This window comes from Yersinia sp. SCPM-O-B-9106 (C-191) (assembly GCF_026183365.1).
Taxonomy (GTDB): Bacteria; Pseudomonadota; Gammaproteobacteria; order Enterobacterales; family Enterobacteriaceae; genus Yersinia; species Yersinia rochesterensis.
In genome coordinates this window covers 689,340-920,025 of record NZ_CP110791.1, presented here as the reverse complement: position 1 = coordinate 920,025, position 230,686 = coordinate 689,340, and the positions used below count along the sequence as shown (strand labels likewise).

The window sequence follows — 230,686 nt, the reverse complement described above, 5'->3', positions numbered from 1 at the left end:
AATTAGAAAATGATGCTTATTGGTAAGCCAGCGTGAAGTCAGCTACGCTTGAGAAGCTGCCTGGTTTGATAGCGTCAGCTACAGTGCTGCCCTGCAGGTAAGCAGAGAATGCCAGGGTGTTGTTACCAGCAACCAGAGTCTGCTGTTCAGTCGCAGTACCCAGTTTGATAACAGAACCAGTACCATCAACGATTGCGATACCAGCGCCTTCAGCTACACCAGTGATACCCAACAGGCCAGCTACTGCTGCTGATTCTGCACCGCCGAAAGTGGTGGTTACAGTTTTCAGAGTGGTGGTATCACAGTTTTCCAATTTGATTTTGAAATCATGTGCAGATGACTTGCCGCCATTCTGCAGTGCCACGTTAGAGATTTGGCCCATTTCAACAGTCTGTGCATCTGAACCTGCAGCGATTGAGCAAGGTGCATCAATGATAGAACCATTGAAAGTTACAGTACCTTGACCTTGGTCAGCAGCGTTAGCCACAGAAGCAAAACCCAATACCAAAGCTGCAGCCAAAATCGTTTTATTCATTTTCATTACATAATTCCTTTATACAAAATTGAAAGTTTTGCCCGCTGATTTACCTTAATAAAATCAAGGTAAATACCGCATCGAAGTTGTTTTAAACATAAATTTTCATGTAGTTTCTTGTTGTAAAAATACAAGAAGATAAACCACGAACTGCTTAGAGCTATAAAGTCACAATGCAGACATTGAAGAACGCCTACATCTTAATAAAATATTTAAATAACGATAAAGCCCTTTTTGTTCGACGCAGATAATACAAATATAGCGCTCAAGTTGATAGTTATTTAATTCAATAGTTCAAAATTCAGAGTGTTTATCTTAATTAACTAATTTAAAACAATAATATCGATAACTTTGATCGAAAAACATTGCACTATCGACATATACTACTACAAAAATGAGCAAATCGACACATTAGATCGCTAAAAGTCACTTTTTCAAAATTAATGATTGCTTATTCCATAAGTCAAATTATAATCGACATTAAATCCTTGTAACTTTAATGTAAAAAGCAGAAAAAGCTTAATAACAATACATTTAAACCTTGCCTTTACTTTGTAATCTTCAAAGTAAAGCGAGGTTTTTTTATATATTATTAATTGCAAGCCATTGAAATAAATGAATAATTTAACCAAACACCCCGTCATGTCTTTAGATATAAAGAAAGATATTTAACTAACCGTTTTAATTGAATAAAATAGTTATCCGACTCATTGTTTGGGTGTGATTGTTAAATTTCTGCCAACCCATTTTTAAAGTTAAAATAAGAATTTCAAAAACAATATAAAATAAATAAGAGAGAACACTAATGTCTGTATGAATAGTCTTTTAATTTGTAGGAAACGTCCTACTGATATGTATGAAATACAAACCCGATAGTGAGAATATAAGAAGTTAAAAAAAAGATATTCTTAATAAAATAAATTGCATGAGGAATTAATCAATGAAACCTAAGGATCAACGTAAAGAAGAAGTCATGGGTATATTGGAAGAAAAATGTAATGTTCTAAAGGAACAGTTTACTGAATCACCTCCCCCAGTTATCAATTGGCCAAAAACAAGAGAACTTGCCGATAAAGCACAGCTGGATATTTATACGGCAAGGTTGGTATTAATGAAGTTAGTTGATGAGAATAGAGCCAGAATGTCAGAAACCAAAGTAATGAACTCACTACGCTGGTTTATTGCTCATCCGACTGAAAAATAAATGAAACTACTCTTATTGAGTGTTTATTACTCAATACGCCAAATAATTAGTTAACCCTCTAATCGCCAACACAGCGCATAAAACAACAACATATTGAAAATAATGAAATTATTATTTCTTGCGTCGATAAAAACCACTTTTCCTACACGAAAAGTTAAGCTTATTGTTTTGCTGCTCATGGCCACTATGTTTGGGTACCAGAAAATATGTTGGTACCTATAGCCTCTCCCCCGCCTCAGTGGCGGCGCTGGCTACAAGGCATTATTGTGTTATCCGCATTATGCACCCTGTTCTTTATGGTTACAGGTTCAAAAACTGGCCGGATACTGAGTGAAAGGAGTGGAGTGGAGTGGAGTGGAGTGGTTGATATGCAGCCATTAGATAAGCGGATAAATCCCTATATACAGTGGGAAAGGTATCAATACATTCGGCACATCAATCTGTTACTGCAATTTAACCAAAATCCTGCTCCCGCGTTACTGACTCTATTCCGCGTATGGGCTGAGCAATACATCCAATTGCATAATGATCCGAATGTTTATCAAAGCCTTATCATGATTACCCAATATCAAAATGACCTATCTCAGGCCAACCACCTGCGAGATACAGCTCACGCGCTGTTCCCCCAAAATCCTGCATTCAGGTAGTCTCCACCCAATAAGCTGACAGATCAATGCATAGCCCCGAGTTCAGAGGCTAATCTGCTTTGTTTGCGAGTCGTCTCGAGTTTTTAGCTATGTCAGTTTCCGGGCCGCTGGGCTAGTATATCGGCTGGAAAAAGGACTTAACTAGAAAACATAACCGCATGAATAATACTGATAAGCTAGATTCCCATACCCCAATGATGCAGCAGTATCATCGGCTCAAGGCCCAACATCCTGACATCTTGCTGTTTTATCGGATGGGTGATTTTTATGAACTGTTCTACAGTGATGCCAAACGCGCGTCACAGTTATTGGATATCTCACTGACGAGACGGGGCTCTTCCGCCGGTGAACCTATTCCTATGGCCGGTGTTCCCTATCATTCAATAGAGAACTATCTGGCAAAACTGGTTCAATTGGGTGAATCAGCCGCTATCTGCGAGCAAATCGGCGATCCGGCCACCAGCAAAGGGCCAGTTGAGCGCAAAGTGGTGCGTATTGTTACCCCCGGTACCGTGAGTGATGAAGCCTTGCTGCAAGAACGGCAAGATAATTTGCTGGCAGCTATCTGGCAGGATGCGCGCGGGTTTGGTTATGCAACACTGGATATCAGTTCAGGCCGCTTTAGAGTTGCGGAACCCGCAGACCTTGAGACTATGGCTGCCGAGTTACAACGCACCAATCCCGCAGAGTTACTTTATCCAGAAAATTTCGAGCCCATGTCATTGATAGAAAATCGACATGGCTTACGCCGCCGCCCATTATGGGAGTTTGAGCTGGAAACAGCCAAACAGCAGCTTAATCTGCAATTTGGTACCCGCGATTTAATTGGTTTTGGGGTTGAGCAATCCCATCAAGCACTACGAGCTGCGGGCTGTCTGCTGCAATATGTCAAAGATACCCAGCGCACTTCCCTGCCTCATATCCGTGGTTTGACCATGGAACGCCAGCAAGATGGCATTGTTATGGATGCTGCGACCCGCCGCAATCTCGAACTGACCCAGAATTTATCCGGCGGAACGGAAAATACACTAGCCGCTATTCTTGATTGCAGTGTGACTGCCATGGGTAGCCGCATGCTGAAACGCTGGCTGCATATGCCAATCCGTGACACTAAGGTGTTGACCGATCGCCAACAAGCCATTGGCGGCTTGCAAGATATTACCGCTGAACTGCAAACGCCGTTGCGTCAGGTTGGTGATTTAGAACGTATTTTGGCTCGCCTGGCACTGCGAACCGCACGTCCGAGAGATTTGGCAAGAATGCGCCATGCATTCCAGCAACTACCTGAAATTCATCGTCTATTACAACCGCTGGATGTTCCCCATATACAAAATTTGCTGTCACAAGTCGGTCAATTTGATGAATTACAAAACTTGTTGGAACGCGCGATTGTTGAAGCACCGCCAGTATTAGTGCGTGATGGTGGCGTTATTGCGCCGGGATACAATGCAGAATTAGACGAATGGCGGGCGTTGGCTGATGGTGCGACCGATTATTTGGACCGGTTGGAAATCCGTGAGCGCGAAAAACTGGGTCTGGATACACTAAAAGTAGGTTTTAATGGCGTTCATGGCTACTTCATTCAGGTCAGTCGGGGCCAAAGCCATCTGGTGCCAATCCATTATGTTCGCAGACAAACCCTGAAGAATGCCGAGCGCTACATCATTCCTGAGCTGAAAGAGTATGAAGACAAAGTTCTGACCTCTAAAGGCAAAGCTCTGGCGATTGAAAAAGGTTTGTACGAAGAGATTTTCGATCTGCTGCTGCCACATCTACCCGAATTACAAATCAGCGCCAATGCGCTGGCTGAACTGGATGTGCTCGCAAATCTGGCTGAAAGAGCGGAAACACTCAACTATAACTGCCCTGTTTTGAGTGACAAACCGGGGATCAAGATTATCGGGGGCCGCCATCCAGTGGTGGAACAGGTACTCAGCGAACCTTTCATTTCTAACCCGCTAACCTTGTCACCGCAGCGGCGCATGTTGATCATTACCGGCCCCAATATGGGCGGTAAAAGTACTTATATGCGCCAAACGGCGTTGATCGTGTTGCTGGCGCATATGGGGAGTTACGTTCCGGCGGATCAAGCCACCATTGGGCCGGTTGATCGTATCTTCACCCGCGTCGGCGCCGCTGATGACTTAGCATCTGGCCGTTCTACCTTCATGGTCGAAATGACAGAAACAGCCAATATTCTACATAACGCTACCGAGCAAAGTTTGGTGTTGATGGATGAAATTGGCCGCGGTACATCAACCTATGATGGTTTGTCACTGGCTTGGGCTTGTGCGGAAAATCTGGCTAGCCGGATCAAAGCCATGACCCTATTCGCGACTCATTATTTTGAGCTGACGACCCTACCGGAAAAAATGGAAGGCGTGGTCAATGTTCATCTTGATGCACTGGAACATGGTGAAACCATCGCCTTTATGCACAGTGTGCAAGATGGCGCGGCGAGTAAAAGTTATGGTTTAGCCGTTGCAGCCTTGGCCGGTGTGCCACGAGATGTAATTAAACGCGCGCGGCAAAAACTGAAAGAATTGGAATCATTGTCGAATAATGCAGCAGCAAGCAAGATTGATGGCTCGCAACTCACACTGCTAAATGAAGAAGTCCCACCCGCCGTCGAAGCATTAGAAGCCCTGGACCCGGATTCACTATCGCCACGTCAGGCCCTTGAATGGATTTATCGCCTGAAAAATATGGTGTAACCCCGCCAGCTATTAATTTTAGCCATAAAAAAACGGTGAACATCAGTTCACCGTTTTTATGTTTTCTCAACTGCGCTTATTCGCGGAACAATGCTTCGATGCTCAGGCCCTGTGCTTGCAGAATTTCCCGCAAACGACGTAAACCTTCAACTTGAATCTGGCGCACACGTTCACGTGTTAAACCAATCTCACGACCAACATCTTCTAATGTTGCAGCTTCATACCCTAACAGACCAAAACGACGGGCCAAAACTTCGCGCTGTTTTGCATTCAATTCAAACAGCCATTTAACGATACTTTGCTTCATATCGTCGTCTTGCGTCGTATCTTCTGGGCCGTTTTCATTTTCGTCAGACAGAATATCTAATAAGGCTTTCTCTGAGTCGCCGCCTAAAGGTGTATCAACAGAAGTGATACGTTCATTAAGGCGTAACATACGGCTCACATCGTCGACCGGTCTGTCGAGTTGCTCAGCAATCTCTTCCGCACTCGGTTCATGATCCAACTTATGGGAAAGCTCTCGCGCTGTACGCAAATAAACGTTTAATTCTTTAACGATATGAATAGGCAAACGGATAGTACGGGTTTGGTTCATTATTGCCCGTTCAATCGTCTGGCGTATCCACCAAGTGGCATAAGTGGAGAAACGGAAACCGCGTTCAGGGTCAAATTTTTCCACTGCACGGATTAAGCCAAGGTTACCCTCTTCAATCAAATCCAGCAGCGCTAAACCGCGATTACTGTAACGGCGGGCGATCTTCACCACCAACCGCAAGTTACTTTCGATCATACGCCGGCGTGAAGGCACATCTCCGCGCAATGCACGCCGGGCAAAATAAACCTCTTCTTCTGCGGTCAATAACGGTGAATAACCAATCTCACCAAGATAGAGCTGCGTTGCATCCAGCACTCGCTGGGTAACACCTTGCGCCAACAGCTCATCTTCTGCTAACTCGCTTTCAGTAGGTTCATCTTCTACTGATGCTTTTTCGTCGAAAATTTCAGTTTCCGTACTGTTTTCATCAAAATCAGCATCTTCATGCAACTCGTTAACTTTCAGCGTATTTTGGCTCATATGCTGCTCCTACCCGTGAATCCGGCGAGCAGAATACAGCGTATTCTGCCCAATCTATCGCTGCGGAAGGTAACGCAGCGGGTTTACGGATTTCCCCTTGTAACGAATTTCAAAGTGCAATCTTACTGAACTGGTTCCGGTGCTACCCATGGTTGCTATTTTTTGACCCGCCTTCACTTCTTCTTGTTCCCGGACCAGCATTGTATCGTTATGAGCGTAGGCGCTCAGGTAATCATCATTGTGTTTGATGATAATAAGATTACCGTAACCACGCAGTGCGTTCCCAGCATACACAACTCGCCCATTTGCTGTAGCGAAGATAGGTTGCCCACGGGAACCGGCGATATCAATCCCTTTATTTCCCCCTTCGGAAGCAGAGAAACTATCGATCGTTTTACCTTCAGTTGGCCATTTCCAGTTACTGACTGGACTACCATTGCTGGTAGGGTCACTGATTGGACTGCTCGGCGCGATAACAGGTGCAGTTGTAGCGACAACAGCGCCTGACGCTGGCAACATTTTGCCAACATTCTGTTTACCCGAGTTTTCAGAATACGCGCTAGTTGATTGAGAATCAACCGTTGTAGTTGTGTTCTGAATATTTGCAGGCGGTTTTGCTATTCCACTCGATGTGGCATCAGTCGCGGCTAACATTCCACCACTAGAACCATTACCCAACTGAATAGATTGCCCCACATTCAGGCTATAAGGCTCTGCAATATTGTTTTTTGCCGCCAGATCACGGAAGTCACTCCCCGTTATCCAGGCAATATAAAACAGCGTGTCACCACGCTTAACGGTATAGGTATTACCGCTGTAGCTTCCTTTGGGGATATTGTCGTAACTACGGTTATAAACGATGCGCTCACCAGAACTATTGGTGTCCGAACCACTTAGCATGGTACCAGAGCGATCACCACCGACACTGCTGATTGGCGCGGATGTTGTATTATCATTGCTACAACCAACCAACCATAAACTCATAACCGTACATGCCGCTACCCGGCGTAATGTAATCATTGGGCTTCCCGTGCTCATGCTTCCCCCATGACAGCAATATTAAGCGATATATCCAATATAGATGCGCGCATGCTATCAATAGTGCCGCTGCCATACCATAAAATTTATGTTACTGATTTTTGTCCAATCTTTAGCACAAGAAAACTGTACTTCGACTTTAGTCAAAGGTTAAGACTGAAATAATGATATTTTTTCAAGCCAATTCCCCTTTAACTAAAGGAACAAAACGCACGGCTTCTACCGTCTCAACCTGGAATTCATTATGACGGCGCTGCACATATTTCAAGGTTTGAGCCTGTTCTCCCACAGGCAGGACCAATATCCCACCCTCATCCAATTGCTCAAGTAAAGCATTCGGTATTTCTGGTGGAGCAGCGGTCACAATGATCGCATCAAATGGCCCGCGTGATGCCCAACCTAGCCAGCCATCACCATGGCGAGTAGAGACATTATGCAGATCCAGCTGTTTCAGGCGACGTTTTGCCTGCCACTGTAACCCTTTGATTCGTTCAACTGAGCATACATGTTCGACCAAATGCGCCAAAATAGCCGTTTGATAACCCGAACCGGTGCCTATCTCTAATACGCGCGAAGTGGGTGTCAATTGCAACAACTCCGTCATGCGCGCCACCATATAAGGCTGAGAAATAGTTTGCCCAGAACCTATAGGCAAGGCTGTGTTCTCGTAGGCTTTATGGGCCAGTGCCTCATCAACAAAACGCTCGCGCGGCACTGCTTCGATCGCCTGTAGCAAGCGCTCGTCCCGAATACCTTGCTGACGTAACAGCATCAACAATGTTTGCATGCGCTTATTTACCATTCCCCGTCAACCTCTGCATTGGCTAACCAGTTTTCAACCACGTTTTGAGCCCCATAGGCTGTTAAATCAACCTGCAACGGCGTGATAGACACATAGCCTTGTTCAACCGCTGCAAAATCAGTGTCTTCCGCCACATCAAACTTCTCCCCCGGAGGCCCAATCCAGTAGAGATCTTGCCCGCGCGGGTCTTGTTGACAAAATACCTGCTCTGCTGGATGGCGGCTACCACAACGTGTTACCCGAATCCCTTTAATTTGAGATAAGGGTAAATCAGGTACATTAATATTCAGTATTTTGCCCGTATGCAACGGTTTATGTTGTAACGCGCGCAAGATACGGCAAGTGACGGCTGCCGCCGTTGCATAGTGCTGATGCCCATTAAGTGAGACAGCCAAAGCAGGGAAACCCAAATGTCGCCCTTCCATCGCTGCCGCCACGGTACCTGAGTAGATAACATCGTCCCCCAGATTAGGGCCAGCATTGATGCCGGAAACCACAATATCTGGTCGGGGACGCATTAATGCATTGACCCCCAGATAGACGCAATCGGTCGGCGTACCTTGCTGCACTGCAATGTCGCCATTAGATAAGGTGGTAATACGCAGAGCGCTATCTAGCGTCAAGGCATTGGAGGAGCCGCTTCGATTACGATCGGGCGCTACGATTTGTACCAGCGCAAACTCCCGCAATGCGGCTGCCAACGTCTGTATGCCCGGCGCAGTAATTCCGTCATCGTTACTCAGCAATATCCGCAGCATCGGCATTATCCTGATTCATGATTTCCCGCACCACACTGGTGGCAAAACTACCGGCGGGTAACCAGAAACTGAGTTCCAAAGTGACCTCATCCCACCAGTTCCACTGCATATTTTGCGGTTTGAGTAAGATAGCCCGGCGCGCACCTTCGACACGTTCGCGCTTAATCAGTGCCAATAGCTCGGTTTGATCAGCTAAACATGCTTGTTCGAAAGCTAATGCCGCGCCCTGAGTACCCAGCTCACCATCGCCAGGCAACGGAGCGGTTACATTCAATTCGCCCGCATCGACCCGCTGCTGTAACAAGGCCAATTCATCAGCCCCGGCCACAAACCAACTGCCGCGCCCTGATAGCTGCAAGGCATCACCGTCCAGTACAGTCGTCGCCTGCTGTTGAGCTAAACGGCTACTGCTAATCAGGTTGAACATCGCGCTACGGCTGGCGGATAAGTAAAAGCTGCGTTTACTGCGCTCTTTTACTCGAATTTCATTATTCGCCCACAAACGCGCCTGCACCAGATTATTGCCTCCGCGGCCAAAGCGCTGGCTACCAAAATAGTTCGGCACACCATGAGCGGCAATCTGCTGCAATCGCTGTTCGACGTCCTGATTATCAGTTATGTGGCGCAACACCAAAGTAAAAGCATTGCCTTTCAGTGAGCCAATACGCAGTTTTCTTTTCTGACGCACCGACTCCAACACTTCACAACCTTCCAGTTCGAAAGTAGCAAGATCCGGCGCTTCTTTACCTGGTAAGTGCAAACAGAACCATTGCTCGGTGACGGCGTGACGATCTTTCAAACCGGCATAGCTCACCAGCCGCGGGTGGATCTTGGCGAAACGCGCCAGATAATCCGCAACAAATTGGGTGTTACAGCCATTTTTGCGGATACGAACCAATAAATGCTCGCCTTCACCGTCCGGCTCAAATCCCAAATCTTCGACCACCACAAAGTCTTCTGGATTGGCTTTTAAAATGCCACTTGCCTTGGGTTTGCCGTGCAGCCAAGTTAGATTTTCCATATCCATCAGTTATGCCTTAAACCTGCTCAACTTTAATTAATAGCGCCACGGCTTCACACGCAATTCCCTCACCACGGCCAGTAAAACCAAGCTGTTCAGTGGTGGTGGCTTTTACGTTGATATCATCCATATGACATTGTAGGTCTTCCGCCAAATGAACGCGCATTTGCGGGATATGGGGGGCCATTTTAGGGGCTTGGGCGATAATCGTAATATCCAGATTACCCAGTTTGTACCCCTTAGCCAGAATGCGGCGGTATGCTTCACGCAATAAAGCGCGGCTGTCAGCACCTTTAAAGGCCGGGTCAGTATCGGGGAATAACTTGCCGATATCACCTAATGCGGCGGCCCCCAGTAATGCATCGGTGGCAGCATGCAATGCAACATCGCCATCTGAATGTGCCAATAAACCCTTTTCGTAAGGGATGCGCACCCCACCAATAATCAGTGGGCCGCTGCCATTTTCACCAAATTTATGAACATCGAAACCATGACCAATTCGCATTAATTGCACTCCAATGAATTTGGGGACTGCCGTTGGGTTAAATAAAATTCTGCCAGCGCCAAATCCTCTGGGCGCGTCACTTTGATATTATCCGAACGCCCTGAAATCAGTATCGGATGATAACCGCAATGCTCTAATGCTGAAGCTTCATCAGTGACCAGCGCGCCGTCTTGTAGGGCGCGGGATAAGCACATTTTTAATAACTCAAGCGGGAAAAGTTGCGGTGTCAGCGCATGCCACAGCGCTTGGCGATCAACAGTATGAGCAATGGCTTGCACACCTGGTTCACTGCGCTTCATGGTGTCACGAACCGGCGCTGCCAGAATACCACCGACCTTGCTGTGTTCAATAATTGCCAGCAATTTTTCAAGGTCGCTTTGGTGCAAACACGGGCGAGCCGCATCATGAACCAGCGCCCATTCGGCCTGCCCTGCTTGCTGCAAACCCGCCATCACAGAATCAGCTCGCTGGTCACCGCCGTGAACAATACTGATGCGAGGATCTCCGGCGATAGATAACCTTGAGAATTGCGTGTCTTGCGGATGTATGACAACAACAACCCGCTGAATTCGTGGGTGACTCAGCAAAGAAACAATTGCGTGTTCAATGATTGTCTTGCCCCCCACAATTAAATACTGCTTAGGGCAATCAGCTTGCATGCGGCTGCCAATACCCGCCGCCGGTACTATCGCTATAATTTCAGGCGCTATAATTTCAGGCGCAATAGCTTCGGGTGCAACGACGTCAGAAAGGGAAACTGCGAAATTACTCATTATTTATTGTTGTGCGTTATTTGGCGTCGAAGGGAGACTCGCATTACGTCTGGATTGGTCAGGAACCAGACGATAGAAACTTTCGCCGGGTTTAATCATACCCAGTTCGTTACGTGCGCGTTCTTCGATAGCCTCTTGACCACCGTTTAAATCATCGATTTCAGCAAATAGCTGATCATTTCGGGCTTTAAGTTTGCCGTTATTGCCCTCTTGGAGCGCCACGTCATCCTTAACCCGAACAAAATCATGAACACCATTCTTGCCCAACCACAATGAATACTGTAGCCAGCCAAGTAAAATCAGCAATAGTAGCGTAAGTTTTCCCATTCCCGCCCCCTGAAAAACTGCCTATACCGTAAATAATTCGAGTTGCAGGAAGGCAGCAACTGAGCGACAAATTGGTTGTAAACCAATTTGAACAGCGCCTGCGCTGGCCCGCAGGGTGAGCCTCTAATGAGGCCCATAATCCTCAGGAGCTTACACAAGTAAGTGACTGGGGTGAACGAAGACAGCCAACACACATGCAACTTGAAGTATGACGGGTATAATCATCCCACAACTTTTCGTCGGACTCCACTCTGTGACGGAAATAGGCCACAAGGCGCAGATTAAGGACGATTTCCGGCAAAAATACCACGTAACTCGACAAAATGTCATTAAATGCTAATTTTCAGCATTCTTTCCCCCGCCATTGTCGATTAATCACACAACAACACCACGCAGAGATAAACACTGGAAAAGGTATTTTTTCCATTGGCTTATGCCAGTCAGCAAATTAAATATGCATATTTAATGTCGCCATAAATAAATAACCCCCATTATAGTTGAGTTTACAGTTATAAAAGTTTATTTTTATGCACTCAAACTGCATAAATAAAAAATCATGCTTTCATTCATCTTTACCTTTTAACCGGGAGATTCACATGTTTAAACGTTTAATGTTGGTTGGGACTTGCTTGGCAGCCGTGTTGTCTGCGGGTACGGCTATTGCCGCTGAACCCACTTATGTGGTCGGCTCTGGGGGGACCTATCGCCCATTTGAGTATGAAAACAGCCAAAAACAACTGGAAGGTTTTGATATCGATATCATTAAAGCTATCGGTAAAGCTGAAGGTTTTCAGGTCAAATTAGTGAATACACCGTGGGAAGGTATTTTTGCCACTTTAGGTTCTGGTGATCGCGACATCATTATTTCCGGTATCACGATTACTGATAAACGTAAGCAAATGGTTGATTTCTCTGACCCTTACTTCCCGGCCGAACAAACCATTGTGGTTCCTAAAGGCTCTAAAGTTGATTCTATTGCCGCATTGAAAAACCTGAATGTTGGCGTCGTGAATTCCAGCACTGGGGATATCGTAGTTTCCGATGTTCTGGGCAAAAACAGTACCGCAATCAAGCGCTTTGATAATACGCCGCTGATGCTGCAAGAGTTATATGAAGATGGTATCGCCGCCGCAGTCGGTGATGTGGGTGTTGCCAAGTTCTACCTAAAAACCCACCCAGAAAAAGCTTTTGAACTGGTGGCTGATGATAAATTTGAGCGCCAATACTTCGGCATCGCGGTAGCGAAAGGTAACGAAGAATTACGCAGTAAAATCAACAGCGGCCTGCAAAAAATCGTGGCTGACGGCACTTATGCCAAAATTTATGAAAAATGGTTTGATGCTCAGGTTCCGACGCTGCCTACAAAATAACTTTTTTAATACATTTTTTAATACACTTTTTAGACCCAAAGTCATTGGCGTTACAGCAGTCACCATGCTGTAGCGCCAATGAATAAAGGTATTTGGATTGCTTATGTCGGGATTTCGTTGGGAAATCATTCAGGAATACGCCCCACTGTTTATGGACGGCGCCTGGATGACAATAAAGTGCACCATTATTTGTGTGATTTTAGGGACGACCTGGGGATTAACACTCGGTCTGGGGCGATTAGCGCAAGCACCTCATGGTATCTGGAAGCCAATACTGTATTACTTTGTTCAATGGCCGGTGCGTATCTATATCAGCGCCATTCGCGGGACACCGCTCTTTGTGCAGATAATGGTGGTGCACTTTGCTTTGGTGCCGCTGTTTATCAACCCTCGGGATGGCATTCTGGTCACCAATGGCATTATGTCCTCTGATTTTGCCAGAATGCTACGTTCTGATTACGGCGCGTTTTTATCTTGTATCGTGGCTATCACATTGAACGCCGGAGCTTATGTTTCTGAGATTTTCCGCGCGGGTATTCAATCTATTGATCGCGGCCAGATGGAAGCCTCCCGCTCCCTGGGTATGAGCTACGGCAAAACCATGCGCAAGGTTATCCTACCGCAGGCTTTCCGCCGTATGCTGCCGCCACTGGGCAACAACGCCATTGCTATTGTAAAAGATTCGTCGTTGGCATCTGCCATCGGGCTGGCAGACTTAGCCTATGCCGCGCGCACTGTTTCCGGGGCCTATGCCACTTATTGGGAACCCTACTTGGTCATTTCGGTGGTTTATTGGGTTATTACATTCATACTTTCGCTGTTAGTCCGGCATATGGAAACGAGGTTCGGTAAAAGTGATTCACGTACATAACCTGCAAAAACAATTTGGCGAAACCCATGTGCTGCGGGGGATTTCATGCGAAATTCAGCCAAAAGAAGTCGTCTGCATAATTGGCCCATCTGGCTCCGGAAAAAGTACCTTTTTGCGCTGTATTAATGCGCTAGAAACCTTGTCCGGCGGTGAAATCACCGTGAATGGTTTTGAGATCCATAACCCCAAAACCGATCTCAACCGCATGCGCGAAAGTGTCGGCATGGTGTTCCAGCGCTTTAATCTGTTTCCGCATATGACGGTGCTGGAAAACCTGATCATGGCGCCCATGGATGTCAAAAAACTGTCCCGCGCACAAGCTATTGAACGGGCTGAATTATTGCTGCGCAAAGTCGGTTTACTGGACAAAATTGATGCTTACCCCAGCAGTCTTTCGGGTGGACAACAGCAGCGGGTAGCGATTGCCAGAGCTTTGGCAATGGAGCCGAAAATCATGCTGTTTGACGAGCCAACCTCCGCGCTCGATCCGGAACTGGTGGGCGAAGTGCTGGCGGTGATGAAAGCATTGGCTCTGGAGGGGATGACCATGGTGGTAGTGACCCATGAAATGGGCTTTGCCCGTGATGTTGCCGATCGGGTATTGTTTATTGATCAAGGGGTTATTCAGGAAGAGGGTAAACCGGAAGAGATATTTACTGCCCCTACCAACCCGCGCACCCAAGCATTTCTTAGCAAGGTACTTTCTGCGCAAGGATAAGCAGATTGAACTTGTAGCGGGTTGTCATTGGAGCAAACCAAACAGCCCGCTGATTTAGCCCTCACCAACCGGTGAGGAATGTAAATAACATCCAGAATAAGCACACCACTGCAATCCCAGACCCGCCTACAGTGATAAGCACATTACCGCGCGATAGCATACTCAGCGTAATGCCGATCAGCACTGAAACGGGCATCAAAGCCAAAAAAAACGGCCAGGTGTAGAGCAAGAAAAAGACAGTATTGGGGCCGTAAACAAAGAATGGAATCGCGAACGCCAACCAATAGAAGACAAAGCCAGTAACCCCGCCAAGAAAGGAGTATGACGGTTCCTCCCGTTCCTGCTGTTCGTCGATAATAATTTGGGTGATATTTTGCATACAAATCCTGTGGGCACAGTTTACCGGCACGCTCTCAGGACGTTTTGCCAGCAGCTATATTAGGATTTGATAATAGCTCGACCACGCAGCACGTCTAACAATTGTTCAATCAAATTTGTTACTAATTGTTCACCTTGCAAGCGAGTATCAGGATGCTCAGGAAATTCATAAACAGAGTCGATACCGGTGAAATTTTTCAGCTCTCCGGCACGGGCTTTTTTATACAATCCTTTCGGATCGCGGGCTTCGCAAATCGCCAATGGCGTGTCCACAAACACCTCAATAAACTGGCCGGATGCCAGCATATCTCGCACCATTTGGCGTTCTGCCCGATGAGGGGAAATAAACGCCGTTAACACCACCAGACCGGCATCCACCATTAATTTAGCCACTTCCCCGACCCGGCGGATATTCTCGCGCCGGTCGCTATCAGAAAAGCCCAAATCACGACATAAACCGTGGCGTACATTGTCGCCATCAAGTAAGTAAGTGCTAACACCGCGGGCAAACAGCGCCTGCTCCAATGCCCCCGCCAAAGTAGATTTTCCGGAACCCGATAAGCCGGTAAACCACAGCACCACACCTTGATGCCCGTGCTGTTGTTCACGATCTTCTCGGGTCACGGCATGGGGGTGCCAGACGATATTTTCGTCGGCTGGCGTCACCTGATCAGCATGCACGTTATTTCCCTCCTAACAGGTCACGCGCACCCCAATGTGGGAAGTGGCGGCGAACCAATGCATTCAATTCCAATTCAAACTCACTGAATTCTTTGTTTTCCTGATAGACCGACTCCAGCGTTTCACGGATCAACCCTGCGCCAACAGTGACATTACTCAGCCGGTCAATAAAGATCAGGCCGCCGGTATCGCGATTACGCTGATAGCTGTCCAGCACCAGCGGCTCATCGAACGCCAATTCAACCAAACCAATGCCATTCAGCGGCAAACTTTCGACTACCCGCTGGGTCAATGAGTTGATTTCGACCTGATATTGGATATTTTCAACCCGCGCACGGGTCTTTTTCCCGGCAATCTTAATGTCATAGCTTTGCCCGACCACCAGTGGTTGCTCCGCCATCCACACCACATCCACCAGCGCGTTTTGCGCCGCTTTTAGGGTTTCACTGGCATCAACCAATAAATCACCACGGCTAATATCGACTTCATCTGTCAGCACCAGTGTAATGGCTTCACCGGGCATTGCCTGGGCCAAATCGCCATCAAAAGTGACAATCCGTGCAATGGTGGATTCCACACCAGAGGGCAGCACTTTTATTTTTTGCCCGACCCGCACGATACCGGCAGATAAGGTGCCAGCATAACCTCGGAAATCCAGATTTGGCCGGTTCACATATTGCACCGGGAAACGCAGCGGCTGTTGGCGACTGGCATTCACCACATCAACACTTTCCAGCACTTCAAGCAGCGTCGGGCCGGAATACCAATTCATTTTCTCACTTGGCGAGGCCACATTGTCGCCATCCAGCGCCGATAGCGGGACAAATTTAATATCTAAATCAGTGGGTAACTGCTGAGCAAAACTCAGGTAATCTTCTTTAAACTGCTCGAAGACACTTTCCTGATAATCGACCAAATCCATCTTATTCACTGCCACCACCAAATGGCGGATACCCAATAGCGTGGCAATAAAACTGTGGCGGCGAGTTTGGTCCAATACCCCTTTACGGGCATCGATTAACAAAATCGCCAAATCACAGGTCGAAGCGCCGGTCGCCATATTGCGCGTGTATTGCTCATGCCCAGGGGTATCAGCAATGATAAATTTGCGCTGTTCAGTGGAGAAGTAACGATAAGCTACATCAATAGTAATGCCCTGCTCACGTTCGGCCTGCAAACCATCCACCAACAAAGCCAGATCCAGTTTTTCACCCTGTGTACCAATACGCTTGCTGTCAGTGTGCAGCGTAGTGAGCTGATCTTCGTAAATCTGGCGGGTATCATGCAGTAAACGGCCAATTAACGTACTTTTGCCATCATCCACGCTGCCGCAAGTCAGAAAGCGCAACATGGTTTTGTGCTGCTGGGCATGCAGATAAGCTTCTACCCCGCCTTCATTAGCAATTTGCTGGGCGATAGAAGTATTATTTAAAATCATCGAGTTACTTTCTAAAATCGACTGATTTTCTGTTTTCAATTGGTCTTGAAATACAGATTGATCTTGAAATTTTGTGCTCATCGGGCGCTCCTCAGAAATATCCCTGACGCTTTTTAAGCTCCATGGAGCCGGATTGATCGCGGTCGATCATTCGACCCTGACGTTCACTGGTGGTCGAGATAAGCATCTCTTCGATAATGGCGGGCAAGGTTTCCGCCTCAGACTCTACCGCGCCGGTCAGTGGCCAACAGCCCAAGGTTCGGAAACGCACCATTTTCTGAGTAATCACTTCGCCCGGCTGTAGGTCAATGCGGTCGTCATCCACCATCAGCAGCATCCCGTCGCGCTCCACCACAGGGCGGGGCTTCGCCAGATACAACGGCACAATGTCGATTTTTTCCAGGAAGATATATTGCCAAATATCCAGCTCAGTCCAGTTGGACAGCGGGAAGACGCGGATACTTTCGCCTTTGTTAATCTGGCCGTTATAGTTGTGCCACAGCTCCGGGCGCTGGTTTTTTGGATCCCAACGATGGAAGCGGTCGCGGAATGAATAAATACGCTCTTTGGCGCGGGATTTCTCTTCATCCCGCCGCGCGCCACCGAAAGCGGCATCAAAACCGTATTTGTTCAGCGCTTGCTTCAGCCCCTCGGTTTTCATGATATCAGTGTGTTTGGCGCTACCGTGGACAAAGGGGTTAATGCCCATTGCCACCCCTTCCGGGTTACGATGCACCAATAATTCACAGCCAAATGCCTTGGCGGTGCGGTCACGGAATTCGTACATTTCACGGAATTTCCAACCGGTATCCACATGCAATAACGGGAAAGGTAAATGACCGGGGAAAAATGCTTTACGCGCCAAATGCAGCATCACAGAAGAGTCTTTGCCGATGGAATAGAGCATCACCGGGTTACCGAATTCAGCGGCCACTTCACGGATGATATGGATACTCTCCGCCTCCAATTGCCGCAAATGAGTGAGTCGTTTTTCGTCCATAACAGATCCTTTATGCCAAATTCACGACTGACGGGCTGATGGCCTGTTCAGTCTGCGGTTGTTGCCCAAACCAGGCAATTTGGTGGTGTAAATCCACCACTTCTCCGATGACCAGCAGGGCTGGTGTCGGGGCCTGATGCGCGAGTAATTCAAGCTCTGCCAGTGTGCCGGTCAGAACTTGCTGATCAGCACGGGTGCCCCGGCCAATCACTGCCACTGGCGTAGTGCTGGCTCGGCCATGGGTGATTAATTGCCGGCTGATTTCAGCCGCTTTCACCGTGCCCATGTAGATGGCCAACGTCTGATGACCACGGGCCAGCGCCTGCCAATCCAAATCATCGCCATCGGCGCGGCAATGCCCGGTAATAAATGTCACACTTTGTGCATGGTCACGGTGAGTCAGAGGAATTCCAGCATAAGCTGTCGCCCCGCTCGCCGCCGTCACCCCTGGCACCACCTGAAAGGGTATGCCCGCACGCGCCACAACTTGTAGCTCTTCACCGCCACGACCAAAGATAAAAGGATCGCCGCCTTTTAGCCGCACCACCCGTTTCCCGCGCTGTGCCAATGTGACCAGTAATTGATTGGTTTCTTCCTGAGTGACCGAATGCGCCCCCGCGCGTTTGCCAACACAAATCCGTTCAGCATCACGGCGCACTAAATCCAGCACTTCCGGGCTGACCAAATGGTCAAACAGCACCACATCAGCCTGTTGAATCACTTGCAGACCGCGCAAGGTCAATAAACCAGGATCACCGGGGCCAGCACCCACCAAGGCAACTTCCCCCTGAGAGATGCTCTGCCCCTCCAATGACAATTGCAGTTCCTCTTCAGCTTGGGCTAACTGACCACGACTGACAAAACTGGCAAAGCGGCCACTGAATGCATTTTCCCAAAAACGGCGGCGCTCACCCATTGAAGCGATTTGTAGCTTAACCCGGCCACGCCAGCGCCCGGCGATAGCCGCCATCTCACCTAAACTGCTGGGCAATAAGGCTTCCAATTTCTCGCGCAAGATACGCGCCAAAACCGGTGCCTGACCGGCGGAGGAGATCGCCACCACCAGCGGAGAGCGGTCGACAATCGACGGGAAGATAAACGAACAACGAGGTTGGTCATCCACCACATTCGCCAGCAGATGCCGCTTGTCTGCCGCCGCGAAAACCGCTGCATTCAGCGCAGTATCGTTTGTGGCCGCAATCACCAGAAATACCTCATCCAGCTGCTCGGGCAAGAAATCTAATGCCAGCCAGTGAATGCGGCCATCCTGAGATTGTTGTTCAAGTTCAGATGAGAGAGTCTGTGCCACTACCCGCACCTGTGCGCCCGCGCGGTGGAGTAAGTCAATTTTTCGCGCAGCAACTTCACCGCCGCCAACAACCAATACAGGGCGGCGTTTCAAGTCGGCAAAAAGAGGTAGATAGTCCACAGCATCCTTCAATTACATAATAAGCGTAGGGTGACTATAGGGGGGGGTTATGGCCTTATGAAATGACTAAAAGTAATTACAAGTTCCATAATGATATATAGGCGTGATGACAGGGTTCCCAGCTATGCTGGTTGATCATCACTGTGACTGATTTTCTTATCTGGTGACATAAATATCCGCACTTTAGGAAGTATACAAATTGTCTATTTCCCCGGAGAGTTTCATACTATACCGCGTTGTCCATGCCAGTAGGTGTGGCTCTGACTTTAACAAGGATATTTCAGTATGTTTTCCCGCCGTCGCCTAAAGTGGGCACTCTTTACGCTGAGTTTAACATTTACACTGAGTTTAACTGCCGTCCTGCCACTTCAGGCAGCGACATCGCCAGCCATCGGTCAAATAGCTGAACAACAAGTTCGCCACATCAGCACCTACTTTCCGGGCCGTATGGCGGGCAGCCCAGCGGAATTGCTGGCTGCTGAATATATTAATCACCGTTTTCAGCAGATGGGCTATCAGAGTAATTTGCGGGGGTTTAATACCCGTTATCTCTATACCAGTAAAAATGGTAAACAAAACTGGCGAAATATCAGTGCCACTTCAGTGATTGCTGCCCGAAATATATCAACAGATAAAGAGGATGCGGCCAACAAAGCGGATGATCAAAAACAGATAATCATCATGGCGCACTTTGATACTTACACCCCACAAAGCGATGAAGATTTAGATAAAAATCTGGGTGGTTTAACACTGCAAGGTGTTGATGATAATGCGGCGGGTGTAGGGGTAATGCTGGAACTGGCGGAGCGCCTCAAAAAAACGCCGCTGCGCTATGATTTACGTTTTGTCGCGCTCAGTGCTGAAGAAATTGGTGCGCAAGGAACAGAAAATTATCTGCAACGAATGAGCCCGGCTGAAAAAGCGAACACATTACTGGTGATCAATTTAGATAATTTGATCACCGGCGATCGCCTCTATTTTAATGCCAATAATCAGCCCGCCGCCATTACTGCAAAGGATCTAGCGCTGACACTGGCCCGCCGCTATGGCATTACTGCCACCACAGTAAAAGGTCAAGTGGCCGCCTCATGCAAGGCGGAGAAAAATGCCTTTGATGCCGCTGGAATACCGGTGTTATCCGTAGAAGCCAGTAATTACACATTGGGTCATAAGGATGGTTGCCAACAACGGGCTATCAGTAAACATTTCCCACAAGGAACAACCCGCCATCAAAGCCCACTGGATAACTTAAACTATCTGGACAAGTTCTTGCCCGGCCGAATAACTAAACGCACAGGTGACACGGTGCGGATATTGTTGCCGCTGATACAAACGTTAGCTGGCGCTAAAAAATAATTTCCACCGTGCGAAACATCACGCAAAACGAATAAAAAAGTCAATAAATTCAAAGTGTGGGCGATCATTATGGTCGCCCTTTTTCATGCTTTTCGCGTATAACTTTGAGTGGGTATGATACCCACAAATAATTGACTCAATCTTGCTGGTGGGTATGATACCTACTAGCAGCTCACCAGGAGATCACATGGAGAGTGGCGAATTAATAAAACGCTTACAGGATGCGGGGTGGCAAATCAGAGGTGGAAAAAAAACGAATAGCGGAAGCCATATTACTTTGTGCAAACCAGGCGTCCGTAAAATTATTACACTGCCCCATCCCCGCAAGGAGTTATCCAAAGGCATACTGCGACAAGCTCAGCAGATTTCCGGGATTAAATTGATTTAAACAATGCTTAGGGAGTTAACCATGATCTACCCTATTTTCATCTTCAGTACCTTGGACGGATTCGACGGCTATTTTCCTGATATTGACGGCTGCTTTTTTGCGGGTAATACCTTTGCCGACATTAGCAAAAATGCTGAAGAAGCCTTTGCTGTTCATATTGAAGCATTAATGGATGAAGGTTTTCCATTACCCCTTCCCCCCCAAGATCCTCACCGCTATATTGGCGATCCGCGGTTAAGAGAGGATGGCGGAATTTTAGGGTTTGTTGAGATCGATCCGGCCAAATATGAAAGTAAGGCCATAAAATTTAATCTGACAATGTCGCAAAATCTACTCACTGCGATTGATAAATTTATCGCCACCCACCGTGGTTATAAGAATCGTAGCCAGTTTTTGGCAGAGTTAGCGCGAGAGCGAATTGCCCGCTAATCACCGCAAAAAATGGGCGCTATTTGCGCCCCTATTCTCAATCAGTCGTGCTCAGCTTTCATGCAGACCGCATTCACGTTTTAGGCCAAAGAAGCGCGTTTCTTCTTCACTCATACCCGGCTCCCATTTACGGGTTGTATGGGTATCGCCGACAGATAAATAACCCTGCTCCCACAATGGATGGTAACTCAGACCATTTTGGGTCAAATACTGATAAACTTGGCGGTTATCCCAATCAATGATAGGGAGCAATTTGAAAACACCGCGTGCAATCGCCAGAACCGGTAACTTTGCCCGGCTGCCCGATTGCTCACGGCGCAGGCCCGCAAACCAAGTTTGAGCGCCTAAAGTTTCCAGTGCGCGGTTCATCGGCTCAACTTTATTCAGGTCGTTATAGCGCTCAATCCCCTCAACACCCTGCTCCCACAATTTGCCATAGCGAGCTTCTTGCCAGGCGGGGTTTTGAGGGGCGCGAAACACTTGCAAATTAAGCTGAAGTTTTTCAGTGAGAGAATCAATAAACTGATAAGTTTCCGGGAACAGATAGCCGGTATCCGTGAGGATCACCGGGATATCAGGGCGCTGCCGCGTCACCAAATGCAAACAAACTGCCGCCTGAATACCAAAACTGGAAGAGAGCACAAACTCACCGGGCAGATTTTCTAATGCCCAACTAACGCGCTCTTGCGCGGTTAAATGCTCCAGTTGCCCATTAACTAGCGCCAATGCCGCGGCTTGTTCCGCTTTTGGCAGCGCATTAAGTTCATTGAGATTGAATTGACTCACACCGCCTCCTGAACATCATAAAAGTCGCGGGCTGAATCTATCACCGGAGCAATAACACCGACACGAATAACAAAATCGCCGAACCCCTCATCAGTATGGCGTTCCTTAGCCCAACGCCCGACTAACTGGTCGATAATCGCCAGGATTTCATCTTCAGTAATGTTTTCACGGTACATGCGCGGTATCCGCGTGCCTTCGCGGTTGCCGCCCAGATGCAGGTTATAGCGCCCCATAGCTTTCCCCACCAGCCCAACTTCAGCCAGCAAAGCACGGCCGCAACCATTCGGGCAGCCGGTGACGCGCATCACAATATGTTCATCGGGCAAACCATGTTGCTGCAAAATACCTTCAATGCGGGTGACAAATTCCGGCAAGAAACGTTCAGCTTCAGCCATTGCCAATGGGCAAGTTGGGAACGAAACACAGGCCATCGAATTTTCACGCTGCGGGCTGACATTGTCATCCATCAAGCCGTGTTCACGAGCCAATGCTTCAATGCGCGCTTTGTCTTTTTCCGGTACCCCCGCCACAATGAGGTTCTGATTGGCAGTTAAACGGAAATCGCCCTGATGGATTTTAGCAATTTCCGCCACGCCGGTTTTCAGACTGCGGCCGGGGTAATCCAGCAAACGGCCATTTTCGATAAATAAGGTCAAATGCCATTTTTTGTCGATGCCCTTTACCCAGCCAATACGATCACCGCGGCCAGTAAATTGGTAAGGTTTGATGGCAGAGAAACTCACACCCGCGCGCTTTTCAACTTCGGCCTTAAACACATCAACACCGACGCGCTCTAGCGTATATTTGGTTTTAGCATTCTTACGATCAGTGCGGTTGCCCCAGTCACGTTGGGTGGTCACCACCGCTTCTGCAATAGCCAAAGTATGTTGCAACGGGATATAGCCGAATTCACTGGCTTTACGTGGGTAAGTATTCTTATCACCGTGAGCAATGGATAGCCCACCGCCAACCAACACGTTAAAACCGACCAATTTACCTTTCTCCGCCACCGCAACAAAGTTGAGGTCATTAGCATGGAGATCGACATCATTTTGCGGCGGAATGACGACTGTAGTTTTAAATTTACGTGGCAAATAAGTCGCACCGAGGATCGGTTCTTCATCCGTGGTCGCGACTTTTTCTGCATCCAGCCAAATTTCAGCGTAAGCACGGGTACGTGGTAACAAATGTTCAGAAATCTTCTTCGCCCATTCGTAGGCTTCCTGATGGAGCACTGACTCCACCGGGTTCGAGGTGCAGAGTACGTTACGGTTAACATCGTTTGCCGTCGCCAATGCATCCAAGCCCAATTGATTGAGCAACTGGTGGGCTGGTTTCACATTTCCTTTCAGAATGCCATGAAACTGGAATGTCTGGCGGTTAGTGATACGGATGCTGCCGTATAAAGTGTTATCCGCAGCAAATTTATCAATACCTAGCCACTGTTGCGGGGTAATAATCCCCCCGGGCAAACGGCAGCGCAGCATCATGGCATGACGAGGTTCAAGCTTCTGTTCCGTCCGTTCGGCGCGGATATCGCGGTCATCTTGCTGATACATTCCGTGGAAGCGGATCAGCAGGAAGTTATCGCCGTTGAAGCCGCCGGTCAGCCCGTCATTCAAGTCCTCTGCAATAGTCCCGCGAAGGAAATTGCTCTGTGACTTCATGCGCTCGCCGTCAGAAAGCTTTCCGGTCACGACCTGTTTTCCAGCAATAACTAATGGCCCTGGGTGTTTTTCATTCATCAGTACACATCCCGCTGATAACGGCGCGCCAGGCGCAGCTCACTTAAATATTCATCAGCCTGCTCAGCATCCATCGCGCCGTGCAGAGCCACCACGTCCAGTAAAACTTGCTCAACGTCTTTCGCCATGCGGTTGGCATCGCCACAGACGTAAATGTGGGCACCTTGTTGGATCCAGTCCCACAGTTCTGCACCTTGTTCGCGCAGTTTGTCTTGTACATATATTTTATGGGCTTGATCGCGCGACCAAGCCAGATCAATGCGGGTCAGCAAGCCGTCTTTGACATAGCGCTGCCATTCAACCTGATAGAGAAAATCTTCAGTGAAATGTGGGTTACCGAAAAGTAGCCAATTCTTGCCTGTGGCTCCATCGGCTTCGCGCTGCTGCATAAAGGCGCGGAACGGCGCGATGCCGGTTCCCGGCCCAATCATTATCACTGGCGTTTCTGGGTTAGCCGGTAAACGGAAATTATCGTTATGTTCGATAAAGATGCGAATATCGTCATCCACTGCCAATCTATCCGCCAGATACCCCGAAGCACCGCCAGTACGTGGACGGCCATCAATCTCATAGCGCACCACACCGACGGTAATATGCACTTCATTCTCAGTTTCAGCTTGTGAGGAGGCAATAGAATAGAGGCGGGGAGTTAGTGGCCGCAACAGTGCAACCAATTGATCGGCATTCAGGTCAGAGGGTGCCTGACGCACCATATCCACAATCGGAGTGTTCTTCGCATAGTGTTGCAGCGCCGGTTTATCCGCCAGCAAAGCAATCAATTTCTCATCACGGGACAGTGCGGCGTATTTATCGACAATCACCGTGGTATTTTGCGTCAGTTCAAGATGGCTACGCAGCGCTTGCGACACCAATATATTCTGCCCATCAATACTGACCGGCTCATCACCTTTAAGCCACAATAGCGCCAGCAACTCGTCGACCAATGCAGGGTCATTATCAAACCAGACCCCCAGAGCATCACCCGGCTGATAGCGCAGCCCGGAGTCCCCTAAATCAATTTCAATGTGGCGCACATCTTTTTCAGAATGACGCCCCGTCACTTTTTGCTGTACCGATAACTGCGCGGTAAGTGGCGCGGTTTTGCTATAAGGGCTAGAGGTAATTTCATCGACCACACCACTTTTTGTGGCCGCCGCCGCCGCGGTTGATTGGGCTGGCACTCTGGCTTGCAAGGCCGCAACAACCTGCTGTCGCCACTGTTGTGCTGATTCTTGATATTCCACATCAGCATCCACTCTCTCAACTAACCGCTGCGCCCCCAACTCAGCCAATTTGTTGTCGAAATCTTTACCCGCCTGGCAAAAATGCTCATAGGAAGTATCGCCTAAGCCAAACACCGCAAAGGCGGTTTCTGGCAATTTAGGCGCTTTTTTAGAGAATAAGAACTTATGCAGCGCCACGGCCTCTTCGGCTGGTTCGCCTTCACCTTGGGTGGAAGCAACAATCACCAGCAAACGTTCCTGCGCGATTTGTTTAAACTTATAATCACCGGCATTAACCAGATTGACATTAAGCTTGGCGGCCAAAAGATCGTCACGTAGCTGTTCAGCCAAACGCCGCGCATTGCCGGTTTGGGAAGCAGAAATCAGGGTAATCGCCGTTGCTGGAGCGGCCACAACAGGAGCAATAACCGCGCCAGGTTGTTGGTTAACCATGCCCCAAAAGTAGCCAGATAACCAGGCCATTTGGGTGGGAGAAAACTCACCAACCGCGGCTTGCAAGCGGGCCAACTGCTCCGGCGATAGCGGGAGTAAAGAAGTAGGAGGAACCTGAGTCGTCATTGCAGTACTAATTCCTTTATGCTTAGCCACGGTAGGCACGGACAGCTATCAGTGCGAACAGTTTGCGCTCAAAAGTCTTGATAGTTTGTAAGGTTAACCATCCCGATAATAACAATTAAAGAAGCAATGGAAATAATAAATAACCAAAACGACTAAGTGGTTTTTCAGGTAATAGATATGAGTTAAAGTGTTCAACTTATTAGGAAATTTTCACCCACTGATATCTCATCACAAATTAATTACATCTGTATAAAAATCAGTGGAATACGTGAAGACAAGCAAAATTCATCTAAGCCAATAGGGCACACAGTTACGTGCATTCATAGCCAGTATCCATGCTTTCGGGTACTATGCGGCGGTTTTTGAGTCAATAAGGTCAGAATGATGAGCACCACCCTATTTAAAGATTTTCAGTTTGAAGCCGCCCATTTGTTGCCTCATGTCCCAGAGGGCCACAAATGCGGTCGTTTGCACGGCCATTCATTTATGGTCCGTATTGAGGTCACAGGTGAAGTTGATGCTCACTCCGGCTGGGTGATGGACTTTGCTGATCTCAAGGCTGCATTCAAGCCAATTTGGGAACGTTTGGATCATCACTATCTGAATGACATTCCCGGCCTAGAGAATCCGACCAGTGAAGTGCTGGCCTGTTGGATTTGGCAGCAGCTTAAACCGCAATTACCAGAACTCAGCGCCGTCATGGTAAAAGAGACCTGTTCGGCGGGTTGTGTTTATCGCGGGTAATAAATCGCGGTGAATAAAATTGATCCCCAAAGTCATTGGCGTTACAGCAAGGCCGCAAGTAAATGAACCCCGATGAGCTTACATAAGTCAGTGATTCGGGTAAATGAGCGCCGCAACACAGCTGCAGCGACAAGGACGAAGGGGATTAAGCGATATTTAAATACTTATGTGTCTGCATCGACAGCCGCCAATTCTTGGCGATACAAGTTTCAATACAGAGCTTGGTGGCTTCTTCTTTCTGACTAATCGGCTGCAAAGCAATAATCCGCTTTTTGTCATCCGTCAGTGTTACCAGCAGTGCTTCTAGTGCTTCGATATCCCGTAAACGCCCCACCGGATGCTTAATTTCATCTGCGCGCTGTAATGCCTGTGGCAATACTTTTAGGCCGCCGCGCATATTCACTTTTGGCGAAACCGTCACCCACGTGGTGGTGGAACACTGCACTTCATGAGTACCGCTGGTTTCAATTTGACAACTGTAACCGGCTTGCTCCAACTGTGATGTTAAAGGGAGCAAATCGTAAATAGCAGGCTCACCGCCGGTTATCACCACATGACGAGCGGTATACCCTTGTTGACGGAAGATATCCAGTAGCTGCTGTTCACTGGCCGTTCCCCAAACATCACTTTCCGCCGTTTTTACCATGATGCGCTGCATATCGACTTCCCGATCGGCCGCTTTTTCCCAGGTATGTTTGGTGTCGCACCAGCTACAACCCACTGGGCAACCCTGCAAACGCACGAAAATCGCCGGTACGCCGGTGAAGTAACCCTCGCCCTGCAAGGTCTGGAACATTTCATTAATCGGGTACTGCATTAGCATCTCTATCGTCATTCAAACCAATACGTGATTATCGCAGATTCCCTGGCTGCGACCAAACTGGCAACACCGAGGCTACCAGTTTGTTTGTATCAGGCCGTTACTCGATGACACCACAAGCCATTCGCGCACCACCACCCCCCAAAGGTATGGGATGGTCGGCATAGTTATCACCACCAGCATGAATCATTAGCGCATGCTGTTTCACCTCTGATAACGATTTCAGACGTGGAGCCAATACTTGGTAAGTCGCAGTGCCATCGGCATTGACCACCAACCCCGGCAAGTCACCCAAGTGCCCTTTATCACTATAAGGCCCAAGGTGCGTCCCGGTTTTTTGCGGATCGAAATGGCCGCCCGCAGCCAATGCGGGCACAGCTTTACCGTCTTTCTGCCCCGGAGCACAACTTGGATTCTCATGGAGATGGAAACCATGAATACCCGCAACCAGCCCGGTCAGATTTGGCGTAAACAGTAAACCATAAGGCGTTTCGGTCACAGTAACAGTACCCAGCGCCTTTCCATTGCCAGTTGGCAGAGCTTCATTCAATGTGACGGTAACATCTGCCGCCAATAAACTGCTGGAGAAAAGCATCGCCGGTAACAGTAAATATTTCAATTTCATTGGTTATCTTCCTTTATGCATTGTTATTGAATCATTCAAGTAATCATTAAGGATAACGGCTGATAGGTTATCTGCACGGCAGCAGTGCAAGAGATGTGATTCAGGCGGGGCTTATAAGCGATATTCAGATTATTCTCGGCAAAATAAGCAAGTGATAACAATAGGTTAATCTGTAAAATAGCAGGTCAACCCATCGCTAATTAAATGCTGACGCCGCTCTTCGGGGGTATAAGAGGAGTGCGTCATGCTGACTGGATGCTGCGCTAATATTTCACCGTCGCCCAAGTTGGCTGCACGATAAATGAGCTGAAGCGCGTTCAAAAAAGCGACCCACGCCGCCATGTCGCCTTCCAGTATGGCAATACGGCGCTCCAATAAATATAATGTTGGGTTACTGATTCTTGAGTAAAAAGAACCTTTTTCTGTTCCGGCAAAACAAGCCCCGCCATATTCAGCGCTTGGAAATGTAGCGCTTATATAAACCGGTGGCGGTAATGCGCCTAAATTCTCTGGCAGATTATCACCATAATGTATAGCTCGGGTAGAAAAAGACTTTCTGATTGCATCGATATTAATATATCCTCATAAAAACAGTTTTATGACTTTATGGCGGCGGTATTTTTGTGGCATTAATTCTTTGGCCGATTATCTGTAACGTCCGTAATAATAAGGTAATCCCGACTAGCGTGTCACGATCACGAAATAAAGAGTACAACGAACGATAATTAACAGTTTCTTGATTAAGCCTCAGCTCAGTATTTGCCATTCTTAATGCATTGCCACTTTCCCAACCGACAGAAACAATACCTTCGAATATGCCAGAAAGTTTCTCAACTAAAGCATTATCTGCAATATCAACCACATCAGATAATAATGACAACATATCTACTACATTATTGAACCGTCCTCCCGCTAATAAGGGCTGTAACTTATTGAGCAATTCCGTGAAATCGACCTCAGGCGCTATTGCTTTATCAACATGATTTTCATCTGATTGATGCTCGCTCATATTTTCCCTTATTAAATAAGACCACGGACAGTGGCCCAATATAAGCCACGGTTAAAACCATTACGCAGCATTCCCCCCATCTTGGTCGGTGGTGTTGGCATCACATCATTACGGTAGTCGTACCACAGTGGCATACCCGCATTCAGCCCCATTTGGGCCAGTGCTTGTACTTTTCCATCATAGTAACTGGTGGGATAGCCGATGCGCAGTTCAGAGACAATATTGTCAGCAATAACAGGCGCTTGATTATGACAGGAACCGCCTGCTTTGCTAATCGGCAAGTCAACGGTATCACCAATAACATAGACCCCCGGCTGCCCATAGACTTGCAGAGTTTGATGGTCAGTCGGTAACCAACCCTCCCCGTTATCCCATTCACTCAATCCGGTGTTACGCACAGCATCCACAGCCGTAATCGGCGGAGTACTCATCAATATATCAAAGGGTTGCTCGTCTCCCTCGGCGGAATAGGCAATCTTTTTATCGGGGTCGACTTTTTGCAGCGTAAAACCGCGCTGATGTTTGATATCTTTAGCTGCAAAAATATTGGGTAGAACTTCTCCCGTAGGCCTTTGTAAAAAAAGGCAATTACGCAAAAGCTGAGAAACTGTGGGATAGGTATAAGCAATTTCAATGGCATTACGCACCCCACGACGGCGGAGATAGTCATCCAACATCAGTGTAGTTTCTATCGGAGCAATGCCACATTGATGGGGTACATTAGGTGTTTGCGGGAATGAGACCGTGATAAGAATACGGCCTTTCTCTATTTTAGCTAATTTATCAGCCAATTGACGGGAAGCCGCATATTGATAAAAATGATCGCCCGCTTCAGCCAGGCCTTCAATTCTATTCGGGCGAGGGATACACCCTGTTGCAAACACTAAAAAATCATAATTATATTTTTTCCCACTGCGACATGATATTTCTCTTTTAGATAAATCGAAATCCTCCGCTTTATCGACAATGAAATTGACTTCTGGCCGCAATAAACTTTGTTGTGAACGTTCCAACTCTTGCTTATAAAATAAATTAAAAGCGACATACATAAAAGCGGGTTTATAGTAGTGAACCGGAGAGTCAGAAATAAGTATTAACTCAACTTTATTATCAAGAATATCTCGATGCAATTTAGCTGCTAATAAATTAGCTAAAATAGTACCGCCAGTGCCACCACCGACAATAACAATTCTATTGAGCATGTAATTTTACCCCATTAGACCAAGATAAAAACTCTCCTATATCTATAACGTCCGCACTAATTATAAATAGCAATTATTTGCACGAAAATAAATAAGGAATTTTAATTCTTAAATCCATTAGATATTAATTGTAGTAATAAAAAATTAGACAGCAAACAATATTTAGTGACAAGTATCACACTATCAAAATTAATACATAATAAATATTTATATAACTTAACGGAATTATATAACTTTAAAGTAGTTATAATTAATCAAATGATTATCTCGCTACACACTGAGTATAAAAAAACCCGCCGTAGCGGGTTTTTCAATCAACTTTAATTAAAGCTAAAGCGCAGTAATTACTGGCCTTTTACTTCTTTCAGACCGTTGAATGGTGCGCGGTCGCCCAGCGCTTCTTCAATACGGATCAGTTGGTTGTATTTAGCAACACGGTCAGAACGGCTCATAGAACCCGTTTTGATCTGGCCTGCTGCGGTACCTACTGCCAGATCGGCAATGGTAGCATCTTCGGTTTCGCCTGAACGGTGAGAGATAACCGCGGTGTAACCTGCATCTTTCGCCATCTTGATAGCAGCCAGAGTTTCGGTCAGAGAACCGATCTGGTTGAATTTAATCAGGATAGAGTTAGCAACACCTTTCTCGATACCTTCTTTCAGGATCTTGGTGTTGGTTACGAACAGATCATCACCAACCAACTGGATTTTGTCACCCAGGACTTCGGTCTGGTATTTGAAGCCAGCCCAGTCAGATTCGTCCAGACCGTCTTCGATAGATACGATTGGGTACTGTTTGGTCAGGTCTTCCAGGAAGTGAGTGAACTCTTCAGAAGTGAAAGCTTTGTTGCCTTCGCCAGCCAGAACATATTTGCCATCTTTATAGAACTCAGATGCAGCACAGTCCATCGCCAGAGTGACGTCTTTGCCCAACTCGTAGCCAGCCAGTTTTACCGCTTCAGCGATAACGGCCAGTGCTTCGGCGTTAGAACCCAAGTTCGGTGCATAGCCACCTTCGTCGCCTACTGCAGTGCTCATACCTTTGGATTTCAAAACTTTAGCCAAAGTATGGAACACTTCAGAACCGATGCGAACGGCTTCTTTCAGAGTTTTAGCGCCAACTGGCTGAATCATAAACTCTTGAATATCAACGTTGTTATCAGCATGCTCGCCACCGTTGATGATGTTCATCATAGGCAATGGCATAGAGAACTTGCCTGGGGTGCCATTCAGTTCAGCAATATGCTCGTACAAAGGCATGCCTTTAGATGCTGCTGCTGCTTTAGCCGCTGCCAGAGAAACAGCCAGGATGGCGTTAGCACCAAACTGTGACTTGTTCTCAGTCCCATCCAAATCGATCATGATTTTATCGATGTTAGCCTGGTCTTTAGCATCTTTACCGATAACTGCCTGAGCAATTGGGCCATTTACTGCTGCAACGGCTTTCAGAACGCCTTTGCCCAGGAAACGGGATTTGTCACCGTCACGCAGTTCCAGTGCTTCACGGGAACCGGTAGATGCACCTGATGGTGCCGCAGCCAAACCAACAAAACCGCCTTCCAGATGAACTTCAGCTTCTACAGTTGGGTTACCACGGGAGTCGATGATTTCGCGACCGATGACTTTAACGATTTTGGACATTAGATTTTCCTCAGTACAAGTTAAACTAAAACTCCAGACAGAGGGGGCGACATCGCTGCCGCCCCTTCTACCAAATATTTTATTTCACCTGGCGCTTCTGATACTCACCAGCCGCTTTCACAAAGCCGGCGAACAACGGGTGACCATCACGTGGCGTCGAAGTAAATTCTGGGTGGAACTGACAAGCGACAAACCACGGATGATTTGGCAACTCGATAATTTCCACCAGTTTGTTATCCGCAGAACGCCCTGCTATGCGTAGCCCGGCGGCTTCAATCTGCTTCAACAACATGTTGTTGACTTCATAACGATGACGATGACGCTCAACGATGGTAGGTTCGCCATACATCTGACGTACCAGGCTACCTTCGGTCAGGTGGCACTGTTGCCCACCCACACGCATGGTACCGCCCAAATCGCTCTCTTCCGTGCGTACTTCAACGTTGCCGTCTTCATCACGCCATTCGGTGATTAATGCAACCACCGGATACTTACAGTCTGGCACAAATTCTGTGGAGTTCGCGTTTTCCATTCCCGCTACATTGCGGGCAAACTCCATCAGTGCAACCTGCATACCCAGGCAAATGCCCAGATAAGGAATATTGTGTTCACGAGCATAACGTGCGGCCAGAACTTTGCCTTCCACACCACGGTAGCCGAAGCCGCCAGGAATGAGGATAGCATCTAATCCTTTCAGCATCTCTTCGCCGCGCGTCTCAACATCCTGTGAATCAATTAGCTTGATATTCACTGTCAGACGATTTTTCAGCCCGCCGTGCTTCAAAGCTTCAATCACAGATTTATAGGCATCCGGCAGTTCTACATATTTGCCGATCATCCCAATGGTCACTTCGCCACCTGGATTCGACTCTTCGTATAATACCTGTTCCCATTCTGCGAGATTTGCTTCAGGACAAGTTAAGCTGAATCGTTTACAAATATAATCGTCAAGGCCCTGTGATTTCAATAGCCCTGGGATTTTATAAATGGAATCAACATCTTTTAGTGAGATAACCGCTTTTTCTGGCACATTACAGAATAATGCAATTTTAGCTCGTTCATTAGCAGGAACCGCGCGGTCAGAACGGCAAATCAGCACATCTGGCTGAATACCAATAGAAAGCAGCTCTTTTACCGAATGTTGCGTTGGCTTAGTTTTCACTTCGCCCGCAGCGGCCAGGTAAGGAACCAACGTCAGGTGCATGTAAAGCGTATGCTCGCGACCAACATCAACCGCCATCTGACGAATAGCTTCCAGGAATGGCAAGGATTCGATATCACCTACAGTGCCGCCAATCTCAACCAAGACAACATCGTGGCCTTCGCCGCCTTCGATGATGCGTTCTTTGATAGCATTGGTGATATGAGGAATAACCTGAATAGTGGCACCCAGATAGTCGCCGCGGCGTTCTTTGCGCAGAACTTCAGAGTAAATACGGCCAGTGGTGAAGTTGTTACGGCGAGTCATTTTAGTGCGAATGAAGCGCTCGTAATGTCCTAAATCCAGATCGGTTTCAGCACCATCTTCGGTGACAAAAACTTCCCCGTGTTGAGTCGGGCTCATGGTGCCCGGATCCACGTTGATATACGGGTCCAGTTTCATGATGGTAACGTTGAGGCCACGGGCTTCAAGTATAGCCGCCAGAGAGGCTGCGGCAATGCCTTTACCCAGAGAGGATACGACCCCGCCGGTCACAAAAATATAATTAGTTGTCATGCTGAACCTGAGAGTTTAGGTTTAAAGACGATGGAAGAACCAAGACGGGAAAGTAGTATACCCGAACCTTGGTTTCGCTACAAACACTCTCCGCACGAGTGGCCATTTTTGCCGTTTTTATCGAGCGAATTATCGTCTTGCTATCCGTTATAATTCAATATATTAACGCAATTAAAATTCAACAACCATTCACTAAATGAATTAAAACATCTTACATTTCAGTTTCTTGCTGTTTAACTTGCTGCCAGGCAGATTCCATTTCATCCAGTGTCGCGCTCTCCATGGTTTTACCTGACGCTGTAACTATTTGTTCTACCTGACGAAAACGACGTTCAAACTTGCGATTGGCCGCCTGTAAGGCATTTTCAGCTTTATGCCCTAAATGGCGAGATAAATTAACGGTGGCAAACAGTAAATCGCCAATTTCCTCACCCAACTTTTCTTCATCCACCACAGCTTGCCGAGCTTCGAACATCACTTCATCGATCTCTTCGTAGACTTTATCGAGCACTGGCCCAAGAGTGTCCCAATCGAAACCCACAGATGCACAGCGTTTTTGGATTTTATGTGCTTTCATCAAAGCTGGCAGGGCGTCAGGGATATCATCCAATGCCGAATACAGCGCTTTCTGCGCCCGTTCCTCGGCTTTACGCGACTCCCACCCTGCCAATGCTGTATCACTGCTAATTATAGCGTCTGAATCATTTTGCGGCGCATCAGGGAACACATGTGGATGGCGGCGCACTAATTTATCGCTGATGGCATGACAAACATCATCAAAGGAAAATAGCCCTTGCTCCTGCCCCATCTGCGCATAAAACACCACCTGAAACAGCAAATCACCCAATTCGTCGCGAAGATCGTCGAAATCCTTTCGCTGAATCGCGTCAAGCACTTCATAAGTTTCTTCTAGCGTGTAGGGTGCAATAGTGTCAAAAGTCTGCTTACGATCCCACGGACAGCCGTGCTCGGGGTCACGCAAGGTGCGCATAATATCCAACAAACGTTGTAGAGCTAAAGCTGTGGTACCAGGGGAAGTCACTGATTGGGTCATCTGAATTTATTCACTTTTTTTAAAAAAATTTGAGGCGTAGCGAGCGCAGGCGGATTGATTGCGGCCAGCGCACAGCCCTCCTCATGTACACGTAGTACATGAGGAGGGCGAGCACTGCCCAATATCAATATGCCAAAGCGCAGTAGCCGTTTAGAGATAACTAATTGCCGTGTAGCCGACGGGCGTCAATAACATCCGGCAACTGATTCAGCTTGGCTAATACTCTACCCAGCACCTGCAAGTTGTAGATCTCGATATCCATATCGATGGTCGCTACCATCTTTTTGGTATCGCTACGGCTGGCGACACCCAGCACATTGACTTTTTCGTTTGCCAAAATGGTGGTGATATCACGCAGCAAACCACTGCGATCATTGGCCGTGACTCGCACTACCAGCGAATAGCCACTGGAATAGCTTTCGCCCCAAACCGCATCAACAATCCGCTCAGGCGCATGGGATTGTAATTCAGCTAACTGCTCACAATCAGCACGGTGAATGGATATCCCCCGCCCTTGGGTAATAAAACCGACAATTTCATCACCCGGAATAGGCTGGCAGCAGCGAGCAATATGGTGCATCAGATTACCGACGCCTTCGACCACAATACGCCCGCTGTCTTTGCTGGCATTACGCGGCGCTGGCTGATGTTTATTATTCAGATGGCGTAAAGCCTCTAAATCCGCCTCTTCTGCCGTCGGCTTATTCAATTTTCCTTGTAGGAAATTGACCATCTGATTCAGACGAATATCACCGCCACCAATGGCAGCTAACACTTCATCCATAGAATTCATGTTATAGCGCGGAACCAGCAGCTTCTCAGCCTCTTTCAAGCTGATATCCAGGTGCTCCAGTTCGTCGTCCAACATCTGCCGGCCGGCAAGAATATTCTTGTCTCTATCTTGTTTTCTAAACCAGTTATGAATCTTAGAACGCCCGCGGCTGGTCGTGACATAGCCGAGGTTAGGATTCAGCCAGTCACGGCTTGGGTTAGGCTGCTTCTGAGTGATAATTTCAATCTGATCACCCATCTGTAACTGGTAAGTAAACGGCACTATCCGGCCACTGATTTTGGCCCCAATACAGCGGTGACCGACATCACTGTGGATATGGTAAGCAAAGTCCAGCGGTGTAGAACCGGCTGGTAAATCAATGACATCGCCTTTCGGCGTGAACACATATACCCGATCGTCAAATACCTGACTGCGCACTTCATCCAGCATTTCGCCGGAATCCGCCATTTCTTCCTGCCAGGCAATCAATTTACGCAACCAGGCAATCCGCCCTTCATAACCAGAGCGACCTGCAACTACCGCGCCTTCTTTATACTTCCAGTGCGCAGCAACGCCCAGTTCGGCATCTTCATGCATCTGACGGGTACGAATTTGAATTTCAAGCGTTTTACCACGCGGCCCCAGCACTACCGTATGGATCGATTGATAACCATTGGGTTTAGGGTTGGCAACGTAGTCGTCAAATTCGTCAGGTAAATGACGGAAATGGGTATGAACAATGCCAAGCGCGGCATAGCAATCCTGCAAGCGCTCCACCACCACCCGCACTGCGCGCACATCAAACAGTTCATCGAAAGCCAGCGACTTCTTCTGCATTTTGCGCCAGATGCTATAAATGTGCTTGGGGCGACCATAAATGTCGGCTTTGATACCCTCTGCCGCCATGGCTGCGTGCAATGAAGCTACAAAGTCATCAATGAATTGCTCACGATCAATACGACGCTCGTGGAGTAATTTGGCGATTTGCTTATATTCATCAGGGTGCAGATAGCGGAAGCAGAAGTCTTCCAACTCCCACTTGATCTGGCCAATACCTAGGCGGTTAGCCAGTGGCGCATAAATATTGGAACACTCTTTGGCCGCCAGTACGCGCTCATCTTCCGGCGCATCCTTCACTTCGCGCAGATGCGCAATACGCTCTGCCAACTTGATGACTACACAGCGGAAATCTTCCACCATCGCCAATAACATACGGCGCACATTATCCACTTGCTCAGAGCTCATGGAATCATTGTGGGTGGCTTTTAACTGGCGAATGGCATCCATATCGCGTACGCCATGCACCAAATAAGTAATACTTTTACCGAATTGTTCGGTCAATGTGGCTTCATCCACCACATTGGCATCCACCAGCGGGAACAGCAGCGCTGCGCGCATACTGTCATTATCCATGCTCAGGGTGGAAAGAATCTCAACCATTTCAAGGCCGCGCCACAGCAACAGCGAGGCATTGGGGTGGTTTTGCGTCTGCTGCTCACAGTAGCGCCAAGTCTCGGCTAATCGCTCACCTGATTGCGGATTAGAAAGTCCCAAACTGGCTATCCAATCGTCGAGAGCAAACTCGCCCGCTGGATTCAAATGTGCACTTCGTACCGCAACCATAACTTCTCCCTACTTTGCGACCCCTGGCTCCTGCATCAACAGCGCCATAGATTCAAGATGCCCGGTGTGGGGAAACATATCTAACATTCGCACCGAGCAAGACGGTAACCGGCGGCTAACAACACCTGACTATTTCGGTGGGATGACAGAAAATATACACCACCCGCTTTGACGCCAGTTTAACTATATGTGTTTAACTGTATGTGTTTAACTATTATATATTTAACTAGTATTTAACTATATGTGGCGATCTGGCGTGATCCCGGCAGCACCAGTGCGAGATCTAACAATATATTATCGAATACGTGTGTTGCCCACGGCTGACAATTGATGCCGGACTCCAAATTTTCGTGGAAAAAAGCACATTGGGCAACGCGTTATTCAATGCATTATACTGCCCATTCGCTACTAACGCCGCAACTCCTTCCACACCGGCCATTTCGCGGCAAATTTTGCTAATGACAAGATAAAATCTTCCCTACCGCAGAGCAGATCCAGCATCAGATCATCGGGCTACACATCCAACCATGCTATAGCCTGGCCCAACATTTGCGGGTTAACCGCCTCATTGACTTGAGTAAATTCTCGCGAATGAAACGCTCAATATAGACCCCAAATCAGGTAATAGGGTTCCGCGCCGATGCATTTTCCAGACGATTACTACCGCGAGCCAGATAGGCGACAACCTAATCTCGCTTGCCACCGGTAACACTTTTAACTTGCTCCTCTGGTAAAGCACCGGGGATAAAGATAGCTTTGCCTTGGTGGTACGCCCCTATTGAGCAAAGGGGTCGAGCGAGTTTACTGCCACTGTTAGCGTTTGTTTAGTCGTCACTCGTCGGTTTGGAGAGTAGAATTACGCCATATTGATTGATCAAACATCGGTTTTGTAAGCTGCTGATTCTCCCACATTGGAATACCATGACCAAATACAGTCTTCGCGCGCGCATGATGATTTTAATCTTGGCCCCCACGCTGCTTCTTGGGCTGTTACTTAGCACGTCCTTTATGGTCAATCGTTACAATGAACTGCAAAAACAATTGGTTAATGCTGGCACGAATATTATTGAGCCGCTAGCGGTTGCCAGCGAATATGGAATGACTTTTCGCAACCGCGATACTGTTCGTCAGTTAATTAATCTACTTCATCGCCGTCACTCGAGTATTGTTCGGTCAATTTCTGTTTTTGACGCAGATAACCATCTTTTTGTTACATCTAACTATAATTACAATTCCTCACAATTAAGATTGCCTAAAGGCACCCCTATTCCCACCTCACTGATGCTTTCCTATCGCGGTGATTCTCTGATTTTGCGGATGCCCATTGTGTCAGAATCCAACCTATCCAGTGATCGAACTTCCGATTCCGATATCACCAATCAGCCATTGGGCTATATCGCCATGGATTTGGATTTACAATCAGTTCGCTTGCAGCAATATAAAGAAATCTTTATTTCGACTCTGTTGCTGCTGTTCTGCATGTGTGTGGCGATTTTGTTTGCTTATCGGCTGATGCGTGATGTCACTGGCCCCATCCGTAACATGGTGAATACCGTTGACCGCATTCGCCGCGGGCAATTAGACAGCCGAGTTGAAGGGCAAATGCTCGGGGAGCTAAATATTCTGAAGAATGGCATCAACTCAATGGCCATGTCACTGGCGGCCTATCACGAAGAGATGCAACAAAATATTGATCAAGCCACGTCAGATTTGCGTGAAACGTTGGAACAGATGGAAATCCAAAACGTTGAGTTGGGGCTGGCGAAAAAACGTGCGCAGGAAGCCGCGCGGATTAAATCTGAATTTCTGGCTAATATGTCTCATGAGCTACGAACCCCGCTGAATGGGGTGATTGGCTTTACCCGTCAAACACTGAAAACATCGCTGACACCGACACAAACTGATTATCTACAAACCATCCAGCGCTCAGCCAACAATCTGTTATGCATCATTAATGATGTACTGGACTTCTCTAAGTTGGAAGCCGAAAAATTGGTTCTTGAACATATCCCATTCCCACTGCGTGGTGCGTTGGATGAAGTCATTATTCTGTTGGCACATACCGCCCATGAAAAAGGTCTGGAGCTGACCCTTCATGTTAATAATGATGTTCCGGAGCAAGTGATTGGTGATGCCATGCGTTTACAGCAAATAGTCACCAATTTGCTGGGTAATGCGATTAAATTCACCGAACAGGGCAATATCGATATTCTGGTGGCCATACAGGCAAAAACTCCGCAACAAGTGACCTTGGTGGTAGAAATTCACGATACCGGCATTGGTATTTCTGAATCTCAGCAAACCCAGTTATTCCAGGCTTTTCGTCAGGCTGATGCCAGTATTTCACGTCGGCATGGGGGTACCGGGCTTGGGTTGGTTATCACCGAAAGATTGGTGAAAGAAATGGGTGGCGATATTAGCTTCCACAGCCAGGTTGATCGGGGTTCGACTTTCAGGTTCCATCTCACCCTGGATCTCAATGAAGCCATTCCCTATCGTCATCCCGATATGTCGTATCTGGAAGGGAAAACGCTGGCCTATATTGAACGCAATGCCACTGCGGCAAGAGCAACACTGGATATTCTCAGCATTACGCCTTTGCAGGTCACTCATAGCCAAACATTAGCGCAATTGCCGTTACAGCATTATGATTTCCTGCTAGTTGGTGTGCCCATTCCATTCCGCAATAATATGGCAGTTCATCAGGATAAATTGGTGGCTGCACTGAAAATTGCTGAGCGAGTCATTCTAGCATTGCCAAGTCAGTCACAAGTGGAAGCTGAGCAACTTAAACAAATTGGTGCCAAGGCCTGCCTGATCAAACCATTATCATCTAATCGATTGATTCCTTTATTACTATGCGAAGAACCTCTTAGCGAATTAGCCGTGATAGAACAGCCCAGTAAATTGCCAAAATTGCCATTTAAAGTCATGGCCGTGGACGACAACCCGGCTAACTTGAAATTAATAGGGACCTTACTGGAAGAACTGGTTGAAGAAACCGTGTTATGCGACAGCGGGGCAAAAGCCATAACCTACGCCCGCGAAAATACACTGGACATCATTTTAATGGATATCCAAATGCCGGAAATCGACGGCATTCGAGCCAGTGAAGTGATTCATCAAATGTCACATCACCAAGACACACCGATCATTGCCGTCACTGCTCATGCCGTCCGTGGACAACAAGAACAATTATTAAAATTAGGTATGGCAGATTATCTAGCAAAACCCATTGATGAAGCTCGACTAATACAAACACTTTCGCGCTATCAAGCTGATTGTAAAAAAGAATTTCGGGTAGAAACGGACACTCATTCAATGCAGCTATCTGAGTGTCAGGGGGCAATCGACTGGCCATTAGCTGTGAGACAAGCAGCTAATAAAGAAACGCTGGCCAAAGACCTTTTAACCATGTTGTTAGAGTTCACGCCACAAGTTGCCGAACGCGTACAGGCGATTCTGGCTGGCACTAATGATGATGATATTCTGAATCTGATTCATAAGTTTCATGGCAGCTGCGCATGCAGCGGTGTACCTCGATTGAGGCAATTGTGTATGACGATTGAACAACAATTACGCCAACAAACGAGTTTACAAGATTTGCAGCCTGAGTGGTTTGAATTGTTAGATGAGATAGATAACGTTCGCTACGCCGCCCGAAATTATTTGGGCGTAGCCTAATATCAGCGCAGCATCGGGCATAAATAAAAAGGGCACAGCAATAAACAGCCGCGCCCTTTGTTACGATATTTATACTTTTTCTACATAAACACCGGTTACTGTATCAGTGACGATTACTGCATCAGCAAATAGAGTGAAGTATCACCACGCTGAATGCTCAACGCTAATACCGATGGTTTGGTATCAAGGATTTTCCGCAGCTCAGCCAGGTTCTGAACCGGTTGCTGGTTTATACCCATGATAATATCGCCTTTTTTCAGGCCGATACGCGCAGCAGCAGTGCCAGGTTTCACACTATCAACTTTCACGCCTTTCTTACCATTCACATCAGAGTTGCTCAGTTCCGCCCCTTCAATGCCAGTGTAGAGATTACCGGAATCAACCTGAGTTTGGCTGCTCTGCTCTAATGTGACGTCCACATTGACCGGTTTACCCTCTCGCAGCAGACCCAAGGTCATTTTGCTGCCGACTGGCAGGGTTCCAATTTCAGCACGGAAGCCAGCGAAACTGTTAATGGCTTTGCCGTTCATGCTAACAATCACATCACCCGCCTTGATCCCTGCTTTGGCCGCAGCAGATTTTGGCAGCACCTGGCTGATAAAGGCACCTTTCTGAGCATCAACATTCATAGCTTTCGCCAGCTCAGAATTCAATTCTGTGCCCATGATACCCAACTCACCACGTTTCACCTGACCAAATTCAACCATCTGCGAGGTCAGGTTTTTCACCATGTTACTTGGGATAGCGAAACCGATACCGATGTTGCCACCATCCGGTGCCAGGATAGCCGTGTTGATCCCAATCAGTTCACCGTTCAAGTTGATCAGTGCACCACCAGAATTACCACGGTTAATTGCCGCATCAGTCTGGATAAAGTTTTCATAGTTTTCCACATTCAAACCACTACGACCCAACGCCGACACAATACCAGAAGTGACGGTTTCACCCAGGCCATACGGGTTACCGATAGCGACGGTATAATCCCCGACACGCAGTTGGTCAGAATCGGCAATTTTAATCGCTGTCAGGTTTTTCGCATCTTTCAGCTGTAACAATGCAATATCAGTACGTGGATCTTTACCAATCACTTTCGCATCAAAACTGCGACCGTCGCTCAACTTAACATTGATTTTAGTCGCATTATCAACCACATGGTTATTCGTTACGACATAACCCTTAGCTGCATCAATAATTACACCTGAACCCAGTGCACGGAAATCTTGCTTGTTTGGGGCTCCCCCCTTACTACCAGGCCCCCCCTGACACATCGGCGAACCTTGGAACGGAGAACCGTCCTGGCAGAATGGTGAGTCATCACCAAAGAATTGCTGGAACTGTGGTGGTACGCCGCCAGCACCGGCATTACTGACCAGGGCACTCCCCTCCACATTAATACTCACAACTGAAGGCATTACCTTCTCTAGCATTGGCGCCAGGCTAGGGAGCTGCTGGCTGCTGGAAGCAGCCGTCTCTGCCGCAATGGCGGAAGAAACCGGCCCCATGGCTAAACCGATGCTCAATGCCAATGCACTTAACACTAAAGTTGTTTTTTTCATGTATTCTGGTTCTCGCTATACAATTAATAATGAGTCAATAAATGGTGTATAACAGACTTATCCCATCAATTTTGATATTGCTGCGGGTCATGCTGGCAAACCCGAGAATCTAACTCAATTTAGTGAATCGGGTGAATGCGAACCGCTAACACCACAGCAATTTCAAGTAAGAAGAATATAGTCGTCTTGCATAGTAAGATTAAATATGGGGGATGAAGTTCAGAGAGCCAATAATTGAAAAAGTAAAAAATATTGTCCGTCTTTACAAAACTACAGCTAATTAAACGGACATTTTATTTTTTTGCATACTATTCCGCAGCCATTAAACGTCGATATTCATCATAAGCATAAAGATCTGTCATACCACTGATATAATCTTGAATTAAACGCGCACGATAATAATACTCATATATCTCATGTTGTTCTGGCGATAAATTGCTTAGCCGCTCGACTGACTCCACATAAGCTAAACGATGTTTAGTCGACAATTTATGGAACAAACGGGTCTCAATCGGGTACTGACGATGGCTGTCTTCTGCCACTAATTGTGTAAACGCTGCTTGTGGCATAACTAATAGCGGACTATATATATCAAGCAACCCACTAATAACTCTATACCCTTGTAATTCAAGCTGTTCTACTTCCGGGTAGTTGAATACGTGTTTCACGGCGACTTTTTTAAATATTTGCAGTAATTTACACGCCGCACTGGAATCTTCTAATAAAGCTTGGTTAAACGAGCCTGCAAATACAGCAGGAAGATTATCAATAAAACGCTGTGCTGCATGGGGAACTAATTTCCCTACGGTATTAACCCGTAAATACATAAAGAATTGGTCTTCCGAACTGCGCCGCCCTTGCCCGCGCCCTAATTGGCGAAATGCACCGCCAACCACCTTATCAAACAAATCGCCATGAGCAACATTGCCCCACTCTTGCATCATATGATCATAAAGTTGTTCAACACTGAAGATATTCTTTTCAACCGCGTCTTCCAAGTCGGCAATACAATAAGAAATATCATCCGCAGCTTCCATAATATAGGTCAGCGGAAAACGGTTAAACTCTCCCATATTGAGTTCACGACGTAAATCTTTAACATAATCCTCTTCCGCGAGATAAAACCCTGGTTTCTTCATTAAATAATGATGAGAGGCGGGAATATCACCTGACCAATAAGCCGGTTTGGTATATTTAAGAATGCAACCAACCTGAGCATAGGTGAGGTTCAACTTTAATAAGCTATAAACCAAGCGAATTGCTTGCGCGTTACCCTCAAACTGGCTCAAGTCATGGCGAATTTTACTACGCAAAATATTGAGATCAGTTTCCCCCTCTCGTATCTTTAATACATTAACCCGACATTGATCTTTGCCCCGTGGCTCAGCACCACCGCCATTAGGATCCATTTGTTTAGTAAACCAATTATTGATTGCTGACTCGCCAAAATGCCCAAAAGGCGGGTTACCAATGTCATGCATCAGGCACGCCATTTCTACAATACTTTCAAAAGGATCAAGCAGCTTATCCAGCCCATAGGCACTGATTTTTTTATCTTGCTTAAAGCGATTGAGGATCTCTTTGGCGATATAACGGCCAACCTGCTGAACTTCCAGTGAATGGGTCAAACGGCTGCGAACAGCAGCATTGCGCTCCAAGGGGAAAACTTGTGTTTTTTGTTGTAAACGCCGAATAGCCGCGGAGTTTACAATCCGCCCGCGATCACTTTCAAAAACGCGGATAATCTCATATTCATCTTCAGCCGAACTGGGTTTACCAAATGGCCGCTGAAAACTAATTTTCTGTTTAAAGTCAATCCCGGACATGTTGCCCCCTGAGCATTCATCTAAATACAGTGATACCCACTCTCGGAAGAAGATGCAATTGATTACGTGTGAACTTTGGCTGATTGCGTATGAACTGCGGCACATTACGCATTATCTTGGGTGAACTACCCGACTATCTCACTTACCTGATAAACTGTGCATTGATAATTACAGATTAATCTATTCTTTAAAATCGGCAGGTATCCATATGAAAGTAGGAATTATTGGTGCAATGGAGCAAGAAGTTACGTTGCTGCGTGACAAAATTGAAAATCGCCAAACTTTGGCTCGTGCTGGTTGTGAGATTTACACCGGCCAACTCAATGGCGTAGATGTCGCCCTGCTCAAATCCGGTATCGGTAAAGTGTCTGCGGCAATGGGCACCACTCTATTATTAGAGCATTATCAGCCAGATATTGTTATCAATACGGGTTCGGCGGGTGGTTTGGCTCCTAGCCTAAAAGTCGGCGATATTGTGGTTTCTACTGAAGTTCGCTATCACGACGCAGATGTCACTGCGTTTGGCTATGAACCTGGGCAGATGGCGGGTTGTCCGGCGGCTTTCAGCGCTTCTCCTAAGCTGATTGAACTGGCTGAAAGTTGCATCAAAGAATTGAATTTAAATGCAGTTCGTGGCCTGATTTGCAGTGGCGATGCTTTTATTAATGGCGCCGCTCCTCTGGCTCGCATTCGCGCTACTTTCCCGACCGTTGCTGCTGTTGAAATGGAAGCTGCGGCTATCGGCCATGTTTGCCACCTGTTCAATACCCCCTTTGTTGTCGTTCGCGCTATTTCTGATGTCGCCGATCAGGAATCTCACCTGAGCTTTGACGAGTTTTTGGTGGTCGCCGCTCAGCAGTCGACATTAATGATTGAAGCAATGTTAACCACACTGGCTCATCGCGATTAATGATGCGGCTTAATATTACCCTCTTGGCACGAGCAGCAATAATCCTGCCTCAAGCAGCGATGTTATTGTTGTTCAGCCTATTTACCTCATCCTCACTGGCGGCTGAGCGAGTTATCAGTTTATCACCCAGTACCACAGAATTGGCCTATGCTGCTGGACTCGGCGATAAACTGATTGCAGTAAGTGCTTACTCTGACTATCCAGAAGCCGCTAAAAAACTGGAGCATGTTGCCTCATGGCAAGGAGTGAATGTCGAGCGTATTCTGGCATTAAAACCTGATTTGATCCTCGCCTGGCGCGGAGGGAATCCACAACGTCCGCTGGATCAATTAGCGTCTTTTGGTATCCCGATTTTCTATTCTGATCCGATGAATATTGATCAAATCGCAGATGATCTGGATAAATTGTCCCAATATAGCCCACATCCAGAGCAAGCACGCCAGGCGGCGGTTCAGCTGCGTCATGAGGTTACCGAGTTACGTCGCCAGAATACGCGCAACCAGCCGTTACGCACTTTCCTACAATTTGGCACTCAACCGCTGTTTACCAGTTCCGGACATACGTTACAGAGTGAAGTTGTTTCTCTCTGCGGTGGGGAAAATATTTTTGCTGGTAGCCGAGTTCCCTGGCCGCAAGTCAGTCGTGAACAAGTCATGACCCGCCAACCGCAGGTTATCGTGGTGAGTGGTGATAAGTCCCAGACAGATAATATCCACGCCTTTTGGCGGCCCCAATTTACAGTTCCTGTGATAACCCTGAATGAGGACTGGTTTAATCGTGCTGGCCCACGTATTCTGCTGGCCGCTAAACAGCTGTGCCAGCAAATGGCCAGTCTTCCATCCCCTGTGGCGGAGTCACATTAATGCTGGTCTATTGGCTGGATATTTTAGGTACTGCGGTATTTGCTATCTCTGGTGTATTGCTGGCGGGGAAGTTGCGCATGGACCCCTTTGGCGTATTGGTTTTGGGGGTGGTGACTGCCGTTGGTGGCGGCACAATTCGCGATATGGCCTTAGCCAATGGCCCTGTATTTTGGGTGAAAGACCCCACCGATTTAGTGGTCGCGATGGTGACTTGCCTGGCAACTATCTTGTTGGTACGGCAACCACGGCGGACACCTAAATGGATTCTACCCGTGCTAGATGCCATTGGTCTGGCGGTATTCGTGGGTATCGGGGTCAATAAAGCCTTTGCTGCGGGTGCCAGCCCGCTAGTTGCTATCTGTATGGGGGTTATAACCGGTGTCGGAGGGGGGATTATCCGTGATGTACTCGCACGCGAGATCCCGATGATCCTGCGTACTGAAATCTATGCAACTGCCTGTATCATTGGCGGTATTGTGCATGCTACAGCGTTTTATACTTTTGGTATGCCGCTGCAACAAGCAATGATGCTGGGCATGGTGATAACCTTAGGTATCAGACTTGCCGCTATTCGCTGGCGCTTAAAACTACCAACATTTGAAATAGAGCACTAATAACTATTCATCATTCTGATTGCCAATAAAAGCCTGTGTTTTGTACAATATACCTTGCTTGTAGACTCTCACCGGCTTTACAAGCTTTATTCATTAGAATGAAACATGGAGATAAGTACGAATTAAATCTTCAAGTTTTTAAATAATTGTCGGATACCTAGAGTCATCGCTGCCTGAACCAGATAGTGGCAGCTAAAAATGCAGTTATAAATTATGAAATGTTTTTTGTTGATGTTTTGGCTGGTCTTTCTTGCCAGCCCGTCGCTAGCCCAGGGGCTAAGCGGCACAATAGATTTACATCTGACTATCGTGCCATCTTGTCAGGTGCAATTGTCGAATAAAAATGAACACGTAGTGAATGACCCAAAAATGAATTATCCAGAAATACAGTGTCATAGAGGAAATGGATTGGTTACGGAACCTAGAATCAGCCATTCTTTTATTGCATCAAATGGCCTACATGTTAGCAAAACCAGTGCCGACCAGATGGCGCAATTGATTACTGTTGAATGGTAATATTCAGATAAAAAAAAACCGCGACTATGAAAGTTGCGGTTTTTTTTATCAAAATATTCGGTGATTCTATACCCAAAACATTGGTATTACAGCAAGGCCGCAAACGAGCAAATCCCGATGAGCTTACTCAAGTAAGTCGTTCGCGCTAACATAGCTGTAGCACCAAGGTTGGAGGGTAGGTTAGATGCTGAAAGAAGAACCGCACCCACAAGTACTCTTCGCGTTCGGGTTAGTCACGATAAAGCGAGAGCCTTCCAGCCCTTCGGTGTAATCCACTGCGCCACCAACCAAATATTGCAGGCTCATTGGATCCACGACCAGCTCAACACCTTGCTTTTCAATGGTCATATCGCCGTCGTTGATCTGATCATCAAAAGTAAAGCCATACTGGAACCCGCTGCATCCGCCACCGGTAATGTAAACCCGCAGTTTCAGATTCGGATTTTCCTCATCAGAAATCAACAGCTTCACTTTTTTTGCCGCTGCCTCGGTAAACTGCAGGGGCAGTACTGTTTCATCGCTCATACTCATCACTCCCAACCGGTGTTCGAGGTGCAGGTTACTACAATGGCAGCCTGATCTATCTTTTGATTATCCAATACCCGAGTAATTCATTCAAGTATTGTGGCCTAATGTTATATATTATCTACCTGTTTGAGTGCCACTTTCAACTGCGGCCTGTTGTTCCGCTACCTTTGCAGCCTGCTCTTGTCTTTGTAATGTGCGGGCTAAAATAGCTGAATACAAGGGCTTACCCCCCAGAAACTGCGCTATTAAGGTCGCCCCCAAGCAAGTCACAATCATCGGCAAAATAAGTTGATAATTATCGGTCATTTCCAGCACCAACACTATCCCGGTTAATGGAGCACGTACCGAGGCGGCAAACAGCGCCCCCATTCCGGCAATAGCAAAAGTGCCAGCATCAATACTATACTGTGGGAAAAAATGCGCGCAGGATAGGCCAAAAGCGGTTCCCAGAATGGTCCCCAAAGCCAACATGGGGGCAAATATCCCACCAGGTGCACCAGAGCCAAAACACAGTAACGTGGTAATGACTCTCGCAATAAAAATAAAGAGCAACATCCCAATACTGAAATTACCAGCGACTGCAATGGGAATTAGGGCAAAACCACCGCCGACTGCTTCACCATGAATCAATGCCAGTAAGCCGCACATCCCCCCCAACAGACCACCGATTAATACCAATTTTCGCCAGTCGCCGCCGTGGAAACGCATAAATAGATCTTGTGTACGAAATATCGACGCATTAAACATCACTCCCACAGCACCAAAAATAATGCCCAGCAACAGATAGAGCCATAAGGTATTCAGTGGAACATCACTGAGTTTTCCTACATCAATAATCGCACGCTCACCATTAAAATAGCGGTAAACAATGGTTGAAGTGATGACGCCCACAAATACCGCTTTGATGGAGACTAAGCTATAGCGGAACTGCGAACGCATCTCTTCAATAACAAACAAAATTCCGGCCAATGGCGCATTAAAAGCGGCTGAAAGCCCCGCCGCTGCACCGGTCGCTAATAATGAATGACGTGCTTCTGAACTGCGCAAACGGAAGATGTCGACAATCATCCGCCCACTGTTCGCCCCCATTTGCACCATTGGCCCCTCCCGGCCTAACACCATGCCAGCCCCGAGAGTACCAAGCCCACCAATGAATTTGACCGGAATGACCCGCCACCAGCGAACGGGGCGCATTTCTTCCATTGCCCCTTCTATTTCGGGTATCCCAGAGCCACCCGCCTCGGGCGCAAAACGGCGTACCAGAAAATACCCCAACATAGCCAATAGTGCCGACATAATAAAAGCCAGCGGCCAGACTAAAATTGCATTATCAGCAACCTTAGCAATGGTCGCTAACCTTTCTTGCTGGATCCAATCGACACCGAGATCAAATGCAACCCCCAACAAACCGGTGACTGCCCCAACGACAGCGGCCATGATAAGAATAACTAAGGGTGTTGTATCGCGGTTAACTAATGCATGAATAAAACGGCCACGTTTAACTGCAGAAATGCCTTCATCGGGTATATTTTGCGTTGAATCAGTCATGGTTTGTATGCTTGCCAGTTAAATAATAAGTAATACAAATGAGCAATATGAGTTTAGCTTACACATTAATAATGTGCCTGATTAAATGTCCATGAAATGATCTTGCTCAGAAAAGACTTTTTCTCAAATTTTGCGGCATGCCGCGCAAGCTGTCTGCTAAATATGCCCAATCATTTGATAACCGCAGCCAGTCCTTTAGAATAAGCAGCATTGTTGATTGCCAAGGCTGATGTTGCCAATGTTAATATCGCCTAATTCAGGAGCCGTTTATGAGTAAATCCGAAAGTCTGTATGCCCAAGCAAAAGAGCTGATCCCAGGCGGGGTTAACTCTCCGGTGCGTGCATTCACCGGCGTTGGTGGCAGCCCATTATTTATTGAACGTGCTGATGGCGCATATTTGTTTGATGTCGATGGCAAGGCTTATATTGACTATGTTGGCTCTTGGGGGCCAATGGTCTTAGGGCATAATCACCCGGCAATTCGTCAAGCTGTCATTGAAGCTGTCGAGCGCGGCCTGAGCTTTGGTGCCCCCACGGAGATGGAGGTCAAAATGGCTGAATTGGTCACCAATTTAGTCCCAACGATGGATATGGTGCGAATGGTCAACTCCGGCACTGAAGCGACCATGAGTGCGATTCGTCTGGCCCGTGGTTTCACTGGCCGCGATAAAATTATCAAATTTGAAGGCTGCTACCATGGTCACGCCGACTGCTTGCTGGTCAAAGCCGGTTCCGGTGCTCTGACGCTTGGGCAACCAAACTCTCCGGGTGTACCCGCTGATTTTGCTAAACACACTCTGACCTGTACTTATAACAATCTGGATTCAGTACGTGAGGCTTTCGAACAATATCCACAAGATATTGCCTGTATCATTGTCGAGCCAGTCGCTGGTAACATGAACTGCGTTCCGCCACTACCGGAGTTCCTACCCGGCCTGCGTACACTGTGTGACGAATTTGGAGCACTGCTGATTATTGATGAGGTTATGACCGGTTTCCGTGTGGCATTAGCTGGTGCGCAAGATTACTACAATGTCGTCCCTGACTTAACTTGTCTGGGTAAAATCATTGGCGGCGGTATGCCAGTAGGTGCTTTCGGTGGCCGTCGTGATGTGATGGATGCACTGGCACCCACTGGCCCGGTTTATCAGGCGGGTACGTTGTCCGGTAATCCAATTGCCATGGCTGCCGGTTTTGCTTGTCTGACCGAAGTTGCACAGGTGGGTATCCATGAAACCCTGACCGAATTAACCGATTCACTGGCAAGCGGCCTGCTGCACGCAGCTAAAGAAGAGAATATCCCATTGGTCGTTAACCATGTCGGCGGTATGTTCGGCATTTTCTTTACTGATGCTGAAACTGTGACTTGCTATCAGGATGTGATGAATTGCGATGTTGAGCGTTTCAAACGTTTCTTCCATTTGATGCTGGAAGAAGGTATTTATCTGGCTCCATCTGCTTTTGAAGCTGGTTTTATGTCTGTGGCGCACAGCAAAGAAGATATTCAGAAAACGGTGGATGCCGCTCGTCGGTGCTTCGCACAGCTTTAATATCAATTACTTAACCATCTCCCTATGCTGGGAGATGGTTAAAATCTAACTACCGCCCTTGCTTACGCAATAAATAAACAAAATATGGCGCACCAATAAACGTCGCTAACAACCCAGCGGGGATCTGATTTGGGAATAGCAACATCCGGCCGCACCAATCAGCAAACACCATCAATAAACCACCTAAAATAGCCGCGATAAATAACTGTGGAATAGCTCGGCGGAAGCCCAACATACGAGCCATATGAGGTGCCATCAGGCCGACAAAACTTAATGGCCCAACCGTCAATGTAGCTGCTGCTGTCATGGTGGCTGCCAGTAACAAAATAGCTAACCGACTAGGTGCCAGCGCCACACCTAACGCTCTGGCCGTCACGCTGCCCAAAGGTAAAATCATTAGCCAACGGCGGCACAGCGGAGCTAATGCAATCAGAATCAGGGCGATAACACCGGTACTCAGTGCTTGTGGAGCATCAACAGCATAGGTAGAGCCAGAAATCCATGTCAGCAAACCGCGCATTCTGGGGTCGCCGCTTGCGAGTAACATGGTAATTACCGTGGTAAAGGCGGTGCTCAGTGCAATTCCTGCTAATAACATTCTACCGGGAGAGAACCCTCCTCGTCCTGCAACCACCAGAATCAACAATAATGTCGCCGCCGCACCTAAACTCCCAGCAGGCAACAACCATGCTAGCGCATTGCCTGGCACGATAAACATCATAATCACGACACCGAAAGATGCGCCGGAACTGACCCCCAATACCTCGGGACTGGCCATCGGATTGCCCGTCAGCTTTTGAATTAATGTTCCCGCCACCGCCAGCATCACTCCGGCCGCTAATGCAGCAAATACTCGCGGCCAGCGCCAATGTAATAATGCCTGGATATCATTGCCGCTAATCCAACTCCAGCCATGGCTATCACGACCAAACATCAGCGCCACCGCCAAACCGGCCAGCAGTACCAGCAAACCTCCACTGATCCAAATACCCAAATTTTGCCGCTCAGCGGAAACCTGGTCGCCAAAATCCATACTCGGTGCCATCGCACTGTGTAAGCGGGGCAGCAACCATAATAGCAACGGAGCACCAATCAGCGCGGTGGCCGCACCGGTCGGAATTTCTTGCCAGACTTGAGCCAACCAGATAAGCCCTTGGTCCGTTACCCACAACAGCAATGCGCCTAATACCGGAGCCAACATTAGCCGTTGCGATAGCCGGCGAGCACCTAAAATTTTTGCCAACAGAGGAGCAAAAAGACCAATAAAACCAATGACGCCGACCGCATTAACCAACATTGCGCTAAACAATATGGCTATCCCCAGCGCACTAAGCCGAGCCAATGACAGCCCTAGACCTAAATTACGGGCGACACCATCATCCAGCCCGAGCAAGGTTAATGGGCGAATCAATAAAGCCGCCAATACACCGGTTATCAGCAAACGAGGTAGCAAAAACTGTACCGTGCTCCAATCTTGTTGATTCAGAGCGCCACTACTCCACAGGAACAACCCTTGCAGTTGGTCATAATTAAATAACGCCAGCAAGTTGCTGACTGCACTACAGTAAAGGCCGAGAACCAACCCCGCCAGTATCAGTGTCACTGGCGACATTCGTTTGCCCCAAGCCACACCAAATACCAGCACGCCAATAATTATCCCACCGGCCATTGCTGCCAGTTGGCGAGTCAATTCACCGCCGGGTAGCATCCACAACGTCGCAATGGTTAAGCCAAGCTGAGCGCCTGCTGCGACCCCCAAAGTGGCGGGTTCAGCCAATGGATTTCGCAAGACTTGCTGGAACAAAACCCCCACCAGTCCCAATCCAGCACCGGTTAGCAGAGCCACGACCAAGCGGGGAAGTTGGCTGTAATGAAATAACATTTGGCGCACGTCATCGCCGTCAGGTTGCCATAGCGCGGTCCCCCAGAGCGGGGCCGGTAATGTCTGACTAAAATTGTACAGTGTCAGCAACACCGCAAAAATCAGCAATAAACTCAGTAAGCTGGCAGGCAAAAGCCAGATTTTACGCGGGGTCTTTGTCATCATCGGAATTTATCCCACGCCGATTCTAATAGACGTACGAATCGCATGGCTGACAATGTTGCGCCATAGAACCACACCGCGGGCATTATCTGTAATTGATTTTGGCGCACGAATGACATGGATTGCCATAATGGTGTGCGGGTAACCTGTTGTAGTATTTCACTATTACCCTGGACGAAGCACATTGCCCGCCCCGGTTTTACTGTCGCTAAACGTTCGATGCCCACCACCGCGCTGCCCCACACATTGGTTTCACCCTGCCAGGCATTCTTAATATTCAATTCGTTTAATACATCCTGGAACAGACTGCCTTGGCCGATGACCAAGGCGTGGCGAGCATCCAACAGAGAAAACATCAATAATGACGTATTGTTGGTATTAAATATCCGCTGGCGAGCGGCTTGCATAAAATGGTTAAAATCGGCGATATGCTGCTCAGCCGCGGCCTCCAACCCCAGCCGCTGACCTAATGCACGCAATGAACTTTTACCGACGGCGAGCGGCGAAAGCCCCTGTTGGCTAAAAGCAAAACTCATCGATGGGGCGATAGGCGCGAGTTTCTCTGGTGAGGGGCCAAAACCTTCTGACATCAAAATCAATGACGGTGCCATTTGTTGCAGCAATTCCAAATTAGGTTCAGTGCGCAGACCAACATCAATGACACTGGCAGGTAATGCCGGTTCGTCGACCCATAACCGGTAATTATGAGTATCTGCCACACCATATGGCGTGACTCCCAGCGCCAGCAATAATTCTACGGGCAACCATTCCAGTGCAACGATCCTATCCGGAGCAACGCCCCCGCTAACATCGATTTTAGGGGGATTCACCGCCCATCCGGGCAATGAATATAATAATGGCGATAAGGCTAATGCGGCGAGCAATCTACGCCGAGTCAGGTTCGGGCGCACCGCTGCTATGGGAAAAGGCATTTTCATCAATACACGAAACTTACCGGCGCACCGCCGGCTGGATGCGGTAATATTCCCATAGGAATGCCGTAAATTTCCTCCAGTACCGCCCCCTGCATTAAGCTGTCCGCTGGGCCTTGCGCTATCATCTCGCCCGCGCGTAATGCCACCAAATGGTCGCAATAACGGGCCGCCATATTGATATCGTGTAATACCGCAATAACGGTCAGGCCGCGCTCACGGCTAAGCCGCTGAATCAGCCCCAAGACTTCGACCTGATGGGCAATATCCAGTGCTGAAGTCGGTTCGTCGAGCAGCAGACAGCGGCTATTTTGTGCCACCATCATCGCCAACCAAGCGCGTTGGCGCTCGCCGCCGGATAAACTGTCGACCAACCGATTCGCCAGCGGCTTTAAATCCACCAGCGCAATAGCCTCTTCCACCTGTTCGCGGTCTTCTTGACGAAAACGCCCCAGCGCACCATGCCATGGGTAACGGCCAATCGCCACCAACTCGCGCACTGTCATCCCTTCAGCTGCCGGTAATTGCTGTGGCAAATAAGCAACTTCACGGGCAAAAGCTTTATTGTCCCACTGTGGTAATGGCACATTATTGAGTAACGCTTCGCCACTGGCGGGCGGTTGGTGGCGACCCAGCATTTTTAACAGTGTCGATTTACCGGAACCATTATGGCCGATAAGCCCACAGACTTTCCCTTGTGGAAAGGTCAGTGACAAGGGATGCAATAAGATTCGGCCAGGAACCGAAAAACTCAACTCACGGAGTGAAAACACGCTGGATTGGCTTGCCTGTTGGTCCAAGATAGTGCCCTGCGATTGAATGTTAGCAACTTTAACCGTTACTGTGACCCAAACGTTATCGACAAATAACGAGAAAGTGAATCGAAACGATAATAATTATCAAAGCAGCTAGTTTATGCGTAACTCACGGCGAACTGCAAGCGCAAAGCCTGCTGATTACCTGAAGATGGCTGCGGGGAGTTTAAGTGCGGGGAAACGAAAAATTGGCACGATAACAGTAACCGTGCCAATTTTTTGAGTATTACTGGCCGAACATATCTTTGATCCAACCCGCGACGCCATCGCCATCAGGTTTAGCTTGCCCCGCAGGTTGAGCAGCTTGGCACAAGCTTTGCGGGTTTTCTGTCCAAACCGGGATTGAGCGCATACCGCCGCCATCACCACAGACAAAATTCCCAGCCGAATCAATATTCATCTGGCTAATCCCCTCCGGTGGCTGCAATACCAGCGGCAATGGAGTTTGATTCTCAAGATAGCGGCGATACAGAGTCAGCGCGCCGTTAGCTCCGGTCAACTTGGCCGGGCCGTTATTGTCACGCCCTACCCAGGCAATCGCCACTTCTTTGCCATCAATACCGGCAAACCAGCTATCGCGCAGGTCGTTGGTGGTACCGGTTTTGGCAGCCAGATTGTATTTTGAGAATTTCACTGATAATGAACGGGATGTCCCGCGGGCGACCCCTTGCTGCATGGCGTAAAGGGTCAGATAAGCCGCCTGTGCCGGTACCATGCGCTCCGCCTGCGGGAAGCTCTGATACAGCACGGTGCCATCTTCAGCAATTACCGAGCGCACTGCGGACAATGGCGCACGATTCCCACCACTGGCGATAGTCTGATATTCCTGCGCAACTTCAACCGGGGTCAAGTCAATCGCCCCCAGCAACATCGCTGGAACGGGGTTGATAACGTTTTTCGGAATACCCAAACGTTGCAGCATGGCGCTTATCTGATCCAACCCGACGGACATTCCCAGATTAACCGTCGGCACATTCAGCGAGTTCGCCAAACCATCAATTAGCATCACCTGACCACGGAACTGGCGATCATAGTTTTTCGGCTGCCATGATGAGCCGTTAGGCAATTTAATCGACAGCGGTTGATCCGCCAGCCAGGTATTAAGGCGGTATTTATCCGGCTCACTCAGGGCAGTCAGATAGGTCGGTGGTTTAGCGAGTGAACCCACCAAGCGGCGAGCCTGCATCGCGCGGTTAAAGCCGGCAAATTGCGGCTGCGCGCCCCCGACCATGGCACGAACTTCACCACTGAAACGGTCGACAATCACCATCGCCGCTTCCAAATCATCCAGATGGCGCGCCGCTTTCAGTGCCGGAATTCCATCTTCGATGGCTTTTTCTGCCGCATCCTGTGAAACCGGATCAAGGGTAGTGAAGATTTTCACACCGGACAAATCGTTAATTTTGTCGCCCAGTTTCTGCTGTAACTCCTGACGCACCATCTGCATAAATGCTGGCTGTGGTGTGATAACCCCGCCTTTCGGCTGCACGCCCAATGGTCGGGCGCTGAGCATGGTGTACAGCTCTGCATCAATCACACCCTGATTCTGCAACAAGCGCAGCACCAAATTGCGGCGCTCAAGTGCCAGTGTCGGGTTACGCCATGGGTTATACAGCGACGCTCCTTTCACCATGCCCACCAGCATAGCTTGCTGATCGAGGCTCAGTTCATTCACCGGACGACCAAAGTAATACAGGCTCGCCAAAGGGAAACCGCGAATTTGGTCACTGCCGCTTTGGCCGAGATACACTTCGTTCAGATACAATTCCAGTATCCGATCTTTGCTGTAACGGTAGTCTACCAGCAGGGCCATATAGGCCTCGTTGGCTTTACGCCACAGTGAACGCTCGTTAGTCAGGAACAGGTTTTTAACCAACTGCTGCGTCAAGGTACTGCCGCCCTGCACCGCCTTACCGGCAGTGAGGTTAGCCAACATCGCGCGGCCAATGGAATACGGGCTGATGCCGTCATGCTCATAGAAATGGCGGTCTTCTGTTGCCAGCAAAGTATCGACCAGCAAATCAGGGAAACCGGCACGCGGCACAAATAAGCGCTGTTCACCGTTAGGAGATTGCAGCATGGTGATAAGCTTCGGATCAAGGCGCAGGAAACCGAAATCGCGCTGATTATCCAGATTCTGAATTTGCGCCAAACTGTCATTTTTAAACACCAAACGCGCGCGGATTTGACCTTCTTTCGCGTCAGGGAAATCAAATGGGCGGCGCAAAATATCAATACTGTCGCCCTGCACGGTAAACTCACCAGGGCGAGTCATGCGAGTGACCTGGCGGTATTGCATCCCTTCCAGCAAATCGATCATTTCTTTCTTGCTGTAGGACATCCCCGGTTCAAGGCTCACCATGCGGCCATAGACGGCGGCGGGCAGTTGCCAAACCTTGCCATCAATCCGGCTGCGGATTTGCGAATCGAGGTAAACCCCATAAATTGCCAACACCACTGCGCCCACCAGGAACAGTTTGATGAATAACCCAAGCCAACGGCGTTTTTTGCGCGGGGGACGTGATGCTACCTTTCTTGGCATCGGTTCTTCCTCGTCATCATCGTAATCATCATCGTCGTGGTCTTCATCATCTAAATAGTCTTCTTCTTCGTATTCATCTTCATCACGCCGCCGGCGCAATGGCCGTTTTGATGCGACTTTGGGTTGGGCTTTCTTGCCCTTGCGCCCTATTGGCTCGCGGTCATCCCCAGACATGTCTTTTTCTCCACGCGCATTGGCGATTATTGCGGCTTAATGTGTTCCCCAATTCATCGGATAGAAAGGAGAAACATCTGAAATTATTGGCTGTTGACCATGTGATCTTATTTATCTTGGTACTTTTTAGTCCGGCGAGTCGGGCGGGTATTCGCGGGGTCGTCCGGCCAGACATGTTTGGGATAGCGCCCTTTCATCTCTTTTTGTACCTCGCGATATGCTCCCTGCCAGAAAGCGGCCAAATCACCGGTAATCTGTAGCGGCCGGTGTGCCGGTGAAAGTAACTCAAGCACCACTGCCACCCGCCCACTTGCTAGCATCGGGCTGTGCTGTTCGCCAAAAACTTCCTGCAAACGCACCGCTAATACCGGTGGCCTCTCGACATAATAACGGATGGGTAGGCGGCTACCGGTCGGCACAGTGTAATGAGTTGGCAGCTCAGTATCCAGCCGTTGACGTAACTGCCAGCTCAACAGGCGAGTCAGTGCTTCCACAATATTCACTTGCCGCAGACCACGTAAATCCCGTACCCCGGACAGAGACGGCTGCAACCACAGCTCAAGTTTACCCAGTAAATTGTCGTCATCTACCACAGGCCATTGTTCTTCGGGCAGCCAACGGCTGGCACAATGTAAGCGGGTGCGCAATTGTTCGGCATTTTCATCCCAATTGAGCACTTGCAGCCCTTGTTCGCGCACCCAGTTTAGCAGCGCGAATTGCAACGCTTCATCACTCGGTTTCGCTAAGGGCTGGGCCCGTAAAGTCAGACGTCCAATTTGCCAACGCCGCCAGGCGCGTAAAGTGCCTTTTTCATCATCCCACTCGACCACTGTCCGCTCTTCGACCAAGCGGGGAAGTTGCTGCGCCAGCGGTTCAATCTCAATCGGCAACGCCAGTAAAATGCGCGCATCCGGCCCACTGCTGCTTTGTAATAAGCTGGCGGCCACCAGCCAAGGCGCACGTGACAACGCCTCGTCTTGCGCCATAGCGGCGCCCATACCGTTAGCCAACAGATAGCGCCCATCCTGCCCACGTTGCTGCGCGATGCGATCCGGATAAGCCAACGCCAGCAATTGACCGGCAATATCACTGTCAACCGCGCCCACACGGGCATTAATTCTTTGTGTTAATTGCCTTGCCCGCCGCTGCCAGTGCGGTTGTGGGCGGCTGAGCCAATCGTGTAAATCAATTTGACCGGATCGCGGCGGCTCTTCCAGAATCGCCGCTAATAACCCCGCCGTGGCTAACGCGTCCGGGCTTTGCTCGGCGGCAAAACACAACATCGCGGCCAACCGGGGTTCACAGCCCAAACTAGCCATACTGCGCCCCATGCGGGTGAGTTGCCCCGATGAATCAATAGCCCCTAAACGCTGCAATAAGTCGCGAGCTACAGCCAATGCAACTTGCAGCGGCCTATCAAGCCAACTGAGTTGTGCCTCATCCTGGCATCCCCAGTTCAGCAACTCCAGCCACAAGCTGCATAAATCGCTGTTAAGAATTTCTGGTTCACTGTATTCCGCGGCCCGCTCGGCCTGCTCTTTAGCAAACAGATGCCAGCAGATCCCCGGTTCCAGTCGCCCGGCACGCCCGGCGCGTTGCACCATGGAAGCTTGGCTGATGCGCTGAGTCACCAGCCGAGTCAGGCCGTTTTTGACATCAAAACGCGCGACACGTTCCAGTCCGCTGTCGACCACCAGCCGGATGCCCTCAATGGTCAAACTGGTTTCCGCAATATTGGTCGCCAACACCACTTTACGCCGCCCAACAGGGGCCGGTTGAATGGCTTTTTGCTGTTCACTGAGCGGTAAAGCACCATACAGCGGGCAGAGGTCAGTATCACTGGCAACCTCGCCTTGTAGCCGCTCCATCACACGATGAATCTCCCCCACACCGGGTAAAAATAGCAGCAAAGAACCCTTTTGCTCATTTAATAAGCGCTTAACGCGATTGGCAACCCCATCCTCCAGCCGCTCATGGCCCGATAAAGGTTGATAGCAGCGCTCGACCGGGAAGCTGCGCCCAGCGGAGACAATAGCTGGCGCGGAGGGCAACAGCGCGGAAAGCCGCTGGTTATCCAATGTCGCCGACATTATCAGCAGTTTGAGGTCATCACGTAGCCCTTGCTGCACATCCAGCAAGAGCGCCAGCGCCAAATCGGCCTGTAAACTGCGCTCGTGGAACTCATCAAGGATGACCAAAGACACCCCCGTCAACTCGGCATCTTGCTGGAGCATCCGAGTCAGAATGCCCTCGGTCACCACCTCCAGCCGTGTCTCCGGCCCACTTTTGCTTTCGGCGCGCATCCGATAGCCCACCGTCTGCCCCGGCTGTTCACCCAATTGTTGGGCCAACCGGTAAGCGACATTTTTCGCCGCCAGCCGCCGAGGTTCCAGCATGATAATCCGGCCAGGCAAGCCCGCCAGACGCAAAATTTGCAGCGGTAACCAGGTCGATTTACCGGCACCGGTTGGGGCGTGGAGCAAGACTTGCGGTGAGGTTTGCAACGCAGACAATATCTCACTGAGCACTTCACCTACCGGCAAAGCAGCCCCCTGCGCATCACTTTCTCTCTGACTTACCACCACATTCTTCCCCACACTCTCTACTTTCATCGTCAGCCATTGTAACATCATGGCCGTATAGCGTATTTAGCCGAGTGATTATGCCAATCTAATGATTAAAACCGCCGATAAAACTATCGTTAATAAAACCAGCTTTCGTCGTCTGTTCTTTGCGCTGGCCCTGCCTGATGCCCTGCAACAGACTATTGTGCCATGGCGAGCGGATAACTTCCCGCCCGAGGCTGGCCGCCCTATTGCTGCCGCGAATCTTCACCTGACACTGGCGTTTCTCGGCGAGGTTAGTCACGCTAAAGCTCAAGTCTTGCAGGAACAAGCCGGGCGCATTAGTCAGTCAGGTTTTAACATAACGCTGGATGATATTGGCCACTGGCCTAATTCCGGAGTGATATGGCTCGGATGTAAAAATCCCCCGCGCGGGCTGTTGCAATTGGCCCAGTTATTGCGGTCCCAAGCGGCGCGCAGTGGTTGTTACCAAACACCGCTGCCATTTCATCCCCATGTGACGTTATTCCGTGGGGCTATTCGCCCAGTCGCCATACCGGCGAAAGCTCCCAACGAAAGCTTTCGGGCAGACTTTTTTTCGTTATATGAATCGGTATTCACACGCGGCCGCACCCGTTATAACATTGTACAAAGCTGGCCATTGGCTAGCACTGAAAGGAAACCTGATGCCATCTAATTCCCAGTTGCCGGCTTTGGCCCCTCGGTTATTATCTTTTAACCCCAAATTACAGCCCGCCACACTTATCCTGCGGTATAAACGCTTTTTAGCTGATATTGTGACGCCCGAGGGAGAAACATTAACTATTCATTGCGCTAATACCGGAGCAATGACCGGTTGTGCCACGCCAGGGGATAGGGTCTGGTATTCGACCTCGGATAACCCAAAACGCAAGTATCCCCATAGTTGGGAGTTAACTCAGACCCAAACCGATGATTGGATATGCGTAAATACCTTGCGTGCCAATGAGTTAGTCAGTGCGGCAGTAGAGAATAATTATATTTTTGAATTATCCGGTTACATTTCTGTCAAAAGAGAGGTTAAGTATGGGGATGAAAATAGCCGTATAGACTTGTTATTGCAGGCAGAAAATAGGCCTAACTGCTATATTGAAGTCAAGTCGGTTACTTTATTACAGCAACAATGTGGGTACTTCCCGGATGCCGTCACCCTGCGGGGTCAGAAGCATCTCAGGGAGTTACAAAACATGGTTGCCAATGGTCACCGGGCTGTACTTTTTTTTGCCGTATTGCATACGGGCATCAGGCAGGTCGCCGCTGCCCGACACATTGACAAACGCTATGCAGAATTGCTGGCCCAGGCTCAGCAAGCAGGAGTGGAGATTATCTGCTACGGTTTTCAACTATCGCCTGACGGTATTGCGCTTGATGCACGCCTACCGTTATTACTGGACGAAATGCCCCATCCATAGCGCTGAATAAAAAAGCGATGATTGGATGAAGTTGCTCGCCAAATACGCCTGCCCTCACACCATTGTCAAGCAGGCGACAGGAATAATTGCTAACCTTCCTTCCTTCTGTTATTTATAGCGGCCTGATTTTTTCCCCTATTGGGGATTTTGATAGTGCGTATGAATGTAGGAGAAGCATCATGCAAGAAGGGCAAAAACGTAAAACCTCGTCCTTGAGCATTCTCGCCATAGCTGGGGTAGAACCATACCAAGTGAAGCCTGGCGAAGAGTATATGAATGCCGCCCAGCTGTTGCATTTCAAGCGGATTCTTGAAGCATGGCGCAACCAGCTCAGGGACGAAGTAGACCGTACTGTATCGCACATGCAAGACGAAGCTGCTAATTTCCCCGATCCGGTAGACCGTGCTGCGCAGGAAGAAGAGTTTAGCCTTGAACTTCGTAACCGCGACCGCGAGCGTAAGCTGATTAAAAAGATCGAGAAAACCCTGAAGAAAGTCGAGGATGAGGATTTCGGTTTCTGCGAGTCTTGTGGCGTAGAAATTGGCATTCGCCGTCTGGAAGCACGACCAACTGCAGATTTGTGTATTGACTGTAAAACCCTCGCCGAAATCCGCGAAAAGCAGATGGCAGGCTAACACAGTAATAATCTGTATATCCAAAGACGTTGGGGTTATAGGTAGCAGCAAGTGAGAGACAAATTGGTTGTAAACCATTTTGAACAGCGCTTGCGTTGGCCCGTAGGGTGAGCCTCTGATGAGGCTCGTAATCCCGCTGAGCTTACTCAAGTAAGTGATTCGGGTGAGATAGTGTAGCTAACAACCCTACAGCTCCAAGTACAAAGGGTATGACACGGTGCCAGAGCCATCTCCGGCACCGCATTTACCACACTGGATTTATGTCCAAAGATATCATTACCGAGCAAACTGCGCTTATGCAAACCCCATATGTTGGGCGTTTTGCACCTTCCCCGTCTGGTGATTTGCATTTCGGTTCGCTGATTGCTGCATTGGGAAGTTACTTGCAAGCCCGCGCTGAAGGTGGGAGCTGGCTAGTTCGCATCGAAGATATTGATCCCCCCCGTGAAATCCCTGGCGCTGCAGACCGTATTTTAGCGACACTGGACCACTATGGCCTCCATTGGGATGGCCCGGTTATTTATCAATCTCAGCGCCATGAAGCCTATCGCGCCACCTTAGACTGGCTGGAGCAACAAGGGCTTAGCTATTACTGCGCCTGCACCCGTAGCCGCATCCAGCAAATCGGTGGTTTATATGACGGTTATTGCCGTGACCGCCATTTACCAGCCCAGAACTCAGCCATTCGCTTACGCCAAACTCATCCGGTTTATACCTTTTGTGATAAATTACTCGGTGAGTTGCACGCCGTGCCCGCACTGGCTGAAGAAGATTTTATTATTCGTCGTCGAGATGGCTTATTTGCCTATAATCTGGCGGTGGTGGTCGATGATGCCTTTCAAGGGGTGACCGAGATTGTACGCGGAGCCGATTTAATCGAACCCACAGTGCGTCAGATAGCGCTCTACCAGCAGTTACAGCAACCGGTGCCCCGCTATTTGCACTTACCGCTGGCGCTGAATCATAATGGTAATAAGCTCTCTAAACAAAATCATGCGCCGCCGCTGCCCAATGGCTGTCCGCGTCCGATTTTAGTCGAAGCTCTAAAGTTTTTGCGTCAACCGATACCAGAATGCTGGCAAGATCTTGATTTACCGTTATTATTACGCTTTGCCGTCGACAATTGGACATTGGCAACCATTCCGCATCACGGGGCGGAGATAGCCAGTGAAAACACAACGGCATTCTCAAAGACAGCACGGTGAGCTATGATTAGACGCTGTTTTTCTGTTGTTCTGTAATTTATTAGCCACTATCGAGGTGTACCATTTTTACCCGAGTAGCCAATTTCTGCCGTAAGGTACTGATTCGCGATAATAAATCAGCTGGCGATAGCAAAGCTGTCCGTGATGACACGGCTCGTGATAGCAGTGCCCGTAAAGATAAAGTGCCCGGTGAAGATAACGTGGCCCGCAAAGAGAAAAGGCCTGCCAGAACGAATACTGGCCGCAAGAATCATGCGGTGCCGACTTCACAACAGCTTTCTTCACAGCAAAGTGCGATGACGATTATTCCACGAGATCAGCACAATATTTCCCGTAGAGATATCAGCGATAATGCGCTGAAGGTTCTCTATCGCCTGAATAAATCAGGTTACGAAGCCTATCTGGTTGGCGGCGGTGTCCGTGACCTATTGTTGGGCAAAAAACCAAAAGATTTTGATATCACCACCAGCGCCACGCCAGAACAAGTGCGAAAGTTATTCCGCAACTGCCGCCTGGTCGGTCGCCGTTTCCGTCTGGCCCATGTCATGTTTGGCCCGGAAATTATTGAAGTCGCCACTTTCCGTGGTCACCACGAACAGCAGCAAGCGGAAGACAGCGACAAAAACTCTTCTCAGCAAGCGCAAAATGGCATGCTGTTGCGTGACAATATTTTCGGTACCATTGAAGATGACGCCCAGCGCCGAGACTTCACGATTAATAGCCTCTATTACGGCATTTCTGATTTTGCGCTACGCGACTACACCGGCGGTTTGCGTGATCTGAAAGAAGGTATTATTCGCCTGATTGGCGATCCTGAAACCCGCTATCGTGAAGATCCGGTGCGGATGCTGCGGGCAGTTCGTTTTGCCGCTAAACTGGATATGACGATCAGCTCGGAAACTGCGGAGCCGATCCCGCGCCTGGCCTCGCTGCTGCACGAGATCCCACCCGCGCGTCTGTTTGAAGAGTCACTCAAACTACTACAATCCGGCTACGGCTATAAAACTTATTTAAAACTGTGTGAATATCAGCTTTTCCAGCCGTTATTCCCACTGATTGCCCGCCATTTTACCGAGCATCATGACTCGCCGATGGAACGTATTTTGGTTCAGGTTCTGAAAAATACTGACTATCGTTTGCATAATGATAAGCGCGTCAATCCAGCATTCTTATTTGCCGCTATGCTTTGGTATCCGCTGATTGAACATGCGCAGAAGCTGACGCAAGAAAGTGGTCTGGCCTATTACGATGCTTTCGCACTGGCAATGAATGATGTATTGGATGAAGAGTGCCGTTCACTGGCAATTCCAAAACGTATCACCTCATTGGTGCGAGATATCTGGTTGCTGCAACTGCGGCTGTCACGCCGTCAGGGTAAACGTGCGCATAAGCTGATGGAGCATCCAAAGTTCCGTGCAGCTTACGACTTGCTGGCACTGCGTGCTGAAGTCGAAAATAACCATGAATTACAGCGCCTTACACAGTGGTGGGGAGAATTCCAGGAAGCCACACCGCTACAGCAAAAAAATATGCTGAATACTTTAGGGGCCGATCCGGCGCCGCGTCGCTCTCGCCCTCGCCGCCCACGTAAGCCAGCACCACGTAACGAAGGGGCATAATACGCACCATGATCCGGGTCTATATCGCGTTAGGCAGTAATCAGTCTATGCCACTGCAACAGGTTAAAACCGCACTGGAAGCGCTGGAGCATCTGCCGCGCACCCAGTTGGTGGCATGCTCGCCTTTTTATCGCACTAAACCGTTAGGCCCTCAGGATCAGCCGGATTTTCTTAATGCGGTCGTAGCGTTAGATACCTCCCTGCCCCCGGAACAACTGTTAGACAGCACCCAAGCCATCGAACGCAATCAGGGGCGGGTAAGGAAAGAACAGCGCTGGGGGCCACGGACACTGGATCTCGATATTATGTTGTATGGCGATCAAGTGATAAAAACTGATCGCCTCATTGTGCCGCATTATGGTTTGAAAGAGCGCGAGTTCATGCTCTACCCGCTGGCCGATATTGCCCCTGATCTTATTTTCCCCGATGGCGAATCGCTGTCAGACCGCCTTAAACTTGTAGATAAAAATGGCCTGGTACCTTGGTAAGGGTGCTTGTTTGCTAAATCCAACACATAATATACCTCTCTGATATTCCGCCATTTTAACCTACCGTCTCAGGAGAAAGAGTGATGAAAGCCACCACCATGAGCCATTTGCGCCAATGGAAACTCGAGAAGCGTAAGTTCGCCACACTGACTGCCTATGATGCCAGCTTTGCGCAATTATTCGTCGAACAGGGAATTGAGGTTCTGCTGGTGGGTGATTCGCTCGGTATGACGTTACAGGGCTTCGACTCGACATTGCCGGTCACAACTGCGGATGTGGCTTATCACACCCGTGCTGTGCGCCGTGGTGCGCCTCATTGCCTATTATTAGCAGACATGCCATTTATGAGCTATGCCACACCAGAGCAAACATTTGCCAATGCCGCCGAACTGATGCGGGCCGGGGCCAACATGGTCAAACTGGAGGGCGGTAGCTGGTTGTGCGATACCGTTCGCATGCTGGCAGAACGGGCTGTTCCAGTGTGTGGGCACTTGGGGTTAACCCCACAATCAGTCAATATTTTCGGCGGTTACAAAGTGCAAGGCCGTGAAGAAGTCGCGGCGAACCAACTGTTGAAAGATGCTCAGGCGCTTGAAAATGCGGGCGCACAATTGCTGGTACTGGAATGTGTTCCCGTGGAACTGGCGCAGCGTGTGACTGAAGCACTGGCAATCCCGGTGATTGGTATTGGCGCGGGGAATGTTACCGACGGACAAATTCTGGTCATGCATGATGCATTGGGCATTACTGGTGGACATACGCCGAAATTCAGCAAAAATTTCCTGGCGCAAAGTGGGGGAGATATTCGTGCCGCCATTAAGCTGTATATTCAAGAAGTTGAGAGCGGCGACTATCCCGCTGAAGAACATACTTTCCAGTAAGTTTTGGTTGATAAATATTCAGGGGAATTGGGATGCTGATTATTGAAACTTTACCACTATTACGCCAGCAAATTCGCCGCTGGCGGCATGAAGGTAAACGAGTTGCTTTGGTTCCCACCATGGGTAACCTGCACGAAGGGCATATGACATTGGTGGAAGATGCCAAAACTCGTGCCGATGTTGTAGTCGTTAGTATTTTTGTCAATCCACTGCAATTCGAGCGCCCGGATGATTTAGCCCGCTACCCGCGCACCTTGCAGGAAGATTGTGAGAAGCTGACCCGTCACGGTGTGGATTTAGTGTTCGCCCCGGCGGCGGCGGATGTTTACCCCGCGGGTTTGGACAACCAGACCTATGTTGACGTCCCTGCCCTGTCGACCATTTTGGAGGGCGCCAGCCGCCCCGGCCATTTCCGTGGCGTATCCACGATTGTCAGCAAGCTGTTCAATCTGGTTCAACCGGATGTCGCCTGTTTTGGCGAAAAAGATTATCAGCAATTGGCGCTGATTCGCAAAATGGTGACGGATATGGGCTATGACATCAATATTGTCGGCGTGCCCATTGTTCGCGCCAAAGATGGCCTGGCACTCAGTTCCCGTAACGGTTATCTGACCGCTGAAGAGCGCAAAATTGCGCCGCAGCTTTATAAGATAATGCAGGCGTTAGCCGAGAAGCTTGTCATGGGTGAACGGCAGATTGATAATCTACTGGCGGACACCGCAGAACAATTACGCAGTGCTGGTTTTACACCGGATGAGCTGTTTATCCGTGATGCCCAAACCTTACAGCCGTTGACGGTTGACAGCAAACAAGCCGTGATACTGATGGCCGCATGGCTGGGTAAAGCTCGCCTAATTGATAATCAACAAGTTGATTTACAAAGCTAATGTCAATGATGTCGATTGCCTTGAATCTCCCCAAAGAAATCTGAGTTGTAGATTGGCTCAGGGGAGATAAAGTCAGTCATAGACAACTGATATAAAATCAGCAAAACTGAGCGCTTCTCCCTAAATCGGTCGATGATGGGGCGGGTGCCAGACTTATTCTGGGCTATAACCGGGGTCAAAGGTAAGAGTTATGATACGCACTATGTTGCAAGGCAAACTGCACCGGGTGAAAGTCACTCAAGCTGATTTGCACTATGAAGGTTCCTGCGCTATTGATCAGGATTTTCTGGAAGCCGCAGGTATTCTGGAATATGAAGCCATTGATATTTATAACGTTGATAATGGTCAGCGTTTTTCGACTTATGCTATCGCCGCCGAACGAGGTTCACGAATTATCTCAGTGAACGGCGCAGCAGCACGTTGTGCTTGTGTTGGTGACAAATTGATCATCTGTTCCTATGTCCAGATGTCAGATGCTGATGCCCGCCTGCACCACCCAAAAGTGGCGTATTTTGAAGGTGAAAATCAGCTACAGCGCAAGGCTAAAGCAGTGCCCGTTCAAGTGGCGTAATGACCTTTCGTCCTTGAAGCCGCAGGGGTGTTAGCTACGTTCACTTACCCGAATCACTGACTTCAGTCAGCTCATCGGGATGCGTTTACTTGCTGCCTACCTGCAACGTCAATGACTTTGGGTAATACCTTTCGTCCTTGACGCCGCACAATAAAAAGGCGCTTATAATTAAAGCGCCTTTTTCCTATCTTCATATTACACAATATTCATATTATACAATGAAATAGCTAATCAGACTCCATCACCGCAGGTGCGGCGGCAACCGGCTGACCAGGTTCATTGGCGATACGCTCTGCCATTGTAGGAATTGAATCAGTTCGCAAAATATAAAGCCGCTTGAGGGTATACGGATTATCGCCGGGTTTAACCTTGCCCTGCATAGTCGTCACCGCCAGATGGAAACCCGCGTTTTTCGCCGCATCAATCGCGGTTTGGTTAAAGCCACCAAACGGATATGACAGAAAAATCACGTGTGGATTAAACTGCGACAAAGCCCGGCGAGAATGTTCAAAATCAAAAACAATATTATGATAAGAACGACTCAATAAAATTGGATTACGTTTATTGTCAGTCCGGTGTAAAAAGTGCGTATGAGACTGAATATCAAATACATCCTGAATGGCTTTTAATTCAGAAATACTCATAAACTGTAATGTGTCAGGATTCCATTTCTGAGGATGACGTTTAATGCGCGATGAAATAATAAATGCCGTTGCCCGGAAGCCATTTTCTTTCAGAATCGGATAAGCATAGCGATAGACTGATTTAAGGCCGTCATCGAATGTCAGCACCACAACTTTCGCGGGCAGGTTAATTTTGTTATTGAGATAACCTTCAAGCTGATAAAGAGAAATGGTGTCGTAACCGGTCTGCTTGAGATAAGTCATCTGGTTGCTAAACGCGGCATCAGAGGTTGTTGTTGAGGTATTGAGGAAGCGTTTATTTTCCTCATTTTTCAACATATGGTGATAAGTCAGAATAGGAATGCCGTTATCTATTTCAGCATCAGTGCTGCTGACATATCCCAGACGATCGCCAATATTCACCTGATACCAGGTGTTGCCTAGCCGGTCTTTCAATTTACCTACAATCGGGTAGCGTAAGTTTTCTGCTAAGGTAGCAAATTGCTCGCCATCGACATCTGCGACTAAATAAACCGGGGTCTCGCGTTTGATAATAATGTTTTGATTTGGCAGGGGCTTATTCAAGTCCCCCAATATATCATTGTTTTTTCGTACTTTCTTGATATCGCGTAAATCGTCTTTATCAATAAAGCCAATACCGTTACCAAATTTGAATTCATAATATTCTGCCGCCGCGGGCAAAACTTGGATAAGTTGATCTTCTTTAATCTCACCGACAGGAATCACCTGATCGCCAACCAATGAATACATTTCGCTATCGCGGTCTGTAACCATATATTTAGGGGTAAGAACCGCTTCGTCTGGCAGGAGGTCTGCATGGGTTGCCGGCATCATTACCGACATGACAATACCGAGTAGCATCCCAATAGCTATTCTGTTTTTATGCCACATTATCGTTCTACTTATGCGCATTCGGCGCTGAATTGAAAAGGGAAAAATCTGGTGCGCCAGCATAGCACGAGACACCCGAGGTTGAGAAAGATGATATTAGACGGGGACATTATTTATTACGATTAAATTCTAGTATTAACAACAATTAACTTACTAATAATTTACGAATAGCACTTAAAATCCGATCCAAAACCGCTAACGTTGCAGAGGTGAATACAGCCAACACCACTGCAACGTCCGGGCCGAAGAACATCCCAAAAGTCATTGGTGTTACAGCAAGGCGGCAAGTCAACGCATCCCGATGAGCTTACATTAGTAAGTGATTCGGGTAAGTGGACGTAGCCAACACCGCTGTAGCGCCAAGGCCGCAGGGGATTAGGTGCGTAGGCCGCGCCCACGCTCAATCAAATACCAAGCCCAAGCATAAAATACCGCGATAAACACCACTAGCACACCAATGGTAAAGACCAACGGCACATCAGTAATTCCGAGGAATCCGTAACGGAACCCACTGATCATATACACGATAGGGTTAAGTTTTGACACCGCTTGCCAGAAAGGAGGGAGCAAGGCTAACGAGTAAAATACCCCACCCAGATAGGTTAGTGGTGTCAGCACAAAAGTCGGCACCAGACTGATATCATCAAAAGTCTTAGCAAAAACAGCATTCAACAATCCGCCGAGAGAAAATAATATTGCCGTCAGCATTAATGTCAGTGCGATCATTGACCAAGAGTGGACATGCAGCGGCACAAAGAACAGCGAAATAATCGTCACCAGAATACCGACACAGATCCCGCGCGCCACACCACCGCCTACATAGCCAACAATCACGATATGAGTGGGTACAGGGGCGACCAACAACTCTTCGATGCTGCGCTGGAATTTTGCGCCAAAAAAGGAGGCCGCGACGTTAGCATATGAGTTTGTTATCACCGCCATCATTATCAGGCCGGGAACAATAAACTGCATATAATCAAAGCCCCCCATATCACCAATTCGGGAGCCAATCAGGTTGCCGAAAATAACGAAATAGAGCGACATAGTAATCACTGGCGGCACCAGAGTTTGAATCCAAATGCGCGCAAAACGGGTGATTTCTTTGATCCAGATACTCTGTAATGCTACCCAATACAGGCGGGTCATACTTTTTCTCCCCCGTTGCCATTAACCAAGGTGACAAATAGTTCTTCCAGACGGTTAGCCTTGTTGCGCATACTTTGTACCTGAATTCCCTGAGCGTTCAGTTGACTGAATAGACCATTTAGGCCCTGTTCACGTTTAACATCAACTTCCAACGTTGAGGTGTCCGTCAGACGATAGCTATAGCCTTCCAGCTTCGGCAGTGGGCTTTTAATACCCAAATCAAAAATAAATGTTTCTGATTCAAGCTTGCCAAGTAACTGCTTCATAGTGGTATTTTCCACCAACTCACCATTCTGGATAATGCCAATGTTGCGGCACAGCATTTCCGCCTCTTCCAGATAATGAGTCGTCAGAATGATGGTCGTTCCCTGCGCATTCAGCTCTTTGAGGAAGCCCCACATGGAGCGGCGCAGCTCGATGTCCACCCCTGCTGTCGGCTCATCCAGAATCAGTAACTTAGGTTCATGCATCAGAGCGCGGGCAATCATCAAACGGCGCTTCATCCCACCGGATAGGCGGATAGCGCGCTCATGACGTTTGCTCCATAAATCTAGCTGGCTGAGATATTTTTCTGCTCGTTGCAGGGCCTCTCGCCGTGTGACGCCGTAATATCCCGCTTGAGTAATCACAATCTGCAATACCGTCTCAAACGGGTTAAAGTTAAATTCTTGTGGCACTAGCCCAAGCTGGCGTTTGGCATTCACGATATCTTGGTCGATGTCGTAGCCAAAGACTTTCACCTTGCCAGAGGTTTTATTCACCAATGAACTGATAATACCAATGGTGGTGGATTTACCCGCCCCATTAGGCCCAAGTAGTGCATAAAAATCGCCTGCTTCTACGTGCAGATCAATGCCACGCAATGCCTGAACGCCACCTGCATAGGTTTTGGTCAGTTGCGTTATTTCCAGTGCATATGTCATAAGTAAAAAAGAACCTTATTCTATGAGTTCCCAGCGGTCACAGCATGTCCGTGACTTGTTTCCCCCTCACTGTCGGGGCCAGTTGCGGAGGCAAAGGGAAGCAGTTAGATACAGAGAAGATGTTGTGCGGACAAAAAACATGCATTCAACAAAGTCACTGTTCCGATTTTAAAATCGTGATCCTTGTCGTATATTATCCTATCGCAATCCGTTCATTACAGGCTATTTACATTAATGAAAGAAATAGAGAAGCTCCTCGCGAACAATGACCTCTGGTCAAAAGCCATCAGTAAAGACGATCCTGGTTTTTTTGAACACTTGGCGGAAGCCCAGAAACCTCGATTTTTGTGGATTGGTTGTTCAGACAGCCGCGTTCCTGCTGAACAGTTAACCGGCCTGAAAGCTGGGGAATTGTTTGTTCACCGCAATGTTGCCAATCTGGTTATCCATACGGATCTGAACTGTTTGTCCGTGGTGCAATATGCCATCGATGTTTTACAGGTCGAGCATATCATTATCTGCGGTCACCTTGGCTGTGGTGGTGTTGAAGCCGCAATGAAAAAAGACCTTGAATTAGGGCTTATCGACAACTGGTTACTGCACATTCGGGATCTTTGGTTCAAACACAGCACTCTGCTGGGTGAACTGCCAGCCGAAGAACGCAGCGATATGTTATGTAAAATCAACGTGGTAGAGCAAGTCTATAACTTGGGTCATTCGACTATTGTTCGCTCCGCCTGGAAGCGCGGGCAGAAAGCGATGATTCACGGCTGGGTCTATGGTATTGAAGACGGCAAACTGACGGATTTAAATATTTCTAGCACCAGTCTCAGCGAACTGGAAATCAAGTACCGCGAAGCAATGGCTAAAATACTGCAACCAAACAGACAAAACTAATGAGTCCTATGGGAGGGTGTTAAAACGCACCCTCTCCCATCCGTAAATGCTGCTAAAGACACTCGAACTCAAAATATTAACGTACAGTGATCATCTGCAAATAAGGCGTAGCGAGCTAAGTCAGTTTGAGTGCGCCCAGCACGCAAGAACCGGAGCGTACACATAGTACGTGAGGATTCTGAGTACTGCGTAATCTCAAAATGACGACGCGCAGTAGCCGATTACTCGTCAAACATCACAACTTTGCCGACATACGGCAAGTGCCGGTAACGCTGAGCATAATCGATACCATAACCCACTACGAACTCATCAGGAATGGTAAAACCGACCCACTCTACGGGAACTTGTACTTCACGACGCTCAGGTTTATCCAGCAGCGTACAGATAGCCAATGATTTTGGCCCACGCAGTTGCAGAATTTCACGAACCTTACTTAGCGTGTTACCGGAATCGATAATATCTTCGACAATCAGCACGTCTTTACCACGGATATCTTCATCCAAATCTTTCAGGATTTTCACATCGCGGGTAGTGCTCATGCCGTTGCCATAGCTCGAGGCGGTCATAAAATCGACTTCATGGGAAACGTCTATCGCGCGACATAAATCAGCCATAAACATAAATGAACCACGGAGCAACCCCACCAACACCATTTCACTGCCACTGTCGCGATAATGTTCGGAGATTTGGCGGCCTAATTCGACAATCCGGTTTTTGACTTCCTGTTCGGAAATCATGACTTCTACAGTGTGCTTCACAGCCAACATACCTATTTAAATTTATTGATTTTATATCAATGAGCAGCCGGTGCAGATAGCCTCAATGATACAGATTGATGCCCCTAGTTTAACACAATTCAAAGGACATCCGGCCACTCTCCCCGCTGAATAGCCGGGCAAAAGTATAACAAAGATAAACAGCAGACGTATTGAGAGATATACTAGCGCCATAAATTTGGCTCAGGTATTGCCTGTGGATAGCCCTCGACAAGGAATGTTTTAATGAATTATCAGTCAACCAGTATCTGGCTTTATTCCGTCACTTTTACGGTAATCGCCGCCATCAGCTTGTTTGTCGCCTTTTTTGGCTTGAGTGCCCCAATCTTTTACTACCTTATTGTCGGTTTGGTCTTCAGCGTCTGGGTTTCATTACATTTGCACCAAATGGCAGAGAAAGGGACTATTTATCTGATTACTGAAAAAACACAATGGATGGTTTATGTCCGGGGGATCCCGGTGCAAGAAACGCGTACGTCCTTAAAAAACCCCTGTTTTATCAGTGCCGCGCGTTTGGCATCTTTCTTTCGACGTTTTCTGATCATCAAACTGTTGCTGCAAGCTGTAACTTTGTATTTAGCCCTCAAACAAACCGTTGAACTTCCCCCTTCCGATACTCCGTATATGCTATGGGTGATAATAGGATTGGCGATAGTGATTATCTTCTTTCTTATCAGCAAGATATGGCTGACCGTCAAAAGTCTACTCGCACTCCAACGTGCAGAATGGCTGATAGAAGAAATACCGAGAGAGGGTTTTAGTTATTATCAGGGATATATCATTAAGAAAGATAAAAACGGTAATCAGATCCTCCAACCCGCCTTGACTGAACTGCTAAAAGTATAAAAAAGAAAACCTCCCCGACCAACTCGCCGGGGAGTGACTTAAGCGCTAACAGTAAAGCCCAGCATCATGCCGGTATCTTCATGCTCCAACAGGTGGCAATGGGCCATATAAGGGGTACTGGCCGGGGCCAGATGATTAAAGCGCACTAATATCTCACTGCGCGCGCCTTCCACTCGCACCGTATCTTTCCAACCACGGCGATGCTCTGCGGGCGGTTTGCCATTCTCACTCAAAATACGGAACTGCGTGCCGTGGACATGGAATGGATGGAGCATCATGTCGCCCTCACCGGAAATAGTCCATTTCTCGTATTTGCCCTGCTTGGCATCAAACGCCGCGTCGGTCATTGAGAATGCTTTGCCATTAATCATATTGGCGTGACTGAAATCAAAAGCCGGAGCCGCTGTCATCGCGCCATGGTTCATGCCTTTCATATTGCTGTGATCCATACCGCCCATAGCACCATTATCCATTCCTCCCATATTGCCGTGGTCCATGCTCATGCCCGCCATGGCCTGCATACCATAGCGGCTCATTAGCGCCTGCATACCCAACATATCCAATTTTGGGTCCATCATCAGTTGGAACCAGCGCTCTGGCAAAGCGGTGACCTCCACCAGCGGCGGCACGATGACCAGAGAATCCGGCAATGTTTTACTGCCCGCAGTCAATGAGGGTTGAATGCGTAATACCGGCAAGGGGTTATCAAACGGAGCCAATGTCATGCCCATTTGTTTGACCGGCAAAGTGACCAAATCAAGTGCTTTGCCGTCGGAAGTATCCACCAGCACCTCAAAACGTTCGCCCATCAATATCGGCAACTCGCGCACCGCGACCGGCTCTGCCAGTAATCCACCGTCACTGCCAATCACATACATTGGGCGGCCATCACTGAGGGCCAGATTCAGGGAACGCGCATTGCACCCATTCAATAACCGCAAGCGCACCCAACCGCGCGGCGTAATCTGCTGCGGATAGCTGGCACCATTAGTGAGCATCCGGTCACCAAACCAGCCCACCGCCGCCGTCATCACATCCAGTTGATAGTCAACCTGGCCATCTTTACCCAGCAATTTATCCTGCAAAATGACCGGAATGTCATCCACGCCCCACTGTTTTGGCAGCGGCAGTTTTTCACTGTCACTATCATCTATTAGCACCAATCCGCCCAGCCCCATCGCGACCTGACGGCCGGTTTTACCGTGGGTATGGGGATGGAACCAACAAGTGGCGGCGGGCTGTTCTGCCGTCAATGCCACCTGGCGTTTTGCTCCTGGCTGAATCAGTGCTTGCGGCCCTCCGTCAACATCGCCGGGGATTTCCAGGCCGTGCCAGTGCACCGTCGTAGCTTCCGGTAAGGAATTTGTTATATGAATAGTAACCGGCTTGCCGCGCTGCAAACGAATAGCTGGCCCTAATAAGTTGCCGTTATAGCCCCAAGTTTGCGTGGCGGCGGAGGGCAACCAGGCCATAGTGCCAGTTTGGATATTCAAATTAATATTGCCACTGGTATCCGGGAGCAGTAGTGGCGGGATAGGTAAAGGTGAAAAATCTGCGGCTAAAGCCGCGCGGCTCCATAAAGGCAGTGAAGTGGCGGCTCCAAGAGCTGCCGTTAACTTGATAAAATCACGGCGATGCATGGTCGTCTCCATTATGATTGTCGATAATGATAAGACTTATCGTGAGTAAGTGCTCGCTTGGCACAAGAACAGCATTATCCGCCAGCATAAACCTTCCCCTAAAGGGAAGGTCAAGCTGTAATCAATCACTTTGTGAATCAACCTCCGTATATGCCCACACTAAGGACATAATAAAATTTACTCTGAACCATCACAGTGTGATAACGTCTGTTAACAATGAATAAGCCTATTTCCGCGATGAAAAGAACAACATTAGTTATGCTGCTGCTTGCCCTGTGCGGATTCTCATCTGCCAGTTCTGCATTAAGTGAATCTGAAGCAGAAGATCTTGCCGATCTGACTGCGGTATTCGTTTATCTGAAAAATGATTGCGGCTATAAGGAATTACCTAATAATGAAATCAAACGAGCAATTGTCTATTTTGCTCAACAAAATCGCTGGGACCTGCGTAACTACAGTAGCTTCAATATGAATGCGTTGGGTGAAGAGAGCTATCGCGATCTACGTGGTATTGCGCTCCCCGTTCCGACCAAATGCAAATCTCTGGCTCGTGACTCTTTAAGTTTATTGGCCTACGCTAACTAGCGACCCCGCATTTACCCTATCAGTCTGAAATTCAACCGTGCAACCTCAGCCAGAGTTGGCTATGATGTTGCCCCCATTTTTCATGGCTGTTACTGCGAAGGAGAAGCCCCGAACATGTCACAGAAAGAACTATGGTATGAAACATTACATGCCAACTTCGGTCAGTATTTTTCGGTAGAAAATGTACTGTACCGCGAAAAAACCGAGCATCAGGATTTGGTGATTTTTGAGAACCCGGTGCTGGGTCGGGTAATGGCGTTGGATGGCGTGGTGCAAACCACTGAGCGCGATGAATTTATCTATCACGAAATGATGACGCACGTCCCTTTGTTGGCCCACGGTCAGGTAAGGAAAGTGCTGATCATTGGCGGCGGCGATGGCGCGATGCTACGTGAAGTCAGCCGCCACAAAAATATCGAACAGATTACCATGGTGGAAATTGACGCCGGTGTCGTCGAATTCTGTCGCCAGTATCTCCCGAATCATAATGCGGGTGCTTATGATGACCCTCGTTTCAAATTAGTGATTGATGATGGCGTCAATTTCGTTAATCAAACGCACGAAAAATTCGATGTCATTATCTCTGACTGCACTGACCCCATTGGGCCAGGAGAAAGTCTGTTTACCTCTGCTTTCTATGAGGGATGCGCCCGTAGTTTGAATGAGGGCGGCATTTTTGTGGCGCAAAACGGCGTATGCTTCCTGCAACAAGATGAAGCGGTCGACAGCCATAACAAGCTTAGCCACTATTTTAAAGATGTCAGTTTTTATCAGGCCGCCATTCCGACCTATTACGGCGGTATCATGACTTTCGCCTGGGCGACACAAAACCCACAGTTGCGCCAATTAGATATCGCCACGCTACAACAGCGTTTTGTCGAAGCGGGCCTGACCTGCCGCTACTATAACCCAGCGATTCATGTCGGCAGCTTTGCCTTGCCGCAGTATTTGCTGGATGCCTTAACCGCCAAATGTTGATAATCCGTAAGGAGGTGAACTAAATTGTCCAAGCTTAAACTACACGGCTTCAACAACCTGACGAAAAGCCTGAGTTTTTGTATTTACGATATTTGTTATGCCGAAACCGCAGACGACCGCGATGGCTATATCGCCTACATTGACGAACAGTATAATGCCAACCGCCTGACCGAGATCTTGACTGAAACTTGCTCGATTATTGGCGCGAATATTTTGAATATTGCCCGTCAGGATTACGATCCTCAGGGAGCGAGTGTCACCATTTTGGTCAGCGAAGAGCCCGTTGATCCGCGCGATGTTGATAACTCCGAGCACCCCGGCCCACTACCGAATGCAGTGGTCGCCCATCTGGATAAGAGCCATATTTGCGTCCATACCTATCCGGAAAGCCACCCTGAAGCAGGGTTATGCACTTTCCGTGCAGATATTGAAGTCTCTACCTGTGGCGTCATTTCACCACTGAAAGCGCTGAATTACCTTATCCACCAATTGGAATCCGATATCGTTACCATGGATTACCGAGTGCGCGGTTTTACCCGTGATATCAACGGTGTTAAGCACTTTATCGATCATAAAATTAATTCGATTCAGAACTTTATGTCTGACGATATGAAGTCGCTGTATCACATGATGGATGTGAATGTTTATCAAGAAAACATCTTCCATACCAAGATGATGCTGAAAGATTTCGATTTGAAGCATTATCTGTTTAACGCCAAGCCAGAAGAGCTGAGCGCCGCAGAAAGAGAGCGAATTACCCGCCTGCTATACAAAGAAATGCAGGAAATCTACTATGGCCGCAATGTGCCGGAAGTGTGATGTAATTGAGGGAATATCAGTCTTAAAATCCCGGTCTAACCGGGATTTTTGATTAAGGGAGCTGGGCAAGCAAAGGGGCAATATCAACCTTTACAGCGACTAAGGGCTAATCGCAGCGCCGATTTCGGCAAAAGGGATATTGAAGTCTCGACTTGTGGCGTTATCTCACCGCTGAAAGCACCGAATTACCTTATCCACCAGTTGGAATTCGATATCATCACCATAGATTATCTGGTGCGCGATTTTGCCCGTAATATCAAGACCTTTAATAGTGTGTTAATTGCCATTCATCAATTTTCTTCTTTTCTTCAAAGAATGTTCTCAAATCCTCAGATTCTCTCTCAAGAATACCTGTGTAATGAGACATTGATGTAACTAACTCAGAGTAACCAATCAATGCTTGAATCTTAAAGCTATCATGTAAAACTCTATAATTATCATCTATCTGAGTAATACAAATAGACCAGTTAAAATATAAGGTGCTATCTATAATTTCAAAAAAATCACTAGGTATCCACACCGGATTACCGCCCTCAAGAGAGACTAAATAATCTAGACGGCATGGAAAAAACATTACCCCATAGACTACATATTCATGACCAATATTGAGAAAACTAAAGTCAGTATTTTCAGTTTCCCCCATACAACGAAGGGATAAAGGCAAAGTATTTACGGAATCAGAAGTACATTTAATGAGCATGAAATTTCTCACTTAAACTTAAAGTCATCAATAGCCCCAGTTTTGATATTCCTTACATAATGGATTTCAATCCCATTAATGTTTTGGGACATTTTGACCCAGCCTTCGGAAGTTAACCAACGTTTATCCGCCATAGGAATTGATAATTGTCTTCCCGCCGTTGGGTTAGATATCGCTTGTTTAAGTGCTAATTGCTCCTTTAAATTCAGGGGGATATTTCTGCCTGTAGAACCTAATCCCAATGACTGATTTACAGTAGCAATCCTTGACGCCCTAAGCTTATCAATCTGCTTACTGGCAAGGCGCGTACTACCTTTTGCTACCGCGCCAACACCGACTACATAACCACCAATTTCTGCTAGCAGTTTACCGGCTTCTCGCCCTGAATCATAGGCACCACTGGGACCGGCTTGCTGGTAGTGAGCCTCCATTTTGTTAACCCGTGACAGCCAGTCCTGCTTGACACTTTGCGCTAGGGTTCCTATCCACTGAGTAAGAATGGTTAATAATTGAGACTGATATTAATTTCTGATCATAAAATAGAACCCCAGCTAACTATGGTTGGGGTCCAATACTATTAGCGATAGATAATTTCGTACTCACTGCCCAGTTCGTCACGTAAACGCTGAGCTAATTCATATCCATCAGCAATAAACATTTCCTCTTCACTGGCACTCTTAAACCCCGAAGATGCCGGATCATCCATATTAAGTATTGCTTCGAATCGATCTGCCCAACGTTTGAGACTATCTTGAAGTTCAGTAGATATAGGCAACTCATTAGGTGAAATATCACCAAAATCATTAGGAGTTGTTCCCCATAATGGATGGCATCCATAATCAGCCATTAATTTTATCGTTTTCACTTCACTGTCCCTCTCAAATTAGCGCCAACAATGTAACCATTATTTCCGACAGTAATTGCAATATTATATTTTTGTCCATTTATAACAGTTTCGTAAATTGGGCGACCAATACCAGAGCCTTGGTAGCCAACAATTTTTCCATCAGCAACAGCTTTCATTACTACTCTAGGTATTTGTACTTCAGAAACGCCAATTTTAGCAAATTGACTACCATGCTCCACTACAATATGTCTCAATCCTGCTGTAGCACTGCCTTTTTCAAGGAAAACAATCTGTCCACTTGGGGTACGAGCTGTTGCCAGAACATTTTCAGGCGTAAATTTCACACCATTGGTAGCTAGCTCTTCAAGCAAAGCAGGATGTACTGTTGGACCTTTTCCCCTAAACTTATCAATCTGCTTGCTGGCAAGGCGCGTACTACCTTTTGCTACCGCCCCAACGCCAGCTACATAACCGCCATATTCAACCAGTAGCTTACCGGCTTCTCGCCCTGAGTCATAGGCTCCACCGGTGCCCGCCTGTTGATAAAGTGCTTCCATTCTGTCAACTCGTGATAGCCAGTCCCGTTTGACACTTTGCGCTAGGGTTCCTATCGTATCATCACTGTTAATCAGCTCTCTGAGCGCCATAAATGTCTGTTTGGGTTCTTTTAATACTCCCAGTAATTCAATGCCACTGTCATACAGCCCCTCCGGTACGCCAGCAACAATACCCGCCGCAAAAGCGCCATCCTGACTACCGCTGGTCATTCCCCACCGAATGAAAACGTTACCTTTATCCGCCAATGTAGTCGCGGCAGTCATTTCTGCTTCCATCAACTTTTGTTGATGATGACTAAGGTAGTTATAGCGAAAAGTGGTTTCGGCGGCATTGGCTCCGCTGTATGCCCCCTCCGCCTTACCGGTAAAGACTGCGCCCGCCACGCCACCGATGAACCGGGATAACTGAGCTTGACGCTCCGATTTCTCCTGCCAGTTCTGCGAGCCAATAAAGTTCTCGCCCATCACCACGCCAGCCAACTCGGCAGCCAATGCCCCTGCGGCGGCACCTTTACTGTCGCCGCCGCCTATTTCAGCGGCCACCCCCGCCACTAATGCATGGCTTAGTGCTTTACCCGAAGTCCCCAATACGCGGCCATTATCGCCAATCAGGTTCGCCCCCTCGGCGTGCAACTGTGAGCCAATGTTGGCTAATAGCGCCGTGGTCAGGTTATCTTTAAAACTACCGCCATTAATGGTGGTATTCAGGCTGGAACTGATAAGTGATTGCCCAGCTACCCGTTGCGCAACCTTGCTCCAATCGCCGTGACTCAGACGCGGTAATCTCGCCGCACTGGCACCATCGGCGGCGGCATCAAAGCCCATCAGTGAATCAAATCCACTCAATGCGCCTCCCACCGCCATTGAGGTAGCCAGTGATTTTACCGCCTGTTTACTGCCTAATGTTTTGAATGTTTTAGATAAATCCCCTTTATGTTCAACCAACGCTACCGACGCCTGTGCCGCCAATGATGACATCCCCGCCGTCACTGCCCCACCAGCAACTCCGCCACCTGCCGCGGTGTTGGCACTGGCAACTAAGCTTGAGCCAGAGGTGGCCACGGCCACACCAATCGCAATCAATGCCGCCACCACTGGGTTCAGGTGTTCACTTTGGTGATCCCAACCGTGATAAGCATCCATCACTTTTTGCCACTGCACGTCGTCACGCAGATGCAGGTCTTTTAGCCATTCGTTGCCAGGAATGGTGGCCAGTTCATTAATCGCCGCCTGTACCGATTGGTTATTTTGCGCTTTAACATCGGCACTAATCCCATCAGCGGCCTCTACAGTAAATTCGCCCCCTGCTTGTACGCTGGGTAGCACCCATTTTTCTTCCTGATACCCCTTATCCTGATGTTTGATGTAAAAGCCTTTCGATAAGCTGGTTTTTTGCTCAAATGTGGTGTCTTTAACCGCCTCGAAAATGACTTTCCCATGGGTACTGGTCAGTTTGGCGTTCTGCCCTGCGGCGATTTTGCTGGCCTGATAGGTGCTGTCATCGCGGCTTAATAGGCTGATATCACCGTCAGCTATGAATTCCGTGACTTTATTGGTCGCCACATGCTGGATATTGTGGTGGTTTTTCTTCCTCCCCCACCACTTGCGGGTACTCCAGCGCTGTTCGGCATGGCTGGTTTCTTCCATTGCCTGGGCGAATAGATAGCCGCCCTCGGCAGCAATATCCATCACTTTTTTGGCCAGCAATTGGGTGGCTTGGAACAAGATGCTGCCATTTGAAATTAGCGTCAGTGTGCCGCTGCTATTGAGCTGAGTGGGTTGCTGGAGCTTGTTATAGCTAAAATTATCGCCGCCGCCCTGATGTTGTTCATTCAGTAGCGATTCAAAACGCATATTGCCGCCGGAGGTCAATGTCATATCGCCGCCGGAAAAAAGTTCTGCACCATAGGCAAGCAGTTGATCACTGGCCACCACATTAAGCACTTTCCCGGCCTGCAAACGTGTGACTGCATGTTTGTCCTGCCGCTGGCCTTCGCCTGCATACAGCTTCGCCGCCAGTTGGATATTTCGGCCCGCCAATAAGGTGATATTATCGTCTACAGCAATATTCGTGGCACCCGCCAGAATATCGCGACCGCTATTGATTAATAGGTTTCCTTTGGCATTTATCTGAGTGCTCAGTTCAGGGGTGCGTGAAGCAGGGAAGAATATGTGGTAATCATCCTCTGGATGGAAAAAATCCTCTTCTAGTGGCCCATCGGGCTTAAATGAAATATCACGCGATGTCAGATCAATATCGTGGGCGGCGTGCAAGTTAATATCCTGCCCCGCGTCCAATGCAATACTCTTTAATGTCAGGTTATTACCGGCATTAAAAGTAATATCTTGGTGACTTTTTATCTTCCCCGGCAAAGAGAACAATTTATTAAGATACTGTATATTCTCTTCTCGCGTAAAAACTCTGGCACCATTAAAATCATATAGCAATTTTTCACTGTGTATGATGTTAATATCTTGACCTGCCGACATCGTAATATTATTAACCGGATGCAGTAAAGTATCTATCAGGCTAATATTTTTACCGGCAATCGCGCTAAAATCCCCACTGGCATTTATTTGATTAATAATTCTATCTTGATCCGGTTGAAGATAATAATTGGGGGAGCCATCCTGTTTGAATTGAATGTCGCCTTGGCGGCTCAGCAACAGAATATCTCGCCCGGTAATTTCACCAAGCAATGAATCAATATCATTTAGCGCAGTAAGGGATATATCTCTGCCACGTAGCGCACTGTTATTTAAATCAATTGTATCATCCGCAATCAACGTGATGTCGCCACGCGCTTCTATCAAATCATTATTGGTGATGGTGTTAGCGTGCAGCACGATATTATTCCCTCGTACCGCTGGTAAGATCTTTTCTTTTAGGAGGATGCGGTGGCCCCATACATCAGGAAATTCTGGCGATAACATTTGTAAATGAATGCTATTATTAAAATCCAGTGCTAAATTACCACCCGCCGTGATGCTACCTGGGTATCTGTCAGCTTCAGTCCAATCGGTATACCACTCGGTTTGCATGGCACTACTGCGATGATGCATGCCTCCCTGTACTTCATAATCCTCAAAATCATCCTTTATCCAATCACTATGACTGCTATTTAAAAAATCATTTCCGGTGAGGAAAATATCTTTCCCTGCCCTGATACTACTGATTTCATTGTTTAGCTGGCTGGCATTGATATATAGATTACCACTGGCGTATATTCTTGCAGCAGGTGTTGAACCCGCTACTTCATACAAACTTCTCTCGGTATTAATTTTATATAAATGCCAATATGCATCCTCATGAATAATCCTAAAATCAGCGGTACCAAACCATTGTTCAGGGAAGCCAACGGGGTATATGTCTCCCGTTAGTTCGACTTCTTTCTTGTAAGGTTGATAATTTTCATCATAGGCATGAATCTTAATAATACTAGAGTCCGGTTCTAATTCAGAAAATTCCGTATTAAAAACTTGTCGGCTATTATCCAATCTTTCGGTGCGAATAATAACATCGCCAGTTTTAGTTTTAATCGAGCCGGATTTATTTTTGACGATTGTATTTTTATTTCCATCGGCATCTTTTTGTATCCACAAATTATCGCTGGCATACAGCGTAGCCGATAATCCAACATTACGGACTTGATCACTAAAAATACGCATATCACGTCCAGAAATTAATTTTCCGGAATTATTAAATTGCTGGCTAACCAGTGTAGTATCGCGGTTACTGAATAAATTACTGCTCGCCGTGACGGTAATTTCTTTCCCGACAATATTGAGATCTTTTTTCGCCAGAATATTATCTAATGTCACCTTTTCCGCGACATTAATCGCTGTATCCCCCTTGGTGCTAATTACATTTTTAAGGTTAGCGCCCACGCCTTTTTCCGTTGATACCAAACGGATACGATCAGCATACATTCCACCAAGAGCGCGGGTATCTATCGCCAGTACAGGGGCAGCTCCTGCCGCAGCTAAAGGCCGAATAGCCCCATTTTGATAATCAACCTGATTAACACCCAGGATAATATCAAGCTGATTTGCATGGATTTTACCGTCAAGGTTTAGAGTGCGACTGATGATGGCAGTATCATTCTGATTAAGAGTATTGAATCCTTTATCACCGATAGTGATAGCACCGCCCACGACATTTAGCTGCTCCAGCGCCCCTTGCCGATTCAGTATCGGGGTGCCGGTGGTTAACGTTATCGTGTCGATTTTGCTAAACCAGCTATTATTGGCAATCAGGCCATTGGGGTTGGCGATAATTACATTGGCTTTTTGACCAAAAATTGCCAGCATTCCTTCCAGAGATGAAGGCTGACGGCTCGTCACTTCGTTAATAATTAACTGAGCGCTATCACCCGTTAAATGTGGATTGGCCGCCAGATGGCCGATTAATTCCGAATTGACATCCACTTGGCCGTTATTTAACACCGCCCCAGCACGGGGAATATTAAAGTCATGATAGCGGTTATGAGATACCCCAGCAGCGTTGGGCGTGGCAATATTGACCACCGGGATCTCGCCGTAAAGTTTCACTGTTGTTTGGCGGTCTGCGGCTTGAATACCGGCTGCAATGGCCGGATGCAAAGGGTGAACCGCAGTCAAATAAATCAGTATCCAGCTCAGTATACGCACGCGTTGATAAGCAAATCCGGCCATAAATCACCTTCCTGGTGTGGTGGGGGATGCGCGGCTGATTTGTCACCTAACAGGAAATCGGCAAGTCAACCAGAGAGAATAACTCACTGGCTAGCCTACTTAATTTGAGGTGAAGATATTATGGCAGTTTGGCTGATTTACTGTTTTAACCCCTTACTCATTGAGCAAATAATTGGCTGCAACTATTCCCATCATCCTGACTGACGATGTATAAGAGGATCCTATTTTTCTGTCTGAAGTTGCATAAGGATAATGCCCCATGAACCGCCTCCCTACCCTGTATGGCATTATTGCGATCCTGCTTTGGAGCATGAGTGTCGCCTTGACGCGGGGGCTGTCTGAGACATTGGGGCCATTTGGTGCCGGAGCGGCAATCTACACTGTCAGTGGAATTTTGGTGTGGTTAGTCGCCGGGAAACCCACTTTGCGCGGGCAGCATCCGGCTTATCTGTATGGTTGTGGCGCGCTGTTTGTGGTGTATATGGTGGCTTTTGCCTTAGCCATAGGGATGGCAAATGACCGCCAGCAAACGCTCGAAATCGGCCTGATTAATTATCTGTGGCCCAGTCTGACTCTACTGCTGGCGGTGCCCTTACTCAAACTCCGGGCGCGTTGGTGGCTGTGGCCGGGGGCTGCTTTGGCGCTGTTTGGCGTTATTTGGGTGGTGAGTGGCGGAGATGGGTTGGATGTAAGTCTCTTGAAAACTAATATCAGCAGTAATCCGCTGGCTTACAGTCTGGCGCTAATTGCGGCCTTTACCTGGGCAGGTTATTCCAATTTGGTGCGGATATACAGCCACGGGCCAGGGGCATTGCCACTCTTTTTACTCGCCTGCGCCCTGTGTCTGTGGGTGATGTTTTTTATGCTGACCCCCGGCAAGTTGCATTTCACTCAGCGCGCCACTTTTGAGCTGTTACTGATGGGAGCCAATACTGCGCTGGCCTATCTGTGCTGGGATATTGCCATGAAAAAAGGCAACGCCACATTGGTCGCCGCCCTCTCTTACTTCACACCCTTGTTATCGATATTGATTGCCAGTTTGTGGCTCAATACCTTGCCGTCAGCCGCTTTCTGGCCCGGTGTTGCGATGGTGGTCGCTGGTTCGTTGCTGTGCTGGTCTGCCAGCCGCAATACCCTTCGCACTTGAAGCCGCAGGGTTGTTAGCTACGCTCGCTCACCCGAATCACTTACTGATGTAAGCTCATCAGGATTCGTTCTCTTGCTGCCTACCTGCAACTCCAAGTTCTTTGGGTATATATTATTTAGAAATGATGAAATTACGATAGCCTTTCAAGACTAAAAGAAAGTCTTCCAGGCCGCACAAGCAGAGGCTTTCTTCATCATAGTAATTCATCCCCTCTTCCATTTCGTCGCCTTCAATATCTAATTGATTGGCGCGCACCATCACTTCTTCGCCATCTAACCACAAGGTATATTCATGGCCCGTCAGTTGCCACTGGCGCTCACTGCCTTTGACTTCAGCCGCCGCAGCTTCTATTTGATCCAGTTTTGCCAAATCACCTTTAATCTCTTCATTGAGCCAGTGGCCGATTACTTCATGCCCCATGGAGAATCTGACCAGCACTTGTCCGGTTAAATCACGCAAGAATTCATAGTCCATAGCATGCCCTCCTGATGCTCTTTTAATGAGTGTAACCGTATTTATCTACCTGATTTGGCGCAAACTCGCAAAGCCGGCAAATAGCGGCAAAATTTCACTTCGATACGGGTTTTAAAATAGATACGGGAGGCCATTGGCCTCCCGTCGGGTGCGGAATATATCTTTTTACACAGCAGTTTGGAAGATCACGCCATCAGCTTTATCAGTATATTGGCTTAACTGATCAAAATTCAGGTAACGGTAAGTATCTTCTGCGGTCTTATCAACCTGAGCCATATAAGTTTGATATTCATCCGGAGTTGGCAGACGCCCCAGCAGTGATGCAATCGCCGCCAGTTCAGCCGAAGCCAGATAAACATTCGCCCCATTACCTAAGCGGTTCGGGAAGTTACGGGTGGAAGTCGAAACTACTGTAGCCCCATCTGCCACGCGCGCCTGGTTACCCATGCACAGAGAGCAACCTGGGATCTCAATGCGGGCGCCACTCTTACCAAAGACGCTGTAATAGCCCTCTTCAGTCAATTGCGCGGCATCCATTTTGGTCGGTGGTGCAACCCACAGGCGGGTTGGCAACTGGCCTTTGTGCTGATCCAGCAATTTACCAGCAGCACGGAAGTGGCCAATGTTAGTCATACAGGAACCGATAAAGACTTCATCGATTTTGCTGTTAGCCACATCAGACAGCAAGCGGGCATCATCAGGATCATTAGGCGCGCAAAGAATCGGCTGAGTGATTTCCGCCAGATCGATTTCGATCACTGCGGCGTATTCCGCATCCGCATCACCTTCCAGCAGATTCGGGTTCGCCAACCAGCTTTCCATGCCATTGACACGGCGCTCCAGCGTACGGCGGTCGCCGTAACCTTCAGCTATCATCCACTTCAACAACACAATGTTGGATTGCAGATATTCAATGATCGGCGCTTGATCCAGCTTGATGGTGCAACCAGCCGCAGAGCGCTCAGCGGAAGCATCCGCCAGCTCGAATGCCTGTTCAACTTTCAGCTCTGGCAGACCTTCAATTTCCAGAATTCGGCCAGAGAAGATATTCTTCTTACCTTGCTTTTCAACGGTCAGCAGGTCTTCTTGAATAGCGTAGTAAGGAATTGCATGCACCAGATCACGCAGAGTGATACCCGGCTGCATTTTACCTTTAAAGCGCACCAGCACAGATTCAGGCATGTCTAATGGCATCACGCCTGTTGCTGCCGCAAAGGCCACCAGACCAGAACCCGCCGGGAAAGAAATCCCGATAGGGAAACGGGTGTGTGAGTCACCGCCGGTGCCGACAGTATCTGGCAGCAGCATGCGGTTAAGCCATGAGTGAATAATGCCATCACCTGGGCGCAGCGACACACCGCCACGGTTCATAATAAAGTCAGGCAGTGTGTGGTGAGTGGTCACGTCAACTGGCTTCGGATACGCCGCCGTATGACAGAATGACTGCATCACTAAGTCAGCCGAGAAACCCAGACAGGCTAAGTCTTTCAGCTCATCACGGGTCATCGGGCCGGTGGTATCTTGTGAACCGACCGAGGTCATTTTAGGTTCGCAGTATTCACCTGGGCGCACACCAGCAACACCGCAAGCGCGACCAACCATTTTCTGCGCCAGCGAGAAACCTTTGTTACTTTTGGCAACCGGCTTGGCAATGCGGAAGACTTCACTGACCGGCAAGCCCAGAGATTCGCGGGCTTTGGTGGTCAAGCCACGGCCGACGATCAACGGGATACGCCCACCAGCACGGACTTCGTCCAGCAGCACTTCAGTTTTCAGCTCGAAAGTGGCGAGTATCTCACCAGTGTCATGAAGGCGAACTTCGCCCAGATATGGATAGATATCAATGACATCGCCCATATTCAGGTTGCTGACATCCACTTCGATAGGTAAAGCGCCGGCATCTTCCATGGTGTTAAAGAAGATTGGCGCAATTTTGCTGCCCAGCACCACACCGCCGCCGCGCTTGTTTGGCACGTAAGGGATGTCGTCGCCCATAAACCACAGCACGGAGTTAGTGGCAGATTTACGGGAGGAACCGGTACCGACTACATCGCCAACATAGGCCAGTGGGAAGCCTTTTTTGTTCAGTTCTTCAATCTGTTTGATCGGGCCAACACTGCCCGGTTGATCCGGATGAATACCTTCGCGAGCATTTTTCAGCATCGCCAAAGCATGCAATGGAATATCAGGGCGAGACCAAGCATCCTGAGCTGGAGACAGGTCATCGGTGTTAGTTTCACCGGTCACTTTAAACACGGTTACAGTGATTTTTTCTGCCAGCGCTGGGCGGGAAAGATACCATTCGGCATCAGCCCAGGATTGCATGACTTTCTTGGCATGGGGGTTGCCGGCTTTAGCTTTTTCTTCCACATCGTAGAAGTTATCAAACATCAGCAAGGTATGAGATAACGCCTTGCCCGCAATTGGTGCCAGCTTTTCATTATCTAACGCATCAATCAGCGGATGAATGTTATAACCGCCCTGCATGGTACCAAGCAGTTCAATTGCTTTTTCGGCATTAATCAGGGGAGAGTGGGCTTCGCCCTTGGCAATCGCCGCCAGAAAACCGGCTTTAACATAGGCTGCTTCATCAACACCGGGCGGTACGCGGTTAATCAGCAGATCTAATAGGAATTCTTCTTCGCCCGCAGGCGGATTTTTTAATGATTCAACCAGCGCGGCCATTTGTGACGCATCTAATGGCTTGGGGACGATACCCTCAGCAGCACGCTCGGCTACGTGCTTACGGTATTCTTCTAGCACGACTCTCTCCTCGCTTTAATTATCATATATTTTCTGGGCTATCGGTAGCCACCAGCCATCATCATGATGCAGTAGGTGTAAGGTAAGATGCCCAGTTTTGCTCAGCCAGCATACCAGTATTTGAACTCAGTGTTAATTCGTTCACATAAAAGCAACATTAAATTTTTGCTGAATCGTTGAGCGCAGTGTAATCATCTGACGTATTGATAGTGGCTCTCAGTTAGCCCTTTGCAGTAGGGTAATATCCGTAAAATACCTCGGCATAATAACCTTATTAAATGAATGGACACCATCTTGCAATGAGAATCTCGTGCTGCCGGTAGGATTTTTAGGACGAGGAATAACGAATGGAAGATATTGTGGCGATAAATGAAGCAGAAACAGCCGATAATGACTGTTTCTGCTTTAACAAAAGATCCTATGCTCCAAGTATGAAGGGCATTTAGAACTGAGTATTCAAGCTAACAAAATATGTCCGGCCTGACTCATTGTAAGTGGCAGCCCCTGCCCCGGCGATCCCCGCCACACTTTGGGCATTACCCGCGCGGAACTGGCGTTTATCGAACAGGTTTTCAATCCCAGTGGTGACACTGACATTTTTAGTCAATGTATAGCTGCCACTCAGGCCGAAGATAGCATACGGGCTGACTTCATTGCGCGCTGAGCCAGTGACCGGCAGACCTTGATAGTCATATTTCTTCGGCTTCTGACGCCCATACCAGGTCACTGTCGACAGTAAGGACAAATCATCTGTTGCCTGCCAGCTCAGTGAGCTGTTCAAGGTATATTTCGGCGTGATTGATAAATAATCACCGGTGGTTTTATTCTTCGATTCCAGCATGTAGGTCAGATTGCTGCTCCATTGCACCGCGTCGGTGAATGGCACGGTCAAGTTACCTTCCAGCCCTTCAACCAGCGCTTTCGGTACGTTTTCCCACTTGAAGATATCAGAATTAGTGTAAGCGCCGGTGCCGCCATTGGCCGTTCCGAGGGAGACGATACCCGGCTCAATCTTATTACGATAATCATTACGGAAGTAAGTTATACCGGCAATGATACCGTCGTTATGGAACTCGAATCCTATCTCTTTGTTGACACTGGTTTCCGCTGACAGCGCGTCATTGCCCATCAGGTAGCAACTGCCCCCTGCACCATAGCAACCCTGACCACGGCTATATAATAGATAGTTAGGGTTGGTTTGATAGAGATTTGGCGCTTTATAGGCGCGGGCAATCCCCATTTTCATGGTGAAGTAATCGCCCAGTTCTTGTGACAGGTTTATCCCCGGACTCCAATTGCTTCCCGCAGTGCTGTGATGATCAAAACGCAGCGCCGGGGTGAGCATGGTGGTCTCCGTCAACTCGATATTGTCTTCAACAAATACCGAGGCTATCTGTGCTGAAGTGCGCGTATCTCGCCCGACGCCCGTCAAACCACTGACACTGCCGCCCTCAGTCGTGGTCTGAGTATTGGAGGTCGGGTCATTCATTTTCTGGTCATTCCATTCCGCGCCGACAGTCAGCACTTGATTAACCCCTAACTCAAACGGCAGGTTAACCTCGGAATGGGCCAAATAGTTGTCCAATTTGATCGTGCTGAATTTGTTATTGGAGAAGATACCCTCGGTGCCGCCCGCCAGCCCCTCATTAATGCGTGAGTTGCGGGTATTTTCATATTGGACATAAGAGGTGGTGCTCACGCCGTTATCCCAAAAACCGCGATGTGTCAGTGAGAAATTACCACGATACATTACGTTGGTTTCTGCGCCATATAGGCTGCGCACAATGGCATTGCTGTTGGTGTTTTGTGTATCACCGGCATAAATATTACCCTGGCGGCTATAACCCGCCTCGAACGCCAGGGATTGGCCTTGAGCAAACTCCCAACTCAGTAACCCATTGATATCTTTATTACGAACCCCTTCACGACCGGCTGGCAAGGTGCCTACTTGATTTCCGGTACGGGCTGATTCATGGCCTTGGTTAATATTCCAATCATCAGCATCAGTTTTGTTGTATCCGCCGTATAAGCGGAAATTGACAGTATCACTTAATGGCCCCAACAGGCTGAAGTCGGTGCGACGAGTCGCGCCTTCTTCGCTATGCTGCGGCATATTCATGTAAGCATTCCAGCTACCATGCAGTTCTTTGTCCGGCTGTTTGGTAATGATATTCACCACACCACCCGCGGCACCATTGCCATAGCGCGCAGCGGCAGGGCCGCGTAATACTTCGATTTTCTCGACCATATTCGCCGGTACCCAGTTGGTATCACCACGGGTATCGCGCTCACCACGCCAACCATAACGCACCGCATTGCGGCTCGAAACCGGAATGCCATCAATCATGATCAGGGTGTTTTCAGGCCCCATGCCACGAATATCGATCTGGCGGTTGTTCCCGCGCTGGCCGCTGGCAGAGTTACCGGAAAGGTTAACACCGGGCATAGTTCGGATAATTTCGGACAAATCATTCGCCGGAGGGCGCTTGCGGATATCTTCTGCGGTGATAGTCGATGCGCCCAGCGCTTGGCGGACTTGTTGCTGAGCCGTGACCACCAAGGTATCGCCAGTTACCGCTTTGCTTTCTGCCGCGGTTGTTTTTTGTTGTTGTGTCGTGTCTGTATCAGACCCTGCCTGAGTGGTATCTTGTGTCTGCGCCCAAAGCGGAGTCGAAATACAGATACCAATCAAGCTCGCTAAGGTCGTCAGAGAGCGCCGCTGCCATTTTACTTTCATTACACTTTCCCCGATGCAAAAGCCCACAGCGAATGTCAGCAGAGGAAAGTCTCTACCAATCTATTCATGGGGCAACAAAAACGAACAAGATTGATAATTATTTTCATTATCAATTCATCTCGCTAATTGTTACATTTGCAATCAGAAAAAAGGTTTGTGTAAACAGCAAAACTCTTTGTTATAAAGTCAATTTGTTCACGACGTTAATGCCAGTGAAAATGTAGAGGTCATCATGTCAGCGGTGAAGAAAAGCAAATTACGCAATGTTTCGCCCTCAGCGAAACCGATTTATCGCGACCAAATTGTGCAACAGTCAAATCTGGTGGCCAGTGACTATCAGCTGAGCGGCGCTAAGTTAGCGCCCGCTGACCCTATATTGTATGGCGATTTTCAGGTATTGCGACTGAATCCACATCTGATCTTGCATACCGCGAATGTGACCAACCTTTCCGATATCAAAACGCAGAATCAGCTCAAACCTGCTTTGAAGCTAGCGATTGTGGTCAGCGGCAGCGCACATATTTCATTTGGTGGTCAGCAACTGCATTTGCAGGAAAAAGGCGATGCGTCACTGATTTCACTCACTGAAAACACGCTATTTACTCGCCACGGCAAAAATAATAGCCATGAGCGCACTCTGACCCTCACATTTGATCGGGAATGGTTATATGGCGATTTATTGCCGCAGTCTGGTGCTTGGGATACGTTATACAACTTCACTCAGCAGCATTTAGCGGTTCATTTATGGCGGCCATCAATTCATGCCCAAGCGATTGCTCAGAAAATAGCAAGTGCCCCACCTTTCACAACACCACTGGAGCGATTGCAGTGGGAAACCCAATGTATTAGCCTGATTATTGAAGCATTCAGCTCACTCGAGCAGCAGGTTCAGCAACCTAATAAGATATCCTTGCGCGGGCAAAACCGAATTCAACAAGTACGTGACTGGCTGGAAAGTGGTGAAGCCGACCATCTTTCAATGAGTGAATTGGCTCGTCTGGTGAACATGAGCCAAAGCACTTTGCAGCGGCGTTTTCGTGAAAGCTACAACATTACGGTATTTGAATATTTGCGCCATTGCCGTTTAAAACGCGCCATGTTGGCTATTCAGAAAGAAGGAATCAGTATTGATCAAGCCGCCACTGTTGCGGGTTATACTAGCCCGGCAAATTTCGCTACCGCATTGCGACGGATATTTAATATTTCCCCCAGCCAGTTACGCACTGGACAGTTTTTTTAACTGTTCCAGCCAATAAAATTTCACTCCGACTAATATAAAAAATAGCGATCTTTATTAATCGTCACAACATAAATATAAATAAAATTGCCAATAAGATTTCTCATCTTGATTTAGCATTCACTTTGGCTAAATATTTATCTGCATTCCAAATTTAAAAAAATGGAATTTGCTACAATAACTAATATTAATATGGAGTTTTTATGAAAATAAACCACGCTTTATTAATAATTATTTATACTGTTATCTCCATTAAAATAGTACACTCCCGCCTAGTAGAGCCTAAATACCAATCTAATAAAGAGAGCTTTAGCCAATATCAAGCCAGACATTGTCAATGGGAAAGCAGGCACTCTTGTAAAACTGTACCCGAAGACCAGGGAAAATCGCCGCTAAAGACAGGTGGAGAGGTTGCTCTGGAAATTGGTCTCGGCATTTTAAGTGGTGGGCCAACACCACAACCTAAAGGCTTTAAATTCCGTGTACCCGGAGTCAAACTCACTGCTGCAAAAATATCCCCGCCCAAAGTCCCCAGAACACCCAGCATCCAAGGTAGTGGCGAAAACATTCCATTACTCACAGGAAGTCATAAACCCAAAACGTCAGGAATGCTAGAAAGAGTTAATGGTAAAGTAGGCTATTTATTAGGTGATACTCGGCCCCCTACATTAGGTGACGAACCTATAGGTGCAGAGTCCAGCGGCTCAAGTTCACCGTGGCTCATCAATACTGACTTACCCTTCACAGAAGAAGAAATCGCGCTTGGCGAAGAAATTGGTGCAGCAGCCGCAACAGAACTGCATATTATTACCCGAGTTGAATCAATCGATGAAAGTAATTTTGACATGGTAAAAGAAGAAATTGAAAGTATTTATAGTAAGAAAACCCTCGACAGAAATCAGTTAGATATTGAGGAGGAAATAAATAGTTATAATAGAATACCTTTAAATGATGAGGTCAGTTTCAGGGAATATTATGCACTTAGAAATTATAAAGAGATTGGCTATGTCGGTATGAATAAAGCCATGCGTACCGGGGATGTGACACCAGATGTTGAAATAGAGATAAATGAATTTTATAGAACTCTGGATAAATTCTCTGATATTAATATCGCGGCCAGAGAGCAGGGCCACATTGCTACAGACGAAAATAGCACTATCAGCCAGGTATTCCGAGGAGAAATCAGAAACCGAGCAGAATTTTTGGCCAAGATAAAACCAGGAAAAAAAATTGAGGTGGATGCTTTTTTTAGTACCACTTCAAATGAAAAGGTCATTATGGATTTTAATAGCAATGATTTATCAGGTGATGATGCCAACATTAGATACACTATTAAATATCAACATGGCCGTACCAACAGTACAAATATTAGTAGAATTTTAAATGAGTTAGAAGAAGAGCGCATATTTTTGCCCCGCAGCCGCTTTTATATTGTTGAGGTGATTGAAGAAGATGATGGAGAAACAATAGAAGTAAGAATGTTTGCTATCGCCGAGAGACCGCCACAACAACCCATGCAGGTTAATTAAAAAGGGAGTTAATAAGCCATCCACTACTCATATTGCAGTCTCGTAATGTAAAACGGCCCCTATAAAGGAGCCGTTTCAACATTTATATCTGCAAATACCTCGTCAGCAAAAAATTATTTCTTTTTCGCTTTCGGGTTCGGCAAGTCAGTAATGCTACCTTCGTAGATTTCTGCCGCCAGACCAACAGATTCATGCAAGGTTGGGTGAGCATGAATAGTCAGAGCGATATCTTCAGCATCACAACCCATCTCAATGGCCAGACCGATTTCACCTAACAGTTCACCACCGTTAGTCCCGACAATCGCGCCACCAATGATGCGGTGAGTTTCTTTGTCGAAAATCAGTTTGGTCATACCGTCTGCGCAATCAGAAGCAATAGCACGGCCCGATGCCGCCCACGGGAAGGTGGAGGTTTCGTAGCTGATGCCTTTTTCTTTAGCTTCTTTCTCAGTCAAACCCACCCATGCGACTTCTGGTTCAGTGTATGCAATAGATGGAATGACTTTTGGATCGAAGTAATGTTTCATGCCGGAGATAACTTCGGCAGCAACATGGCCTTCGTGAACACCTTTGTGTGCCAGCATTGGCTGACCCACGATGTCACCGATAGCAAAAATGTGCGGTACGTTGGTACGCAGTTGTTTATCTACGTGGATAAAGCCACGTTCGTCAACTTCAACGCCTGCCTGACCGGCATCCAGCAACTTACCGTTAGGTACGCGACCGATAGCGACCAGAACTGCATCATAGCGCTGTGGTTCTGCTGGGGCTTTTTTGCCTTCCATCGTGACGTAGATGCCATCTTCTTTGGCTTCTACCGCTGTCACTTTGGTTTCCAGCATCAGGTTGAATTGCTTGCTGATGCGCTTGGTGAATACTTTCACCACGTCTTTGTCGGCCGCTGGAATAACTTGGTCAGCCATTTCGACCACATCAATCTTCGAGCCCAGCGCATGGTAAACAGTACCCATTTCCAGACCGATAATGCCGCCGCCCATCACCAACAGACGTTCTGGGACAGTTTTCAGTGCCAGCGCATCAGTTGAGTCCCAAACACGTGGGTCTTCATGAGGAATAAATGGCAGTTGGATTGGACGAGAACCTGCGGCGATAATCGCGTTATCGAAAGTAATTGTGGTTGGGCCGTTTTCACCCTCAACAACCAGAGTGTTCGCACCAGTAAATTTACCAAGACCGTTAACCACTTTGACTTTACGGCCTTTAGCCATACCTGCCAAACCACCGGTTAACTGATTGATAACTTTCTCTTTCCAAACACGTACTTTATCAATGTCAGTTTTAGGCTCGCCAAACACGATACCGTGTTCAGCCAATGCTTTGGCTTCTTCGATAACTTTAGCGACGTGCAACAACGCCTTGGAGGGGATACAACCGACATTCAGGCAAACACCACCCAGAGTGGCATAACGCTCGACCAGAATAGTTTCTAAACCTAAATCCGCGCAACGAAAAGCAGCAGAGTACCCTGCTGGGCCTGCCCCAAGTACCACGACCTGAGTTTTAATTTCAGTACTCATCATGACCTCTTAATTGTTTGTCCGGCGGATCAGACACCATTTTTTAGGCTAATTAATTGCATAACGCCCGCATCCACCGTGACGCTTGCACCGCGTGCAGTTTACAGAATTGTTAATAACCTGAAAAGCCGCATCGCGTGACGAGGGTCTCAACAACCTTGTCGACTTATGTAAAAACAAGGCCGGCGCGAAGCCGGCCTTAGCGATTACATCACCAAACGGCGAATGTCGGCCAACATGTTATTGATGATGGTGATAAAGCGCGCACCATCAGCACCGTCAATCACACGGTGGTCGAAGGAGAGTGACATCGGCATCATCAGACGCGGCTGGAACTCTTTACCGTTCCAAACTGGCTCTATCGCAGACTTGGAGACACCCAAGATAGCCACTTCCGGCGCATTAACAATCGGCGCGAAGTGAGTTGTCCCGATACCGCCCAGGCTGGAGATGGTGAAGCAACCGCCCTGCATTTCGCCAGCGGTCAGCTTGCCATCACGAGCTTTCTTGGAGATAGCCATCAGTTCACGGGACAGTTCAGTGATGCTTTTCTTGTTCACATCCTTGAATACCGGAACTACCAGACCATTTGGCGTATCTACCGCGACACCGATGTTGATGTACTTTTTCAGCGTCAGCTTCTGACCATCTTCTGACAGTGAGCTGTTGAAACGTGGCATCTGCTCGAGAGCAGCAGCAACCGCTTTCATGATGAACACCACTGGGGTGAACTTCACGTCCAGCTTACGCTTGGCAGCTTCGTCATTCTGCAGCTTACGGAACGCTTCCAGATCGGTGATATCAGTTTTGTCGAAGTGTGTCACATGCGGGATCATGACCCAGTTGCGGCTCAGGTTAGCACCAGAGATTTTCTGGATACGGCCCAATTCCACTTCTTCGATTTCACCGAACTTGCTGAAATCAACTTTCGGCCACGGCAGCATGCCTGGCAGACCACCGCCAGCAGCAGGGGCAGTTTCAGCACGTTTGACCGCATCTTTCACGTAAGTCTGAACGTCTTCGCGCAGGATACGGCCCTTACGGCCAGTTCCTTTCACTTTCGCCAGGTTAACGCCAAATTCACGCGCCAGACGGCGGATAACCGGCGTGGCATGCACATAGGCATCATTCTCAGCAAACTCACCTTTGCTTGCAGCTGGAGCCGCAGCAACTTTAGCTGGCGCAGCAGCAGGAGCGGCTTGCTGGACTGGAGCTTCAGTTTGTGGTGCTGGAGCCGAAGCTGCCGCCGGTGCTGCACCTGCAACTTCAAATACCATGATCAGAGAACCGGTTTTCACTTTGTCGCCGGTGCTGATTTTGATCTCTTTCACGATGCCAGCGAATGGTGCAGGCACTTCCATAGAGGCTTTATCACCCTCTACAGTGATAAGAGATTGTTCTGCGGCAACAGTGTCACCCACTTTAACCATCACTTCGGTGACTTCAACTTCATCATCACCAATGTCTGGCACTTCAACATTTTTCGCCGCTGATGCCGCAGGAGCCGCTGCCTGAGCAGGGGCCGCTGGTTTCTCTTCAGCTTGAGCAGGTGCCGCAGCGGCACCCGTAGCTTCGAAGATCATCATCAGCTTGCCAGTCGCGACAGTATCGCCGACCGCAATTTTGATTTCTTTAACTACACCCGCCTGCGGTGAAGGGACTTCCATAGAAGCTTTATCACCTTCAACGGTGATCAGCGATTGTTCAACTTCAACAGTATCGCCCACTTTCACCATAATTTCGGTGACTTCAACTTCATCCGCACCGATGTCAGGTACATTGATTTCGATAGACATTTGTTCTTTACCTCTTATGCCAGACGCGGGTTAACTTTATCGGCGTCGATACCAAACTTAGTAATTGCTTCTGCAACTACGCTGGTGTCGATATCACCGCGTTTAGCCAATTCACCCAGAGCTGCAACCACCACGTAAGAAGAATCAACTTCGAAGTGGTGACGCAGGTTCTCACGGCTGTCAGAGCGGCCGAAACCATCTGTACCCAGAACGCGGAACTCGCTGGCAGGAATGAAGTTACGAATCTGTTCAGCAAACAACTTCATGTAGTCAGTAGAAGCAACCGCTGGCGCGTCATTCATGACCTGAGCAACATAAGGTACACGTGGAGTTTCTGTTGGGTGCAGCATGTTCCAGCGCTCACAATCCTGGCCATCGCGCGCCAGTTCAGTGAATGAAGTTACACTGTACACATCAGAACCTACGCCGTAGTCGTTAGCCAAAATCTGAGCTGCTTCGCGAACGTGACGCAGAATTGCCCCTGAGCTCATCAACTGCACTTTGCCTTTGCTACCTGCAACAGTTTCCAGTTTGTAGATACCTTTACGGATACCTTCTTCTGCGCCCTGCGGCATTGCTGGCATGTGATAGTTTTCGTTCAGCGTGGTCAGGTAGTAATAAACGTTTTCCTGCGCGTCGCCATACATACGTTGCAGACCATCATGCATGATGACGGCTACTTCGTATGCATAAGCTGGATCGTAAGAGATACAGTTCGGGATAGTCAGTGACTGAATATGGCTATGACCATCTTCATGTTGCAGACCTTCGCCGTTCAGTGTGGTTCGACCTGAAGTACCGCCGATCAAGAAGCCACGTGCCTGTTGGTCACCCGCAGCCCAGCACAGATCGCCGATACGTTGGAAACCGAACATGGAGTAGTAGATGTAGAACGGGATCATTGGCAGATCGTTGGTGCTGTAAGAAGTCGCAGCAGCCAGCCAAGAAGAAGCGGCACCCAACTCGTTGATCCCTTCTTGCAGGATCTGGCCTTTTTCGTCTTCTTTGTAGTAAGCAACCTGTTCACGGTCTTGCGGGGTATACTGCTGACCATTCGGGCTGTAAATACCAATCTGACGGAACAAACCTTCCATACCGAAGGTACGGGCTTCGTCGGCGATGATTGGAACAATTCTGTCTTTGATAGACTTGTTCTTCAGCATCACGTTCAGCACACGCACGAAAGCGATAGTGGTAGAGATTTCTTTGTTCTGCTCTTCCAGCAAAGAGCTGAAATCTGACAACGCTGGCATTTCCAGCTTTTCAGTGAACTTAGGCAAGCGAGTTGGCACGTAGCCTTCCAGCGCCTGGCGGCGTTCGTGCAGATACTTAGACTCTTCGGAATCTTTCTCGAAAGTGATGTATGGCAGTTTTTCGATATCAGCATCAGCAACCGGCACATTGAAACGATCGCGGAAGTGGTGAACCCCTTCCATGTTCATTTTCTTCACCTGGTGGGCGATGTTTTTACCCTCAGCTGTTTCGCCCATGCCGTAACCTTTGATGGTGTGGGCCAGGATAACAGTTGGTTTACCAGTAGTTTCTTGTGCTTTTTTCAGTGCAGCAAAGACTTTCTTCGGATCATGACCGCCACGATTCAGAGACCAGATCTCGTCGTCGCTCATGTCTTTCACTAATGCAGCAGTTTCTGGGAAACGACCAAAGAAGTGTTCGCGCACATAAGCGCCGTCTTTGGATTTGAAAGTCTGGTAGTCGCCATCCAGAGTCTCGTTCATCAGTTGGATCAGTTTACCGCTGGTATCTTTACGCAGCAGTTCATCCCAACGACTACCCCAAATAACTTTCAGAACCTGCCAGCCAGCACCGCTGAAGATGCCTTCCAGTTCATTAATGATTTTGCCGTTACCTGTAACCGGGCCATCGAGGCGCTGCAAGTTACAGTTGATAACGAAGACCAAGTTATCCAGTTTTTCACGGGTCGCGATGGTGATCGCACCTTTAGATTCTGGCTCATCCATCTCGCCGTCGCCCAAGAAGGCGTACACGGTCTGTGCTGAAGTGTCTTTCAGACCACGGTGAGACAGGTATTTCAGGAACTTAGCCTGATAGATTGCACTGATTGGGCCAAGGCCCATAGAGACCGTCGGGAACTGCCAGAACTCAGGCATCAGTTTCGGGTGCGGGTAAGAAGACAAACCTTTACCGTCAACTTCCTGACGGAAGTTATCCATCTGTTCTTGCGTCAGGCGGCCTTCAAGGAAAGCACGCGCGTAAACGCCCGGAGAGATGTGGCCCTGGAAGTAAACCAGATCGCCGCCGTCTTTTTGGTTACGAGCACGGAAGAAGTGGTTGAAGCAAACCTCGTAGAAAGTAGCGGAAGATTGGAAGGATGCCATATGGCCGCCCAAATCCAGATCTTTCTTCGACGCACGCAACACGGTCATCACGGCATTCCAACGGATGGCTGAACGAATACGACGCTCCAGCTCCAGGTTGCCAGGGTAAGCGGGTTCGTCTTCTACCGGGATAGTGTTGATGTAATCACGGCTGGCTGAACCAGCTGCAACACTCACACCACCTTTACGGGCTTCGCCCAAGACCTGATCAATCAGATACTGAGCACGCTCAACACCCTCTTCACGGATGACCGATTCGATCGCCTGTAGCCAGTCGCGGGTTTCGATCGGATCCACGTCATTATTTAAACGTTCTGACATGGTGGTATTCCTTATCTGTTTCTAATGGTTTATTTGGAGCCTATCTTCCTGTGCTTTAACCTCAGGCTAAAGCACGTGCCCTGGTGAAAACACCGGAAGATAGGCCCATCAGTTTTTCCCCGTCATACTTCAAGCTGCTGGGGTGTTGGCTGCACTCTTGCCCCCCAGTCACTTACTCAAGTAAGCTCTTGGGGATTCACTCCCTTGCCGCCTACCTGCAACTCGAATTATTTTGGGTTTAGTTGCCGCGTTTCGTGCTCAAAATAAGCATATAGAACCGACCCAAATGCAGGATAAGTTCTTAGTCCTTGCGCTGCTGGAGCCGACGCAAAGATCGCTCACGGCGACTGTGCTCCCGACTGAGGTCCAACAGAATTTCCTCGATAAACGCCAAGTGACGGTGTGAGGCTTCGCGAGCTTTCTCTGGCTCACGAGCCACAATCGCCTCAAAAATCCCGGCGCGGTGACTGCTCACCGTTGCCAGCATTTCGCGGCGCGAGTAAAGCAATTCAAAGTTTTGTTTAACGTTTTGTTCCAGCATTGGCCCCATGCAGCGCAGTAAATGCAGTAAAACCACATTATGCGCAGCCTCTGTGACAGCAACTTGATACTGCATGACAGCATCAGCCTCGGCATCCAAATCACCGCGGTCTTGTGCTTGCTGAATAACAGTATGGCATTCACGAATGCGTTGTAGATCTTCGTCAGTACCGCGCAGTGCAGCATAATAGGCTGCTACACCTTCGAGGGCATGACGGGTCTCTAACAGATCGAATTGTGATTCTGGATGGTCGGCCAGCAGTTCAGCCAGCGGATCGCTAAAGCTTTGCCACAGATTGGTTTGCACGAAAGTACCACCGCCCTGACGGCGCAACAGCAGCCCCTTAGCCTCTAACCGCTGGATTGCTTCTCGCAGAGAAGGTCGGGAAACATCAAATTGCTTCGCCAACTCGCGCTCAGGCAATAACTTCTCTCCCGGACGCAGCGTCCCTTCCAAGATCAGGTACTCGAGCTGCTGCTCGATAACATCTGACAATTTGGGCTGACGTATTTTGTTGTAGGCCATAATTTGTTGTAAGTTGCGCTGTGCCGTATTGAGTGAATCGTCTCTGCGAGTAGCGCGGAGTCAATTGGTAATACCAATTTCAAAAACGTGACGATAAAGTAACAAAGTATTCACTACCTGTCCATACGGACCTTGACCAAAATCATGAAACCCAGCACATTTTAACAACTTCACTGATATAGCAATGCAAAGTGATAACCTAGTGGTGGTAATACCATTACTTGACGCCAGCGAGTTTTAACTTTTATGAAACGCGTATTTAGGCAAGCTGAAGCGTTATAGTTATTTTATTAGTGAATTTAAATCCTATTTTTGTGAATTTAAATTCAACGAAAAACAAGAAAAGTCTGTCTATCTCTCTCCTTCCAGCCAAATACTGGTTTGACCACAATAAAAATAGTCGACTGGTGAATTTTTGTGCAACAAACACCTATTACTGCTTTTTCTGAAAACAACAGCTTGATCACGCATCAACATTTTTATTGGCATTTTGCCTAAAAATTCAGCGGATAAAATAAAAAGCAGATGCAATAATTATCGCCTAGCACTATTCTCTTTTAAACGGTAGCCAATGGAGAAAACTCCATAAAAAGCAACCGTAAACAAAATAATACAAATAATGTAATCAAAATCTTACGCATAGCATGTGGCGCCCGTTTATACCCAATAGATTTATTGTAAGGACAACGGGTTTGCTAGCTAGAAGTGACAACGACAGAGGATGCAATAATGAGTGTTCAACAGGAAGGTGCGGAGCTAAAGCGGGGGCTTAAAAACCGCCACATCCAGCTTATTGCCTTAGGTGGCGCTATTGGTACCGGACTGTTTCTGGGTATCGCGCAGACTATTCAAATGGCGGGGCCTTCAGTGTTACTGGGGTATGCCATCGGCGGTTTTATTGCATTTCTGATTATGCGCCAGTTAGGGGAAATGGTGGTCGAGGAGCCAGTAGCCGGTTCTTTCAGTCACTTTGCCTATAAATACTGGGGTAATTTTGCCGGCTTTGCTTCCGGCTGGAATTACTGGGTTCTGTACGTGTTAGTCGCTATGGCGGAACTCACCGCCGTGGGTATCTATGTACAGTATTGGTGGCCGGAGATCCCAACATGGGTATCAGCCGCCGTCTTCTTCCTCGCCATCAACGCCATCAATCTGGCTAACGTGAAAGTGTATGGCGAGATGGAGTTCTGGTTTGCCATCATTAAAGTAGTCGCTATCATCGCCATGATTCTATTCGGTGGGTGGTTATTACTCAGCGGACAAGGCGGCCCAGAAGCCACGGTTACTAACTTATGGGCTCAGGGCGGATTCTTCCCTAATGGCATCATGGGGTTAGTGATGGCAATGGCGGTAATCATGTTCTCATTCGGTGGGCTTGAATTAGTCGGCATCACTGCGGCAGAAGCAGAAAACCCAGCCAAAAGCATCCCGAAAGCAACCAATCAGGTTATCTATCGTATCTTGTTGTTCTATATCGGTTCGCTGGCAATTTTACTGTCACTTTACCCGTGGGGCAAAGTGGTTGAAGGCGGTAGTCCCTTCGTCCTGATCTTCCATGCATTGAACAGTAATGTCGTGGCCACCGTATTAAACATTGTGGTGCTAACCGCGGCATTATCGGTCTACAACAGCTGTGTTTACTGTAACAGCCGCATGTTGTTCGGTTTAGCCAAGCAAGGTAATGGCCCGAAAATACTGCTGAAAGTCGATGGCCGCGGGGTGCCGGTTCTTGCTATCGCCGTTTCCGCATTTGCGACTGCTTTCTGTGTATTGATTAACTATCTGATACCCGGCCGTGCTTTTGAATTATTAATGGCATTAGTGGTTTCAGCGCTGGTGATCAACTGGGCGATGATCAGCTTGGCACACCTTAAATTCCGTGCTGCTAAAAACCGTCAGGGCGTCACTCCACAATTCAAAGCTTTCTGGTATCCGTTCGGCAACTACCTGTGTTTGCTATTCCTGACTGGCATTCTGGTCATCATGTCTCTGACACCGGGCATCCAGATCTCAGTGCTGTTGATTCCTGCCTGGTTAGTGCTACTGGCTGTCGGTTATATCCTGAAAAACCGCAACCAAAGAGCAAAATCCTAATAGCAGAAAGTATCTTATTATCTTTAGAAAGCTGACAATATTGTCGCTAACGGGCCAGCCATCAGTGCTGGCCCGTTTATTTTATTGAATTGAGACTGAGTTATTGAGGCCGCTCTTACCGGAAGTGGGCTTCTCTACCTGAGCTATGCTTCTCTACCTGAGCTATAAATAAAGTCGCTATACCAGTGCGCCATAAATAGTCAGTAAAGCAACCACTACAATCACCGTCAGCGTCACTTTTCGCGCTAAAGATACGGCGGATCTTGGCGTCTGTACTGGATCTAAATGAGGTTCTCGCGCCAGTGAATATTGCGCGAGCTGAGTTAACACTTGGTATTGCGAAGAACGGAAGTCACCCAATGAAGCAAACCAAGCTGGTAAAGCTCTTTCACCGTGTCCTAATAATGCGTAAGCAACACCCACTAACCGCACAGGTATCCAGTCCAACCAATGCAAGATACGGTCGATACCCGATTGAGAACGTTGTAACGGAGTGTTATGTCGTGCTAGCCACGTCTGGTATCCACGTAACATTGCGTACCCCGCCAATGCTACCGGGCCGTAATTAACACATACAACAAACCAGAAGATCGGTGCTAAATAGTAACGGAAGTTTATCCATAACAATGCATTTTGCAGCGATTCCAGCCTGATTTTCTCACCACTATTCATCGGTAAACCATGGATGAGCGCTAATTCTTCGGCCATTTTATCGGTAGCATGGGCATCACCCTGACGTGCTGCTTTCAGGTAGGCGCGATAATGTTTGCGTATTCCCCCCGCTCCAATGCACAGCAGGCAAATAAGTATCCACACCAGTAAAAGAGGGAGGCCAAACAAGATATTTTGCACTAACCGTAAAATCAGCCATACCAACAGCATCCACACAGCGGTCAGTAAAATTGTTTGTACCAATGAAAAGTGGCGTAAACGCGTAAATACCACTTCAAGACGATGATCTAACTGCCAATGTTCGCCCAGTTTAAACAAGCGCTCCCATGCCAGCACCAGCAACAGCGTAAACAGTGTCATTAGCTCTTACTCTCCCTTTGCACTTAACCCACCCAGAAACAGGGCATATGCCTCCCGGCATGCATGAACGACAATATCAGACGAAGTGACAAGCTAATACGCGCTTACCATAGACTTCAGGTTAATATTGCATCACTTTCGTATTACGATGGCAAAGATAACTTCACCAAACTCTGTTGATACAATTCCCAATTAAAAGCGGGACCTGGGTCGGTTTTACGCCCTGGCGCAATATCACTGTGACCCGTAACCAGTTCTGCAGTTATCGGATAAGCGGCAAATAGCAGCGCGCTAATTTCAGCCAAACTGCAATATTGTGCGGGCGTAAACGGTAACACATCCGTCCCTTCTAACTCGATCCCAATAGAGAAATCGTTACACCGCTCACGCCCAGCAAAAGTTGATACTCCCGCATGCCAGGCCCGTTTATCAAATGGAACATATTGAATAACTTCCCCATCCCTGCGAATCAGACAATGGGCTGATACTCTCAGATGAACAATATCGGCAAAATAAGGGTGTTCATCGGCGTTGAGTGTGCCAGTGAATAATTGATCGATATACGGGCCGCCAAACTCACCAGGAGGCAAACTGATGTTATGAATCACCAACAAAGAAGGAATTTCGCCTTCTGGCCGCTGATCAAAATGTGGGGACACAACCCGTTTGACCCCAGAAATCCAGCCATTCTCTAACTGCCAGTTATTTTCTAACTGCCCGCTATTTTCTAACTGCATAGTTTACCTAAGCCCCTAATGGTGACACTTCAACCCGCTCTTTTATGGCACTTCTGCTAGCAACAGAGTAGCATGTTTGGACAACTATCTATCCGCCATTTCGGAGTTTTCTATGCCGACCCGCAGCTATAATGCCGACAGCCGCCGTGCCGAGCTATTGGAACGAATTCAACGCGATATCCCGTCTACTGTTGCTCAGGCTTTGAGTGAAGACCTTGGTGGTGAGGTCAATGCAGATCGCGACCTTACAGCACAATTACTGCCAGCGGATAAGCAGGCAGATGCCACCATCATTACCCGAGAAGCCGGTATTTTTTGTGGTCAGCGCTGGTTGAATGAAGTGTTTATTCAACTTGGTGCCCAGGTATCTATCACATGGAAAGTTAAAGATGGAGATAAACTGGTAGCGGATCAGGTTCTTTGCCATTTGACTGGCCCCGCACGTATTCTGTTGACGGGTGAACGTACTGCACTTAATTTCCTGCAAACTTTATCGGGTGTCGCTACCGAAGTGAGCCACTATGTGGCCGAACTTTCTGGATTGCATACTCAATTACTTGATACCCGAAAAACAGTTCCTGGGCTGCGTACCGCCTTAAAATATGCCGTCCTCTGTGGTGGTGGCAATAATCATCGGCTGGGTTTATCTGATGCCTTCCTTATTAAGGAAAATCATATTATTGCTGCCGGTTCGATTAAAGAAGCTGTCGCCAAAGCATTTTGGATCCATGCCGATGTCCCTGTAGAAGTTGAAGTTGAATCCCTTGATGAGTTGCAGCAAGCACTAGAAGCTGGTGCCGACATCATCATGCTAGATAACTTCACTATTCCAATGATGCGTGATGCTGTAAGAATGCGCGATGAACTGGCCAAAACCCAGAGTAGTGCACAATTGGAGGTTTCAGGTAACGTCACATTGGAAACTTTGCGTAGCTATGCTGAAACAGGCATTGACTTTATTTCAGTCGGTGCGCTCACCAAACATATTACTGCCCTGGACCTGTCCATGCGCTTTAAATAATCCTATCAAACTATTCTCGGCGGGTAGCTACCAATTGCAGAATATCATTCTGTTCTGCGAGCACCGCCGAAATTATCTGTGACTCCACTGCAATAACCTAAATATCCGACAGTATGCTTCGCAAATCGCGCTGAACCCACTATTGCCCCTCATTTAAAAAGTGCACTCTGCTCACGTTTTCTCAAACACATGGAGAGTGTCAAATGACTAATCAACGAGGTTTTACATTAATTGAATTGATGGTTGCGATTGCCATTATTGCGGTTCTCAGTGGAGTGGGTATTCCTTCCTATCAGCGTTATATCCAAAAAGCAGCGCTCACCGATATGTTACAAACCATGGTTCCTTACAAAATGGCAATAGAGCTTTGTGCTCTGGAACATGCCAGCCTTGATAGCTGTAATGGCGGGAGTCATGGCATTCCTACGGGGGGATCATCCCGCTATATTAGCGCTACGACCATTGATAAAGGCATCATTACATTTACAGGCCAGCAAACACTCGCCAATCTGACTCTGGTTATGTCACCAACAATAAATAAGAGTGGAAATATCGTCTGGACAAAAACATGTGCCGCAACAAATGACAGTATTATTGATAACTGCAAAGCCGTGTTTCGTTTCAATGATAAGGACTAACTCATGACTGAATTCATGAAGTATCCATCTGAGACAATAAACAGTGAATTACACACGCTTTGCCGCCGCCATAGGTCAATCGCCTTAAAACTCGATGGTAAAAGCCTAACCATCGCGTCATCTGGCCCCGTAAATGAGGAGTTATTAGCTGCGTTGCGTTTTGCTTGTGGCCGTAAAATTAAGGTGGAAAACTGGCCAGAAGCCAAGATTGAACAATCATTAAACTTGGCCCCATCAGTAAAAGGCCGCTTAAGTAAAAGAATAAAATCTACAGAAGCCCATTACGACATATCCCAACAAAACAGAGAACGGAAAAAATCACTATCGCCAAACCCAGAGCAACAAGGTTCGGATGACACATTACTTGATAATGAAAGTGATATACCTGTTGTTCAATTTATAACTCAAACACTTAGGCTAGCGATTCAGAAACGTGCATCAGATATCCATTTCGAACCTTACCAATATCACTATCGTATTCGCCTAAGAATTGATGGTGTATTACATGAATCTCCGCCGCCAGCGGTCGAATTATCCAGTCGTATTAGCAGTTGCCTAAAGGTTATGTCCAAGCTGAACATTGCTGAAAAACGGTTAGCACAAGATGGTCAATTGGCTCTAATGCTAGACGGCATCCGCTACTCGATGAGAATAGCGACTCTCCCCGTGCAATACGGTGAAAAAGTCGTGCTGCGTATCCTCAATATGCAACAACAACCTACACTGGAAAAGTTGGGGCTAACCCCCGCGGCCCACCAACAGTTAACCCAAGCGCTATCAGCCCCACAGGGTTTGATTTTGGTCACTGGGCCAACTGGCAGCGGGAAAACCGTCACCCTCTACTGCAGCCTGGATCAACTCAATCAGCCGCAGATAAATATCTGTAGTGTTGAAGATCCTATTGAGATCCAGGTTAATGGCATCAATCAAACGCAAACTAACAGTAAGATTGGGTTAGATTTTTCCAGTGTCTTGCGTGCGATGCTACGACAGGATCCCGACGTGATTATGCTAGGTGAGATTCGGGATAACGAAACGGCAGAAATAGCGGTTAAAGCGGCTCTAACAGGGCATCTGGTACTTTCAACACTGCATACCAATTCCACGGCTGAAACACTGATACGTCTGACACAAATGGGCGTAGCACGCCATTTAATTGCCTCCAGCCTAACATTAGTCATCGCCCAGCGATTGGTCCGCAAATTATGCATACATTGCCGCCAAACATCACCCACCCCTTTCCAAGCTCCAAAAAATGTGTGGGAGAACCCACTGCAACACTATATTGCCGTGGGTTGTGAACACTGTTGCGCCGGTTATTATGGCCGAATCGGTATTTATGAAATGTTAAATGTAACACCACCAATCCAACAAGCTTTGCTCAATAACGCCAGCCCGTCAGAGCTAGCCCAAATCGCACAGGAACAAAAACAAATCACATTACTTTCGGCAGGTTTGGCATTAGTCGAAAGCGGCATGACCACTCTCAGTGAAATTAATCGTGTTGTCGGTTTTTTGACAGAAGCAGAGGCAACGCCATGAACTATCAACGCTTATTTAGCTGGAAAGCAATTAACAATTCGGGGCAGTTGCAAACAGGTGTATTACTGGCAACAGAAAAAAATATCGTTTATGAACATATGTTCCGCCATGGATTACAGCCACTAGGTATTAAAAGCGGGAAACGGTTATCGATGAGCTATTGGCGAGGAGAGCGTCTGATCACTGTAACTCGCCAATTAGCGACGTTGTTGCAAGCGGGCTTACCATTAGTGAGTTGTTTGCAATTATTGGCGAAAGAAATGGATGCCTTACCTTGGCAATGTTTATTACAGGAGATAAGTCAGGAAGTTTCACAGGGGCAATCATTATCTGAAGCAATGGCGCATTATCCTCACACATTCCCTCAATTATATCCCCCCGTCATTGCGATGGGGGAGTTGACGGGTAATCTTGAACAATGCTGTACTCAGTTGGTACAGCATCAGGAACAGCAACAAGCATTACAAAAGAAAGTGATTAAAGCGCTTAAATATCCGGCGTTTGTCTGCGTTATTGCATTAGCTGTCAGTATCATCATGCTAGTTTTGGTGCTCCCTGAGTTTGCACAAATCTATCAATCATTCGACACACCATTACCGGCGCTGACTGCCACCTTGCTGTTAATATCGGCATTTCTTACTGCTTATGGACCATATCTCGCTATATTATTAACATCATTTTTTATTAGCTATTTATATGTACGGAAACATCGAACTTACTGCCAACTATGGGAGCAAAAGCTTTTATTACGCCTTCCGCTAATATCAGCATTGATACGCGGCAGTTGTCTTAGCCAAATTTTCCAAACACTGGCTATTACTCAACACGCAGGGTTACCACTGACGGCCGGATTAGATGCCGCACTTCGTGCCATCAATAACGACAGTTATAAGCAAGCATTGAGAGGAATTCAAAAACAAATCAATCAAGGAGTTCCATTGTATTTGACCCTCTATCAGCACTCTCTATTTCCCCCCCTATGCCAACAAATGGTTCGTGTAGGTGAAGAATCTGGCGCACTTGATGTGCTGTTAGAGAAACTCGCCAGTTGGCACCAACAGCAAACACAGGATTTGGCTGACAATCTTACTCAGATGTTGGAACCACTTTTGATGCTAATTATTGGCAGTATCGTGGGGGTTTTAGTGATAGCGATGTATTTACCGATATTCCAGTTAGGGGATGTCATCGGGTAAAATGATGCTATTAGAGAAGATTATCTAGTGTCATTTTATTAAAAAGAGGCGTTGGTTTACGCCCCTTTTTATATCAAGAAATATGCCCGTCATACTTCAAGCTGAATATGCGTTAGCTGTGATCAATAACCCAAAATTAGTTACTGCCAAACACACGGTTTTCTTGTTCAGCTACACGAATAAAAGTGGTGCGTTTAGTCAGTTCTTTTAAATGCGAAGCCCCTACATAAGTACAAGCAGAACGCAAACCACCCATAATGTCGCGAATGGTGTTATCAACGGAGCCACGTAATGGCAATTTAACCGTTTTGCCTTCTGCGGCACGGTACTCAGCAACACCGCCGACATGACGCTTCATAGCAGATTCAGAGCTCATACCGTAGAACAGCATAAATTTCTCGCCATTCTCTTCAACAACTCGGCCTTCACACTCGTCATGCCCAGCTAGCATACCGCCCAACATAACAAAATCAGCACCGCCGCCAAACGCTTTCGCGACATCACCGGGTACTGAGCAACCGCCATCACTGACAATCTGTCCACCCAAGCCATGTGCTGCATCAGCACACTCGATAACCGCTGACAACTGTGGATAGCCGACGCCTGTTTTTACGCGAGTGGTGCAAACCGAACCAGGCCCAATCCCAACTTTAACAATGTCAGCGCCCGAGAGGATAAGCTCTTCTACCATCTCACCGGTCACAACATTGCCAGCACAAATCACTTTATCAGGGCAAGCTTCTCGAGCTTTTTGCAAGAAAGAGACAAAATGCTCTGAATAACCATTAGCCACATCAATGCAGATAAATTTCAACGCGGGTGATAACGCTAAAATTTGTTTCATTTTGTCGAAGTCGGCGGAGGAAGTCCCGGTAGAGACCATGACATGCCGTAGTACGGATTCAGGAACACGCTTCACAAACTCGCCCCACTGTTCAACAGTGTAGTGTTTATGAACTGCGGTTAGAACATCGAATGATGCCAGAACTTCGGCCATGCGGAAGGTGCCAACAGTGTCCATATTAGCGGCGATAATAGGTACACCGGACCAATTCCAACCTGAATGTTTGAAAGTAAACTGGCGCTCCAGCTCCACTTCCGAGCGGCTTTTCAGTGTTGAACGTTTAGGACGGATTAACACATCTTTAAAGCCTAACTTCAAACCTTCTTCAATACGCATGGCTTATTATTTCCTGGTTATTGGCGATAGATCGCAAAATGTGATCGGGCGTAAATCACGCCATCCCAGTGAAGCTATCATACGCATGAATAATTCTACGACAAGACTGCGAATCCACCTTTATTTACGCTACAATCCCACAAATTACCTGAAGAATAGCGATGACTCTTTTTATCACTGTATTCACTTCACTTATTTTTCTATATAGCTCAAACAGAATGCATAGCTTACTATGCCTTTCCTCCTGCTTTCAGATACAATTCTGCTACTCACTAACAGTATGCAAGGCTAGGCAATGACCTATATTGTGGCTCTCACCGGCGGGATTGGCAGCGGCAAAAGTACTGTAGCAGATGCATTCGCTAATCTCGGAGTGCCTCTTGTTGATGCTGATATTATTGCCCGTCAGGTGGTTGAACCGGGCATGCCTGCATTAGCCGCTATTGTTTCCCGTTATGGTGAAGTGATTTTACAGGCCGATGGCACATTAAACCGGGCTGTATTGCGCGAGAAAATTTTCAGTGAGCCGCAGGAAAAAGCATGGTTAAATTCATTGTTACATCCACTGATTCAACAGGAAACTCAACGCCAACTCGCCAGTATTGATGAGTCGTACGTTCTTTGGGTTGTTCCCTTGTTAGTTGAAAATGGTTTACATCACAGAGCCAATCGTGTGTTAGTAGTAGATGTTGCACCTGAAATACAACTCGCCCGGACGATGGCGAGAGATGGTATTACCCGCCAACAGGCAGAACATATTTTAGCTTCACAGGTTTCACGGCAGCAACGGCTGGCTTGTGCTGATGATATTATTGACAATAGCGGCGATCCATTAATTATCGCCCCGCAAGTTGCTTCATTACACCAGCAGTATTTAAAATTGGCAGCGGCGACCCAACAGGATCTACACCAATGAGTGACCTCACCTCAACAATACTTTTTGAACATCCGCTTAATGAAAAAATGCGTACCTGGCTGAGAATGGAGTTTTTACTACAACAATTAGAAAGCCAACGTTCGTTAGATAATATTGCCAGTGCACTAACCTTTTTCCGTACTGCATCTGATTTAATTGATGTCCTTGAGCGCGGTGAAGTACGCACTGATTTACTTAAAGAACTTGAACGCCAGCAACAAAAGTTACAGCAATGGAGTGATATGCCCGGTGTTGATATGTCACTGGTGGACTCTCTACGCGGCCAGTTAAAAAACCGAGCCTCAGTATTAATGTCTGCGCCACGTATTGGGCAATCATTAAAAGAAGACCGTTTAATCAGTGTTGTTCGCCAACGCCTGAGTATTCCTGGCGGCTGTTGTAGCTTTGATTTACCGACTTTACATACCTGGCTGCACCAGCCAGAGCAACAGCGTAACCAGCATATTAGTAAATTGCTTGAAAGCTTAACGCCTCTCAATCAGTCGCTGACCATCATTTTGGAGTTAATTCGCCAATCTGGCCCACTGCGCGCACAAATCAGTTTGAATGGCTTCTTCCAAGACAATGCAGAAGGTGCGGACTTACTTAGATTACGTCTGCCGCTAGACCCACAGCTCTATCCCCAGATTTCTGGTCATAAGACCAGATATGCCATTCGCTTCTTACCTCTCGACAGTGAAAATGGTACCGTGCCGGCACGTTTATCGTTTGAATTAGCCTGTTGCTGAGATAAAAATTGTTATACCCAATAGATTTCAAGATGCAGGAAAGCGGCAAACGAGAGACAAATCGGTCGGGAACCGATTTGAACAGCATTTATGCTAGCCCGCAGGGTGAGCCTCAAGGATGAGGCTCATTAATCCCGATGAGCATACAGCGGTAAGTGATTCGGGTGAGTGAGTGCAGCCAACTTGAAAGATGAAAGGTATAAGGAGAAAACATGGAAACTGAAGTTATTGAAGTTAACTGCCCCACCTGTGGGAAGTTAGTTATCTGGGGTGAACAAAGCCCTTATCGCCCATTTTGCTGCAAACGCTGTCAACTTATTGACTTAGGTGAATGGGCAGACGAAGAAAAACGAATTTCCAGCAGTGGTGAATTATCTGACAGTGATGAATGGAGTGAGGAAGACCCTCTTCAGCACTGATAATCACGGCCTGACCAGATGGAGCAAACGGCGTTTTGCTCCACTTCATTCATGTTAACAACTCATAGGTCTATGCTGTAAGTAATTCAATAATATCCACATTCGCGGGTGGAAACTCCTCAGCCAACAGTTCAGATTGCTTCACCCAACGCATCGGCTGCCCTTCGCGACCAAAGGGTTCACCATCCCACATTTCGACCATATAGAAATGTAATGTTACGATACGGTCAGTAAAAGTGTGTTCCAACACTTTAAGCAAAACAGCCTCTTTCACCACAATTCCAGTTTCTTCTAACAGTTCACGTTTTAAGGCGAGTTCCGGCGTTTCACCTTGCTCAATCTTGCCGCCAGGGAATTCCCAAAAACCGGCCATATGGGAATCAGCAGCACGCTGAGTAACAAAAATCTCCTGCTGGGCGTTGCGAATAATCCCTACCGCGATGTGTAAGTGCTTCAATTTGTTATCTCCTGAACAGTGCATAAATGCTGGCTGGAACACCCTTCTTTTATCTGTTCTAAAATAATCCGTCCTAAAATAGATGGACAAAAAAGGTCAAAATAAAGGGCGGTTTTTAAGCCGCCCTCATCATCAATGCTAATCATTACCTAAAATATTATTGCAGGCGACCGTGGCACTGTTTGTATTTCTTACCTGAACCACATGGGCACGGATCATTACGCCCAACTTTGCGCTCAAGGCTAGCTGCAACACTGGCTTCTTCTTGCGACATCAGCGCACTGTTATCAGATTCGTGGCTGAGTTGCTGCTGCTTAGCCAAACGTTCGGCTTCTTCGCGACGTTGTACTTCCAGTGCTTCAACTTCTTCCGGCATCCGCACTTGTACTTTGCTCAGCACGCTGATCACTTCATATTTCAGTGATTCCAACATTGCCGCGAACATTGCGAAAGATTCACGCTTATATTCCTGTTTAGGATCTTTCTGCGCGTAGCCACGTAAATGGATCCCCTGACGCAGATAATCCATCGCCGCCAAGTGTTCTTTCCACAAGGAATCAAGCGTTTGCAACATCACACCCTTTTCGAAGCTGCGCATCATATCGAAGCCAACAACCTCTTCTTTACGGTGATAATCCTCAATTGCTCTTTGAAGAATACGTTCACGTAATGTTTCTTCGTGCAGTTGTGGCTCATCTTCCAACCATTGAGCAATTGGCATATCCAGGTCGAAATCATTTTTCAGACGCTGTTCCAAGCCTTCGATATCCCACATTTCTTCCAGTGACTGGGTTGGAATGTAGCTGTCGATAACCGTTTTGAATACATCTTCACGAATGCTATTGATGGTTTCGCTCACATCAGCCACGTCCAACAGCTCATTACGCTGGCTGTAGATAGCCCGACGTTGGTCGCTGGCGACATCATCATATTCAAGTAATTGCTTACGAATATCGAAGTTGCGGCTTTCAACTTTACGTTGCGCATTGGCGATAGCTTTAGTTACCCATGGGTGCTCAATAGCTTCGCCCGGCTTCATCCCTAATTTACGCATCATGCCAGACACACGGTCAGAGGCAAAAATACGCATCAGAGCATCTTCCATTGACAGGTAGAAGCGTGAAGAACCGGCATCACCTTGACGACCCGCACGACCACGTAGCTGATTATCGATACGGCGTGACTCATGGCGCTCGGTACCAATGATATGCAGGCCACCTGAGGCCAGCACCGCATCATGGCGAATCTGCCATGCCTCTTTGATAGCAGTAATTTGCTCTTCAGTTGGATCTTCCAGCAAAGCAATCTCACTCTGCCAACTCCCCCCCAACACGATATCGGTACCACGACCCGCCATGTTAGTGGCGATGGTTACTGCGCTCGCTTGACCCGCTTGAGAAACGATCTCCGCTTCCATTGCGTGGAATTTGGCGTTCAGAACTTTATGCTCAATGCCCGCTTTAGTTAACTCAGCAGAGACCACTTCGGATTTTTCAATCGAGATGGTACCCACCAACACCGGCTGGCCGTTCGCAGTCCGCTCACGGATATCTTCGATAATTGCGCCGATTTTCTCTTGTTCGGTCATATAGACCAAATCTGCCAGATCTTTACGGATCATAGGGCGGTTAGTCGGCACAACAATGGTATCGAGTTTGTAAATCGAGCTAAATTCGAATGCTTCGGTATCCGCTGTACCGGTCATACCGGCCAGTTTCTCATAGAGACGGAAGTAGTTTTGGAAAGTAATGGAAGCCAGCGTCTGGTTTTCGTTCTGAATTTCCACGCCTTCTTTTGCTTCAACCGCCTGATGCAAACCATCTGACCAACGGCGGCCTTGCATGGTACGGCCGGTGTGCTCATCAACAATGATAACTTCACCGTCTTTCACAATGTAGTCAACATCACGGGCAAACAGTACGTGGGCGCGCAAAGCGGCGGTTACGTGGTGCATCAACATAATGTTGGCCGGTGAATACAGAGATTCGCCTTCCTCCATAATGCCCGCTTCTACCAGCATTTCTTCAATTTTTATCAAACCGCGTTCAGTCAAATGTACCTGACGTGATTTTTCATCCACAGAGAAATGGCCTTCACCTTGGAAGCTATCTGAGTCTTCTTTTTCCTGACGAATCAGCTTTGGAATCAGTTTGTTAACCCGAATATACATCTCCGAGCTATCTTCAGCTGGGCCAGAGATAATCAGTGGGGTACGGGCTTCATCGATCAAGATGGAGTCGACCTCATCCACCAGCGCATAATGCAGTTTGCGTTGCACGCGCTCTTCAGGACTGAAGGCCATATTATCGCGCAGGTAGTCAAAACCAAATTCGTTGTTTGTGCCATAGGTGATATCTGCGGCATAAGCAGCACGCTTAGCTGGCGCTGCCATATTCGGCAAGTTGATACCTACACTCAGCCCCAAGAACTCAAACAATGGACGGTTATTTTCGGCGTCGCGCTGAGCCAAATAGTCGTTGACGGTAACCACGTGAACGCCACGGCCACTCAATGCATTCAGGTAAGCTGGCAGAGTTGCAGTCAGCGTTTTACCTTCACCAGTACGCATTTCTGCGATGCATCGTTCGTTCAGTACCATACCGCCGAGCAACTGGACGTCGAAGTGACGCATGCCAAATACACGTTTACTGGCTTCGCGCACAACGGCAAAAGCCTCAGGAATTAGGGTTTCCAGCACGGCACCTTTTGCCAAGCGCTCACGAAACTCATCAGTTTTAGCGCGTAATTCAGCATCTGTTAGTTTTTCAACTTCAGGCTCCATGCGGTTGATAAGCTCAACCACTTTGCGCATACGGCGCAGTGTGCGATCGTTACGACTGCCAAAAACTTTGGTTAATAATTTGATTAGCATGATTCTTAATATCTCTTACAAGACCACCAAACCGGTGGCCAAAGGTTGTATAAATTTATATAAATCAATAAGATAACTAAATTAGATTGGCAGGCCCGGCACGGATACCTTGCACTTGCGCAAGCCAAAGCCCAGGTTTATGTAACGAAAGAACAGGCCGTTTAACCTGCTCAGTATAGCGAATAATAGTGGGAGGTTTGAACTCGTGGGTCAGTAGCGCATTCAGCGTATTCAATAGTGCAAGCTGCTGAATTTGTGATGGTTCTACTTGTTCGGCTTCAGCTACTTCTTGTACCCGTGCGTAGGCTGCTTGAGGTGCCAATGCAAATGAAAGGTGACGAATAACCGTGCGCAGTGCATGCTGTTGCCAATAGTCTACGCTGAATGAAGGGCGACGATGCATATCATGCAGCAATGCCAAACTGTTAAAGTTTGTCGCACCGTAATTCTGACGGCTTTGGCTTGATGATGTGTTCGGTATTGCTGCTTGATCTGGAACGCCAGACAGGTTTGATGGCACGCCAAGACTCGCCGCGACCATCCCCAACAGGAGATGCGGCCAGAAATAACGTCTGCCAAATTGTCGCCAACGATTTAGAATACCGATCACGAGTTTAAAATCCGCCGGAGCCTTGTCAATGCGTGAAAGCCGCCCACAATTATTAGATGTCCTGTTCGATGATGCCATTGCAGCTGAAAACGGGCCGCTGCATAACGTACAACAACGCGCTACTGCACTGTTAAAACTTAACCGTGCGGTAAAAGGATTGCTCCCTTCACAATTGCAGCCGTGGTGCCGTGTTGCCAACTATCGACAGAGTGTTTTAGTGCTAGAGACCGCCAACGCCAGCTGGTTAATGCGCTTACGTTATGAACAACCCGCTTTACTCTCCGCACTACGAGCACAAATTCTACCATCATTGTCTTCAATCGACATCAGGATTAATCCGTCGTTAATGGCCAAAGGCCATAACATTACGCAAGATGCCGCAAAGTCATCGCAAAATCCTGAGAAATCGCCGCCATTACGTCATTTAAGTTTGGAAAGCGCTAAGGAATTAAGAGGATTAGCGAGCCGTAGCCCTGAGAAATTGAGGACAATATTGGAACGATTGGCTGCGTTGGCCGGAGAGAGTGCCAACGCAACCAAAAGTGATAATGATAAGTAGCTTTAGTAAGCTAATACCGTAGACGGAGCTTTGAACGCCAATGGCATTTCGGCTTCGTCTTGGAACGTCACAAATTCCCATGCTTCTTGCTTAGCTAAAACAGCCTGCAATAGCTTGTTATTTAATGCATGACCAGATTTGTACGCAGTAAATGCGCCAATTATATTATGGCCGCACATAAACAGGTCGCCGATGGCATCCAGCATTTTGTGACGAACAAATTCATCTTCGAAGCGCAAGCCATCTTCGTTCAGCACGCGGTAATCATCTACCACGATGGCACAATCGAAACTACCGCCCAGGCACAAACCACGGGACTGTAAATATTCGATATCGCGCATGAAACCAAAAGTACGCGCACGGCTGATTTGACGGACGAATGAATCGGCCGAGAAATCTAAACGGTAACGCTGCGTACTGGAGTCAATCGCCGGGTGATTAAAATCAATGGTAAAATCTAAACGGAATCCATTGAATGGAGACAATTCAGCCCATTTATCACCGTCTTCAACCCGCACAGTCTCTTTCAGACGCAGGAATTTCTTCGCAGAGTTTAACTCTTCGATACCCGCATCCAGCAGCAAGTACACGAATGGGCTGGCACTACCGTCCATAATCGGTACTTCGGGAGCGTTAACTTCAATAATAATGTTATCAATCCCTAACCCTGCCAGAGCAGCGTTGAGATGCTCAACAGTAGAAATACGCACGTCATGCTCATTGACCAGGCAAGTACAGAGCATGGTATCACGCACGGATTTTGCATCTGCCGGAAAATCGACCGGTGGATTCAAGTCAGTGCGACGATAGATGACCCCGGTGTTAGCCGGCGCGGGTCGCATTGTCAGTGTGACTTTCTTACCGGTGTGCAAACCGACGCCTGTCGCCTGAACAATACGTTTTAAAGTCCTTTGTTTGATCATCGTTTTATCTCGCAATGTTATCCATCCTACCGACCAAGCTTATAACAAGATCGGCGGGACAGTTTAGCACAAAGAGCGGAGATTCCAATTTTTTCGGAAATTAGTCGGCTTGCTTACGCAAAAACGCCGGAATATCCAAATAATCGGGCTCTTTATTGGTTTGAGCAGTTGGGTCATTGACCACTTTAGCCGCAGGCTTAACTTCCTGAGGTAAAGGTGACATGCCATGCTGCTGGTAACGGTGGTCCATAACAGGCTGAGTCTGCTTGTTGGTAACCAACGTAATTTCAGGGCGTTTATCCATGCCGATACCGGTTGCAACCACAGTTACGCGCAGTTCGTCGTTCATTTCTGGGTCTAACGAAGTACCGATAACCACGGTCGCATTGTCGGACGCAAATGCACGAATGGTGTTACCCACAGTTTCGAATTCATCCAAACGCAAATCGAAACCAGCAGTGATGTTGACCAACACGCCACGGGCGCCAGACAGGTCGATATCTTCCAGCAACGGGCTGGAAATCGCCATTTCTGCGGCTTCTTCCGCACGATCTTCACCGCAAGCCACACCGGAGCCCATCATGGCATAACCCATTTCAGACATCACAGTGCGCACGTCAGCAAAGTCGACGTTCATCAGACCTGGACGGGTAATCAGCTCGGCGATCCCCTGAACAGCGCCTTTTAATACGTCGTTAGCAGCACCGAATGCATCCAGTAAAGAGATGCCACGACCCAGAACTTTTAACAACTTGTCGTTCGGAATAGTGATCAGTGAGTCCACATGCTTGGACAATTCAGCAATACCCTGCTCAGCGAATGCCATGCGCTTCTTGCCTTCGAAATTGAAAGGCTTAGTAACCACGGCAACTGTCAGAATACCCAGTTCTTTTGCTACTTCAGCAACAACAGGAGCAGCACCAGTACCAGTACCACCGCCCATACCTGCTGCAATAAAGACCATGTCCGCGCCTTCAAGGGCTGCGCGCAGAGCTTCACGGTCTTCTTCAGCTGAATTGCGGCCCACTTCTGGGTTCGCGCCAGCACCCAAACCTTTGGTAATACCGCTACCAATCTGGATGGTTTGGCCAACAGCCGTCTTACGCAGCGCTTGAGCGTCTGTATTAACGGCGAAGAATTCAACACCTTCGATGCGCTCGCGCACCATGTGTTCGACGGCATTACCACCGCCACCACCGACGCCGATGACTTTAATCACCGCGTCATTGGTTAGTTCCATAGGTTCAAACATAGTTTCTCTCCGTTTTGTGCCTGTCGCTTCGAGATCAAAAAATATGTTCAGCATGATCTCTTTGTTGAAACATTAAAACTCTTTTCTCAGCCAGCTATTGATACGTTTAAACCAATTGCCCACTGAGGCACGTTTTTCTACTTCTGACTCACCACTGAGATGAGATTCTTTACCGTAATGCAATAACCCAACAGCAGTGGAGTAATAGGGTTCCTGTGCATAATCCGTCAGCCCGGTGATGTTGAGCGGCTGGCCGATTCGCACTTGGGCATGAAATACCCGTTGCGCGCATTCAGCCAGACCATCAATTTGTGCTGCTCCGCCCGTCAGCACGATACCGGCTGCCAGATGATGCTTCACGCCTTGCTGACGCAGTTGCTCCTGCAATTGTAAAATCTCGTCATTAACTAAATTCAGCAACTCGGTGTAGCGTGGTTCTATAACCTCTGCGAGCGTCTGTCTTTGCAGACTACGAGGAGGACGTCCGCCAACACTTGGCACTTCTACACTTTCGTCCTTGCTGACTATCGACCCGAGCGCACAGCCGTGCCGAACTTTAATCGCTTCCGCATCTGTTGGCGGTGTCCCGAAAGCGTACGCAATATCACTGGTGACCACGTTCCCGGCGTAAGGGATAACTTTGGTGTGGCGCAACGCCCCACCGGTATAAACCGCCATATCCATGGTGCCACCGCCGATGTCGACCACACAGACACCCAGCTCGCGCTCATCTTCGGTCAATACTGCATAACTTGCGGCTAAACCGGCAAAAATCAGTTGGTCCACTTTCAGACCACAACGTTCCACCGCTTTAACAATATTCTTCGCCATATCGTTATGGCAGGTAATCAGGTGCACTTTGGCCTGCATCCGCACGCCAGAAAGACCGACAGGATTTTTGATGCCTTCTTGATAATCGATGGCATATTCCTGCGGAATAACGTGCAGAATACGATGTTCATCACGCACACGTACCGACTTCGCGGTATGCACTACGTTCTCTACATCTTCCTGAGTTACTTCCTCTTCTGAAATAGGAACCATCCCTATTTCATTCTGACAACTGATATGTTTACCCGATAATGCCAAATAAACAGATGAAATCTGGCAATCTGCCATTAACTCTGCCTGATCGATAGCGCGCTGTACGCATTTCACTACCGATTCAAGGTCGTTAACCCCACCCTTATCCATGCCACGGGATGGGCAACTGCCTACCCCAATAATATTGACCATGCCATCGGGCAGAACTTCCCCTACCAATGCGGAGACCTTTGCCGTTCCGATCTCAAGACCTACTACCAGTTTTCTGTCCGTCGACTTGATCATTGTTGTTTTGCCTGTGCCTGATTCTGTTGCGGATTACTGTTCTGCTGGCCATTTACCGGTGGCTCACCACCCTGACTGCCGATAAATACCGGAGCCCAACCTATTGCAGCCCCTGTCTCATATCGCAAATCAACATAACTGACCCGTTTATCTGGCTGCTGTTGCAACATCGGATATAACTCAATAAAACGTTGTAAACGCCCCATCCGGTTATCCCGTCCCAGCTCCAGCCGAACATCATTATCTAAGGCCAACTGCCAAGAATGCCTGGCGCTCATCGCCACCATTTTTAGCTGATACTTATTGGCCGCTAATACTTTATTTATTGCCCGGTAGCCTTCCAGAACATCCTGTTCACTGCCTTCCGGGCCATACAGCAATGGCAATGTCTGTTTGCCGACTCGCTCGGACGGCACACTGAATGACCGCCCCTGCTCATCAACCATATGCAAATCATTCCAACGGGCAAAAGGCACATACTCCACCAGATGGATTTTCAGCTCATCCGGCCATTGTTTGCGTACGCTGGCCTGCTGAATCCAGGGTAACCGTTCAATCTGCTGCTGGATGATGTTCACATCCTGCGTCATAAAGGTACCCGGTGCGCCCAATGATAAAATCGCCTGGCGAATATCATCATTGGTGGTGTAATGGCGCTCGCCCGTCACTACCAGCTTCGACAGGGGTAATCGGCTGGCATCTTTCATCCACCCCACCACGACCCAACCACCCCACAGTATTGTTCCCAAGACCATCAGCAGGAAAATCAGCCCCGCTAATTGGCCTCCGTTACTGCGCCGGGCTGCGCTGTTTTCAGCCGCGCGTTCACGCGCATTCAGAGCAGCTTGCGACATATCAGTCAGCCAACGTCAGAATTCGGGCCACCAACTGGGAAAAACTCAACCCATATTGGCGGGCTGCCATTGGCACTAAACTGTGGCTGGTCATCCCCGGTGAAGTATTCACTTCCAGCAGATAAAAACCGCCGTCGCTGTCTTGCATGACATCAACCCGGCCCCAACCGCTGCAACCTAGCGCCTGATAAGCCTGTAATGCTAATTCTGCTAATTGTTGCTCTAACTCAACACTTAAACCGCTTGGGCAGAAATACTGTGTTTCATCAGACAGATACTTGGCTTCATAATCATAAAACACACCGGGTGCTTGAATCCTGATGGACGGTAAAACATCCTCGCCAAGGATAGCGACCGTGAATTCCGGGCCGCTCAACCATTTTTCAATCAGCACATCGGTGTCATGACGGAAAGCTTCAACCAGAGCAGCATGCAATTCGCTAGCCCGGTCAACTTTACTCATGCCCACGCTAGAGCCTTCGTGACTTGGTTTAACGATTAAAGGCAGGCCAAGCTTAGCGACACATGCCGCTAATTCCTCTGACGAAAGTGTTTCAAACTGTTGACGGTTCAGCGCCACATAAGGCGAAATTGGCAAACCTAAGGCTTGCCACACCAATTTGGTGCGCAATTTGTCCATGGTCAGGGCCGAAGCCATCACGCCGCTGCCGGTATAAGGCAGTTGCAGGAACTCCAACATACCTTGCAATGTACCGTCTTCGCCACCACGGCCATGCAGAGCAATAAATACCTTATTAAAACCCTGTTCTTTCAATTGAGTGACCGGGAAGTCTCTGGTATCTACCCCATGGGCGTCGATACCGGCTTCTCTCAAACCGGCTAAAACCGCCTGGCCCGATAGCAATGAAACTTCACGTTCAGCAGAGGTTCCACCCAGCAGTACCGCAACTTTATCAGCCATGATGTTCCTCATCTTTTGTCTGTGGTTGCAATTTAAGCTCAGCCAATTTACGAGCAATTTTACCAATGTTACCAGCGCCTTGGACCAGAATCAGGTCATCGCCATTCAGCACTTGCGCTAATACTTCCGGGACAGTGTCACTGTCTGACACCAAAATCGGGTCCAGTTTGCCACGGTTGCGGATAGTACGGCATAACGAGCGGCTGTCAGCACCTGGGATCGGTGGTTCACCGGCGGCGTACACATCCAACATCAGTAAAACATCAACTTGCGACAGCACATTGGCAAAGTCGTCATACAAATCACGCGTTCGGGTATAACGGTGCGGTTGGAAAACCATCACAATACGTTTATCCGGCCAACCGGCACGCGCCGCTTTAACTGTGGCATCCACTTCTGTTGGGTGATGACCATAGTCATCCACCAGCATAACGCTGCCTTCTTTGCCGTTGACCGGTGCCAGCGGGAAGTTACCGAGGAAATCAAAACGGCGACCTGTCCCTTGGAACCCGACCAGCGCGCGCAGGATGTCATCGTCTTCGATGCCTTCTTCGGTTGCTACTGCAACCGCTGCCGCAGCGTTCAGTGCGTTATGACGGCCCGGTGCATTCAGGGTCACCGTCATCAACGGTTTATCCTGACGTTTCAGTGTGAAGTGCCCTTGTGGGCCTTCTTGCCGATAACTGGCAATCTGCACATCGGCGTCATCGCTGAAACCATAAGTGGTAATATGGCGACCAACACGCGGCAATAACTCACGCACCACGGGGTCGTCGATACACATCACGGCACGGCCATAGAATGGCAAGTTGTGCAAAAAGTTAATAAAGGTCTGCTTTAAGTTCTCAAAGTCGCCCTGATAAGTATCCATATGGTCGGCTTCGATATTGGTAACAATGGCGACCATCGGCTGCAAATGCAGGAATGACGCATCACTCTCATCGGCTTCTGCAATCAAGTAACGGCTGGAGCCCAAACGCGCATGAGTGCCCGCCGCTTTCACCAAACCGCCATTGACAAATGTTGGGTCCAGACCCGCTTCGGCATAAATACTGGAAACCATCGCCGTCGTGGTGGTTTTACCGTGCGTACCAGCAACAGCAATCCCATGGCGATAACGCATCAGTTCAGCCAACATTTCTGCGCGGCGGATCACCGGAATACGCGCCTCGCGAGCTGCGACAATCTCGGGGTTATCCGCGGAAATTGCCGTTGAAACCACCACCACACTGGCATCCAGCACATTTTCTGGACGGTGATGGAAATAAATCTGTGCGCCCAATGAAGCCAAATGCTGAGTTACCGGGTTGGGAGCCAAATCTGAACCGCTAATCTGATAGCCTTCGTTTGCCAACACTTCAGCGATACCACCCATGCCAGCACCACCGATGCCAACAAAGTGAATGTGCCGGACGCGACGCATCTCGGGCACGATAGTTCGTAGTTTCGCTAATTGTTGTGTATTCACGTTTTTCTTCACTTTTTTGTCTGTTACATGTTCGCAGCCCGCATAAATGCGAGCGATAACTATCTTTTTAGTCACTATCTTTTCAGTATCACTTACTGGCAGCGACCACTTCGGCGGCCACTCGCTCAGTGGCATCTGGGATAGCCACGGTTCTTGCCCGTTCGGCCATCGTCAATAAAGTTGCACGATCCCAATCAGCCAACAGGCCACTGACCACTTGCGCTGTAAATTGCGGTTGCTCGATAATTTTCGCCGCCCCCGCTTTCTCCAACGGCAATGCATTCCAATATTGCTGCCGGTCTTTATGCTGGAAAGGGACGAAAATCGCCGGTAACCCTGCCGCAGCCACTTCGCTGACCGTCAACGCGCCCGAACGGCAAACCACCACATCAGCCCAAGCATAGGCGGCGGCCATATCATCAATAAACTCAACAACTTGGTGTTTATCACCCTGCCCTGCTTGCTGGTAAGCTTGCAGGACATCGGGCAAAGCGCCTTTACCCACTTGGTGCCAAACAGTTATCTGCTCACCCAATGTCGCGGCAACCTGCGGCAAGGTTTGATTCAGTACCCGCGCACCTTGGCTGCCCCCGATGACTAACACCCGAATCGGCCCTTCACGGCCATGCAAACGCTCGGCCGGTAATGGCAGCGCCAATACATCGGTGCGCACCGGATTACCCACGACATCGGCATGAGGAAATGCCCCTGGAAATGCCTGTAAAACTTTTTTCGCGATTCTGGCCAACCAGCGGTTGGTCAACCCCGCAATGCCGTTTTGCTCATGTAATACCACCGGGATGCCACACAGCCATGCTGCTAAACCACCGGGGCCGGAAACATAACCGCCCATTCCCAGCACCACATCTGGCTGGTAATCACGCATGATTTTCTTCGCCTGACGCACTGCGCGGTAAATACGCACCGGGGCGGTCAGTTGGGCCATCAGCCCCTTGCCACGTAAACCAGAAATCTCAATGAAATCAATCTCAATGCCGTTTTTGGGTACCAATGACGCTTCCATTCGATCTGCGGTGCCTAACCAACGCACCTGCCAGCCTTGCGCCATTAAATGATGTGCCACGGCCAAACCGGGGAAGACATGTCCCCCAGTGCCACCGGCCATCACCATTAAACGCTTGGTTTCCCTACTCATCGGGCACTCCTTACAAACGCTTGGGCTTTAGCCAAACGTGTTTCAAAATCAATGCGTAACAACAACACGATGGCCGTTGACATAATAATCAGGCTCGAACCACCGTAACTTATCAGGGGTAAAGTCAAACCTTTGGTAGGCAACATTCCAGCGGCAGCCCCAACATTAACCAGCGCCTGGAAGCTAAACCAAACGCCAATCGAGCAGGCCAAAAAGCCGGAAAATCGCTGATCTATCTCTAAAGCGCGACGCCCAATGGACATAGCACGAAAAGCGACGAAGAATACCATTAACAATGCAAGAACCACACCGAAATACCCGAGCTCCTCGCCTAAAATCGCGAAAATAAAGTCAGTATGTGCTTCCGGTAAATATTCCAGTTTTTGCACTGAATTCCCCAGCCCTTGCCCCCAAAACTCACCGCGACCAAAAGCCATCAGTGATTGGGTCAGCTGGTAACCGCTGCCGAAAGGATCTTCCCATGGGTTCCAGAACGAAGTTACCCGGCGCATACGGTAAGGTTCCGCCACAATCAACAGGCAAACAGCAAAAATACCCGAGCCGATAATCGCCAGGAACTGCCACATTTTTGCGCCAGCCAGAAACAACATGGCCAGCGTGGTGATAAACAGCACCACCACGGTACCTAAATCGGGCTGCGCCAGCAGTAATACCGCCAGAATAACCATTACGCCCATTGGCTTACAGAAGCCCCAGAAGTTAGTGCGAACCTCTTCAACTTTGCGCACCAGATAACTGGCGAGATAACAAAACAGCGACAGTTTGGATAATTCAGCTGGCTGAATGCGTAGCGGCCCCAGTGAAATCCAGCGTGATGCCCCGTTGACTGAGCTACCCACCACCAACACCACCAACAGCAACACTATTGAAATCAATAACATAATATTACTGTAGCGCTGCCAAACCGCCATTGGGATGCGCAAAGTCACCAGCGATAAACCGAAGGCCAGCACAAGATACAGTGCATCGCGCTTAGCAAACAGGAAGGGGTCACTGGCCAAACGCTGACCAATCGGCATCGAAGCCGACGTCACCATCACAAAACCAATAATCGCCAAGCCAAATGTCAGCCACAGCAAGGTTCTGTCGTAAAGCACCATGCTGGTGGTATCGCTTTCGCGCGACCCCATCACAAAATGTTTTACGGTATTGAACAGCCCCAGCCCCGGCATACGCATCAGCCCAACTCCTCTGCCAGACGAGCAAATTCATCACCGCGTTGCTCGAAACTGCGGAATTGGTCCAAACTGGCGCAGGCGGGCGACAATAACACCATGTCTCGCGGTGCTAATGATTTCGCCAGCAGTGCCATAGCCTGCTCCATGGTCTCCGTCAGTTGAGAAACTTCCGGGCGCAGCTCAGCCAGTTGTTTACCATCGCGGCCAAAGCAATAAATCTTGATCTGGTCGCCTTGGAGGAAGCGAGTTAAACCAGAGAAATCCGCTGATTTCCCATCGCCACCTAATAACAGATGCAAAGTGCCATCCACTTGTAGGCCATCCAGTGCCGCTTCGGTGCTGCCCACATTGGTGGCTTTGGAATCATTAATCCAACGCACGCCATTGCGCTCAAGCACCAATTGGAAACGGTGTGGCAGACCGGTGAAGGTGGTCAACGCGGTCAAACTTGATGAGCGCGGAATACCGACAGCATCCGCCAGCGCCAGTGCGGCCAGCGCATTGGTGTAGTTATGTCGCCCGCTCAATTTCATTTCTCGGGTATTGAGCACTTTCTCACCGCGAACCCGCAGCCAGATTTCGCCCTGCTGCTTATTCAGATGGTAGTCACCGACATCCACCCCAAAGCTGATACAGCGGCTATCCGCACCACGCACTGGCATGGTGAGCGCGTCATCGGCATTCACAACACAAACTTTAGCGTTTTCATACACTCGCAGTTTAGCTGCGCGATATTGCTGCAAACCGAACGGATAACGGTCAGTGTGGTCTTCCGTGACATTCAATATAGTGGCAGCGCTAGCTCGCAGGCTGGCGGTAGTTTCTAACTGGAAGCTGGATAACTCCAACACCACCAATTGATTTTCTTGTTTTTGCGTGGTCAGCTGTTGCAATAATGTCAGCGCCGGAACACCAATATTACCACCGACCCCCACCTGCCAACCGGCGGCTTTCGCCATTTCACCAACCAGCGTGGTCACAGTGCTTTTACCGTTAGATCCCGTAATAGCCACCACTGGTGCCTGATTTTCACGGCAGAACAGTTCGATATCACCGACAATTTCGACACCCGCATCTGCCGCTTCACTCAATGCAGGATGTGCCAGCGCAATACCGGGGCTGGCGACAATCAAATCAGCATCCAATAACCACTGTGGGTTCAAGTCACCCACATGGTGCTCGACACTTTCGGGTAATTTATCCAAACCCGGCGGATTGATACGGGTATCCATAACACGTGGCGTAACGCCGCGCGCCATAAAGAAATCAACGCAGGAAAGGCCGGTTAGCCCCAGCCCGATAATGACCACTTTTTTACCCTGATAATCAACCATAATTACCGCACCTTCAGCGTCGCCAGGCCAATCAGCACCAGCATCAGCGAAATAATCCAGAAGCGCACGATCACCCGTGGTTCCGGCCAGCCTTTAAGTTCGTAATGATGATGAATCGGGGCCATACGGAAAATCCGCTGCCCACGTAACTTAAAGGAACCGACTTGCAAGATGACCGACAGCGTTTCAACCACGAACACCCCGCCCATAATCACTAATAAGAACTCTTGGCGCAGCAATACCGCGATGGTGCCCAGCGCGCCGCCCAATGCCAGGGAGCCGACATCGCCCATAAACACTTGCGCCGGATAAGTGTTAAACCACAAAAAGCCCAGCCCGGCTCCGACAATCGCGGTGCAGACAATCACCAGCTCACCGGCATGGCGCAGATAAGGAATATGCAGATATGCGGCGAAATTCATGTTACCGGTCGCCCAGGCAACCAATGCAAAACCCGCGGCAACAAACACTGTTGGCATAATCGCCAAGCCATCCAACCCATCGGTCAGGTTGACTGCATTGCTGGTGCCGACAATCACGAAATAAGCTAGCAGGATGTACAACAGGCCAAGCTGTGGCATGACATCTTTAAAGAATGGCACCACCAACTCGGTGGCCGACGTATCTTTGCCGATGCTGTACATGGTGAAAGCCGCAGCCAGCGCAATGATTGACTGCCAGAAGTATTTCCATCGGGCAATCAAGCCCTTGGTGTTTTTGCGTACCACTTTGCGGTAATCATCAATAAAACCGACAATCCCATAACCAATAAGAATGAACAGCACACACCAGACATACGGGTTAGACGGATAAGCCCACATCAGCACCGAAATAGTGATGGAGAACAGGATCAACAGCCCGCCCATGGTGGGGGTGCCGCGCTTGCTGAAATGTGACTCTGGCCCGTCATTACGCACCACCTGACCAATTTGCAACTTCTGTAGATAGGCAATCAGGTGCGGCCCCATCCACAATGAGATAAATAATGCCGTCAACAGACTGACAATGGCGCGGAACGTCAAATAGGAAAAGACGTTAAAGCCCGAGTAAAATTTTACTAAGTATTCAGCCAGCCAAACTAACATGATGCTTTCTCCTGTAACGCACGCACGACATTTTCCATGGCGGCGCTACGTGAACCTTTAATTAAAACAGTGATAACCGGATGTTCGAGCAGCAATTCACTGACTCGGGCTGCCAATGTGTCCTTATTCTGAAAATGCTCGCCACACTCACTCGCGTCACTCAGCGCCTGGCTTAATACGCCCACACTCAGCACTTTATCGACACCCGCCTGTTTCGCGGCTTCGCCAACCTGACGGTGGCAATCGACGGCGGTTTCACCCAACTCGCCCATATCACCGACCACCATCACCCGGTAGCCCGGCATTTCAGCCAGCACTTGAGCAGCCGCGGTCATGGAGCCGACATTGGCGTTGTAGCTGTCATCCAATAGCAACTTACCCGCGGCAAGTTCTATGGGGAATAAGCGGCCCGGCACGGCCTGTAGCTGTGTCAGCCCTTCGTGAACGGCGGCTAAGCTTGCGCCAACCGACATGGCTAATGCCGCGGCGGCCAACGCATTGGCAATGTTATGCCGCCCCGGTAGCGGCAACTCGATAGCTACAGTGCCGAGGGGAGAATGCAAAGTGAAATAGGTCGTTTTCGGTGTAATACGCACGTCACTGGCAAAAAAATCGATATCTTCTGCGCCATGAGGCGAAAAACGCCAGACCCGTTTGTTATGCAGAGTTTCCTGCCAGTGCGGCCAATCATTGCTGTCAGCATTGATAATTGCAGTGCCATTCGCAGGCAACCCAGCAAAAATCTCGCCTTTAGCTTGCGCCACACCCGCCAGAGAGCCGAAACCTTCCAAATGGGCGGCGGCTAAATTATTCACCAAAGCACTTTCTGGGCGGCTTAAATCGGTGGTGTAAGCAATTTCACCGATGTGATTAGCGCCAAGCTCAATGACAGCAAAATCATACTCGGGGGTCAGACGCAGCAAGGTCAACGGCACGCCGATATCATTATTGAAGTTACCGGCGGTATACAGCACCTTACCGCATTGGCGTAAAATGGCCGCAACCATCTCTTTTACCGAGGTTTTACCCGATGAACCGGTTAACGCCACCACGCGGGCAGGAACCTGTTCACGAACCCAGGCAGCAAGCTGCCCCAAAGCCAGGCGAGTATCTTTAACCACTAATTGCGGCGCGCCCACCAGTAAGCGTTTACTTACCAGCAAAGCTCCGGCACCAGCGGTAACAGCATCTTCTGCAAAATCATGTCCATCAAAACGTTCGCCTTTCAGCGCCACAAACAGACACCCCGGCGTGACCTGACGGGTATCAATGGTCACTTCGGTTATCTCGACGTTTTCACCCTGTTTATCACTGACAATAAGTTCAGCGTTAAGCAGCGTAGACAGAAAATGCAGTGAGACCTTAATCATGCCACCACCCCCAACAAGCGCGCGACAGTGACACGGTCGGAGTAGTCCAGACGGCGATTGCCAACTAATTGATAATCTTCATGTCCTTTGCCAGCGATCAGCACTACATCATCGGCTTTAGCTTGCATAATGGCGCTGGTGACCGCTTCAGCACGGCCATGAATGGATTGCGCATGTCCCGCATCCAGCAAACCGCTGAGGATATCCGCGACAATCGCCTGCGGCTCTTCACTGCGCGGGTTATCATCAGTGACGACCACTCTATCCGCAAGCTGCTCCGCAATACCGCCCATAAGTGGGCGCTTACCTTTGTCACGATCGCCACCGCAGCCAAACACACACCACAGTTGGCCTTTACAATGCAAACGGGCTGCCGCCAGTGCTTTTTCCAATGCATCCGGCGTGTGGGCATAATCCACCACCACCGTCGGTTTGCCTGGCGCGTTAAATACTTCCATCCGCCCGCACACCGGTTGCAAATTAGGTGCTGCGGCTAATAATTCTGCTAACGGATAACCCAGTGAGAGCAGCGTTGACAGCGCCACCAGCAGGTTACTGACGTTAAATGCCCCCATCAGACGGCTTTCTAACTGGCCTACGCCCCAGCTTGAATCAAAAGCGATGCTCGCGCCGTTATCGTGATACTGAACCTGAGTGGCAGACAACCATGGGCCATTCCAGCCCGCAGGAACATTATTTTCCATACTGACGGCGACAGCTTGCGGCAACTGCCCTAACCAGCGGCGACCGACTTCGTCATCAGCATTAATAATTTTGTGTTCGGATTGATGGGTGGAGAACAGCAGCCATTTGGCCGCTTCGTAACTCGCCATATTGCCGTGGTAATCCAGATGATCGCGGCTTAAGTTAGTGAACACTGCGGCAGCAAATGGCAATGCGGCTACGCGGTTTTGAATCAAGCCGTGGGAAGAAACTTCCATCGCAGCGAAAGACGCGCCTTGATCAACCAAATTGCGCAATAAATGCTGGATATCAACTGCTGAGCCAGTGGTGTTTTCCGTTGGGATAACTTGCCCTAACAGGCCATTGCCAACCGTCCCCATCACCGCACTGGTTTCGCCCAACATCTGAGCCCATTGCGCCAACAATTGGGTGGTCGTGGTTTTGCCGTTGGTTCCGGTCACACCGACCAAACGTAATGCGGCACCCGGCTGCTGGTAAAATTGCCCCGCCAGCTTGGATAAGTGCTGATTCAAATCACGCAGATAAATAACAGGAACGCCATGCATCTCGACCATACTGGCATCCGGTGCCACACCGTCGGCTTCCGCGACCACCGCCGCCACACCTTGGGCGATAGCTTGCGGGATATAGCGACGCCCGTCCGTCTGATGGCCGACAACGGCGACAAACAAATCCCCGGCAGCGGCAACTCGGCTGTCTAATGTCATTTCCCGTAGCGCACGCTCCGGGACGTCTAGCCCCCAAGGAGCGAGTAAGTCGCGCAAGTTACGATCTGCCACCTGAACCCTCTTTTGTATTAGTCACTAATTCGCTTTTATCACCAGTGGGTAATGCATCTGGCTCAATGTTCATGGTTCGCAAGACACCGCCCATGATGGCACCGAACACCGGTGCAGAAACCGCACCACCGTAATATTTCCCTGCCTGCGGGTCATTGATGACCACAACCAGAGCAAATCTAGGGTTACTCGCGGGCGCAACGCCAGCGGTGTAAGCGAGATATCGGTCCATATACTTACCATCTGGGCCGACTTTCTTGGCAGTACCGGTTTTAATCGCGATACGGTAGCCTTTAATGGCGGCTTTAGTGCCGCCGCCGCCAGGTAGTGCCACGCTTTCCATCATATGAACCACGGTACGCACCAGCGGTTCAGGGAAGATACGCTCACCCGCCACTGGCGGATCAACTTTGGTAATCGACAGTGGGCGATAAACCCCCATGCTGCCGATGGTTGCATAGACTCGCGCTAGTTGTAACGGCGTTACCATTAGCCCGTAGCCGAAAGAGAAGGTGGCCCTCTCTATGTCAGACCACCGTTGTTTTTTAGGATATAAGCCACTGCTTTCTCCGACCAACCCCAAATTGGTCGCTTTCCCAAACCCAAACTTTGAGTAAGTATCTACCAAAGCTGAGGATGGCATCGCTAACGCCAGTTTAGAAACACCGACGTTACTCGACTTCTGCAAGATCCCGGTCACGGATAGCTCTGCGTAACGGGCCACGTCTTTAATCTGGTGACCGTTAACAAAGTACGGCAAGGTGTTGAGCACGCTATTTTCTTTCACTACGCCGTGCTGCAATGCCGTCATGACTACCATTGGCTTAACTGTCGAGCCGGGTTCAAAAATATCGGTTATTGCCCGGTTACGCATGGCATCTTTCGGCGTACCGGTCAGGTTATTTGGGTTGTAGGATGGGCTGTTCGCCATCGCCAACACTTCGCCGGTGTTGACATCCACCAGCACTGCGGTACCAGACTCTGCTTTGTTGAATGCCACTGCATTATTCAGCTCGCGGTAGACCAGCGCCTGCAAGCGCTCATCAACACTCAACACCAGATTGTGCGCCGCCTGGCTATCCACAGAGGAAATATCCTCAATGACCCGGCCATAGCGGTCTTTACGGACGGTACGCTCGCCAGGCTGCCCGGTGAGCCACCGGTCAAAACTTTTCTCTACGCCTTCAATACCTTGGCTATCAATGTTAGTCACACCGATGATATGCGCCATCACCTGGCCTGCTGGATAGTAACGGCGCGATTCTTGACGCAAATAGATACCGGGTAATTTCAGCTTATGGATGTAGTCGCCAATCGCCGGATTAACCTGACGAGCCAGATAAACAAAGCGCCCTTTCGGATTAGCATTAATGCGGGTCGCCAGTTGGTCTAGTGGGATTTCCAGCGCATCAGACAACGCTTTCCAGCGCGTATCTAGCGTAATGCCACCGCGCTCGGTTAACTCTTTCGGATCCGCCCAAACCGCGTTAACCGGGACACTAACGGCCAATGGGCGGCCAGAGCGGTCACTTATCATCCCTCGGGCGGTTGGAACTTCCTGTACCCGCAATGAGCGCATGTCGCCCTCGCGCACCAACTTATCGGGGTTAATGACTTGCAGATAAGCGGTACGCAACATCAGGCCGACTAATGCCAGCAAAATACAGCCGCACAACAACGCAAAACGCCAGCTTATAAAGCTGGCTTGTTCTTCCTGGCGCTTTAACTTCCCGGGGCGCGCTGCTTTCATGCGTTACCTTGGCTACTCAGAGTCATGGTGGCGACAAATTCCTTTATTTATTGGAAAAAACCATTACTGAACCACAATATTTTCTTGTGATGGATCAACGTGTTGCATTTTAAGCTTGTCAATCGCAATACTTTCAACTCGGCTGTGATCACCCAATGCATTCTCTTCCAGAATCAGGTTACGCCACTCAATATCCAGCGCATCCCGCTCCAGCACCAGTTGCTCGCGCTCAGCAGTGAGCAAGCGCGTACGGTGGGCGGTGGTCACAACCAAAACAGCAGACACTAACACCGCGATCAGTAAAATTAATGGAATCTTCGCATTACGGATTAAATCACCGCCGATGACCCCAACTAAACCGTGGCGTTCGTTGCCTATCACTCTTTAATCCTCTCGGCAAAACGTAATACCGAGCTACGCGCTCGTGGGTTTTCAGCCACTTCGGCATCCGGAGGCATCATTTTGCCAGCGGATTTCAAGGTGCGCCCACCCATGCTGCGCAACTGTGCTTCCGTCAATGGCAGTCCCGCCGGCACTTGTGGCCCACGGCTGTGATGACGGATAAAGTTTTTCACAATACGGTCTTCCAGAGAATGGAAGCTAATGACGGACAAGCGGCCTTCAGGTGCCAGCACTTCAAGCGCCCCATCTAATGCGCGCTCTATCTCTTCCAATTCACTGTTGATATAGATACGGATAGCTTGGAAGCTGCGGGTTGCTGGATGCTTATGCTTTTCGCGGAATGGGCTGGCATTAGCGATCAAATCAGCCAACTCTTTGGTGCGAGTCATTGGCTGCGTGAGGTTACGCTCAACAATGGCCTTGGCTAAGCGCTTGGCAAAACGCTCTTCACCAAAGGTTTTCAACACCCAAGCAATATCGTCAGCACCGGCTTTCATCAACCAGTCAGCCGCTGATAACCCACGAGTTGGGTCCATCCGCATGTCTAACGGCCCGTCACGCATGAAAGAGAAACCGCGCTCTGGATCATCTAATTGGGGGGAAGAAACGCCCAAGTCCAGCAATACACCGTCGATACGGCCGACTAAATCCAATTCCCGCACATAATGGGCCAAATCAGAAAATGGGCCGTGCACGATAGAAAAACGGGGGTCGGTAATCGATTTTGCCGCTTCAATAGCTTGTGGGTCACGATCAATTGCTATCAGACGCCCTTCTGGCCCAAGTTGGGACAAAATCAGGCGCGAGTGGCCACCACGGCCAAAAGTTCCGTCAATATAGATGCCGTTATCACGGATGTTCAGGCCATTCACCGCCTCATCCAGTAATACGCTTGTATGCTTGTAGTTGTTATCTACAGTTTTGTTGTTATCTACCATGCTTATAGCGATAAGTCCTGTAGCCGCTCAGAAAGAGGTTCCTGAGTCGACTGTTCTGCGTCGATGTCATCCTTGACTTGTTGATACCAGGTCTGTTCATCCCACAGTTCAAACTTATTGAACTGCCCAACCAGCATCACTTCTTTATTCAGCCCGGCGTGCTGACGCAATGTTCCTGCAATCAGTAACCGCCCAGCTCCGTCCATCTGACATTCACTGGCATGCCCTAACAGCAAACGCTGAACTCGACGTTCAGCTGGGTTCATGCTCGACAGACGAGATAATTTTTGTTCAATGACTTCCCATGCGGGGAGTGTATAAAGCAACAGACATGGTTGGTGAAGGTCTATGGTACAGACCATCTGGCCCTGCGATTCCTCATTCAGCAAATCCCGGTAACGGGTAGGTACGGCAAGCCGCCCTTTGCTGTCGAGGTTAACCATCGTTGCCCCACGAAACATGACTGAGTTACCCCCTCATGACCTAATTCGCCACTTTATCCCACAAATCCCCACATTAAAGAGTTTACGGATGGTATGAAAACCTTGTCAAGCCAGAGAGGATGGGCTTTGACAATATTTATGGGTCATTTTTGAGATATATCTCGTATAAGGGGCTATTTTCGGGGTTGAAATAGAAATTAACGTCATGATAAACGGGCTATTTTTCCAACAGTAATTCTAGCAACTTAAATAAATAATAAATTGTCAATTAATTGACGCATTATTTCCTTCTGCAAGGAATGTCTCATTTTTAGTATAAAAATTGTGCGGTTTGATATTATACAGTTTGAGCACAAAACCCGCGGCCACTGGTGTTTCCTGAGAAAAAGTAGGGAAGTTAGCAGCAAAACCGACGGCAATACAATAATATCCTTGATAACAACAAGTGTTAACTGGCAGACATTTTACTTCAATTAACCGATGGGGATTAATCTATTTTGAAATAAATTATTAGTGCCTATTTTTAGGTATTGATGAAATATGAATATCTTCAGACAGATAAATCTTAAATTAGGAAAAGACTGTAAATAAATTTTCTTTCTTCCGATTACTTTAAATTTGCCTCTTGCTGCATAGCGTTTCCCTCTCAGCCAATGAAATAGCTAACCTTATGTTTTTCAACAAAAAACGAGTATCCCGCCATTTAAAAGACCACTAAAAGCCCAATTTCCCACAGTACAAAGTATAAAAACCAGCCAAATGTTAAAAATAAAAATTTTAAGCTGGTTATATTACCAGCAATAGCACTGTAAACTACACAAAAAGCAATATAGCAACATAATCACCTGCATTTTACATGATGAGCAATATATAAAATCTGCTATTAATTTCAATGTTTGCCATTCTGGCAGATTTTTCCCCCAATTAGGGAGTTAATGACAATGTTTTCTACTGAGTCCCGTCTGCGTAGTGCAGCAGCCGATACTTTTGCACTCGTGGTGTATTGTTTTGTCATCGGCATGATAATTGAAATCGTGATCTCGGGAATGACTTTCCAGCAGTCACTCTCTTCGCGGCTGGTTTCGATTCCAGTCAACATCCTTATTGCCTGGCCCTACGGCGTGTATCGGGATGCTTTCATCCGTTTTGCGCGTAGTCATGCGGGAGAGCATTTTTGGGCGAAAAGTCTGGCCGACTTACTGGCCTATGTCAGCTTCCAATCACCGGTTTATGCCATAATTTTATGGTCGGTCGGAGCTGATTTAGAGCAAATCACCACAGCGGTTGCGAGTAACGCCTTGGTTTCAATGGCAATGGGCGTGGCTTATGGTTACTTTTTGGAGTATTGCCGCAGGTTATTCCGTGTCGCGGGCTATGTCTGATAACCCCGTCATCTTTCAAGCTACAGGTGTGTTGGCCGCGCTTGCGCCCAGAATCACTCGACTTCAGTAAGCTCATCGGAATTTTCTTGCTTACCGCTTTCCTGCATCTTGAAATCTATTGGGTATAAAGTGGGATGAATAACACAAGCAAACAATAATCAGGGCCTGGGATGGCCCTGATTGGCTAAAACGTAGACTATTTGCGGCTTAAACTGCCGCGGCGGAACAGATTGCGGCGAATGCGGGTTAAGCCCGGTTTTGGTTTATGAGGTTCATCTAAGCTAGCTAATACTAACTCCAGCACGCGCTCGGCAACATCACGGTGGCGCTGTGCCACCGCCAATACTGGGCACTCGAGGAAATCCAATAGCTCATTATCACCAAAAGTAGCAATCGCCAGATTAGCAGGCAGACGGCCACTTTGTTTTAACGTGACATCCATAACGCCCTGTAACAGCTGGAATGAGGTGGTAAACAATGCCTGTGGCATTGGATGGGTCTTCAACCATTCAGCGAACAGCACACCCGCGGCGTCGCGCTCGTAGCTATTGGCATACAAGAAATCGACCTTACGCGGATCATCTTTCCACGCCTCACGGAACCCCATCTCCCGCAGGAAGCTGACTGACAGTTCTGGCAGTGCGCCCAGATACAAGACGGACTCCGCCGGGAAAGAACGCAGCTCTTGCGCCAACATCTGTGCATCTTCTTGATCCGCACCGACGACACTGATGAAATGCTCCCGATCAAGTGCGCGATCCAGCGCAATTATCGGTAATGGATCATTTGCCCAGCGCTGATAAAACGGGTGCTCCGGCGGCAAGGCGGTCGAAACAATGATGGCGTCAACCTGGCGCTGTAACAAGTGCTCAATACAGCGCATTTCATTATCTGGTTGATCTTCAGAACAGGCGATCAGTAGTTGATAACCCCGCTGGCGAGCCTGTCGCTCCAAATAATTGGCGATACGGGTGTAGCTGGTATTCTCCAGATCCGGGATAACCAAGCCGATCGAACGGGTTCTGCCCGCGCGCAACCCTGCCGCGACAGCATTTGGGTGATAGTTATGTTCCCTGACAACCGCCATAACTTTGTCTACTGTTTTATCGCTGACCCGATACTGTTTCGCTTTGCCATTAATGACATAACTGGCCGTAGTGCGCGAAACACCCGCAAGGCGCGCGATTTCATCCAGTTTCACATTGACCCCTTATTACCCTGTAAAGTGATGTTGTAGGTTAGACTAAGATATCTGTACGCTAAATAATTCGAGTAGCAGGAAGGCGGCAAGCGAGAAAATCCCGATGAGCTTACACGAGTAAGTGATTCGGGTGATTGAGTGCAGCCAACGCACATGCAACTTGAAGTATGACGGGTATATAGACATAGTTTAACCATGGATATGATCTAACCGCAGAACTCACTATTGAGCAACCGCTTTCACTGCTATATAACGCTATCCAGGTTAAAAAATAAGAAAAAAAAAGCTCAACATACCTGCTGAGCCTAACAATTGGAGATTAGTCAGTATTAATCACCATGATTAACGCATTATCTTGTCGCCACGGGAGACACCGACAATACCGGAGCGAGCAACTTCAACAATTTCGGCCACTTCCCGCACCGCATTCAAAAATGCATCCAGTTTGTCGCTGGTACCGGCAAGCTGCACGGTATAAAGCGTGGCGGTAACATCCACAATCTGCCCACGGAAGATTTCAGCGCAGCGCTTTACTTCTTCACGCCCGTAGCCGTTGGCCTGCAATTTCACCAGCATGATTTCGCGCTCAACATGTGACCCCGAAACCAGCTCGCTAACCCGCAAGACATCCACCAGCTTATGTAGCTGTTTTTCAATTTGTTCCAGAACTTTAGCATCACCCACAGTTTGGATGGTCATTCTGGACAGTGTCGGGTCATCGGTCGGCGCAACCGTCAAACTTTCAATGTTATAACCGCGCTGAGAAAACAGGCCGACCACTCTTGATAGGGCACCTGATTCGTTTTCCAGCAGAACTGATAAAATCCGGCGGCGCATAATTATGTCCTCTCCGTTTTGCTAAGCCACATTTCGTCCATGCCACCACCGCGAATCTGCATTGGGTAAACATGCTCTGTTTCATCGACAGTCACATCCACAAATACCAGACGTTCAGTCTTGGATAATTGTGTCAAAGCATCGGCCAGTTTGCTTTCCAACTCATCCGGTGTCCGAATGGAAACACCAATATGACCATAAGCTTCCGCCAATTTGACGAAATCAGGCAGAGAATCCATGTAAGACTGTGAATGTCGGCCAGAATAAATCATATCCTGCCATTGTTTCACCATGCCGAGATAGCGGTTATTCAGGTTCAAAACCAACACTGGCAAGTTGTATTGCAGCGCAGTAGATAATTCCTGAATATTCATTTGGATACTGCCATCACCGGTAACACACACCACGGTTTCATTAGGTAAAGCCAGTTTCACCCCAAGGGCTGCGGGCAGACCAAAGCCCATGGTGCCCAAACCACCGGAGTTGATCCAATGGCGTGGTTTATCAAAAGGATAGTAAAGTGCAGCGAACATTTGATGTTGGCCGACATCTGACGTGACATAAGCGTCACCCTTGGTCAGGCGATGCAGTGCTTCAATCACCGCCTGCGGTTTAATTTTGCCACTCTTTTTATCGTAGCCAAGACAATCACGGGCACGCCATTGTTCAATGGATTGCCACCAATCACGCAAACTATCGAAATCTTGTGCGCAATCAATCTGCGGCAATAAGTCCAGCATTTGCGTCAAAACTTGTTTGGCATCGCCGACAATCGGGATATCAGCTTCCACAGTTTTTGATATAGATGTTGGGTCGATATCAATGTGTACCACAGTCGCGTTCGGGCAATATTTCGCCAGATTATTGGTGGTGCGGTCATCAAAGCGCACGCCCACAGCAAAAATCAGGTCAGTATTGTGCATGGCCATATTGGCCTCAAACGTCCCATGCATCCCCAACATGCCGACACTTTGGCGATGAGTCCCAGGGAAGCTCCCCAACCCCATCAGAGAACTGGTGACGGGTAAATTCAGCTTCTCAGCGAATGTCAGTAGCTCTTGGTGGCAAGCCGAGTTAATCGCCCCGCCCCCGACATACATAATCGGCCTTTTAGCCGCCAGAATAGTTTGCAGCGCGCGTTTAATCTGCCCGCGATGACCTTGCACCGTCGGATTATAAGAGCGCAAGCTGACCTGCTCTGGATAGGCATAAGGCATTTTGACTGCTGGGCCAACAATATCCTTTGGCAGATCAATAACTACCGGCCCAGGACGGCCTGTCGACGCCAGATAAAATGCTTTTTTCAATACAGTTGGAATATCTTCGGTGCGCTTGACCAGGAAGCTGTGTTTGACCACCGGGCGGGAGATCCCCACCATGTCACACTCCTGGAAAGCATCATAGCCAATCAGTGAGCTAGGTACCTGACCAGAAAGCACCACCATCGGCACTGAATCCATATACGCCGTCGCAATACCGGTAATCGCATTGGTTGCACCGGGGCCGGACGTCACCAGCACCACACCAACCTCGCCCGTAGCTCGTGCATAACCATCGGCCATGTGAACCGCACCTTGTTCGTGGCGCACCAGCACGTGATCGATGCCTCCGACCGTGTGCAGGGCATCGTAGATATCAAGTACGGCCCCGCCGGGATAACCGAATACATGCTTAACGCCCTGATCGATTAACGATCGGACAACCATCTCGGCTCCTGACAACATCTCCATGGGTTTTGCCTCCAGGCTTAGTTTGCTCATTGGATAACGGGAAATCATTTCCACGAAACCCGGTAGGAGAGGCACAACGCCCCGTATTCCTATTCTTTGCTTGTTATTCTTTGCTTATAAGTATTGGGATATTTATTAACGTAACTAACTCATTAACATAACGTCAGAATTTCTGGCAGGCAAACAACAATTCTCTCACCTAAAGTCAATTCTGTCGGCCACACCCTGTATTTGACTTCATTCTGAAAATAAAACACTGCCTGAGGATGGGAATTCTTGTTTTTAACGTCGCATTAACACCCAATTATAGAACTAAATCAGGCTGATAATTTTTATCCATGGCTACAGCAAAATAATCGCTGTTACGCATGTAGGAAGGGGAAGAGAAACGGCTGGTTAGAAAAACAGCAAAACTGGCCGGTATCGTCAGACAAATACCGGCCAATGCAGTGAAAACGTGGATGGGTTAATCGCGGTACATGGAGTCAATTTCATTCTGATAGTTCTGGAGAATGATTTTACGCCGTAATTTCATAGTAGGTGTCAATTCACCTGTTTCCATCGTGAAAGCCTGCGGCAACAGAGTAAAGCGCTTAACTTGCTCGAACTTTGCCAGCTCTTTTTGCATATCTTTCAGCCGTTGCTCGAACAAACTGACAATATGACTATGACGTAACAGTTCGAGCCGGTCGTGATATTTCAGGTTTATCGAATGCGCATATTCTTCCAGCGATTCGAAGCACGGGACAATCAGCGCCGAAACAAATTTGCGGGTATCGGCAATAATCGCAACTTGCTCGATAAAGCGATCCTGATTGAGAGTGCCCTCAATCATCTGCGGCGCAATGTATTTTCCGCCCGATGTTTTCATCAAATCTTTCAGCCGCTCGGTGATGAATAAATTCCCCTGAGCATCTAGCGCACCGGCATCACCGGTTTTGAGCCAACCATCCTCAGTGAGAGATTCTGCGGTCTCTTGAGGTTTATTGAAATAGCCGCGCATGACAACCGGGCCGCGCACTTGAATTTCATTTTCAGCGCCCAAACGCACTTCGATCCCCGGTAATGGCTTACCGATAGAACCAAACCGGAAGTCTTTATCCTCCCAACAAGAAACCGTGGCGCAGGTTTCTGTCATACCATAGCCGTACTTGATATTGACGCCAATGGCCTGGAAAAACAGAATAATATTGTCATCCAACCGTGCACCGGCGGCCGGCAAGAAACGCACTTTCCCCCCCAGCAGGTCGCGCAATTTACTCAATACCAGACGATCCGCCAGCTTAAACATCTGCTCTGAGAGCCACGAGGAGGTTTGCCCACTTTGCAAAGCTTGGAATTTGCGCTCGCCACACCGAACCGCCCAGTTAAATAACATCCGGCGATGCCATTTTGCCGAGGCAACTTTATCATTTATAGCGCTGAACACTTTTTCGTAGAAGCGCGGAACCGCACACATAACCGTCGGTTTTACTGCCTGCATCGCGGCTCGCACCCAATTGGTGTCACTGATATACACATTTTGCGCGCCGGTATGCATGACATAGAAACTCCAGGCCCGCTCAAACACATGAGACAGCGGCAGGAAACTAAGAGAGGTATCTTCAGGTGTCAGGGTCAAGCGCTGGTCATGCAAATAGAGCTGAGCGGCCATATTCCGGTACTCCAGCATCACCCCTTTCGGCTCGCCGGTCGTGCCCGAAGTATAAATCAATGTGAATAAATCACTTAAATCGCAACCATCTATACGTGCGGTTAATAAATGTTGCAGAACCGCATCTGGCTGCTGTTCAAAATCAGCTAAATGTTGGGCATATTCACAGCCACGTAAATCTACATGGGGGTCTAATACCACAATTTGGCTCAATTGTGGGCATAGCGGCTTGAGTGTAATTGCGACATCAAACTGCGCTTGTCCACCGACAAATAAAATGCGCACATCAGCATCATTCATTACATAAACAGCTTGAGCGGTTGTATTGGTGGCATACAACGGCACGCTCACACCGCGAATTTGTAAAATAGCTAAATCGGCTAATGACCAAGCCATGCTGTTATTAGCAAAAATCCCAACACGCTCTTGGATTGCAACACCCAAAGACAACAAAGCCGCTGAAATTCGCGTCACATGAGTATCAATCTGCCGCCAGGTCAGTTGATTTTCGCCTTCTGGCGACCATTCACGGAACGCGACCTTGTCAGCTCTCTGGCTTATTTGTTGGCGCAACCGGCGCACAAGGTGATATTTATCTAATAGTTGAGTCATAACATCGCAGCTCGCTGAGAAATCATTTGTTAAAGTGTACTACCGCTTTTGCTTATGGGCTTTCAGCTTACAGTCGTTCACTTTTTTCGCGCAGTCTACCCACTCTATCGCTTATGGCAAACAAAATTCAGCGCAGAAGTGTGAGCTGAAATAGATTTTGACGAAAAATACAGCATTCAGGACGACGGAAAGAGAATCAAGATGGGTAAAAATATTTTGCTGGATGGGATACAAAAAGATTCATTTTAAATTAGGCTGTGGCCCTTGCCTGCCACTGAGAATAAAACCATTTCAGTAGCAGGACTTAACGATAATAATTAAGAAGGAATACTAAGCTGGCCGAGTAATTCTTTCATCCATTGATGTCCCTTATCTCTATCCGTTGATTCATGCCAAGTGAGATAACATGAGCGACATGTTTCCTCCCACGGTAACGGGATAAGTTTCAGATTAAGGGCCTCGCTGTATGTTTGAACTAACCAACGAGGCGCAATTGCAACAAGGCTAGTTTGAGAGACAATATTCAGCACACTGTTCATATCCGTGCTTTCATAAGCGATAGTTTGGCTACTGATGGTCGAATCATAATAAAGCTCACTGAAAGAACCTACTTTATCTAAGGACACCACCGCATGTAATTCAGAAAGAAGTTGTTCTTGAGTGATTGAATTATCAATACGCGGGTGATCTTTAGACACTGCCAAAACGGATTCATCCAAGGATAATGATATATCATGAAAATCGGAGCGTTCGAACTTGGTATAACCGATAACAAATTCGGTTTCTTGATAACGTAACTGATGTTCAATATTCTCATTAAGATAAGATCTAATAATGAGCTGAACACTGGGTGCTAATTGATTAACCTGCTGTATGATTTGTGCGGTTAGCCTAATATCCAGAGGGCTACAAATAGATAAATTAAATACTCGCCCACTACTTTTGGCTTCAAACCCCGCACCTGGCAACTCATTTTGCACTAATTGTAATGCCTGTCGTACCGGCCCAAAAAGCTGGCGCGCTCTGGCGGTTGGCTGGATACCTCGGCCATAGCGAACAAACAGCTCGTCATTAAACATCACTTTGAGACGAGCAACGGCGTTGCTCACTGCAGGCTGGGACATCCCCAGTGACTGTGCAGCACGTGTCACATTATGCATTTGCATCACAGCATCGAAAACAGTTAATAGATTGAGGTCGACACTGCGTAAATGGACGTCGCTCCCTTCCTTTTTAGTAACTTGACTGTCGATTCCTAAGTTGTGTTCAAACATGCTTAACTCCACTAAGCTTTATGCAGATGGCATGATTAATAAGTAATCTCATAGATATTCATTATTGTTTCAAAATATCTTTGAACACTTATCATTAATAATGCCAATATTCTCTTTAATACCTTAAGAGGTAAAATCGAGTCTCATCCTTGTATAAGTGTGAAAATATAAATCACACCTAATGCATTTGGTGATCAGTAAAACCCATAGACAAATATATAAACAAGAAGAATATGCAAAATATTTTGCATGGTAAATAAAATCAATCTAAATTGTCAATATTAAGGCCATACCTCATCAATATTAATAATAGAACTTTTGACATGTTCACATCACAAAATGAGAGGATTAACAACTATGACATTAATGAATAATAAATTCTTCACTTATAACTTATTAACCCTTAATTATATTAAGAAAAACACAAAAAACATAAAATACCTCACTAAATCTAATTATAATTAATATAAATAGTCATGAAGTATAAAAAACAAGAGCAAAGATATACATTAAGATAAAATAACTGCTGTGTAAATTCACTATCTGTATAAAAAATAAGACTGCCTGTGGTTAATTATTAACCTGTTAATTTAATTATCCCTGAACAGAGTTGAAAAACAACTCATCAGAGCCACAGAGAGAAAGTAAACAGGCTATCAATTCATCACATAGACAAAAAGCACAATCCCCCGCATTTTGAGTATTATGCCAAATAATGCAAAATCCACAGTTTAGATAGTTAGATTAAAAATCTTTAAAAATTAATTTTTAAGTTTTTTGTGCCGTTATACTGAATTCAGTATCCTCGTAACCAGTTGAACACGCCATTTTAAACAAATGTTGACACAACCATAGAATTCACGTATCAATTTAGGCAACGCAATATTTTAACTAATGAGAAACTGAAAAATTATGTTCTACTCAACCCGTCTACTAGGCCTACTACTCAACGCATCTCACTTGCGCGGTATGTTGGTGGACGGAAATCAGAACTGATTCAGCCATCAAGATTAACAAGCCCGCGCAAATGCGCGGGTTTTTTTTTACCCGCTAAGCGCAAATGTAAACACGACAAGGAACAACCCATGAGCCAACAAGTCATTATTTTCGATACAACCTTGCGCGACGGTGAACAAGCATTACAAGCCAGCTTGAGTGTTAAAGAAAAGCTGCAAATTGCGTTAGCATTGGAAAGAATGGGTGTCGATGTCATGGAAGTCGGTTTCCCGGTTTCCTCTCCTGGCGATTTTGAGTCAGTCCGCACCATTGCTCAGCAAGTAAAAAACAGCCGGGTTTGCGCCTTGGCACGCTGTGTAGACAAAGATATAGATGTTGCTGCTGAAGCTTTGCGTATTGCTGAAGCATTCCGAATTCATGTGTTTTTGGCGACCTCTACTTTACATATTGAATCCAAATTAAAGCGCTCGTTTGACGATGTGTTGGCGATGGCCGTTCACTCGGTAAAACGCGCCCGTAACTATACCAATGATGTGGAATTCTCTTGCGAAGATGCGGGGCGCACCCCCATTGATAACTTGTGCCGCATTGTAGAGGCCGCGATCAATGCCGGTGCCACAACCATCAATATCCCTGATACTGTCGGCTACACCACGCCTTATCAGTTCGGTGGAATCATCACTGATTTGTATAATCGGGTGCCCAATATTGATAAAGCCATTATCTCTGTCCATTGCCATGACGACTTGGGCATGTCAGTAGCCAACTCCATTACCGCGGTGCAAGCCGGGGCGCGCCAGGTCGAAGGGACTATAAATGGTTTGGGCGAGCGCGCAGGTAACTGTTCACTGGAAGAAGTGATCATGGCGATTAAAGTGCGCGAAAACATGTTAGGCGTGCATACCAATATTAATCATCAAGAAATTTACCGCACCAGCCAATTGGTCAGTAAGTTATGCAACATGCCAATACCTGCCAATAAAGCCATTGTCGGCAGCAATGCTTTTGCCCACTCCTCCGGTATCCATCAGGATGGCGTGCTGAAAAATCGCGAAAACTACGAAATCATGACCCCGCAGTCCATCGGCTTGAAAGAAGTGCAGTTGAATCTGACTTCCCGCTCGGGTCGTGCCGCCGTAAAACACCGTATGGAAGAGATGGGTTATCAGGATAAAGACTATAATTTGGACTCCTTATATGACGCATTTTTGAAATTAGCGGATAAGAAAGGCCAGGTTTTTGATTACGATTTGGAAGCATTGGCTTTCATTAATAAGCAGCAGGAAGAGCCAGAACATTACCGTTTAGACTATTTCAGTGTGCAGTCTGGCTCCAGCGTGATGGCGACAGCATCAGTAAAATTGGTCTGTGGTGAAGAAGTTAAATCAGAAGCGGCCACCGGTAATGGCCCGGTCGATGCAGTGTACCAGGCCATCAACCGCATTACCGACTACCCGATTGAACTGGTGAAATATCAACTGTCTGCCAATGGTCAGGGTAAAGACGCATTGGGTCAGGTTGATATCGTGGTTGACCACAAAGGCCGCCGTTTCCATGGTGTGGGCCTGGCAACAGATATTGTCGAGTCATCCGCAAAAGCATTGGTTCACGTATTAAATAACATCTGGCGCGCTCATCAGGTCGAAATCGAGAAGCAGCGCTTGCAACAAAATAATCAGGAAATGGTGTGAACATGACTCAGACTTATCATATTGCCGTTTTACCCGGAGACGGTATTGGCCCTGAAGTAATGACTCAGGCGGAAAAAGTATTGGATGCGGTGCGCCAGCGCTTCAGCATCAAAATCACCACCAGCAAATATGATGTGGGCGGTGCTGCCATTGACCGTCATGGCAGCCCATTGCCACCGGCTACCGTGAGCGGGTGCGAGCAAGCTGACGCCATTTTATTTGGCTCCGTGGGCGGCCCCAAATGGGAACATTTGCCACCAGCGGAACAACCTGAGCGCGGTGCATTGTTACCCTTGCGCAAACATTTTAAATTATTCAGCAACTTACGCCCTGCGCGTTTGTATCAAGGTTTAGAAGATTTCTGCCCATTGCGCAGTGATATTGCTGCTCGAGGTTTCGATATTCTGTGCGTGCGTGAATTAACCGGCGGTATCTATTTCGGTCAACCCAAAGGTCGTGAAGGCCAAGGTATGCACGAACGTGCATTTGATACTGAAGTTTATCACCGCTTTGAAATTGAACGCATTGCCCACATTGCTTTTGAATCTGCACGTAAACGCCGTGGCAAAGTTACTTCTATTGATAAAGCCAATGTGTTGCAAAGTTCAATTCTGTGGCGCGAAGTGGTCACCGCCATTGCCGCCGATTATCCAGATGTTGCGTTATCCCATATGTATATTGATAACGCCACCATGCAGTTAATTAAAGATCCATCCCAGTTTGACGTGTTGCTGTGCTCCAACTTATTTGGCGATATTTTGTCCGATGAATGCGCGATGATAACCGGCTCGATGGGCATGCTGCCGTCCGCCAGTTTGAATGAGCAAGGTTTTGGTTTGTATGAACCCGCTGGCGGCTCCGCACCGGATATCGCGGGCCAAAATATTGCCAACCCTATTGCGCAAATTCTGTCTTTGGCCCTGTTGTTGCGCTTTAGTTTGGGTAAAGACGACGCAGCTGACGCGATTGAAAACGCCATCAATCAAGCATTGGAACAAGGCTATCGCACCGCTGATTTAGCCGGTGATGGCAAAGCAATCGGCACCAATGAAATGGGCGATATCATCGCTAAATTTGTGGCGGAGGGGGTTTAACATGGGCAAGACGTTATATCAAAACAAGACGTTATATCAAAAGTTGTATGATGCGCATATCGTGCACGAAGCGCCAAATGAAACCCCGCTGTTGTATATCGACCGCCACTTAGTGCATGAAGTGACCTCGCCGCAGGCCTTTGACGGCTTGCGGGCCATGGGCCGCCCGGTACGTCAGCCGGGTAAGACCTTTGCCACCATGGATCACAACGTTTCGACGCAAACCAAAGATATCAATGCCAGCGGCGAAATGGCGCGCATTCAGATGCAAGAGTTGATCAAAAACTGTGCTGAATTTGGCGTTTCTTTATATGATTTGAATCACCCATTCCAGGGCATCGTGCATGTGATTGGCCCAGAGCAAGGAATGACTCTGCCGGGCATGACGATTGTGTGCGGAGACTCCCACACCGCGACTCACGGCGCATTTGGCTCATTGGCATTTGGTATCGGTACCTCAGAAGTTGAGCACGTGTTGGCCACCCAAACCCTGAAACAGGGCCGCGCCAAGACCATGAAAATTGAAGTTAATGGGGATGTTGGCCCCGGTATTACCGCTAAAGATATCGTGCTGGCAATTATCGGCAAAACCGGCAGCGCCGGGGGTACTGGCCATGTGGTGGAATTCTGCGGCAGTGCGATTGAAGCGCTGAGCATGGAAGGCCGGATGACTTTGTGCAATATGGCGATTGAAATGGGCGCTAAAGCCGGTTTAGTTGCACCGGACGACACCACTTTTAACTATCTGAAAGGCCGACAATTTGCACCAACTGGCGAGCAATGGGAGCAAGGTGTGGCTTACTGGCGCAGCTTGAAATCTGATGCTGACGCCAAATTCGATACTGTCGTCACCTTAGATGCTGCCGAGATAGCGCCACAAGTGACTTGGGGCACCAATCCGGGCCAAGTCATCGCGGTGAATGAAATCATCCCGGCACCGGAATCTTTCAGTGATCCGGTTGAGCGCGCCTCGGCAGAAAAAGCCTTGGCTTATATGGACTTGCGCCCTGGTATCAAGTTGACCGAAGTGGCGATTGATAAAGTCTTTATCGGCTCTTGCACCAACTCGCGCATTGAAGATTTACGTGCCGCTGCCGCCGTGGCGCAAGGGCGCAAAGTGGCGACCGGCGTACAGGCTATTGTGGTGCCCGGCTCCGGCCCGGTGAAAGCGCAGGCCGAAGCAGAAGGTTTGGATAAAATCTTTATCGAAGCCGGTTTTGAGTGGCGTTTACCCGGCTGCTCTATGTGTTTGGCGATGAATAATGACCGCCTGGAGCCAGGCGAGCGCTGTGCTTCCACCAGCAACCGGAATTTTGAAGGGCGTCAGGGCCGTGGAGGCCGCACCCATTTGGTTAGCCCGGCAATGGCTGCCGCAGCGGCAGTCAGTGGTCACTTTGCTGATGTCCGCGACTTATCCGCCGCCACCCACTAATCGGAGACACCACCATGACAAAATTTACTCAACACTCTGGTTTGGCTCAACAAACGGGTTTGGTTCAACATAAGGGTTTGGTCGTTCCATTGGATGCGGCAAACGTCGACACTGACGCGATTATCCCGAAACAGTTTTTGCAAAAAGTGACGCGCACCGGTTTTGGTCAACATCTGTTTAACGACTGGCGTTTTCTCGATGATGCTGGCAAAGTGCCCAACCCTGAATTTGTGCTGAACCAACCGCGCTATCAGGGCGCGACCATTTTGTTAGCCCGCGAAAACTTCGGCTGCGGCTCATCACGCGAACATGCGCCTTGGGCACTGACAGATTTCGGTTTCAAAGTGGTTATCGCCCCAAGTTTTGCTGATATTTTTTACGGCAATTCATTTAATAACCAGTTATTGCCGGTCACATTAAATGAAGCGGATATTGATACTTTATTCCAATTGGTTAAAGAGAATGAAGGCATCGAATTTATTGTCGATTTAGAGCACCAGACGGTAAATGCCGGTGGGAAAAGTTATTCTTTCGAAATTGATAGTTTCCGCCGTCATTGTATGATTAACGGTTTAGACAGCATTGGCCTGACACTACAGCATGAAAGTAATATTTCAGCCTACGAAAAACAACAGCCAGAATTCCTACGTTAATTATTTTTAATTCATTTTGTGAGTATATTGTTGGTGTCAGGCTTCCTGACCCAACAATTCAAACCCCATCTAAACTCTAATCAAAAAAAACAATCAAAAACCCTAATCAAAAACCCATTACCATTTTACCCCTTACCCGATAAGTAATAAAAATATGATAATAATCAACAAAATACAAATCAGCACCTTAATCTATTCAATTGCATAAACATTAATAATTATAATATATTCTGCATTGATTGTAATTTGTGCTGACGGTCACTTTTTATTTCTTCAACAACGCTATGCTGTAATTGACTATTTCCTCCCTAGAGGTCGCCTTATGGCACGCATTATATTGCGTTACGAAGCACGTATCTCCGGCGATAGCCGAGCTTGGTTTAATATAGATTACCGCCTCGCCAACGATTTCCCGCGTTAATTCCCCCATTGCTTATTCAGCTTCGGCTGAAAATCTCATTTCTTTATTTTTTTGCCGTCATAGGTGATGCGAATAATGACTTTCGCTCGTCACTAAATGACAGCATTTTTAATATATAGCCAAAGTCATTGGAGTTGCAGATCGGCAGCTAACGCCCCTGCGATTTCAAGTACGACGGGTATTTGGAGTTATAAGCCATGAAACGCATTCCTGAACCTTTCCGTATTAAAATGGTAGAAAATATTCGGATGACTAACCGGGAGGATCGTGAGAAAGCACTGATTGAGGCGGGCTACAACCCATTCTTACTCCCCAGTGAAGATATTTATATTGATTTACTGACTGACTCTGGCACCGGGGCGATGAGTGACCGCCAGTGGGCTGGCTTAATGATGGGCGATGAATCCTATGCTGGCTCGCGTAACTATTATCACTTGTGTGACCAGGTTAAAAAACTGATTGGCTACCCATTTACTATCCCAACACATCAGGGCCGCGGCGCGGAACAAATTCTATTCCCTTGCCTCATTGTCAAAAAACAAAAAGCAGGGGGAGCCAAGAATCCCGTTTTTATTTCCAACTTCCACTTTGATACCACCGCCGCCCATGTTGAGATCAATGGGGCGAAAGCTATCAACGTGGTCACCCCGAAAGCCTTTGATACTGTGACTTATTATGACTGGAAAGGGGATTTCGATTTAGACCAACTGAAAGCCACTATTGCCGAGCATGGTGCTGACAATGTGGTGTCAATTATTACCACCGTCACTTGCAACAGCTCCGGCGGGCAGCCAGTTTCAATGAGTAATATGCGCGAAGTATATCGAATTGCTCAACAGCATAATATTCCAGTGGTGATTGACTCCGCCCGCTTCTGTGAAAACGCCTGGTTTATCAAGCAGCGCGAGCCGGGTTATGGCGATAAGTCGATCAAAGAGATCATTCTGGAAATGTATCAGTATGGCGATATGCTCACCATGTCAGCCAAAAAAGACTCGCTGGTAAACATTGGCGGCTTATGCTGTTTCCGTGCCGATGAAGACCTGTTCAACGACGTTCGCATCCGTTGTGTGCCAATGGAAGGTTTTGTGACTTATGGTGGTTTGGCTGGCCGCGACATGGAAGCGCTGGCGATTGGGCTGGAAGAGGGAATGAATGAAGACTTCCTGACTTACCGTATTGGTCAGGTCGAGTATTTGGGCGAGCGCCTGCGGGCTGGCGGCATCCCCATTCAATATCCGACTGGCGGTCATGCCGTATTTGTTGATGCCAAAATCCTGCTGCCACATATTCCAGCCGAACAATTCCCAGCACAAGCCCTGAATAATGCCCTGTATCTGGAGGCGGGAATCCGCAGTGTGGAGATTGGTTCATTGCTGCTAGGCCGTGATCCGGAAACCGGCCAACAAAAACCATCGCCATTGGAATTGCTGCGCTTGACCATCCCGCGCCGGGTCTACACCAATGACCATATGGACTATATTGCGGATGCACTGATTTCACTCAAATCACGCGCCGAGGAAATCAAAGGTTTGACTTTCACCTACGAACCGCCAGTTCTACGCCACTTTGTGGCCCGATTAAAACCGGTCGAATAAACAACAATTACCCCCAAGATCACTGCGTTGGGTTTTGGGGGTATTCTCATGATTATATTGGTTTAACTGTCCGGGCGATTAACACCATCGCCCCTATCCTGCCCGAACCTGCGGGGTGCTAAGCTTCTCTGACTCGCGCACAAATGATAAGTGAGAGAATGGCGAGAATCATCGCCATGACATACACCGAATCATGTCCCCAAGTTTCCGTTAATACCCCTTGCAGCACCCCTGCCAGAATCACCCCGGTTGAAATACTGTTGGTAAACAACGTGGTAGCGGCTCCTGCCCTGCCGGGCATTAAATCCTGAAAATAAAGCATACCAATCCCGGCGACAATGCCGATGAAAATGGCATTAAAAATCTGCAATAACATCAGGGCGGTTTTGAATTTAAACAGCACCAATCCGGTATAAAACAGCACGCCAGCCAGCACCGCAAACAACATGATTTTGCGCTTACCAAAACGTCTGACTGAATACCCCGCCAACAACATGATAGGAATTTCCAGCCCGGCCGCCGTCCCCATCAATAAACCCGCTAACCGCTCAGGTAACCCCAAGTTTGCGGTGATATATAAAGGCATATCAATGATATACATGGTATTGCAAGTCCACATCAGCATTGAAGCAATAAACAATAACAACACGTTTTTATCAGCAAACAAGCTCACTTGCGCCACCGCTGGGGCATCCGCTACCGGCTCTGCCCGCTGCACCGACGGCAGAATAAACCACACCACCAGCGCGCTCAGCACAAAAACACCGGCCGCAATGCTGAACATCAGGGTAAAGCCATAATTCAGCGCCAGCATAAATGACAGCGGCGGCCCGATAACCCAAGCCAATGAGAGCTGCGCACGCATAATGGAGCTGAACATCACCACTTCGCGGGCCGAGCTATCAGCATATTCACGCGCTAGAGCGAAAATTTGCGGCATGGCGGTGTTAGCCACGGCGGCCAACACCACTCCGGCGGTGATCAAGGTCAGATAATCACGATTAAAGGCAAATAACAGGCAGTTCCCCACCGCCATTAAGTAGCAAACCATAATGAGTTTGCGCCGATCCCCGCGCGAGTCCGAGCGCTTGGCCAGCACAAAGCTGACGGTAATCCCGGCAATAGCATTCACGGTGTAAAACAGCCCAACCCATAGTGGCCGCACTTTGACTTCGGTGCTTAAAAACAGACTTAAGGTCGGAGCTTGCAAGGCACCCGCAATACCAGAAAGAAAAGCCACCACAAAGAAAGCGAGAAAAACCGGATTGATACGGCGGGAAAAGGTTAATGCAGATTTCATTCCAGGCTCCAGCGCCAGAAACAGCTATTGTGGGTATTATAATGACAGGAAATACTACGAGTATCTTTGATAGAGCATATTACTGTTATTCAACCTGTATGGTACTTGCCCATGCTAAAATAAATCAGAATGGCTTCCCACGCGGTATAACTTAAGATAACCGTCACTACGTTGATAAATTAACAGCAAATCTGGCATGCCATGGCATTCAAGATAACCAATATAGTTACCGATCAAGGGGTGTTCTTTGTATTTTTGCGGGAGTATTTCGCCCGTTTGTAATAGCGAAATAGTTTCTAAAATAACTTTCTGTGCTTTTTTATTGTTTGTATACCGTTTTGCATCTTTTTTAAAGCGGCTCTGATAAACAATCTCAAGCATGTTTACCAACCAAGATCGCGTTTGAGTGCATCAACCGTATCAACACGATGAACTTCTACCCCATTCTCTAGGTCACGGATAGCTTGTAGCGTTTCCTGATTAGGTTGGAGTAAATCTATGGGAAGCTCTGCATTAACAGCAAGGCGATTAACTACCATGCGGATCACGGTAGATAAATCAAGGCCAAGCGCTTTTGCATTCGCCATCGCAGCAGCTTTAGATGCAGGTGAGACTCGTGCGCGAACAACAGTATCAGTCATAATAACCTCCATTAAGTTATTTTATTGTAGCTACAACGTAGCCACGCGTCAAGCTCGTTTTTTAGACACCCGCCCCTAAATATTGTCATGCAGTTCATACCAAGGATAAAAAAAGCCAGTGGCATAAACCACTGGCTGGTGAAATACACCATTACTCAGAAACTTTTGCTACTCGGTAAAGCAAGACTAAATTACAAAGTATGTTCAGTGCGGGCGATAATATCGTCCTGTGCATCCGGCGACAGCGCGGTGAAGAATGCCGAGTAACCGGCAACTCTGACCACTAAATCACGGTAGCGATCCGGGTGCTGCTTGGCTTCCAGCAAGGTTTCACGCGACACAATGTTGTATTGCACATGCCAGCCCAGATACTCCTCAAAGAAAGTGCGCAGCATCATCATCAACTTTTCGCGGTCACGCGGATTATCCAATGTGGACGGGTTCAACTTTTGATTGAGCAACACGCCGCCCAGAATCGAAGCCGTCGGCAATTTTGACAATGAGTTAAACACCGCCGTTGGCCCCAGATGGTCAGTGCCAGAAGCGGGGCTTGCCCCCTCCGCCAATGGGCTGTGCGCTTTACGGCCATCGGGTGTTGCCATGGTCGCCGCACCAAATGGCACGTTGGCAGAGATAGACGAGGTTCCCGCATAATAAGTGCCGCCAATCGGGCCGCGACCAAAACGCGTATTGTGATATTGCTTCAGCTCATCAATGTAAGTCTGATAAGCCCGCACTAACAGTTGGTCGACATCATCAACATCATTGCCGTATTTCGGCGCTGAATTAATCAAATGCTGGCGTAGCTGCTCGCCATTCAGACCAGCAAAATCATTGGCTAATGCAGTGGCCAGCTGTTTTTGGCTGATAAGTTGTTGTTCAAATACCAATTTGCGCACAGCCGCCAGACTGTTACCCAAATTGGCAATCCCGACTTGCAAACCAGAAACCCAGTCGTAGCGCGCTCCGCCCTGTTTGATACTTTTGCCGCGCTCAATGCAATCATCCACCAGCGCTGAACAGACGATATCGTGGGCGTTTTCTTCCAATATAGTGTCCACCACACACTCTATTTCAATGGATTTGCGGGTGTAATAGCGAATCTGCGCATCCCATTGCGCCATGACTTGAGAGAAATCGCTAAAGTTACCTTTCGACAATCCTTGCTCTTGTGGCAAGAATACCTGGCCGGAAGTGGCATCGCGACCTTGCTCCAACGCAGCCAACATCACTCTGGCGAAGTTAATGAAACTCATGCCGGTGCAGCGGTAGCCCCACTTGCCGCCGACGGCGGTTTCAATGCAGCCAATCGCCGCGTAATCATAGGCATCCTGCGGCTCGACACCCAGTTTGATAAATTCGGGAATAACAATTTCGTCATTATTAAATGCGGGCATACCAAAACCACAGCGAATGACTTGCACGCAAGCATCGAGGAAATCATCACTGATACCGGCATGATAGCGAACACTGAGATTCGGCTGGGTTGAACGTAAGCGCCCACAGGATTCCAGCACCGCATAAGAGAGCGGATTCACCGCATCAATGGCTTTGCCCTGCACCAATTTTTGCCCGCCGATAGTGACGTTTTGATAAAGCGGGCTACCCGCCGAGGCCTTGGAGTGCGAACCGGAGCGGATTTTGTTCACTTCCAGCAATTTCAGCCAGCAGCTATGCAGCATCTCAATGGCATGCTCGCGGCTGAGGGTATTTTCCAACTCAACATCGCGGCGATACCATGGATACAGATATTGGTCCAAACGGCCAAACGAGACGGAATGACCATTGGATTCAATTTGCAAAATTAGTTGAATGAAATAGCACAATTGCAGCGCTTGCCAGAAAGTTTGCGGCGGCTGATGAGCAATCAGCTCACAGTTTTCGGCGATTTCTTGTAGTTCAGTGCGCCGCCATTCACGCGTTTCTTCTTCCGCCATTTGCCGGGCTACTGCGGCGTAGCGCTCAATATGTGCGCTCAGAGCAGCCAGCGAGATATCAATCGCTTTCAGGAATTGTTCTTTGTGCAGGTCACTCCAGTCAGTCAGTTGCAGCCGAGAGCGACGGCTGGCCACTTTACTGCGCAGACCATCCAGCCCTTTTTCTAGCAATAACGGGAAGTTAACCGCCAAATGCGCATCGCCGGAGGTCATATTGCCCTCGGCTTTTATAATGCCGGTCGCCAACAGCGCTTTTTGCTCATCAGTAAACATGCCGTAGCAGCGGTCTTGCACTGTTTGCCCGCGCCACCATGGGCACAGCTGGTGTAATACCGTTTTGTCGGCTTCACTGACTGAGAAACCGGCACCGGGGCGGTCGGCTAACGCGTCAATTTCACTCTCAATCCAGCCCACGGTGTATTCAGGAAAAATCGGCGCGGCGCGTAATTGGCTGGCCTGATTACCAATAATTAGCTCATCATTTTTAATCCAAACAGTGCGTTGCTGTAAGTGATGGGCCAGTGCCAGCGCCCGCCGAACCGGCAGCGGTTTATCCTGATGTTGTTGATAAGCCTCGGTATAATGCAACGCCCGCTCAGTACAAACCGGCGGTTTTACAATATGAATCAGCGCGTTTTTATGCTGTTTTGTCCGTTCGCTTAAGGTTACCAAATCGAGAGTCGTCATTGCGTCATCCTCTTAAGATTGCCGTCAGGCCCTTTTCACGGGCATAACTTTCCGCGAAGGCCAGCAGGGAAGGAGAGTCCAAAGGTGTACTTGCCGCCAGATACTTTTCACCCAGCAGCGAATATTTATTGATGCCCAGAGTGTGATAAGGCAAAAAATGAATTTCTTTCACGCCAATCTCATCCGCAGCAAAATCGACAATTCCTTGTACCGAGCGGCGGTCAGCATTGAAATCCGGGATTAAAGGCACCCGCACCGTAATATCGGTGCCCGCGGCCGCTAATTTGCGGAAGTTATCCATCACCCGTTTGGCAGAGCCGCCAGTCCACTGTTGAAAACGGCGCTCATCGGTGTGTTTCAAGTCTGCCAGCATCAAATCCAGCCACGGCAAAGAGGGGGCGATATAGCGCCACGGGGTGTGCAAACAAGATTCAACCGCGGTATGGATGCCCAGTTGATGGCAGCGCTGCAATAATTCAGCGGCCACTTCCGGCTGCATAAAAGGTTCGCCGCCAGATAATGTCACCCCGCCACCACTGCGCCGATAAAATGGCAAATCGCGCAGCAATATCGCCATAGTGCCGTCAATATCAATGGGGTCACCGCACACCGTCAACGCACCACTGGGGCAGCGCGTTTTCAGTGCTTGAAAGTCGTCTTCAGCCAATAGCTGGCGATGAATAACAATTTTATTATCAATATGTTGGATTGCTTGCGGGCAAGTCTGATGACACAAATCGCAGCCGGATAAACACAGACGCGGGTCAAATAACAGCTCCGGCTCACGTGAGCGGCTTTCGGGGTTTTGGCACCAGCGACAACTCAACGAACAGCCTTTGAGGAACACCACGCTACGAATGCCGGGGCCGTCATGAGTGGAATAACGTTGTAAATTAAAAATCATCTTATTCCTCCCATTCGCTGACTAACCCGCTTTCATTAACAAGCAGTATCCGCGTAATATAGGGAAAGAAAAATTGATGAAGTTTGCCGAGGAGTTCCCCTTTTATGTCTACCTCCCGCTTGCAACAGCAGTTCATTCGCCTTTGGCAACGTTTTAGCGGTTTGCCCACAGAAACCACCTTGCAGGAGCTGGCTGACGTGCTCTGTTGCTCGCGCCGCCATGTGCGTTCCTTATTGGGCAGTATGCAGCAAGAGGGGTGGCTGAGCTGGCAGGCGGAAGCTGGCCGAGGTAAGCGCTCACAACTGACTTTCCTCTGCTCCGGCCTGGCCTTACAGCAACAGCGGGCCGAAGAGTTACTGGAACAAGAAAGTATTGATCAACTGGTGCAGTTGGTCGGGGATAAAAAAGCAGTGCGCCAAATGCTGCTCTCTCAGTTAGGGCGCAGCTTCCGGCAAGGTAAACATATTCTGCGGGTGCTCTATTACCGCCCCTTACAAAATCTATTACCCGGCACCGCGCTGCGCCGCTCAGAAACCCATATGGTGCGGCAGATTTTTAATGGTCTGACGCGGATAAATGAGGAAAATGGGGAACTGGAGCCGGATTTGTCTCATCACTGGCAAGCCATTAGCCCATTGCATTGGCGCTTTTATTTGCGCCCGGCGATTCATTTTCACCATGGCCGTGAGCTGGAAATGAATGATGTGATGACCAGCCTGACTCGGTTAATCTCCCAACCGCTGTTTTCACATATCACCGCGGTGCGCTCACCCACCCCGTATGTGATTGATGTGCATCTCAGTACCCCGGACAGCTGGCTGCCGTGGTTGTTGGGCAGTGTACACGCCATGATCTTGCCGCAAGAGTGGGAAAATCAGCCGGATTTCCGCCGACATCCTATTGGGACTGGCCCTTATTCCGTGATTCGAAATCATCATAGCCAATTGAAAATTCAGGCATTTGATAATTATTTTGGTTTTCGCGCACTTATTGATGAGGTCAATATTTGGGTATTACCGGAGCTGTCCGAAGAATTGGTTTATTCCGGTGTGCAATTGCAAGCTGATGATACCAGTAAAAATGAGCTGGAAAGCCGGCTGGAAGAAGGCTGTTATTTTCTGTTATTCGACCAGCGATCTCCCCAAACCTGCAATCCTGATATCCGCCGTTGGCTCTGTGAACTCATCACCCCCGTCGCCCTACTCAGCCATGCCGATCCTTTTTACCAACGCTACTGGTCACCGGCTTACGGCATGTTACCGCGCTGGCACCATAACCGGCTCAGGGTACTGGAAGCGAAACCGGAAGGTTTGACCGAACTGACACTGACTTTTTATAGTCACCATTCAGAGTTTGATGCTATCAGCCAAACATTGGCCACATTATTGGCCGCACACGGGGTCAAATTGATCATAAATGTGGTGGATTATGCCAGTTGGTATCAAGGGGATGCACAGAGCGACATCTGGCTCGGCAGCGCCAATTTTTATCTGCCGCTGGAATTTTCCCTGTTTGCCACCTTGTATGAGCTGCCGCTGCTGCAATATTGCCTGGATGAAAAACTGCACCAAGATGTTGAATTATGGCGAAATAATACTCTGCCAATGGCGGAATGGAGCCAGCGTTTGGTCAGCCAGAATCAATTTCACCCACTGTTCCATCACTGGCTAGAATTATATGGGCAGCACAGTATGCGCGGGGTGCGCATGAACACACTCGGCTGGTTTGACTTCAAATCGGCCTGGTTTACGCCACCAGAGGATTAAACCCGCTTTCGCCCACTGCAATTAAACTCTACAATAGCGCCGTCTCAACGGGGTGCTAACTTGCAGAAAATCGCAAGTTAGCTGAGAGCAAACCCGTCGAACCTGATCCGGTTAACACCGGCGGAGGGATTTGAGAAAAATAACGCTGTATCTTCTTGATATTCATGTTATTTACCGCCTCAGATACCTTTGCCACCTTTATCTTTAAGGAGTGCAAAGTGTTTAAACGCATGATTTCCTGCTTGTTTTTTCTGTCTGCCGCTGCCGTCGCTGCTGATAAACCCACCTTGACTGTTTATACCTATGATTCTTTCGCGGCTGATTGGGGCCCGGGGCCGTCGATTAAAAAAGCCTTTGAAGCCGAGTGTGATTGTCAGCTTAAATTTGTGGCGCTGGAAGATGGTGTTTCCCTGCTGAACCGCCTGCGGATGGAGGGTAAAAATAGCCAAGCCGATGTGGTGTTGGGCTTAGATAACAATCTGCTGCAAGCGGCAGAGCAAACCGGATTATTCGTGCCAAGTCAGGTAGATACCAGCCATCTGACTTTGCCAGAAAAATGGCAAAATAAAATTTTCGTCCCCTACGATTATGGCTATTTTGCTTTTGTGTATGACAAAAATAAATTGAAAAATCCGCCGAAAAGCCTGCAAGAATTAGTCGACAGCAAAGAACCGTGGAAAGTGATTTATCAAGACCCGCGCACCAGTACCCCGGGCCTCGGTTTAATGTTGTGGATGCAAAAAGTCTATGGCGACCAAGCCCCGCAAGCCTGGCAGAAATTAGCGAAAAAAACCGTCACCGTGACCAAAGGCTGGAGTGAAGCTTACGGCTTGTTCCTGAAAGGTGAAGGGGATTTCGTGCTGAGCTACACCACTTCTCCGGCTTATCATCTGATTGCAGAGAAGAAAGACAACTATGCGGCGGCTGATTTCAGTGAAGGCCACTATCTGCAAGTGGAAGTGGCTGGTGTGGTCGCGTCCAGCAAACAACCGGAACTGGCGCAGCGCTTTATGCAATTTATGGTCACTCCTGCATTCCAGAATCATATCCCGACCGGCAACTGGATGTATCCGGTAATCAAAATGGACTTACCGGCTGGATTTGAAACACTCACCGTGCCGCAAAAAGCTTTGCAGTTTGATGCAAAAGACGTGGCTGATAATCGCGGTAAATGGATTCAAGCATGGCAATCCGCCGTCAGCCACTAATCCCCGCGTGGCTATGGCCGGGGCTACTGGCCGCCTTGCTGATAACCGGTGTCGCCTTACTGGCGTTCACCGCTATCTGGCGTCACGCGCCAGCGGCAGACTGGCAAAGCATCTGGCATGACAGTTATCTGTGGCATGTGATTCGCTTCACTTTCTGGCAGGCGTTTCTCTCTGCGCTGCTGTCCGTTATTCCGGCGATTTTTTTGGCGCGCGCCTTATATCGCCGCCGCTTCCCCGGCCGCCAATTGATGCTGCGCTTATGTGCCATGACATTGGTGCTGCCGGTGCTGGTCGCCATTTTCGGCATCCTGACGGTTTATGGCCGCCAAGGTTGGCTGGCGGCACTATTGGGCTGGCTAGGAGTGGATTACCGCTTCTCGCCCTATGGTTTACAAGGGATTTTGCTGGCGCATATTTTCTTTAATATGCCGCTGGCAACCCGCTTGTTATTGCAGTCATTGGAAAGCATTGCCGTTGAGCAGCGCCAGTTAGCCGCCCAATTGGGCATGAACGGCTGGCAGCATTTTCGCTGGATCGAGTGGCCCTATCTGCGCCGCCAAATTCTGCCGACTGCCGCGCTGATTTTCATGCTGTGTTTTGCCAGCTTTGCCACCGTGCTCTCTCTGGGCGGCGGGCCGCAAGCTACCACCATCGAACTGGCTATTTATCAGGCACTTAGTTATGACTATGATTTAGGGCGCGCCGCATTATTGGCACTGATTCAACTGGGTTGCTGTCTGGGATTGGTGGTGCTGAGCCAACGGCTAAGTTCAGTGTTGGCGGTGGGAAATACCCATGCTCAGGAGTGGCGCAGTCAGCAGGATAGTACCTGGTCGCGCATTAGCGATACATTGTTAATCGGGGCGGCGTTATTATTGATGGTGCCACCATTGCTGGCTGTTGTAATTGATGGCAGCAATAAAACGATATTGACCGTGCTACAACAACCGGCGCTGTGGCAAGCTTTCTTTACCTCACTGACTATCGCCATTGGGGCCGGATTATTGTGTGTCACTCTGACTATGATGCTGTTATGGAGCAGCCGTGAGCTGAAACTGCGCCACCACGCGGCTTACGGGCAAGTATTGGACATCAGCGGCATGGTGATTCTGGCGATGCCGGGGATCGTGCTGGCAACCGGCTTTTTTTTATTGCTCAATGACACTCTGGGCTTGCCGCAATCGCCTTATGCACTGGTGATTCTGACCAATGCGCTGATGGCGGTGCCCTATGCATTAAAAGTGTTGGATAACCCGATGCGAGACTTGGCTGAGCGCTATACGCCGCTGTGTTTATCACTGGATATTCGCGGCTGGCACCGTGTGCGCCACATTGAGTTACGGGCACTGAAACGCCCGCTGGCTCAAGCGTTGGCCTTCGCCAGTGTGCTTTCTATCGGGGATTTTGGCGTGGTCGCGCTGTTTGGTAACGAGCATTTCCGCACCCTGCCATTTTATCTCTATCAACAGATAGGGTCTTATCGCAGCAATGATGGCGCGGTGACCGCCCTGCTGCTGCTGTTACTGTGTTTCCTGCTGTTTACTCTGATTGAAAAACTGCCGAGCCGCCATGCTAAAGCTTGAGAAAATCACCTATTTATACGACCACTTACCGATGCGTTTTGATTTGCGCATGCAAGCCGGTGAGCGGGTGGCTATTCTTGGCCCCAGTGGGGCGGGTAAAAGCACGCTATTGAGCTTAATTGCGGGCTTTTTAGCTCCGGCCAGTGGTCAAATGCTGCTGAATAATCAAGACCATACCCTAACACCGCCCGCCCAAAGGCCGGTATCCATGTTATTTCAGGAAAATAATCTGTTCGCGCATTTGAATGTCGAACAAAACATTGGGCTGGGTTTGCATCCGGGGCTAAAACTCAATCATGAGCAAAAATTACTGCTCGGCCAGATTGCGCAACAAGTTGGGTTGGAAGAGTGTCTTGACCGGCTACCGGCACAGCTTTCCGGCGGCCAACGCCAGCGGGCGGCACTGGCGCGCTGTCTGGTGCGCAGCCAACCCATCCTGCTGCTGGACGAACCCTTTTCCGCATTAGACCCGGCACTGCGCAATGAAATGCTGCAATTGGTCGAAAACGTCTGCGAAAATCGCCAATTGACCTTGTTGATGGTGTCGCACAATCTGGATGACGCCGCCCGCATTGCCGAGCGCACTTTATTGGTGGTGGATGGCCGTATTTACTATGACGGCCCCACTCAGGCACTGGTCAACGGCACTGCGCCGGAAGCCAGGGTGCTAGGGATTGCTCCCCAGCGGTAGTTGATGGAACCGCTAACCCCCTGCGGCGTAAAGGCCGAAGGGGATTACCCAGCAAGAACCTTCCATAATAGATGACGATAAAGCGGCATGATGGGCTGCATATGGAGCCAGACAAAACTGGCTATCGCCAGCATAATGGACAGCACCGTCACCCAGCGCAAGCGGGCCAAAGGCAGCCATTTGCTCAGGCGGTCTGGGCTGCGTTTACCAAAGCGCCACCAGCGCCATGCCAACCACAATGCCAGCCAAATCAGTACCACCACGGCAAATAATAGCCACTTAAACATATAACTGTTGGCATTCGGCGGGATATCTATGGCGACGCCAGCCAGTATGCCAGGGAAGAAATAAAGCGGCGGCCAAGTGAGGCAACCAATCACATTCGGCAACGCGAATTTTACTGGCGGCAGGTTTAACATCCCCGCCACCATCGGGACGATAGGCCGCGTTGGGCCGATAAAGCGCCCCAACAGCACCGTTGCCATGCTGTGGTTATGCAAAGCATGCTCAGTTTTCGCCAACAGCGATTTATGCTTTTTCAGGAAAGACCAGCGATGCAGCGGCTCTTTGAAGCGGCGGCCAATAAAATACGAAGCCCAATCCCCCACCAGACAGCCCACAGTCGCTGCGGCCCAAGCAGAATAAAAGCCCACTTCCCCGCTGCCAATCAACGCGCCCACCGTGGTCATCATCACCGTGCCAGGCAGCAACATCCCCACCAAAGCTAAAGATTCGAGAAAAGTGACTAACATGACGACAAATAGCGTGAAAGCCAGCGATTGCGTCAATAAATGTAATAAATAGGCTTCCATAGATTTGTCCGTTGGGTTCAGGCGCGGGAGATTGTCCAGTGCCCCATGAAATGAGTCAATCAGGGAATTGTGTGAATTAATGGTAAGTCATCATTAAAATAGACAAACACTGTATAAATACCCATACTAAGATAGCATAATCCCTCAGGCGTTATTGTTGCAGTCAGTTTGGATGCGGACAGCGCGCAGAAACCGGAGCGTACACGTAGTACGTGAGGATTTCGAGCACTGCCCAAGTTCAAAATGACAAATAAAATAGCCTGTACATTATTAAAGGTTAGCACCGTGGGGAAAACCCGTCAGGGCTTCCTGCTCACCCGCCACTGGCGCGACACGCAGGCTGGCACCGAAGTTGAATTCTGGTTAGCCACCGATGATGGCCCGCAGCAAGTCAGGCTGCCGCCTCAACCCTCGGTGGCATTTATCCCGGCCGAACAACGGCAACGGGCTGAAACCGTGCTGCGCAATGAACGCCGCTGGCAACTGCGCCCACTTGAACTGACCGATTTCCATCAGCGCCCGGTTTTGGGGCTGTATTGCAGCCAACATCGCCAATTAATCCGCCTGGAGAAACTGCTCAGAGAAAGTGGCGTGAATGTCTACGAAGGTGATATTCGCCCACCAGAGCGCTTTTTAATGGAGCGTTTTATTACCGCACCGGTCTGGTTTAGCGGCGAAGATAATGGCAACGGGCCGCTGCTCAATACCCAAATGAAACCGGCCGATGACTACCGCCCGACCCTAAAACTGCTGTCACTGGATATCGAAACCAGCGAACACGGCGAGCTTTATTGCATTGGTTTGGAGGGCTGCGGCCAGCGGCAGGTTTACATGCTGGGGCCACCTAATGGCAATCAGGCCGATGAAGCCGCACTGGATTTCAAGCTGGAATATGTCGCCAGCCGCCCGCTGTTACTGGAAAAACTGAATCAATGGCTGGAACAGCATGATCCCGATGCCATCATCGGCTGGAATCTGGTGCAATTTGATTTGCGTGTATTACAAAAGCACGCCGACCGCTATCAAATCCCATTGCGCTTTGGCCGAGGCGGCAACCTGCTAGAGTGGCGGGAACACGGTTTTAAACAGGGGCATTTTTTTGCTTCTGCTGCCGGGCGGTTGATTATCGATGGGATTGAAGCATTGAAATCTGCCACCTGGAATTTCCCGTCATTTAGTCTGGAATCTGTCTCCCAGACCTTGCTGGGCGAGGGGAAAGCCAGTGATAGCCCCTATCAGCGAATGGATGAAATCAACCACCGTTTTGCTCATGATAAACCGGCGCTGGCCCACTACAACCTGAAAGACTGCGAGTTAGTGACGCGGATTTTTGCCAAAACCGAGCTGCTGAGTTTCTTACTTGAGCGCTCGACCGTCACCGGTCTGGCGGCGGACCGCAGTGGCGGGTCAGTGGCGGCATTTACCCACCTTTATATGCCACGGATGCACCGTGTTGGCTATGTTGCGCCCAACTTGGGCGAGTTGCCGGAGGAACATAGCCCCGGCGGTTTTGTGATGGACTCTCAGCCGGGCTTGTATGACTCGGTGCTGGTGCTCGACTACAAAAGTCTGTATCCCTCGATTATCCGCACTTTTTTGATTGATCCAGTTGGCTTGGTTGAGGGAATGTCTCAACCCGATGAACAACATTCGGTGCCGGGTTTTCGTGGTGCCTGGTTCTCACGCGAAAAACACTGTCTACCGGCGATTGTTAACCAGATCTGGCAGGGGCGCGAAGCCGCAAAACGCCAACAAAACAAGCCATTATCCCAAGCACTGAAGATAATCATGAATGCCTTTTATGGTGTATTGGGTTCCAGCGGATGCCGATTTTTTGATCCCCGGCTGGCATCCTCAATTACCCTGCGCGGCCACGACATCATGCGCCAAACCCGTGAATTGATTGAAGCACGGGGCTATCAGGTTATTTATGGCGATACCGATTCAACCTTTGTTTGGCTGAAAAGCGCCCACAGTGAAGAACAAGCTTCGCGCATTGGCCAAGAGCTGGTGCGGTATGTCAATCAATGGTGGCAAACCCATATCCGTGAAACCTATGATTTGCCCTGCGCGCTGGAATTAGAATTTGAAACTCATTATCGGCGCTTCTTGATGCCCACCATCCGGGGCGCGGAGCAAGGCAGTAAAAAGCGCTATGCCGGGCTAATTTCCACCCCGACGGGCGATCAAATGATCTATAAGGGGCTGGAAACGGTACGCACTGACTGGACACCATTGGCCCAGCAATTCCAGCGCGAGCTGTACCTGCGGATTTTTCAGCAACAACCCTATCAAGACTATGTGCGCGATTATGTCGCCCGAACCCTCAATGGCGAGCTGGATGAACAACTGATTTACCGCAAGCGCCTACGCCGCCGGCTCGACGACTACCAGCGCAATGTCCCGCCACATGCCAGAGCGGCGCGCCTGGCGGATGAATTCAACCGTAAGCTTGGGCGGCCATTGCAATATCAGAATGGCGGTTGGATAAGTTATGTCATGACCACCGCTGGCCCCGAACCCCTCGAAACCCGACAGTCCCCGATTGATTACGATCACTACCTGACTCGGCAGCTCCAGCCCGTGGCCGATGCTATACTGCCCTTTATGCATGATGACTTCACGACACTAATAACCGGTCAGATGGGGCTATTTTAATCGTAATAACGTTTTTTTACGGGTGACGAAAGGCTCTGCTTCCATTACCATAGCGCCCTTGCCAAAATTCGCATCAATCACATTTACATAACCGACTGGTTATAATTAACCGTGTAATCGAATCCTGTCATTTTCAGACAGACTCGTCAGCCACGTAAGCTGCGTGGGCGGTAAACTATTGCCAGTCATTTTATTTTTGTTCTCTATACGCTCTTAAATTTACAAAAACCTTTTTACTAATAACTGTCCAACAAAAAAATCGAGCCGATAATTTATGCCTTTTACACTTGGTCAACGCTGGATCAGCGATACAGAAAGCGAACTTGGATTGGGTACCGTCGTTGCCATTGACGTACGCATGATCACCTTACTGTTTCCCGCCACCGGTGAAAACCGCCTTTACGCCAGAAATGACTCGCCAATTACCCGTGTCATGTTCAATCCGGGTGATACCATCACTCACCACGAAGGCTGGCAGCTGAAAGTGGAAGAGGTGTCTGAGGAGAATGGGCTGATTACCTATATCGGCACCCGCCTGGATACCGAAGAAACCGGCGTTTCTATGCGTGAAGTGTTGCTCGATAGCAAACTGACTTTTAGCAAACCGCAGGATAGGTTATTTGCTGGACAAATCGATCGTATGGATCGATTCGCGCTGCGTTTCCGCGCCCGTAAATATCAAAGTGAGCAGTTCCGCTTGCCGTGGAGTGGCCTGCGCGGCATCCGCGCCAGCCTGATCCCGCACCAATTACATATTGCTTATGAAGTGGGCCAGCGCCATGCACCGCGTGTCTTGCTGGCTGATGAAGTCGGCTTGGGTAAAACCATCGAAGCCGGGATGATTATCCACCAGCAACTGCTGTCAGGCCGTGCTGAACGCATCCTGATTGTGGTGCCAGAAAGCTTGCAACATCAGTGGTTGGTCGAAATGCTGCGCCGCTTCAATCTGCGCTTCTCGCTGTTTGATGACAGCCGCTATTCCGAATCTTTGCTCGACAGCACCAATCCGTTTGAAACTGAACAAATGGTCATTTGCTCACTGGATTTTGTGCGCCGTAATAAACAGCGTCTGGAACAGCTGGCGGATGCCTCTTGGGATTTGCTGGTGGTGGATGAAGCACACCATCTGGCCTGGAGTGAAGAAGCCCCAAGCCGCGAATATCAAGTTATTGAACAGCTGGCCGAGAATATCCCCGGCGTGTTGCTGTTGACCGCCACCCCAGAGCAATTAGGCCAGCAAAGTCACTTTGCCCGTTTGCGCTTGCTTGATCCCGACCGCTTCCACGATTACGAAGAATTCGTTAATGAGCAGCAAAAATACCGCCCAATCGCCGATGCAGTAACATTGCTGCTGGGCGGTGAGCGCTTAACTGATGACAAGCTGAATCTGCTCGGCGAGCTGATTAATGAGCAGGATATTGAACCGCTGCTGAAAGCGGCAAACAGTCAAACTGAAGACAGCGAAGCCGCGCGCCAAGAGCTGGTGACCATGCTGATGGACAGACACGGCACCAGCCGTATCTTGTTCCGCAACACCCGTAATGGGGTGAAAGGCTTCCCACACCGTGTTTTGCATCAGATTAAGCTGCCATTGCCGACTCAATACCAAACGGCCATTAAAGTCTCTGGCATTATGTCGGCGAAGAAAACCCTGGAAGCACGCGCCAAAGACATGCTTTACCCAGAACAAATCTACCAAGAGTTTGAGGGCGAAAATGCCACTTGGTGGAACTTTGATCCGCGAGTTGAATGGCTGCTTAACTACCTGACAGCGAATCGCAGTGAGAAAGTGCTGGTTATCTGCGCCCAAGCCGCCACCGCCTTGCAGCTTGAGCAAGTATTGCGCGAGCGCGAAGCTATCCGCGCAGCCGTATTCCATGAAGGTTTGTCACTGATTGAACGCGACCGTGCGGCGGCCTATTTTGCTTCTGAAGAAGATGGCGCGCAGGTATTGCTGTGTTCAGAAATCGGCTCCGAAGGGCGCAACTTCCAGTTTGCTTGTCAATTGGTGATGTTCGATTTGCCTTTTAACCCAGACTTGCTCGAACAACGTATTGGCCGCCTGGACAGGATTGGTCAAAACCGTGAAATTCAAATCATGGTGCCTTATCTGGAAAATACTGCGCAAGCGGTGCTGGTGCGCTGGTATCACGAAGGTTTGGATGCTTTCGAGCACACCTGCCCGACCGGTCGCACCATTTATGACAGTGGCTATCAGGAATTGATTACCTATCTGGCGACGCCGAATGAGCAGGAAGGTTTGGATGAATTTATCCACGCCTGCCGCCAGCAGCACGAAGGCCTGAAGCTCCAATTGGAACAGGGTCGTGACCGCCTGCTAGAAATGCACTCCAACGGCGGCGAACATGGGCAAGAACTGGCGCAAATCATTGCCGACCAAGACAATGACGTCAATTTGGTCAGTTTCGCCCTGAATCTGTTCGATATTGTGGGTATCAATCAAGAAGACCGCAGCGACAATTTAATTGTGCTGACCCCCTCTGACCACATGCTGGTGCCGGACTTCCCTGGGTTGCCGCAAGATGGCTGCACAGTGACATTCGATCGCGAACAGGCGTTATCGCGCGAAGATGCTCAGTTTGTCAGTTGGGAACACCCGATCATCCGTAACGGTCTGGATCTGATCTTATCCGGCGACACCGGCAGTTGTGCAGTTTCTTTGTTGAAAAACAAAGCATTGCCGGTCGGTACTCTGCTCGCGGAATTGGTCTATGTGGTCGAAGCACAAGCGCCAAAACACTTGCAACTGACTCGCTTCTTACCTCCGACGCCGGTGCGGATGCTGATGGACAAAAATGGCACCAATTTGGCCGCGCAGGTTGAATTTGAAAGCTTTAATCGCCAACTGAATGCCGTCAATCGCCATACCTCCAGCAAATTGGTCAATGCGGTTCAGCAAGAAGTCCATGCAATGTTGCAGCAAGCAGAAGCCCTGATTGAAGAACAGGCGCGTTTACTGATTGAAGCGGCTAAACATGAAGCGGATGACAAACTGAGCACTGAACTTTCACGTCTGGAAGCCCTAAAAGCGGTTAACCCCAATATTCGTGATGACGAAATAGAGACTCTGGAACATAACCGTAAAATGGTGCTGGAAAACCTGAATCAGGCGGGCTGGCGTTTGGATGCTATTCGTTTAGTCGTGGTGACGCACCAGTAATGGAACCCTATAATCCCCCACGCGACCCTTGGCTGCTCGTCCTGTTTCAGGATGAGCACATCATGGTGGTAAATAAACCGAGCGGATTACTTTCTGTACCTGGTCGTGCGCCGGAGAACAAAGACAGCATCATGACGCGTATTCAGGCGGATTATCCTACGGCGGAATCTGTTCACCGGCTGGATATGGCGACCAGTGGCGTGATTGTCGTGGCGTTGACCAAAGCGGCTGAGCGCGAGCTGAAGCGGCAATTTCGCGAGCGTGAGCCGAAAAAATCTTATATTGCGCGGGTATGGGGCCATTTGGCGCAAGATGAAGGGTTGATTGACTTGCCTTTAATTTGCGACTGGCCGAACCGGCCCAAACAAAAAGTGTGTTACGAAACCGGTAAATCCTCGCAAACTCAGTATCAAGTGCTGTCTCGGGATGCTGACGGCAGTACGCGAGTGAAGTTATCCCCCATTACAGGCCGCTCACACCAATTACGGGTTCATATGCTGGCGATGGGTCATCCGATCCTCGGCGATGGCTTCTATGCCCATCCCGAAGCAAAAGCGATGGCCCCCCGGTTGCAGTTACATGCTCAAGAGTTATGTATTACTCACCCGGAATTTGGCACAGCAATGCATTTTAAATGCGATCCCGAGTTTTAACTTTTCACTAGCAGATCGCACCAGAATCAAACTAGATCGGAACAGAAGATCCGATCTAGTTTTGGTTTTGCTAACACCACAATTCTTACTTAAATCCTTTCTCGCGCTTAATCAAATCATACGCGGCTTGAATTTCTTGGGCTTTTTGCTTAGCCATCTCCATCATTTCCGGCGGCAAACCTTTCGCCACCAGCTTATCTGGATGATGCTCTCCCATAAGCTTACGGTAAGCCCGTTTGATGGTCACACTATCATCCGTGCTACTCACCCCCAGCACTTTGCAGGCGTCCTCTAATGTCGGGCCTTGTGGCGCTTGCTGATAGCCTCCTTGAGAATAACCACTCTGTTGGCCCTGCCAACCGCCACCACCAAACTGACGCCCGCCCTCAATCATGCTCAGGAACTGATCAAACTGACCACGGGAGATCCCTAATTCTTCAGCAATGACATACAAAACCTGCCGTTCATTAGGATGCAAAGAGCCGTCAGCAAATGCGGCTTGTAACTGAATTTCCAGAAACATCCGAATTAAATCAAAACGACCAAAGCAAACACCACGGAGTTCCTGCAATCTTTCACGCAACGGGAACCCACTCTCTTTCCCCTCGCGGAACGCTTGCTGTGCCGCTGTTCGCGCCTCGCCATGCAATTGCATTCTATCCATCAATTGGCTGGCAAGTTGAATATCGACCTCCGTCACGCGCCCCTTAGCCTTGGTTAAATGCCCCATGACCTGAAAAGTGGTGCGGAAAAAAATTAATTGTCGTGTTTGTTGATCGGCAAAATAGCCGCGGCGCTTTGTGCTACGCGCCTTGTCGACCATATGGCCAACAAGCAACCCCAAGATTGCACCCCAGACGCCACCGGACATAAAGCCCAATATCAGACCGAGCAGTTTTCCCCAATACCGCATATACTCCTCAATTCATCATGCCGTCAGTCAAAATTTGCATTATCATACTCGGCATTCAGCTCAGCGCCTAACAACGAGACGTGTAAACGGCCGGATTTAACACTAGCGCAACTGTGATGAGTAATATAGTCTCAGACCGTTTGCCGGCATGATGCCCCCCGATGACGGAACACCAAAACCGCGTATGAAAAAAAGATTCCCAACACTGCTGGCCACATTGATATGGACGGCACTATATAGCCAGCACACTCTGGCTGACCTTTCCGAGCAATGTATGCTTGGGGTACCGACCTATGACCAACCTTTGGTCACTGGCGATCCGAATCAGCTGCCGGTCCGTATTAATGCGGATAAAACCGAAGCCAATTACCCGGATAATGCCCTGTTTATCGGCAATGTTATTGTCCAACAAGGCAATAGAACCCTGACGGCTAATCAGGTCGAACTCAATCAAGTACAGAAACCGGGCGAAGCTATCCCGGTGCGTACCGTCACCGCGACCGGTGACGTTAATTATGACGATCCGCAAATTAAGCTGGAAGGGCCGAAAGGCTGGTCAAACCTGAATACCAAAGACACTGATATGGATAAAGGCAAATATCAGATGGTTGGTCGTCAGGGGCGTGGTGAAGCAGACCAGATGAAATTACGCGGCCAAAACCGCTATACCATTTTAGAAAATGGGACATTCACCTCTTGCTTGCCTGGCGATAATAGCTGGAGCGTAGTCGGCTCCGAAGTGATCCATGACCGCGAAGAACAAGTCGCAGAAATCTGGAATGCGCGTTTTAAAATTGGCAAAGTACCGGTGTTCTATAGTCCGTACATGCAATTACCGGTGGGCGACAAACGCCGGTCTGGTTTCCTGATCCCAAATGCTAATTACACCAATAATAACGGCTTTGAATTTATACTGCCGTATTATTGGAACATTGCGCCAAACTTTGATGCCACCATCACCCCTCATTATATGGAGCGGCGTGGTTTGCAATGGCAAAATGAGTTCCGCTATTTGCTGGCTCCCGGTTCTGGCACCATGGCGTTGGATTGGCTACCGAATGACCGCTTATATCACGGCGCTGACGGCACCGATAAAGATGCGACCCGCTGGTTGTACTACTGGAGCCATTCAGGGGTGATGGATAAAGTCTGGCGCTTCAACGTCAACTATACCCGTGTCAGTGACCCAGATTACTTTACCGATTTAACCTCACAATACGGTTCGACGACTGACGGCTATGCCACACAAATTTTCAGTGTGGGTTATGCAAACCAGAACTGGGATGCCACCTTGGCCTCCAAACAGTTCCAGGTATTTGCTACCGGTGGTAACAGTAATGCTTACCGCGCCCAGCCGCAGCTGGACATGAACTACTATAAAAATGATATTGGTCCATTTGATTTACACGTCTATAGCCAAGCGGTCAAATTCACCAGTGTCAGTCCGTATAATCCGGAAGCCAGCCGTTTCCATCTCGAACCCTCAGTTAATCTGCCCTTGTCCAATGGTTGGGGTAGCTTAAATACTGAAGCTAAATTACTGGCGACACATTATCAGCAAGATGTGCCAGACGGTTTTGCCAACTACTATAAAAGGCAAAATGGTGGTGCAACCCCGCCAAACTTGAAAGACTCGGTTGATCGCGTGATGCCACAGTTTAAAGTGGACGGTAAAGTGGTGTTTGACCGGCCAATGGACTGGGCGACAGGTTTCACCCAAACCTTGGAGCCGCGCGCACAGTATCTTTACGTTCCTTACCGAAATCAGGATGATATCTATATTTACGACACCACGCTGATGCAGTCGGACTACTCCGGCCTGTTCCGTGACCGTACTTATAGTGGTCTGGACCGCATAGCTTCAGCAAATCAGGTGTCTACCGGTTTAACTTCTCGCATTTATGATGATGAACTGGTTGAACGTTTTAACGTTTCAGTGGGTCAAATCTATTACTTTAGCCGTTCGCGTACCGGTAAAATCGAAAGCATTGATAATAGTGATGATACCGGTAGCTTGGTTTGGGCGGGTGATAGCTTCTGGCGCATTAGTGATCAACTGGGTATGAAAGGCGGCGCGCAGTATGATACCCGCTTGGGGAGTTTGACTCAGGGTAATGCGGTAATGGAGTATAGGAAAGACTCAGAGCGTATGATTCAATTGAATTATCGCTATGCCAGCCCGGAATATATTCAAGCAACAGTACCTAACGTGAGAAGCCCAGGTTACCAACAGGGTATTTCTCAGATTGGTACTACGGCCAGTTGGCCAATTGCTGACCGCTGGGCATTGGTTGGAGCTTATTATTACGATACCAAAGCCAATCAGCCTGCAAGTCAATTGGTTGGCGTACAATACAATACTTGCTGTTGGGCAATTAACTTAGGTTATGAGCGGAAAATTACGGGCTGGAATGCGCAAAATGAAACCAGTAAGTATGACAACAGAGTTAGCTTTAACATCGAATTACGTGGTCTGAGCAGCGACCATAGCCTGGGGACTACGCAGATGCTAGGCTCAGGTATTCTGCCTTATCAAAGTGCATTCTGATACTGTGTAACACACTGAATACAGTGAATTTTAACCCGCAAAAGCGGATTACATAAATGGAAAAGGTATGAAGAACTGGAGAACGCTTATTCTCGGATTGGTTGTCTGTGCCAATACCGCGTTCGCAGCACCACAAGAAGTTGATAAAGTTGCCGCAGTGGTTGATAACGGCGTCGTCCTGCAAAGCGATGTCGACGGTCTGTTACAATCAGTGAAACTGAATGCACAGCAAGCCGGACAAGAAGTGCCGGATGATGCGACTTTGCGTCATCAAATTCTTGAGCGCCTGATTATGGATAATATCCAATTACAGATGGCTAAGAAGATGGGCATTACCATCAGCGACGAAGCGCTGGATAAAGCTATTGCTGATATTGCCGCGCAAAACCGAATGACTCCTGACCAGATGCGTAGCCGTTTAGCGGCCGACGGTCTGAATTACGACACTTACCGTGAACAGATCCGCAAAGAAATGCTGACGTCAGAAGTGCGCAACAATGAAGTGCGCCGTCGCATTACTATTCTGCCGCAAGAAGTTGAATCGCTGGCCAAGCAAGTGGGTAACCAAACTAGCGGTGATGCGGAATTGAACCTCAGCCACATCCTGATTCCATTACCTGAAAATCCGTCGCAACAACAGGTTGATCAGGCTGAAAATGTGGCTAACAAGTTAGTATCTGACATTAAAGGCGGAGCTGATTTTGGTAAATTGGCTATTGCCAACTCAGCTGACTCTCAGGCGCTGAAAGGCGGCCAGATGGGTTGGGGTAAATTGCAGGAATTACCTTCTTTGTTTGCGGAAAGACTGCAATCGGCTAACAAAGGTGATGTTGTTGGTCCAATCCGTTCCGGTGTCGGCTTCCATATTCTGAAAGTGAATGATATCCGTGGGGCTGATAACACGGTTTCCGTTACCGAAGTTCACGCCCGCCACATCTTGTTGAAACCGTCACCTCTTATGACTGACGATCAAGCTCGTGCCAAATTAGCGGCTGCGGCTGCGGATATTAAGAGCGGAAAAGCCAACTTCGCCACTATCGCCAAAGAAATTTCTCAGGATCCGGGTTCTGCTATGCAAGGCGGTGACTTGGGTTGGGCTTCGCCAGATATTTATGATCCCGCATTCCGTGATGCGCTGATGAAACTGAAAAAAGGCGAAATCAGTACACCAGTTCATTCTTCTTTCGGCTGGCATTTAATTGAGGTTGTTGATACCCGTCAGGTAGACAAAACTGATGCAGCACAGAAAGATCGGGCGTACCGTATGCTCTTTAGCCGTAAGTTTGCAGAAGAAGCTCAAACCTGGATGCAAGAGCAACGCGCCGCAGCTTATGTGAAAATTCTTGATGGTAGTGATGCGAAAACACAATAATCGGATTGTTATCACCCCCGGCGAGCCTGCCGGGGTTGGGCCGGATTTAGTCGTCGCCTTAGCGCAGCAGGATTGGCCTGTTGAGCTGGTGGTGTGCGCTGATCCGGCCTTGCTACTTGCTCGTGCCAGTCAACTTAACCTGCCATTGCAGCTACGTGAATATCAGCAAGGTAAGCCCGCATTGGCGCAACAAGCGGGCACTCTGACTATCTTGCCAGTGAAAACTGTCGCTGAGGTGATTCCCGGTCAGCTTGATGTCAGAAATAGCCACTATGTGGTGGAGACACTGGCTAAAGCCTGTGATGGCGCAATCAGTGGCGAATTTGCTGCATTGGTCACCGGCCCGGTACAGAAAAGTATTATCAATGATGCGGGTATCCCCTTTATCGGGCACACTGAGTTCTTTGCTGACCGTAGTCTCTGCCCACGGGTGGTGATGATGTTGGCAACAGAAGAGTTGCGGGTCGCGCTGGCAACCACTCACTTGCCTTTACTGGCAGTGCCGGGGGCTATCACTCAGGCGAGTCTGCATGAAGTTATCACCATTCTTGATAATGACTTGAAAACCAAATTTGGTATTAGCCAACCACAGATTTATGTGTGTGGGCTTAATCCGCATGCGGGTGAAGGTGGCCATATGGGCCATGAAGAGATCGATACCATTATTCCCGCGTTAGATGCATTGCGTCAGCAAGGAATAAACCTTATCGGTCCGCTCCCCGCAGACACACTATTTCAGCCTAAATATCTGCAACATGCGGATGCCGTTCTTGCCATGTACCATGATCAAGGGCTGCCAGTACTGAAATATCAAGGGTTTGGCCGAGCTGTCAATATCACACTCGGGCTACCTTTTATCCGCACATCTGTGGATCACGGTACCGCTTTAGAACTCGCCGCAACCGGTTCTGCCGATGTCGGCAGTTTCATTACGGCATTAAACTTAGCCATTAAAATGATAAATAATAGCAATGAATAATAGAGTCCACCAAGGGCACTTTGCCCGCAAACGCTTTGGACAAAACTTTTTAAACGATCAGTTTGTCATCGACAGCATTGTCTCCGCTATCCATCCGGTTCCCGGTGAAGCGGTAGTTGAGATTGGCCCCGGTTTAGGCGCATTGACTGAACCAGTTGCCGCTCGTATGGATCATATGACAGTCATCGAGCTAGACCGCGATTTGGCTGCTCGTCTGGCCAGCCATCCTCAACTGAAAGACAAGCTCACTATTCATCAAGAAGATGCGATGAAAATCAATTTTTCTGAGCTAGCAGAGCAAGCAGGGCAATCATTACGGGTCTTTGGTAACCTGCCCTACAACATCTCTACCCCGCTGATGTTTCATCTTTTCAGCTATACTAATGCAATCCGCGACATGCATTTCATGTTGCAAAAAGAAGTGGTTAACCGCCTGGTTGCAGGGCCTAACAGTAAAGCTTATGGCCGTCTGACAGTAATGGCGCAATACTATTGCAACGTCATCCCTGTGCTGGAAGTGCCGCCAACTGCATTTACCCCGGCCCCGAAAGTGGATTCGGCCGTGGTGCGTCTTATTCCTCATGTGAATATGTCAAATCCAGTGGGTGATGTGCGAATGCTGACCCGCATTACCACGCAAGCATTCAACCAGCGCAGAAAAACCGTGCGTAATAGCTTGGGTGACCTATTCACTTCAGAGCAATTAATCGAATTAGGTATTGACCCGATAATGCGGGCAGAGAATATCTCGGTAGCACAATACTGTAAGCTGGCGAACTGGCTTTCAGCTCAATCGGCACCACAAGAATAAGCAGGAGCACATTATGATTGAACAGCCCCGCGTTTGTGTACAGGTACAAAGTATCTATGTGGAAACTCAGTCGATACCTGATGAAGAGCGTTTTGTCTTCGCCTATACCGTGACAATTCGTAATTTAGGCCGTTCAAATGTGCAACTTATTGGCCGCTATTGGTTAATTACCAATAGCAATGGCCGACAGACAGAAGTTCAGGGCGAAGGAGTCATTGGCGAACAGCCGTTGATCCTGCCAGGTAACGAGTTCCAATACACCAGCGGAGCTGTTCTAGAAACGCCGCTGGGTACCATGGAAGGGCATTATGAGATGGTTGACCACCTCGGTCAGGCTTTCCGTACTGTGATTCCGGTGTTCCGTTTAGCGATCCCCGCACTTATCCATTAACCCTGACCTCAACTATGTCTACTTATCTTATTGGCGATGTTCATGGCTGCCTTGATGAGTTACTCGCGCTATTAGCGCAAGTGAACTTTGACTCGCAGCAAGATACCTTGTGGCTGACCGGTGACTTAGTTGCCCGAGGCCCGGCCTCACTGGATGTATTACGTTACGTCCGCTCACTAGGGCCAGCCGTACGGATGGTTCTGGGGAATCATGACCTGCATTTGCTGGCGGTTTATGCTGGCATCAGCCGCAATAAACCCAAAGACCGCATCACTCCGCTGCTTGAAGCCCCGGATGCTGACGAACTCATTAATTGGTTACGCCGCCAACCGGTTTTGCAGGTTGATGACAAATTAAAATTGATTATGGCCCATGCCGGTATTACCCCTCAGTGGGATATAGAAACAGCCCAGATGTGTGCCCGTGAAGTAGAGGCCGTCTTAAGTAGTGATAGTTATCCGCTATTCCTTGATGCAATGTACGGTGATATGCCCAACAACTGGTCACCAGAATTGACGGGGTTAGCGCGTTTGCGTTTTAGCACTAATGCATTGACCCGCATGCGTTTTTGCTTCCCAAATGGGCAACTGGATATGATCTGTAAAGACACGCCAGAAAATGCCCCTGCCCCACTTAAACCTTGGTTTGAGCTACCGCGACTGGTCAGCCCTGAGTATTCAATTATCTTTGGTCACTGGGCATCGCTGGAAGGAAAAGGTGTCCCTGAAGGAATTTATGGGCTGGATACCGGTTGTTGCTGGGGAGGCAATTTAACCTTGCTCCGTTGGGAGGATAAACGTTATTTCACACAACCTGCTTTCAAAGTTGAAGCTGGAATAAGTCATGCTGATGAATTATCGCCAACAGCAGAGAATCCTCCCAACTATTTATAAATTACAACAAAGATAAAGGTGCATACTAAAATGTACCTTTATCTTTTATTAGGGTGTCGTCAATATTATTTTCTAACATTTCAATTTCCGCCGAAACCAACCCAATTACGCCACTGAGTAGCCCGACCAATCCCATATCACTCATACTAAAATCACAAATTTCACGCCGCTCAGCATGACATAATCTATCAACGTTCAATTTACTGTTAGTCATATTATGATTTCTCTTTTCATCACACCAAGACATCGCCATTAAACAGTTAAAAAATGAAGACATCCTAATAATAAGAATAGATCATGAAGGAAATATGACATTAAAATGTAGAATAAAATATCATTGTGACGATACGTTATCAGAACTACAATATGTTATCAGAACTACAATACGTTATCAGAACGTTGCTTTATAAGCCGATACAACATCATGGGTAAGCCGCTTTAAAATACATTGGTTAGTGTGAGTCGCAGTACACATATAAGCTTCGCTACCATATAATAACTCAGGGCTTTTTAACCAATTTATTTCCCCCTCAATCGAAAGATACATTCCGCCATCACCCAAGCTATCCTCATCTCGAAAATACATATCAACTGAACCAAACTCCAGAGAATATTTACAACTGGTTAATGTGCCAATTTTCTGATCGAGGTTTTTATATGGGATATAAATAACATGCATAAAAGAATTAATATACCCATTATTTTCAGTACCAAGAGAAACTCCCAGCCATTTACCATCATTACTGGTGTAAACACCTTGCTGATGGTTAATTTCAGATTTACTGGGGCATGAAAATTTTTCATCCGCTAATATATATTGACTAAATAAAAACAAAGATAGCGCTACTAGTTTATTTGTCATCTTACTCTCTCATGTTTTAGGTATGCAATATTAGGTTGATTTCATTATCTCTATTCATATAGCTATCGCTACGATTAAAAGATTAACATTCATGAGAGAATTGAAAACATCAAATAATAATAAAATATCATTATTAATAAGTAGTATTCCAAAAAACAGAAAGGCTCATCAATTAATAATGAGCCTTTCTGTCTGATCATATTGTTATCGCAATTAGCGGCGCTCAAGGATCTCGAAGCAATAGCTGTGTGAATTAGCCTCGTCTGCATCATGGAACTCACTAAAGGTGCTTTCCCATTCATCAGGCTCATAGTCTGGGAAATGAGTATCACCACCAACTTCAGCATCAATGTGAGTGAGATACATGCGGTTAGCGCGGTCTAAAAATTGCTTATAGACACGCCCCCCCCCCATCACCATCACTTCTTCTACATTCCCCGCCAAGGCCAGCGCATCATCAATAGAGGTAGCCCATGTCACGCGGTCATCAGTGCCCGGTTGGCTACTGATAACAATATTCAACCGCCCAGGTAGAGGGCGGCCGATAGATTCGAATGTCTTGCGACCCATAATTACCGGTTTATTTAGCGTGTTACGTTTGAACCACGCTAAGTCAGCCGGTAAGTGCCATGGCATGGCGTTTTCCATACCAATAACGCGATCTGCTGCCAATGCAGCGATCAGGCTGATAATCATTATTAAACCCTGTAGGCTGCGAGAGCCAGTCCCGAAAAATTGCTCACACTATACGGAAAGCCTAATCCAGCGTCGATAGCGATAAGCAGGCTAATCACACATATAAGACTGCTCCTAGCCCGATGCAAAAGACAGGGAAGAAAAAAACCCTTATACACCAGGACGTTTGCGATATAACCATAATCCAGGCAAGGATAAACCAATCGACAACGCACCGACAATAAATGATGCCTTCAAGAAATTAGTCACCATCGTGGACATTAATGCCTCGGTGTAACCCAGATGAGAAATCTCTACGACTGATATCATCGCGGTGTAAGCAGAAATCCCAGGGAACATCGGAATGACGGCAGCAACAGTGAAAACTTTCGGGTGCGCCAACAACCAGCGCGACCAATTAATTCCGATGACGCCAATCATAATTGAAGCCAATAATGAAGCTAGCTCAATATTCATGCCAAAATGAATCATCAACATGCGCGAGCCGTGCCCAGCGGCCCCCAGCAATGCGCAGTAGCGTAATGCCCGCACCGGCACATTAAATACCATAGCAAAACCCAGCGCCGGAATAGCCGCCAACACCATATCTTGCAATAATGCCCAGAGTAAATTCATCACCATCCGCGTAATCCCCACGCCGCCATCGCGAATATCACCCCAATACAGGTTGATAACGTCAATAAACTGGCCATTGCCCAACGAGCAAGACCCGTATTCACGTGCCCTTTAAACATATCGGCGACTGCATTGATCAGTGGGAATCCGGGAACTAACAACAGCACACTCGCCGCCATTGCTACACTGGAAGCCTCGTGGAAAAACGGTAAACGCATTAATAGCCCAGAAACGGATGTTGCGACAAACGCGGTAATACAGAAGTTAATCAGCGGGTTCATATGGCGTGCCGTTAAGCTTTGGCGCACAAACATCGCCAGCCCACTGGCTAAGAAAGTGATGGAAAATGCATCCCAACCGCCGCCATTTAACTTGCTAAAACAGCCGCATGATAAGGCGACCATCACCACCACTAGCCAGCGCGGATACCGCAGCGGCTTAATATGCTCAAGGCGTTTTTCCACATCTTTTATATCTAACAAATGATGTTCCGCCATAATCACAATATGCTGCACCTCCGTCACGACATGCATATTGATGCCACGGTCAATATTTTTGCGGGTAGATGTCAGGCAATTGCCCTGGCTGATGGTGGTTAACACCACGGCATTAGCTGAAATGGAACTTTCGACACTGTCCATCCCCAAAGCGATACCAAGGCGCGCGGATAGCTGCTCAACCAGCATACTTTCTGCACCGTGTTGTAGCAGCAGCAATGCACACTTGATACACAAGCGTGTGATTTCCCGCTGTTTCTGATTTGGTACGTCACTGCTTATCACATTGTCCAGACTCATATTCGCGCATCACTATCCATCAAAAGAGTAAAAGATAAATGCAGGGAAACCCCGGTAGCGCTATTATCGTCAAAACGCGCCACTCTCACTGGGTATCCCTTATGCTTGAAACCTCTTTATTCGTCGCAACTATTGCTACATTGGGGATGCTCTCCCCCGGCCCTGATTTTTTTCTGGTGATTAAAAACGCCGCCCGCTATCGTCGCCCCGCAGCAATGATGACAGCACTCGGCGTCATTTTGGGCGTCGCTACACATATGTCTTATTGCGTAGCTGGCCTGGCCGTGGTTATCACCACCACACCGTGGCTGTTCAATTTCCTGAAATATGCCGGGGCCTGCTATTTAATCTGGATTGGTATCCAGGCACTGCTGTCGCGCGGAGAAAGTAAACTCAGCATCGGTAGCACCACACTCTCCCCCATTACACTGAAAGCCGCATTTTTGCAGGGATATCTTTGCAATTTATTGAATCCCAAAGCAACTCTCTTTTTCCTCGCCGTTTTCACCCAAATATTGCAGATTAACTCCGGCGTGGGTGAAAAACTGTGGTACGCCTCAATCATCTGGGTACTGGCCGTCATTTGGTGGCCTTTGCTGGTTATTCTGATTCAAAGTGCACCAGTACGCCGTGGTTTGGCGAAAGCGCAAAAAGTTGTCGATAAGCTACTCGGTGGGCTATTAATCGGTTTGGGTATCAAAGTCGCTTTAAGCTAGTTAAACCGGCAGTGAGCCGCCGGACTATAAGCTACTCCCCACAACCCGCACGAACATTGATCTTCACCAATGTTGTTTATGAACAATACTATCGTTTATGAATAATACTTCTGCGTATAAGAAACACTGTATCGGTGAGTAAAAAGCGCGATTTTATAAATAATAAGCATAAAAAAGGGCGATGTTTCCATCGCCCGCTTTCTTACAATCTAAATTAACCTTTCATATTCTTAATCTTGGCGTGCATCTCTTGTACTGAAATCACTTGCTCGGTTGGGTCAGAATTCAGCGCCATTGCTGTCGCGAAGCCGCCATTCAAGGTCGTGTCGTAATGCACTTTGTATTGCAATGCACTACGGCGGATCAGCTTAGAGTCTTCAATCGCCTGACGCCCGGCTGTGGTATTCACGATATAAGTGTATTCGCCATTCTTGATGCGATCCTGAATGTGCGGACGGCCTTCATGCACCTTGTTGACCAAGCGCGGATTTATCCCCGCCTCGCCCAGCACCACCGCTGTACCGTGAGTTGCATCCAATTCAAAGCCCTGTTTCAGCAGCTTCGCGGCTAAATCAACCACCCGATGCTTATCCCCCTCGCGTACAGATAACAGTGCGCGGCCACTCTTTTTCATACCAGACTGGCTGCCCAGCATCGCTTTAGAGAAAGCTTCAGCGAAGGTACGGCCAACCCCCATAACTTCACCGGTAGAGCGCATTTCTGGCCCTAAAATCGGGTCAACACCAGGGAATTTGTTGAATGGCAGCACCACTTCTTTGACCGAGTAGTAAGGCGGGATAATTTCTTCCAGAACCCCTTGCTGTGCCAATGTCTGCCCCACCATCACACGAGCGGCAATTTTTGCCAGTGGCATGCCAGTTGCTTTAGAGACGAATGGCACAGTACGCGCCGCACGAGGGTTAACTTCAATCAGATAAACTTCGTTATTCTTCACCGCAAACTGCACGTTCATCAAGCCACGAACACAAAGCTCAAAGGCCAGTTTTTCTACTTGCTGGCGCATAACATCCTGAATTTCCTTGCTCAGGGTGTAAGCTGGCAATGAACAAGCTGAGTCACCGGAGTGAACCCCTGCTTGCTCGATGTGTTCCATAATGCCGCCGATTAACACGCGCTCGCCGTCACAAATGGCATCAACATCCACTTCTACTGCATCATCAAGGAAGCGGTCGAGCAGCACCGGCGCATCATTTGACACACTGACAGCATTTTGGAAGTAGCGGCGTAGGTCGACTTCGTCATACACGATTTCCATCGCGCGGCCACCCAACACATAAGAGGGGCGAACCACCAGCGGGTAACCCAAACCCGCTGCTTTTTCAACAGCTTGCTCGATAGTCGCTACCGTGGCGTTTGCCGGCTGTTTCAAACCCAGACGATTAACCGCCTGTTGGAAACGCTCGCGGTCTTCGGCACGGTCAATAGCATCCGGGCTGGTGCCGATAATAGGTACACCGGCCGCTTCCAACTCACGCGCTAATTTCAGTGGTGTTTGACCACCGTATTGCACGATAACGCCCTGCGGTTTCTCGATACGGACGATCTCCAACACATCTTCCAGTGTCACTGACTCAAAATAGAGGCGGTCAGAAGTGTCGTAATCAGTGGAAACCGTTTCTGGGTTGCAGTTCACCATGATGGTTTCATAACCATCTGCACGCAGTGCCAGTGATGCATGTACACAGCAATAGTCGAATTCAATCCCCTGGCCGATACGGTTCGGGCCACCGCCCAGCACCATCACTTTCGGGCGGTCGCTGGTTGGGTTGGATTCGCACTCTTCTTCATAGGTCGAGTACATGTAAGCGGTGTCGGTGGAGAACTCAGCCGCACAGGTATCTACGCGCTTATAAACCGGGTGCAAACCCTGTTTGTAACGTAATTTGCGCACTTCGCTTTCAGCCGCGCCGACCAATTTCGCCAGACGGGCATCGGCGAAACCTTTGCGTTTCAACTGGCGCATATACTCAGCATTCAGGCCATTGATACCGCACTCCGCCACGTTTTCTTCTAAGCGCACCAGTTCTTCAATCTGCACCAGGAACCAGCGGTCGACGTTAGTCAGGTTAAAGACGCCATCAACAGACATACCGGCGCGGAATGCATCGGCGATATACCAAATTCGGTCAGAACCCGCTTCTTTCAATTCACGGCGGATCTTAGTCAGGGCCTCTGGATCATCAAGGCTGACTTTAGGATCAAAACCGGTCACGCCAACTTCCAGACCCCGCAATGCTTTTTGCAGTGATTCCTGTAATGTGCGGCCAATCGCCATCACTTCACCCACAGATTTCATCTGTGTGGTCAGGCGGTCATTAGCGCCAGCAAATTTTTCGAAGTTAAAGCGCGGGATTTTGGTGACAACATAGTCGATGGATGGCTCGAAGGAAGCCGGAGTACGGCCACCGGTGATGTCATTCATCAACTCATCCAGCGTATAGCCCACCGCCAGTTTGGCGGCAATCTTGGCGATCGGGAAGCCAGTGGCTTTAGAGGCCAGAGCGGAGGAGCGGGACACGCGCGGGTTCATTTCGATCACGATCAAACGGCCATTCTTCGGGTTCACCGAGAATTGCACATTAGAGCCGCCGGTCTCTACGCCAATTTCACGCAATACCGCCATCGAGGCGTTACGCATGATTTGATATTCTTTGTCAGTCAGGGTCTGCGCCGGTGCAACAGTGATGGAGTCGCCGGTATGAATGCCCATGGCATCGAAGTTTTCGATGGAGCAAACGATGATGCAGTTGTCATTTTTGTCGCGGACAACTTCCATCTCATATTCTTTCCAACCAATCAGTGACTCATCAATCAGCAACTCTTTAGTTGGCGATAAATCCAGACCGCGCTCGCAAATTTCTTCAAACTCTTCGCGGTTATACGCAATGCCACCACCGGTGCCGCCCATGGTAAAGGATGGGCGGATAATGCAAGGGAAGCCGACGTCAGCTGCAACAGCCAATGCTTCTTCCATATTGTGCGCGATACCTGAACGGGCGGTATCCAGACCAATTTTCTTCATCGCGATATCAAAGCGACGGCGGTCTTCCGCTTTATCGATAGCATCAGCGGTAGCACCAATCATGGTGACGCCAAATTCTGCCAGAACACCTTCGCGTTCTAATTCTAATGCGCAATTCAGTGCGGTTTGGCCGCCCATGGTCGGCAATACTGCGTCCGGGCGCTCTTTTTCAATGATTTTGCGTACTACTTCCCAGTGAATCGGCTCGATATAAGTGGCATCGGCCATCTCTGGGTCGGTCATGATAGTGGCGGGGTTAGAGTTCACCAGAATAACGCGGTAACCCTCTTCACGCAGTGCCTTACAAGCCTGAGCACCGGAATAGTCAAATTCACAGGCCTGACCGATAACAATGGGGCCAGCGCCCAAAATCAGGATGCTTTTTATATCTGTACGTTTTGGCATGGTTTGACGCTCCTGATTATTTATGGGTATGGCTAGCAGCCGTCGCACGGTAAGCTTCAATCAGCTCAATAAAGTGATCAAACAGCGGGGCGGCATCGTGCGGCCCAGGACTGGCTTCCGGGTGACCTTGGAAACTGAATGCTGCTTTATCAGTGCGGTGAATCCCTTGCAGGGAACCATCGAACAAAGAAACGTGTGTAGTGCGCAAGTTAGATGGCAATGTGCTTTCATCGACAGCAAAACCGTGGTTCTGCGCGGTGATCATCACACAATCAGCACCCAAATCTTTCACCGGATGGTTGCCACCATGATGACCAAATTTCATTTTGATGGTTTTTGCGCCGCTAGCCAATGCCAGCAGTTGATGACCTAAACAGATGCCAAACACCGGAATATCGGTTTCGAGGAAGCGTTTAATCGCCGCGATGGCATAATCGCATGGCTCTGGGTCACCAGGGCCGTTGGATAAGAAAATGCCATCTGGATTGAGCTTCAGAACCTCTTCAGCCGGGGTCTGGGCCGGAACCACCGTCAGGCGGCAACCGCGATCAACCAACATGCGCAGAATATTGCGTTTTACACCGTAGTCATAAGCCACAACATGGAATGGCAGGTCTTCCGCTGGCTTCGCCGCAGGTAAGTCACCTTCCAGAGTCCAGCTACCTTGCAGCCAGTGATAAGCTTCTTTAGTGGTAACTTCCTTGGCCAGATCCATCCCTTTCAAACCGGGGAATGCTTTGGCTTTTTCCAGCGCCAGCGCAGCATCAGATAAGTCACCCACAATAATACAGCCGTTTTGAGCGCCCTTCTCGCGCAGCAACCGTGTCAGCTTACGCGTATCGATATCTGCAATCGCAACAATGTTGTGACGCTTGAGATACTCAGCTAAGCCTTCTTCATTACGGTAGTTGCTGGCAATCAATGGCAGGTCGCGAATAACAAGACCTTGGGCGTGTACTGCGGAGGATTCTTCATCGGAGGCATTAGTGCCGACATTGCCGATATGAGGATAAGTAAGAGTGACGATCTGGCGGGAGTAGGAAGGATCAGTAAGGATTTCTTGATAACCGGTCATCGACGTATTGAAGACCACTTCCCCCACTGCCGTACCTTCTGCCCCGATGGCCCGACCGTGAAATTGGGTTCCGTCTTCGAGAACCAATAGCGCTGACTTAATCAAAACATCCTCCAGGGAATAAACAGTCACATTATTTGCATATTAATTCATATCTAGCGATCTAAATCAATGCAAAAACCGCCCTCAGAGCCAATTTTTGGCAAATTGGGCGCATTTTAATGATGAGTGACGCTTTTGTCTAGCCAAAGTGCCTTTTTTTCTCTGTTTTTTACCGTTTTCATTGAAATGAGTGGATTGTAGTGGCAAAAACACATGCTAACTTAACATAGTAAACGGTTGCGAGGGTAAGTGACTGGAAAAAATCGTTCTGGCGTAATGAAATCAAACATTATCACTTAATAGAGAGAGGAAAAGATAAAAAAAAGTGAGAAAACACAATAAAAAACAGGATAATGATAACAAAAGAAATCAAAGCCATTATTTACAACAAGTATAAAAAAGGACAATAAAATATTGCCCTGTTATCATATGATTATGATAAAAACAACCACATCACGGGTTGTGCTTTACACCTTTAAAGTTCGTTCAAATTCAGCACATCGCGCATATCAAACAAACCATTATCACGCTCAGAGACCCAAATGGCAGATTTAACCGCTCCATTGGCAAAAGTCATACGGCTAGTGGCTTTGTGAGTGATTTCTACTCGCTCGCCGATATCAGCAAACATCGCCGTATGCTCGCCCACAATGTCACCCGCGCGAACGGTGGCGAAGCCGATAGTGCCGGGTTTGCGCTCTCCAGTGTGGCCTTCACGGGTATAAACCGCGCAATCTTTCAGTGAGCGCCCTAAAGATTCAGCTATCGCCTCCCCCATGGCCAACGCGGTACCTGACGGCGCATCAACTTTATGGCGATGATGTGCTTCAATAATTTCGATATCAGTGTAATCGCCCATGACTTTGGCCGCTTTTTCAAGCAGCTTAAGCACCACATTGACCCCAACACTGAAGTTAGCGGCGAACACAATGCCAATATCAGATGCCGCGGCACTGATGGCGGCTTTGCCGGCATCATCAAAACCGGTTGTTCCAATCACCATGGCCTTGCTATGTGTATGACAAATCGCTAAATGTTCCAGAGTGCCCTCTGGCCGCGTAAAGTCGATCAAAACATCAAAATGATCGATTACTTTAGATAAATCATCACTTACTGTGATATCTAGCAATCCTACTCCGGCCAGTTCACCCGCATCACTTCCCACCAAGGTGGACCCCGTGCGCTCTACAGCAGCCCCCAATACAACACCTTTAGTCTGTGTAATGGCCTGGATAAGCTGCCGGCCCATACGGCCACCCGCGCCAACGACGGCGATACGAATTGTTGAATCAGTCATGAGTTCTCCCAATATTGTGTCATCTACCCTGACAAGGTTTCAGATTAGCCGCCCGCCATGCACTCTGCCAGCCTATTTAATCTGTATTAGAAAAAAATGATATACGGCCGCTTTTATCAGTGAAACCACTTAATTCCTTACATACCCGTCATACTTCAAGCTGCATGTGCGTTGGCTGCGTTCAATAACCCGAATCACTTACTACAGTAAGCTTATCGGGATTATCTCCCTTGCCGCCTTCCTGCAACTCGAATTATTTAGGGTAAAATGCTTGGTAACACTTCACTTTGCATAGTGCAGTTATTTCGCATATTCATGCAGTTATGCCGAAATGCATCCATAAAAAAGCAGCCACTAGGGCTGCTTGATATGAGTTATGAATGCATATCTGAGATCAATCGATCTGCTTAACCTCAACACGCAATTCTTTTGGCACTTCAAAAATGATATTTTCTTCACGGCCACGCAGTTCAACAGACGCATCCGCACCGAGATCTTTCAAGCGAGCAATGACTTGCTGTACCAGAATATCCGGTGCCGAAGCGCCAGCCGTCACACCAATACATGCCGCATCCTGTAACCAGGACTCTTGGATATCAGCTGCAGAATCAATCAGATATGCCGCTTTCCCCATGCGCTGCGCAAGCTCAGCCAAGCGGTTCGAGTTGGACGAGTTTTTCGACCCTACCACCAAAACCACATCGGCATCATTCGCCAAATTCCGTACCGCTTCTTGCCGGTTGGTTGTGGCATAGCAGATATCATCTTTACGCGGGCCGATAATCTTCGGGAAACGCTGGCGCAAGGCATCAATCACGGCGGAAGTATCATCAACTGACAAAGTGGTCTGGGTCATAAAGCAGAGGTTATTCTCGTCTTTAATGTTCAGTTTCCAAACATCATCAGGTGACTCGACCAAATACATCCCCCCTTTCGGGTTGTTATATTGGCCCATAGTCCCTTCCACTTCCGGATGGCCAGCATGGCCTATCAGGATAGCTTCTTTCCCTTTGCGACTGGCTCGAGCAACTTCCATATGAACTTTAGTGACCAATGGACAGGTTGCATCAAACAGCATCGTCAATTCGCGCGCGCGCGCCTCGGCACGAACAGCCTGTGACACACCATGGGCCGAGAAAATCAAAATGGAACCATCAGGTACCTCAGAGATATCCTCGATAAAAATAGCCCCGCGATCGCGCAGGCTATCAACCACATAGCGATTATGCACCACTTCATGGCGCACATAAATTGGCGCGCCGTACATTTCGATCGCGCGTTCAACAATACTGATAGCCCGATCAACTCCGGCACAAAAGCCGCGTGGATTAGCCAGCAATATCTGCATGCATAGCCTCCTGTTGGGGGTCAATCTCCAGCACTTCAATATCAAAGCTGACGACATGCCCGGCCAACGGGTGATTAAAATCAACAGTAATGGACTCTTCTGCTACTTCCCGCACTACGCCCGGCATTTCACTGCCATCACGGGAGGTAAACAGCATAATAGTGCCCGCATCCGGTACGCCAGTTTGCGCAAAGTCACGCTGTGTAAAGTACTGAATCAAATCAGGGCTTTCCAAGCCAAATGCATCTTCAGGTTGTAAAGTAAAAGTGTGTTTATCACCCACTGTCAAACCAATTAACTGTTGCTCCAGCGCGTCGCTTAGGCTGTTATCGCCTAAGCGGAATAGCGCGGGCTTCCCGTGAATATGGGTAGATTCGGCCGTTGAGCCATCTTCCAATTTCAGAGTGAAATGCACTAATACGGCACTACTGTTTTGTACAAAATGGTCTTGTACTTGATGACTTTCTACCTGTTCAGACATATCACTCCCCTTTATTCATCGCGGTTTTTTCAGCCGGGCTTAAGAAGCCTTCAAAGATAACCAGCGCAGCACCGATACAGATGGCGGTATCGGCGAAGTTAAATGTTGGGAAATGCCAGTTATTGACGTGAAAATCGATAAAATCGATTACCGCGCCATGTACCATACGATCAAATAAGTTACCTAATGCCCCACCAATAATTAGGGCATAAGCGCAATTAAGCAGACGTTGTTTGGCCGTAGACCGATACATCATCACCATCAATAGGACTGAAATACCGATAGCTATCCCTGCAAAGAACCAACGCTGCCAGCCGCTTTTATCCGCAAGGAAGCTAAATGCCGCGCCAAAATTCTGCGCGTAGGTCAGGTTGAAAAAAGGAATCAGTGGCACGGACTCATACAGTGCAAAGTGGGTCATAACCCACTGTTTGCTGCCGAGATCCACAATCACCACCAGTACAGCCAGCCATAACCAGCGCAATCCGGTCGAACAAATAGGTTTACTCATCAGGCGTACTTACGCTCTTCGCCGTCTCCGGCAACGTTAGTGACACAGCGGCCGCACAATTCAGCATGTTCCGCCACCAAACCGACATCCTGAGTGTAATGCCAGCAACGCGGGCACTTCTCACCGTCAGCTTTATTAAAGGTAATTTTCAGCCCAGAGATCAGCTCGCTTTGCTGCGCATCATCACCGGCATCAGCATAATCTGCGACTTTCGCAGCCGATGTCAGCAACACAAAACGCAGCTCATCTTGCAAGCTGTTCAAACGCGCTGCCAATTCAGGTGTGGCAAACAAAGTCACGGCAGCTTCCAGCGAACCACCGATACGTTTATCGCTACGGGCTTGCTCCAGCACCTTATTCACTTCGCCGCGAACTTTTAACAGCTCGGCCCAGAAAGTATCGTTCATACTCTCATCGCCCGCCAACCCGAACAGCCCCTCATACCACTCTTCAGTAAAGACATACTGCGGGCGCTCACCTGGCAGTTGGTTCCAGATTTCATCTGCGGTGAATGACATAATTGGTGCCATCCAGCGAACCAATGCTTCTGCAATATGGAACAGCGCGGTCTGGCAACTACGACGGGCAACACTGTCGCCTTTGGCGGTGTATTGACGGTCTTTAATGATATCGAGGTAGAAAGAACCCATCTCGACCGAACAGAACTGCATCAAACGCTGCACAACTAAGTGGAAATCGTAATTTTCGTACGCTTCCATGATCTCGGCTTGTGCTGCTTGCGCGCGGCCCACGGCCCAGCGGTCTACCACCACCATCTCTTCTGAGGCCACCTGATGCAATGCTGGATCGAAGCCATTAAGGTTAGCCAGCAAGAAACGCGCGGTGTTACGGATACGGCGATAAGAGTCCGCAGAGCGCTTCAGGATTTCATCAGAAACCGCGATTTCGCCAGTGTAATCGGTAGAAGCCACCCACAAACGCAGGATGTCGCCACCCAATTTGTTCATGACATCTTGCGGGCTGATGGTATTACCGATGGACTTGGACATTTTACGCCCCTGACCATCAACGGTGAATCCATGAGTCAATACCTGACGATAAGGCGCTTTGCCTTTCATCGCGGTCGCAATCATCAATGAAGACATAAACCAGCCGCGGTGCTGGTCAGAACCTTCCAGATACATATCCGGGCTATGACCACCAAACTCTGGGCGGACGTCAACCACAGAAGAATGGGTTGAGCCGGAGTCAAACCATACATCCAATGTATCTGGTACTTTGACATAATCAGCAGCATCGGCACCTAAGATCTCAGCCGGGTCTAGATCCCACCATGCTTGAATGCCATCTTGTTCAACACGTTTGGCTACTTCTTCCATCAGCTCAGTGCTGCGCGGGTGAAGCGCTTCGGTCTCTTTATGAACAAACAGAGACATCGGCACACCCCAGGTACGCTGGCGCGAAATACACCAATCTGGGCGGTTTGCGACCATGGTTTCAATACGCGCCTGGCCCCACTCGGGGATCCACTGCACGCCTTTTATCTCTTCCAGCGACTGCTTGCGCAGACCTTTTTGATCCATACTGATGAACCACTGCGGTGTAGCACGGAAGATAATTGGCGTTTTGTGACGCCAGCAGCATGGGTAGCTGTGAACCAGTTTTTCAACTTTCAGCAATGCGCCTTTTTCGCGCAGCAGCTCAACAATCACATCGTTGGCTTTAAACACGAACATGCCGTCCAGCGTCGGGTAAGTCCCCGCCAAATAGCAGCCGTTCGGGCCGACCGGATTAGCCACTTCCAAACCGTATTTCTGACCAATAACAAAGTCATCCGGGCCGTGGCCAGGGGCGGTATGAACTGCGCCGGTACCGGCATCCAGTGTTACGTGATCGCCCAAGATTGCTGGGACATCAAAGCCCATAAACGGATGATTGAAGCGCAGCAGTTCCAGATCAGAACCTTTGCAACTGCCTAATACCGTCCATTCCGCAATGCCAGCGCGCTTCATAACGCTTTCAACCAGATCTTCCGCCAGAATCAGGCATTCGCCTTGGATCTGTACAAGCTGATAAATGTATTCAGCATTCAGTGAAATGGCGCGGTTCGCTGGCAAAGTCCACGGCGTGGTGGTCCAAATAACCAGTGAAATCGGGCCGTTAGCATTTGCTGCACCGAATTTAGCGCACACTGCAGCCACATCGACCGCGTTAAAACGCACATCAATGGAGGGGGAGGTTTTATCGTAATATTCAACTTCGGCTTCAGCCAGTGACGAGCCGCAGTCTGTACACCAATGCACTGGCTTCGCGCCTTTGTGCAAGTGGCCGTTATCAATGATTTTGCTTAATGCGCGAATGATATTGGCTTCAGTTTTGAAATCCATCGTCAGATAAGGATGGTCCCAATCGCCCAACACACCCAAGCGGATAAAGTCTTTTTTCTGGCCTTCGACCTGCTCAGCTGCGTATTTACGGCACGCAGTACGGAATTCCGCGGCGCTGACTTTTTCGCCTGGCTTACCAATTAATTGTTCAACTTTTAACTCGATCGGCAAACCATGGCAGTCCCAACCTGGAATATAAGGTGAGTCGTAGCCAGCCATTCCTTTCGATTTAACAATAATATCTTTGAGAATTTTGTTAACAGAGTGACCAATGTGAATGTTGCCGTTCGCATAAGGAGGGCCGTCGTGCAAAATAAAGGTCTTTTTACCCTTCTTGGCCGTACGAATAATCCCGTACAGATCCTGCTCATACCAACGTTTCAGCATGTCAGGTTCACGCTTAGCCAGATCGCCGCGCATCGGGAACCCTGTTTCAGGCAAATTCAGGGTATTCTTGTAGTCACTCATTAGATTCTCGGTTCCGTTTCGGCTAGAAATATTAAACCGGTGTCTTTAGCCCGAAAAATGTTCGGGCCGTCACCACATCATGGGCGATTTGCTGCTTCAAAGCATCGAGCGAAGCAAAACGCTGTTCGTTGCGCAGTTTCGCGCGGAGCACCACATCAATATGACGCCCATAAAGATCCATAGTTATATCAAGCAGATGAACCTCTAGCTGCTGGCGGACACCAGCAACGGTAGGCCGAGTGCCAATATTGGCAACACCGGGCAATGGCTTTGGACCTAAGCCATACACATCAACCGCATACACTCCTTTTACGGGAGCAACTAAACGTTTTAACGGCAAATTCGCCGTGGGGAAACCTATCGTCCGTCCCAGTTCGTCCCCGTGAACCACTCGGCCGGAAATACTGTATGGGTGACCCAGCAATGTCTCAGCCAACACCAAATTGTCGTCATGAAGTGCCTGACGAATCGCGGTGCTGCTAATGCGCAGACCACCATCACAAAAGCTGTCAGTGCTGATGACATCAAACCCAAACTCAGCACCCGCTTGTTGCAATAGCTGAAAATCCCCCTGACGCTCTGCGCCAAAGCGGAAATCATCGCCAACAGTTAAAAACTTAACACCCAACTTCTCTACCAGCAACTTAGCAACAAAAGCTTGCGCAGTAATAGCAGCAAAACGCGGATCAAATTTAACGCACAATAAATAGTCAACACCGGCATCGCTCAGATATCTGGCTTTATCGCGTAAACGCGTCAGTCGAGCCGGTGCTTTATCCGCTGCAAACAATTCCAGTGGTTGCGGTTCAAATATCATCACCATAACGGGCAGCCCCAAGCGCTGACCTTCGCGCTTTAACTGCTCCAATAAGGCCTGATGTCCGCGATGGACACCATCAAAGTTACCGATAGTTAGCACGCAACCATGGTGGCGTGCCCGGATATTATGTATACCGCGAATTAGCTCCATAGCTGGCTCAAAACAGTGGAAATCGCCGGATTATACCTTGTACCGCGGTTAAGGTTAACCCGCGATTGGTACCTTTAACCGAAAGTCATGCCATTTTGCTAAAAATACGCAGGTAAAATCCCTTTTACTCACTTTATCCTGTAGAATACGCACGCCGTTGAATACAGAAGCAGGCTGAGATTTTTACAAGAACCACCGTCGAATCCCTTCGAGGCAGTGAACTGTGGAATTTTCTTTCGAAAGACTGTATTCCGCAGCGCGAAGCTGGTAAAATCCCGCTCCATCACAACGTAGCAAGTGCCGCCCGTACAAACGGCGCTTATTTGCACAAATCCATTGACAAACGAAGGCTAAAAGGGCATATTCCTCGGCCTTTGAATTGTCCTCAATAGAATATATTTGGGAGTTGGACCTTGGCTAATATCAAATCAGCTAAGAAACGCGCCGTACAGTCTGAGAAACGCCGCAAGCATAACGCTAGCCGTCGCTCAATGGTGCGTACCTTCATTAAGAAGGTGTATGCGGCAATCGCAGCTGGCGATAAAGACGCAGCGCAAAAAGCATTTAATGAGATGCAACCAATCGTGGATCGTCAGTCCTGTAAAGGTCTGATCCACAAAAACAAAGCAGCGCGCCATAAGTCAAACTTAGTAGCGCAAATCAACGCAATGCAGTAATTGCATTATGTTGGCTGCTTCGTAAAAAGACCGGCCTAGGCCGGTTTTTTTATATCTAAAATTTGGCTAACTCATCAAATCGTAAAGCTAATGCTAGCTACGAATAGCTGATAGCGATGCCACTTACGATTCGAATCAATCGGTTTAACCGCTAAAAAGTGCGGAAAAATCCTTGTTACATACCCGCTGCACCGCAGGATGTTGAATCATGCGCTCGGCAAAAATAACGTAATACTCTTCCTGCACATTATCTAAACGGCCAATTTCTACAATTTCGTCATCTTTGGCATAGGTATCTGCGGCATACAGAGTTGGCGCAACGAAAATAGCATTGTTATAGATAGCAAAGGCTTTCATCAACGCCGCGTCATCAAATTCTCCCAGGATTTCCACTTGTAGGCCTTTGCTGTTAATCCAGTTTAATAATTTACGCCCCAACATTGAACGGCGACCGGGCACCAACAACCGTTTTTGCTGCAAACAAGCCGGGAAAGGCAAATCTGGAATGGGCTGGCGACAATAAAAACTCACACTACATTCGCCAAGCTTCACCGAAAATAGCCCCTCTTGCTGACTGGAATCCACCGGGCAATCAGACAGTATCATGTCCAACTTATGCTGACTTAATTGCTCCAGCAGCATTTCGTGGGTCGATTCAAAACAGCGTAAATGAATTTTTTCATGATCCACCACGGCAGTTTCCAGCACCTGGCTAACCAAGCGCTTGGATAAAGCATCAGCAACGCCAACATCAAATAACAAGTTAGATTCTTTACGATAGTTAACGATATCAAGCATTTCATGGCTGAGCATGAACATCTTATCAGCATAGCGAAAGACCAATTGCCCCAATTCTGATGGCACCAGCCCACGCCCCTGGCGCTTAAACAATTTACCGCCTAGACGCTCTTCCAATGCTTTAATTTGCCCGGTAATCGTTTGTGGCGTCAAAAACAGAGCCTCAGCCGCGCCCACGACAGAGCCTTCCTTGCAGACCTGCCAAAAATAATAAAGATGATTGAAATTGATGTGCGACATTCGCATGTTGTTATCTCCTTAACATATCGGCGAGCTATAAACTCGTCATACTTCAAGCTGCATATGCGTTGGCTGCTCTTGCTCACCCGAATCACTTACCTGTGTAAGTTCATCAGAGGCTCACCCTACGGGCCAGCGCAAGCTTTGTTCAAAATGGTTTACAACCAATTTGTCAATCAATTTCTGCCTTCCTGCAACTCGAATTATTTAGAGTAGATACAGCCCTATGCACGACTAAACATTCCCTGTTCTGAAACTTAGTCTAGAAATCCATCAGGTAGAACGCCAGTACCTTGACGAGCGGTACTGGCCATTCAAATATTAATCAATAAGTTATTTCTTCTTTGCCGGCAAAGCCAGGCGCAACAAGCTATAACCCACAATAGCTGCGGTGGTGGAACCTAGTAATATGCCCAACTTAGAATAGGTAAGCAAAGCAAGATCGGCCCCATCGAATGCCAGCGAGGCAATAAATATCGACATAGTAAAGCCGATACCGCATAACACTGACACCGCAAAAATTTGCTTAAAGTTGATGGCATCGGGCAGTTTAGCAATCCCTAACTTAACCGCGAGCCAACTAAAGAGAAAAATCCCCAGTGGTTTACCAATAAACAGGCCGCTCGCAATCCCCAAAGGCAATAGCGATGTCAATCCAGCGATTGAAATGCCTTGCAACGAAACTCCCGCATTAGCAAAAGCAAATAACGGCAGAATCAAATAGGCAACCCACGGGTGCAAACCATGCTCCAATGATTCCGAAGGCGAGCGCTTATCTTTGGTGTGCAGCGGGATCATAAAGCCGACAATCACACCAGCTAAGGTCGCGTGTACTCCTGATTTAAGAATACAGACCCACAGAACCAATCCGACCAGCAGATAGGCGGATGTTTTCCCCACCCCACGCCAGTTCATATAGCCCAGCAAAGCAATAGCGGCGGCAGCAATCCCTAAAGCTTGCAGCGAAACCTCATGGGTATAGAACAATGCAATAATAATGATGACGCCCAGGTCATCAATAATGGCCAATGCCAGTAAAAAGACTTTTAGGCTGGTTGGAACCCGGTTCCCCAGTAATGCCATCACACCCAATGCAAAAGCAATATCGGTTGCTGCTGGAATTGCCCAACCCTGGCGAGTGACTTCATCAGCCCCATTAAACAGTAGATAAATCAAGGCCGGGGCGAGCATACCGCCCAAAGCAGCAATCGCCGGGAAAACGGCTTTATCGCGCCCCGCCAGTGAGCCTTCCATCAGCTCCCGTTTAACTTCCAAGCCGACAACCAAGAAGAATACGGCCATTAAGCCATCATTAATCCACAACAGCAGCGGTTTGCTGATATCCAGTGACGCAATTTTTATCGATACCGGGACATCTAAAAATGATTGATAAGCCCCTTGGAGTGCGCTGTTAGCCATAAATAAGGCGACGATGGCGGCAAAAATTAAAATCAGACCGCCCGCGGCCTCTTGGCGTAAAAATTGACGAATAATGTTTGTCACAATGAATAGCTCCTTACATCAGACAATGAGCTGCTGCTCGACAAATCAATTCATGAATTTTAGGATAATCCTTAACTCGAAAAAAGTCGTTTTTATGGCAAGAAATACTCGGTAAAACCGATCGATTAAACATATGCATCACATATTTTTACACCAAATAATGAAAAAAAATCCCCGATATTTATCGAGGATTTTTAATTTTCATTTTTATTAGCAGGTTAACTGCTTAGCCATGATTAGCGGGTCAAGTCATCAAAGAATTTCTTAACACCGTCTAAAAAGCTTTTAGAGCGAGGGCTGTTTTTCTCACCCGCAGCGCCAACAAAACTTTCTTCCAGTTCGCGCAGTAATTGTTTCTGTTTTTCACTTAGGTGGACTGGAGTCTCAACTACAACGCGGCAGAGCAAGTCACCTTGGCTACCACCACGAACAGATTTAACCCCTTTCCCGCGCATACGGAACAGTTTGCCGGTTTGCGTTTCCGCAGGCACTTTCAGTTTAACGCGGCCATCCAACGTCGGGACTTCAATCTCGCCACCTAAGGCCGCCATAGCGAAGTTAATCGGCACTTCACAATACAGATTATTGCCTTCACGTTCGAAGATTGGGTGCGCTTTAACCTGTACCTGAACATATAAATCGCCTGCTGGTGCGCCGTGTTCGCCGGCTTCACCTTCACCACTTAAACGAATGCGGTCACCGGTATCAACGCCCGCCGGAATTTTAACCGACAGTGTTTTTGATTTCTCAACACGACCATGCCCATGACATTTGTTGCACGGATCTTTAATAATTTGGCCGCTGCCATGACAAGTCGGACACGCCTGCTGTACGGTGAAGAAACCTTGGCGCATATGCACCTGACCTGCACCACGGCAAGTCGAGCAAGTCACCGGTGAGCTGCCCGGTTTAGCACCGCTACCATGGCAAACATCACATTCATTTAGCGTTGGGATGCGGATTTCTTTGGTTACACCGCGCACCGCTTCTTCCAGTGTCAGATCCATGTTATAGCGCAAATCTGAACCACGGGAAGCTCGCTGACGACGGCCACCGCCGAAGATATCACCGAAAACATCACCAAAAATATCGCTAAAATCAGCACCGCCACCACCAAAACCACCGCCGCCCATGCCACCTTGTTCAAAGGCTGCATGACCATACTGATCATATGCTGCGCGCTTTTGTGGGTCGGTCAAAATTTCATAGGCTTCTTTAACTTCTTTGAAATTTTCGCCGGTATCGTTCTCATCCTGATTACGGTCCGGATGATACTTTACTGCCAGGCGTTTATAGGCCTTTTTGATTTCACGTTCATCGGCGCCCTTTGCAACGCCTAAAACCTCGTAATAATCTCTCTTCGCCATTCTCTTTTTTTCCTACCCTTAACATGCGTGCACGGGCGTAGAGTTTCCTCGACGCCCGTGCTGGTTCCCAGCAACAGTAAGGCCTACTGTTGCAGTGCCCGCTTAAGGGCTATTATTTTTTGTCTTTTACTTCTTCGAATTCGGCGTCTACGACGTCGTCTTCTTTCTTCGCACTGGTATCACCAGCATCACCGCCTGCGGCTGCTTGCTGCTGCTGAGCCATTTCCAGCAATTTGCCAGAAACTTGCACCAGAGCCTGAGTTTTGGCTTCGATCTCAGCTTTATCTTCGCTTTTCAAAGCCGCTTCCAGCGCTTTCACTGCATCTTCGATGACAGTTTTGTCTTCTGCTGGCAGTTTGTCACCGGCTTCTTCCAACTGTTTACGAGTACCGTGAATCAGGTGGTCAGCTTGGTTACGAGTCTGTACCAGTTCTTCAAACTTACGGTCTGCTTCAGCGTTTGCTTCAGCATCGCGAACCATTTTCTGGATTTCTTCCTCGTTCAAACCAGAAGATGCCTTGATGGTAATCTTCTGCTCACGACCGGTATTTTTGTCTTTAGCAGACACATGCAAAATACCATCGGCGTCGATATCGAAGGTCACTTCGATTTGCGCCATGCCGCGAGGTGCCGCCTGGATACCATCCAGATTGAACTGACCCAGAGACTTGTTATCCTGAGCACGTTTACGCTCACCCTGAAGCACATGGATGGTTACCGCAGACTGATTGTCTTCCGCAGTAGAGAACACCTGGCTGTGCTTAGTTGGGATAGTGGTGTTTTTGGTGATAAGCGGAGTCATCACACCACCCATGGTTTCAATACCCAGTGACAGTGGAGTCACGTCCAACAACAGAACGTCTTTCACTTCACCAGACAGAACACCACCCTGCACTGCCGCACCAATAGCTACAGCTTCATCTGGGTTAACGTCTTTACGTGGTTCTTTACCGAAGAAATCAGCCACTTTTTTCTGAACCATTGGCATACGAGTCTGACCACCGACCAGGATAACGTCCTGGATATCGGAAACAGACAAGCCAGCATCCTGCAGAGCCACTTTCAGTGGTTCAATAGAACGGTTGACCAAATCTTCTACCAGTGACTCCAACTTAGCGCGGGTCACTTTGATGTTCATGTGTTTTGGACCGCTACCATCAGCCGTAATGTACGGCAGGTTAACGTCGGTCTGTTGAGCGGAAGACAGCTCAATTTTTGCTTTTTCAGCGGCTTCTTTCAGGCGCTGCATGGCCAGTGGATCGGTACGCAGATCCATACCCTGGTCTTTCTTGAATTCATCAACCAGATAGTTGATCAGGCGGCTATCGAAGTCTTCGCCCCCCAAGTGGGTATCACCGTTGGTTGCCAGAACTTCAAAGGTTTTTTCGCCGTCGACTTCATCGATTTCGATAATTGAGATATCGAAAGTACCACCACCGAGGTCATAAACCGCGATAGTACGGTTACCGACTTCTTTGTCCAAACCATAAGCCAATGCAGCCGCTGTTGGTTCGTTAATGATACGTTTTACTTCCAGACCTGCGATACGGCCAGCATCTTTAGTTGCCTGACGCTGAGCATCGTTAAAGTATGCAGGTACAGTGATAACCGCTTCAGTAACTGGTTCACCCAGAAAATCTTCAGCTGTTTTCTTCATTTTCTTCAGCACTTCAGCAGAAATCTGCGGCGGTGCAACTTTCTGGCCTTTTACTTCAACCCACGCATCACCATTGTCAGCTGCCACGATTTTGTACGGCATGATGTCTTTATCACGCTGTGCTTCTTCATCCTGGAAACGACGGCCAATCAAACGCTTGATCGCAAACAGTGTATTTTGCGGGTTAGTAATAGCCTGACGTTTAGCCGGTTGACCAACCAGAATCTCACCATCTTGGGTATAAGCAATAATAGAAGGCGTGGTGCGATCGCCTTCGCTGTTCTCCAGCACACGTGCTTTAGTACCATCCATAATTGCTACACAAGAGTTGGTAGTACCCAAGTCGATACCAATAATTTTACCCATCTAAAACGCCTCCACTAAAAAGTCATATTCGGTCAAGTTACTAATCTATATGTGGGCGAATTGTTGATTTTCAACTGCCCGTATTTTCATAATCAATGCTTTCATACCCAGCATTCTGCTGATGTATGTCTCCATTGAAGAGTAATTAGTCCCTGCGGTTGGAAATAAGATGGGGCCACGAAACGCAGCATCAAGGGGGGAGATGAAAAAAAATTACTTTTTATTACTCTCCAGATCATTGTTTCCAACCGCGCGGATCATTATGATGCCGCGCGCACTGAGGGATATCGACGACTTCTTGGTCATTCAGGCGATTTATACTTATTCGGATAATTATCCATTTTTTTTAGCATTCTGTTACTTGCAGAGGACTTATGAACACCACCAAGTTGGCGAATCCTGGCCCATTAGGCCTGATGGGTTTTGGGATGACTACCGTCTTGCTTAACCTGCACAATGCAGGCTTCTTCCCCCTAACCTCGGTTATTTTGAGTATGGGGATTTTTTATGGCGGTCTGGCACAAATTCTGGCAGGTATGCTGGAGTATAAGAAAGGTAATACTTTTGCTGCAACCGCATTTACCTCATATGGCGCATTTTGGCTGAGTCTGGTCGGTTTGCTGATGTTACCTAAAATGGGTCTGGCAGAAGCCACCGACGCACAGTTCCTCGGCGTTTATTTAGGTCTATGGGGTATCTTCACACTGTTTATGTTCTTCGGTACCTTGCCAGCTAACCGCGCTTTGCAGTTTGTTTTCGGTAGCCTGACGCTACTGTTTGCTCTGTTGGCGGTCGGTAACTTCACCGGCAACCATTCGCTGCTGGTTTTCGCCGGTTTCGAAGGCATTATTTGTGGTGCCAGCGCTATTTACCTGGCCATGGCTGAAGTTTTGAACGAACAATATGGCCGTACGGTCCTGCCAATTGGTGAACCAAACCAGACTTTGCATGTGCAATCTGTAGCTTAATTACAGTCCACTGAGAAAGTTTATATTTAATGACACTCTGAACATTTATATTCAGAGTGTTTTTTTATATCTATACATTAGTTCTAAAAAATAAATAGCCTCATTAAAACCAATACAATAAAATAATAAATAAGAACAATAAAAATAAATAATGTGAAGAGGGATAGCATCATATAACATCGACCCCCTATAGATAACGCAATGCCTAAAATTAAGGATTCGCCTATGCGAATAGTCATAAAACTATTAATAATGATTGTATCAATAATATCGCAACCAGCCTATTCATATAAAGCTAAAGTTTGTTTTTATGAACTAGCGGATTTTGGTGGAGAATCATTCTGCTCCGCAGAAAGTGAATCAAACTCAGTTTTCAATGATGGTTTTAATAATAAAATAGAATCAATCTCTGTCCCGCCCGGGATGATTGTGACCCTTTATGATGGCGTCGATTTTTCTGGAAAAAAAACAACATTAAAGAATGATATTAATCTGCCAGAATTAAAGTTATCTGGGTTATATAACACAATAAACTCATACGAAATAGAACCTGCCATCTGTTTTTATACAGAAGATAAATTCCAAGGGGATAGCACCTGTTTAGCATCAAACCAACAGATAGATTTATATAATGATAGCGAACCCCTCATTGAGTCTGGCCGAGAAGTATTACCCATTCATAATGATAGTATTAAATCCATAACAGTCCCCCAAGGAATGATGGCTAAGATATATAAGAATGATAATTTCCATTCTCCTTTTTTTTCATTAACAGAGAGCATGGCTAATCATAGCTTAAAAGCCCTACGAATGAGTAATGCCATTACTAGCATCAGAGTATCAAAAAATGAAGGCCTTAGTTGCGATCAACAATGCGTTATTAGCGACAGCTATAGAATAGATCTTATCGATGCTTTTGGTAAGTATTGGGATGACGAGCGTTTAAAAAACAAACAGATTCTACTTGTTTTTAACACAAGCGATCTTGGGGAACACGATAATTATACGCTTAATTTATATAACGGCCCGAACATTACTTTAAATAAAAGACAAATTATACTCTCTGATCATAAAATGACTAATAAATTTTATTTTGACCGTTATATTAATAGCGACAATCTATCATTCATTATACAAATACAAAAAGATACGGTGCAAACTCAATTCATTCAAACACTGAAACATAACGTTGTGGATACGTCACCCATTATATCCTTTAATTGGGATTCCGAAACTAACATACGCCCAGAAATAATAATAAATAACTTCAATGAAGATACTCCATTAATTCTTGAAAAATCGATACTTACCGCAGATACTGGTGATAAAAGATGGGAAAAAAGAGACTTAACACAAATAAGTCAGATCATCTGTTTTTTCACCCCTTTTTTGAATATCTATAATTATCTTACGCAAGACAAGTGCCAACAATTGGATAGTATCGTATTCAGTGCGGATAAATTTTTTCACAGTAATACAAAAGGGAAAACATTACATATTGCAGGAAAGAGCACCCCACTAAAAAATAAGGATTCTGTAGATAAAGAAATATCCGATAGCATAAGCAACAACATGACTCTCACTTATATCGACAACACAACTTATAGCCAATCCCTCAGCCTACCGGCCACAATAAAAGCTTGCAATATTTCTATCTATTCTATTCTGAGTTCACGCCAAATACGACAAGTAAGGCCTCCGTGCATAGACTGGACATTAGATATAATGACTGACTTCACTTTATTATTTGGCAATAGTTTAGAAACTTGGAATTCGGATTTCTTTGGCAGGGTGATAGACTCTACTATAAGAACAGGAAGCACTGGAGTTGCAGTGCAAAACACAGAGTTAGAAAGTCGATTAATTAAAAATATCAGAGAAAAGATAACAGATAACAGTCATGAAAACTCTATCAGAAATGTTAAAAGTGCATTTGATTATGCACAACTGAGTTATATTAATTATAGTATTTATTACTCATCCAGTGAAAATCCGTCCGCAGTAGAACTATTACCACTTGGTATTTATGAGTTGTTACTCGATACCTTTATTTATACCCCAACAATACCAACCATTATGGAGCAAGGTATTGCAGTAGAACACCCTGAATTAGAATTTGAAGTGGAAATTATCCCCACACTCTCTCCCGAGGAGGAAAAAAGACTGTCGGATATCGAAATTGCCAATTCACAAGCTATGCGAAAAAAACTCAGGGAAACAATAGCTCAATGGGGACAAGAGTATCAAGGCACTCATATGGAAGAAGCTAGCGCGGCCAGTGCGAGCGATACAAATACCTCACTCAGTAAACTGCTACATGCCGGACACATAGTTACCAGTATTATTCACCGTAGGTTACTCATTCAGCGTCCTGGGGAAATATATATAGTCGTCAAATTGCGGGGACAAATTGTCACGATCATTGTCGCAGATAGGTTCAATAGTCGAAATGAGGTTGAACTAGTGGCATCTGCAACATTTCCAAATTTTGTATTATCACCCGATAGAGACGGAACAGTGAGAGGAGCAGGGACGGCTGCAGTCAGAGAATTGGCTCGATATTTACAGCAGCAAAGCGCCAGAACATTATATTCGGAAGTTATTTCCCAGCCCTCAGCTCGCGTTAAACAAAAGGTCGGATTCACGTTCATTGGGGCCGCTTTCAACGATGAATTATAAGAACATGAATATCGAAAGAGCTCATAATTTTTGATAAATTTATGAGCTCTTTTTATTAAAAGTGGCTTTGTACTTATTTCTGAGCGGCCTTTACTCAGCCAAGGCTTTCTTTGACATCTGAATTTTCACATCACTATTAATATCATTGCGTAGATAGATTCCTAACAAGAATCCCACCAGCGATAACAACAACATGTAATACGCGGGGGCCATAGGAGTCACCTTCATCAATAAGGTCACCACGATAGGTGTCAACCCACCAAAAATGGCATACGCCACATTGTAGGAGAAAGAAATTCCAGTAAAACGAATCTCAGCCGGGAATGCGCGCACCATGACATATGGCACTGCGCCGACGATACCGACACAGAATCCAGCCAACATATAATGTGTAAATAACTGACCAGGGTCAGTCAGATTAGTATGATAAAACGACCATGTCGACACCGCCAACATCAGGCTACCAACAATAAAGGTTTTACTCGCACCGAAACGGTCAATAACAAGACCCGCAATCACACAACCAAATACCAACGCGACAATAGCCAGACTGTTTGCTTGTAATGCCAGTGCTGGCAGTACGCCGAATTGCTTCTGTAAATAAGTCGGGGTCATCAAGATAACGACTACGATACCGGCAGACAGCAACCAAGTCAGCAGCATCGAAACCACTATTTCTTTCTTATGATTGACCACCACAGATTTCAGTGGCAGCTCCTCAGCCAAAGTTTTACGTGCCTGCATTTCTTTAAAGATTGGGGTTTCCTGTAACCAACGGCGTAAATACATGGCGAACAAGCCGAAAATCCCGCCGAGGAAGAACGGTACACGCCAACCACCATCTAAAATAGCCTGAGGACTTAAGGTCGTGTTCATCGCAGTGGCCACCAGTGACCCCAGTAAGATCCCTGCCGTCAAACCCGCAGTTAAAGTACCGCAAGCAATACCAATGCGCCGACGCGGTACGTGTTCCGCGACAAATACCCATGCACCGGGAACTTCACCACCAATTGCCGCACCTTGCAATACGCGCATTAGCAGCAACAGCAGCGGAGCTGCAATGCCGATAGAAGCATACGTCGGCAGCATACCAATCGCGAGTGTTGGCAATGCCATTAATAGAATACTGAGAGTAAACATCTTCTTACGGCCAACCAAGTCACCAAAATGCGCCATGATAATGCCGCCCAGCGGACGCGCCAGGTAACCCGCCGCAAAAATACCGAATGTCTGAACCTGACGCAGCCACTCAGGCATATCGACTGGGAAGAAAAGATCGCCGATAACCGCAGCAAAGAAGACGAAAATAATGAAATCGTAAAACTCAAGCGCCCCACCTAACGCAGCCAAGGTGAGGGTTTTATAATCTTGCTTATTTAGCCGACGATTATGATTATCTTGTTGGGCAACATGAGGTTGCGATAAGTCGACTTGAGATAGACTGTGTTCTTGAGACATATGACACCGTAATAAACCAGAGTAGGGGAAGAAAAATATTTTCAGCTTTTTGTAAAGTAAATATGACTATACCGTACAAAATTCCCCACACTCACAGAATGGTATCTTATGTTGTAAAAAGTTTTAATTTAGCTTTTTATATCGATAATTGCATTCTTCGGACGAAAAGCCGCTACCACTTTAGCATTGGTCTCTATATAAGGCCCATCCAGTAGTTGAATGCAATAAGGCACACTGGCAAAAATACCCGCAACGACAACCTTCGACTGAGCATCTTTCACCCCTTCAAGGGTCTCTTTGATGGATTTAGGCTGCCCCGGTAAGTTGATAATCAATGCCTGCTTACGGATAACCCCTACCTGCCGGGATAATATAGCGGTAGGGACGAAATGAAGGCTGATTTGGCGCATTTGTTCACCAAAACCCGGCATTTGCCGATCGGCGATAGCCAAGGTGGCATCAGGGGTGACATCACGCCTTGCCGGGCCTGTACCACCGGTGGTCAATACCAAGTGACACCCCATTTCATCAACTAATTCACACAGGGTTTGTTCAATCAGAGTTTGCTCATCGGGGATAAGGCGGGTTTCTATGTCAAAAGGAGTGGTTAACGCGCTTGCCAACCACTCTTCCAGTGCTGGAATGCCTTTATCCTGATATACCCCACTTGATGCGCGATCAGAGACGGAAACTAAACCTATACGCAATGTATTCATATAACTACCTCGACGAAAACCCTTTATCTGTGGCGAATAATAGCATACCCCATGTTACTGGAACTGCTGCTAGCCTCAGGTTATATACCCGTCATCCTTCAAATCTCATGTGTGTTCGCTGCCCTTGTTTACCCAAATCATTGAGTTATCTCAACCCATTGGGTTCACTCAGTTGCCAACTTCCTGCCACTCAAATTATTTAGGGTATAGGCAATAAAAAAGGCGGCTTACGCCACCTTTTTCGTCAAATAACTGCGGAGAATCAATCGCCGCCAGTCAAATTACAGCAGGTCTGAGATCATTTTCTCAAGCTTGCCCTGATCAACAGCAAATTTGCGAATGCCATCAGCCAGCTTATCAATCGCCATTGGGTCCTGATTGTGCTGCCAGTAGAACTCAGCTTCAGTCAGTGGCGTAGGTTTAGCCTGAACTTCACCGGTATAAGACAATTTACGTTCTACCGGGCCTTCACTTTCTGCTAACTCTTTCAGCAGCGATGGCGCGATAGTCAGACGGTCACAACCAGCCAGTTCGATGATTTCACCCAGATTACGGAAGCTTGCGCCCATAACGACAGTCTTATAACCGTGTTGTTTGTAATACTGGTAAATCTCGGTCACAGAAACAACACCTGGATCTTCGTGTGGTGCGAACTCTTTTTTGTCGCCATTGGCTTTGTACCAGTCAAGAATACGGCCAACAAACGGTGAAATCAGGAACACACCTGCTTCAGCACAAGCACGCGCCTGAGCGAAGGAGAACAGCAGAGTCAGGTTACAGTTAATGCCTTCTTTTTCCAGCTGCTCTGCAGCACGGATACCCTGCCAGGTAGAGGCCAGTTTGATCAGAATGCGGTCATTACTGATACCGGCTTCATTATACAGTTTGATCAAGCGCTTAGCTTTTGCCACGCTGGCAGTGGTGTCGTAAGACAGGCGGGCATCTACTTCAGTAGAAATACGGCCTGGGATCAGTTTCAGGATTTCCAAACCAATATTAACCGCCAGTTTGTCAGTGGCATCCACGATTTGCTGAGCGTGATCGCTGCTTTGTTCGCGCGCCCAAGCAATAGCGTCGTCAATCAGCTTGCGGTATTCAGGAATTTGAGCAGCATTCAGAATCAATGATGGGTTGGTAGTTGCATCTTGCGGCTGATACAGCTTCATTGCCGCGATATCCCCAGTATCTGCTACTACAGTGGTGATTTGACGTAGGGAAGTAAGTTTATCGGTCATGTTGTCGTTTCTCATCGTTTGTGCATGAACTTTTGGCATGTCGCAACTTTTATGCTTGTCGAAAGAGTATATTGCCGAAATGGCGCTTTATCTCATTCGGAATGTTAGCCGTTTCGCAATATTAGCGATTTCGACACCTGCCTTGTCTTGATAATAACATGCGTAAGCCTTGGTGCAAGGCAGTTAAACTGATTAAAAAAACCGCAAAAGCGCAGTATTCGGTTCGCAACCGTTTTCGCCTTTCAAAACAGCGTGAAACCGGTAGGTTAATAGCAACTTTATCCATTCCTAACGTGCTGAGACGATTTAGCTAAACTATAGCATCTCTGACAAAGCAGCCCATCTATCTCTGCAATCGCCCAATCTTCTTTTCGCTGGCTGGCGCTTTTTGCTACAGTGTCTTATTTGGCTCATTAGGATGTCGTTATGCTTATTGTAATTTCCCCGGCTAAAACCCTTGATTATCAAAGTCCGTTAGCAACCAAGAAATTTACTCAGCCAGAAATGTTGGATAAGTCACAACAGCTTATCGAGATCTGCCGTGAACTGACCCCAGTGCAAATTAGCAGCTTAATGGGAATTAGCGACAAACTGGCCGGCTTGAATGCCGCCCGTTTCGGCGAATGGCAACCCAATTTTACCCCAGACAATGCGCGTCAGGCCATTTTGGCCTTTAAAGGCGATGTCTACACCGGTATGCAAGCTCAGGATTTCAGCGCTGCTGATTTTGATTTTGCCCAACAGCATTTGCGCATGCTTTCTGGCCTCTATGGCGTATTGCGCCCGCTAGACTTAATGCAGCCGTATCGGCTGGAGATGGGGATCAAGCTGGCTAATCCGCGCGGCAAAGATCTCTATTCATTCTGGGGCGACCAGATAACCGAGAAACTGAATCAAGCACTGGAGCAGCAAGGCGATAACGTGCTGATTAACCTCGCCTCTGATGAATACTTTAAGGCCGTGAAGCCCGCCAAGCTGGCCGGCTCACTGATTAAACCGGTCTTTTTAGACGAGAAAAATGGCAAATATAAAATTATCAGTTTCTACGCCAAAAAAGCCCGTGGCTTGATGAGCCGATTTATTATTCAGAACAAGCTAACAAAACCAGAGCAACTGGTTGACTTTAATCTGGAAGGTTATGAGTTTGATGCCGGGTTATCGGCGAAAAATGAGTTAGTTTTTAAGCGGGCTGAACAGCACTAAAATGCAAAAAGGGCCAGTATGTGGCCCTCTGATTTTTATCTCTCAATGAGAGCCATTATTTCGGTAATGCCATCAAGAAAGTCCGCAGTTGCACAAAATCTGCCGGTAAATCATGAGATAACAAAGGTAATTGCGCCCGCACCGCCAGTGGTTTTGGCAGCGGTAATTCTTGGCCCAAAATCTCTTCAACACTTTCTTTGAATTTCGCCGGATGTGCCGTCCCGATGAATAATCCAAACTCCCCGTCTTGTAGCTGATCGCGCAACACACGATAAGCAATGGCAGCATGAGGTTCTGAGATATAGCCCAACTCCGCCAGCTCGCGCATGGTGTCTTTGGTGATATCATCACTGACCGCGCCGTAGCCCAATTCTTTTAATTGCCAGATTTTGCGACGATAAAGCTCTTCAACACGCGGCCAGTTATTCGGCTGACTGACATCCATGGCATTCGATAAGGTCGCTACCGTCTGTTTCGGCTGCCACTGCCCATTAACCAAGAAGCGCGGCACGGTGTCATTGGCATTGGTGGCGGCGATAAAGCGTTTTACCGGCAAACCTAAGGATTTCGCCAGCAAACCGGCGGTCAAATCACCAAAATTGCCACTCGGCACGGAGATAACCAACTGGTTACGTGCTTCTTGCGGTAACTGAGCCACCGCTTCAAAGTAATAGCAAATCTGTGCCAGCAAGCGGCTGATATTAATCGAATTAGCAGAGTTAAGGCTCAGTTCTTGTTTCAGTTCTTCATCATCAAAGGCTTGTTTGACCAGCGCCTGACAAGCATCAAAATCACCCTCAATGGCCACGGTGTGAATATTGCCACCCAGCGTACAGAACAGTTTTTCTTGCAGCGGGCTGATTTTGCCACGCGGATAAAGAATGACCACACGAACATTTTTCAGACCATAAAATGCATGGGCCACTGCCGCCCCGGTATCACCGGAGGTTGCTGTCAAGATAGTCACCGGCTGATCGCCTGCCACTTCAGCCAACATCTGCGCCATAAAACGGGCACCAAAGTCTTTAAAGGCTAATGTTGGGCCGTGGAACAGCTCCAGTACCGCGATATCATTCTCAACCTGAGCAACCGGAGCTGGGAACTCAAAAGCAGCCTGGACGCGCTTAGTTAAGACTTCCGGCGCAATTTCATTGCCGATAAATGCAGACAAGATACGGCTGCTGCGCGTGACAAAATCCAGATCCAACAGTTTATCAATTTCTGTCAGCTCAAACTCTGGCAACTCCAACGGGAAAAACAGCCCTTGCTGCTTGCCCAGGCCTTGCTTAATCGCTTGCGCGAAGCTGACCTGCTCGTTGTGATCTTTAAGGTTATACAGTTTCATGCGTTATCCCAGTAGTCGTGCGCCTGCGGTATCCAGACGGCAAATATGAACAAAACCTTCGTCGTTTTGCAGGTAATGATTTTGTAGCCAGTTAGCCATACGCTGTGCGGTCTCGGTATCATTGCAGACCGCAAACAGTGTTGGGCCAGAACCGGAAATACCACAGGCCAGCGCACCAATATCCTGCGCGGCTTGCCGTGCCGCAGCAAAGCCCGGCAACAATTGAGTGCGGTAAGGCTCGGCAATCACATCTTTCATCATTTTAGCAGCCAGATTTGGCTGCTGAGTGTGGCAGGCGTGAATGAATCCAGCCAAATTGCGCCCATGCGCGATGCAATCCTGACGGCGATATTGTGCCGGTAAAATCGCGCGGGCCTCGGCGGTAGAGACTTTAATGCCCGGATAAGCCATTACCCACAGCCAGTCGTCAAATCCGGGGACTCCTTGACTGATATAGCCGGGCTGCTCGAGAATCAGTTGCATCCCGCCTAAATAGCACGGTGCAACATTATCAAAATGGACGCTACCGGACACTCGCCCTTCCAGCTCGCCCATCATGCCCAACAGTGTCACTTTATCCAGCGGCTGACCACAAAACTCATTCATCGCCATCAAACCGGCCACGACTGAACAGGCGCTGGAACCCAGCCCTGAACCAATCGGCATGTTTTTTTCCAGCACCATCGCCACCGGGATCTCTTTGCCCATTTCCTGACAAAAACGCTCCCAGCACTGATAAACGATATTTTCTTTTGGGTCATCGGGCAATTTGCTGACAAAGCGGCCCTCGTTGCGCAAACTGAAGCTATCCGCCGCAGTCACGCTGACACAATCGCCCAGCAGAGTGCCGTCGACCGGTGAGACTGCCGCACCCAGCACATCAAACCCAACGCTGACATTGCCAATCGATGCCGGAGCATAGATCTTAACCATATTTAAACTCCCAACTTCCATGATAATGTGCGTAAAAGATCGGCAAACACCCCGGCCGCTGTCACGTCATTCCCCGCGCCATACCCGCGCAGCACCAACGGAATTGGCTGATAATAGTGGGTATAGAAAGCCAACGCATTCTCGCCATTTTTAACTTTATACAGCGGATCGTTACCATCTACGGCATCCATCCGGACGATACAGCGCCCCTCTTCAATCACCCCGACATAACGCAGCACTTTGCCCTGTTCGGCGGCATTTGCCACCAGGCGACTAAACTCGGCATCCAGTGACGGCAAGCGAGCGAGGAAGCTATCTACATCGCCGCTGGCATCAAAGTTGGCTGGCAGAACTGATTCAACTTCAATATCTGCCAACTCCAGTTTGTACCCTGCTTCGCGGGCCAAAATCAACAATTTACGGGCGACATCCATCCCAGAAAGGTCATCGCGCGGGTCTGGCTCGGTATAACCCAGAGCTTTGGCCTGCAATGTGGCCTCGGATAATGTCATCCCCTCGTCCAACTTGCCGAAGATAAAGGACAGCGACCCTGACAGAATGCCAGAAAAACGCATCAGTTCGTCACCAGCATTAAGCAAATTCTGTAAGTTTTCGATAACAGGCAGGCCCGCGCCGACGTTAGTGTCATACAAGAATTTACGGCATGATTTTGCTGCTGCTGCGCGCATCTGACGGTAGTAATTCATTGATGAGGTATTGGCTTTCTTATTTGGCGTGACGACATGGAAACCGTCCGCCAGGAAATCTGCATATTGATCCGCCACGGCCTGGCTAGAGGTACAATCGACAATCACCGGATTGAGCAAATGATACTCTTTAACCAAGCGAATCAAACGGCTGAGATTAAACGGCTCTTTCACTTCGGCCAGTTCATGGCGCCAGTTATCCAACGCGATGCCGTGCACATTGGTCAACATAGCTTTGGAGTTAGCAATGCCGCACACGCGCAAATCAATATGGCGCTGTTTCAGCCATGGCTGCTGGCGATAGATTTGTTCGATTAATGCCCCACCGACCCCGCCGACACCAATGACAAACACTTCAATAACCTGATCGGTGTTAAACAGCATTTGGTGGCAAACACGCACCCCGGTAGTGGCGGAATCATTGCTGACCACCACAGAGATAGAGCGCTCGGACGAGCCTTGCGCAATCGCGATGATATTAATATTAGCGCGAGCCAACGCCGAGAAGAAGCGAGCTGAAATACCGCGCAGGGTGCGCATGCCATCACCGACGACCGAGATAACCGCCAGATGCTCCATAACATCCAATGGCTCTAAGAGGCCGTCTTTTAATTCCAGATAAAACTCTTCTTCCAATGCTTTGCGGGCGCGGATTAACTCGCTTTGCGGCACACAAAAACTGATGCTGTACTCAGAAGAAGATTGGGTGATAAGCACCACTGAAATACCGCTGCGTGACATCACGGCAAAGACGCGGGCCGCCATACCGACCATGCCTTTCATTCCAGGGCCAGACACGTTAATCATCGCCATATTATTCAGGTTGGTGATGCCTTTAACCGGGAAGCCGTCATCACTGCTTTCACCACCAATCAGGGTGCCGGGGGCTTGCGGGTTAGAGGTGTTTTTAATCAAGCAAGGAATTTGGAACTGAGCAATCGGGGCGATAGTGCGGGGATGGAGAACCGAAGCGCCAAAATAGGACAACTCCATCGCCTCCTGATATGACATCGATTTCAATAATCGGGCATCAGGTACCACCCGTGGGTCGCAAGTATAGACCCCATCAACATCAGTCCAAATTTCACAACAATCAGCGCGTAAACAAGCAGCCAACACAGCAGCAGAATAGTCGGAACCATTGCGCCCCAGCACCACCAACTCCCCTTTGTCATTACCGGCAGTGAAACCGGCCATCAGGATGATATGGTCAGTTGGGATCTTGCTAGAGCCGATGCGGCGGGTAGATTCAGTGATATCAACCGTAGATTCGAGATAATGGCCCTGTGCCAGCAATTTCTCGACCGGATTAATTACGCTAACCTGATAACCTTTGGCTTGGAATAATGCTTCCATGATAGCGATAGAGAGTTTTTCGCCACGGCAGATAATGGCGGCATTGATGCTATCAGGGCATTGGCCAAGCAACGAGATACCATGCAGGACGTGTTTGAGTTGCGCAAACTCATGGGCCACCAGCGCTTTTAAACGCTCATAGTCAAAGCCCGGTTGAGCATCAGCCAATCCCCGCAGCAACTCGGAAAAAATTCGCTCAGCATCGCTGATGTTCGGCGAGATATCTTGCCCGGCCACCATTTTGTCGATCATCGCGACCAGATGGTTGGTAATTTTTGCGGGAGCGGATAATACCGTCGCCACTTGTCCCTGCCGCGCATTACTTTCGATGATATCGGCAACCCGCATAAAGCGTTCTGCATTTGCTACTGATGTCCCGCCAAATTTCAGCACTCGCATTTCTGATTCTCTCCCGCTTTCGCGCTTTTTTTATCGCAAACTTTTTTGCAAAGATTTGATTGAAAAAAAAAGCCCGCACTGTCTAGGTGCGGGCTTTTTTCTGTTGTTTCCTGTACGCGTCAGCCCGCCCCGTAACCTGTGGTTTCGGTGGTGGTAATAATTGTTGTATTCAGGCTGATGTATAGCATTTCGTCTGTCTGTCTCATTAATAATATGTTTCTACCTCTATTGGTTAAAGCAATCGGCCTCTCAAGTCAAATTTTTTCAGTCGCCCAGCTTAAGAAACCAACCATTCCTAGGTGAGTTATTATTTCATCATGACAGCAGAATTCGGTGATACGCACAAATAAAAAACAAATAATGCAGACAATAAAACCATGAAATTATATTTAACCAACATAATATATTTTGCGGTTTTTTTTACTTAGCTGAGAGCTTTTCACTTAACTAAGATAGAGAAGACGGTGACAGATAATTGATATAATTTTTAAAGCGAGCAACAACGCTATCTTTTACAGGGCCGCTTTTCACCCAAGTGATTAAAAAATAAACAAAAATAAAAACCTCGCCACCGCCCTTTACATTTAACTAACATTGATGATAATTCTTCTAATGTTTTTAGTCGAAATAGACCATTGATAAGAAAAGTAGGTTCATTGGTACTATGACGAAAGAATATTGATTTTTAACAATAAAAATCAACAAATTAGAAAATTCATTTTTTTGTTACGTCTGGCCTACGATTTTTAATATTAATAACACTGAATCGACCACATAATTTAACCCACTTTGGCTTAAGCTGGTATTCTTGTAAGTCTTTTTCACAAAAGTGTTAACGTGCTACAATTGAATTTGATATATGTCAACAAAGCGTAGTTTTGTTGGGTGGTACATTCGGCTCACACTGTTATATTGCTGTTAATAGGGTTAGGATATGCGCCGCTTTTGTCACCTTTGGGGCTGTAGGGAGTAACACCCCGACCAAGCTAGTGATGTTGTTGACGTTGATGGAAAGTGCATCAAGAACGCGTTTACGTACTTTAGTCATGTGATGAACGGGATGACGAGTAACTAGTCAATAAAAATCCTAATATAACAAAGACTTTTGTACTTCCTATTTCTATTTTGTTGGCAATTTTAGGTAGCAAACATGCAGACCCCGCACATTCTGATCGTAGAAGACGAGATAGTTACTCGTAACACCCTGAAGAGCATTTTCGAGGCGGAAGGCTATGTTGTTCATGAGGCCAATGACGGCGCAGAAATGCACCACATTTTGTCTGAGAATGATATCAACTTAGTTATCATGGACATCAATCTGCCGGGCAAAAATGGCCTGTTGCTGGCACGGGAACTTCGTGAACAAGCAAGTGTTGCCCTAATGTTCCTGACCGGTCGTGATAACGAAGTAGATAAGATCCTTGGCTTGGAAATTGGTGCTGATGATTACATCACCAAACCTTTCAACCCGCGCGAATTAACCATTCGGGCACGCAACTTGCTGTCACGTACCATGAATTTGGGTAATGTTGGCGAAGAGCGCCGCTTGGTTGAGAGCTATAAATTTAATGGCTGGGAACTGGATATTAATAGCCGTTCACTGATAAGCCCTACTGGCGAGCAGTATAAACTGCCACGTAGTGAGTTCCGCGCCATGCTTCACTTCTGCGAAAATCCGGGCAAGATCCAATCCCGTGGCGAATTGCTGAAGAAAATGACCGGTCGCGAGTTGAAACCGCATGACCGTACTGTTGACGTGACTATCCGTCGTATTCGTAAGCATTTTGAATCTACGCCGGACACCCCAGAGATCATCGCGACTATCCACGGCGAAGGTTATCGTTTCTGTGGTGACCTGGAAGAGTAACTCTCTGACATGTCTACAATAAAAAGCCAGCACTCACATGCTGGCTTTTTTATGATACTTACACAACTAATCGTCTTCACATAGCTATTCACGCCACGGCATAATAGGCACCGCGCTTATGGCGTTTTTCGGTGAACCGTCAACAATTCTGTCGGAGTAAGTCAGGTAAATTAAGGCATTACGTTTCGGGTCATAGAAACGAACTACCTGTAGCTTTTTAAAGACCAATGAAGTTCGCTTCTGGAAAACTACAGTACCGTCAGATTTCTTGTTCTTAATTTTGTCACTTAACTCAATCGGCCCCACTTGCTGGCAAGAGATTGCCGCATCAGAAGTATCTTCAGCTAACCCTAAGCCCCCTTTGATACCACCGGTTTTTGCCCGGCTGATATAACAAGTTACATTTTTAACATCGGGGTCATCAAAGGCCTCAACCACGATCTTATGGTCAGGCCCCAGTAATTTAAATACCGTGTCAACCGAGCCAATTTCCTCTGCATGGGCCATTATTGATCCCAAAGAAAGTATGCAACCAAGGAATATCCAATTTTTTTTCATACACTTACTCCAAACTACTGAATAACGTTATCCAATGTTAAAAGATTTCGCTAATAATAAAATACTGGTTAAAAAGTCACTTTATAAATCTTAGATGCTTTTTTAACACACAATGGCAGTAAATTCTTAAGCAGTCGGGAACATAAAAAGTTGCTACTATGCGCCAGAGCTATTCTTTTCATATGACTAATACCCTAAATTTAGGCCGCTTTACGAGGAAGATCTATGGATCAAGCCAGTATCATTCGTGATTTGCTTAGCTGGCTAGAAAGTCATTTAGACCAGCCTTTAGCATTGGACAATGTCGCCGCCAAAGCAGGTTATTCAAAATGGCATTTACAGCGAATGTTCAAGGATGTCACCGGGAATGCTATCGGTGCGTATATCCGTGCCAGAAGGCTGTCTAAAGCCGCTGTCGCATTGCGATTAACCAGCCGCCCTATTCTGGATATTGCTCTGCAATATCGTTTTGACTCACAGCAAACTTTCACTCGTGCTTTTAAGAAACAGTTTGCGCAAACACCTGCGTTGTACCGCCGGGCTGAAGATTGGCATTCAGCCGGAATATGTCCACCGATTCGGCTAGGGGAATATACGCTACCTCAACCAGAATTCATTACTTTACCTGAGCAGCATTTGGTGGGGCTAACACAGAGCTATTCTTGTACTCTTGAGCAAATATCGACTCATCGTACTCAATTGCGATCGCATTTCTGGCAACAGTATCTTGGTGATGCAGACCATTTGCCGCCCGTACTTTATGGCTTACATCACTCCCGACCAAATCAGGAGAAAGATGATGAGCAAGAGATTTTCTACACTACCGCCATTGAGCCACAACATGTGCCGGGTAATGTGCAGGAAGGGCAACCGGTTATCTTACAAGGCGGCGAATATGTGCAGTTTAGCTATGACGGGCCACTAGAAGGGTTGCAGAACTTCATCCTGACACTGTATGGCACCTGTTTACCACAGTTAGAATTAACCCGTCGGCGTGGATACGATATCGAGCGATTCTTCCCTCAAGGGAAGCCGAAAGATGGGCCTCCGGCCTCACTCAAGTGTGAATATCTCATTCCTATCAAGCGTTAACGCTGTAGTTCATCCAGTGCTGGCATATCCAAGTGGGCGGTATCGCCAGCACTTTCAATGACCCAACCCGAAGCCAGCCATGGGCTTTCCTGATAATCAACCCGTGATAGCGAACAGTTGCGCAAACGCAGCCGCCGTTCAGCATGTGCGGGCAACCCCAGCAAAGTGCTCAATAAGCAGCCCAGCGCCATACCGTGACTGACGAGTAATGGCTTACTACCCTCAGGTAACTCTCGGCAACTATTCAGGGCCGCATGCATCCGCCGCCCTAATTCGGCCATCGACTCACCTTCAGGAATTCGAGCACCTGCTGTGCCATTGACCATCTGCTTGCGCCACTGCTCTTCTTCCGGCGTTAAACTTTCTATCGGGCGCGTTTCCAGCACGCCCATGTTCAGTTCACGCAGACGTGGATCTTCGACTATCGTGAGCCTACAAGCATCGGCAATAATTTGGGCCGTTTGCTTTGTGCGCCCAAGGTCGCTGGTAATAATATGGGTGATCCCTTGGCTGCGAACCCGTTGCGCCACCAACTCTGCCTGACGAACTCCAGTGTCGGTCAGTGGACTGTCCGATTGGCCCTGAATGCGGCGTGCCGCGTTCCATATAGTTTCGCCGTGGCGCACGAGATATACCTGTAACATGTCATTTTTCCGTTATACTGCGTGAAATAAACACAAAACTTTTACATGGATTCTTAACTCATTATGTACCATGTTGTTGCCGCAACTACCAACCCTGCAAAGATTAAGGCTATCAGCCTCGCTTTCGATGACGTTTATGGCCCCAGTCAGTATCGCATTGAGGGTGTCAATGTCGATAGCGGTGTTCCCTTACAACCCATAGGCAGCCCTGAGACACGCACTGGTGCCAGACAGCGCGTGCACAATGCCCGTCAAGTGCGTCCTGATGCTGATTTTTGGGTTGGGGTTGAAGCCGGTATTGAAGATAATATGACCTTTGCGTGGATGGTAATTGAACACTTGCAGTTGCGGGGAGAATCCCGTTCTGCCAGCTTGATGCTGCCCGATATTATATTGCAAGGGATTCGCCAAGGCCGTGAGCTGGGCGACGAAATGGCAGATTTAACCGGAATATCGAATGTAAAACACCGAGGTGGTGCCATCGGCATTTTTACCGACGGCAAATTGACTCGCACCAGTGTTTATCATCAAGCGCTGCTGCTGGCGCTGGTTCCCTTTCATAATGAGATTTACCAGCGCCCAGCGCTGTAGGGTTAAGTATTGGTCTGCGGCTTATTTATTAACGACTTACTTTGTTAACGACTTACTTTGTTAACGATTTATTGGTTAATAACTGGGCTTCAAGCCAGCTCTTTAACTCTGGAGGTGCGGCTTTCAGGCTATTGGAGCCGCGCGTAATAGTCGCAATCCCTGCGCCCAACTGATTCTTGAGTTCCCGCTGACTTAATTCCCCCCGCATTAACTCCTCAATAATACGCACTCGCGTCCCTAGAGCTGTGCGCTCATCCGGTGTCAGCATCAATTGCAGTAGCGGTAAATGGAGATCTTGCGCAATGGCGTCTTGTAACAGCGCAACAAAAGTCAGCCAGTGCTGATTATCTTCAGTCGACAGATTCGGATCGGTCAATCGTAGTTTTGTCATGATAGGAAAAGCCGCCATACTATTTAACTAGTACAACAGCTTATCATAACCTCAGATATAGCCAAAGAACTTGGCGTTGCGGCAGGTGTAGCTGACACCGCCGCAGCGTCAAGGACGAAGAGGATCAGTAGCGCCGCTGCCACTCGGCATCACTCAGCACCTTAGCCGGGCGATTCATAAAGTGACGATAAAACGCATCATACGCCAAGACGTTTTTCACATAGCCGCGCGTTTCTGAGAACGGAATGCTTTCGATAAATGCCACGGCATCCACCTGTCCACTGCTATTTCCCAACCAGGTATTCACCCGCGATGGGCCGGCGTTATAGGCTGCACTGGATAAAATCCGATTGCGCCCAAATTGCTGATAAACCTCTTCCAGATAGCTGGTGCCAATCTCAATGTTAGTGACAGGGTCGAGCAACTGGCTGCTGTTCACATAACCAGGGATGTTATTCAGTTTGACTGTGTGTTCCGCAGTCCGTGGCATCACCTGCATCAGACCTGCCGCCCCGACGGGCGATTGTGCTTTCGGGTTCCAGGCACTTTCCTGACGAGCTATTGCCATTGCATAACTTGGAGTTATTCCTTTGCCTTCAGTCGCCTGACGGAATTCTTTTGGCCAAGCCAGTGGGAAACGCTCTTCCAGATGATCCCATAATTTGGCCACAATGGTCGCCTGAACACTCAAGTCGGCCCATTTTTGGTCAAATGCATAGCGCGCCAGTGCTTCCTGCTCCGGTTTGCTGCGGCTGGCGACCAAATAGCTCCACTCATTGCGGGCCAAATTGTCCATATTCCAATACATTAACTCGCGCACCCGGGCAATTTCAGGCCGCTGCGCCAGTGAAGCATCAGGTTTGGTGGCCACTTCAACATTAATCGGGTAAGGCACGCCCAGTTTTTGCGCGGCGACCATCGGATAGAAACCGCGCTCCTGCATCAGGCTACGCAGAATGGCTTCGCCCTCGGCTTTCTTACCCTGCTCCAGCAACAATGTGGCACGCCAGTAGCGCCACTCATCTTTATTTTGTGCCTCTGCCGGTAAACGGGCCATCCAGGCCGCTAATCCTTGGCGATCGCCAGTGCCCAGCGACATACGGATGCGGCGCTCCAGCAACGGGGTGGAATGGCTACGCAAAGTGACTTGATCACGCCATTTGGCTTGCTCGTAATTCGCATCATTGCCCATTAGACGCCAGGCCACTGCTTCTTCCAGTTCCAGCTTCTCGCTGTTACTCATTTTTTGCAGCCGCGCCAGCGTTGGGATCATTGCACGCGCATTTTCCACGTCCTGCCGTGCCAGCCGGGTAAAGGCAATGATAGTGGCTGAGCGGGTAAAATCTGTCGGCCCGACAGTTCGAGCAAAACTTTCGACACTGGCCGGGTCACTTTGCAATTTTGCCAGTGCCGTGCCCATGGTCTGATAATCGGCTGGCAGTTGCTTGAGTAAGTAACTCACCAAACTGGCATTACCTTCTTTCAGCGCCAGCTTCATACGCGCCAATGTTGCCAATGGGGTTTGATGCCCGGCTTGTTGCCAGACACTGAATAATTTATCGCAGCTACCCGGTAGCGTCTGGCCGTTGAGCCAAATCTCGCTGGCACCATCCCAGGCGACTTGCTGCTCGCCAGTGGCCCATTTAGCATAGTAATAATTACAGCGAGCTGCCGCCGGTTTAGGGGCTTGTGGACTGAACGCCAATAACCCGCGCCAATCCTCACGACGTGCCAGCTCGTTAACAAAACGGGATGATAGCGAACTTGCTGGCGGCAATGTGGGATTCCGAGTCAGAAAATCGGTCACTTGCGCCGCACTCAATTGGCTTAAATCTTGCGTTAACTGGCGGTATTCCAGATACGGATACAGCGGATATTCACGCAATGTGGGCATCAGTTGCGCCACGGTATCCATCTGATTGCTGTCCCAAGCCAGTTTAACTTGCTGATAGCGTTGCCGTTGGGCATCAATGGAGTCGGCAAATGCCACTCCTGAGGTCGTCACCAGACACACGCCAATCGCCAGATATCGCCACTTGTCCATACTCACTGTTTCCTCACTGGTTGTTGGCTACTGCATTTTGCTTACCGCAACTTCTGATTAGCATAGTCATGATTAGTTCCGGCAGCAGGACATACTAACTAAGAGTTTCACCTGATAGCCAGCGATTACACCTACAAATGGGCAAGGATAATTAATCTTTCTGAGTGATGATTGAAATGATGGATGATATTCAGGACATTGGGAAATATAAGTCACAGAAAAATTTTCTTAGAATTAACTTATTATTCAATATGTTATTAGATAATTATGACCGATAATTTCGATTTTATTATCTCAGATCAAGACGCTATTTTGATAAAAATCTACTATCCTTGCTTAATATAACTATGTTGATATAAACATATCATTCAGAATCATTTTTTTGTCTTTTAATAAAAATCAAATAATTTAGGAGCAGGATTTTTCACGGAAGAGCATTTGCTGCCCTGCGCCGTTACCTCGACGGTAATGAGATGAAAAACAGATAGATTTCAGATTTTTAATTTTTAAGAAGGTTCTTTCAATGCAAAACTCATCAAACCCCAAACCCGCCTCGCCGCCAGAAGGCCAGGCTTGGTATCAACTCACTGTGGAAGAATCTTTGCAGCAGCTAAAAAGCCGCGAAGAAGGGTTAAGCCAACAAGAAGCCGAAGAACGCCTTAAACAATACGGCCCCAATGCACTACCCGCAAAAAAAAGTAAGCACCCGCTACTGCAATTTCTCGCTCATTTTAATGATGTCCTGATTTACATTCTATTAGCTGCTGCGTTAGTCAAAGGCCTTATGGGCCACTCGGTCGATACCATTATCATTCTTTGTGTCGCCGTCATTAACGCATTAATTGGTTATGTTCAGGAAAACAAAGCCGAGAAGTCACTGAAAAGCATCCAAAATATGCTCTCCAGTAAAGCTGTGGTCATCCGTGATGGCAATGCAAAAACCATTGATGCACAGGATTTGGTGCCGGGGGATATCGTCACATTGAAACCGGGGGATAAAATCCCGGCTGACTTACGGTTACTCGAAGCTCACAACCTCCAGATTGAAGAAGCTATCCTGACCGGTGAATCAACCGTGGTTGAGAAGCAAATTGGGGTGATTGAAAATGAATCAGTGATTGGCGACCGCAAAAACCTGTTGTTCTCGGGCACCACTATCAGTGCCGGTACAGCAAAAGGCGTAGTCATCGCCAGTGGCGGTGATACCGAACTGGGTCATATCAACCAAATGATGTCGACGGTTGAAGCCACCCGCACCCCACTACTGCAACAAATGGACCGCCTGGGCAAAGCGATTTTCATCCTGATTCTGGTGATGATGGCATTCTTATTTGTCTTCGCCTTTATCCTACGCGACCTGCCAGTGGATGAGTTGTTGCTGGCGCTGATAAGTCTGGCTGTGGCCTCGGTTCCTGAAGGGTTACCGGCCATTATTTCGATTATTCTGTCTTTGGGTGTGCAAGCAATGGCGCGTAACCGCGCGATTATTCGCAAGCTGCCAACGGTAGAAACCTTGGGTGCCATGACCGTCGTCTGTTCCGATAAAACCGGCACCCTGACGATGAATGAAATGACCGTCAAAGCGGTGATTCTGGCTGACAATTGCTACCGGGTCACTGGTGAAAGCTATGAGCCAGTGGGTAACATTTATCCGGAAGGCAGTGACCAACAAGCCGTTCTCGCCGGGCCGTTAAAAACATTTATCACTGCGGTGAATTTATGTAATGACAGCCAGATTCAAAAGAATGACCAAGGCCATTGGATTATTGTGGGCGGCCCCACCGAAGGCGCACTGAAAGTCTTGGCGGCCAAATCAGGTATTGAACTGGGCCAGGTGACTCAGCACGGTAAAATTCCTTTCGATTCTGCCTATAAATACATGGCAACCAGCCATCAGGTTGAGTCTGAAAGCTGTATCTTCCTGACCGGCGCACCCGATGTGCTGTTTACTTTCTGCCAGCAAGAACTGACGGATAAGGGCGTAATTCCTTTCCGTCGTGATTACTGGGATGCCGAGATGACGCGCTACACCCAGCAGGGCCTGCGCATGTTGGCGGCGGCTTACCGCCCAACAGAACAGACTGTCAGCGAGTTAGAACACAGTGATATCCAGCAAGGCATGGTGTTTGTCGGCATCGCCGGCATGATGGACCCACCGCGCCCTGAAGCTATCGACGCCATTGCTACCTGCCAACAGGCGGGGATTCGCGTGAAGATGATCACCGGCGACCATCAGGAAACCGCGATGGCGATTGGTGCCATGCTGGGCATAGGCAATGGGAAAGACTCCATTACCGGTGGCCAGTTGGAGCATATGGATGATAAAGAACTGGCCGAAGCAGCCGTTCGCTATGATATTTTTGCCCGCACCAGCCCTGAGCATAAACTGCGTCTGGTCAAAGCATTACAAGAGAAAGGCGAAATCGTCGGGATGACCGGCGATGGCGTGAACGATGCACCGGCGCTGAAACAAGCCGATGTGGGCATTGCCATGGGTATCAAAGGCACCGAGGTGACAAAAGAAGCCGCCGATATGGTGCTGTCAGATGATAACTTCGCCACCATAGCCCACGCGGTTGAAGAAGGCCGCCGGGTCTACGATAACCTGAAAAAAACCATTCTGTTTGTGTTGCCGACTAACCTGGCGCAAGGGATGTTAATCATCTTTGCTATCTTGGCTGGTGCGGTGATTCCGCTAACGCCACTGCAAATCCTGTGGATAAACATGGCCACCTCCACCACACTTTCCTTCGGTTTGGCCTTTGAACCGGCAGAAAGAGGCATCATGCGCCGCAACCCACGTGACCCATCAAAACACGTGTTAGACGGCCATGCCATCTGGCGTATCGCGTTTGTCGGCACCTTGATTGCGTGCAGTGCATTCGCCCTGGAAGCCTATATGGAACCACGCGGCTACAGCACTGAATTTATCCGCACCGTGTTGATGCAAACCTTGGTAACCGCGCAGTGGATTTACATGTTTAACTGCCGTGTGATGGACAGATTCCCGCTGAACAAAGAAGTGTTTGTTAACAAGGGATTGTGGTTAGTTTCTGGTGTGCTGATTCTATTGCAGTTAGCTATTATCTATCTGCCGTTTATGAACACCGCTTTCGGTACCGAGCCATTACCGGCTTATTACTGGGGCATCACACTGTTGGTCTCTATCGCCATCTTCTTAATTGTAGAAGTCGAAAAATGGGTCATCGGGCGCTTCAAACGCGGCTCGAATCCTATCTGATATCAATCAGTTATCCCCTCAAGCCCGGCTATTCCGCCGGGCTTTTTTTATGCATCGCAAAGATAACTTAAGATAAATCTCACATTGCGGATGCCACCAACGGGAAGCGCAAAAAATGAAGGCGGCAAACGAGGAAATCCCGATGAGCTGACACTAGTCAGTGATTCGGGTGCGCGAGAGCAGCCAACACCCCTGCGACTTGAAAGATGACGGGTATAGTAAAACGGGCTACACTCCGCACCAGATATCCTAATAAAAACTGATCTAGAGAGGCTGAGGCAACGTGGCTCAATACGTCTATTCTATGCATCGTGTCGGTAAAGTAGTTCCACCGAAACGGCATATTCTGAAAAACATCTCCCTGAGTTTCTTCCCTGGGGCAAAAATTGGTGTACTGGGTCTTAACGGCTCCGGTAAATCCACCCTGTTGCGCATTATGGCTGGCATTGATACCGACATTGAGGGTGAAGCGCGCCCACAACCTGGCATCAAAATCGGTTACCTGCCACAGGAACCAAAACTGAATCTTGAACAAACAGTGCGCGAGTCGGTTGAAGAAGCCGTCGGCGAAGTGAAGCGCGCCCTGACCCGTTTAGATGAAGTTTATGCGCTCTATGCCGATCCTGATGCTGATTTCGATAAGTTAGCGAAAGAGCAAGGTGAGCTGGAAGCCATTATTCAATCCCACGACGGTCATAATCTGGATAACCAGTTAGAACGTGCGGCTGATGCTCTGCGTTTGCCACCTTGGGATGCAAAAATTGCCAATTTATCCGGTGGTGAGCGCCGCCGTGTCGCCATCTGCCGCCTGCTGCTGGAAAAACCAGACATGCTGCTGCTGGATGAACCGACCAACCACTTGGATGCTGAATCCGTGGCATGGCTGGAGCGATTCCTGCATGATTATGAAGGCACTGTGGTCGCCATCACCCATGACCGTTACTTCCTCGATAACGTCGCGGGTTGGATTCTGGAGTTGGACCGTGGTGAAGGTATTCCATGGGAAGGCAACTATTCCTCATGGCTGGAACAAAAAGACGCCCGTCTGGCGTTGGAAGCCTCTTCTGAAGCTGCTCGTCGTAAATCTATTGAGAAAGAGCTGGAATGGGTTCGTCAGAATCCTAAAGGCCGTCAGGCGAAAGGTAAAGCGCGTCTGGCTCGCTTTGAAGAACTTAACAGCGTTGAATACCAAAAACGTAATGAAACCAGCGAGTTGTTTATTCCGCCTGGCCCACGTTTAGGTGACAAAGTGCTGGAAGTTGAGCATCTGAGCAAATCTTACGGTGACCGCTTGCTGATTGATGATTTGACCTTTGCCCTGCCAAAAGGCGCGATAGTCGGGATCATCGGGCCGAACGGCGCGGGTAAATCCACCCTGTTCCGCATGTTATCGGGCCAAGAGCAACCGGACTCCGGCACAATCTCACTGGGTGATACCGTGCAATTGGCCTCGGTTGATCAGTTCCGTGACAACATGGATGGCAGTAAAACCGTGTGGGAAGAAGTTTCCGGCGGTCAGGACATCATGAAGATCGGCAACTTTGAAATTCCAAGCCGCGCCTATGTTGGCCGCTTTAACTTTAAAGGTATTGATCAGGGCAAACGGGTGGGCGAACTGTCCGGTGGTGAGCGCGGCCGTATCCATTTGGCCAAATTGCTCCAGGTGGGCGGCAACATGTTGCTGCTCGATGAACCGACCAACGATCTGGACATCGAAACCTTACGCGCGCTGGAAAACGCCTTACTGGAATTCCCAGGTTGCGCCATGGTTATTTCCCATGACCGCTGGTTCCTTGACCGAATTGCCACTCACATCATCGATTATCAAGATGAGGGTAAAGTGGAATTCTTCGAAGGTAACTTTACTGAATACGAAGAGTGGAAAAAACGCACTCTGGGTGCCGAAGCACTGGAACCACACCGTATTAAGTATAAGAAAATGACCAAATAGTTTTTGATTATTATCTAGACTAAGGGCCTGCAATTGCAGGCCTTTTTCATAGGAAAGGGGCCTATCTATCACTCAAGATATTTCCAGCCCTTGCACATAATCCTCAAATACCGGGTGCCCAATCACCACATCTATAAAGCAACTGAGTGCTGGAGAGTTCAGCTTGCGGCTCGGGTAGACCAAATACAGCTCATTTCCCTCCGCTTGCCACTGTGGCAAAACTTCAATTAACTGCCGACTGGCGACCACTTCGCGGCTTAGAAATGCGGGCAATAGCGTAATCCCCCCGCCATTCAGCGCACACTCACGGGCATATAACAAATTATCAGTCACATGCAGCGCAGGAACCTGCCAGCGATAAAACTCATCTTCATGGCGTAAAATCAGCGCCTGCCAGGCACGATGGGCAATGCAGCGGTGGGTATCGAGCTGCCGTGGATGAAGCAATGGCGGGTGTTGGGCCAGATAAGCGGAGGAAGCCAAAAGATAACGCGGCGCGTATCCTAATCGCCGACCAATCAGTGACGAATCCTGCGGTTTACCGGTGCGCAGCGCCACATCAAAGCCGTCCTCGACCAAATCAACCATAGTATCTGACACCAAAACCTCCAGCAGAACATCAGGATATTGCTGCTGAAAATCTGTCGCCAACTGTGCCAACAACGTTGCTCCCAGCCCTGCGGGGGTCGAAATACGCAGACGGCCGCTGGGGTTGTCTTTCAGCCGTTGCAGTGCCAAGTCCGCACGTTCGGCGGCTTGCAGCATCTCCTGGCAATGCACCAGATAGCGCTCACCGGCAAAAGTCAGGTTCAACTGACGGGTGGTTCTGTTGAGTAAGCGGATCCCCAAACTCTGCTCGAGCTGACTCACCCGCTGGCTGACGCTAGATTTAGGTAAACCCACCATTGCGGCGGCGCGGGTGAAACTGCCGCATTCCGCGACCTTGGCGAACAGCGCCATATCCTGTAATTGCTTAAACATAATTGAGTTGCTTAAACATAATTGTTTATCTCAGGCGAACACTGCGTTATTGATTGTCCATCTTATCACTCTGCTTATAAAGGTCTAGACTCAGTGGATAGGCTAAACAGGAGCAGGAAAATCACCATGTCAATTAAAGCTATTGCGGTAAATCCGCAACAACCCGCTGATTTTATTGAAATCACTTTAGATTCCCTCACGCCCGGCGCATTTGATTTGCTGGTTGAGGTCAAAGCCGCCTCCATCAATCCGGTGGATACCAAGGTTCATGGCGGTCTGAAGAAAAATGGTCTGCCACAGCCGCGCATTCTGGGTTGGGATGCCGCCGGTGTGGTGGTCAGTGTGGGTGAGAAAGTCACCGGTTTCCGTGTCGGTGACCAAGTTTGGTATGCCGGTGATATCACCCGCCCCGGCAGCAACGCCACTCAGCAGTTGGTCGACGCCCGCATTGCCGCCCATAAGCCGCGCTCATTGAATTGGGCACAGGCCGCCGCCCTGCCGCTAACCGCCATCACCGCGTGGGAAGCGCTGTTCGAACACCTGAAAATTCAACAGGCTAGCGCGGATCAAAGTCTGCTAATTATTGGTGGAGCCGGTGGCGTTGGCTCCCTGGCAATCCCTCTGGCGGCCTTGCGCAGCCCGGTCAAAGTGATTGCGACTGCATCACGCCCAGAGTCAGCCGCCTGGTGTCTTGAACGCGGTGCCGACCTGACAGTGGATTACCGCGACCTGAAAGCGCAGTTAGCAAAAGAGGGCATCGATAAAGTTGATTATATTCTTTGCCTGAATGATACCGACGGGCACTGGCCCGCTATCAGTGAATTGATCGCGCCGCTGGGGCAAATTTGTACCATTGTGGAAAACGAAAAACCGCTGGATCAGAATCAATTGAAGCTGAAAAGCGCCGCCCTGCATTGGGAATTTATGTTCACCCGTAGCATGTTCTCGACGCCGGATATTGCCCAGCAAGGGGAAATTTTAAAGCAAGTCAGTCAGTTAGTGGATGAGGGTAAACTGCAAGGTACTCTGAGTGAAACACTGCATGGCCTGACGGTTGAGAATTTGAAAGCTGCCCACGCGCAAGTCGCAGGCGGGCATATGCAGGGTAAAATCGTGATTGCCTATTAATGATCCTACCCTTCCCGCGCTTCAGTCAATACTGAGGGGCGGGCAAGTCTTTGCAAATCGGCGGCCAATAACTGTTGCACCAGTTCAACACAGCGCAGGAAGCGCGTATCGTAGTCCGCCGATTCAACATGGACATATTCGATGTTATTGCTGCGTAGCATCTGCTCGAGTAAGGTCTGGAAAGATTTGCGGTCGCGGTCACTACCCAAGCTCCGCAAACCATCAGCCACCCACGGCGTATTGTTTTCCAGCAAAATCACCAGATCAAAGCGATATTCATCAATCAGCGCCTGGACAAATGGGTGCTCCCGCCCTTCATATTTCTTACAAAATGCCTGCGTGGTGACAAAATCGGTGTCAATGAATGCTACTTTATTGGCATATTTTACCGCAAAATCAACATATTGCGCCTGCCCCAGTGCAATTTTGTCATAGTCGGAATATTGCAGCGCCATCTCATCGCCGCCCAAATGAGAGAAAACATAGTCACGGCCATATTCCCACGCACTGGTGGTGTTGAAAATGTTTGCTAACTTATTGACTAAGGTGGATTTTCCACTGGATTCGCCCCCCAATATCGCCACGGTGCGCACGAAAAAGGGCTTCACTTCGGTCGGAATATAATCCCAATAGCGGAAAGGATCACGGCGGATCTGGCGGCCACTGATATTCATAAAGGAGCGCTGCGGATCAATCAGAATAGTTTCAATGCCAAACTGCTCATTATAGTGCGGCGCATCTTGGCTTTCGCTGGAGTAAATGAAGTTCGGTACTATGCCTTTCTCATTCATAAACTTTTTGACGCCGTGGCTCCAGACATCCCAACCATGGGGATAAGGCTCAATACCATGCTCGTCAAATGAATGAATATGGATATTTTTCTGATACTTAAAAGTTTGTAATAACCAGCGCAAGCGGTCGCTGACTGTCGGCTGCTGCGACATAGAACTGTTCTCGAACAACTCGCGATCACGGGGTTCATCAAAGCAAAGAATAATATGCAGCTCATCAACCTGGCTACAAGCGCGCTGAATAAGATAGATATGGCCAGTATGCAGTGGGTAAAATTTACCAAACACTACGCCGACTTTTTTCTCGCGGCGCGGAAATTCCAGCTCAAGGTAGCGGTGTAGGGCTTCTAGCTTTTGTGCACTGGGGCTTTTGATTTTGTCATTGAGTAGCTGGCTTAAATAACCTTTGGTCATGCCGCTGGCATCAGCCACCTGCTGTAAAGTACAGCCTTTTTGCTTAATTGCTGTTTTGAGATAGTCGAATTGCAGCATACCGCCTCCTTGTTTAGCGCACTAAACAAAAATAACACAGTATGCGGCAAAATGAACACGACTATAATCAAAGTAATTCGAGTTTCTGGACACATGCAGCTTACTGTTTCTTATGAGTGTTTCTGGTTTATATAAAAGACATAGGTTTTTAATACATTTCATATTGATTCATCCCCCTTGCATTTAATCATTAAATATTGCTACGGCCTTTATATATTAACAATACAAGGTCTAACCAATAAAAATGATTATGCGAAACTGGAGAGTGATGTGCAATTATTTCTTTCGCCATTCTAGAACGGTGATATGCGATAAGTATTTTATTATATATGTCAAAGAGGAAATATATTAATTATATATCCGATAAATAAGTTATTTTTATACCCTAAATAATGCGAGTTGCGGTAAGGCGGCAATTGAGAGACAAATCGGTCGGGAACCGATTTGAACAGCATTTATGCTAGCCCGCAGGGTGAGCCTCAAGGATGAGGCTCATTAATACCGATGAGCTTACTCAGGTAAGTGATTCGGGTGAGCGAGAGCAGCTAACGCACATGCAGCTTGAAGTATGACGGGTATATATCCATGTAGTTTAAATCAATTATATCAGCCATGTATGGCGATAATAATTTAAAAGGAGTTTCATATGTCAACAGTACAAGCATGGGCCGCACCATTATTTTGAGGGCCGTGGGTAAATTTAGATAGCCATTCTAGTAGCAGCACTGTTTACACCGTGAGTTTTGACACGGAGTCAGATACGCCCTCATCTTTTGATGTGGAAATAGAATACACGACAGAATCGCATCTTGAGCAGGTTTTTACTATGGGGCCTGGTAATTATCAGATTAAAGCGAGTGGTATCGGGACAGACAGAATACGATTTAAAAGTCATTCTGTCGGTCAGGTCATTAGAGTTAACTATTAAGTAAAATAAAATCCCGTGGCTTATTTATGTTTATAAATAATGAAATTCATTTATATAAACACCACGGGATTTTTTATTGAGCATATCCCTTGACTATCTCTAATGCTATCTCCCTTTTAGTAACTCCCTGAGAAAGGATCCCACTGTCAAAGGGCATTGCAGTCATTATTCTAGCAGCAGGCGCTATGTCGTATCCATTAAATGAAGTATGTACTTGTTCACCAATATTCAAACTGAAAAAATCAGCGAATTGTTGCACACACTCTTTTTTGTTATCCAGTTCTATAATTACATTATCATTTAAATAAAATATAGGCCTGTTTTCGCGCAGGTATACGCGTTCAACACATTCTTTATCCAGAGAAAAATATTCATCATTGATTTTGTATACTAATAATTGCTGTTCTTTTTTTGTTGCACACGAAGATAACAAAGATAAACAAAGAATAGCAAAAGTGATTTTGTACCGCTTACCCAAATTTTCATCCATAAAAATAAACCTCATTGATGTATATAATTAATGAGCGCTATAAATCTTCCAACACCGCCAGCGCATCGGCCAGTTTTTTCACCCCGAAAACCTGCATATTAGGCAGCGGTTTCTTCGGCATATTGGCATAAGGCACGATAGCGCGTTTAAAACCGTGCTTGGCGGCCTCGGAAATACGCTCTTGACCACTGGGCACCGGGCGAATTTCGCCAGCCAGCCCGACCTCGCCAAAGACCACTAAATCCTGTGGCAGTGGGCGGTCACGCAAACTGGAAACCAGCGACATCAGCAAGGCCAGATCGGCACTGGTTTCTGTCACTTTCACACCGCCGACCACATTGACGAATACATCTTGATCCGACATCTGCAAACCGCCATGACGGTGTAACACGGCCAGTAAAATTGCCAGCCGATTCTGCTCCAGCCCGACCGCCACCCGGCGCGGGTTCGACATCATCGAGTGATCCACCAGCG

At 48.2% G+C, this 230,686-nt stretch carries 191 protein-coding genes, 4 pseudogenes, 1 riboswitch and 1 other annotated feature (1 of these 197 running past the window's edge); of the genes and pseudogenes, 75 read left to right on the top strand and 120 right to left on the bottom strand.

What is annotated here, in order from left to right:
- Positions 1-16: 16 nt before the first annotated feature.
- Positions 17-541, bottom strand: a complete 525-nt coding sequence (locus tag OP863_RS04065) for a fimbrial protein (protein WP_145589415.1) — start codon at positions 539-541, stop codon at positions 17-19.
- A 934-nt stretch (positions 542-1,475) separates the two neighbouring features.
- Between OP863_RS04065 and OP863_RS04060 the strand changes: the two genes are divergently transcribed.
- The 3 genes and pseudogenes from OP863_RS04060 (at position 1,476) to mutS (ending at position 5,100) form a co-directional block, all read left to right on the top strand.
- On the top strand, positions 1,476-1,739 hold the full coding sequence (locus tag OP863_RS04060; RefSeq protein ID WP_145509429.1) for a faeA-like family protein: 264 nt from the start codon (positions 1,476-1,478) through the stop codon (positions 1,737-1,739).
- Between the two features lie 194 nt (positions 1,740-1,933).
- Positions 1,934-2,386: pseudogene (locus OP863_RS04055) on the top strand (hypothetical protein); the annotation flags it as partial.
- Positions 2,387-2,544: 158 nt separating this feature from the next.
- Positions 2,545-5,100, top strand: coding sequence for a DNA mismatch repair protein MutS (gene mutS, locus OP863_RS04050; protein WP_265525915.1), 2,556 nt, complete (start codon positions 2,545-2,547; stop codon positions 5,098-5,100).
- Between the two features lie 76 nt (positions 5,101-5,176).
- Here the strand turns inward: mutS and rpoS are convergent, their stop codons facing one another.
- The 8 genes from rpoS to ftsB form a co-directional block, all read right to left on the bottom strand.
- Positions 5,177-6,175, bottom strand: a complete 999-nt coding sequence (rpoS, locus tag OP863_RS04045) for an RNA polymerase sigma factor RpoS (RefSeq protein WP_038635964.1) — start codon at positions 6,173-6,175, stop codon at positions 5,177-5,179.
- 54 nt (positions 6,176-6,229) lie between these two features.
- Entirely contained in the window at positions 6,230-7,195 is a 966-nt protein-coding gene (nlpD, locus tag OP863_RS04040; RefSeq protein WP_038635967.1) for a murein hydrolase activator NlpD, read from the bottom strand.
- Between the two features lie 193 nt (positions 7,196-7,388).
- A complete protein-coding gene (locus OP863_RS04035) occupies positions 7,389-8,015 on the bottom strand; it encodes a protein-L-isoaspartate(D-aspartate) O-methyltransferase (RefSeq protein ID WP_038635969.1) in 627 nt (208 codons plus the stop codon).
- Entirely contained in the window at positions 8,009-8,773 is a 765-nt protein-coding gene (gene surE / locus OP863_RS04030) for a 5'/3'-nucleotidase SurE (protein ID WP_042562601.1), read from the bottom strand. The genes OP863_RS04035 and surE overlap by 7 nt, the downstream gene beginning before the upstream one ends.
- On the bottom strand, positions 8,751-9,800 hold the full coding sequence (gene truD, locus OP863_RS04025) for a tRNA pseudouridine(13) synthase TruD (RefSeq protein WP_120011129.1): 1,050 nt from the start codon (positions 9,798-9,800) through the stop codon (positions 8,751-8,753). The genes surE and truD overlap by 23 nt, the downstream gene beginning before the upstream one ends.
- Positions 9,801-9,810: 10 nt before the next feature.
- Entirely contained in the window at positions 9,811-10,299 is a 489-nt protein-coding gene (ispF, locus tag OP863_RS04020; protein ID WP_050095425.1) for a 2-C-methyl-D-erythritol 2,4-cyclodiphosphate synthase, read from the bottom strand.
- Positions 10,299-11,072, bottom strand: coding sequence for a 2-C-methyl-D-erythritol 4-phosphate cytidylyltransferase (ispD, locus tag OP863_RS04015; protein ID WP_268967471.1), 774 nt, complete (start codon positions 11,070-11,072; stop codon positions 10,299-10,301). The genes ispF and ispD overlap by 1 nt, the downstream gene beginning before the upstream one ends.
- 3 nt (positions 11,073-11,075) lie before the next feature.
- On the bottom strand, positions 11,076-11,399 hold the full coding sequence (ftsB, locus tag OP863_RS04010) for a cell division protein FtsB (RefSeq protein ID WP_145589185.1): 324 nt from the start codon (positions 11,397-11,399) through the stop codon (positions 11,076-11,078).
- 596 nt (positions 11,400-11,995) lie between these two features.
- Here ftsB and OP863_RS04005 point away from each other — a divergent pair.
- The 3 genes from OP863_RS04005 (at position 11,996) to OP863_RS03995 (ending at position 14,358) form a co-directional block, all read left to right on the top strand.
- Positions 11,996-12,769: a basic amino acid ABC transporter substrate-binding protein gene (locus OP863_RS04005; protein WP_038636115.1), complete on the top strand. Its 774-nt coding sequence runs from the start codon at positions 11,996-11,998 to the stop codon at positions 12,767-12,769.
- Positions 12,770-12,872: 103 nt separating this feature from the next.
- Positions 12,873-13,640 carry an amino acid ABC transporter permease gene (locus OP863_RS04000; protein WP_004389104.1) on the top strand — a complete coding sequence of 256 codons (768 nt, stop codon included), beginning with the start codon at positions 12,873-12,875 and terminating at the stop codon, positions 13,638-13,640.
- Positions 13,624-14,358 (top strand): amino acid ABC transporter ATP-binding protein, encoded by a 735-nt coding sequence (locus OP863_RS03995; RefSeq protein ID WP_038636117.1) that lies wholly within the window; start codon positions 13,624-13,626, stop codon positions 14,356-14,358. Before OP863_RS04000 ends, OP863_RS03995 begins: the two co-directional genes overlap by 17 nt.
- A 61-nt stretch (positions 14,359-14,419) precedes the next feature.
- On the opposite strand, the gene OP863_RS03990 is transcribed toward OP863_RS03995, so the two are convergent.
- From OP863_RS03990 to cysG, 5 genes are read right to left on the bottom strand one after another with little or no spacing between them, the layout of a single operon-like run.
- The gene (locus OP863_RS03990; protein ID WP_038636120.1) at positions 14,420-14,737 is read right to left on the bottom strand and encodes a DUF3561 family protein; all 318 of its coding nucleotides are present in this window, start codon (positions 14,735-14,737) and stop codon (positions 14,420-14,422) included.
- A gap of 59 nt (positions 14,738-14,796) precedes the next feature.
- Positions 14,797-15,417, bottom strand: a complete 621-nt coding sequence (gene cysC, locus OP863_RS03985; RefSeq protein ID WP_120011128.1) for an adenylyl-sulfate kinase — start codon at positions 15,415-15,417, stop codon at positions 14,797-14,799.
- A gap of 1 nt (position 15,418) precedes the next feature.
- Positions 15,419-16,936, bottom strand: a complete 1,518-nt coding sequence (gene cysN / locus OP863_RS03980) for a sulfate adenylyltransferase subunit CysN (protein ID WP_186368357.1) — start codon at positions 16,934-16,936, stop codon at positions 15,419-15,421.
- A gap of 10 nt (positions 16,937-16,946) precedes the next feature.
- Positions 16,947-17,855, bottom strand: a complete 909-nt coding sequence (gene cysD / locus OP863_RS03975) for a sulfate adenylyltransferase subunit CysD (protein ID WP_049558967.1) — start codon at positions 17,853-17,855, stop codon at positions 16,947-16,949.
- Between the two features lie 10 nt (positions 17,856-17,865).
- Complete coding sequence (gene cysG / locus OP863_RS03970; RefSeq protein WP_145589187.1) at positions 17,866-19,284, bottom strand: siroheme synthase CysG; 1,419 nt, start codon at positions 19,282-19,284, stop codon at positions 17,866-17,868.
- 285 nt (positions 19,285-19,569) lie between these two features.
- Here cysG and OP863_RS03965 point away from each other — a divergent pair, with 285 nt between their 5' ends.
- The 3 genes from OP863_RS03965 (at position 19,570) to OP863_RS03955 (ending at position 21,457) form a co-directional block, all read left to right on the top strand.
- A complete protein-coding gene (locus OP863_RS03965) occupies positions 19,570-20,640 on the top strand; it encodes an aminopeptidase (protein ID WP_265525914.1) in 1,071 nt (356 codons plus the stop codon).
- Positions 20,641-20,827: 187 nt separating this feature from the next.
- A complete protein-coding gene (locus OP863_RS03960) occupies positions 20,828-21,028 on the top strand; it encodes a type II toxin-antitoxin system HicA family toxin (RefSeq protein WP_145589189.1) in 201 nt (66 codons plus the stop codon).
- 21 nt (positions 21,029-21,049) lie between these two features.
- Positions 21,050-21,457, top strand: coding sequence for a type II toxin-antitoxin system HicB family antitoxin (locus tag OP863_RS03955; protein ID WP_145589190.1), 408 nt, complete (start codon positions 21,050-21,052; stop codon positions 21,455-21,457).
- Positions 21,458-21,508: 51 nt separating this feature from the next.
- Here the strand turns inward: OP863_RS03955 and OP863_RS03950 are convergent, their stop codons facing one another.
- The 3 genes from OP863_RS03950 to cysJ are packed head-to-tail and all read right to left on the bottom strand — an operon-like array spanning position 21,509 to position 25,790.
- On the bottom strand, positions 21,509-22,243 hold the full coding sequence (locus tag OP863_RS03950) for a phosphoadenylyl-sulfate reductase (RefSeq protein ID WP_145589191.1): 735 nt from the start codon (positions 22,241-22,243) through the stop codon (positions 21,509-21,511).
- On the bottom strand, positions 22,240-23,988 hold the full coding sequence (gene cysI / locus OP863_RS03945; RefSeq protein WP_145589192.1) for an assimilatory sulfite reductase (NADPH) hemoprotein subunit: 1,749 nt from the start codon (positions 23,986-23,988) through the stop codon (positions 22,240-22,242). Before cysI ends, OP863_RS03950 begins: the two co-directional genes overlap by 4 nt.
- Positions 23,988-25,790 carry an NADPH-dependent assimilatory sulfite reductase flavoprotein subunit gene (cysJ, locus tag OP863_RS03940; protein ID WP_145589193.1) on the bottom strand — a complete coding sequence of 601 codons (1,803 nt, stop codon included), beginning with the start codon at positions 25,788-25,790 and terminating at the stop codon, positions 23,988-23,990. Before cysJ ends, cysI begins: the two co-directional genes overlap by 1 nt.
- A gap of 384 nt (positions 25,791-26,174) precedes the next feature.
- Here cysJ and queD point away from each other — a divergent pair, with 384 nt between their 5' ends.
- Entirely contained in the window at positions 26,175-26,534 is a 360-nt protein-coding gene (queD, locus tag OP863_RS03935) for a 6-carboxytetrahydropterin synthase QueD (protein WP_050292267.1), read from the top strand.
- Between the two features lie 145 nt (positions 26,535-26,679).
- Here queD and queE read toward each other — a convergent pair whose 3' ends face one another.
- The 11 genes and pseudogenes from queE to OP863_RS19985 all read right to left on the bottom strand — a co-directional run.
- Complete coding sequence (gene queE / locus OP863_RS03930; protein ID WP_145589194.1) at positions 26,680-27,351, bottom strand: 7-carboxy-7-deazaguanine synthase QueE; 672 nt, start codon at positions 27,349-27,351, stop codon at positions 26,680-26,682.
- A gap of 103 nt (positions 27,352-27,454) precedes the next feature.
- On the bottom strand, positions 27,455-27,979 hold the full coding sequence (sodC, locus tag OP863_RS03925) for a superoxide dismutase family protein (protein ID WP_145591884.1): 525 nt from the start codon (positions 27,977-27,979) through the stop codon (positions 27,455-27,457).
- A 165-nt stretch (positions 27,980-28,144) separates the two neighbouring features.
- Positions 28,145-28,321 (bottom strand): PLP-dependent transferase, encoded by a 177-nt coding sequence (locus OP863_RS03920; RefSeq protein WP_416222821.1) that lies wholly within the window; start codon positions 28,319-28,321, stop codon positions 28,145-28,147.
- A gap of 48 nt (positions 28,322-28,369) precedes the next feature.
- Positions 28,370-28,495 (bottom strand): annotated as a pseudogene (locus tag OP863_RS19990) (methionine gamma-lyase); the annotation flags it as partial.
- Between the two features lie 88 nt (positions 28,496-28,583).
- Positions 28,584-28,988 carry a hypothetical protein gene (locus OP863_RS03910; RefSeq protein WP_145589197.1) on the bottom strand — a complete coding sequence of 135 codons (405 nt, stop codon included), beginning with the start codon at positions 28,986-28,988 and terminating at the stop codon, positions 28,584-28,586.
- Positions 28,989-28,999: 11 nt separating this feature from the next.
- Positions 29,000-30,190, bottom strand: coding sequence for an NAD(P)/FAD-dependent oxidoreductase (locus tag OP863_RS03905; protein WP_145591887.1), 1,191 nt, complete (start codon positions 30,188-30,190; stop codon positions 29,000-29,002).
- Positions 30,191-30,534: 344 nt separating this feature from the next.
- Positions 30,535-31,830, bottom strand: a complete 1,296-nt coding sequence (eno, locus tag OP863_RS03900; protein WP_038636153.1) for a phosphopyruvate hydratase — start codon at positions 31,828-31,830, stop codon at positions 30,535-30,537.
- Positions 31,831-31,909: 79 nt separating this feature from the next.
- Positions 31,910-33,547, bottom strand: coding sequence for a glutamine hydrolyzing CTP synthase (gene pyrG, locus OP863_RS03895; RefSeq protein ID WP_050114042.1), 1,638 nt, complete (start codon positions 33,545-33,547; stop codon positions 31,910-31,912).
- A gap of 211 nt (positions 33,548-33,758) precedes the next feature.
- Positions 33,759-34,601, bottom strand: a complete 843-nt coding sequence (mazG, locus tag OP863_RS03890) for a nucleoside triphosphate pyrophosphohydrolase (RefSeq protein ID WP_145587508.1) — start codon at positions 34,599-34,601, stop codon at positions 33,759-33,761.
- A 160-nt stretch (positions 34,602-34,761) separates the two neighbouring features.
- Positions 34,762-36,996 carry a GTP diphosphokinase gene (gene relA, locus OP863_RS03885; protein WP_145509581.1) on the bottom strand — a complete coding sequence of 745 codons (2,235 nt, stop codon included), beginning with the start codon at positions 36,994-36,996 and terminating at the stop codon, positions 34,762-34,764.
- Positions 36,997-37,005: 9 nt separating this feature from the next.
- Positions 37,006-37,429, bottom strand: a pseudogene (locus tag OP863_RS19985) (hypothetical protein); the annotation flags it as partial.
- 488 nt (positions 37,430-37,917) lie between these two features.
- On the opposite strand from OP863_RS19985, the gene barA reads away from it, so the two are divergent.
- Positions 37,918-40,680 (top strand): two-component sensor histidine kinase BarA, encoded by a 2,763-nt coding sequence (gene barA, locus OP863_RS03880; protein ID WP_145587510.1) that lies wholly within the window; start codon positions 37,918-37,920, stop codon positions 40,678-40,680.
- Positions 40,681-40,793: 113 nt separating this feature from the next.
- On the opposite strand, the gene degP is transcribed toward barA, so the two are convergent.
- Together degP and dgt are read right to left on the bottom strand one after the other, a co-directional pair.
- The gene (degP, locus tag OP863_RS03875) at positions 40,794-42,236 is read right to left on the bottom strand and encodes a serine endoprotease DegP (protein ID WP_038636169.1); all 1,443 of its coding nucleotides are present in this window, start codon (positions 42,234-42,236) and stop codon (positions 40,794-40,796) included.
- Between the two features lie 308 nt (positions 42,237-42,544).
- Complete coding sequence (dgt, locus tag OP863_RS03870; protein WP_265525913.1) at positions 42,545-44,062, bottom strand: dGTPase; 1,518 nt, start codon at positions 44,060-44,062, stop codon at positions 42,545-42,547.
- 208 nt (positions 44,063-44,270) lie between these two features.
- Between dgt and mtnN the strand changes: the two genes are divergently transcribed.
- The 4 genes from mtnN (at position 44,271) to OP863_RS03850 (ending at position 46,965) form a co-directional block, all read left to right on the top strand.
- Positions 44,271-44,972 carry a 5'-methylthioadenosine/S-adenosylhomocysteine nucleosidase gene (gene mtnN / locus OP863_RS03865; RefSeq protein ID WP_038636174.1) on the top strand — a complete coding sequence of 234 codons (702 nt, stop codon included), beginning with the start codon at positions 44,271-44,273 and terminating at the stop codon, positions 44,970-44,972.
- Entirely contained in the window at positions 44,972-45,835 is an 864-nt protein-coding gene (btuF, locus tag OP863_RS03860; protein WP_186378114.1) for a vitamin B12 ABC transporter substrate-binding protein BtuF, read from the top strand. The genes mtnN and btuF overlap by 1 nt, the downstream gene beginning before the upstream one ends.
- Complete coding sequence (locus OP863_RS03855) at positions 45,835-46,449, top strand: TRIC cation channel family protein (protein ID WP_019211026.1); 615 nt, start codon at positions 45,835-45,837, stop codon at positions 46,447-46,449. The genes btuF and OP863_RS03855 overlap by 1 nt, the downstream gene beginning before the upstream one ends.
- 213 nt (positions 46,450-46,662) lie before the next feature.
- Positions 46,663-46,965: a hypothetical protein gene (locus OP863_RS03850; RefSeq protein WP_071841739.1), complete on the top strand. Its 303-nt coding sequence runs from the start codon at positions 46,663-46,665 to the stop codon at positions 46,963-46,965.
- A gap of 180 nt (positions 46,966-47,145) precedes the next feature.
- Here the strand turns inward: OP863_RS03850 and erpA are convergent, their stop codons facing one another.
- Positions 47,146-47,490 carry an iron-sulfur cluster insertion protein ErpA gene (erpA, locus tag OP863_RS03845; protein WP_004706254.1) on the bottom strand — a complete coding sequence of 115 codons (345 nt, stop codon included), beginning with the start codon at positions 47,488-47,490 and terminating at the stop codon, positions 47,146-47,148.
- Positions 47,491-47,607: 117 nt separating this feature from the next.
- Positions 47,608-49,041 carry a H(+)/Cl(-) exchange transporter ClcA gene (gene clcA / locus OP863_RS03840; protein ID WP_265525912.1) on the bottom strand — a complete coding sequence of 478 codons (1,434 nt, stop codon included), beginning with the start codon at positions 49,039-49,041 and terminating at the stop codon, positions 47,608-47,610.
- A gap of 269 nt (positions 49,042-49,310) precedes the next feature.
- Between clcA and hemL the strand changes: the two genes are divergently transcribed.
- Positions 49,311-50,591, top strand: coding sequence for a glutamate-1-semialdehyde 2,1-aminomutase (gene hemL, locus OP863_RS03835; RefSeq protein ID WP_145591890.1), 1,281 nt, complete (start codon positions 49,311-49,313; stop codon positions 50,589-50,591).
- A 49-nt stretch (positions 50,592-50,640) separates the two neighbouring features.
- Here the strand turns inward: hemL and fhuB are convergent, their stop codons facing one another.
- The 5 genes from fhuB to hrpB form a co-directional block, all read right to left on the bottom strand.
- Positions 50,641-52,638, bottom strand: coding sequence for a Fe(3+)-hydroxamate ABC transporter permease FhuB (fhuB, locus tag OP863_RS03830; protein ID WP_265525911.1), 1,998 nt, complete (start codon positions 52,636-52,638; stop codon positions 50,641-50,643).
- Positions 52,635-53,573, bottom strand: a complete 939-nt coding sequence (gene fhuD / locus OP863_RS03825) for a Fe(3+)-hydroxamate ABC transporter substrate-binding protein FhuD (protein ID WP_265525910.1) — start codon at positions 53,571-53,573, stop codon at positions 52,635-52,637. Before fhuD ends, fhuB begins: the two co-directional genes overlap by 4 nt.
- Positions 53,573-54,367: a Fe3+-hydroxamate ABC transporter ATP-binding protein FhuC gene (gene fhuC, locus OP863_RS03820; RefSeq protein WP_072089069.1), complete on the bottom strand. Its 795-nt coding sequence runs from the start codon at positions 54,365-54,367 to the stop codon at positions 53,573-53,575. The genes fhuD and fhuC overlap by 1 nt, the downstream gene beginning before the upstream one ends.
- A gap of 241 nt (positions 54,368-54,608) precedes the next feature.
- Positions 54,609-57,098, bottom strand: coding sequence for a bifunctional glycosyl transferase/transpeptidase (gene mrcB, locus OP863_RS03815; RefSeq protein WP_145591893.1), 2,490 nt, complete (start codon positions 57,096-57,098; stop codon positions 54,609-54,611).
- A gap of 107 nt (positions 57,099-57,205) precedes the next feature.
- Positions 57,206-59,728, bottom strand: a complete 2,523-nt coding sequence (hrpB, locus tag OP863_RS03810) for an ATP-dependent helicase HrpB (RefSeq protein ID WP_265526228.1) — start codon at positions 59,726-59,728, stop codon at positions 57,206-57,208.
- Between the two features lie 43 nt (positions 59,729-59,771).
- Between hrpB and thpR the strand changes: the two genes are divergently transcribed.
- From thpR to panD, 9 genes are all read left to right on the top strand, one after another.
- The gene (gene thpR, locus OP863_RS03805; protein ID WP_145587521.1) at positions 59,772-60,359 is read left to right on the top strand and encodes an RNA 2',3'-cyclic phosphodiesterase; all 588 of its coding nucleotides are present in this window, start codon (positions 59,772-59,774) and stop codon (positions 60,357-60,359) included.
- The gene (gene sfsA, locus OP863_RS03800; RefSeq protein ID WP_265525909.1) at positions 60,349-61,113 is read left to right on the top strand and encodes a DNA/RNA nuclease SfsA; all 765 of its coding nucleotides are present in this window, start codon (positions 60,349-60,351) and stop codon (positions 61,111-61,113) included. The genes thpR and sfsA overlap by 11 nt, the downstream gene beginning before the upstream one ends.
- A 179-nt stretch (positions 61,114-61,292) precedes the next feature.
- Positions 61,293-61,748 (top strand): RNA polymerase-binding protein DksA, encoded by a 456-nt coding sequence (gene dksA, locus OP863_RS03795; protein WP_038636200.1) that lies wholly within the window; start codon positions 61,293-61,295, stop codon positions 61,746-61,748.
- A gap of 260 nt (positions 61,749-62,008) precedes the next feature.
- Positions 62,009-62,953, top strand: a complete 945-nt coding sequence (gluQRS, locus tag OP863_RS03790; protein ID WP_145587525.1) for a tRNA glutamyl-Q(34) synthetase GluQRS — start codon at positions 62,009-62,011, stop codon at positions 62,951-62,953.
- 62 nt (positions 62,954-63,015) lie between these two features.
- Positions 63,016-64,572 (top strand): polynucleotide adenylyltransferase PcnB, encoded by a 1,557-nt coding sequence (pcnB, locus tag OP863_RS03785; protein WP_071841740.1) that lies wholly within the window; start codon positions 63,016-63,018, stop codon positions 64,570-64,572.
- An 8-nt stretch (positions 64,573-64,580) separates the two neighbouring features.
- Positions 64,581-65,060 carry a 2-amino-4-hydroxy-6-hydroxymethyldihydropteridine diphosphokinase gene (gene folK / locus OP863_RS03780; RefSeq protein ID WP_038636208.1) on the top strand — a complete coding sequence of 160 codons (480 nt, stop codon included), beginning with the start codon at positions 64,581-64,583 and terminating at the stop codon, positions 65,058-65,060.
- Positions 65,061-65,143: 83 nt separating this feature from the next.
- Entirely contained in the window at positions 65,144-65,941 is a 798-nt protein-coding gene (gene panB, locus OP863_RS03775; RefSeq protein WP_038636210.1) for a 3-methyl-2-oxobutanoate hydroxymethyltransferase, read from the top strand.
- A gap of 32 nt (positions 65,942-65,973) precedes the next feature.
- A complete protein-coding gene (panC, locus tag OP863_RS03770; protein WP_038636212.1) occupies positions 65,974-66,828 on the top strand; it encodes a pantoate--beta-alanine ligase in 855 nt (284 codons plus the stop codon).
- A gap of 190 nt (positions 66,829-67,018) precedes the next feature.
- Positions 67,019-67,399 carry an aspartate 1-decarboxylase gene (panD, locus tag OP863_RS03765; protein WP_005156780.1) on the top strand — a complete coding sequence of 127 codons (381 nt, stop codon included), beginning with the start codon at positions 67,019-67,021 and terminating at the stop codon, positions 67,397-67,399.
- A 227-nt stretch (positions 67,400-67,626) separates the two neighbouring features.
- On the opposite strand, the gene OP863_RS03760 is transcribed toward panD, so the two are convergent.
- The 3 genes from OP863_RS03760 to OP863_RS03750 all read right to left on the bottom strand — a co-directional run bounded on the left by OP863_RS03760 (position 67,627) and on the right by OP863_RS03750 (position 71,003).
- A complete protein-coding gene (locus OP863_RS03760) occupies positions 67,627-68,934 on the bottom strand; it encodes a polysaccharide deacetylase family protein (RefSeq protein ID WP_145587527.1) in 1,308 nt (435 codons plus the stop codon).
- Between the two features lie 375 nt (positions 68,935-69,309).
- Entirely contained in the window at positions 69,310-70,080 is a 771-nt protein-coding gene (locus tag OP863_RS03755; RefSeq protein ID WP_023160237.1) for an ABC transporter permease, read from the bottom strand.
- Positions 70,077-71,003 (bottom strand): ABC transporter ATP-binding protein, encoded by a 927-nt coding sequence (locus tag OP863_RS03750; RefSeq protein WP_038636217.1) that lies wholly within the window; start codon positions 71,001-71,003, stop codon positions 70,077-70,079. The genes OP863_RS03755 and OP863_RS03750 overlap by 4 nt, the downstream gene beginning before the upstream one ends.
- A gap of 234 nt (positions 71,004-71,237) precedes the next feature.
- On the opposite strand from OP863_RS03750, the gene can reads away from it, so the two are divergent.
- Positions 71,238-71,900, top strand: coding sequence for a carbonate dehydratase (gene can, locus OP863_RS03745; protein WP_038636219.1), 663 nt, complete (start codon positions 71,238-71,240; stop codon positions 71,898-71,900).
- A 221-nt stretch (positions 71,901-72,121) separates the two neighbouring features.
- Here the strand turns inward: can and hpt are convergent, their stop codons facing one another.
- On the bottom strand, positions 72,122-72,667 hold the full coding sequence (gene hpt / locus OP863_RS03740) for a hypoxanthine phosphoribosyltransferase (protein WP_172667610.1): 546 nt from the start codon (positions 72,665-72,667) through the stop codon (positions 72,122-72,124).
- A 234-nt stretch (positions 72,668-72,901) separates the two neighbouring features.
- Here hpt and OP863_RS03735 point away from each other — a divergent pair, with 234 nt between their 5' ends.
- A complete protein-coding gene (locus tag OP863_RS03735) occupies positions 72,902-73,522 on the top strand; it encodes a hypothetical protein (RefSeq protein ID WP_265525908.1) in 621 nt (206 codons plus the stop codon).
- 38 nt (positions 73,523-73,560) lie between these two features.
- Here OP863_RS03735 and cueO read toward each other — a convergent pair whose 3' ends face one another.
- On the bottom strand, positions 73,561-75,162 hold the full coding sequence (cueO, locus tag OP863_RS03730) for a multicopper oxidase CueO (RefSeq protein WP_265525907.1): 1,602 nt from the start codon (positions 75,160-75,162) through the stop codon (positions 73,561-73,563).
- A 237-nt stretch (positions 75,163-75,399) separates the two neighbouring features.
- On the opposite strand from cueO, the gene OP863_RS03725 reads away from it, so the two are divergent.
- The 4 genes and pseudogenes from OP863_RS03725 to OP863_RS03710 form a co-directional block, all read left to right on the top strand.
- The gene (locus OP863_RS03725; RefSeq protein ID WP_038636226.1) at positions 75,400-75,747 is read left to right on the top strand and encodes a YacC family pilotin-like protein; all 348 of its coding nucleotides are present in this window, start codon (positions 75,400-75,402) and stop codon (positions 75,745-75,747) included.
- A 114-nt stretch (positions 75,748-75,861) separates the two neighbouring features.
- A complete protein-coding gene (gene speE, locus OP863_RS03720) occupies positions 75,862-76,725 on the top strand; it encodes a polyamine aminopropyltransferase (protein ID WP_265525906.1) in 864 nt (287 codons plus the stop codon).
- Between the two features lie 24 nt (positions 76,726-76,749).
- Positions 76,750-77,544 (top strand): adenosylmethionine decarboxylase, encoded by a 795-nt coding sequence (gene speD, locus OP863_RS03715; protein ID WP_038636230.1) that lies wholly within the window; start codon positions 76,750-76,752, stop codon positions 77,542-77,544.
- Positions 77,545-77,673: 129 nt separating this feature from the next.
- Positions 77,674-77,802 (top strand): annotated as a pseudogene (locus OP863_RS03710) (S-adenosylmethionine decarboxylase); the annotation flags it as partial.
- A 7-nt stretch (positions 77,803-77,809) separates the two neighbouring features.
- Here OP863_RS03710 and OP863_RS03705 read toward each other — a convergent pair.
- From OP863_RS03705 to OP863_RS03690, 4 genes are all read right to left on the bottom strand, one after another.
- On the bottom strand, positions 77,810-78,244 hold the full coding sequence (locus tag OP863_RS03705; protein ID WP_186368360.1) for a hypothetical protein: 435 nt from the start codon (positions 78,242-78,244) through the stop codon (positions 77,810-77,812).
- Between the two features lie 8 nt (positions 78,245-78,252).
- Entirely contained in the window at positions 78,253-78,675 is a 423-nt protein-coding gene (locus OP863_RS03700; RefSeq protein ID WP_265525905.1) for a hypothetical protein, read from the bottom strand.
- A 146-nt stretch (positions 78,676-78,821) separates the two neighbouring features.
- Positions 78,822-79,109 (bottom strand): hypothetical protein, encoded by a 288-nt coding sequence (locus OP863_RS03695; protein ID WP_235895007.1) that lies wholly within the window; start codon positions 79,107-79,109, stop codon positions 78,822-78,824.
- Positions 79,106-84,322: a DUF637 domain-containing protein gene (locus OP863_RS03690; RefSeq protein ID WP_265525904.1), complete on the bottom strand. Its 5,217-nt coding sequence runs from the start codon at positions 84,320-84,322 to the stop codon at positions 79,106-79,108. Before OP863_RS03690 ends, OP863_RS03695 begins: the two co-directional genes overlap by 4 nt.
- A gap of 259 nt (positions 84,323-84,581) precedes the next feature.
- Here OP863_RS03690 and yddG point away from each other — a divergent pair, with 259 nt between their 5' ends.
- Positions 84,582-85,469 carry an aromatic amino acid DMT transporter YddG gene (gene yddG, locus OP863_RS03685; protein WP_145591897.1) on the top strand — a complete coding sequence of 296 codons (888 nt, stop codon included), beginning with the start codon at positions 84,582-84,584 and terminating at the stop codon, positions 85,467-85,469.
- A gap of 111 nt (positions 85,470-85,580) precedes the next feature.
- Here yddG and yacL read toward each other — a convergent pair whose 3' ends face one another.
- The 3 genes from yacL to OP863_RS03670 all read right to left on the bottom strand — a co-directional run bounded on the left by yacL (position 85,581) and on the right by OP863_RS03670 (position 91,443).
- Positions 85,581-85,943 carry a protein YacL gene (gene yacL / locus OP863_RS03680; RefSeq protein WP_145509594.1) on the bottom strand — a complete coding sequence of 121 codons (363 nt, stop codon included), beginning with the start codon at positions 85,941-85,943 and terminating at the stop codon, positions 85,581-85,583.
- A 165-nt stretch (positions 85,944-86,108) separates the two neighbouring features.
- Positions 86,109-88,706, bottom strand: coding sequence for a bifunctional aconitate hydratase 2/2-methylisocitrate dehydratase (acnB, locus tag OP863_RS03675; RefSeq protein ID WP_265525903.1), 2,598 nt, complete (start codon positions 88,704-88,706; stop codon positions 86,109-86,111).
- Between the two features lie 442 nt (positions 88,707-89,148).
- Complete coding sequence (locus OP863_RS03670) at positions 89,149-91,443, bottom strand: TonB-dependent siderophore receptor (RefSeq protein WP_038636239.1); 2,295 nt, start codon at positions 91,441-91,443, stop codon at positions 89,149-89,151.
- A gap of 232 nt (positions 91,444-91,675) precedes the next feature.
- Here OP863_RS03670 and OP863_RS03665 point away from each other — a divergent pair, with 232 nt between their 5' ends.
- Positions 91,676-92,683 (top strand): helix-turn-helix transcriptional regulator, encoded by a 1,008-nt coding sequence (locus OP863_RS03665; RefSeq protein WP_265525902.1) that lies wholly within the window; start codon positions 91,676-91,678, stop codon positions 92,681-92,683.
- Between the two features lie 200 nt (positions 92,684-92,883).
- The gene (locus OP863_RS03660) at positions 92,884-94,209 is read left to right on the top strand and encodes a hypothetical protein (RefSeq protein ID WP_265525901.1); all 1,326 of its coding nucleotides are present in this window, start codon (positions 92,884-92,886) and stop codon (positions 94,207-94,209) included.
- A gap of 113 nt (positions 94,210-94,322) precedes the next feature.
- Here the strand turns inward: OP863_RS03660 and lpdA are convergent, their stop codons facing one another.
- From lpdA to pdhR, 4 genes are all read right to left on the bottom strand, one after another.
- Positions 94,323-95,747: a dihydrolipoyl dehydrogenase gene (gene lpdA / locus OP863_RS03655; RefSeq protein ID WP_005156808.1), complete on the bottom strand. Its 1,425-nt coding sequence runs from the start codon at positions 95,745-95,747 to the stop codon at positions 94,323-94,325.
- 206 nt (positions 95,748-95,953) lie between these two features.
- Positions 95,954-97,543 carry a pyruvate dehydrogenase complex dihydrolipoyllysine-residue acetyltransferase gene (gene aceF / locus OP863_RS03650; RefSeq protein ID WP_265525900.1) on the bottom strand — a complete coding sequence of 530 codons (1,590 nt, stop codon included), beginning with the start codon at positions 97,541-97,543 and terminating at the stop codon, positions 95,954-95,956.
- Positions 97,544-97,557: 14 nt separating this feature from the next.
- A complete protein-coding gene (gene aceE / locus OP863_RS03645) occupies positions 97,558-100,221 on the bottom strand; it encodes a pyruvate dehydrogenase (acetyl-transferring), homodimeric type (protein ID WP_145587543.1) in 2,664 nt (887 codons plus the stop codon).
- A gap of 301 nt (positions 100,222-100,522) precedes the next feature.
- Positions 100,523-101,287 carry a pyruvate dehydrogenase complex transcriptional repressor PdhR gene (gene pdhR / locus OP863_RS03640; protein ID WP_038636247.1) on the bottom strand — a complete coding sequence of 255 codons (765 nt, stop codon included), beginning with the start codon at positions 101,285-101,287 and terminating at the stop codon, positions 100,523-100,525.
- Positions 101,288-102,016: 729 nt separating this feature from the next.
- On the opposite strand from pdhR, the gene OP863_RS03635 reads away from it, so the two are divergent.
- Positions 102,017-103,381: an amino acid permease gene (locus OP863_RS03635; protein WP_038636249.1), complete on the top strand. Its 1,365-nt coding sequence runs from the start codon at positions 102,017-102,019 to the stop codon at positions 103,379-103,381.
- Positions 103,382-103,558: 177 nt separating this feature from the next.
- Here OP863_RS03635 and ampE read toward each other — a convergent pair whose 3' ends face one another.
- Together ampE and ampD are read right to left on the bottom strand one after the other, a co-directional pair.
- On the bottom strand, positions 103,559-104,413 hold the full coding sequence (gene ampE, locus OP863_RS03630) for a beta-lactamase regulator AmpE (RefSeq protein ID WP_050291605.1): 855 nt from the start codon (positions 104,411-104,413) through the stop codon (positions 103,559-103,561).
- 143 nt (positions 104,414-104,556) lie between these two features.
- Positions 104,557-105,150: a 1,6-anhydro-N-acetylmuramyl-L-alanine amidase AmpD gene (gene ampD / locus OP863_RS03625; protein ID WP_145587547.1), complete on the bottom strand. Its 594-nt coding sequence runs from the start codon at positions 105,148-105,150 to the stop codon at positions 104,557-104,559.
- A 112-nt stretch (positions 105,151-105,262) separates the two neighbouring features.
- Here ampD and nadC point away from each other — a divergent pair, with 112 nt between their 5' ends.
- The 4 genes from nadC (at position 105,263) to hofC (ending at position 109,547) form a co-directional block, all read left to right on the top strand.
- Complete coding sequence (gene nadC / locus OP863_RS03620; protein WP_038636255.1) at positions 105,263-106,171, top strand: carboxylating nicotinate-nucleotide diphosphorylase; 909 nt, start codon at positions 105,263-105,265, stop codon at positions 106,169-106,171.
- A gap of 203 nt (positions 106,172-106,374) precedes the next feature.
- On the top strand, positions 106,375-106,809 hold the full coding sequence (gene ppdD, locus OP863_RS03615) for a prepilin peptidase-dependent pilin (RefSeq protein ID WP_145587549.1): 435 nt from the start codon (positions 106,375-106,377) through the stop codon (positions 106,807-106,809).
- A gap of 3 nt (positions 106,810-106,812) precedes the next feature.
- Positions 106,813-108,351: a type II secretion system protein GspE gene (gene gspE, locus OP863_RS03610; RefSeq protein ID WP_186378115.1), complete on the top strand. Its 1,539-nt coding sequence runs from the start codon at positions 106,813-106,815 to the stop codon at positions 108,349-108,351.
- Positions 108,348-109,547, top strand: coding sequence for a protein transport protein HofC (hofC, locus tag OP863_RS03605; protein ID WP_038636261.1), 1,200 nt, complete (start codon positions 108,348-108,350; stop codon positions 109,545-109,547). The genes gspE and hofC overlap by 4 nt, the downstream gene beginning before the upstream one ends.
- A gap of 136 nt (positions 109,548-109,683) precedes the next feature.
- On the opposite strand, the gene OP863_RS03600 is transcribed toward hofC, so the two are convergent.
- On the bottom strand, positions 109,684-110,727 hold the full coding sequence (locus tag OP863_RS03600) for a GMP reductase (RefSeq protein ID WP_265525899.1): 1,044 nt from the start codon (positions 110,725-110,727) through the stop codon (positions 109,684-109,686).
- 295 nt (positions 110,728-111,022) lie between these two features.
- Here OP863_RS03600 and coaE point away from each other — a divergent pair, with 295 nt between their 5' ends.
- The 3 genes from coaE to yacG all read left to right on the top strand — a co-directional run bounded on the left by coaE (position 111,023) and on the right by yacG (position 112,811).
- Positions 111,023-111,643 carry a dephospho-CoA kinase gene (gene coaE / locus OP863_RS03595; RefSeq protein ID WP_145587553.1) on the top strand — a complete coding sequence of 207 codons (621 nt, stop codon included), beginning with the start codon at positions 111,023-111,025 and terminating at the stop codon, positions 111,641-111,643.
- Positions 111,640-112,392 (top strand): cell division protein ZapD, encoded by a 753-nt coding sequence (gene zapD / locus OP863_RS03590; RefSeq protein ID WP_038636266.1) that lies wholly within the window; start codon positions 111,640-111,642, stop codon positions 112,390-112,392. The genes coaE and zapD overlap by 4 nt, the downstream gene beginning before the upstream one ends.
- Before the next feature lie 212 nt (positions 112,393-112,604).
- Positions 112,605-112,811, top strand: a complete 207-nt coding sequence (gene yacG, locus OP863_RS03585) for a DNA gyrase inhibitor YacG (protein WP_038636268.1) — start codon at positions 112,605-112,607, stop codon at positions 112,809-112,811.
- Positions 112,812-112,881: 70 nt separating this feature from the next.
- Here the strand turns inward: yacG and mutT are convergent, their stop codons facing one another.
- From mutT to secM, 3 genes are all read right to left on the bottom strand, one after another.
- A complete protein-coding gene (gene mutT, locus OP863_RS03580) occupies positions 112,882-113,268 on the bottom strand; it encodes an 8-oxo-dGTP diphosphatase MutT (protein WP_145587557.1) in 387 nt (128 codons plus the stop codon).
- Between the two features lie 157 nt (positions 113,269-113,425).
- Positions 113,426-116,140 carry a preprotein translocase subunit SecA gene (gene secA / locus OP863_RS03575; protein ID WP_145587559.1) on the bottom strand — a complete coding sequence of 905 codons (2,715 nt, stop codon included), beginning with the start codon at positions 116,138-116,140 and terminating at the stop codon, positions 113,426-113,428.
- 76 nt (positions 116,141-116,216) lie between these two features.
- The gene (secM, locus tag OP863_RS03570; protein ID WP_032819152.1) at positions 116,217-116,750 is read right to left on the bottom strand and encodes a secA translation cis-regulator SecM; all 534 of its coding nucleotides are present in this window, start codon (positions 116,748-116,750) and stop codon (positions 116,217-116,219) included.
- 28 nt (positions 116,751-116,778) lie between these two features.
- Between secM and OP863_RS03565 the strand changes: the two genes are divergently transcribed.
- Positions 116,779-117,309 carry a DUF721 domain-containing protein gene (locus tag OP863_RS03565; RefSeq protein WP_038636277.1) on the top strand — a complete coding sequence of 177 codons (531 nt, stop codon included), beginning with the start codon at positions 116,779-116,781 and terminating at the stop codon, positions 117,307-117,309.
- Between the two features lie 2 nt (positions 117,310-117,311).
- On the opposite strand, the gene lpxC is transcribed toward OP863_RS03565, so the two are convergent.
- The 16 genes from lpxC to mraZ all read right to left on the bottom strand — a co-directional run bounded on the left by lpxC (position 117,312) and on the right by mraZ (position 135,236).
- A complete protein-coding gene (lpxC, locus tag OP863_RS03560) occupies positions 117,312-118,232 on the bottom strand; it encodes a UDP-3-O-acyl-N-acetylglucosamine deacetylase (protein ID WP_004389005.1) in 921 nt (306 codons plus the stop codon).
- Positions 118,233-118,332: 100 nt separating this feature from the next.
- A complete protein-coding gene (gene ftsZ, locus OP863_RS03555) occupies positions 118,333-119,484 on the bottom strand; it encodes a cell division protein FtsZ (protein WP_004389003.1) in 1,152 nt (383 codons plus the stop codon).
- A gap of 72 nt (positions 119,485-119,556) precedes the next feature.
- On the bottom strand, positions 119,557-120,813 hold the full coding sequence (ftsA, locus tag OP863_RS03550) for a cell division protein FtsA (RefSeq protein ID WP_002210431.1): 1,257 nt from the start codon (positions 120,811-120,813) through the stop codon (positions 119,557-119,559).
- On the bottom strand, positions 120,810-121,667 hold the full coding sequence (gene ftsQ, locus OP863_RS03545; protein WP_038636280.1) for a cell division protein FtsQ: 858 nt from the start codon (positions 121,665-121,667) through the stop codon (positions 120,810-120,812). The genes ftsA and ftsQ overlap by 4 nt, the downstream gene beginning before the upstream one ends.
- A gap of 1 nt (position 121,668) precedes the next feature.
- The gene (locus OP863_RS03540) at positions 121,669-122,589 is read right to left on the bottom strand and encodes a D-alanine--D-alanine ligase (protein ID WP_265525898.1); all 921 of its coding nucleotides are present in this window, start codon (positions 122,587-122,589) and stop codon (positions 121,669-121,671) included.
- A complete protein-coding gene (murC, locus tag OP863_RS03535) occupies positions 122,582-124,057 on the bottom strand; it encodes a UDP-N-acetylmuramate--L-alanine ligase (RefSeq protein ID WP_038639821.1) in 1,476 nt (491 codons plus the stop codon). Before murC ends, OP863_RS03540 begins: the two co-directional genes overlap by 8 nt.
- 88 nt (positions 124,058-124,145) lie before the next feature.
- Positions 124,146-125,213 (bottom strand): undecaprenyldiphospho-muramoylpentapeptide beta-N-acetylglucosaminyltransferase, encoded by a 1,068-nt coding sequence (gene murG, locus OP863_RS03530; protein ID WP_050291601.1) that lies wholly within the window; start codon positions 125,211-125,213, stop codon positions 124,146-124,148.
- Positions 125,210-126,412: a cell division protein FtsW gene (gene ftsW, locus OP863_RS03525; protein ID WP_038636288.1), complete on the bottom strand. Its 1,203-nt coding sequence runs from the start codon at positions 126,410-126,412 to the stop codon at positions 125,210-125,212. The genes murG and ftsW overlap by 4 nt, the downstream gene beginning before the upstream one ends.
- Entirely contained in the window at positions 126,412-127,746 is a 1,335-nt protein-coding gene (gene murD, locus OP863_RS03520; protein WP_038636291.1) for a UDP-N-acetylmuramoyl-L-alanine--D-glutamate ligase, read from the bottom strand. Before murD ends, ftsW begins: the two co-directional genes overlap by 1 nt.
- A gap of 2 nt (positions 127,747-127,748) precedes the next feature.
- Entirely contained in the window at positions 127,749-128,831 is a 1,083-nt protein-coding gene (gene mraY, locus OP863_RS03515; protein WP_050291600.1) for a phospho-N-acetylmuramoyl-pentapeptide-transferase, read from the bottom strand.
- Positions 128,825-130,201 (bottom strand): UDP-N-acetylmuramoyl-tripeptide--D-alanyl-D-alanine ligase, encoded by a 1,377-nt coding sequence (gene murF, locus OP863_RS03510; RefSeq protein ID WP_265525897.1) that lies wholly within the window; start codon positions 130,199-130,201, stop codon positions 128,825-128,827. The genes mraY and murF overlap by 7 nt, the downstream gene beginning before the upstream one ends.
- Entirely contained in the window at positions 130,198-131,685 is a 1,488-nt protein-coding gene (murE, locus tag OP863_RS03505; protein ID WP_265525896.1) for a UDP-N-acetylmuramoyl-L-alanyl-D-glutamate--2,6-diaminopimelate ligase, read from the bottom strand. Before murE ends, murF begins: the two co-directional genes overlap by 4 nt.
- The gene (locus OP863_RS03500; RefSeq protein ID WP_038636303.1) at positions 131,672-133,435 is read right to left on the bottom strand and encodes a peptidoglycan glycosyltransferase FtsI; all 1,764 of its coding nucleotides are present in this window, start codon (positions 133,433-133,435) and stop codon (positions 131,672-131,674) included. Before OP863_RS03500 ends, murE begins: the two co-directional genes overlap by 14 nt.
- 63 nt (positions 133,436-133,498) lie before the next feature.
- Positions 133,499-133,816 (bottom strand): cell division protein FtsL, encoded by a 318-nt coding sequence (ftsL, locus tag OP863_RS03495; RefSeq protein WP_032819138.1) that lies wholly within the window; start codon positions 133,814-133,816, stop codon positions 133,499-133,501.
- Positions 133,813-134,775, bottom strand: coding sequence for a 16S rRNA (cytosine(1402)-N(4))-methyltransferase RsmH (gene rsmH, locus OP863_RS03490; protein WP_038636306.1), 963 nt, complete (start codon positions 134,773-134,775; stop codon positions 133,813-133,815). The genes ftsL and rsmH overlap by 4 nt, the downstream gene beginning before the upstream one ends.
- 2 nt (positions 134,776-134,777) lie before the next feature.
- On the bottom strand, positions 134,778-135,236 hold the full coding sequence (gene mraZ / locus OP863_RS03485) for a division/cell wall cluster transcriptional repressor MraZ (RefSeq protein ID WP_005167064.1): 459 nt from the start codon (positions 135,234-135,236) through the stop codon (positions 134,778-134,780).
- Between the two features lie 923 nt (positions 135,237-136,159).
- Between mraZ and OP863_RS03480 the strand changes: the two genes are divergently transcribed.
- Positions 136,160-136,600, top strand: a complete 441-nt coding sequence (locus OP863_RS03480) for an L-alanine exporter AlaE (RefSeq protein ID WP_038636313.1) — start codon at positions 136,160-136,162, stop codon at positions 136,598-136,600.
- 196 nt (positions 136,601-136,796) lie between these two features.
- Here OP863_RS03480 and cra read toward each other — a convergent pair whose 3' ends face one another.
- From cra to leuO, 5 genes are all read right to left on the bottom strand, one after another.
- Positions 136,797-137,801 (bottom strand): catabolite repressor/activator, encoded by a 1,005-nt coding sequence (gene cra, locus OP863_RS03475; protein ID WP_004388987.1) that lies wholly within the window; start codon positions 137,799-137,801, stop codon positions 136,797-136,799.
- 342 nt (positions 137,802-138,143) lie between these two features.
- Positions 138,144-138,638 (bottom strand): acetolactate synthase small subunit, encoded by a 495-nt coding sequence (ilvN, locus tag OP863_RS03470; protein WP_038636316.1) that lies wholly within the window; start codon positions 138,636-138,638, stop codon positions 138,144-138,146.
- Positions 138,639-138,640: 2 nt separating this feature from the next.
- On the bottom strand, positions 138,641-140,368 hold the full coding sequence (ilvI, locus tag OP863_RS03465) for an acetolactate synthase 3 large subunit (RefSeq protein ID WP_038636319.1): 1,728 nt from the start codon (positions 140,366-140,368) through the stop codon (positions 138,641-138,643).
- 466 nt (positions 140,369-140,834) lie between these two features.
- A complete protein-coding gene (locus tag OP863_RS03460) occupies positions 140,835-142,634 on the bottom strand; it encodes an AMP-dependent synthetase/ligase (protein ID WP_038636322.1) in 1,800 nt (599 codons plus the stop codon).
- Between the two features lie 317 nt (positions 142,635-142,951).
- Positions 142,952-143,908: a transcriptional regulator LeuO gene (gene leuO / locus OP863_RS03455; protein WP_050291598.1), complete on the bottom strand. Its 957-nt coding sequence runs from the start codon at positions 143,906-143,908 to the stop codon at positions 142,952-142,954.
- Positions 143,909-144,993: 1,085 nt separating this feature from the next.
- On the opposite strand from leuO, the gene leuA reads away from it, so the two are divergent.
- From leuA to tnaA, 6 genes are all read left to right on the top strand, one after another.
- On the top strand, positions 144,994-146,556 hold the full coding sequence (gene leuA / locus OP863_RS03450) for a 2-isopropylmalate synthase (protein WP_004388981.1): 1,563 nt from the start codon (positions 144,994-144,996) through the stop codon (positions 146,554-146,556).
- Positions 146,557-146,558: 2 nt separating this feature from the next.
- Positions 146,559-147,650 carry a 3-isopropylmalate dehydrogenase gene (leuB, locus tag OP863_RS03445; RefSeq protein WP_145587303.1) on the top strand — a complete coding sequence of 364 codons (1,092 nt, stop codon included), beginning with the start codon at positions 146,559-146,561 and terminating at the stop codon, positions 147,648-147,650.
- A gap of 1 nt (position 147,651) precedes the next feature.
- A complete protein-coding gene (gene leuC, locus OP863_RS03440; RefSeq protein WP_050113688.1) occupies positions 147,652-149,082 on the top strand; it encodes a 3-isopropylmalate dehydratase large subunit in 1,431 nt (476 codons plus the stop codon).
- Positions 149,083-149,096: 14 nt separating this feature from the next.
- A complete protein-coding gene (gene leuD / locus OP863_RS03435; RefSeq protein ID WP_038636333.1) occupies positions 149,097-149,735 on the top strand; it encodes a 3-isopropylmalate dehydratase small subunit in 639 nt (212 codons plus the stop codon).
- A gap of 322 nt (positions 149,736-150,057) precedes the next feature.
- Complete coding sequence (tnaC, locus tag OP863_RS03430) at positions 150,058-150,156, top strand: tryptophanase leader peptide (RefSeq protein ID WP_145591697.1); 99 nt, start codon at positions 150,058-150,060, stop codon at positions 150,154-150,156.
- 197 nt (positions 150,157-150,353) lie between these two features.
- Positions 150,354-151,754: a tryptophanase gene (gene tnaA / locus OP863_RS03425; RefSeq protein WP_265525895.1), complete on the top strand. Its 1,401-nt coding sequence runs from the start codon at positions 150,354-150,356 to the stop codon at positions 151,752-151,754.
- 118 nt (positions 151,755-151,872) lie between these two features.
- Here tnaA and OP863_RS03420 read toward each other — a convergent pair whose 3' ends face one another.
- The 5 genes from OP863_RS03420 to OP863_RS03400 form a co-directional block, all read right to left on the bottom strand.
- Positions 151,873-153,054, bottom strand: coding sequence for a sugar efflux transporter (locus OP863_RS03420; RefSeq protein WP_145587305.1), 1,182 nt, complete (start codon positions 153,052-153,054; stop codon positions 151,873-151,875).
- 114 nt (positions 153,055-153,168) lie between these two features.
- The gene (locus OP863_RS03415) at positions 153,169-153,435 is read right to left on the bottom strand and encodes a type II toxin-antitoxin system YafQ family toxin (RefSeq protein WP_145591695.1); all 267 of its coding nucleotides are present in this window, start codon (positions 153,433-153,435) and stop codon (positions 153,169-153,171) included.
- Between the two features lie 2 nt (positions 153,436-153,437).
- Entirely contained in the window at positions 153,438-153,641 is a 204-nt protein-coding gene (locus OP863_RS03410) for a type II toxin-antitoxin system RelB/DinJ family antitoxin (RefSeq protein ID WP_235895416.1), read from the bottom strand.
- Positions 153,642-153,886: 245 nt separating this feature from the next.
- Positions 153,887-156,319, bottom strand: coding sequence for a formate C-acetyltransferase/glycerol dehydratase family glycyl radical enzyme (locus OP863_RS03405; RefSeq protein WP_145591693.1), 2,433 nt, complete (start codon positions 156,317-156,319; stop codon positions 153,887-153,889).
- A gap of 4 nt (positions 156,320-156,323) precedes the next feature.
- Positions 156,324-157,223 carry a glycyl-radical enzyme activating protein gene (locus tag OP863_RS03400; RefSeq protein ID WP_145591692.1) on the bottom strand — a complete coding sequence of 300 codons (900 nt, stop codon included), beginning with the start codon at positions 157,221-157,223 and terminating at the stop codon, positions 156,324-156,326.
- 104 nt (positions 157,224-157,327) lie between these two features.
- On the opposite strand from OP863_RS03400, the gene sgrR reads away from it, so the two are divergent.
- From sgrR to thiQ, 4 genes are all read left to right on the top strand, one after another.
- On the top strand, positions 157,328-158,989 hold the full coding sequence (gene sgrR / locus OP863_RS03395; protein WP_265525894.1) for an HTH-type transcriptional regulator SgrR: 1,662 nt from the start codon (positions 157,328-157,330) through the stop codon (positions 158,987-158,989).
- Between the two features lie 38 nt (positions 158,990-159,027).
- A riboswitch (TPP riboswitch) is annotated at positions 159,028-159,136 on the top strand.
- A 71-nt stretch (positions 159,137-159,207) separates the two neighbouring features.
- Entirely contained in the window at positions 159,208-160,197 is a 990-nt protein-coding gene (gene thiB / locus OP863_RS03390) for a thiamine ABC transporter substrate binding subunit (RefSeq protein ID WP_050291593.1), read from the top strand.
- The gene (gene thiP / locus OP863_RS03385) at positions 160,173-161,780 is read left to right on the top strand and encodes a thiamine/thiamine pyrophosphate ABC transporter permease ThiP (RefSeq protein ID WP_265525893.1); all 1,608 of its coding nucleotides are present in this window, start codon (positions 160,173-160,175) and stop codon (positions 161,778-161,780) included. The genes thiB and thiP overlap by 25 nt, the downstream gene beginning before the upstream one ends.
- Positions 161,767-162,471, top strand: a complete 705-nt coding sequence (gene thiQ / locus OP863_RS03380; RefSeq protein ID WP_145591689.1) for a thiamine ABC transporter ATP-binding protein ThiQ — start codon at positions 161,767-161,769, stop codon at positions 162,469-162,471. The genes thiP and thiQ overlap by 14 nt, the downstream gene beginning before the upstream one ends.
- Positions 162,472-162,515: 44 nt before the next feature.
- On the opposite strand, the gene OP863_RS03375 is transcribed toward thiQ, so the two are convergent.
- Positions 162,516-163,283, bottom strand: coding sequence for a DedA family protein (locus tag OP863_RS03375; RefSeq protein ID WP_050291592.1), 768 nt, complete (start codon positions 163,281-163,283; stop codon positions 162,516-162,518).
- Positions 163,284-163,568: 285 nt separating this feature from the next.
- On the opposite strand from OP863_RS03375, the gene OP863_RS03370 reads away from it, so the two are divergent.
- From OP863_RS03370 to rluA, 3 genes are all read left to right on the top strand, one after another.
- On the top strand, positions 163,569-165,941 hold the full coding sequence (locus tag OP863_RS03370; RefSeq protein WP_145587326.1) for a DNA polymerase II: 2,373 nt from the start codon (positions 163,569-163,571) through the stop codon (positions 165,939-165,941).
- A gap of 274 nt (positions 165,942-166,215) precedes the next feature.
- On the top strand, positions 166,216-169,122 hold the full coding sequence (gene rapA / locus OP863_RS03365) for an RNA polymerase-associated protein RapA (RefSeq protein WP_038636365.1): 2,907 nt from the start codon (positions 166,216-166,218) through the stop codon (positions 169,120-169,122).
- A 32-nt stretch (positions 169,123-169,154) separates the two neighbouring features.
- Positions 169,155-169,775 (top strand): bifunctional tRNA pseudouridine(32) synthase/23S rRNA pseudouridine(746) synthase RluA, encoded by a 621-nt coding sequence (rluA, locus tag OP863_RS03360; protein ID WP_235895415.1) that lies wholly within the window; start codon positions 169,155-169,157, stop codon positions 169,773-169,775.
- Positions 169,776-169,860: 85 nt separating this feature from the next.
- On the opposite strand, the gene djlA is transcribed toward rluA, so the two are convergent.
- The gene (gene djlA / locus OP863_RS03355) at positions 169,861-170,688 is read right to left on the bottom strand and encodes a co-chaperone DjlA (RefSeq protein ID WP_038636370.1); all 828 of its coding nucleotides are present in this window, start codon (positions 170,686-170,688) and stop codon (positions 169,861-169,863) included.
- Positions 170,689-170,872: 184 nt separating this feature from the next.
- On the opposite strand from djlA, the gene lptD reads away from it, so the two are divergent.
- The 6 genes from lptD to apaH all read left to right on the top strand — a co-directional run bounded on the left by lptD (position 170,873) and on the right by apaH (position 177,682).
- Positions 170,873-173,236, top strand: coding sequence for an LPS assembly protein LptD (gene lptD, locus OP863_RS03350; RefSeq protein ID WP_038636373.1), 2,364 nt, complete (start codon positions 170,873-170,875; stop codon positions 173,234-173,236).
- Between the two features lie 67 nt (positions 173,237-173,303).
- Complete coding sequence (gene surA / locus OP863_RS03345; protein ID WP_038636376.1) at positions 173,304-174,608, top strand: peptidylprolyl isomerase SurA; 1,305 nt, start codon at positions 173,304-173,306, stop codon at positions 174,606-174,608.
- Positions 174,592-175,587, top strand: coding sequence for a 4-hydroxythreonine-4-phosphate dehydrogenase PdxA (gene pdxA / locus OP863_RS03340; RefSeq protein ID WP_145587314.1), 996 nt, complete (start codon positions 174,592-174,594; stop codon positions 175,585-175,587). The genes surA and pdxA overlap by 17 nt, the downstream gene beginning before the upstream one ends.
- Complete coding sequence (gene rsmA, locus OP863_RS03335; RefSeq protein ID WP_038636379.1) at positions 175,580-176,398, top strand: 16S rRNA (adenine(1518)-N(6)/adenine(1519)-N(6))-dimethyltransferase RsmA; 819 nt, start codon at positions 175,580-175,582, stop codon at positions 176,396-176,398. The genes pdxA and rsmA overlap by 8 nt, the downstream gene beginning before the upstream one ends.
- A gap of 13 nt (positions 176,399-176,411) precedes the next feature.
- The gene (apaG, locus tag OP863_RS03330; RefSeq protein WP_032820792.1) at positions 176,412-176,789 is read left to right on the top strand and encodes a Co2+/Mg2+ efflux protein ApaG; all 378 of its coding nucleotides are present in this window, start codon (positions 176,412-176,414) and stop codon (positions 176,787-176,789) included.
- Positions 176,790-176,803: 14 nt separating this feature from the next.
- Positions 176,804-177,682 carry a bis(5'-nucleosyl)-tetraphosphatase (symmetrical) ApaH gene (apaH, locus tag OP863_RS03325; RefSeq protein ID WP_265525892.1) on the top strand — a complete coding sequence of 293 codons (879 nt, stop codon included), beginning with the start codon at positions 176,804-176,806 and terminating at the stop codon, positions 177,680-177,682.
- A gap of 25 nt (positions 177,683-177,707) precedes the next feature.
- Here apaH and OP863_RS03320 read toward each other — a convergent pair whose 3' ends face one another.
- The 5 genes from OP863_RS03320 to OP863_RS03300 form a co-directional block, all read right to left on the bottom strand.
- On the bottom strand, positions 177,708-177,896 hold the full coding sequence (locus tag OP863_RS03320; RefSeq protein WP_038636386.1) for a hypothetical protein: 189 nt from the start codon (positions 177,894-177,896) through the stop codon (positions 177,708-177,710).
- A gap of 177 nt (positions 177,897-178,073) precedes the next feature.
- A complete protein-coding gene (locus OP863_RS03315) occupies positions 178,074-178,544 on the bottom strand; it encodes a DUF3757 domain-containing protein (RefSeq protein ID WP_038636388.1) in 471 nt (156 codons plus the stop codon).
- 213 nt (positions 178,545-178,757) lie between these two features.
- Positions 178,758-179,240 (bottom strand): type 3 dihydrofolate reductase, encoded by a 483-nt coding sequence (gene folA / locus OP863_RS03310; RefSeq protein ID WP_038636391.1) that lies wholly within the window; start codon positions 179,238-179,240, stop codon positions 178,758-178,760.
- Between the two features lie 150 nt (positions 179,241-179,390).
- Positions 179,391-179,855 (bottom strand): threonine/serine exporter, encoded by a 465-nt coding sequence (locus OP863_RS03305; RefSeq protein ID WP_186378107.1) that lies wholly within the window; start codon positions 179,853-179,855, stop codon positions 179,391-179,393.
- A complete protein-coding gene (locus OP863_RS03300; RefSeq protein WP_038636393.1) occupies positions 179,855-180,652 on the bottom strand; it encodes a threonine/serine ThrE exporter family protein in 798 nt (265 codons plus the stop codon). The genes OP863_RS03305 and OP863_RS03300 overlap by 1 nt, the downstream gene beginning before the upstream one ends.
- A 101-nt stretch (positions 180,653-180,753) precedes the next feature.
- On the opposite strand from OP863_RS03300, the gene OP863_RS03295 reads away from it, so the two are divergent.
- On the top strand, positions 180,754-181,368 hold the full coding sequence (locus tag OP863_RS03295) for a LysE family transporter (protein WP_038636395.1): 615 nt from the start codon (positions 180,754-180,756) through the stop codon (positions 181,366-181,368).
- Positions 181,369-181,582: 214 nt separating this feature from the next.
- Here the strand turns inward: OP863_RS03295 and carB are convergent, their stop codons facing one another.
- The 8 genes from carB to ribF form a co-directional block, all read right to left on the bottom strand.
- A complete protein-coding gene (gene carB, locus OP863_RS03290; RefSeq protein WP_038636397.1) occupies positions 181,583-184,816 on the bottom strand; it encodes a carbamoyl-phosphate synthase large subunit in 3,234 nt (1,077 codons plus the stop codon).
- A 16-nt stretch (positions 184,817-184,832) separates the two neighbouring features.
- Positions 184,833-185,996 (bottom strand): glutamine-hydrolyzing carbamoyl-phosphate synthase small subunit, encoded by a 1,164-nt coding sequence (gene carA, locus OP863_RS03285; protein ID WP_038636400.1) that lies wholly within the window; start codon positions 185,994-185,996, stop codon positions 184,833-184,835.
- Positions 185,997-186,468: 472 nt separating this feature from the next.
- Positions 186,469-187,290 (bottom strand): 4-hydroxy-tetrahydrodipicolinate reductase, encoded by an 822-nt coding sequence (gene dapB / locus OP863_RS03280; RefSeq protein WP_145591827.1) that lies wholly within the window; start codon positions 187,288-187,290, stop codon positions 186,469-186,471.
- Positions 187,291-187,684: 394 nt separating this feature from the next.
- Positions 187,685-188,638: a 4-hydroxy-3-methylbut-2-enyl diphosphate reductase gene (gene ispH, locus OP863_RS03275; RefSeq protein ID WP_265525891.1), complete on the bottom strand. Its 954-nt coding sequence runs from the start codon at positions 188,636-188,638 to the stop codon at positions 187,685-187,687.
- The gene (fkpB, locus tag OP863_RS03270) at positions 188,619-189,119 is read right to left on the bottom strand and encodes an FKBP-type peptidyl-prolyl cis-trans isomerase (RefSeq protein ID WP_038636410.1); all 501 of its coding nucleotides are present in this window, start codon (positions 189,117-189,119) and stop codon (positions 188,619-188,621) included. The genes ispH and fkpB overlap by 20 nt, the downstream gene beginning before the upstream one ends.
- Position 189,120: 1 nt before the next feature.
- The gene (lspA, locus tag OP863_RS03265; protein ID WP_032820783.1) at positions 189,121-189,630 is read right to left on the bottom strand and encodes a signal peptidase II; all 510 of its coding nucleotides are present in this window, start codon (positions 189,628-189,630) and stop codon (positions 189,121-189,123) included.
- Entirely contained in the window at positions 189,630-192,446 is a 2,817-nt protein-coding gene (gene ileS / locus OP863_RS03260) for an isoleucine--tRNA ligase (protein ID WP_145587323.1), read from the bottom strand. Before ileS ends, lspA begins: the two co-directional genes overlap by 1 nt.
- 31 nt (positions 192,447-192,477) lie before the next feature.
- Positions 192,478-193,416, bottom strand: a complete 939-nt coding sequence (gene ribF / locus OP863_RS03255) for a bifunctional riboflavin kinase/FAD synthetase (protein WP_038636415.1) — start codon at positions 193,414-193,416, stop codon at positions 192,478-192,480.
- Between the two features lie 413 nt (positions 193,417-193,829).
- On the opposite strand from ribF, the gene rpsT reads away from it, so the two are divergent.
- Positions 193,830-194,093: a 30S ribosomal protein S20 gene (rpsT, locus tag OP863_RS03250; RefSeq protein WP_002220715.1), complete on the top strand. Its 264-nt coding sequence runs from the start codon at positions 193,830-193,832 to the stop codon at positions 194,091-194,093.
- Between the two features lie 144 nt (positions 194,094-194,237).
- On the opposite strand, the gene nhaR is transcribed toward rpsT, so the two are convergent.
- The 4 genes from nhaR to dnaK all read right to left on the bottom strand — a co-directional run bounded on the left by nhaR (position 194,238) and on the right by dnaK (position 200,024).
- Positions 194,238-195,137: a transcriptional activator NhaR gene (gene nhaR, locus OP863_RS03245; protein WP_038636420.1), complete on the bottom strand. Its 900-nt coding sequence runs from the start codon at positions 195,135-195,137 to the stop codon at positions 194,238-194,240.
- Positions 195,138-195,464: 327 nt separating this feature from the next.
- Complete coding sequence (nhaA, locus tag OP863_RS03240; protein ID WP_265525890.1) at positions 195,465-196,634, bottom strand: Na+/H+ antiporter NhaA; 1,170 nt, start codon at positions 196,632-196,634, stop codon at positions 195,465-195,467.
- A 236-nt stretch (positions 196,635-196,870) separates the two neighbouring features.
- Positions 196,871-198,001: a molecular chaperone DnaJ gene (dnaJ, locus tag OP863_RS03235; RefSeq protein WP_038636426.1), complete on the bottom strand. Its 1,131-nt coding sequence runs from the start codon at positions 197,999-198,001 to the stop codon at positions 196,871-196,873.
- 112 nt (positions 198,002-198,113) lie between these two features.
- Complete coding sequence (dnaK, locus tag OP863_RS03230) at positions 198,114-200,024, bottom strand: molecular chaperone DnaK (RefSeq protein WP_050291585.1); 1,911 nt, start codon at positions 200,022-200,024, stop codon at positions 198,114-198,116.
- A gap of 374 nt (positions 200,025-200,398) precedes the next feature.
- On the opposite strand from dnaK, the gene satP reads away from it, so the two are divergent.
- Together satP and OP863_RS03220 are read left to right on the top strand one after the other, a co-directional pair.
- The gene (gene satP / locus OP863_RS03225) at positions 200,399-200,992 is read left to right on the top strand and encodes an acetate uptake transporter (protein ID WP_038636432.1); all 594 of its coding nucleotides are present in this window, start codon (positions 200,399-200,401) and stop codon (positions 200,990-200,992) included.
- A 225-nt stretch (positions 200,993-201,217) separates the two neighbouring features.
- Complete coding sequence (locus OP863_RS03220; RefSeq protein WP_265525889.1) at positions 201,218-203,671, top strand: peptidase inhibitor family I36 protein; 2,454 nt, start codon at positions 201,218-201,220, stop codon at positions 203,669-203,671.
- A gap of 90 nt (positions 203,672-203,761) precedes the next feature.
- Here OP863_RS03220 and OP863_RS03215 read toward each other — a convergent pair whose 3' ends face one another.
- The 3 genes from OP863_RS03215 to tal all read right to left on the bottom strand — a co-directional run bounded on the left by OP863_RS03215 (position 203,762) and on the right by tal (position 207,080).
- Positions 203,762-205,129: an MFS transporter gene (locus OP863_RS03215; RefSeq protein WP_038636439.1), complete on the bottom strand. Its 1,368-nt coding sequence runs from the start codon at positions 205,127-205,129 to the stop codon at positions 203,762-203,764.
- A gap of 128 nt (positions 205,130-205,257) precedes the next feature.
- Positions 205,258-205,845, bottom strand: coding sequence for a molybdopterin adenylyltransferase (mog, locus tag OP863_RS03210; protein ID WP_038636442.1), 588 nt, complete (start codon positions 205,843-205,845; stop codon positions 205,258-205,260).
- A 281-nt stretch (positions 205,846-206,126) separates the two neighbouring features.
- Positions 206,127-207,080 (bottom strand): transaldolase, encoded by a 954-nt coding sequence (gene tal / locus OP863_RS03205; protein WP_038636445.1) that lies wholly within the window; start codon positions 207,078-207,080, stop codon positions 206,127-206,129.
- Between the two features lie 426 nt (positions 207,081-207,506).
- Between tal and yaaA the strand changes: the two genes are divergently transcribed.
- Positions 207,507-208,283, top strand: coding sequence for a peroxide stress protein YaaA (gene yaaA, locus OP863_RS03200; RefSeq protein WP_038636448.1), 777 nt, complete (start codon positions 207,507-207,509; stop codon positions 208,281-208,283).
- Positions 208,284-208,338: 55 nt separating this feature from the next.
- Here yaaA and thrC read toward each other — a convergent pair whose 3' ends face one another.
- The 5 genes from thrC to OP863_RS03175 form a co-directional block, all read right to left on the bottom strand.
- Positions 208,339-209,628, bottom strand: a complete 1,290-nt coding sequence (gene thrC / locus OP863_RS03195; RefSeq protein WP_145589566.1) for a threonine synthase — start codon at positions 209,626-209,628, stop codon at positions 208,339-208,341.
- 3 nt (positions 209,629-209,631) lie between these two features.
- Positions 209,632-210,561: a homoserine kinase gene (thrB, locus tag OP863_RS03190; RefSeq protein ID WP_038639828.1), complete on the bottom strand. Its 930-nt coding sequence runs from the start codon at positions 210,559-210,561 to the stop codon at positions 209,632-209,634.
- A gap of 2 nt (positions 210,562-210,563) precedes the next feature.
- A complete protein-coding gene (thrA, locus tag OP863_RS03185; protein ID WP_145591836.1) occupies positions 210,564-213,023 on the bottom strand; it encodes a bifunctional aspartate kinase/homoserine dehydrogenase I in 2,460 nt (819 codons plus the stop codon).
- A gap of 62 nt (positions 213,024-213,085) precedes the next feature.
- Positions 213,086-213,204 (bottom strand) — a sequence feature (Thr leader region).
- Complete coding sequence (gene thrL / locus OP863_RS03180) at positions 213,143-213,211, bottom strand: thr operon leader peptide (RefSeq protein ID WP_099528731.1); 69 nt, start codon at positions 213,209-213,211, stop codon at positions 213,143-213,145. It overlaps the preceding feature by 62 nt.
- Positions 213,212-213,930: 719 nt before the next feature.
- Positions 213,931-214,071, bottom strand: a complete 141-nt coding sequence (locus OP863_RS03175; protein ID WP_004706054.1) for a hypothetical protein — start codon at positions 214,069-214,071, stop codon at positions 213,931-213,933.
- A gap of 102 nt (positions 214,072-214,173) precedes the next feature.
- Between OP863_RS03175 and arcA the strand changes: the two genes are divergently transcribed.
- On the top strand, positions 214,174-214,890 hold the full coding sequence (arcA, locus tag OP863_RS03170) for a two-component system response regulator ArcA (protein ID WP_004389406.1): 717 nt from the start codon (positions 214,174-214,176) through the stop codon (positions 214,888-214,890).
- 84 nt (positions 214,891-214,974) lie between these two features.
- Here the strand turns inward: arcA and creA are convergent, their stop codons facing one another.
- Positions 214,975-215,448, bottom strand: coding sequence for a protein CreA (gene creA / locus OP863_RS03165; protein ID WP_145588711.1), 474 nt, complete (start codon positions 215,446-215,448; stop codon positions 214,975-214,977).
- Positions 215,449-215,673: 225 nt separating this feature from the next.
- Here creA and robA point away from each other — a divergent pair, with 225 nt between their 5' ends.
- Entirely contained in the window at positions 215,674-216,540 is an 867-nt protein-coding gene (gene robA / locus OP863_RS03160) for an MDR efflux pump AcrAB transcriptional activator RobA (protein WP_038636461.1), read from the top strand.
- On the opposite strand, the gene gpmB is transcribed toward robA, so the two are convergent.
- Positions 216,537-217,184, bottom strand: a complete 648-nt coding sequence (gpmB, locus tag OP863_RS03155; RefSeq protein WP_265525888.1) for a 2,3-diphosphoglycerate-dependent phosphoglycerate mutase GpmB — start codon at positions 217,182-217,184, stop codon at positions 216,537-216,539. The two genes, robA and gpmB, sit on opposite strands and share 4 nt — an antisense overlap.
- Before the next feature lie 63 nt (positions 217,185-217,247).
- Here gpmB and yjjX point away from each other — a divergent pair, with 63 nt between their 5' ends.
- Entirely contained in the window at positions 217,248-217,775 is a 528-nt protein-coding gene (gene yjjX / locus OP863_RS03150) for an inosine/xanthosine triphosphatase (protein ID WP_038636466.1), read from the top strand.
- A gap of 52 nt (positions 217,776-217,827) precedes the next feature.
- Here yjjX and trpR read toward each other — a convergent pair whose 3' ends face one another.
- On the bottom strand, positions 217,828-218,166 hold the full coding sequence (trpR, locus tag OP863_RS03145) for a trp operon repressor (RefSeq protein WP_145588708.1): 339 nt from the start codon (positions 218,164-218,166) through the stop codon (positions 217,828-217,830).
- Positions 218,167-218,290: 124 nt separating this feature from the next.
- On the bottom strand, positions 218,291-220,210 hold the full coding sequence (gene sltY / locus OP863_RS03140; RefSeq protein WP_265525887.1) for a murein transglycosylase: 1,920 nt from the start codon (positions 220,208-220,210) through the stop codon (positions 218,291-218,293).
- 523 nt (positions 220,211-220,733) lie between these two features.
- On the opposite strand from sltY, the gene OP863_RS03135 reads away from it, so the two are divergent.
- Positions 220,734-223,451, top strand: a complete 2,718-nt coding sequence (locus OP863_RS03135; protein WP_265525886.1) for a cation-transporting P-type ATPase — start codon at positions 220,734-220,736, stop codon at positions 223,449-223,451.
- A gap of 283 nt (positions 223,452-223,734) precedes the next feature.
- Positions 223,735-225,402 carry an energy-dependent translational throttle protein EttA gene (gene ettA / locus OP863_RS03130; protein ID WP_145588704.1) on the top strand — a complete coding sequence of 556 codons (1,668 nt, stop codon included), beginning with the start codon at positions 223,735-223,737 and terminating at the stop codon, positions 225,400-225,402.
- 72 nt (positions 225,403-225,474) lie between these two features.
- On the opposite strand, the gene OP863_RS03125 is transcribed toward ettA, so the two are convergent.
- Positions 225,475-226,383 carry a LysR family transcriptional regulator gene (locus tag OP863_RS03125; RefSeq protein ID WP_145588702.1) on the bottom strand — a complete coding sequence of 303 codons (909 nt, stop codon included), beginning with the start codon at positions 226,381-226,383 and terminating at the stop codon, positions 225,475-225,477.
- A 126-nt stretch (positions 226,384-226,509) separates the two neighbouring features.
- On the opposite strand from OP863_RS03125, the gene OP863_RS03120 reads away from it, so the two are divergent.
- On the top strand, positions 226,510-227,511 hold the full coding sequence (locus OP863_RS03120) for a zinc-binding alcohol dehydrogenase family protein (protein ID WP_038636484.1): 1,002 nt from the start codon (positions 226,510-226,512) through the stop codon (positions 227,509-227,511).
- A gap of 5 nt (positions 227,512-227,516) precedes the next feature.
- Here the strand turns inward: OP863_RS03120 and nadR are convergent, their stop codons facing one another.
- Entirely contained in the window at positions 227,517-228,794 is a 1,278-nt protein-coding gene (nadR, locus tag OP863_RS03115) for a multifunctional transcriptional regulator/nicotinamide-nucleotide adenylyltransferase/ribosylnicotinamide kinase NadR (RefSeq protein WP_038636487.1), read from the bottom strand.
- A gap of 736 nt (positions 228,795-229,530) precedes the next feature.
- Between nadR and OP863_RS03110 the strand changes: the two genes are divergently transcribed.
- Positions 229,531-229,722 (top strand): colicin Z C-terminal domain-related protein, encoded by a 192-nt coding sequence (locus tag OP863_RS03110; protein ID WP_265525885.1) that lies wholly within the window; start codon positions 229,531-229,533, stop codon positions 229,720-229,722.
- Positions 229,723-229,795: 73 nt separating this feature from the next.
- Here the strand turns inward: OP863_RS03110 and OP863_RS03105 are convergent, their stop codons facing one another.
- Both OP863_RS03105 and radA read right to left on the bottom strand, forming a co-directional pair.
- A complete protein-coding gene (locus tag OP863_RS03105) occupies positions 229,796-230,212 on the bottom strand; it encodes a hypothetical protein (protein WP_145588700.1) in 417 nt (138 codons plus the stop codon).
- 37 nt (positions 230,213-230,249) lie between these two features.
- A protein-coding gene (gene radA, locus OP863_RS03100) for a DNA repair protein RadA (protein WP_038636492.1) crosses the window boundary here: on the bottom strand, positions 230,250-230,686 show its 3' portion. 946 nt of this gene lie beyond the right edge of the window; the window shows 437 of its 1,383 coding nt (coding positions 947-1,383); its start codon lies off the right edge, out of view; the stop codon is at positions 230,250-230,252.

Bases quoted from the DNA above. Each gene is read 5' to 3' on its own strand.
- OP863_RS03635 (WP_038636249.1), top strand. From the start codon at position 102,017: ATGAGTGTTCAACAGGAAGGTGCGGAGCTAAAGCGGGGGCTTAAAAAC.
- leuC (WP_050113688.1), top strand. From the start codon at position 147,652: ATGGGCAAGACGTTATATCAAAACAAGACGTTATATCAAAAGTTGTAT.
- OP863_RS03600 (WP_265525899.1), bottom strand. From the start codon at position 110,727: ATGCGTATTGAAGAAGGTTTGAAGTTAGGCTTTAAAGATGTGTTAATC.
- hofC (WP_038636261.1), top strand. From the start codon at position 108,348: ATGAACTATCAACGCTTATTTAGCTGGAAAGCAATTAACAATTCGGGG.
- secA (WP_145587559.1), bottom strand. From the start codon at position 116,140: ATGCTAATCAAATTATTAACCAAAGTTTTTGGCAGTCGTAACGATCGC.
- OP863_RS03565 (WP_038636277.1), top strand. From the start codon at position 116,779: ATGCGTGAAAGCCGCCCACAATTATTAGATGTCCTGTTCGATGATGCC.
- fhuD (WP_265525910.1), bottom strand. From the start codon at position 53,573: ATGAAAATGCCTTTTCCCATAGCAGCGGTGCGCCCGAACCTGACTCGG.
- barA (WP_145587510.1), top strand. From the start codon at position 37,918: ATGACCAAATACAGTCTTCGCGCGCGCATGATGATTTTAATCTTGGCC.
- pyrG (WP_050114042.1), bottom strand. From the start codon at position 33,547: ATGACAACTAATTATATTTTTGTGACCGGCGGGGTCGTATCCTCTCTG.
- ispD (WP_268967471.1), bottom strand. From the start codon at position 11,072: ATGAGTAATTTCGCAGTTTCCCTTTCTGACGTCGTTGCACCCGAAGCT.
- ftsB (WP_145589185.1), bottom strand. From the start codon at position 11,399: ATGGGAAAACTTACGCTACTATTGCTGATTTTACTTGGCTGGCTACAG.
- sltY (WP_265525887.1), bottom strand. From the start codon at position 220,210: ATGGACAAGTGGCGATATCTGGCGATTGGCGTGTGTCTGGTGACGACC.
- nlpD (WP_038635967.1), bottom strand. From the start codon at position 7,195: ATGATTACATTACGCCGGGTAGCGGCATGTACGGTTATGAGTTTATGG.
- apaG (WP_032820792.1), top strand. From the start codon at position 176,412: ATGATTGAACAGCCCCGCGTTTGTGTACAGGTACAAAGTATCTATGTG.
- OP863_RS03120 (WP_038636484.1), top strand. From the start codon at position 226,510: ATGTCAATTAAAGCTATTGCGGTAAATCCGCAACAACCCGCTGATTTT.
- queE (WP_145589194.1), bottom strand. From the start codon at position 27,351: ATGCAGTACCCGATTAATGAAATGTTCCAGACCTTGCAGGGCGAGGGT.
- coaE (WP_145587553.1), top strand. From the start codon at position 111,023: ATGACCTATATTGTGGCTCTCACCGGCGGGATTGGCAGCGGCAAAAGT.
- OP863_RS03910 (WP_145589197.1), bottom strand. From the start codon at position 28,988: ATGAGCGAGCATCAATCAGATGAAAATCATGTTGATAAAGCAATAGCG.
- thiP (WP_265525893.1), top strand. From the start codon at position 160,173: ATGGCAATCCGCCGTCAGCCACTAATCCCCGCGTGGCTATGGCCGGGG.
- rsmH (WP_038636306.1), bottom strand. From the start codon at position 134,775: ATGGTAGATAACAACAAAACTGTAGATAACAACTACAAGCATACAAGC.
- eno (WP_038636153.1), bottom strand. From the start codon at position 31,830: ATGTCCAAAATCGTTAAAGTCATCGGTCGCGAAATCATCGACTCCCGT.
- lpdA (WP_005156808.1), bottom strand. From the start codon at position 95,747: ATGAGTACTGAAATTAAAACTCAGGTCGTGGTACTTGGGGCAGGCCCA.
- djlA (WP_038636370.1), bottom strand. From the start codon at position 170,688: ATGCGGTATTGGGGAAAACTGCTCGGTCTGATATTGGGCTTTATGTCC.
- ispH (WP_265525891.1), bottom strand. From the start codon at position 188,638: ATGCAGATATTGCTGGCTAATCCACGCGGCTTTTGTGCCGGAGTTGAT.
- btuF (WP_186378114.1), top strand. From the start codon at position 44,972: ATGATGCGGCTTAATATTACCCTCTTGGCACGAGCAGCAATAATCCTG.
- thiQ (WP_145591689.1), top strand. From the start codon at position 161,767: ATGCTAAAGCTTGAGAAAATCACCTATTTATACGACCACTTACCGATG.
- mraZ (WP_005167064.1), bottom strand. From the start codon at position 135,236: ATGTTTCGTGGGGCAACGATGGTTAACCTCGACAGCAAAGGGCGGCTT.
- ftsQ (WP_038636280.1), bottom strand. From the start codon at position 121,667: ATGTCGCAAGCTGCTCTGAATGCGCGTGAACGCGCGGCTGAAAACAGC.
- degP (WP_038636169.1), bottom strand. From the start codon at position 42,236: ATGAAAAAAACAACTTTAGTGTTAAGTGCATTGGCATTGAGCATCGGT.
- sodC (WP_145591884.1), bottom strand. From the start codon at position 27,979: ATGAAATTGAAATATTTACTGTTACCGGCGATGCTTTTCTCCAGCAGT.
- OP863_RS03420 (WP_145587305.1), bottom strand. From the start codon at position 153,054: ATGAAATCTGCATTAACCTTTTCCCGCCGTATCAATCCGGTTTTTCTC.
- yacL (WP_145509594.1), bottom strand. From the start codon at position 85,943: ATGGACTATGAATTCTTGCGTGATTTAACCGGACAAGTGCTGGTCAGA.
- OP863_RS03735 (WP_265525908.1), top strand. From the start codon at position 72,902: ATGAATTATCAGTCAACCAGTATCTGGCTTTATTCCGTCACTTTTACG.
- cysD (WP_049558967.1), bottom strand. From the start codon at position 17,855: ATGGACGAAAAACGACTCACTCATTTGCGGCAATTGGAGGCGGAGAGT.
- panC (WP_038636212.1), top strand. From the start codon at position 65,974: ATGCTGATTATTGAAACTTTACCACTATTACGCCAGCAAATTCGCCGC.
- ftsA (WP_002210431.1), bottom strand. From the start codon at position 120,813: ATGATCAAGTCGACGGACAGAAAACTGGTAGTAGGTCTTGAGATCGGA.
- mazG (WP_145587508.1), bottom strand. From the start codon at position 34,601: ATGACCCAATCAGTGACTTCCCCTGGTACCACAGCTTTAGCTCTACAA.
- OP863_RS03415 (WP_145591695.1), bottom strand. From the start codon at position 153,435: ATGCTTGAGATTGTTTATCAGAGCCGCTTTAAAAAAGATGCAAAACGG.
- OP863_RS03850 (WP_071841739.1), top strand. From the start codon at position 46,663: ATGAAATGTTTTTTGTTGATGTTTTGGCTGGTCTTTCTTGCCAGCCCG.
- OP863_RS03955 (WP_145589190.1), top strand. From the start codon at position 21,050: ATGATCTACCCTATTTTCATCTTCAGTACCTTGGACGGATTCGACGGC.
- OP863_RS03965 (WP_265525914.1), top strand. From the start codon at position 19,570: ATGTTTTCCCGCCGTCGCCTAAAGTGGGCACTCTTTACGCTGAGTTTA.
- creA (WP_145588711.1), bottom strand. From the start codon at position 215,448: ATGAAAAAAAATTGGATATTCCTTGGTTGCATACTTTCTTTGGGATCA.
- OP863_RS03990 (WP_038636120.1), bottom strand. From the start codon at position 14,737: ATGCAAAATATCACCCAAATTATTATCGACGAACAGCAGGAACGGGAG.
- OP863_RS04005 (WP_038636115.1), top strand. From the start codon at position 11,996: ATGTTTAAACGTTTAATGTTGGTTGGGACTTGCTTGGCAGCCGTGTTG.
- leuD (WP_038636333.1), top strand. From the start codon at position 149,097: ATGACAAAATTTACTCAACACTCTGGTTTGGCTCAACAAACGGGTTTG.
- ilvN (WP_038636316.1), bottom strand. From the start codon at position 138,638: ATGCGCCGCCGGATTTTATCAGTTCTGCTGGAAAACGAATCAGGTGCC.
- OP863_RS03125 (WP_145588702.1), bottom strand. From the start codon at position 226,383: ATGTTTAAGCAATTACAGGATATGGCGCTGTTCGCCAAGGTCGCGGAA.
- OP863_RS03690 (WP_265525904.1), bottom strand. From the start codon at position 84,322: ATGGCCGGATTTGCTTATCAACGCGTGCGTATACTGAGCTGGATACTG.
- dnaK (WP_050291585.1), bottom strand. From the start codon at position 200,024: ATGGGTAAAATTATTGGTATCGACTTGGGTACTACCAACTCTTGTGTA.
- queD (WP_050292267.1), top strand. From the start codon at position 26,175: ATGAGCACCACCCTATTTAAAGATTTTCAGTTTGAAGCCGCCCATTTG.
- mutS (WP_265525915.1), top strand. From the start codon at position 2,545: ATGAATAATACTGATAAGCTAGATTCCCATACCCCAATGATGCAGCAG.
- OP863_RS03960 (WP_145589189.1), top strand. From the start codon at position 20,828: ATGGAGAGTGGCGAATTAATAAAACGCTTACAGGATGCGGGGTGGCAA.
- dksA (WP_038636200.1), top strand. From the start codon at position 61,293: ATGCAAGAAGGGCAAAAACGTAAAACCTCGTCCTTGAGCATTCTCGCC.
- can (WP_038636219.1), top strand. From the start codon at position 71,238: ATGAAAGAAATAGAGAAGCTCCTCGCGAACAATGACCTCTGGTCAAAA.
- fkpB (WP_038636410.1), bottom strand. From the start codon at position 189,119: ATGTCTGAACAGGTAGAAAGTCATCAAGTACAAGACCATTTTGTACAA.
- mtnN (WP_038636174.1), top strand. From the start codon at position 44,271: ATGAAAGTAGGAATTATTGGTGCAATGGAGCAAGAAGTTACGTTGCTG.
- truD (WP_120011129.1), bottom strand. From the start codon at position 9,800: ATGGATATGGAAAATCTAACTTGGCTGCACGGCAAACCCAAGGCAAGT.
- ileS (WP_145587323.1), bottom strand. From the start codon at position 192,446: ATGAGTGACTACAAGAATACCCTGAATTTGCCTGAAACAGGGTTCCCG.
- OP863_RS03725 (WP_038636226.1), top strand. From the start codon at position 75,400: ATGAAAAGAACAACATTAGTTATGCTGCTGCTTGCCCTGTGCGGATTC.
- surE (WP_042562601.1), bottom strand. From the start codon at position 8,773: ATGCTGCGGATATTGCTGAGTAACGATGACGGAATTACTGCGCCGGGC.
- hpt (WP_172667610.1), bottom strand. From the start codon at position 72,667: ATGTTGGCTGTGAAGCACACTGTAGAAGTCATGATTTCCGAACAGGAA.
- OP863_RS03920 (WP_416222821.1), bottom strand. From the start codon at position 28,321: ATGGCGGCGTGGGTCGCTTTTTTGAACGCGCTTCAGCTCATTTATCGT.
- robA (WP_038636461.1), top strand. From the start codon at position 215,674: ATGGATCAAGCCAGTATCATTCGTGATTTGCTTAGCTGGCTAGAAAGT.
- OP863_RS03700 (WP_265525905.1), bottom strand. From the start codon at position 78,675: ATGGAGGCTCACTACCAGCAAGCCGGTCCCAGTGGTGCCTATGATTCA.
- rapA (WP_038636365.1), top strand. From the start codon at position 166,216: ATGCCTTTTACACTTGGTCAACGCTGGATCAGCGATACAGAAAGCGAA.
- carB (WP_038636397.1), bottom strand. From the start codon at position 184,816: ATGCCAAAACGTACAGATATAAAAAGCATCCTGATTTTGGGCGCTGGC.
- ilvI (WP_038636319.1), bottom strand. From the start codon at position 140,368: ATGGAGATGTTGTCAGGAGCCGAGATGGTTGTCCGATCGTTAATCGAT.
- dnaJ (WP_038636426.1), bottom strand. From the start codon at position 198,001: ATGGCGAAGAGAGATTATTACGAGGTTTTAGGCGTTGCAAAGGGCGCC.
- thrA (WP_145591836.1), bottom strand. From the start codon at position 213,023: ATGCGAGTGCTGAAATTTGGCGGGACATCAGTAGCAAATGCAGAACGC.
- OP863_RS03375 (WP_050291592.1), bottom strand. From the start codon at position 163,283: ATGGAAGCCTATTTATTACATTTATTGACGCAATCGCTGGCTTTCACG.
- folA (WP_038636391.1), bottom strand. From the start codon at position 179,240: ATGATTATCAGCCTGATCGCTGCATTGGCAGCAGATCGCGTTATTGGT.
- pdxA (WP_145587314.1), top strand. From the start codon at position 174,592: ATGCGAAAACACAATAATCGGATTGTTATCACCCCCGGCGAGCCTGCC.
- murD (WP_038636291.1), bottom strand. From the start codon at position 127,746: ATGGTTGATTATCAGGGTAAAAAAGTGGTCATTATCGGGCTGGGGCTA.
- folK (WP_038636208.1), top strand. From the start codon at position 64,581: ATGATCCGGGTCTATATCGCGTTAGGCAGTAATCAGTCTATGCCACTG.
- OP863_RS04000 (WP_004389104.1), top strand. From the start codon at position 12,873: ATGTCGGGATTTCGTTGGGAAATCATTCAGGAATACGCCCCACTGTTT.
- OP863_RS04065 (WP_145589415.1), bottom strand. From the start codon at position 541: ATGAAAATGAATAAAACGATTTTGGCTGCAGCTTTGGTATTGGGTTTT.
- hrpB (WP_265526228.1), bottom strand. From the start codon at position 59,728: ATGTTACAATGGCTGACGATGAAAGTAGAGAGTGTGGGGAAGAATGTG.
- yaaA (WP_038636448.1), top strand. From the start codon at position 207,507: ATGCTTATTGTAATTTCCCCGGCTAAAACCCTTGATTATCAAAGTCCG.
- gluQRS (WP_145587525.1), top strand. From the start codon at position 62,009: ATGTCCAAAGATATCATTACCGAGCAAACTGCGCTTATGCAAACCCCA.
- aceF (WP_265525900.1), bottom strand. From the start codon at position 97,543: ATGTCTATCGAAATCAATGTACCTGACATCGGTGCGGATGAAGTTGAA.
- OP863_RS03300 (WP_038636393.1), bottom strand. From the start codon at position 180,652: ATGAGTCTGGACAATGTGATAAGCAGTGACGTACCAAATCAGAAACAG.
- apaH (WP_265525892.1), top strand. From the start codon at position 176,804: ATGTCTACTTATCTTATTGGCGATGTTCATGGCTGCCTTGATGAGTTA.
- OP863_RS03760 (WP_145587527.1), bottom strand. From the start codon at position 68,934: ATGTGGCATAAAAACAGAATAGCTATTGGGATGCTACTCGGTATTGTC.
- mraY (WP_050291600.1), bottom strand. From the start codon at position 128,831: ATGTTAGTTTGGCTGGCTGAATACTTAGTAAAATTTTACTCGGGCTTT.
- lptD (WP_038636373.1), top strand. From the start codon at position 170,873: ATGAAAAAAAGATTCCCAACACTGCTGGCCACATTGATATGGACGGCA.
- OP863_RS03135 (WP_265525886.1), top strand. From the start codon at position 220,734: ATGCAAAACTCATCAAACCCCAAACCCGCCTCGCCGCCAGAAGGCCAG.
- speE (WP_265525906.1), top strand. From the start codon at position 75,862: ATGTCACAGAAAGAACTATGGTATGAAACATTACATGCCAACTTCGGT.
- lpxC (WP_004389005.1), bottom strand. From the start codon at position 118,232: ATGATCAAACAAAGGACTTTAAAACGTATTGTTCAGGCGACAGGCGTC.
- ampD (WP_145587547.1), bottom strand. From the start codon at position 105,150: ATGCAGTTAGAAAATAGCGGGCAGTTAGAAAATAACTGGCAGTTAGAG.
- OP863_RS03175 (WP_004706054.1), bottom strand. From the start codon at position 214,071: ATGACTAAAGTACGTAAACGCGTTCTTGATGCACTTTCCATCAACGTC.
- OP863_RS03665 (WP_265525902.1), top strand. From the start codon at position 91,676: ATGTCAGCGGTGAAGAAAAGCAAATTACGCAATGTTTCGCCCTCAGCG.
- thrB (WP_038639828.1), bottom strand. From the start codon at position 210,561: ATGGTTAAGATCTATGCTCCGGCATCGATTGGCAATGTCAGCGTTGGG.
- nadC (WP_038636255.1), top strand. From the start codon at position 105,263: ATGCCGACCCGCAGCTATAATGCCGACAGCCGCCGTGCCGAGCTATTG.
- yacG (WP_038636268.1), top strand. From the start codon at position 112,605: ATGGAAACTGAAGTTATTGAAGTTAACTGCCCCACCTGTGGGAAGTTA.
- panB (WP_038636210.1), top strand. From the start codon at position 65,144: ATGAAAGCCACCACCATGAGCCATTTGCGCCAATGGAAACTCGAGAAG.
- gpmB (WP_265525888.1), bottom strand. From the start codon at position 217,184: ATGTTACAGGTATATCTCGTGCGCCACGGCGAAACTATATGGAACGCG.
- ampE (WP_050291605.1), bottom strand. From the start codon at position 104,413: ATGACACTGTTTACGCTGTTGCTGGTGCTGGCATGGGAGCGCTTGTTT.
- OP863_RS03220 (WP_265525889.1), top strand. From the start codon at position 201,218: ATGCGAATAGTCATAAAACTATTAATAATGATTGTATCAATAATATCG.
- OP863_RS03755 (WP_023160237.1), bottom strand. From the start codon at position 70,080: ATGACCCGCCTGTATTGGGTAGCATTACAGAGTATCTGGATCAAAGAA.
- OP863_RS03705 (WP_186368360.1), bottom strand. From the start codon at position 78,244: ATGCTCATTAAATGTACTTCTGATTCCGTAAATACTTTGCCTTTATCC.
- arcA (WP_004389406.1), top strand. From the start codon at position 214,174: ATGCAGACCCCGCACATTCTGATCGTAGAAGACGAGATAGTTACTCGT.
- ispF (WP_050095425.1), bottom strand. From the start codon at position 10,299: ATGCGAATTGGTCATGGTTTCGATGTTCATAAATTTGGTGAAAATGGC.
- leuB (WP_145587303.1), top strand. From the start codon at position 146,559: ATGACTCAGACTTATCATATTGCCGTTTTACCCGGAGACGGTATTGGC.
- OP863_RS03540 (WP_265525898.1), bottom strand. From the start codon at position 122,589: ATGGCTGATAAAGTTGCGGTACTGCTGGGTGGAACCTCTGCTGAACGT.
- OP863_RS03320 (WP_038636386.1), bottom strand. From the start codon at position 177,896: ATGACTAACAGTAAATTGAACGTTGATAGATTATGTCATGCTGAGCGG.
- OP863_RS03405 (WP_145591693.1), bottom strand. From the start codon at position 156,319: ATGACGACTCTCGATTTGGTAACCTTAAGCGAACGGACAAAACAGCAT.
- OP863_RS04060 (WP_145509429.1), top strand. From the start codon at position 1,476: ATGAAACCTAAGGATCAACGTAAAGAAGAAGTCATGGGTATATTGGAA.
- leuA (WP_004388981.1), top strand. From the start codon at position 144,994: ATGAGCCAACAAGTCATTATTTTCGATACAACCTTGCGCGACGGTGAA.
- OP863_RS03905 (WP_145591887.1), bottom strand. From the start codon at position 30,190: ATGCTCAATAGAATTGTTATTGTCGGTGGTGGCACTGGCGGTACTATT.
- dapB (WP_145591827.1), bottom strand. From the start codon at position 187,290: ATGACTGATTCAACAATTCGTATCGCCGTCGTTGGCGCGGGTGGCCGT.
- nadR (WP_038636487.1), bottom strand. From the start codon at position 228,794: ATGCTGCAATTCGACTATCTCAAAACAGCAATTAAGCAAAAAGGCTGT.
- relA (WP_145509581.1), bottom strand. From the start codon at position 36,996: ATGGTTGCGGTACGAAGTGCACATTTGAATCCAGCGGGCGAGTTTGCT.
- OP863_RS03855 (WP_019211026.1), top strand. From the start codon at position 45,835: ATGCTGGTCTATTGGCTGGATATTTTAGGTACTGCGGTATTTGCTATC.
- erpA (WP_004706254.1), bottom strand. From the start codon at position 47,490: ATGAGCGATGAAACAGTACTGCCCCTGCAGTTTACCGAGGCAGCGGCA.
- thrC (WP_145589566.1), bottom strand. From the start codon at position 209,628: ATGAAACTGTATAACCTTAAAGATCACAACGAGCAGGTCAGCTTCGCG.
- murG (WP_050291601.1), bottom strand. From the start codon at position 125,213: ATGAGTAGGGAAACCAAGCGTTTAATGGTGATGGCCGGTGGCACTGGG.
- OP863_RS03105 (WP_145588700.1), bottom strand. From the start codon at position 230,212: ATGGATGAAAATTTGGGTAAGCGGTACAAAATCACTTTTGCTATTCTT.
- mog (WP_038636442.1), bottom strand. From the start codon at position 205,845: ATGAATACATTGCGTATAGGTTTAGTTTCCGTCTCTGATCGCGCATCA.
- OP863_RS03750 (WP_038636217.1), bottom strand. From the start codon at position 71,003: ATGACATATGCACTGGAAATAACGCAACTGACCAAAACCTATGCAGGT.
- panD (WP_005156780.1), top strand. From the start codon at position 67,019: ATGATACGCACTATGTTGCAAGGCAAACTGCACCGGGTGAAAGTCACT.
- leuO (WP_050291598.1), bottom strand. From the start codon at position 143,908: ATGTTTGAACACAACTTAGGAATCGACAGTCAAGTTACTAAAAAGGAA.
- fhuB (WP_265525911.1), bottom strand. From the start codon at position 52,638: ATGATGACAAAGACCCCGCGTAAAATCTGGCTTTTGCCTGCCAGCTTA.
- aceE (WP_145587543.1), bottom strand. From the start codon at position 100,221: ATGTCAGAACGTTTAAATAATGACGTGGATCCGATCGAAACCCGCGAC.
- OP863_RS03660 (WP_265525901.1), top strand. From the start codon at position 92,884: ATGAAAATAAACCACGCTTTATTAATAATTATTTATACTGTTATCTCC.
- yddG (WP_145591897.1), top strand. From the start codon at position 84,582: ATGAACCGCCTCCCTACCCTGTATGGCATTATTGCGATCCTGCTTTGG.
- OP863_RS03410 (WP_235895416.1), bottom strand. From the start codon at position 153,641: ATGGCGAATGCAAAAGCGCTTGGCCTTGATTTATCTACCGTGATCCGC.
- OP863_RS03500 (WP_038636303.1), bottom strand. From the start codon at position 133,435: ATGAAAGCAGCGCGCCCCGGGAAGTTAAAGCGCCAGGAAGAACAAGCC.
- OP863_RS03215 (WP_038636439.1), bottom strand. From the start codon at position 205,129: ATGTCTCAAGAACACAGTCTATCTCAAGTCGACTTATCGCAACCTCAT.
- OP863_RS03295 (WP_038636395.1), top strand. From the start codon at position 180,754: ATGCTTGAAACCTCTTTATTCGTCGCAACTATTGCTACATTGGGGATG.
- OP863_RS03460 (WP_038636322.1), bottom strand. From the start codon at position 142,634: ATGACTCAACTATTAGATAAATATCACCTTGTGCGCCGGTTGCGCCAA.
- OP863_RS03315 (WP_038636388.1), bottom strand. From the start codon at position 178,544: ATGACAAATAAACTAGTAGCGCTATCTTTGTTTTTATTTAGTCAATAT.
- pdhR (WP_038636247.1), bottom strand. From the start codon at position 101,287: ATGGCCTACAACAAAATACGTCAGCCCAAATTGTCAGATGTTATCGAG.
- ftsW (WP_038636288.1), bottom strand. From the start codon at position 126,412: ATGCGTATGCCGGGGCTGGGGCTGTTCAATACCGTAAAACATTTTGTG.
- mrcB (WP_145591893.1), bottom strand. From the start codon at position 57,098: ATGTCTGGGGATGACCGCGAGCCAATAGGGCGCAAGGGCAAGAAAGCC.
- tnaA (WP_265525895.1), top strand. From the start codon at position 150,354: ATGAAACGCATTCCTGAACCTTTCCGTATTAAAATGGTAGAAAATATT.
- rsmA (WP_038636379.1), top strand. From the start codon at position 175,580: ATGAATAATAGAGTCCACCAAGGGCACTTTGCCCGCAAACGCTTTGGA.
- cueO (WP_265525907.1), bottom strand. From the start codon at position 75,162: ATGCATCGCCGTGATTTTATCAAGTTAACGGCAGCTCTTGGAGCCGCC.
- trpR (WP_145588708.1), bottom strand. From the start codon at position 218,166: ATGACAAAACTACGATTGACCGATCCGAATCTGTCGACTGAAGATAAT.
- lspA (WP_032820783.1), bottom strand. From the start codon at position 189,630: ATGAGTAAACCTATTTGTTCGACCGGATTGCGCTGGTTATGGCTGGCT.
- rpoS (WP_038635964.1), bottom strand. From the start codon at position 6,175: ATGAGCCAAAATACGCTGAAAGTTAACGAGTTGCATGAAGATGCTGAT.
- surA (WP_038636376.1), top strand. From the start codon at position 173,304: ATGAAGAACTGGAGAACGCTTATTCTCGGATTGGTTGTCTGTGCCAAT.
- dgt (WP_265525913.1), bottom strand. From the start codon at position 44,062: ATGTCCGGGATTGACTTTAAACAGAAAATTAGTTTTCAGCGGCCATTT.
- sfsA (WP_265525909.1), top strand. From the start codon at position 60,349: ATGCCATCTAATTCCCAGTTGCCGGCTTTGGCCCCTCGGTTATTATCT.
- nhaR (WP_038636420.1), bottom strand. From the start codon at position 195,137: ATGCGAATGTCGCACATCAATTTCAATCATCTTTATTATTTTTGGCAG.
- murF (WP_265525897.1), bottom strand. From the start codon at position 130,201: ATGATTAAGGTCTCACTGCATTTTCTGTCTACGCTGCTTAACGCTGAA.
- hemL (WP_145591890.1), top strand. From the start codon at position 49,311: ATGAGTAAATCCGAAAGTCTGTATGCCCAAGCAAAAGAGCTGATCCCA.
- cysI (WP_145589192.1), bottom strand. From the start codon at position 23,988: ATGAATGAAAAACACCCAGGGCCATTAGTTATTGCTGGAAAACAGGTC.
- zapD (WP_038636266.1), top strand. From the start codon at position 111,640: ATGAGTGACCTCACCTCAACAATACTTTTTGAACATCCGCTTAATGAA.
- gspE (WP_186378115.1), top strand. From the start codon at position 106,813: ATGACTGAATTCATGAAGTATCCATCTGAGACAATAAACAGTGAATTA.
- OP863_RS04035 (WP_038635969.1), bottom strand. From the start codon at position 8,015: ATGGTAAATAAGCGCATGCAAACATTGTTGATGCTGTTACGTCAGCAA.
- sgrR (WP_265525894.1), top strand. From the start codon at position 157,328: ATGTCTACCTCCCGCTTGCAACAGCAGTTCATTCGCCTTTGGCAACGT.
- ribF (WP_038636415.1), bottom strand. From the start codon at position 193,416: ATGGAGCTAATTCGCGGTATACATAATATCCGGGCACGCCACCATGGT.
- OP863_RS03480 (WP_038636313.1), top strand. From the start codon at position 136,160: ATGTTTTCTACTGAGTCCCGTCTGCGTAGTGCAGCAGCCGATACTTTT.
- tal (WP_038636445.1), bottom strand. From the start codon at position 207,080: ATGACCGATAAACTTACTTCCCTACGTCAAATCACCACTGTAGTAGCA.
- yjjX (WP_038636466.1), top strand. From the start codon at position 217,248: ATGTACCATGTTGTTGCCGCAACTACCAACCCTGCAAAGATTAAGGCT.
- satP (WP_038636432.1), top strand. From the start codon at position 200,399: ATGAACACCACCAAGTTGGCGAATCCTGGCCCATTAGGCCTGATGGGT.
- thpR (WP_145587521.1), top strand. From the start codon at position 59,772: ATGATTAAAACCGCCGATAAAACTATCGTTAATAAAACCAGCTTTCGT.
- OP863_RS03305 (WP_186378107.1), bottom strand. From the start codon at position 179,855: ATGAATTTACTCTGGGCATTATTGCAAGATATGGTGTTGGCGGCTATT.
- clcA (WP_265525912.1), bottom strand. From the start codon at position 49,041: ATGACTGATTCAACGCAAAATATACCCGATGAAGGCATTTCTGCAGTT.
- ppdD (WP_145587549.1), top strand. From the start codon at position 106,375: ATGACTAATCAACGAGGTTTTACATTAATTGAATTGATGGTTGCGATT.
- OP863_RS03400 (WP_145591692.1), bottom strand. From the start codon at position 157,223: ATGATTTTTAATTTACAACGTTATTCCACTCATGACGGCCCCGGCATT.
- cysN (WP_186368357.1), bottom strand. From the start codon at position 16,936: ATGAGCACAAAATTTCAAGATCAATCTGTATTTCAAGACCAATTGAAA.
- tnaC (WP_145591697.1), top strand. From the start codon at position 150,058: ATGGCACGCATTATATTGCGTTACGAAGCACGTATCTCCGGCGATAGC.
- ftsZ (WP_004389003.1), bottom strand. From the start codon at position 119,484: ATGTTTGAACCTATGGAACTAACCAATGACGCGGTGATTAAAGTCATC.
- OP863_RS03670 (WP_038636239.1), bottom strand. From the start codon at position 91,443: ATGAAAGTAAAATGGCAGCGGCGCTCTCTGACGACCTTAGCGAGCTTG.
- cysJ (WP_145589193.1), bottom strand. From the start codon at position 25,790: ATGACGACTCAGGTTCCTCCTACTTCTTTACTCCCGCTATCGCCGGAG.